This window comes from Vibrio sp. MEBiC08052 (assembly GCF_001506075.1).
GTDB lineage: Bacteria > Pseudomonadota > Gammaproteobacteria > Enterobacterales > Vibrionaceae > Vibrio.
The window spans coordinates 2198061-2428746 of sequence record NZ_KQ947475.1; the positions used below are offsets into that span (position 1 = coordinate 2198061).

The following is a 230686-nucleotide window of genomic DNA, read 5'->3' on the forward strand; positions in this document are numbered from 1 at the left end:
ATCGGCATCATGACCGGCTGTTTTGTCGAAATTGTGATGATGACTTGGTTGTTCAAGGTATCTGATATCCGTAAGTATGCGAATGCCAAATCTGATTTTTCCATCGGCGTCTGGTTTGATATTTGTCTACGCTTTATCACACCAGTCATATTGGCGACAATTCTTGCAACTAAACTTCACACGTTATTGACCGAAGGTTATGGCGGCTATGACCTAACCATCGGCTGGGTTCTGATTATTGCCCTGTTCGTTGTCGGTATTGCAATTAACCTGAAAAGTCGTTCTCAGGAGGTATAACATGGATATCAGTTCAATCATCATGATGGTTATTGGCCTAGGCATAACATGGGGCGGTGCATTCATCTGTATGAAAAAAGCGATGAGTCAATCTGACTAACTAAATTACGCGCAAATAAAAAGGCCGATAGACGTCCATCTACCGGCCTTTTTATTAGATGAATGGATGATTCATCCCGAGAAAACACATTGATAACTCACTCTGCAATTCACCATTTCTGGCAGCATTCAATTCATTAAATGCTCTAAAATTGATAGCTCACACCAGCCGCGGCACCGAGCTGAAGCTCTACATCATCATGTAAATTAAGCTCCGGATGAACTTGTCCATAAACATGAATACGGTTTTTATATGTCCAGTCCACTCCGAGGGGCAATCTGACACCAAAATCATTATCATCGTCACCCCACTCAGTCCAGCCTCCGGCCCCCACATACCAATCCACAGGAATATTCGGCTGTTCAAATTGTCCCTTATTAAACAAGTAGTCAGCACTCATACCATCATTGCCTGCGGAGATACGATATTGGTCATTCAGTTCCAACACTGCACTTAACCCCTGATCGACACCAATCCCAACAGCAACCTGAGGAGATGATGTTACTGATGATGCAGCGTAAGCAAATGATGACAACGTTAAGGCACCGATAGCAATAGTCATTATTCTCATCGCACAACTCTCTTATAAATATGAAGCAATAAGAATGACTTTACTAACTTAAAAGTCATTAATGTCATGAATGAGTAAATGTAAAACAAAGATATTCAAAAAATTCGATTCATTGGTCGTGAGAATATACCCAATTTTCAAGAGATGATTTCAACAAGCATACGGGAAGATGGGAACTTTAGTACCTAGATTCTGAATAGAAATCAGTAATCACATCCTCAAACAGTTATACATAATCAAAAAAGGGAGCCGAAGCTCCCTTTCTATCACGAAATGAAATACATCAAACCATTAGTTATGGCTACGCATCCATTCATCCATTTCAGTTCTCAATACATCAGAGCGAGTACCGAAGATAGCCTGAACACCGCCTTGAACAACAACAACACCAGCAGCACCCAGTGATTTCAGCTTATCTTGGTCAACAGCATCAGTGTTATCAACAGAAACACGTAGACGAGTAATACATGCATCTAAGTTTGTGATATTCGCTTTACCACCGAATGCAGCCACCAGTGCAGACGCCATTTCTGAATCATTAGTAACTACATCGTCCATCAACGTTTCGTCTTCACGGCCTGGTGTTTTGATATCCAGAGCACGGATGACAACCGTGAATACAACATAGTAAATCACAGCATAAACAAGACCGACACCAACAAGCAGTAACATTTTCTGTGCATGTGCAGATTGCACAACAAAGTCGATGAAACCATTTGAGAATGTATGACCGTGAACTATACCCAAATAGTTAGTGATGACATATGCCAGACCAGCAAGCAGCGCATGGATTCCATAAAGTAATGGTGAAACAAACAGGAATGAGAACTCGATTGGTTCAGTAATACCAGTCAGGAATGAAGTCAATGCAGCTGACGCCATGATACCCATGATTTTTGCACGGTTTTCAGGTTTAGCACAACGCGCAATTGCAAAAGCAGCAGCAGGCAGACCAAACATTTTAAACAGATAACCACCAGCAAGCTGACCAAAACCATTACCCGCTGCACGAGAAGCGTCATCAGCAGTCAGGAAGCAAGTCATGATACCATGAACGACTTGACCCGCATTGTTTGTACATGTACCGGCTTCATAGAAGAATGGTACGTTCCAAATGTGGTGCAGACCGAAAGGAATAAGAGAACGTTCAACTACGCCGTAAATACCGAATGCCAACACAGGGTTCTGTTGCGCAGCCCAATCAGAGAATGCGGCGATGGCAGAACCAATCGGTGGCCAGATAAACGAAAGTACGACACCAAGGATAATCGACAGGAAGCCCGTGATAATTGGCACAGCACGTTTACCGGCAAAGAAGCCTAGATAATCTGGTAATTGAATCTTGAAGAAACGGTTAAATGCCCATGCGGCAAGACCACCCGAAAGGATCCCACCGAGAACGCCTGTATCGATGGATGCAACACCCATCACAGTTGCCATGACTTTCAATGTCGCAACCATGATACCGTAACCAACGATCGCGGAAAGTCCGGAAACCCCATCATTATTTGTAAAACCTAATGAAACACCGACAGCAAATAACAATGCCATCTGTCCGAATACCGAACCACCTGCCTGCTCCATCAGATGAGAAACGACTTCTGGTAACCAGCTGAAATTAGCGGCACCAACACCAAGTAATATACCTGCAACCGGTAAAACTGATACGGGTAGCATCAGTGATTTACCAACTTTTTGCAGTTCCGCAAAAAGGCTCTTAGACATATTTTATGCTCCTGAGTAAGTTATTAGAATTTAATTTAACGAGAACTTCATGGCCACCCCCGTCGCCATTCCCCAAGTTCTCGTGGAAAGTTAACCACATAGGCATTATATTTTCCGGCTCTAAATATATATTGACGTCTCTCAAACTTTCCAGAAAGTTAGCAACTTTAGTTTCAAAGTAATATATAGATCACAATCATAGTAAGCACCATGAAATGGATTACAATACATATAACCTATTAATAAATAATAAATAAATTACTATAAAATCTAATTTTTCATCGAAAATAAATGGCGCCTTTATGTTAATTATCATTACAAATTAACTTTTCTACGATTTGTGTCGATTAAATCAGCGAAACAACCGACTAAAAATCTATTTTTTTGAGTATCAAATTAATTTATCGCCCCAAAACCGTGCATAGTAATATTTTTAACAACAAACATTATTTCTAAAGAAAAAAAAGATCTAAGAAATTCTTTGTTGTTTGATGTGCAACCTCACTCACAGGTATTTCTTTTAATTGTGCAATACACTTTGCTACTTCAGTAACAAAAGCAGGCTGATTCTCTTGTCCTCGGTAAGGAACAGGGGCCAAATAAGGAGAGTCTGTTTCAATCAACAGACGATCTAAAGGCAGGTCTTTGACAACGGATTTTAATGCCATGGCCTGACGGAAGGTAACAATACCGGAAATTGAAATATAAAAACCAAGTTCCATAGCAGCCTGAGCAAATACCATATCTTCAGTGAAACAGTGAATCACACCACGACATTGATCCGCTTTTCCTTGACGCAATAATGCCAGCGTATCCTCTCTTGCGTTACGGGTATGAATAATCAAAGGCTTATTCAGCGCGACTGCAACTTCTATCTGCTGCATGAACCTCAACTTCTGTAACTCAGCCGTCTCCGGACGATAATGATAGTCAAGCCCTGTCTCCCCGATTGCAATGACTTTGGCATGACTGGCGTATTCATAAAAAGTATCGAGTGCAAAATCACTTTCAACATCCAACGGATGGACACCACAGGAAGCATGAACCCAGTCAAATGGTTCGATCATTTTTAGCATTTGGGGAAAGGATGCCAGCGTCACACCCACAGATAGGATTTGCTCAACCTGAGCATTACGCGCTTTATTTAAAACATCGTGGATATCCTGATGTAACTCATCGTAATTGAGTTTATCTAAATGACAGTGGGAGTCGACAAACATGGGGCTCCTTTAAATTTTGATAACCAGTCAAAAACCAGTAGTTCTGAGTTTAAACCACGGTGCATTTCCAAACGATGCAGTAACGTGATCAATTCTCGGTATTGTTGATAAAGCATACTATAAGAAAGACATTGCGCAACTTCTTCACTCTTCGGTAGCACAATTTTATCTTGTGTCTGAAAATGAAACTTCTGTGCATCAGTCAACAAATACCATAGCCAAGTTAAGCGCACTAACGGAGATGACTGAATCTCATCAACCAATACATGGATAAATTGCAAAGGTGAATGCAGAAAGTGACAGAACAATTCAACCAACCGCAAATAATTTTCGTGCTCCTGTGACTGAATAAAATGAAGCGCTCGGATTGGCGCATAATCATTCAGTTTAATCATGTACGGTGCTATATCCTGCCCCGTTTCTTTTGCTAACCATTCAGCGACAACGGTATGGGCTGGCTCAGACACATGTAACTGACGACATCGGCTTAAAATGGTTGGTAGCACACGATCAATACAATCCGTAACAAGCATAAAGCAGCAGTGGCTTGGTGGCTCTTCCAATGTTTTTAGTAAGGCATTTGCCGCTGATTCATTCATAAGATGAGCAGGTTGAATCACAATCACTCGATAGCCACCAAACTGAGAAGACTCCTGAGCCAACTGATTAATCTGTCGAACCACATCAACGGTAATTGATTTCCCTTCCTGTTCCGGCTTCACCCAGTGAAAGTCAGGATGACTTTGAGAATCCATCAACTGGCAACTATGACAATAACCACATAGTTCTGAACCATGAGCACATAACAGAGAACGGGCAGCGGCTTCGATAAAAGTAGCTTCTCCCATCCCCTCTTTTACGACCAGCAATGTCGCCGGCGAAACAGAGTTATGTGCCAGTGCCTGACACCATTGTTGCCAAATTTGTTGAAACCAAGGGTAGAGTGACATTTGCATAAGCCCCTATTGAGCAGATAACCAATTCATTAGCACACGCCGTATATCTTTCTGCACCAGATCTAACGGTTGCTCTGCAGAAATCACCTGAATGCGTTCATCATGATTTGCTAACTGTAAATATCGAGCACGAGTTCGCTCAAAAAAACTCAAATCCATTTTTTCAATGCGATCAAGTTCTCCGCGACCCCTAGCCCGTTCCAGCCCAATTTCAGGATCGATATCAAGATAGAGCGTGAAATCTGGTTCAAACTGCCCCAGAACAGATTCCCTTAACATTTGAATCATCTCAGGGTCAATTTGCCGCCCTCCTCCCTGATAAGCTTGGGAAGACAAATCATGCCGATCACCAATCACCCATTGTCCAGCGTTGAGAGCAGGTTTGATGACCCCTTCAACGAGCTGTACCCTAGCCGCATAGATTAGCAGTAATTCGGTCATATCATAGATGACCTCCCCCTCATGTTCTTCCTTGACGAGACGACGTAACTTCTCTGCAATCGGTGTTCCGCCCGGTTCTCGTGTTTTTACGACAGAAGAAACGCCGAAATCTTTCAGAGTATCCACTACGGTTTGGATCGCTGTGCTTTTTCCGGCACCTTCTAATCCTTCCACTACAATAAATTTCGCTTTCATTTCTTAGTTCTTAATTGTTTCAAATAACGTTTTACCGCAGCATTGTGTTCCGCCAATGATTTAGAAAAAACATGGCCGCCATTTCCACTTGCGACAAAATAAAGATAATCACTGACTTCAGGGTTTAGCGCAGCATGAATTGATGCCTTTCCTACCATCGCAATCGGAGTCGGTGGCAAACCGTAAATCACATAAGTATTGTAAGGTGTAGGAGTGAGTAAATCTTTTTTCCGGATATTACCGTCATAGCGTTCTCCCATGCCGTAGATGACCGTTGGATCGGTCTGCAACCGCATTTTTTTATTGAGTCGGTTAATAAAGACCGAGGCAATCAGCTGCCTTTCATCTTTAATGGCTGTTTCTTTTTCAATAATAGAAGCTAATGTTAATGCTTCGTAGGGGGAACGCAGAGGTAAACCACTCTGCCGAATGTCCCAAGCGTGCTGCAGTATCGACGTCAGCTTCTGATTCGCCCGTTTCAAGATTTCTATATCACTGGTACCGGCAGTATAGTGATAAGTCTCGGCAAGAAATAAACCTTCTAATTTCGACTCGTCTATCGACAGCCGTTTCGCAATTTCAGCTTCTGACATCGATTGAATCTCATGCCTCAGATAAGGCTCTGCGGCCAACTTCTGCAAAACATCTTGTAAACGGCTGCCTTCAATCAGGGTAATCGTAAATTGATATTCGTCTCCGGTAGTAAACCGTTGCAGTGCACTGTGCAACGATTCCCCCGAATGCACCTGATAAGTTCCGACTTTAATTTTGGCCAGTGCCGGATAGAATCGATACATCAAATGGGCAGCGATAGAAGGATGTAACCAAGATTTTTTTTCAAAAGATTTCAGAACTGAGCGCAATGACTCACCCTGACGAATCGTTACAAATTGCTGTTCCGTTGGCAATTGAAGTGACTGAATAAGATAAGTGTCTACTTTTTGATAAAGAAAAATAACACTGCCAATCACGACCAACGCAACAAGACAGCATCCAAATAATATTTTTTTTAACACAGGTTCACTCTCTTTTGTAAATCTCGCACCCGCTCTCCCGGTAAAAAGCACGCTGACTGAATCTGAACAACAGGTGCAATCCCCAGAATTGAATTCGTCATAAAAATTTCATCTGCACCAAGCAGTTCATCCAGAGAAAAATGGCTGATATTCACCGCGACTCCCTGCTGAATCGCGATATCGAGCACCACACGTCTCATCACTCCGGCAACACCTGCCAAGGTTAAGTCCGGTGTATGGAGCATATTATCCCGAAACCAGAATAAATTTGCCATGGTTGTCTCAATCACCTGATCGTGTAAATCCAGTGCAACTGCATCCACATAACCGAATGCCTCAGCCTCCGCTTTGAGTAACACTTGTTCTAAACGATTATTATGTTTATGCCCGGCCAATAATGGGTTATGCCCGAGACGTCGCTGACAGACACCTAACTGAACACCATCAGAAATAAACACATCATAATGTTTCGGATAATCAAATGACTGGACCGTGACCCTCGGTGAGGACATCGCGTTGGAACTATATCCTCGCCCCCCACTTCCACGGCTTATATGAATTTTGATGCCTGCTTTGGGAGCCATCACAACAACCTTACTGATCCATCGCAACACTTCATCCCAATTCGGATATGGGATCTGTAAAATATTCAGGCAATCTTCCATTCTCTGCTGATGATACAACCAGTGCTGCACCTGACCATCGATTGTCAGAATTGTTGAAAAACAACCATCACCGTATTGAAAAGATCGGTCATCAGCAGGTATAGATGAAACTGGCATCCCGTCAATCAAAATCATATCTGCATCCTACAAAAAGAAAACGGCTTAATGCTATGCATCAAGCCGTATCAATACAAGTGGATAAGATGATAACTTACACTTTTTTAAAGATTAAAGTGCCGTTGGTTCCACCAAACCCGAAAGAGTTACAAATCGCATATTCCATATTAGAGACTTTACGCGCAGTGTGCGGTACGAGGTCAATATCCAAACCATCTTCCGGATCATCTAAGTTAATAGTCGGAGGGACGATTTGATCAACAAGCGACATCACGGTGATAATGGCCTCAACGGAACCGGCCGCACCTAGAAGATGCCCGGTCATCGATTTTGTCGATGATACAAGTACCTGCTTCGCACCTTCTTCACCCAACGCACGTTTCACACCTTTTAACTCAGCCAGGTCACCGGCTGGTGTCGAAGTTCCATGAGCGTTGATATAACCGACTTGAGTTCCGGTAATACCGGCATCACGCATTGCTGCTTCCATAGCCAGTGCACCACCGGAACCATCAGAGCTTGGTGAGGTCATGTGGTAAGCATCACCAGACATACCAAAACCAACCAATTCTGCATAAATTTTCGCACCGCGAGCTTTCGCATGTTCATATTCTTCAAGCACCATGATACCGGCACCATCACCAAGAACGAACCCATCGCGCCCTTTGTCCCATGGACGAGACGCTTTCTCAGGCTCATCATTGCGAGTTGATAGTGCTTTCGCTGCGCCAAACCCGGCAATACCGAGCGGTGTTGAAGCTTTTTCTGCACCACCGGCAACCATTGCATCAGCATCCCCATACGCGATCATACGAGCGGCATGGCCGATATTGTGCAAACCTGTTGTACAGGCGGTGGAGATAGCAATATTTGGTCCGCGCAATCTGCGCATAATTGATAAATTTCCGGCAACCATATTCACAATTGTCGAAGGCACGAAGAAAGGACTGACTTTACGTGGACCTTTATCAACCAGAACCTGATGACCAGCCTCAATCAGATCTAAACCACCAATACCAGAACCGATCGCAACACCAACCCGTGCTGCATTTTCTTCGTTTATCACAAGACCTGAGTCGTCTAATGCTTGTATACCCGCGGCTATACCATATTGGATAAATAAATCCATTTTTCGGGCATCTTTTTTAGACATATAGTCTTCACAGTTAAAGTTCTTCACTAATCCTGCAAAACGAGTTGAAAAGCCTTCAGTATCAAAGTGTTCAATATTTACGATACCACTTTGTCCTGCCAGCAAAGCTTTCCAAGAAGATTCTACTGTGTTGCCTACTGGTGATAACATCCCCATACCAGTAACAACGACACGACGCTTGGACACAATCATATTCTCCGGAATTGAAAAAGTTCTATAGAAGAGATGAGACGAGTTAATTAAAACTCAGGCGGCCAGATAGCCGCCTGGAGAGATAGATTACTGAGCGCTTTTAACGTAATCGATCGCAGCTTGAACAGTTGTGATCTTCTCAGCTTCTTCGTCAGGAATCTCAGTGTCGAATTCCTCTTCAAGAGCCATAACCAGCTCAACTGTATCCAGGGAATCAGCACCTAGATCTTCAACGAAAGAAGCTTCGTTTTTAACTTCTGCTTCGTCTACACCTAGCTGTTCAACAATGATTTTCTTTACGCGTTCTTCGATGTTGCTCATTTTTCTTTTCCTTTACAGATTTCGCTTAATGCGATGTCCCGTAGTTTATTAGAACTAGGGAAAGTTGCAAGAGGGTCATCGCTGGTCAAACCACAATTTTTACGATTTTAACCGAAGTTCAGACCATTTTTGATATAAATCATGCATAAATACTAAACACTGATGGTGATAATGCTTATAAACATCGATAATTGCATTTTATCCACTTTTACAAACACGTTCACCACTGGTTTAGATCATGTACATACCACCATTGACATGTAACGTTTCTCCACTGATATACGCTGCTTCTTCAGAAGCTAAAAACGCAACAGCAGCTGCAATTTCACGAGGAGAACCTAATCTTCCTGCGGGAACTTGAGCGAGTGTAGCAGCTCTTTGCTCATCATTCATAGCGTTTGTCATATCAGTTTCGATAAAACCAGGTGCAACAGTATTGACTGTAATACCACGAGAAGCAACTTCTCTAGCCATCGATTTACTAAAGCCAATTACACCGGCTTTCGCAGCAGAATAGTTTGCTTGTCCCGCATTCCCCATGGTTCCCACAACAGAACCCACGTTGACAATACGACCACAACGTTTCTTCATCATGCCACGTAAAACAGCCTTTGAAAGACGATAGATAGAAGTCAGGTTGGTGTCCATGATTTCTAGCCATTCTTCATCTTTCATACGCATCAGTAAGTTATCACGAGTAATACCGGCATTGTTCACGAGGATATCGATTACGCCGAACTCCTCACCGATAGCCTTCAGAACCGACTCGATAGAATCAAGATCTGTAACATTCAGCTTGAAGCCTTTGCCCTTTCCACCCAAATACTCACTGATTGCAGCGGCACCATTTTCACTGGTTGCAGTACCGATAACCGTAGCACCACGTTCTACAAGAAGTTCAGCAATAGAACGACCGATACCTCGGCTGGCCCCTGTAACCAATGCAATCTTACCGTCTAGATTCATGAAATTACTCATGTTTCTTTTCCCTATGATGACTGAACTGAATTCAATGAAGCAGTATCGTTTACTGCCTCTGCAGTCAGTGTTTTAACAATTCGTTTTGTCAGGCCCGTCAGAACTTTTCCCGGCCCCATTTCAAATAGTTTTTCAACCCCCTGATCATGCATCTTTTGTACGGTCTCCGTCCAACGGACAGGATTATACAATTGACGGACAAGCGCATCTTTGATCTTTTCCGGATCTGTTTCAGCAATTACATCAACGTTGTTGATAACTGGAATTTCAGGTGAATCGAATGTTATCACTTTCAATGTTTCTGCAAGTTTGTCCGCTGCTGGCTTCATCAAAGCACAGTGAGACGGTACAGATACTGGCAATGGCAGTGCACGCTTCGCGCCGGCTTCTTTACAGAGTTCCCCAGCCCGTTGAACGGCATCTTTTTCACCGGCAATGACAACTTGGCCCGGAGAGTTGAAGTTTACCGGAGATACGATCTGCCCATTTGCGGCCGCGATACATGCATTCGCAATGCTATCATCGTCGAGACCGATGATAGCAGACATCGCACCACTGCCGACAGGAACAGCTTCCTGCATCAATTGGCCACGCAATTCAACTAATTTGATCGCTTGTTTAAAATCAATGACACCGGCACAAACCAAAGCTGAATACTCACCAAGACTATGGCCGGCCAGTATTTTCGGCATCTCTAATCCCCAAAATTGCCATACTCGCCAGATTGCAACCGAAGACGCAAGCAGTGCGGGCTGGGTTCGAAACGTTTGATTTAAATCTTCCGCAGGTCCATTTTGGACCAGTGACCATAAATCATATCCTAAGACATCTGATGCTTCTGCAAACGTCTGTTGAACCACATCATATTGTTCACCCAGTTCAGCAAGCATTCCGACCGTTTGCGATCCTTGACCGGGAAACACGATAGCAAATTTGCTCATTTTTCATTCCTCTCGCCAAACAATCCCCGCCACAGAGCATCATCACTCCATGATATGGATTGTTTTTCAGTATTAAAACACGACTAGTGCAGAGCCCCACGTAAAGCCGCCACCAAAAGCTTCCAGCAACAGTGTCTGCCCACGTTGGATGCGACCATCCCGAATCGCTTCATCTAAAGCTGTGGGTACTGACGCCGCTGATGTGTTGCCATGTCTATCTAAAGTCACAACAACCTGATCCATAGACATGGAAAGCTTTCGTGCCGTTGCAGAGATAATTCTCAGATTTGCTTGATGAGGAACAAGCCAATCCAACTCCGCTTTATCCATTTGATTTGCTGCCAATGTATCTTTAACGAGCTGTGACAATTGAGTCACAGCAACTTTAAAGACTTCATTCCCAGCCATATGAACCCACTTATCAGAATCACCGCCAGATTGTGGCGTTTCTAAAGATAACAGTGGGCCATACTCACCATCAGAATAAATATGAGTCGATAAAATTCCGGGGGTTTCACTGCGACCAAGCACAACAGCACCAGCACCATCACCAAAAAGAATGATGGTTGAACGATCAGTCGGGTCACAGGTTTTTGACAACACATCAGAACCAATCACAAGAATGTTCTTACACATGCCTGATTTAATATGCTGATCAGCAATCGACAGAGCATACATAAACCCTGAACATGCTGCTGCCATATCAAAAGCCGGACATCCTTTGATACCAAGCTGTGCCTGAACCTGACAAGCTGATGAAGGAAATGAGTGACTACCACTGGTGGTTGCAACGATAATCATATCGATATCATCTTTAGAAACAGCTGACATCTCCAGCGCTTTTACCGCTGCCAAATAAGCCATATCGGCTACCGTTTCATCTTCGGCAGCAACACGCCGCTCTCGAATGCCCGTGCGTGTAACAATCCACTCATCACTCGTATCTACCATTTTCTCTAAATCTGCGTTAGTCCGCACCTGAGATGGCAGGTAGCTGCCTGTACCTAATATTTTGCTATACATGAAGACTAATAATGCCTCTCGAGTAAAACTGCTTCTAATCGTTCGCTAATACGACTGGGTACTTGCTCTTTAATTTCGTGTACCGCTTCTCCTATCGCATTGGCAAAAGCGGATATATCAGCACTACCATGGCTTTTCACCACAATGCCACGCAATCCTAACAAACTTGCTCCGTTATAGTGGTCGGGGTTCAGGTTTTTTAGCCCAATAAATAGCTCAGAAAATAGTTTTCTTGCGATCCAACCCTTTATTGATGAACCAAACATTTTATTTTTTAGCTGATCAATAAACAGCTGGGCCGTACCCTCACAGCTTTTCAAACAGACATTACCCACAAAGCCATCACAAACCACAACATCGGTCAGATCATTGAATATCTGATTGCCTTCAACATTCCCGATAAATTGAATTGACTGTGTTTGTCTTAACATATCAGCGCAGCGTCTGACAAAATCATTGCCTTTAATTTCTTCTTCACCGACATTTAAAACAGCCACTCGAGCCTTATGCCCCAGATGGACTTCAGCCAAAGCACTCCCCATTACAGCAAACTGAAATAAAGAATCGGCATCACAGGAAACATTTGCTCCCAAATCCAGCATCCACAGCCGTTTTCCGGATACAGTCGGAAGCGCAGAAATCAATGCGGGTCGATCAATGCCGGGAAGCAACTTCAAACGAAAACGTGAAAGAGCCATCAGCGCGCCAGTATTCCCTGCGCTGACACATGCATCGGCAACTTGCTCTGTCACCAAGTCAATCGCCATTCCCATTGAACTATGCATAAAGCGGCGCAGTGCAAGAGAAGGTTTTTCTGAATTAGAAATGACTTGATCACTATGAACAATGCTCACACGTGAGCTGTCAGAGTAACCTAACTGAGACAATTGAAAGGTGATTGCGTTCCGATCACCGACCAAAATCACTTTTAGCGCTGGGAAACGCGACAGTGCCTGCACGGCGGCAGGCACTGTAACGCGAGGTCCGAAGTCCCCGCCCATTGCATCAAGTGCAACGGTATAATACTGCAAAGGTCAACCTTACTTGTTGATTACCTTTTTGCCACGGTAGTAACCATCTACAGTTACATTGTGACGCAGGTGTGTTTCACCTGAGGTTGCATCTACAGACAAAGCAGCTGTAGTCAACGCATCATGTGAACGACGCATACCACGCTTAGAACGTGTTTTACGGTTTTGTTGTACGGCCATGGACCCTACTCCTATGTTAATGAATGCTTAGCGATAAAAACTAGCGCTTCAAGCTCTTTAATACGTCAAATGGATTGGGTTTATCTTCCGGAACTTCATCAGGAATATCACCAAATACCATATTGTCTGAATCAACACGACAGTCTGACTGATCATGCATCGCAACTTGGGGTAAACCAATGATGAACTCGTCTTCAACCAACTGAATCAGGTCTACTTCACCGTACTCATTCCGATCTACCAAATCGTATGATTCCGGTGCATCTTCACTTTTCTTCCCTAAGTTTGGGGTATAAGTGAAATCCACATCACAACGATGTGGGAAAACCTCATTACAGCGTTGACACTGCAAATCAACTTCGATGCTAGCTTTACCAGAGATAACAACAAGTCGCTGCTCATCAAACCCAAATGACAATGAGACATCAGCGTCACATTTTACGCCTCCGACTGTTTCCTCTAAGCGCTTAAAAAGATCGACTTGAATAATACCATCATAGTCGAGTCGTTTTTGGGCTGCTTTTATCGGATCAACCGTTCGCGGGATTTTTACCTTTTGCATAGGGCGCGAATATTATCTTCCAAATCAAATTTAGTCAAAGAAAAAGGGAAAAAAGTTAGCTTTTTTTCGCCATTCCGATCCACTTACGGTGATCTCCGTAGCATTATCATATATTCTCGCCATAACACCAAAGAATTCATCAAATATCGATATGAGCCATTACCAACTTGTTTTAGCTTCCACCTCAAAATATCGGCGCCAATTGTTGGAGAAAATAGCCATCCCCTTTATCTCTATCGCACCTGATTGTGATGAAACACCATTTGCGGATGAATCCCCCCAAGCGCTGGTTCAACGATTAGCACAACAAAAAGCACAAAGTTGCCCTCAGAAACAACCGAGTCTGATCATTGGTTCAGATCAAGTGTGTGTCGTGCAAGGGCAAATCGTCGGCAAACCATATACTAAAGAACAGGCAGTGCAGCAGTTGATGGCACAATCGGGAAACAAAATCACCTTTTATACAGGGCTCGCTATATATAATAATGTCACTCGGACAACCCAATCGATTGTTGACCAATTCCATGTGCACTTCCGGCAATTAACCCGCAGTCAAATTGAACGTTACATTGAAATAGAACAACCGTTCGACTGTGCTGGTGGTTTCAAAAGCGAGGGATTGGGTATTGCTTTATTTAAACGCTTAGAAGGCGACGATCCAAACGCACTGGTAGGATTGCCCCTGATCAAACTCATCGACTTACTTGAAGCTGAGGGGATGACGGTGCTATGAACGCAACTGTGCCAACACATGCTCAAGCTTCTTCTCCATCGGTGCCACAATCTCCATCATTTCACCACTCGTCGGATGAATAAAACGGATCTGTGCAGCATGTAAAAAGAGTCGATCCAGCCCTAATTTCCCCGTATATGCATCAAAGCGTGGATCACCATAGCGGTCATCCCAAGCAATCGGATGACCTGCATATTGAGTATGTACTCGAATCTGGTGAGTCCGGCCCGTCACTGGACTCGCCTGAATTAATGTCGCCTGAGAAAATACTTCGATAATTTTAAAACGAGTTTCCGAAGCCTTTCCTTGCGGATTCACTCTGACAATACTATTGACTTCATTTTTTAACAGTGGCGCATTTATTTTCCGGCATTTAACATCCCAACTTCCCATCACAAGCGCGTTGTAGTGCTTCTGAACTGACTTGTCCCGAAATTGGGCTTGTAAATGACGAAGGGCAGAACGCTTTTTCGCCACCAAAAGAATTCCGGAAGTATCTCTGTCAATTCGATGAACCAATTCCAGAAAACGGGCCTGTGGTCGAAGTGCCCGCAACGCTTCTATCGCGCCAAATTTTAAACCACTGCCACCATGAACGGCAGTGCCGGAGGGTTTATTGAGTACCAATAGCGCATCATCTTCAAATAAAATACACTCTTCCAATTCCGCTACTTTTCCCAGTTTGGTACTCAATGGTTCTTGCGTCGTGTCACTCTGCGGCAATGTTACAGGCGGAATCCGGATAACATCTCCGGGTTGTAATTTATATTCAGGCTTGATGCGTTTCTTGTTCACACGTACTTCGCCCTTGCGCAGAATGCGATAAACCACACTCTTCGGAATATCTTTCAGTTTATTACGCAGGAAGTTATCAATTCGCTGGCCGGCCATATCTTCATCAATATTGACAAACTGGACTTGTGTTCTGATTTCGCTCATTTGCTTATGGTTTATACAAAATTGTTTATAAGAAAGAAAAAGAAGTTACTGATACAGGCGATCCGCTCACCTAGCGCTTCATCACTGGGCATAAAGTATACAGAGATAGCAATATTGGCTTAAACGCGCGCATCATACTATCTTGATGTTCGATATCATAGTGATAAATATTTTGCTATTCCTGCCTTCTCGTGCCTTAATCTCGGACAAACTATGCCAAAGCAGCCAATTCATAAATCATCTCAGCTTCCGGAGTCCATTTTTTTAGGTTTATTTTTTATAAAGCAGATTGCTGAAATACGTTGCCACTGCTATAGTCCATAGCTGCAATAGACAAACTGGCGATGTTTTAACTCATGACGCCATGTTTCGAGCAATTTTGGGTAGAAACTTACGGTTCTTTGTATGCTGCAAATGGCGTAAGACAGACATAACCGTGACTTCTTATTGTTCTACTCATCGTCATTCATGTTGAGTATCTACCGCACACTGCGGCTCATCACTGGTGAAATAATCAGCGGGTGAGGACTGAAGTGCCTTTTTGAGCGTCCCTTCCAGCCGAGAGGCTGCAAAACAAGCCATGGGATCAGGCACCGTGAAGACGAAATGCAAGCAATAAGAACAACAAATAATCAAAACAAAAGAAATACAACGAGATTTTTAAATGAAAAGAATGTTAATTAACGCAACTCAAAAAGAAGAGTTGCGTGTCGCGCTGGTCGACGGTCAGCGACTTTTCGATCTGGATATAGAAAGTCCTGGATACGAATCAAAGAAAGCCAATATTTACAAAGGAAAAATCACCAGAGTTGAGCCTAGTCTGGAAGCAGCATTTGTTGATTATGGTGCTGAAAGACACGGTTTCCTTCCTCTCAAAGAAGTTGCGAAAGAATATTTCCCAGCCGGATACACGTATCAAGGACGTCCAAGCATTAAGGAAGTTCTGAACGAAGGCCAGGAAGTGATCGTTCAAATTGAGAAAGAAGAACGCGGTAGTAAAGGTGCTGCACTCACAACATTTGTCTCTCTGGCCGGTAGTTATTTGGTTCTGATGCCGAATAATCCTCGTGCCGGTGGCATTTCCCGTCGTATCGAAGGTACAGAGAGAACGGAGCTGAAAGAAGCCCTCAGTACACTTGAACTTCCCCAGGGTATGGGGCTGATTGTCCGCACCGCTGGTGTGGGTAAAAGTGCTGAAGAGTTAGAATGGGATTTAAACGTTCTGCTCACTCACTGGAGTGCGATCAAACAGGCTTCCGACTCTATCCCTGCACCGTTTCTGATTCACCAGGAAAGTAATGTTATTGCACGCGCAATTCGCGATTATCTACGTCGTGACATTGGCGAGATCCTGATCGATAGCAATACGATTTACGAACGTGCACTAGAACATATTCGCCTTGTTCGTCCCGATTTTGTCAATCGGGTCAAAAAGTACGAAGGCGAAGTTCCGCTATTCAGTCACTATCAAATCGAAAGCCAAATCGAGTCAGCATTCCAGCGAGAGGTACGATTACCTTCCGGTGGCTCGATAGTGATCGACCCGACAGAAGCACTCACTTCTATCGATATCAACTCTGCTCGTGCAACCAAGGGTGGTGATATCGAAGAAACGGCACTGAATACCAATCTGGAAGCAGCCGAAGAAATCGCCCGCCAACTTCGTTTACGAGATTTAGGTGGCCTTGTGGTCATCGACTTTATCGATATGACGCCCGTTCGTCATCAACGTGAAGTTGAAAACAAACTCCGAGAAGCGGTTCGTGTTGACCGTGCCCGGGTTCAGATTGGCCGTATTTCCAGATTTGGCTTACTTGAAATGTCCCGGCAACGTCTGAGTCCTTCTCTGGCAGAGGCAAGTCATCATATTTGTCCGCGCTGTTCTGGAACAGGAGTTGTTCGTGATAACGAATCTTTGGCGCTGTCTGTACTGCGACTTATCGAAGAAGAAGCTCTGAAAGATAATACGTCACAGGTCCTTGCTGTTGTACCTGTTCCGATTGCATCTTATTTACTGAATGAAAAACGCCGCTCGATCAATCACATTGAGCGGATTCAAGATGTCAAAATCACTATCGTGCCGAACTCTGATATGGAAACCCCTCACTTTGAGGTCATCCGAGTCAGAGAGGGCGAAGAACAGGAAATGCTGTCTTACCTCGTGCCTAAACGTTTGGAAAGCATTCGTGAGGTTGAAGGTAAGGATGTTGTCGAAACTGAAACGAAACAGCGACGTATCGAAGAGCCGGTATTAAAAGGGTTTGCTGCACCGACAACCTCAGCACCTCAACCGAAAGCACCACAAGAGCCGCAAGCTCAGGCCGCACAGAAAACTGAATCGAAAGAGCCTGCACAGCCAGGGCTGTTCAGTCGATTGATGAAAGGCTTGGCGAGTCTGTTCTCTGGTTCTGAACCGACCCAACCAGAAAAATCAGCGGCCGACACCGAAACATCAGAACAGGAACAGCGCTCAGAGAATAGAAAACCTCGCCGTTCTCGTGAGCGCAACAATGAGCAACGCCGACGCCCGCGTCAGCAAGTTCAGGATAGCAACAAGCCAAAATCAGATAAAGCGCCGGACTCAGCAGAAGTAAAACAACAACCTTCTGATGAGAAGAAACCGGCGAAGTCCCAATCTCGCAAACCAAAGCAGCAGGATAAGCGTGGAAATCAAGATAAAAATTCTGCTACGAAGTTAGCCGAAGAAGGACAAAAGATTGCTCAGGATGCACAATCTGAAGCGAAAAAAGACCCACGGGATATACAAGAGAAAGAAGAGAAAGCCGTGGTCGCGAAAGAGCGTCGTCAACGCCGGAAACTAACCAAACAGATTCGTCTTCAGTCTCAATCGGCTGACGAAACTGTGGCAAGTGATGAGCGCGTGTCTGAACATAATGTGATCAATCAAGAAGTGCCTCCTGTAACAGTGATGGATGAACAATCATCACCATCACCTGTACAGTCATCACAGGAAGAGATGCAACAGAATCAGTCCTCGAATCGTAATGATACGAATGAAAATGCAGATAGCGAAGAGCCGAAACAGCGTCGGAGTCGCCGTTCACCTCGCCATTTACGTGCAAACGGCCAACGTCGTCGCAGAGGAAGAGAACGCAGACCAAACCCATTCCGCTTACGGAAAGGAGGCGTTGCGTCTCCAGAAATTGCAATGGGTAAAGTGATGCCAAGCTACGGTTTAGTGAAGAAATCCGCACCTCAAGCCATCCAGTCCGAGCAATCACCGACTCAGACAGAAGCTCAGGAACAACTCAGCGGTGTTGCATTCCCTGAAATGGCAATGGGTAAAGTGATTATTCGTTCAGCGACTGCATCTACAACTCCGGAGATTGCAACGTCAGAGAATACACCGAAAGTGACACCGGATATCACCGCTCCTGAAACCGTTGATGTAGTGACTCAAGAAACTGACCAACCTTCAAGTGAAAACGATAAGGTTGTCGCGGTAGAAATCACGAGTGATCAACAGCCATCCCCTGTGCCAGTCGAAGCGGAAATCACTAATGAGGTAACCGCTGAACCAGCAGAACAGCAAGTGGCTCAAGACAGTCCTCGTGAAATACCAGAACCAACTCAGGAAAGCGAGCAACCTGTACAGCTAGCACCAGAAAGCGTCATAGCGGTGAAAGGCCATGCATTTTCGCCAATGACAAAAGCTCCCGGAAGTGGTGAACTGGTACAAGTGCTTCTTGAAGCTGCGCCTTTGCGAGAGCAACGCTATCCACTAAAAGGCGCTGGTAGTCATGCTGCAACCAATCATGCAAGTTCAGCAATGGCAAAACCACTACAGCTATCCTGAATAATTTTTGCGTAAATTTTAGTCTTCAAAGAGCTGCTAAATGCAGCTCTTTTTTTATGAGATAACTAAAGTAAAGACCGAAGTAAATACCGTGATAATAGACCGAGAAACCTATCAGTAATAGGACATCCAGTAATAGGATATAGACCAATCACCAACATACCGAACAGTTGACCTTAATCACACTTTTCTGTAGCATTCGCCAACTTATGCCCAAGTAAAGCCCAGACAGGAATATCTTTCAGTCATGAGGGCGCTTGCGGTCCATGAACCCGAAATACTTAGTTCATATTGCTTGGTTAGAATACTTAGATCAAACCTATAGAGCTATATCGGTTTTTGCTCAGCCACTAACAGAAAACAATCATACTCATGCTTGAATTCCCAAATCAATCAACATATTCAATTAAAAACGATGTCCTTTCCGGACTGACCGTCGCACTGGCACTGGTCCCTGAGGCTGTTGCTTTTGCCTTTGTTGCAGGTGTTGACCCGATGGTCGGTCTTTATGCCGCATTCATTGTCGGTCTAATTACTGCTATTTTTGGCGGCCGCCCAGGGATGATTTCAGGTGCTACTGGAGCAATGGCTGTCGTGATGGTTAGTCTGGTCTCCGAACACGGCATCTCTTATCTGTTTGCCGCTATTCTATTGGCAGGTATTCTTCAAATCAGTGCAGGTTTATTCAAACTCGGAAAATTTATCCGAATTGTGCCCCACCCGGTCATGATCGGTTTTGTCAACGGGCTTGCTATTGTCATCTTCCTTGCCCAGTTAGGGCAGTTCAAAGTGCCATCTCTGAATGGCGTGATGACTTGGCTACCCTATGATCAAATGTTACTCATGTTAGGACTGGTCGCTTTAACCATGGCGATTATCTTTTTCCTGCCGAAGCTAACGACTGCAATTCCCTCCTCTCTGGCTGCCATCATTGTGGTCACTTTGCTAGTTCAGGGGTTGGGGTTAGAAACCCGTACTGTAGTTGATTTTCTACGTACCATGTCAGGGAATGATACGGCCACGCTTGCCGGTACTCTCCCTTCATTCTCAGTACCAGATGTGCCTTTTACATTCGAAACTCTGAAAATCATTCTGCCCTATTCTGTCATCTTAGCGGCCGTCGGATTAATTGAGTCTTTGCTGACACTGACCGTACTTGATGAAATGACCAATAGCCGTGGTCAGTCAAACCGCGAATGTATGGGACAAGGGCTTGCAAACATCACCTGTTCATTCTTTGGTGCAATGGGCGGCTGTGCAATGATTGGTCAATCGATGATTAACGTAAACTCCGGTGGCAGAGGACGTCTGTCCGGTATCGTTGCTGCGGTGATGTTACTGTGCTTTATTTTATTTACGTCAGCACTCATTGAGATGATTCCATTAGCCGCGCTGGTCGGTGTCATGTTTATGGTGGTGATCGGAACATTTGAATGGGCAACCTTTAAACTTGCCAGAAAAGTACCCAAGAAAGATTTCTTCGTGATTGTGCTCGTAACTATTGTCACCGTATTTACCGATTTAGCGATTGCCGTTGCCGTGGGTGTGATTACATCTGCACTGATGTTTGCATGGGATCATGCAAAACATATTTATGCAACCAGCCATGCAAACGAAGACGGTTCCAAAGAGTATAAGATCCATGGCCCTATTTTCTTTGGCTCTGTGGCGAATTTTCTGGAGCTGTTTGATGCTCACCGAGATCCAAAGCACGTGATCGTTGACTTTGCTCAATCACGCGTGACCGATCACTCGGCAATTGATGCGATTGAAACACTTGCGGAGCGTTACGCTGCTGTTGGCAAAACCCTTCACTTACGTCACCTGAGTCAGGATTGTCGTAAACTGCTTCATAAAGCTAGTAGTTTGATAGAAACGAATGTGAAGGAAGATCCAACTTACAAAGTTGCAACCGACGTGCTCGCCGGATAAGAAGCCACACGTCTAAATACTGACAACCATTAAACAGCCGTCGTTTCATGACAGAAATGACGGCTTTTTTTATCTATCAGAAACAAACACCGGGCCTTTATTCTCTCGGATAAGCACCGTTCAACTTGCGGTGAGGCTAACTAAATCAATATCTGTGACTCTCTCGCTTAACTTGATGGGCGATTACTTTCAACTTCAGTGATTTTGACGCACACCCGATACTTGTGTTCGATGTCGAAAGCTAAAAAATACCGGATGACCTGAATGCCGATCGCATCAGGAATAAATCTTGTGCATAAAAAATGCCCCAACCAAAGGCTGGGGCATCTTCATATTTTATGCAGAATGAATGCAATTAAGCTTCAGATTTCTCTTTTTTAGCTGACCGTTTTTTTGGTGCTTCAGCAGCCGCTTCTTGATCCGCTTTTTTCTTGATAACAGTTGTCCCTTCAACAGTCTCACCTTCAACATAAGCACGACCATAGTAAGAAGACAGTAACACCTCTTTCAACTCACTGATTAGCGGATAACGAGGGTTTGCACCGGTACACTGGTCATCAAATGCCTGCACAGACAATTCATCAAGTTTAGCAAGGAAGTCAGCTTCATTGACACCTGCTGCCTGAATAGACAGTGGGATATCCAGATTATGCTTCAGCTCTTCCAACCAACCCAATAAACGCTCAATTTTCTGCGCTGTACGGTCACCCGGTTGAGAAAGCTCCAAGTGATCAGCAATCTCAGCATAACGACGACGAGCCTGAGGACGGTCATATTGAGAGAATGCAGTTTGTTTAGTTGGGTTATCATTCGCGTTGTAACGCACAACGTTGGCAATTAATAGCGCATTCGCTAAACCGTGAGGCACATGGAACTCAGCACCGATTTTATGCGCCATTGAGTGACATACACCCAAGAAGGCATTGGCAAATGCAATCCCAGCGATAGTTGCTGCGTTATGCACTTTCTCACGAGCAATCGGATCATTTGCACCATTGGCATAGCTGGATGGCAGATACTCTTTCAACATTTTCAGCGCCTGTAGTGCCTGACCATCTGAATATTCGTTAGCCAGTACAGAAACATAAGCTTCTAATGCGTGAGTCACTGCATCATAACCACCAAACGCAGTCAGAGACTTCGGCATGTTCATCACCAGGTTTGCATCAATGATGGCCATATTTGGCGTCAGTTCGTAGTCAGCCAGTGGGTATTTCGCACCGGTTTTATCATCGGTAACGACCGCAAATGGTGTAACTTCAGAACCTGTACCAGAGGTTGTAGTAATACAAACCAGTTCAGCTTTCTGACCCATTTTAGGGAATTTATAGATACGTTTACGAATATCCATAAAGCGCATTGCCAACTCTTCGAAATGCGTTTCAGGATGCTCATACATCACCCACATGATTTTCGCAGCATCCATTGGAGAACCACCACCAAGTGCCAGAATCACATCAGGCTGATAGCTCGCCATTTGTGCAGCACCTTTTTCCACAACAGACAGTGTCGGATCGGCTTCGACATCAAAGAACGTCTGAACTTCCATGCCTTGAGCTTTCAATAGACTCACAACATCGTCAGCATAGCCATTGTTGAACAAGAAGCGGTCTGTTACCAAGAATGCACGTTTTTTACCTTCAAGGTCGCCCAGTGCGATAGGCAGGCTACCACGACGGAAGTAGATAGACTTCGGTAATTTATGCCACAACATGTTTTCAGCTCGCTTAGCAACAATTTTCTTGTTGATCAAATGTTTAGGACCGACGTTTTCTGAGATAGAGTTACCGCCCCAAGAACCACAACCCAGTGTCAGAGACGGTGCAACATTAAAGTTGTACAGGTCACCGATACCACCGTGGGTGGTTGGGATGTTGACCAGAATACGTGCAGTTTTCAACCGGTCACCGAAGTAACGGATCCGATCTTTGTTCACATCCTGATTGGTATACAAACCAGATGTATGACCGATACCACCGATTTCTACCATTTTCACCGCTTGGTCTACCGCGTTTTCAAAAGAACTGGCACGGAACATACCCAATGTTGGCGATAATTTTTCATGAGCGAACTCATCATCGTAAGAAACTTCACCAATGCCTTCACCAACAAGGATCTTGGTATCAGCCGGAACACTCACACCAGCCATTTCAGCAATAGCTGTTGCTGGCTGACCCACGATTTTAGCATTCAGAGCACCATCGATAAGCAACACTTTACGAACTTTATCTGCATCAGATTTGCTCAGTACATGAGCTTTGTGTGTTGCAAAACGTTCTTTGACTTCATCATAAACTTCATCCATAACGATGACCGCTTGCTCAGAAGCACACACAACACCGTTATCAAATGTTTTTGACATCAGGACAGAAGCGACGGCACGCTTGATATCAGCAGTTTCATCAATCACAACAGGTACGTTACCGGCACCAACACCGATGGCTGGTTTACCAGAAGAGTAAGCGGCCTTAACCATGCCCGGTCCACCCGTTGCAAGAATCAGGGCAATCCCTTCATGCTTCATCAGTGCATTCGATAGCTCAACAGAAGGTTGATCAATCCAGCCGATAATGTCTTTTGGTGCACCCGCAGCAACAGCGGCTTCAAGCACAAGCTTGGCAGCATCATTGGTTGAATTCTTCGCACGTGGGTGTGGAGAGAAGATAATACCATTACGTGTTTTCAGAGAGATCAGAGATTTGAAGATCGCAGTTGAAGTTGGGTTCGTTGTTGGGACGATACCACAGATAATGCCGACTGGTTCTGCAATCGTCATGGTGCCCATGTTTTCGTCTTCTTCCAATACACCACAAGTTTTCTCATCTTTGTACTTGTTATAAATGTACTCTGATGCAAAGTGGTTTTTGATCACTTTGTCTTCGACAATCCCCATGCCAGACTCTTCTACCGCTTGTTGTGCCAGAGGAATACGGGCTTGGTTTGCTGCCAGTGATGCCGCGCGGAAAATTTTATCTACCTGCTCCTGAGAGTAAGTAGCAAACTCTGCTTGTGCAGCTTGCACACGAGCAACAAGAGCATTAAGTTCCGCCATATTTGTTACAGGCATAGTGAATCTCCTAAAATTAAAAAAATGTTAAAAACTTTTTATTAAGACTGTCACCCGGTCTAAACGGCCAAAATCCAGTTTTTCTTCAGAAACAAGCTTAGTAAATAGCTTTCATCTCTGAGTATAATCTTTCAGTATTTGAAAACATTGACCCAGATCAGTTCTAAAAAACAATTCCTTCACTTGTCGAAATATTACCCGAAAAACACATAACCATATGAATTTTAATATAAAATAAATAAAGAGACCGGTTTCATAAAGAAATATCATCAAGACATAAAATAAAAAAACTACAATTTTATGTAATAAATTTTCATGGCAAAACAACATAGAAAGACCTAATCCGTTGTTTTCGTGCTACTAGTCATTATATAAGCCATGGATGAGAACACCATTTTTAAACTATCTTTTTTACAATATCCCTACATATAAGCCACAAACCAGTCAGCACATCTGAACTCTTAATCTGAGTTGAACCAATACAAAAGGTTCCATTTCGATAATTTCTCGTCCCCACCGCAAAAATTATCGAAAAGATGACATCTTATTCATATCACTGGATAATCGTTCATCGGATGCTAAATTAACGAGTGGTGTCATATATTGCAGGGTTGTCAACAGACTGAACTGATTCGCAGATAGATCGGTCATCAAAGCGGCCATTACGGATTACAGACATGACCGCTAAACAGCCACACCTCAACAGACAAGACATATAGTGCAGAACTACAATAGGAAGGCTATGACTGAATCGTCGATAAAAACAAATCTTTATGTCATTATTTTCGGGACACATACACGGGCAGGCAAAGTGTTTGACCTCTGTCTGATTGCGACAATTGTGAGTTCCTTATTGGTTTTGATTCTGGAGTCAATTCCGGAAATCAATGCGCAATGGCACCAACAACTCCGTTACTTTGAGTACGGTTTCACTTTGCTATTCACCGTGGAATACCTCGTCCGGCTCTATTGCTCTCCTCATCCCAAAGCCTATGCGAAAAGTTTTTACGGGATTGTCGATTTGCTCGCTATCCTACCCACTTACCTCTCATTACTCTTTCCTACCATTTCATTTATGGCAGTGGTCCGACTGATTCGAGTGATGAGAATTTTCAGAATTCTCAAGCTGGTTCGTTATCTACAAGATTCCAATATTCTGATGCGTTCGCTCCTCATGGCCCGTCGGAAAATTTTCATCTTCTTCAGTTCCGTTTTAATACTGGTGACGATTTTCGGGGTGCTGATTTATGTAATTGAGGGGCCGGAACATGGATTCTCAAGTATTCCGAAATGTATCTATTGGGCTATCGTCACAATTACAACAGTCGGATATGGTGATCTGGTGCCTCAGACGCCGCTTGGTCAGGGACTCGCTTCACTCACCATGCTATTGGGTTACTCAATTATCGCCGTTCCGACAGGCATTATTACCGCAGAACTGAGTAAAGAAATGAATATTCATCGCCAATTGGTCAAATGCCCGAACTGCTCTCGAACCGGGCATGATAGTGACGCGCTTTTTTGTAAACACTGCAGCAGCCAGTTAGCCGACCCGGATAAACGTGTTGTTTCAGGAAAGACACCATAGTTGTTCAGAGAAAAAGATTGCTCAGATAAAAAAGATTATTCCGATAAAAAAAGAGTGCACAACGTGCACTCTTTCTCAATATGACAACAAGACGTAATGATGATTATGTCTCTATTTTTCGTTCAGAATGATGCGTAAGGTACGACGCAATGGTTCTGCTGCGCCCCACAGTAGCTGGTCACCAACCGTAAATGCATTGAGGAAGTCATCCCCCATCGACATTTTACGTAAACGCCCCACAGGAACAGATAACGTCCCTGTCACTTTGGTCGGCGTCAGTTCCTGAACAGTGATATCGCGATCATTTGGAATCACTTTTACCCAATCATTATGAGAGGCGATAATCTCTTCGATTTCGTCCATTGGCACGTTTTGCTTTAATTTAATCGTCAGCGCCTGCGAATGGCAACGCATTGCACCGATACGCACACAAGTGCCGTCAATCGGGATCGGAGAACCTTGCAGATTGAGAATTTTGTTTGCTTCAGCGCCGGCTTTCCATTCTTCTTTACTCTGTCCGTTGTCACGTTTTACATCAATCCATGGGATCAATGACCCAGCCAGCGGAGCACCGAAGTTATCACGCGGGAAGGAGCTTGAACGCATCGTTTCTACAACCTTACGGTCAATATCAAGAATAGAACTGGCAGGATTAGCCAGCTCAGAGCTGACACAATCGTTAATCACGCCCATCTGAGAAATCAGCTCACGCATATTCTGCGCCCCGGCACCGGATGCAGCCTGATACGTCATGGCACTCATCCACTCAACCAGACCTTTCTCAAACAGTCCGCCTAAGCCCATCAGCATCAGGCTCACGGTACAGTTTCCACCGACGTAGGTCTTGGTTCCGGCATGAATGGACTGCTGGATCTGTTTCAAATTGACCGGATCAAGCGTAATGATAGAATCTTCAGCCATCCGTAATGTCGATGCTGCATCAATCCAGTAACCCTTCCAACCGGCATTTCTGAGCTGAGGATAAACTTTTTCGGTATATCCACCGCCCTGACATGTAATGATGGCATCCAACTGTTTTAAGCTTTCAACATCATAAGCATCCTGCAGTAACCCGGCATCTTTCCCGAAATCAGGAGCCGCGATACCAACTTGTGAAGTGCTGTAAAATACAGGTTCGATATGATTAAAGTCACCTTCTTCAACCATCCGCTGCATCAGTACAGAACCGACCATACCACGCCACCCGACTAAACCTACTCTCATTGCACAAACTCTCCATGTGTTTCTGATTCAAATCTAATCCAACATCTATAAGCGGTTCAGAAAAAAATCTCAAGTTCAATTTGGAATTACCCATAAGTTTTTCAACTTAATTACCAGAGACAGCACCGCTTTCTTCGTATAAAAAAATCAATAATATCAGATAAATAAAACAAAACAGCACCCAAACCAAGGTGCTTCAGTATTTTTTAAGTGAGTGTATCAACGATTATTTTTTGTCAGTTGATCACGTAAGTTAGGCGGTGTGCCTTTGATAGTCAGCGTATCCGATTCAGGATCATAAAAGACCCGCTCACCCAGTAACAAACTATCGAAGCTCAGATTTAACCCACCACCGGAACCTACATATTTTGTCAGCTTGCGCACTGTTGACCGATCAGCCGGAAAACTCTCTTCCAGCTCATAACCGTGACTTTGGGCGTAATCCCATAAAGTCGTTCCATTGGTATCATCCGGCAACTCTTTCGATAAATCCTTCAACTGGACTTCATCGCCTGATTTAATCTGTTCATTACAGTAGTCGTAGACCTGCTTTTTGTAAGTAATTGTTTCATCTTTTTCAAACTGCGCATCACTACAAAAATCTTCCACGGCTTGCATCAATACTAAATTTTGCTGTTTTGAATCCAGCCCAACATCAGCCTGCAGAAAGTCGAGAAAAAAGTCAGCAACTTTGCGCCCGACCCGCCCCTTAATATAAGTCAGGTAACGATTAGAATCCGGGTCTGATTGGTAAAGCGATAGATCGATACGGGCAGCGATATCCATTTGTCGGATATCCAGATAATCCGTCGCACTGATATCCAATCCTTCCGTAATTTTCAGGCTCTGCTTCATGGGTAAGAGCCCAATGAATAGGTATTGTGTCGCCAGTGACTGATACTCAGCCATCACGAGAATTCCTTCGTCAGCAAAAGGATACTTCATCAGTTCATCTTTAAGTTTTCTGACACTGGACTGTGAGAAATCATAAAAATTTAAGCTTCCACTTTTAAGCTCACGCAACCAGCTTTGAAACTCACTATCTGATTGAAAACAGCCAAACCCTTTGGAAGGCTTTGCACTAAAAACACGGTGCAATTCAGCCACCAGATTTTGCGTTGAAGCATTGTTTTCTAAAGACTGAGAGCGATAGTTGACAACCAGTTCATCCGATTCATTTTTCAGTAACTGGTGTAGTATTACATTGGAGAGATCAAGACTCATAGCGAATTTATCATCGTTGTGGTTTCAGTTGACAGGTATAGTAGGTTATCATAAGCCGTTTTTACTATCATCGTTAGAGTCTATATGCCCATTACATCAAAATATAGTGATCAACAAATTGAAACGATCCTGACTGAAATTGCTGCCGTTTTTGATAAACATGATGCGTCTCCGGATCTGGTTCTGATGATCGCCGGAAATATCGCAACCAATGTCTTGAATCAAAACGTTGCAGAGATCCAAAGAAAAGCCATTGCTGAGAAATTCGCTCAAGCGTTGATATCTTCAATCGACAGTACGATTCACTAACAAAGAACGGATAAAACGAAAAGAACATGGTAGAGAGTGAAAACACCTACGGAGAGCGGGTATCCCGCTTAGTTGGCTGGGGACACTGGTTTGCGTTTTTTAACATTATCGCAGCCATGCTGATCGGTACACGTTACATATCTCAGTCCCCATGGCCAGAAACATTGTTGGGGCAATTTTATTTGGCTGTTTCATGGGTCGGGCATTTTGGCTTTCTCGTTTTTGCGCTCTACCTGTTGGTGCTGTTTCCACTGACATTCCTTGTCCCCTCGCGCAAGTTATTCAGATTTCTTGCTGTTTGTTTTGCAACGATCGGACTCACCGTCCTGCTAATCGACACGCAGTTGTATTTCAAACTCAATCTCCATCTAACCCCTGTAGTCTGGGAAGTGCTTTTCAGCGATAATTCCCAAACGACAACCAACGACCTTCAACACCTGTTCGTGTTGTTACCACTGATTTTTGCCATGGAGATCGGTTTATCCGAATGGGTATGGAGAAAACAGAGACGCTTGTCGCATAAGCACATTGGCCGGCCGCTGGCGACGATTTTCTTTATCAGTTTTATTACCAGCCACCTGATCTATGTTTGGTCTGATGCCTCTTTGTATACACCGGTCACCAGCCAAAAATCGAATTTCCCATTGTCTTATCCGATGACAGCAAAATCGTTTATGGAAAGACACGGGCTGTTTAACCGGGACGATTATCTCAAGCGTCTGCATGAGAAACAGACTCACAAAACTGTACTGGTGAACTATCCGTTAGAGCCAATCAAATTTGACCGCCGGATTAACCCACTCAATATTCTGGTTGTAAGTGTCAATAACTTGCGTGCCGATATGCTCAACAGCAAATACATGCCGCTGGCGACAACATTCGCCAAAGAGAGTCTGAACTTCAGCAATCATTACAGTTCCAGTAATGACATGTTCGGTATTTTCGGACTATTTTATGGCCTGCCCAGCAGCTATGCATCGAGTATAAAGGTCCAAGGCACACTGCCGGTTCTGCTCGATACACTCGAAGAGCAGAAATATCATTTCGGTCTCTTCAGCGGTAATAACTTCAGCGATCCGCTCTATGCAGAAACTGTGTTCAGAGGGCTACCGTTAAACCACACCTCATTTACCAAAGACGCCAGCCGAGATGAACAAACCATTGACGCGTGGTCAAAATGGGTCACCAATCAGTCAGGCCGTTGGTTCAGCTATTTAGAGCTGACCACAGTGCAAGAGTTTGATGCACCGGACAATTCATTCGGTAAATCGACACAAGATAAACTCAAAAATAATTATGAACTGTCGGTTGAAGCGGCAGACCATGAGCTGGGACAACTGATTAAGAAAGCCTATGAGATGGGATTAATGGACTCAACGATTGTGGTCATTACCTCCAATCACGGCACTGAGTTTAATGAGACCAACACTAATAGTTGGGGCTCGAATACCAACTACAGTCAGTATCAGCTTAAAGTGCCGATGATTATCCATTGGCCGGGCAAAGTGGCGGCCGAATATCCCCAGCGCACCAGTCACCTCGATTTTTCAGTGACACTGTTACAAGATTTACTCGGTGTTTCTTCAAATCCGAATGACTACAGTAGTGGTCAAAACTTGTTTGATGAAAACAAAAGACGTTGGATTTTAGCCGGAGATGCCCGGGAATTGGCTCTAGTGACCAATAAGCAAACAACAGTGATTGATAAGTTTGGTAATTTCAAAGTCTTTGATAACAATTACCATCGATTGCCGGATACCAATCCGACACTGCCGGTTCTGATGCAAGGGTTAACTGAACTGAAACGGTTCTACAGCAAAGACAATTAAATCAAGCTATTGCTTGACTCGTTTTATGAAAGGCGGTAGATTACATGCCATCGGACTGTAGCGCAGCTTGGTAGCGCACCGTCATGGGGTGTCGGGGGTCGGAGGTTCAAATCCTCTCAGTCCGACCATACACCTAAAGGGAAGTTTTCTTATGAAGACTTCCCTTTTTTCATTCAGTTAAGCATACGAAAACTCGCCTTCACTGATAAAATTTTAATCAAAGTCGCATAATACTGATAAAAATCAATTTGAAGACTTTACAAGCAAAGTAATCATGGTTATGATTTTTGCACTTAATGGAGAGATGGCTGAGTGGTTGAAAGCACCGGTCTTGAAAACCGGCGATGGTTAATAGCTATCCTAGGGTTCAAATCCCTATCTCTCCGCCACATTCAAGAAAACCGCTGTTTTTTTACAGTGGTTTTTTTCGTTTTAGAAGTGCAAACCTATCTTAAAAGAGCTGCCCCGCAGTCAAATGTCACCTAATACATATAGGTGAGACATGTGTACCTACTGTGTACCTACCTCAGCAGCTAAGCTCTCACGCCTGAACAGCAAAAGATTCAGGAGTTAGAAGTCAGAATTAATCGATTAGAAAGAGAAAAAGCCACCGCTCTCTTAATGTCGGACGAACTCGAACGTTCTCGTTAATTAACCACTACACTCCACGCGACTCGTTCCGCTGCATAAAAATTACTAAAATTGTCCTTATCCGGGAATATATCACCTATAATGAATAGGTATACCTTCACATAACCGTACGTCGCATGATATTTGCGACAAAAAGTCGTGGCAATTAAAGGGAACTGTAAAACTTTTGATATAACAGCAAGAAGTCATACTGGCTCTTAATTGCTAGTTATATTAGAAGGTTAAGTTGGGTTCCCTACTATTCTAAGGCGACACTTAGTAACTAACCGTAAACTACGCACAATTTACTCTAGTTGATTAAGCGCTTCCTACCTCATTTAATTTTACATAGGTCTAATTCCTTGCCTATAGTCTAGTCGGAGGGCATTCTCATGCTCCCAAGTAACAATTCTTCAGGAAATCCCTGGGGCGGAGGAAAACAAGATCCTCCACATTTAAATAATATTCTTCATTACTTCAAGAAAATTCTTATAGGTCGCGGGCCTTCAAGATTTTTTACTCCATTTATTATTTTATTTTTAGCCCTCATTTTATGGTCAGCATTTTATACCGTTCCAAGTGATTCTGTCGCTGTCATACAACGCTTTGGCAAATATGTACATAAAGTTCCTGCGGGGCTTCACGTCAAGATGCCACTTGGTATTGATACGATAAAAATAGTGCCGGTTAAACGACAACTAAAACAAGAGTTTGGTTTTACCACGCCAGGGGCTAATGACCCTCATCAAAGTCCAAGAGTCAACGATCGTCGTCAAGAGACACAAATGGTCACTGGCGATTTAAATGCCGCTCTTGTGGAGTGGGTAGTTCAATATCGAATTTCTGAACCCACTAATTTTTTGTTCGAAGTCCGAGAACCCAGTGAAACGCTTCGATATGTTTCTGAATCCGTAATGCGTGAAGTCGTTGGGGATAGAACTGTAGATGAAGTGATCACGATAGGTCGACAAGAAATTGAATATGAAGCACTTTCAAAAATGCAGGTGCTCTCAACGAAATATGCCTTAGGGATTAGTATTGACCAAGTGCAATTGAAAAACATCAACCCTCCGCAACTTGTTCAGGCATCGTTTAACGAAGTGAACCAAGCTCAACAGGAAAAAGAAAAATTAATTAATGAAGCTCGTCGAGATTACAACAAAGTGATTCCTCTAGCTTTAGGGGAAAAAGACCAAAGGATCAGAGAGGCTGATGGTTACCGTCTAAAACGGGTTAACGAGGCTGAAGGAGATACAGCTCGCTTCAATGAACTATTGTTCGAATACGTTAAAGCACCGGAAGTGACTAAACGAAGAATCTATCTCGAAACCATGCAAGCTGTATTACCGAATATTCGTGCCAAAATTATCATTGATGAGCGAGCAAGCAATATTTTACCTTTGCTCAATATCAACAAGACACAAGGAGATGCACAATGAAACCGAATAAAATAGGGATCATAATCGCATTAGTTTTAGGTGTCTCTCTTAGTATATACAACGCACTTTACACGGTGAGTGAAGTGCAACAGGTCATTATTACTCAGTTTGGGAAACCAATAGGAGAACCGGTTGTAGATGCTGGATTGAAAATAAAAATACCATTCATTCAAGAAATTAACACTATAGACAAACGAGTGTTGGAGTGGGATGGCAACCCTTCCGATATGCCAACAAAAGATAAGTTGTACATTTCGGTTGATTTATTCGCTCGGTGGCGAATAACCGACCCACTTCAATACTTTTTACGAATCAAAGATGAACGCAGTGCACAATCTCGTCTTGACGATATATTGGGGAGTGAGACGCGAAATGCGGTGGCAAAACATGAACTAATCGAAATAATTCGTACAAATAAAAATCGAAAACCGTTACGAGATTCCTTATTAAGTGATACTGAAGGAGAACTGAAAATTGGTACCCTTGTTCCCATCCAAAAAGGTCGTCAATTAGTCGAACAAGAAATATTTTCTGCCGCGGCAGAAAAAATAAAAATATTTGGTATTGAATTGCTCGATATTCGCTTCAAACGTATTAATTACAATGAAAGTGTTCGTCCTAAAATTTACGAGCGAATGATTAGTGAACGTCGACAAATTGCGGAACGTTTTTTATCCGAAGGAAATGGGGAAGCAGCGAGGATTCGTGGTGACCGAATCAGAGATTTGAATAAAATCCAGTCTGAAGCCTATCGTGAAGTCGAAGAGATTCGCGGGCAAGCCGATGCCAAGGCCGCCGAAATTTATTCGTTAGCTTACAATAAAAACCCTCAAGCGAGGCACCTTTATGAGTTCACACGAACGATGCAAGCTTACTCAACTATCATCTCAGAAAATACAACGCTTGTTTTATCTACTAACAGTGATTTATTCAAGTTTCTCAATGGCATTGAAGGTAACTTAATACCTATTGTTGAAAAACAAAATGAGTAAAAAAGCCCAAATAGCATCAACTTATCCGACTCGACTACCAAAAGAGTACATTGATTGGGTTGCTAGACCGATAAACCGTTTTATACATATTGAATCAGCAGCGGGCATTGTACTATTTGTTTCAGCAGTACTTGCTGTTTTACTTGCCAACTCAGGTTTAAGTGAGGAGATTGCTCATTTTTGGCAAATTCCGGTAGGGATTACTTTCGGTGATTTAGTATTTGAGCGTTCTTTACACAAATGGATAAATGATGCTGGAATGACTTTGTTTTTCTTTCTCATTGCCTTAGAACTTAAGCGTGAGTTAGTGCTTGGTGAACTTCGTAATCCCAAATTAGCAGTACTTTCCATTGCTGCTGCTCTTGGTGGGATGTTATTACCTCCTCTTTTCTATTTGTTTATCCAATTTGGTGAGTCAGGGCATCATGGTTGGGGTACTGTGATGGCAACGGACACCGCATTTGTGATCGGGTGTCTGGCGCTCTTAGGGCGAAGTATTCCAAGTAGCTTGCGCATATTCATGCTATCAATGGCCGTAGTGGATGACATTGGATCGATCTTTGTTGTTGCTATTGGCTATGGCAATGACATTGACTGGAGGCCCGTTGTTTATGCATTGATAGGCTTTATTGTTATTCGAGGCATGAGCTTCTTGGGAGTTCGCAGTATTGTACTCTTTTCTCTTGTTGGGGGAGTGATATGGTTGTCGATCGATATGTCTGGCATACATCCGACAATTACTGGTGTGATTCTAGGCATATTAACACCAACAAATAAGTGGGTGAGCAAGCAACACCTCTCCACTATTGTGAACTCGATAGTGGCATCTTCTCCTATGAAACAGTGGAGCGGAGATAAGGTTGAAGGAGAGACTTTAAGGACTGCTGCTACAGCGGCTCGTGAAACGCTTTCACCGGTCGAACGCTTAGAAATGTTACTCCATCCTTGGGTCGGATTTGTCATCTTACCATTATTCGCCTTTGCTAATGCTGGGGTTTCACTGACCACTACGAATGCAACTTCTTCAATTACTCTTGCTGTCTTTTTGGGGTTTGTTTTTGGCAAGCCGATAGGTATTGTGCTGTTCAGTTGGATTGCAGTAAGACTTCGGGTAGCCATACTTCCAAAAAATATGAATTGGGGAATGATTTTAGGGGGCGGGATGTTGGCCGGTATTGGTTTTACGATGGCATTGTTTATTTCAGAATTAGCTTATAGTCCTGACCAAATTCTTGCTGCAAAACTTGGAATTTTCTCAGCTTCCATTTTTTCAGCTTTACTTGGCCTCATTTTTTTACGGTATTTCTCTGTGAGAGAAATGACCTGCTCCCCCTAATCTAGTCCAGTCTATATTCATCCAACCAAGGAGATGATGAACATAGAAACGTGTAAATTGGACTAAATAAAGAAGGAAGAAGCAGCTCACTTATAACAGTGAAGCGAAACTATCTCAAAAAATAGAACAATAGGAAGCCGATCCATGACGCAATTAATAACACCCAAGGTAGTGGTGATACCTTTGTTTCAATCTTGGTTTCTACTAATGTCACTTGCTCATCGTCTTGGCGTCTAGCCTTTGATTTCGCTTCTTGCTTTTTAGCTTTGTCGGCAGCTCTTGCCTTGGCTTTTTGTTGTTTCTTGTAAAGAGCAATACCTTTTTCAATACCTTGAGCGATACGTTGTGTTTCCGCTTTCTTTTGACCAGGAAGCTGTGTAGCTCTAGCGATATCCATCGCCTCTTCCTTGGTTTTTTGTGAGGATTCTACTACTTGTTTTTTATGCATAATTTAATCTTTCCATATCGGAAATTAACGCTTTAACAGCACAAATATCCATTCGCTATATTTGGCACATTATGGCCAGTGTAGACCACTGATATTTTAATAAAACAACCAGAATACCAGTATTGATTGTCTCTCTAAAGTCTTCATCTCACCATCCACAGGCAATCCGCGTTGTCGGGATGTTTTTTTGAGCAGTCCCTTGCTCAAAAATCGTCCTGATTTTTGCCCTTGCCTGAGTTTAAAACTGCCTCTCTAGATTTAATCTTCCCGCAGATATTCCTCTTCTGAAGCGGTAATCAAATTATGCAGAAAAGTCAGCACATGCCAGAGTTCGCAGTAATTGGTGCTGGGGTCGGTACATGAGCCCTGAAGGGTCATCAGGTATTGACGGGCAAGAAGATGTAAGGGTTTATTGATTTGTTGAAGTTCTGAATTCGGCATGATCGCCCCTCTTGGAAGTTGATGTTTATTATCACCACCAAGAGGTTCGAATCTCTGAAAGTGGTGAGCTGAACAAGGTTCGAACTACCGCACTTCCGAACGGCCAACCAGAGGTTGCCTTGCCAGCCCACCGTAACTTGAGCGAGATAAGGCTACACATAAAGCGTATGCGATACAAGGCATGGTCTTTATATGCTGGAAGTGAATGTGCGGGGTTCGAATCCCGGCACCGGTTCTGTCGGTGCTTGAGAATCGTAATCGCTGTGGGGGTTCATGGCGATTGGCTGGTTGCCGGATTTTGTGGTGTGTCGGAGAGATTGGTACTTTGGATGACATGGGGTTTTCTGTTTTATGCGAGTGACATCTTAATTTTGACGGGTTGTACGGTGGGCAATAGCTTTGCCGCTCTGTGCCATTGATGCTCGCGCCCCAGACACTTTTGTCGTGGCTAAGCACCCGTGACGCAAAGACTCATCCGCCAGATTAAGCCGCATCACCGACATCACTCAGGAGCTGGCGGTGAAAACATCAAAAGGAATATCATTCAGGGTTCTCGGTTGATTTCGAACTACACTGTACTAGATAGTAACTCGTTTATGCAGCTTCGACGGGATGGTGGAAAATGAAACGTAATTGTCATGGGGTGAGACTTTTCCTTCTTGTTTTAGCTGCTGTGCTATCCAATACCTCTGTTGCTGAAACAACTGATTTTTTGACCCACAGTACACTTGGGAAGGTATATATTGACAAAAATGATGAATTGCGCGGTCTAAAACATGGTGGCAGACGAGCGTTTAATGTGGAACTTGTTCGTGAGATGATGCTTCTTGTAAACCACCCCGTTCAATTTCAGATACTGCCATTCAAGCGTGGACAGATTGAACTAAAAAAGAAAAGAAAGGCTTTATTTAACATCGCAAGAACCAAACCAAGAGAACAATTGTATAAATGGGTTGGCCCTCTTCAGATCGATAATGTCTATTTCTATGAATCTATTCATCGGCCAGATCCTATCACCGACTATGAACAAGCTAAAGACGTTCCGCGGATCTGCGTTCTCCGAGGAACCTCACAACATGAAAACCTGATTGCTCAAGGATTTGAGAACATTTATGACATCAATACCTGGAGTGCTTGCTTAAAAATGCTGGTCATTGGTCGAATAGACTTGGTTCCTGTCAGTGATTCCTTAATCACGACGATGATGGATGAGGCAGAAATCACCTATAAGCAGATCCGGAAAACGCCAGTTTTGGTGCAAAAGAACGCTGGATATATCGCTTTTTCAAAAGACCACTCAGATGATGAGATAGATAAATGGCAACAGGCCTTAGATAAACTGAAACGCTCCGGCAAGTATGATGAACTCGCTCATACCTATCTACACGAATAGCGTTTTTATCCACTTGCCGATCCTGAGCCAATCAGGCTTAATCATACGATATTGGCACAGATTCATTTACACTCTCGGGCAAGAAGATGTAAGGGTTTATTGAAGTTCTGAATTTGGCATAATCCCCCCTCCCCTCATTTCTCACCTTGCCCGGCTATCGCTTTGGCATGTTCAAAGACCTCATTGATATAGGGATGCGGGCTTTTGGCATCGGCCAGTCGCACCAACACAATTTCCAGTGGCTCGCGATAGTCTGACCAAATGTGAACGAGCCTGCCGTCATCGATATATGCCTTCGCTACAGAATAAGGAATGCAAGCCACACCATTGCCGTGTATCGCCATCGGTAGCAGAGATTCAGAAATGGTGGATTGGAAAACAACCGAGAGTTTTTTTGCCTGAGGTGTGGCGTTAAACAGCGGCTGAGACAGCTCCAAAAGCTGAGAAGACGGTGCATACGTCAAATGGGGAATGGATACTTCTTCCAGCAATTCGAGCGAGAACGATGTACCACAAACCCAAATCAGTGCGTCATCCGCCAATTTTAACACTTCAAATTCATCCGATTCGAAATAGCGTGCCGCTTGGTTGCTTTGATAAAACAGTAAACAATCGGCCCGCTGAGATTGCAATGCAGCCTGATAGCCGGTCACTGAACGCACCCCGGAATCGATGCTACTGACAAGCGGTGTTGTCATGTAGTTCAATATTTGCGTAAACCACTGCGGGAAAAAGTTACAAGCCAAAGTATGCAAAGATGCAAACACCATCGGGTTCGGTTTATTGGCCACCATCTCTTCACAGCGTTCCGCCATTTGCACCATTTCTGCGGCAATGGGATAAAGCCTTTTGCCTTCCGGTGTTAACTTGACGGGTGTCCGGCTTCGGTCAAACAGTTCAACATTCAGATGCTGCTCCAGCTGCTGAATTCTGCGACTAAACGCAGCCTGAGAAGATGCATTTAATTGAGCGGCCAATGAAAATTTCTGGCAATCTGCCAAGGTGATAAAATCCTTTAACCAGCGAACATTCATCCTTTAATTCCTTCATCTTTACATTATCGAAATTTTGCATAAGTCATGCAAAATACAAGACATCAAATGCTTCCAATCAGTATAGATAAACGCATAGATTATCATCAAAGGAAAGGGAAATTTAACAACAACCCCATTAAACTGTAATAAATAAAAGGATTTATTATGAGACTTAAGTCAATAGCAGTTATTGCATATGGATTACTGTCCGTCGGTTTCTCAACGGCCAGTTATGCAAATCTTAAAGACGATATTATTCAACGTGGTACGCTGAAATGTGGTGTTTCAAGCGACAAAATGGGCTTTTCATACATCAATGACCAAGGTAAATGGGCAGGCATGGATGTGGATTACTGCCGTGCGGTCGCGGCGGCTGTTTTAGGTGACCCGAAAAAAGTTGAATACATTACCACCACTTCCAAAAACCGCTTCACCTCCCTCGCTTCCGGCGAAATCGATATTCTGTCACGTTCGACAACCTGGACGGTTTCTCGCGATGCCAAACTGGGTGCTGACTTCACCACGATCTGGTTCTACGACGGTCAAGGGTTCATGACGCGTAAATCTCTCGGAATTAAATCAGCAACCGAGCTCAATGGTGCAACGTTTTGTCTCTCTCCGGGGACTACCTCTGAACATAACCTTGCTGATTACTTCGGCTCCAGAGGGCTGACTTATCGTTCCGTTGTTTTTGAAAAGACTGAAGAGCTGTACGCGGCATACCAAAAAGGCCGGTGCGATGCACTCACCAATGATGTCACAGGATTAGCGGCGCGCCGTACCCTGTTTAAAGATCCAAACCAGCACGTCATTCTCCCGGAAGTGATTTCAAAAGAACCGCTTGGCCCTTACGTCAAACAAGGCGATAACGAATGGCGTGATGTCGTTACCATGGTCGGTAACGCGCTGATCGAAGCTGAAGAGTTAGGTGTCACGCAACAAAATGCCGCAAAGCTGGCTAAATCATCACCAAAGCCTAAGATTAAACGTCTGCTTGGGACTGAAGGCAGCCTTGGCACAGATTTAGGTCTGAAACCGGACTGGGCACTGAAAGCGATTGAAGCAACCGGAAACTACGGTGAAATTTTTGCCCGCAATGTCGGGGTCAATTCACCCCTGAAATTTGAACGTGGAGCGAACGCGCTATACACCAACGGTGGCTTAATGTACTCCCCGCCTTTCCGTTAATCGACTTTAACGACCAGCCTGCGTTTGCGTGGGCTGACCTTCCATGGACAGGTTGGAATCACACATGAAATTGACCAAAGGAACCCTGATAGACTGGGGCCAGCAAGCCTTACTGTTAATCACGGTGACACTCTTATTTTGGTACTTAGGTACTAACGCTTCTGAAAATATTGGCAAACTTGGCATTACCACGGGTTTTGACTTTCTTCGTGAACGTGCCGGTTATGACATCTCGTTTAGCCTGATTGATTACAACCAAAATGATACCTACTTAAAAGCCTACTACGTGGGGGTTGCCAACACACTGCTGGTTTCGTTTTTAAGTATCATTCTGGCAACCGTCATTGGCTTTATTATCGGTGTCGGTCGCGTCTCGAATAACTGGGTGGTCAGTCGCCTGTGCCGTGCATACGTGGAATTGGTTCGTAATGTACCACTCGTGGTTCAGCTCGTTTGGTGGTATGCCCTGTTTCTCAGCTTACCGGCGATTCGCAACAGTATTCAGCTAAGCGATAACATTTACCTTTCTAACCGTGGCTTGGCCATTCCCCATTTGTCATTCGCGGGCTGGGGCGGCTATATATTTCTCGCGTTGCTTGTCTCGTGTTGTGCGGCATTTGCCTATCGCAGAGCGGTATTCAGCAAGGTTCAGTGGGTCGGTTTTACCCCGGTTTTATGGCCCCGGCTATTGGCGATCATCGTGTCGTTACCCTTGTTGGTGGTTCTCTATACTCTGGTCTCCGGCAATTTCGAGTACAGCACACCAAAGCTGGCCGGATTTAACTTTCAGGGCGGGATGATTGTGATTCCGGAACTGGTCGCGCTGTGGATTGCGCTCTCGGTTTACAGTGCCAGTTACATTGCGGAAATCGTTCGGGGCTGTATTCAGTCCATCGCCAAAGGCCAGCACGAGGCCGGAAAAGCACTTGGATTTAACGATTCAGCCATTATGTGGAAATTGATTGTGCCGCAGGCCATTTATCCGATGGTGCCGCAAATCACCAGTGTTTACCTGAATATTATTAAGAACTCGTCACTCGGTGTCGTGATCGGCTTTATGGAGCTGGTGTCCTCTACCGGCGGTACGACCTTAAACAATACCGGACAGGCTATTGAGTGCATCCTGATCGTAATGGGGACGTATTGTGTCTTCAGCCTGGTCACCAGCTTACTGATGAACTGGTATAACTCACACGTTGCGATAGGGAAATAAACATGCAAAGTAAAACTATCATGACATATATTGAACCTCGCCCGGCGATTGAAATAAAAGCGGGATGGCAAGCATGGTGCCGTCAGAATTTGTTCTCTTCGGTATTCAATACTTTTCTCACCATCGCAGGCTTACTGTTTGTTATCTGGCTGGTCCCGACACTGCTGAACTGGTTTATTTTTGATGCCACGTTTGTCGGAGAATCCCAAGCGGACTGCGTGTCTGGCGGTGCCTGTTGGTTACCCGTGGTGAACCGTATCGAACTGTTCACTTATGGCATGTATCCGGAGGCGCAACAATGGCGCGTCGATGTCGCCTTTGGTTTAGCGGCCATCGCGATCCCGATGTTGTACATCAAACGCTTTAATAAGCTGGTAATGCTCTGTTATATCGCTGTTTTGCCTTTTGCAATGTGGATGCTGCTCAAGGGCGGAACCTTTGGTTTAGAGACCATCTCGACCACCAAATTTGCCGGCATTATGCTGACCCTGTTTTTGGCTATTTTCGGCATGGTGTTTGCGCTGCCCCTTGGCATCTTACTTGCCTTGGGACGGCGCTCAAAACGGCCGGTGATTCACTGGCTCAGTGTGGCTTACATCGAGTTGGTGCGCTCCGTTCCTGTCATCACCTTGCTGTTTATGGCCTCGCTCATGATCCAGTTATTCCTGCCACCGGGTCAAGAATTCGATGTGTTGTTACGTGTGGTTGCGGTACTGGTGCTGTTCACTGCGGCTTATATGGCTGAGACGATTCGCGGTGGCCTGCAATCGATTCCTCAGGGACAGTTTGAGGCGGCTCAAGCCCTTGGTTTCGGTTACTGGAAAATGATGGGAAAGATCATTCTTCCGCAAGTCCTGAAAAACTCGATTCCACCGTTGCTGAATCAATTTGTCGGTATTTTAAAAGAGACCACGCTGGTGATGATCGTCGGTGTGTTAGACGTGGTCGGTGTTGCTTCCAGCACACTCTCCAACGCGAAATGGGTTGGATTAGAAAATGAAATGTACGCATTTCTGGCGGTGTTTTTCTTTATCTGCTGTTTTTCACTCTCTCAGTACGCTGCTCATTTAGAACGCCGCTTAAAATAATACCCCTTTAGGAGAAGTCACACATGGAAGTCATCAACACCAAGAATTTAAATAAGTGGTACGACTCATACCATGCGCTGCGCGATATCAATCTCAGCGTGAAGAAAGGCGAACGTATCGTGATTTGCGGCCCTTCGGGGTCAGGAAAATCAACGCTGATCCGCTGTATCAACCAGTTGGAAAAGCACCAATCCGGTTCGCTCAATGTGTTCGGTCAGGAAGTCAGTGACACCCCCAAAGACCTGATTGAACTGCGTAAGCAAGTAGGGATGTGTTTTCAGTCGTTCAACCTGTTCCCTCACCTCACCGTGCTGGAAAATTGCGTTTTACCGCAGACTGCAAACCTGGGCACCAAAGAGTCCGTTGCGATTGATAAAGCGTTAAGCTTACTGAAAAAAGTGAAGATCAAAGAGCAAGCCAACAAATATCCGACCCAACTTTCCGGTGGTCAGCAACAGCGGGTTGCGATTGCCCGCGCACTGTGTATGAATCCTGAGGTGATGTTGTTTGATGAACCCACCTCAGCGCTCGACCCGGAAATGATCGCGGAAGTATTGGATGTTATGACCGACCTTGCCAGCGAAGGGATGACCATGCTGTGCGTGACGCATGAGATGGGCTTTGCCCGCAAAGTCGCTGACCGAGTCATCTTTATGGACCAAGGGCAGATCGTTGAAGAAAACAATCCTGAAGCATTTTTCTCAGCCCCCAAATCACCTCGCACACGCGAGTTTCTCAATCAGCTGATTCATCACTAAGGACGTATATGTTAAACGAGTATTCTATTGCGATTCACGGCGGCGCAGGGGCAATGTCTAAAGGCAAGTTAACCCCGGAACAAGAATCAGAAATTACGACGGTCTTGAAAAACATTGTCGAAGACGGTTTAGCCAGCCTGAAAGAAGGTGCCAGTGCGCTGGATGTGGTTCAGGTTGCCGTCAACATGCTGGAAGATTGCGTGTGGTTTAATGCAGGCAAAGGTGCGGTATTCAATCATGCAGGGACTCATGAGCTCGATGCGTCGATCATGTGCGGCAAAACCCTTGATGCCGGTGCAGTATCGGGAATACGTTACAGTCCGAATCCGATTAACGTCGCCCGGGCAGTCATGGACAATTCCCCTCACATCTATCTGGGCGGTGAAGGCGCAGAGCAGTTTGTGCGCGATATCGGGTTGGTCGAAGTAGACAACACCTACTTCTCCACAGAGATGCGCTATCAACAGCTTCAATCGGCCTTGAAAGCACAGGAAGTCATTCTCGAACCCACCCAGAACGACTACAAATACGGGACGGTTGGCGCTGTCGCATTTGATAAACACGGCAATCTGGCCGCTGCCACATCGACCGGAGGAATCACCAACAAACAATATGGCCGTATTGGCGATTCACCGGTGATTGGCGCCGGGACTTATGCCAACAACCAAACTTGTGCGGTTTCAGCGACAGGCCATGGCGAGCATTTCCTCAGACATGTGGTTGCCCACAATATTTCATCCCGAATGGCGCTGGCACACGAAAGTCTGGAGCAAGCCGCCAATCATGTGATCTTTACCGATCTGAAAAGCACCGGAGGCAGTGGTGGTGTGATTGCTGTCGATCACCAAGGGAACATTGTCCTGCCATTCAACACCGAAGGGATGTACCGGGGCTGGGGCGGCTCGAACCAACCTGCACAAGCAAAGATTTACGAATAGCAATCCACTGCGCTACCACGTCAAAATCCAAACGGTTCAATTGACGTCAGACTCCCTCTGGCTGGCGTCGGTTGTTCCTTCCTCAGTCGATGGGTCACCCACCCTCACATGAAGGCACACACGTTGAGAATTGCTTTTCAAGCCATTGCTGAAACTGTTGCTCTTGGGTTCCCGATGCTTGTGATTGTCGCAATAATACATAGTGATAACCGGACAAAATAAAGCCAAAAGGAGCAACCAGTCTGCCATTTGCCAAATCATCAGCGACCAAGGGATATGAACCGATTGCAGCCCCCAACCCATCGACAGCCGCTTGTAAACAGAAATAAAAATGGTCGAATGATTGACTAACACTGTTCAGGTGAAGCTCATGGTTTGATCGGCTTGACCAATCCTCCCACGCGCCACGGCGTGTCTCACTGTGAAGCAGGGTGATAGTTGAAAAATCATGTTGAACCTGATGCCAGTATTGCGGAGAAAACACCGGCCCGACCCACTCTTCCACTAACGGATGCACCCCATAGTTTGCCGGAATATCAAAATCATCACGACGGATGGCCATCGATAAACCAGCCTCCCCTAAAGTGACAGGCCCGCCTGCCGTCGATAATCTGATATCGACACCAGATGTCAGGTAATAGTCCGCCAGTCTCGGCATCAGCCAACGCATGGTTAATGTCGGCTCGCAGGATACTTCAAGATAATGAACCGAAGCGCTCCTTATCTTATGAATGCCGGTGTCTAACGCATTAAAAGCAACATCCGTGTACTGTTTCAGCAGCGTCCCCTCCGGCGTCAGTCTCAATCCTCGTCCTTGCTTGTAAAACAGTGGCTGAGCAAGGTGAGCTTCTAATAATTTGATCTGCTTACTCACCGCACCGTGAGTGATGTGAAGCTTATCTGCCGTCTCCGTGAAACTGGCAGACTCAGCAGCGATGTGAAAAACATGAAAAGCTTTCAGGTGTCTCATTGGTGAATTTTTCTCACATGATATGTGCAATCTTTTCGATTATAACTTGCTCTCTGATAGTTACAATAATCTCAAATCAACCGATGAGAGAACGGATATGGAAATCACAAGCTATATTATTTTGGGATTGTTAATTGTCATAAGCCCCGGGGCAGATTTTGTGCTCGTGGTCAAAAACAGCCTGAGCAGTGGCAGGAAAGCAGGATTGTTGACCGGACTGGGCATTGGGGTTGGCGTCTGCATCCATATTACCTACTCAATTCTTGGCATCAGTCACTTATTGTCACAGAACGTGGTGCTGTTCAACATGATTAAATATGCCGGCTCAGCCTATTTAATCTACTTGGGGGTAACTGCCCTTTTTTGCTCGAAGTTTACATTCAATCATAAAACGGTGTCCCGACCGCAGGAGGCGCACAACCCCCGCAAATATTTTACACAGGGCTTTTTCTGTAACCTGTTAAATCCGAAAACCATGCTGTTTTTTCTCAGTGTATTTAGTCAAATCGTCTCCCCGGACATGGATAACAGCACACCATTTGCGTTGATTTATGGGCTGTACATCGCTGCATTGCATATCTTGTGGTTCTGCCTGATCGCGTTTTTGATTACTTCTGAGAAAATATTAGCGGTCTTCCAGAGGATCGGGCATCGGGTTAATCAGGCCTGTGGTGTCGGCCTCATCGCCTTCGGTGCAACGCTGTCACTCTCTCACTAATCAACATTGTGAGATCATAGACGCATTATTCAAGATAGAATCAGGCACCCTAGGTATGAACTGTCATGGATTTTATCTGATTGTTTAGCAACCGGATTGCGGCTCAAGCCCTGTGATGCAAGTGACAGGGCGCTTCTTTATGAATTGAATACGTCACACAAGATAACTCTGTCAGAAAAAACTCAGCAATAAAAAATAATAATATATCGAGTTCATATAGTAAGTATATTTCTCCACTAATTTCATATAGACAAGTAAACAAAAATCAGGAAATAACCGGTATATTGTTTAACAAAAAATATATGCAACATATTGAAAATAATGCTTTTGTACTCATTTGGTGCAAAATGTAACCGATTGCACCCAAATAATACAAAAAATGCATTTTTATTACAAAAAACACCACTTTTAAATGGCACGAATCATGCTGTATTAACATTGCAGTATTTTCTATTAAAAGGACTTTGTAATGAAAAAAAGATATTTGGTTTCTGCAATCATGTTACTCACCAGCATGTCAAGTTATGCTGATAATTTACCTCATGTAACAATCTACGCTACAGGCGGAACGATTGCAGGTGCATCAGCTTCAAATGTGGATAGTACGGACTATAAAGCAGGCAGCTTAGGGGTTGATAAACTGATCCACGCAGTGCCAGAGTTAAAAGAGTTCGCGGATGTGAGTGGCGTCCAGATCGCTAACGTAGGGTCTCCTGACATCGATAAGAAGACGCTCCTGAATATGGCGAAAACTATCAATGAAGATTTAGCCAAAGATGATACCCATGGGGTTGTTGTGACACATGGTACAGATACATTAGAAGAAACGGCTTTCTTCTTAGATCTGACAGTTAACAGTAAAAAACCAGTCGTCGTCGTTGGCGCCATGAGACCGGCAACAGCAATTAGTGCCGATGGCGCGATGAATTTATATGATGCTGTAAAACTGGCGAGTGTTGATGAAGCAAATGGCCGTGGCACGATGGTTGCCATGAATGACCGGATTAGCCCGGCCTATTACGTGACCAAAACCAATACGCATGCCGTAGAAACTTTCCAAGCGCCTGAAGCTGGTTATCTCGGTGGTTTCATCAGCGGCCAACCCTACTTTTATTACAAAAACACGCAACCAATGGAAAAGCCACATTTTGATATCTCAGATGTAAAAGAGCTGCCGAAGGTCGATATATTGTATAGCTATCAGGATCAGGACGACTCACTGATTAAAGCCGCGATTAAAAACGGTGCGAAAGGGATTGTCATCGCGGGCACGGGAGATGGCTCAACACCGAGCTGGATTCAGGACGCAATTAAGGATGCCATGAAAAAAGGGATTCCCGTCGTCGTCGCGAGTCGAGTGTATACAGGTTATGTCTCAACGCATGACAATGCAATCGGTTCAGGGTTCTATAACCCACAGAAATCAAAAGTGATTTTAGAGCTAGCTTTAGCTAAAGGCGAATCCGTGGATGAGATTCGCAAATACTTTGCCAAACTCTAAAATCTTTATCCGTTATCAAGATAGAATAGAGACTGAGATAAAAATGCCACTGATTCATCAGTGGCATTTTGTTTGTGTGGCCTAGCCTATTAATCTGACTGGCTAAGCGACGATATCTCACCTTGTTACAGTGAACCGATATAACATCTTTGGTTATCACCCTTCACGCTGTTTAAACGATTTCAGAATCGAGCGGATTTGAACTAACACAACAACAGCAAAGCAAGTTGCGAGCACCATTGAAACCGGACGTTCAACGAAAGCCATTGGATTCCCATCCGATTTAATCAGTGATGAGAGTAGATTTTTCTCTAGCATCGGCCCCAGAATCATTCCCAAGATAATCGGAGAAATTGGATACTGTGCCCGTTGTAGTAAATAGCCGACGACGCCCATGCCCAACATCACCACAATTGAAGAGAGTGAGTTATTAATCGCAAAAGAACCAACGGTGCTAAAAATAATAATAATCGGATATAGAATCGCTTTATCAATAAATATCACACGCTTGATAAAGTTAACCACAATGGTCGCTAATGGGAGCAGCATCAAGTTCGCAATGAAGAACAGTATAAATACTGCATAAAGTTTCTCAGGATGGAATAAGAACAAGGTTGGCCCGGGGTTCATATCCTTCATATACAAGACACCGATAATAATCGCGGCTGCGGAATCGCCCGGAATCCCAAAGACCAAAGATGGAATCCAGCTACCGGCTAAGCTCGCATTATTACTCGATGAAGCATCAATGATTGCTTCTTCAGATCCTTTACCGTACTTCTCCGGGTTTTTGGAAAACTTTTGTGACAGTGCATAAGCGATCCATGCAGCAATATCGGCACCAGCCCCCGGCAACGCGCCGATCAGCGTTCCTAAAATGCTGCTACGACCGATATTCAACTTATAGCGCCACATCGTTTTCGGTATGCCCTTAAACAGATTAAAACTCGACTGAGTCGGGATTACATCTTGCTTCTTACTGGTAATCCGACCGGCGTAGTATTCAATCGCTCCGGAAATGGCAAACAGACCGATCATCGCAGGAATAAAACTGATACCCTGCAACATACTCACTTGCCCGAACGTAAAGCGTGGCACACCGGTAATCTGATCGTAACCGACACAGGCGAGAAGCAAACCAAGGCATAACGTCATCATACCTTTAACGGGTTGGTTGCCCACCACTAATGTTGCACAGGTCAGCCCCAACAGTGAGAGCCACGTATATTCATAAGAGCTAAATTTTAATGCGAACCGGGCTAAAGCCGGTGCTGCGAACATCAGGATAAGTGCACCGATGACACCACCGATAACCGAACTGGTCAGGCCAATACCGAGCACTCGATTTAATTTACCTTGCTTCACCAGCTCATTTGAGTCCGCAACATAAGCGGCTGAAGCCGGCGTCCCGGGTATTCTCAACAATGCTCCCGGAATATCACCGGCGTAGATTGATGAGGCCCCGATAGAAATCATCAATGCCAGTGCCGGGATCGGATCCATGAAAAAAGTAAATGGCACCATCAGCGCCACAGCCATAGTCGCGGTCAGCCCCGGAATTGATCCAACGATAAGACCGAACAACCCGGCAGCAATCACCGCGAGAATCGCGCTCATATCGATATACTGAAATGCTTCGACTAAAACAGACATATTCACTCCTATGACCAGAAACCTTCAGGCAATGCCACCATCAGGATATGCCCGAAAACATAATAAATAATTCCTGCAGACAACACCGAAAAGACTATATTCATTAATATTTTCTGAGGGTTACGTAGACTCATCAGGCCAAACAACAACCCTGTCGCACAAATCAGAAAGCCCAGATAAGAAATTAAAAAGGTAAATAACCCAAGCGATACGATAACCAGCAGCAACGCGCGGATTTCTAAAGCAGTCAACCGCAATGGTTCTGGTCGCTGGCGAAGATGAATTACGGCATCCAGTACGGTAAACAGCAATAAAAAAGCACTGAGAATGGTTGGCATATATCCCGCGCCATAAGAGCCGATACCATCATATTGCTGGATACTGGTAATGAGTATAAGCAGTGAAAAAATCCCAAGAATAAATTGGGAAAGAGGTAATGAACGCATAAGATACCTACGTTTTTCTGAGAGCCTATATTGATTACACATCACAACAGGCTAAATTTCCGGGCGGAAACCGAAGACTCCGCCCCTAGGTTATTTCAACTGATTGAGTTACTTCAGCTTATTGATGAGTTTTCCGTATTTCTCATCTTCTGACTTCATAAAGTTCCCCAGATCATCACCGTACAATGGGTACACTTCAAACCCTTGCTTGGTCGCAAAGTTCTGGAGTTTCCCTTCTTTAAATACGGTTTTCATCGTGGCAATGAGCTTTTCCTGAACATCGTGAGGAATACCGGCCGGAGTCACTAAAGCATTCCACGTCGAAAAACTGTATTTATACGGTGTGGCCTGCTGGAAGACCGGGATATCTTTGTACAGTCCGGTATTCGTTTCAGCCATGGTGGCTAAGTTTTTGACCATGCCGGCTTCAACCATACTTTTCGCTTCTCCCGGAGAAGAGGTAGTAAAGTCGATCCCGCCGGATACCAGTTCCATCAAAGCAGAACTTGAACCTTCGGAAGGCACATAGGTCACAGAGTCAGTCGGAACACCCATGGCATCGAGCATCCCAATCAGATTCAAATGCCAACCTGAATTCAGCCCGCTCCCGGATGCTTTCAATTTGCCCGGATGTTGCTTGATGTAATCCGTCAATTGATTGACATCTTTAAACTGGGAGTTGGTTGCCACCTGAATCCCCCCCAAGTTCACAGCCAGTCGCGTGATCGGTGTATAGTTCTGATAGCTCAGGTCGGTCATTCCCTGATGGTGCATCATGGCGATTTCAACGGTTGCCACACCCAAGGTGTAGCCGTCAGGCTTCGCCTTTGCCATTGCATCATGTCCGACAACACCGGCACCACCGGTACGATTGACCACGTTGACATTGACACCGAGTTGCTCTTGCAATCCTTCCGCAACCAAACGGGCAACCGTATCGGTGTTACCACCGGCGCCCCATGGAACGATAATTTTAATGGGTTTATCCGGCCACGCTGCCATGGCACTGGTTGAAGCCAATAGCGCAGCAGTAATCAGACTGAGTTGTAGGGGATGTTTCATGTTGGCGCTCCTGTAATATTATTTATTGGTTCAGGTAAAAGTCGTTCTAGTCGTTCTATAAGACGGCTTAATCGAATGTTTTCATCGTCGTCCGATATGCTTGTGCCGATGCCGCAATTTGATCAAGGATGACACCTAAGCCCCAATATTTCTCTAACACGTCATCATCCGTCACTCGGCTGTGTACTGAACTGAATGTGCCGAGGCGCTGATGGAAGACTTTGGCATTTTTCGGATAACCCAGCGTTTCAGTCACGGCACTCAATGAAAGGAACCACGATAGCTGCTGCGCGAATTCAGGGGCTTGAGCTGCATGGTGATAGAGCCAGTGATACAGATCCGGATGGAAATTGGTAAAGACACCACTGAAACCTTTCGAACCATGCTGCATCGCTTCATAAGCAATCGCAGCGTTGGCATTAATAATTGCCAGCGGTGACGATTGGGTTAACTGCACCCGACGTTTTACCGTTTCCAGATCACAGCTCACATCTTTCAGCACCACAAAGCGTCCGGAATCCGCACAGAATTGAATTTCTTCATCGGTGAGTAACCGTCGATAGGGCGCGGGACATTCGTATAATCCCAATGGCATGTCTGCAGGAATGGCATCCATCAAAGTATTCAGATGATTCAGGAAGGTCTGAGTCCCTTGATTGTCCGGATCGAGACGATTGGTCACCAAAACCAAAGCATCGATCCCCGTTGCAGCCATCGCTGTCAGCTCAGTGATTTGATCATCAATTTCAGGTGAAATATGGCCGGAAGAAATCACCGGAACACGTCCGTTGGTGTAATCGACCACAAACTGAGATAACGCCACACGTTCTTCAAGAGACAAAAACAGCATTTCACTTGACTGACAGACGGCAAAAAGCGCATCGGCACCATTAGCAATGTACCAGTCAATTAACTTCTCTAACCCTTGGTAATCAATTTCATTTTGGTCGGTAAATGGTGTCAACATTACCGGTACAATGCCTTCAATCTTTTTCATCTTCTATGTCCTAAAAACATTCTGTCCTAAAAACATTAAGTCGGTTCGCTAAATTGCGACAACTGCTACTTGCTGTTGAAGCATACGAGCTTCAACTAACGCATTATTCGGCATATTTGCAGCGCCTTCTCTCTCTACGGACAGGGAGGCAAAAGCAGTCGCATAATATGCTGCCTGAGTCAGGTTCTTTCCCTTCGCCATTGCGGCAGCCAATGCACCGTTAAATGCATCACCGGCCCCGGTCGTATCGACGACAACGGCACTGTAAGACGGGATATGGGAGCACTGTTGGCCATCAAAAAGCACCACACCTTGCTTACCCATCGTAATAATAATGTTCTGTACGCCTCGCTCATGAATAATTTGGGCCGCCTGTTTTGCGGATTCAACATCGGTAATTTCCACCCCCGAGATTTGCGAAGCTTCCGTCTCATTGGGCGTAATAATGTCCGTATTCGCAAAAAACCGATCAACTTGGGGTAGATAAGGCGCAGGATTGAGAATCACCGTAACATTCAACCCTTTTGCCAGCTTCATCACCCCGTCAATGGCGTCAAAATTATTTTCTAACTGAACTAACAATACTTTTGATTCGGTCAAATATGGGATCAGTTCCGCGACTTCTTCATCGGTGACCAGCAAATTTGCTCCCGGACATATCGCAATGAAGTTCTCACCGGCATCATTGACATAAATCACCGCACTCCCGGTCGCAGCCTGATCGGTCTCATAGATTGAAAAAGACTCCATTCCACAGGCATCAAAATGATTCTTGGCAAACTGACTGAACTGATCTTTGCCAACCTTGGTCGCAAAATGAACCCGGGCGCCTGCCGCATGTGCCGCAATGGCCTGATTTGCACCTTTGCCGCCCGGTCCGAATGTCGTATTTTTAGCAACCAGCGTTTCTCCGTTTTTAGGAAAACGGTCAACCCGGGCAACGATATCGACGTTAAATGCCCCAAAAACGCAGACCTTACCGACCATATCTGCTGATAAATCTCGCTGAGGATTCACGGCACGATTACGGTGATGGGTACGCATCAAATGGCTAATATCCAAACTCTTATCTTGTTGCAGTTCGTTTTGCAGCAGGTGTTTTTTCAACGATGCGCCACCATGGTGCCGAATCAGTAACCCATCCTGCTGCAGTTTGGATAAATCGGTCCGAATCGTTTCTTTTGTTACCCCAAGATGTAAGGACAAAAATTCAACTGTTGCCTGCCCTTGCTGACGCAACAGTTGAATAATCCTTTCTTGGCGTAGTTCTTTATACATACACTGACCCTCGCATTTAAAATTATTCTAGAAACATCGGAAATAAATGGTGGGATAGGATTCAAACAAAAAACAAGCAAACAAAAATAAACAAAAATATCGTGACCCCAATTGTTTAAATGTGATCCTTATCAATATAGGCATCTAAAGAATAGGAGAAAAATTGCGAGAAAACATACTAATTCAATCATACTGAATTTGATCACGACCAAGCGCTTTGGCTTGATAAAGGAGCCGATCCGCTCGTTGTACAATGGTTTCCGGATTATCATGCGATGCCATTTCCGTCACTCCGATACTCAAAGTGAGTTTTAAGCCACTATATTTTTCTGACAGGTCACTTCGTCTCAGGCCATCCATCAACCGGTTTAAAGCAATGAGAACCCCTGCCATATTGGTATCAGGGAAAAGCACCATAAACTCTTCTCCCCCCCAGCGACCGTAAAAATCACCTTTACGCCCCATCACAGAGACCAACTCACCGAAACAAACTAAAACTTCATCTCCTACCTGATGACCAAACCGATCATTAATCGATTTGAAGTGATCAAAATCCATGATCGCAACCGTCAGATTTTTGCCATATTTCAGCGCAAATGTGACTTGATCCCGCAATGCTTGTTCAATGCAACTCCGACTGGCAAGACCGGTTAAAGAATCGGTATTGGCGAGCACTTCCATCTGGTCATGCGCTATTTCTAACACTTTGAAATCATGCTCCCGGGCAACTTCATGCCCGACCCATTCGGCCAGCAAACGCAAAATCTCGATATCTTGACGGATAAAATTTCTCGCCGGACAGATGCTGGAAAAGTTCAGGGTGCCGTACCGTTCCCCATCGACAAAAACCGGTGCACCAAGGTAAGCTTCAAGGCCGAAGTTTTCAAAACAAGGATGGGTGACTATCTCGCTCTCTGACACATGTGAAAACCCCTGCACATCATCAGCCTGATAGACGAGACTGCAATAAGTGATACCTAAATCAAATATCATCCCCGGCGCTAACGCATGATCCGGATGAACCGCTTGCTGAATCCGATATTCATTCCCGGATATTTTACTGAAAATACCGATAGGTAAGCCAAAATGGGCCGTGCCCAACTCTAAGATCGCCTGAATTCGCTCTTGAAATGTTAACTGTCTGGATGAGGTGATCGTATGCAGTCGATTCAGCGTTTCTTCAGCAGCAAGTCGCGCTGAATCGTCCTGAATAATTGCCACAAAAAAGATAGGTTTGCCCTGTGCATTCTTGATCAGCCCCCCGGACGTCTGCCCCTGAAAAGACTCGCCGGCAGCATTGATATAACGGACAACATAAGGTTCATTTGTATCGCTGGCATGAGTGTTGAAACGTTCCTGCCCCAGCCTGATGAAATCATCTTTATCCGCATAGAGCTGCGCCGTACTCTGATTATAAATCTCTTCATTTGAGTACCGGAACAATGTTCTGGCAGCAGCATTCATACAAACAACTTTCCGTTCGAGGGTTGCAACAACCACGGCCATATCGATGTGCTCGAAAACATGTGCCAGCGTCTGAGTATCTAATCCTGATAATATGTCGTTAGCCATGTCTGCGCATCACCTCATCGGGGGGGACTGAAAAATAACATCCTCTCAACAAGTATTGTTGATATAAGAAAAATTTCCATGACCACCATGAACAAGCGCCACCTCATCCCCCGGAAGGCCCGGAGAATGAGGTCTGATTCCGGTCTATTATCAAGATGACGCTGAACTCGTTTTCACGACTTGCCCGGCACGCCACCAGCGTAAGACATCAATGACCACAAAAAACAGTAAACTCACACCCATCACCGGCATCGCCAGCCCCAGCAAAACTGCAATCATCATCGCGAGAGTACGGTATAACACGGGCATCGCCAGCCAAGTTTGCAATAACGTCTGAACAGGAGAACCGGCAGCAGGACGTCGTTTCCACCACATGCGGTAGCCCCAAATCACCATCATACATAGCGTCAGACCAAATGCAGCCAGCAGCAGTTGATTCGGTAAACCAAACAAGACACCCATATGGGCATCAATCCCCCAGCGGATCAGTTTTGCAATCAGCGGAAAATGAGCAAAATCAGCCCGACTGGTAACAATCATCCGCTGCGCATCGACAGCGACACTATCCACCTGTGTCGGCCAGGCGCGGTCAATTTCACGCACCAGCCACGCTTTAGTCGGTGTTCTCGCCGGTACAATTTCCAGCTTCGCCGCATCAATACCGGCCTGCCTTGCAGCCAGCAGGACACCATCGAATTGCGCATCAAGCGCATGATTCACATCCGTGGTATCTTGTGGTTTGGCATGATGATCAGCATGGTCGTGATGCCCGCCGGACATGGCGCTTTCGTATCCGGGTAAATTTCTGGAAACCGAAGGCGTTACCCATCCAATCGCCTGACGCCACTGTGCAATATGACTACCGGCCCACTTTGACCACGTCAAGCCGGTTGCCGAGATAAAGAACAATCCTAAAGCAATCACTAATCCCGCCTGAACATGACGACGACGGTGTCTGACATACACATTGCGGTTATAACTACGCTGCTTCATCCGCTTTTGCCGCTGTCTGGTTGTCCACCATAAAATCAAACCGCCAGACGCTGCAATCCACAACCATGATGCCGCCAGTTCACTGTAGACTCGTCCCCACTGCCCCAACATCATATTCTGGTGTAAATAATCCAGTTTGATGCGCAATGGCAAAATACCACTGGTGCCATAACTGGCCAGCTTGCCACGGACCGCTAGTGTCACCGGGTCAACAAACACGGTTTGTGACTCATAGCCATGCAAAGCCGGATCAATAAACATCACACGTGTGGTATAGCCCTCCCCGGTCGAGGGACGAACAGCTTTCAGTTGTAAATCGTGGGGTAAACTTTCCCGCGCAGCGCGGATCTGTTCTGCCAGCGTATGAAATTCACCCCGGTTTGGAGTCGTGAGCTCATGATGATATAACCGCTGCTCAATTTGGGGCGTCAACACATAAAACGTCCCCGTCAAAGCAGCAATAAAAATAAAAGGACCGACGAAAATCCCCACATAAAAATGCAGACGTGCAATAAAAGCCAGCAACTGAGTTGCCGGTGATTTTGAAGACTGAACATTCATTTTAGTTCTCTTTGCCGGAATTCAGCACAGCCAGAACCCCGGTGATTTTTTAGATGTCATTAAATCTCCCTAAACCATTCAAGTTCAGGGCATTAACTGTTTTGATTGACCAATGAAAACAACGAGGTTGGCGGAGCCCGGGGCAGCTGGTTTTTACAGCATTCGGCGCGGAGTAAGAAAGGTTGAATTGTCACACGAAGCCACACCAATACAGCACGGTGAGACACCAATAGTAATGACATATGAGTGAGGCCACTCATGTGGAGCAACAAGGAACAGTAACCACACCATGCATGATGCAATACATGCGCATCCTGGTGGTTCACGGTTGTGGCGTGTGTCGTGTGATGGGCAGCCATTTGATGAGGAGAATGGTGGCTTGATCGATGCATCATCGTCTGGGAAACAAGTGGCGCCATGTAGATCATCAGTATGGCAAGTAACCCAAGCCAAGCCACTGACCGTTGCCACTTGAGTGTCAGTCCTGAATGACTATCAGTAGTATTCGAGCCAGTAGTATGAGAGCAACCCAATAAAATCACAACGTTTCATAAATGAGAATGAATCACAGTTCGGTATACTAACACGCTTGTATGATCGGCACCTCAAACTTTTTTGAATTGGCAGTTACAGCTGCGATTTCACGGTTCGGTTTACCGCCGGTACCGTCTGGCAACTGTTGTCGGGAGGGATTGAACACAAACATAAATTTGAATAAATATGAAACAGAGACCACAATTTTAGAGTCTGCATTCTAAATTAAAGGTTTGTCCGCAACACGCTGCCGTCATTGGGGGGAACGTTCAAAGAACGACAATCGATCAGCAGCGGTTGCGGACAATAGTCTAACTCATATGCATAAAAACATCATGCTTAATTATTTTTTTATCGATTCGAGGCCAAGATTCAGGCCATATTGACTCCGCCAAAAATCAATCTCATCCATACAAAATCACTGCGCCCATAGATTCGGACTGCCAAAGTGGTCGTCAAGTTCCCGGCTGAACCAACGTCCATTAAGCACATGCTGCAGCAAGTAGACTTTACTCTCTTGGCTAACGGTATGGTCATCCTCAATCATGGCTATCACATCTTTGACCGTAAAGGTCGGTTCACTACGATAAGCAATTGCCGCATTGTGGTTCGCATCCATCATATAAACGGTCTGCCCTTTATCTTCACGCTTCAGATTCCACGGGTTCCATCGCGTTGTATCAGAAAAACTCGTATGACCGGTTCGGATAAATGCCTCCAGATGACGCTTAAATAATAAACCTAAAGCCTTCGCCCCCGGAGAATCAAATGCTTTGCCTAAATATGGCTTCCGAAAGTGATCATCCAACAGTGGCAGAAAAACCCCGTGAAATGCACCCAGATCTTTCATCTGAGATCCGACAACTGTCGGATCCGAACCGTAGTCAAACTCACCTGCATAGATCGGTGCCCGAAAGTGTGCCGCCATCTTTTGCGCGGATTGCGCAACATTAAACGACCGATACAACATACCACCGTAGCGATAGACAAACCGATATTCATTGACCCGTTTCGGATCCGCGGCCCAGTCTTCTTTTTGACTGAAATAAGGATCACCTAAAGCAAAGAAAGAGAACTCATCATGTCCCGTCAGCATCATGGTCGGGACTTCATTATAACGATGCGTAGCAAATCCCTCTTGCGGTAATACCGTGCCATCACGATAGAGATGCGGGAAGACGCTCATTCGAATCCCTGCATTTTGCATCAAACGGGCAATCCGGTCTGCGGGAAGCGTCAGCAGATATTTTTTGACTGCCGGCGTCGGTTGCGCTAACCACGCTTCGGCTGATTGCTGATCCGGCTGAACCCCATCTTCGACCACCAACCGGGCAAACGCACGGCGAAAAACAATCTGGCTGGCCTCAACCGGTGATGTGGTCATCCCACCGCTAAACACAATCGCATGCTCGAACTTACCGGCAAACAACGGCGAAATCAGCATAGCCATCACATCGCGCCCACCGGCTGAAAATCCGGAAACCGTGATATTGTCAGCCTGCCCGCCAAACTGACTGATATGATTGCGAATCCAGTCCAGTGCCCGAGCCTGATCAAGTAAGGTAAAGTTACCGGAAGCCTGAACCGCATCATCGGATTTCAGCACGTTCATGGGATTAAAACCCAGCGCTCCCAGACGGTAATTTAAAGTCACAATGACAGCATTGATATCAACAGCTAGCTGGCTCGGGTCAAACTCATCAGCCCGCCCACCCTGATTGTTGCCACCATGAATATAGAGCACAACCGGCAGTTTTTTTTGCGTGTTCGGCCGATAGATATTCAGATTCAGGCAATCTTCATTGCCAATCACTTCACCGGATGAGACCTGAGGACAAAGATTACCTTGTTGATCGGCCTGAAAAGGTTCATCGCTCGCCTTTGGCGGCTGAGGCAGTTGCCAACGCAGGTCACCAACCGGAGCCTGAGCATAAGGGATCCCCAGCCAACGATTGGTGCCGGAACCTGAGTCCGTCACGCCGATGATAACGCCCTGCTTTAATGTCACTTGTTCTGTATAAGCGAAGGCAGAAGTCGCGCCCAAGGCCAATGACAGAGAGAGTAAAAACGTTGATAACTTACCAATAGATTGATTCATAGCATTCATTCTCATCCAGTGGGGTCACAGTCGATTGATTGCAAGTGGTAATGACATTCAAAACAAAAAAACCGGCCGGCTTCAATCAGGAAGCTACGCCGGTTTTGCCTTCAGGAAGCAACACTGAAGTGACAATCCAGAAGACTCAACGACAATAATATAAATAGCCGAGGCCGTCTATTTATCCGCGCATAATTTTGCACAAAGTGTTTGAGCATCACTAAAAAGTATTTTGAAATCAATAAATAGCGGCAGAACTATCACCTATCTGAATCAATATTGTCAGAATAGAAATAGAAGCTTATCTTTTACACGCAAACAGACTCTGTCAGCCACTGCTGACGTTGTGCTGAGGTCATAAATGTCCAGGCAATAAAACGACTGTTCTTCTGTCCTTGGTTCATTTCCACGATTTGGATCTCCTGCACACCGACTTTTTGTAGCTGTTTCTGCATCCAACGTACATTGTCTTTCTTAGAGATCAGGGTGGTGAACCAAAGAACTTGCTCAGAAAACTCACGGCTTTCCAGCGCCATGTTCTTAATAAAAGCCGCCTCTCCGCCCGGGCACCAGAGCTCGGCTTTTTGTCCGCCGAAATTGAGCGTCGGCTGAGAGGAATGATATTTACTGACTGCGTGGCCGCGCTTCACACGGTTGGCATTCAGGTTATTCAACTTTCGCTGAGTGCCTTGTGCAGCCGCTTGCAATGACTCATGAAATGGCGGGTTACAGGTGGTGATATGATATCGCTCACCCGGCTGGATAATGTCTTTGAACAGACAACGGCTGTCTGGCTGTAACCGACATTCAACCTTGCCCTGAAGTACAGGATTACTTGCAGCGATACGCTTGGCATTCTTAATTGAGACCGGGTCGATATCACTGGCGGTGTACTGCCAGCCATAGTCGCAGACACCGATGATCGGGTAGATACAGTTCGCGCCGACACCGATATCGAGCGCCTTAACCTGAGCCAATACGAGATTCGGCTCATGGCTCAACAAGTCTGCGGCTCGGTGAATATAATCCGCCCGACCGGGAATCGGCGGACAAAGGTATCCCGGTGGAATATCCCAGTCTGCCACTTGATAATACTGGCTCAACAACGCTTTATTCAGCTGTTTCACCGCCAGCGGATCAGCAAAATTGATCGTCTGTTCACCTTTCGGGTTGCGCGTGACATGCTTTTTCAGTTCAGGTAGCGCTTTGACCAGTTCGACAAAATTATAGCGCCCCTGATGCTTATTCCGCGGGTGTAACCCCTTGGAAGCCCCCACTTTCTTTACGTGAACATCAGATGATGGTTTCGTTGGCATCGGGCATTTAGCTTTCTTTGTCAGCTTGCTGTTTGGGCTCATGTGACTCATATTGGTTGGGAAAAACGCGTTATTGTCCCCTTTTTTCGCCCGTGTTTCCAGAATTGAACGATTGCCATAGCTCATGGGTAATGGTCACCTCCGGCCATGAAATAACCGGAGGGATAAGTCATGGAACCAAAACGGATTAACCGCGAATGTTTTGACTCCAATCAACAGCAAATTACTGACAGTCACTTCTTGTGCTGTATCCGCCCATAGAAACAGACAGATTATTTTGTGTCTGTTTACCTAAAGTAACTTTCGCGCCCATTGATGCAGAGCCATTCACCGTATTGACATGACACAGGTTCGCCTGTGCACCCATTGCAACGGTCACGTTGGCTTTCTGCGCGTAGAAATTATTCACATCTTCGTTAAACGATGCACCCATGCTGACATCCAGATCCAGAGTGTTGACGTTTCCTTTCAGCTCATAGGAAGCACCCATTGAGCCTTTCACCGCCAATTTTTCATCCGTCAACGCACAATCATCGGCAACAACCGCAACACCAAACTGCGCTTCAACTGCTTTCAATGGCTGATCGGTATAAATCTTCACGGTCAGTTTATCCGGCCAGATACCTTCATCACGATAGCCGTCATTCACCAGCGAAAGCTCATTGGCGGAGACACCCAGTTGCAGTTTATCCAGCAGATACTGCTTACCGGAAGCAACAACCTGCGGCGTGCTGTTGCAAACCACTTCTGCATTGATACCTTTTGACAGCACCAGCTGATTGAATGAATCAACCGGAAAAGTCTGCTCTGCGGCATACAGCGGTGAGGACATCACCACACCGGCAAGTGCCAGACATTTCATGGATGGAAACTTCATAGTAACTCCTTATAAGTTGAGGCTAACATGCCTATTGATAATATACCTGCCATATACACGCATAAGTGCATAACAGTTATGACAATACGTGTGCCTGTTCACTGTGCTGTGATGCCAGAGAAACCGGCAAAACCGATGAATGCGCCACGACCTGAAAAGCAACGACACCCCGCGGATGGAGATTGGTATCAAATTTCGGACGAAGATTTAACATCTGCATTTGCGGAGCCAGGGTAAAGCGGCATTCTGAACACAGCCTCAGCAGCGTAAATGCCAGCTGATTGAGGGACAGCGTCATCCCGACACAATTTCGTTTTCCCTGCCCGAACGGCAGATAAGTGGTCGGGTCAAGCCGTTTGAGTTGCAGGAAGCGGTCAATATTGAAATCAGCAGGATTCTCCCAGTATTCCTCATTGCGGTGAATCAGCCAGGGCGAGAACATCACATTGGTCCCTTTTTCGAGCCGATAGCCATCAATCTCAACGTCTTCACTAGTGGTTCTTTCGATAATCGGCGAAACCGGAGTCAGCCGGAGTGACTCTTTCACCACCGCCATCGTGACCGGACAGCGCTGAATCGACCACGCTACATCTTCCAGTTTCTCTGCTTCCTCGCGGATACGTTGGATCACTTCCGGGTTGCGGGCCAGATGAATCAGACACCAACAGAGATTGGTTGCCGGATTATCAATACTACCGAACAGATTCCCCATCAGCATATTGACCAGTGAAGCCATATTCTGCGGCTGATTTTCAACATCAAGTGTCTGCGCCAGTGCTGCAATCATAGTATCGGGTTCTGCCGTGACCAGTGCCCGTTCGGTCAGTTCGCGGATTTTAGCCTGATAGGCCAGTAGTTCCGGATCATTACGCAGTGCTTCCGGATTGTCCGGTGTCGCCATCTGAATCATCCGGAAGAAAATCTCGTGATTCAGGGTGACAAAACGCATCCCTTCTTCAACCGAAACTGAACTACCGATAAACGGGTCCAGCACATTGCGGGCAGCCCATTCGACGCAAACCGGCCAGATATCATCAATACCACCGGCGCCGCAACCTGCTGTCAGAAAACGCTCGGTAATCCAGTCGGCGGCTTCAGCCATGGCCGCGTGAGTGCGCTCCAGTTTCGGACTGACCAGCGGCGCAGTCATTTTCCGGCCGTTTTTCCACTCTTCACCATCTTTGGCAAACGTCAGTGAATCACCCAGAATGATCCGTCCGACAGCTGACGATGAAGGCAGTTTGTCTACTTCTTTGACAAAGCTGTCGTAATGATCGAGCCAGTATTGCACATGCTCGGCTTTGCCCAGAATAACCAGTTCGCTTTCCCCTTCACAAATGAGCCGGAATGCGCCCTGATGTTGTTTGAACCCATCCTCAATCACTTTGAGAATGCCAAAACTATGAAGTCTTTTCAGCGTGACGTGTTCTGTCGGTAGCTGTTGTTGTGATGATATGGTCATATTCTTTCTCCCTGATCCGGACCCCCTTTGTACATCACTGAATCATGTTCATGGATTGCCGACTCGTATGAATACCGTTTTTTGCAGTGGATGCTTTGTCTAAAGTAACTGATGGCGAAAAATGAACATGGCAGGCACCAACATAAGCACCGGAGCCAATTGAAAGTAGTGCGATATCTTCCGCTGTTTCCTCACCGGGCAACGCCTGAGAGTCGTAATAACGTTGAAGCAATAAAAAAGGATCGGTGGCACAGCAATGGCCGATTTCGGGCAACAGATCCAGATTCAGACAAGCACCGGTTTCCGGGAAACTTCTGGAAAAGTTCATCCAGCTCAGCTTGTTAATATTATGCGGCAGAATCACCTGCCGGGAATGCGTATCAAACGCCACTGCCTGTAATGCATCCATCACCATGTGATGATGCGCGGCAAAGAAGTCGCGATTTTGCTGCTCATGACCAAACAGTCCGCCATGAAATTCCGGATGATGCTGCAAATGGAGCCGCTTAATCTGACATCCACCGGGAAGATTATCGACAACCAGTCCCACAAAGGCATCACCCATCATGGTACAGCCGGGAATATAGCGCTGACCAAGCGGAAATTGTGAGAATGAATCACCAATCAGCAGCATCACCCGTTTTGCCACGCCACAGTCAAGCAACGATTTCGCCAGCGACAGTCCCCAGAATCCACTGCCACAGTTATGTTGGTTTACTTCGTAGCACCGCTCAACCTGACTCAGCGTCGGATGACTCCGGCACAGTTCACGGGGAAAATCGATACCATCGGCATGCTGAACCGGAAAAGCATGAACATAAACCAGTGTATCCACCACCGGTTCATCGACTGGTCGTGGTTCAACTGATAACGCCATATCCGACAGCAGCCGAAGAAATGCCTGACGAATACTCATATCCGCCGGGAGTGCCGCAACGCTGTCCATTCCGAACAACTGCCGGAAAACTCTGGCATCCACGGCCCGGCCTCCGGCAGCCTGAACAACCTCTCCGACATCAATCCGCAAATCCGGAATAAAAGAAGACATCGCAGTTATGCGCATACGTCTTCCTCCTGATGAGAAAAACCAACCCCGGTCAGAATACCCTCGTCATAACGGATCAGCAGATAATCCTGCTCCGGCTGACCATACTGTTCAAGCGCAGCAAACGGAGCGGCACACAGAAGCTTTTCATCAATAGCTATCTGTTTTGCACCAATGGCAATCTGTTTTTCATCAATAGAGATATGCCTTTCTTCAGTCGTCACCGGTGCTCCATCGTGCTCAAGCTGTTGCCCGACATCCGACAACTGAACCAGCAGTGCCGGAGAAGCAATAATCCGGGTTTGTGGGGAAAGGCCGAAGTGAGTGATCATTTCCTGAATTGACTGACCGAGATCCCGTTCAGTGACATGTGTATGCTTACGGTATCCTGCGTAAACCCAGCCACTGCCGGAACGGCTGATCTTGACGATACAGGCCGTGTTTTCCGGAGCCAGTTCATCCATCAGCGCAGAACGGTACAGTAAATGTTTCTGATCAGCGATCAGCAATAGCGCCGAACTGTCTCTTTCCTGAATGTAACGATGGATGCAGTCCAGTGCCATAAACGGTGCGGATAAACCACGATCACTGATCGCCAGTCCGAAACTCTGTTCTCCCAGTTCCAGTGAATGAATCACGTAATTGACCACCGAGGTTCCCAGATGGAGATCCGGTGTCCAGTGCGCCAGAATTACCGTATCGACATCACTTAAGTCTGTGCTCTGACGCAGACGGGGCAGCAGTTGTTCGAACATGCTGGCAAAGGCCGCTTTATCTTCGGCTCGGATGCAGTTTTCCACCCGGCTCATATGATTGTCATAATACAGACCGTTTGATTTGAAAAAGGCAGCGATAAAGTCTTCCCAGTGTCCCTGCTGTTCCAGCCATTCCGGGTTAAATGTTTCTAGATTACCGAATGTATCCCAGATAATCTGTTGTTGATTAATGACGGTTTTCATCACGCAGCCCCTAAACTTGCCGTGTAGGAACGAAAGGCGTTCAGACGATGGATATTGGTTGTCCCTTCCATATATTCGAAAGCGAAAGCATCCCGGTAACGTTTCTGCAACGCAGCATCAGTCAGCCACTGTTCAGGCAGGTGATGCGGCAGCAAAAGCGCAACCTGCTCGGCAAACCGGGTCGCCTGACGTTTCAACTGACTGGTCAGATGTACTTTGGCATCGCCGTGCTGATAACCTTCACCCACCTGAAGTAGTTTCTGGTACAGGGCATGATACTGACGCCATTCATGTGCCAGCCCGGTGACATTGGCCTGTTCCAGTACGGTCAGTAATCCTCGTGCCGTCCCCAGCGCCATCGCTGCCACCAGCGGACGGTGTTTTTCAAACACAGTACTGATCGCGGTGATCCCTTGACGCAGACCACTCTCATGCAGACCAAGAATATGCTCAGCACGGACCGGCAGGTTACGCATTTCAATTCGTGACAAACCGGCACCGGCAAGGCCATAAGCATCCAGCGGGGTGACAGTAAATGTTTCCTGATGCGCAGCCGGTTCAACCATGACCAGACGCTGGCTATTGCCCATCCGGGCAAAGACCAGTCCGACGCTGGCAAGCTGAGCACCACCGATAAACATCTTCTCACCATTCAGTAGATAATAATCATCTTCCGGAGTCAGTGTGGCTGAAATGCCCTGAGCGTCAGACCCAAAATCAGGCTCCGTCACGGCAAAAAATGTCCAGACCGGCTGTTGCAGATAACGGGAGAAGAAGAATTCCTGCTGAGATTCGTTCCCCAGAGCCATGACTGCCCGGCAGGACAATGATGTTCCCGGCATCGCCATCATACCGCTGGCATCAAATCTCGAAATATATTCAACCAAAGCTAGATAATGGATAAAATTTTCCGGGTCAAATGCCATTTCATTCAGACGTTCCCGGTAAGGATTATATTGGTCAGGTAATCCGATATGAGAAATTGCCAGCAAAACGTCATCGCATAGTAATTGACGTGCGGCATCAGGATCGGTTTCAATCAATAAACCTGCTTGTGCAAACTTAATTAAATGTTTATCCAGCCCGGATAATTTAAGTTCCTGTTCAATACACATGGTTGTGCTCCATTGGCCAATATTTGTCTGACTTAATAAGTGATCATAATTCTTTATGGATAATTCGATCATATCGAATCAGCCGTAAATAAATTGATTAGAATTGCAATTTAATTTTCTCACCACACTCTACGATGGCGGATGATGCCGTTGCACCAAGCCCGACAGTCATCAGCATCACTTTATCACCCGGATTCAGACGACCGGATTCAAATAATGTTTTCAGATTAATAAATGGGTCGGCACCAAAGCAGTGGCCATACTGACTGACATTATCAAGAAATAATAAGTCCGGTGGTAAATTTATATTTTTGGCAATTTGTTTCCAGGAAGAAATATTCACATTATGCGGCACCAGATATTTAATATCGCCCCATGAAAGGCCACTGTGTTGTAAGGTGTAATCAATATGACTCTGGGTAAACGTGAAATATTTATCCTGAAATGAATTCTGCTCCGTACCTTCCGGATAACCACTGTTGAGGCTGAAAGAACCATCCCGGCTGGTGACATTATTTGTAATTCGGAACTGATCACCATTGCGGCTCAGCAATACGGCACAGGCCACTTCACCCATAATGGTTGTATCCGGAATCAGTTGAACCCAGCGGTGAAATGCTTTTTCGGCAATCAGCACAATCGCGTACTCATCATCGTCCAACTGCGCTGAAACATAATCCAGCACCGACAGACCGGTTGCACAGTGGCTCATGGTATAACTGGCATATTCGGTCTGCGGACCGAAAATTTCTGTCACCTGTCTGGCTATCTGATGATCGCCAAAAGGAAAAACGGTCGGAATCGTATGGCAGTGAACCACATGCTTCACCTGCCCGCTCAGGTCAGGATGGCGCTCGCAGAGGCGTTCCAGTGCCGGACGAGTCATCTCGGCAATTGTTTCTTCGTCCTGATGCGGAAATGATCTGAGTCCGTAAAAACGGTCAAACATCCGGGTTTCAACACCGGAAAGTCCCAATGATTCCGCCGCTTCATGCAGCGTCTGTTGTCCGGCGGCAAAATTGATTTCTATATCTTTAATATTGCATATCATTTGACTTACCTGCATGACCAATGTCTGAGTAACGAAGAAGAAAGTTGCTGACGGTTTGGTGAAGTTCGGAACAGTTCAGCATCCCGAGATGCCCGGTGTCACGGCTGAAGAAAAGCTGTTCTGCCTGTACCATTGCATGAATCGACATAGACTCCGCCGCTTCAAAACGCTGGTCGTTCAACCCGTGGCAAATCAGCAGATCAACGTTCTGCGCGTAAATCGCTTCCGTCAGACATGCTTCCGGTAAACCGGTCAGCATCTGATAACGGATCGCAAGCTGACGGGAATCTTCCGCATCTTTTCCCTGTAACCTATCTTCCTGAGACACGTTTCCCAGCGACAGAAGATAAGCCCGGAACAGTGATTCAAGGCTCCGGGGCGCAGCCAGTAGCACCAGTGTGTTGAATATATAAGCCTGCTGTTTTTCAAGAAACATAGCCGCCAGTAACCCGCCGACAGAGTGTCCGATAAGATGTGTCACCGGTCCGAAGGTTTCTACAATCAGATTGAGCACTTCAAGCTGCTGAGCATAACCGCTTTGGGTACATTCGCTGTGCCCGTGTCCCGGCAGATCCGGGATCAGAACACAAAAACCGCAGGCACTCAGTTGCCGTGCCAGTTCCGAAAACATTGCACCGTATCCACCCCAGCCATGAATCATTAACACTACCGGTGCGGTTACATTTCCCTGCCGATAGACCGGAACCCGCCCGAAAGCAGTTTCCAGCGTCAGTTGTTCAGCCTGTGCCATCCACATCGCCGCGACTTTGCACACCGGCAGACAGCGCGGCTGTTCAAAGTCATCAAACAATTCACACCACAGATGGGAATAGAGATCTCTGCTACGGGATTCACCGACGCTATACACTGAGATTCTCCCCGCTCATCTCCGGTATGCCATGACGTCGGAAAGCACATTGTTCCGGCCTTTCATCTACGGGAAAATCTGACAGCCGAGACTGGTACATAAACGCAACCACCTGCTGCCAGACGGAAAATTCCGGCCGGGCAATATCGCCCAGCGCAACCGGAACAAAATGCTGAGCTTCGTGTTGTCCGGCTGTCCGGCTGAAGCGGGCACAAAGGATCATCGCTGACTCGACTTCACTCTCCGCAACACCAAATTCCCGGAAACAATCAAAAATCACCAGACAGTCATCACTCTCTGCCAGCATTGCCCCGGCCAGTTGCAGATGAGCCGGTGTCAGTTCCTGACCGCTGTGTTTCATGCCTAATGCCCGGGAAATCGCGTGATTTTCTGCCAGCCGCTTTTGCAACTGCGGAGTTTTACTGTCCAGTTGTGCATAACGGTGAATCATCAGCAATGTGGCCTGACACGCTTTTGTCTGTGGCTGGCAAAACGCTGCAACCTCTCGGTAAAGGGCATCGGATGCACAGCGAATTAATCGTTGTCTGTCCACTTCCGGATGAACAGCCAGCCACGGAGTCAGAGCGACTTGCTCTTCATCGGTCAGTCGTATCACCGGAGATTCCGGACGGAATACAGCCAGATCATTCAGCCATAAGGTTGCGGTATCACTCGGCCTGTTCATCAGACAACCTCCCGGAATAACATCGCACCATTGAGCAAATGCACATTGCGGGTACCTTCTGCATATTCGAAACATTTAATATCCCGGTGCAACTTCGCCAATGTCTGATCTTGCAGTAACACGCCACCGTGACAGCGATGCAGCGCTTCCTCAACCACAGACTCAGCAAGTTCTGCCGCTTTGGCTTTCGCCAGCCCGATCTGCTTCGTGACGGTTTCTCCCTGATCATAACGGGCAGAAACTGTTAACAGATTTTGTAGTGCACCGGCAAGCCGGAACTGTGCGGATTTCAGCCATGCCTGATGATATGCCACATCCATCAGCTCATGCTGAACTATATAATCCAGCGTCGCTCTGGCACTGCCCAGTGCCAGAGCACCGACACAGGGACGCAGGCTATCAAATGTCGCAATCGCTGCACCGGAAAAACGCTGAGTCGGTTTCAGATGAGCACCTAACAGGGCATCATCGCCAACAAACATATCTTCAAAGACCAGATGAGAGACATTACATCCTGGCACACCGTGTACCGGCAGCCGCTCCCGGTGGAAACCCTCAACTTTAGCGGGCTCGAACAGAAAAACATCGGTGCCGAGTGAGTTCTGATTGGTCCGGGCAAAAACAACCCCGATATCTGCGTGAATACCATTGCCGATGAAATATTTTTCACCGTTGATCAGATAGCCGCCATCGACTTTTGTTGCCTGTGTTTTGATATTTCCGGCATCGGAACCGACTGTCGGTTCACTCATAGCAAAACAGCTCCAGCTCAGTTGATCGCGGAACAAACCAAAGAAACGTTCCTGTTGCTCCGGACTGCCCAGTCCCTGTAATACGAATCCGGCCATGCCCGGTGTCGGGCAGGCAAAAATAAGATTCGGTTCCACATATCCCAGCGCTTCGTAAAACAGACAGCGCTGCACTACCGTCAGTTCATGCAGAACCTGTCCATTGGCTAATGCAATCGGCGTCGGGTTATAAGCCTCCGGTAATCCGAGGCGGTTCATCTGATGAGCTAGCGAATAGCGAGCCGTAGCCCGGTAATTTTCAGGATCTTCATCGATCAGCCGGCCAAGTGCTCGACCTTCTTCCAGTGTCGCTGTCACATAGTCCCGGATGGCCTGCCCTTCGGCGGATAATCTGTGGTTGAATATCATTTTTCTTTCCTCTGCCTTGTGCTGTGGCTCACTAACTCGCTTGCTGCTCATGCCATTGATGTTGCAGTTTCACCCGGTCAATCTTGCCGTGCAGATTCATCGGTAAAGCGGCCACAAAATGGACTGATGACGGCACCATGTAACGGGGAAGATGCTGATGCATAAACTGATCGAATGCCTGGCGTTCATCGCTCGTATCCTGTTCAAGCTGGACATACATCACCAGTTGGGTCAGTTTGTCCTGTACATAAACCGGAATCACTGCCGACTGACGAATCCGGCCGGAACGAGCCGCAACGTTTTCAATTTCCACCAGTTCGATACGGTTGCCATTCCATTTAATCTGCCCGTCTTTGCGACCTTTCAAGAATAAATTGCCGGATTCATCGACATAGCCGAAATCGCCCGAACGGTAAAAACGTTCACCATCCCGGCTGCCGAATGCGACGTTCTGCGGATGAGAAACTGGCAGATATCCATGCGCAACCTGTCCACCGTAAATCACCACTTCTCCGATTTCACTGGCCGGTAGCTCCTGCCCGTCATCATCTTCGATACGGATACGGTTGACACCCAGCGGCCGTCCAAGCGACAGCCGCTGCGAATAGCGCATATCATCGGCAGTCACCGGACAGGCATGTGTCACACAGGTGGTTTCTGTCGGACCATAGGCATGCAGCACCTGCGCCTGAGGAAAACGCGCCGCGATTTTGGCAATCAGCTGATGGGGTACAAACTCTCCACCGACAAAGAACACCCGCATTCCCGGTAGGGACTGTGCATTGAATTTCGGGTCCAGACACATCATTTCCAGAAAACTTGGGGTGGAGAACCAGCTCGATACTTCAACATCAGCTTCCTGAGTCATCAGGCGAATATTCTGACGGGGCAAAGCGTTATATTCATGCGGTAACATTACGACAGCTTTGCCAACTGCAAGTGAAGGAAAGCTGTCAAGAATGCCCATATCAAAAGCCAGACAGGCGTGATTAACGTGAGCACCACCGGAGTGGTTGAGTGTCAGACTCTCTCTGTACCACTGATAGAAGTGACCGAAGCCTTCATAACCAATCATCACCCCTTTTGGTACACCGGTACTTCCCGATGTCGAAAGCACATAAAAAATCGGATTGTCTCCACGCTGCCATAGCTGAAAGCGAAAGGCAACCGAAGGCTGATGTGCCGCAATAAAGTAGGCTTCACTACTCAGCGTCTGGTCAAGATAAGACTCAGCACCAAGGATCAGCAGGTCAGCCTCATGCATCGCCGCAACCTGTACCAACCGGGACGTCGGATTCGCCGCATCAACCACCGTGAAAGAAATGCCACACAACGTACAGGCCAGCATACTGGCAAATGTATCCAGTTCTTTATGTCCGTAGATCAGCACCCGGTTCGGCTGACGTTGCTTAATTTCATCGGCAATCGCCTGCGTTCTCGCGCCCAGCGTCCGGAAATCAACCCTACCCTGACGGTTCACCAGAGCGACCTGCTCCGGTTGTGCATGGATTCTGTCAATGATTGCCTGCATCATATTTGAAAACATAACCATTCCCTTTTTTGAGTGCTTTATCGCTGACCGCCCGGCGATCCAGCTTACTGTTCAGGTTTAATACATCATCTTCAATGGCATACCAGAATCTGGGTACCATGTAGGATGGAAAGTTGTCGGCCATCCCGACTGCAAGCTGCTGAAAATCAACCTCCTGCTCCGGCAGAACAAAAGCCCGCATCCCCTGTAAATCTTCTTTCCGGAACCAGGGTTCGACAAAGACCTCTTTGATTTCGTCCAGTTGACGCAGATAGGCTTCGACTTCATTCAGGTCAATACGGTAACCCTGAATTTTGAGTTCACGATCGTCCCGTCCCCAGAAATAGAGCATATCACCGTCAAGAGAACCGATATCTCCGGTCCGGTATTCCCGGACTTCATCAACCGGGTCAACGGAAAAGCGAGCCTGCTGCTCGGCCGATGCGCAAAGATAACCCGGACCGACACAATCGCCCCGGATGATAATTTCACCACGGCCATGTTCCTGAATCCTGTCAATACGAACTTCACTTCCGGGGCGAACTCGTCCCAGCGGTAAAGGATGTCTGCTATGGATATGCACTGGCAGAATATCTATCGCCGTAACCGCCACCGTACACTCCGTCGGACCATAAGTATTGGTCACACGACAGCCGGGAAAGCGCTCCCATAACTGAGCGACCATCTCTTTGGACAAGACTTCTCCGCAAAAAATAAAGTGAGAAAGATGAGGGAGATAACTGGCACAAAACTGGCGGTCTTTCAGGTAATAACGGGTAATCGTCGGGGTTGAAACCCAGGTTGTCACACCGTAATCCCGGTGTCTGGCAATGTATTTACGGGTGTTGATAAACTCCTGATGATCCAGTGCCGAGATCGGCTTGAGATTAATCCAGGCCAGCCAGAGTTCATACAGCGAGACATCAAAACAGTAACGGATATTGCCGCTGACACTGCCGTCAACCGGGAAAGCACTTTCCAGCCACGTGACCAGATCCGCCACATTGGCATAACTGACGGAAATCCCTTTCGGCTGACCGGTCGTACCGGACGAAAACATGATATACATGGCATCCGTCGCCTGACTGACGTTCCGGTCCCGGAGCAGTTCATCAAATCCTTGCGCACTTTCCTCAGCAGAAAAGTCTGATTCTGCGTAGACAACCAGACAAGAAATACCGAGTGTATCCAGTCTATTCTCATCCGTATCAAAATCATGAGTATCAAGAATCAGTGTCGCCTGTGCACTGGCAATGATCTGGCGTAACCGCTCCGTATTGTTTTCCGGTTCTACCGGAACAAATGTTCTCCCGACCAGAATACACGCCCAGTAAGCAATCAGATACCGATAGTTCTTATGCCCGTAAATCAGCACCGCACCACGCCCGTCGTCATTCAGTTGCCCGGCAAGTGAAACGGCGGCATCAAAAAGCTGCCGATAACTCAGATCACCACCGACATGATGGTAAGCCATCCCTTCACAGGTACGAAACGCACTAAAAACCGCGAGCAGATGATCATAATGCTGGTTCATCAGGCCACCTTATCGACACACAGCCTTTCGATATAGCGGGCAATACTACCGACCGATTCAAAATCTTTAATATCCAGTGAAGCCGGATCGATATGCAGCCCTTCGACAGCTTCTTCGAGATACATAATCAGTTCAATGTATAATCCGCTGTCAAAACCCAGATCCCGTTCAATCTGAGTCGCTTCATGAAGTTCTGATAAATCGTCAATCTCCATAACCAGGCCGATTGCATTAATCACATGATTCACGTAACTATCCATTTTGTTTTCCTTTTTATATAAAGACTTTTTATACAAATAACTTTTATGCAAACACTTCTTCTGAGGTTTCAACCGGCTGACTCAGTTTGCCGAGCAATGGCCTGTCAATTTTTCCGTTGCCGTTTTTCGGCAGAGAATCCCGGATGAATATCCGGTGTGGCACCATGTAAGATTCCAGATGCTGATGGCACCATGCTTTAATCTGTTCCCGGCTGAGTTCGGTCTGCTGTTCGACCCAGGCAACGATTTCATCACCGTAGACCGCATGGGGTACGCCGATCACCGCCACCTGCGCGACACCGGCCAGTGCAGCAATCACGGTTTCCACTTCTTTCGGTGCCACCTTTTCGCCACAGCTTTTAAGAATTTCATCCTTCCGCCCGACAAAATAGAGATAACCTTCATCATCCAGACGACAGATATCTCCGGTATACAGCACCATCTCACCGGGATAACGGCCCGGTTTTAGTTTCTCCGCTGTTTTCTCCGGATTGCGCCAGTAGCCGGGCATCACGGTATCACCGCGGATTACCAGTTCTCCGGTCGCATTACTGCGGTGTTCCCGGCCTTCGTCATCCACCAGCCACATTTCGGTATTGGGAATGGCCTTGCCGACACTCTCTTTGCGCTGTGACAACATCTCCGGTTCCAGATAGGTGCAGCGGTGACATTCCGTCAGGCCATACATTGAATAAAGCCGTGCGGCAGAAAATATGTTCTGAACTTTATCGATCGCATCCGGATGTAATGCTGCCGCAGTATTGGTGACGGTCCGGACACACGAGAGATCGAAGCGTTTTGCCAGCGGCTCGATAAGGCTGAGCATGGTCGGTACAATCGGGAAAACCGTCGCCTGTTGTTTCACCAGACGGTGCATCACAAACAACGGCTGGCTGAAAGAAGCTTCGATAATCAGTGTTGCGCCATGCAATACCGACATCGTCACTTGATGTAGGCCATAATCAAAGCTCAGTGGCAGCGCACAGAAAATACGATCCGATGATTCCAGCCGCAGATAAGTCGAAACAGACTTAGAAGCAGCCACCATGTTTTTCTGGGTTAACATGACGCCTTTCGGCGTACCGGTTGAACCGGATGTATAAATAATTGCGGCTAAATCCTGAGAAATCGGCGTGATAAGATCAATCTGGGAATACTCACCGGCCAGCGCCTGCTCCAGCAGAGTAACGTCATCACTGAACAAGCCATTAACCAACAGCTCCGGCTGGCTTTTCATCAGCCCGCGGGCTTTGCCGAATTCATCCGTCAACGCTTCATCAACCACCACCAGCGCTGACTCACTGTCATCGATCAGCCAGGCCAGTTTTTCATACTTGGTATCCGGGTTGACCGGAATAAACACACCGCCCAGATACTGAATCGCCCAAAAGCACTGAATGAAGGAGAGCGAGTTTGCCATATACAGCATCACCCGGTCACCGCGCCCGACACCCTGTCGGGACATATAGCGGGCCAGTTGCAGGGCGTGATGCCGTAACTGACTGTAGGTCATCTGCTGATCGGCATCGATCAGTGCAATTTTTTCCGGTGTGTGATACGCGCTGAAATCAAGATATTCGCTTAAAATCTGTCTGTTAATGTCCATGAACTGAATTCCTATGCTGTCAGCACCATCGCGCTGAACGTCCCTGCCACACCGGCTGCAACTGCCAGCATGGGACCCGGTGAAACTTGCTGATTGTCCTCTTTCCAGAAGTCATGCAAATTGATAAAGGCATCACCGCAGAAACAGTGACCGACCTGATACAGGTTCTTACGGTAAATCTGGCTGCGTTCGATGCCCAGACGATCCGCCAGCCGGTCAAAAGTCGGCGGACTCATGTGATAAGGTAAAAAGGTATGAATTTCTCCGGCGGAAATCCCAGCCTGCGTCAGAGCTTTATCGATCGCATCCATCATGGTCGGAATAAAAGAGCGGTCATAACGGTTTTCATCTTCCCGGCTGGTATCCACAGTCCGATGACTGATACCGCCAATCATTGACCAGCTCAGCCCCTGAATATTCAGACCAGTTGTATCAGGATGAGATGAGACCAGCACCGCCGTACATCCTTCCCCGAACAAACCATTCTGATCGACATACTGAACGGTTTCATGAAAGCATTTATCACCGGTCAGCAGGATGGCATAAGTCGGCTGCTGTGATTCTCCGGCCGGACTGATGCGACAGACTTTATCCAGCAAAGCCAGTCCCAGAAATGAAGAAGCACATGACCCCTGCGTCAGAGACATCACTTCCACACGGTCGGATAACTGCTGCCGGATCATCGATTCCAGCAGGCGGACGTCAAAAGGATAAGTCGTGTGCAGCGAATGGGCATAAGCAACATGCGTAATTGCATCCAGCTTATCCGGATGTTGCGCCAGCAAACGTTCCAGACAGGTCGTCAAAGTTTCAGCCAGTGACTGATGAGGAAAAATACAGGCCGATTCCAGTTTGTGAAAACGGCTGAATATTTTCTGATTTCTTTCTCCCCACTGATAACGCTGGTGCAGTTTATCCAGCGACATCAGTGACGGATTAATATGCGTTGCGACATCAATGATTTTCATCGTGTGTGACCCGAAGTTGCCATCAGGGTATAGATTTTTCCCTGATGTTGACTCAACAGAACAAAATGTTGTTTAGAAACAAATGATTGGCTAAAACCATCATCGGCAGCGATAGCCTGCTGCATTTCCCAGAACGGTGCGACGCAGAGTAAATCCGGTCGGGTGCAACGAATATGTCGCCGTGAACTCAACCGCGCAGCAATCTCCGGCTCACAGATCACTGTTGTTGATTCAGACGTCAGTCCGAACTGTTCAGACAACTGCTGTAACAGGATGGTTTCTGTCCCGACTTCGGTGCAATCGTGAATCCGGGTCTGAATTTGTAGCCCGGAGCCGTTACGTTCGATAACCATGCCGGAAGCAGCATTGGCTACCGATTGCCGATCAACCGCTGGCGAATGAGACATGAGACTGTTTTGATCCATCACCAGCAACAGTGCTTTGCCGTTCTGCGCAGGCAGATAACGCTCGATACAGTCAAGTGCCATAAAAGGCGATGCCAGCCCCGCATCACTGAGGGCAAATGCAAAGGTATCTTCCAGTGCCAGACGGTGCAGTACATAATTGGTGACAGCCTGTCCCAGCTCGGCATCCGGTGTCCAGTGCGCCAGAATCACCATATCGAGATCGCTCAGATCGGTCCGGGAGGCTATCTGTGTTACCAGCGCCTCAGCCATGGTTGTAAACGAGACCTGATTCTCTCCCGCCAGCCATTCCCGGACACGGCTGTCCTCTGGTACAAATGGCTTCCCATTCGCCTGACAGAATGCCTGCAAATAGTGATTCACCCGCGCTTCACTGACAATTGTCGGTGGCTGTGGCGTTGCTGTTCCTGCAAACGGTATACAAGTGAGTGTTGTGGGGTTGAGTGATAACGTCATCGGTCTGATTTCCGGCACTATCATTACACGGCAATATGCTGTGGCTGCTGTTGTGCCAGCATATGTTCAACACCATCGGCATGACGGATCACCGTGACCTGATCCCCTTCCACCAGCACTTCAGTAGGATAGCCGAAACTCAGGAAGTACACCGGAGAAGCCGTCGGACCGTAGGCGCCGGAATGGAAAATGCCAATCAGATCGCCTTCATCCAGCCGGGGCAGTTGCACGTCATCACCAATCAGATCCGTTGGGGTACAGAGTGGCCCGGTTAACATGTAAGGCTGTCGATCATCCGCATCATGTCCGGAGCCCAGACGGGCAATCGGAAAGTTCTTACGGATCACTGAGCCGAGTCCCGCTGCGGCACCATGGCAGTTTGAACCACCGTCACACACGGCAAACATTTTGCCTTTCGATTCTTTCAGATAACGCACCCGAGTGACGAACATACCGGAGCGTCCTGCGATAAAGCGTCCCAGTTCCATGATTAATGTCGTTTGCGGGAAGCTATAACGGAATTCACGGATCACCGGTTCCATCCCGGCGGCAACCACATCCAGATCGAGTTCCGTCTCTTTTGGGTAATAAGGCACACCCAGTCCGCCACCGATATCAACGAAATTTAATGTGATGTCATAATCCCGCTGGATTCTTTCTGCCAGAGAAAGAATATTGCGAGTGTTGACTACCACAGCCTCGGCATCCAGAATCCGGGTACCCAGATAAATATGAATCCCTTCCAGCGCAACATGCGGATATTGATCCAGATGGTTCAGGGTTTCCAGCACGGTATGTTCATCAATCCCAAACTGACGCGGCTTACCACTCATCACCAGACGCGCTTTTTCAGAGGTAAAGTTAGGATTAATCCGGAAAGCAAACGGCTGAACCACACCGGCATCTGCCGCCAGTTGATTCAACAGGGCCAGCTCGGACAATGATTCAACCACAACAGCCTTAATTCCCAGTGCTACACAACGGCTTAATTCATGTGCCGATTTTCCTGGTCCGACAAAAATAATCTCGCCCGGTAAAGCACCTGCAGCTAGTGCGGTTTCCAGTTCAGCCAGAGAACAAACTTCGCAGCCAACCCCCTGCTGATGAATGATCCTGACTAAAGAAAAATTCGGGTTCGCTTTCAGAGAATAAAAGTAATTCAACGCATCCGGTAAGGTATTTTTTAATGTTGTCAGGTGATTTTTTAACTGATTCGCACTGTAAACATAAAAAGGTGTTTTTACCGTCGCAGCTATTTTTTCTATTTCAACCTGATCAACATGAGATGAATTAATATATTCATTCTGAAATTTAAAACTATGCATAATTTAAACTCCCGACTAAATAATCTGTCAGTGTGTTCATATTTTTAAAATGGGAAAGGAAATTGCCATCCATACATGAAAATAAGTCGAACTCTTGTGCTGCCTCGTCTTCTATTCTTTCGCACAATCCGGCAATCAGAGCAACCAAGCTGGCCGAATCTAACAGACCGGAATCACTATATATATCGCTACCACTAGTGATCTGATTTATTTTGCCGTCATCTAATCCGAGATTTTTTAATTCAGATAACAATATCTGTTCTACATTATCTTTATCGAGAAACATAAAACTCTATTCCCTAGAGATCCGTTGAATGATGCTAATGTTACCTTTCTCAATTTCATTTTTTTGACTGAAATTGTACTTATCAATAAAAATATTTTTACAATTTCAAGACATTTTTAATACCAGCAATTTCAGTCAAAAAAATGCTAATCGAATCGCTAATAATTATTCTGTAGATAGAACACCAATATCATCATCAGATGAAACAGATTATTTAATAATCTCTGCTGATATCTTTTTTAATATATTTAACCGCACGATATTTTGTAATTTAGTACAAATACCGGCCGACTCAGTGATCATGGAAAATGCAATGACTTATATCGTAGATATTCAATGTAGCAAGTCAGACAGTACTTCTTTTATCCCGCTGGATGAACTGGGACTGAGTCACGATATTTCCGCAAAAGAAGCCAGAGTTTATCAGCGCATCTATCAGCTGGAACAGATCGCCATGAACCGGTTGTCTCATGAAGCGATGCTGAAAGAAACTCTGTCGGCGCTGGTCAGTCAGCATCCTACCCTGCGTCAGCAAACTGGCTATCTGTTTTACACCAAAACCCAGACACATAATACCTGCTTTGACGACCACTGGTTACAGAAACTGGTGGAGTCATGCGGTCTCCGCCACTGGAAATCAGTCACACTCAGTCTGAACCACTGCGCATCTGGTCTCAGCGCTGTCCACCTGATTAACCGGATGTATCAGAACGGAGAAACGGCTCCTGCAATTGTCCTGAGCGGTGAAAAAAGTTTTGCACCGGATCTGAATAAGATGACCGTCGGCGTACTGGGAGAAATGTCTGCCGCCTGCCTGCTATCGCCTCTGGACGGACAATGGCATATCACCACTTCCAGAGTGAAGCATCTCAGCCGATTCTACAAAAATCCGGAAAACATGAGCACTGCTGAAAAACGCGCCATGATGGGAGATTTTTATACCGGTATGCTTGATTTCCTCCGGACAGAAACGCTTTCCGAACCGGAGATCATTCTGCCCTATAACCTAAATCTGCCGTTACTGAACCGGGTATCAAAAGAGTTAGGCTGGGCGGAAAAACTGTATACCACCAATATCCGTCAGACCGGGCATACCTACTGTTCTGACGTTTTCTATAACCTGCTCACAGCAGAAACACAACACCATTTCAAACGGGCGTTACTGTTTGCCGCCGGAATGGGCGTGACCTATTCCTCGCTCGGTATTACCCGTCATTAACTCACCTCATACCCATAAAGGAACACAAGCTAATGAATATCATGGATAAAATCAACGAAGCACTGTCACAGGTTCTGGACGGAGAAACAGTCACCATCGATCTGGATACCAATTTCGATGAGGACTTAGATCTGGATTCCGTTCTGTTCGTTCAGTTTCTGCTGACACTGGAAGAAAGTATTGACGGTCTGCTGTTTGATCCGGACCTGATCAGCCAGTCTTCATTCAACAATGTCGGTTCTTTAATCGAGTTTATCGAATCCCAGGTCACAGTTGCGGAAGCCTGATATGAACATCACAGCAGAAATACTCGATCAAGCATATATCGGAGGCCGGAAAACCGACCTCCGGGAACTGTTACCGCAATTGGGTTTCTGGATGACAGGCAGACATGCCTGTCTAGTCAGTCAGGGCCTGACGATGTTTCCTGCGGGAGCGTCACCTGAACTGGTTAATGTTCAGGGAGAAACCATTTTGGCATCTCACTGTACCCACCTGCCTCAGGATCGGATACTCCGGCATCTGGAACTGGAAACCGCCACAGTTGACGCTCAGAACCAGAGTGGCGAAGCGATTTCTTTCGTGGTTTGTGCCCTGCGTCTGGGGCTGGTTGCCCGAATTCTGGATCTGTCGTTCAACCACCTCAAAGACCGGAAAAGTTTTGGCCAGAAAACTACCCGCCATCAATTGGTCAAAGCCAGTTTTTCTGATATTTACGGTGATGTATCACTACTGAAACAGCAGCTGCACTATCGTCTGGACAGTGGTGATTTGAGCACTCCGGATGAAGAACACCGGCAGATTACCCAATTATCCAACCATGCTGAGAAGCTGATGGGCGGACACGGCTTCCTGCTGGGAAACAGTCATACCATCAGCCACTTTTCCATGCTGCTTTACTCACTGTTCGGTAAAAGCAGTTCACGGGAACAACAGCAGGCACATAGCGCCGTCTGATAACAGACGGCCATTGTTCATGACAGTAAAAGGATAATTATGAGCATTTCTAAGCAATCAACACTCACTTTACCGGCCAGCGGAATGGGTGATGTCAAACAGGTACTGGGCATCGCCTGGCCGATGATCCTGATCGCAATTGTGGTGTCGCTATCGCAAAATGGTCAGATATGGATCCTCGGTCAGAATGAACAGAGTCAGGCGTTGTATCAACTATCGATGCTGCAACCCTTCCATTTTCTTTTTATTGCACTGCTGGAGTGTCTGACGATCACCAATCAGGTCTTCAGTGCCCGTTCAACCTGCGACTGGCCCAGCAGAAAAGTCATGAACAGTACCCTGTTGCTTGCCGTTGCAGGAACTGTTTTCCTGTGTCTGCTGGCTGGTGTCAGCTACTTGTTCGAAGCACCGCTTCAATCGGTTATGGGCGGTAACACTCAGAATCTCTTCAGCCAGACACTGCCACTATATCTGTTATCCCTCATTCCGTTGCTTATCTTTGAGTTGGGCAATGCCGGACTACGGGGACAGGGAAAAACCCTCAGTAGTATGCTGCTCATTTCAGGTTTTATCATCATTAATCTAGCGGTTTGCTACATCGGCTTTGTTCATCATCAGCTCGGATTTCAGGCAGTGATCTATGCCAACCTGCTCTCAGCATCGGCGATGCTGCCGTTTTCGCTGTTTATGCTGTTTCGAACCGTCAGTCACGGTTCTGATCCACAACCAAAGGCTTTCTTACCCAGACTATTCGCACTGATGACCGATGCCGGAATCCCGATTTTTCTGTCAATGCTGATTGCATTCGCCAGCTCTGCCGTGATCTTTCCGCTGATCAGTCAGATGAATACTGACTATGCACCCGGCTTTCTGATCGTCGTCAAACTGCGTTCGCTGTTTATTATTCCGGCAGTGGCACTAGGCTCCGCGATTGCAATTTTTGTCAATCAGCAACTTTCTGCCGCTACGAAAGATGCACTCACCCGCATGCTGAGCCGGGGTATGCTCGCCATCAGTCTGCTGTATATCACCCTAACAGCGATGGTTTACCTAAATCAGCATACTCTGGTTGATCTGTTAGCCAATACATCCACAGTTCAGCAAGCTGGTTATCTGTTGCTGTCACTGCTTCTACCAACATTTTTCCTGACCTCAATGCTGGCTGCAACCCAGACTATGCTTGAACAACTTGGCCGGGGCAAAAGAGTACTGCTCATAACTTTAGTGGTTGAATCTGCAATGGTCGGTGGCATTCTGATCCTGATGCGTTCTCAGGGAAATATTACCGAACTGGCACATCTAATCGTCATTTTCAACGTGGTTTACTTTACGATTTTCCTGCGTGAATACTGGCTGCTGACAAAAAATTTGCGAGGGGAAGATGCTCTATAATCTTGCCTACCCTTTCATGCAGCTTTCAGCACTGGCACATCAGCGCTATCACTGGTGTCTGGTGATGATGAAACGCCGTCCGAAGTTATTGCTTAAAACTTCGGTCCGGCCGGAAACACATTACCATGGCTTATGTGGCAAGTTGCGGCGGGCAGATACGATTTTACTCTCCCGTCTCTCTTCCGGATGGGCCGCCCGTTATGCGATCCGTATGTTTGAAAAACCGACGCGGATGCCCTGTATGGCAAACGATCTGGAATTTGAACAGCAGAGCCAGCAACATCAACTGACGTTCAACAAATGCCGGATTAATGTGTTCTGTCATGAACCACCGGCATCGGTTCCGCTACAGGGAACAATTCTGCTGGTTCACGGCTGGGAAGGACGGAGTGTGATGTTCCGGCCGCTGACAGAAAAACTGCTTGACAGTGGTTACCGGGTCATCGCTCCTGATTTGATCGCCCACGGCAGTTCAGAAGGAGAGCGCTGTTCATTCTACGATTTGGCACAACTATTATTACGGATCAATCAGCAATTCGGGGCTTTTCATGCCGCGATCGGTCACTCGTTTGGCGGCACAGCACTGGCCATGGCAATTGATGCAGGGCTTTCAACCCACCGGCTGATCAAGATCGGCAGCCCGGACGGATTAGGCAATCTGCTGGATTCATATATCGATTACTACCGGATTCCGGCTGTTCTCAAGGACAAGCTCAAACAGGTATACCATCGCCGTTACGGCACCCACCCGGATATGATCGATACACCGTTATGGAAAACCCTGTCACTGCCAACCCTGCTTTGTCATGACCGTAACGACAACATCATCGACATTACTCAGGCACAGAAGATGAACGCTGCCTTCCCCAACTGCGAACTGTTCCTCACCGACGGCTGGGGACACCGCGGCGTACTGAAAGATCGCAATATTCATCAGAAGATTATTGAGTTTGTTCAGAGTGATGCGACGTAGTATCTCGGAAGGTCACGGATAGCAGTGCAGATCTGACTCACTATTTTTGGTGGGTCAGTTTTTTATTACAGACTCATAATTTTACAAGATTCGTTGTAATGCTCCCGGAGGGAGTAACATGATCGCGACTTGGTCGCGATCATCGGATAATCACTGGCTGGACAGCGTTTCAGCTCAGCAGGAAGAGGAACAGTTCATCACCGCATCTTATCCAGCAGAACACCTCTTGAGAAAGAAGATCGGTGGTTACCATAGATGATTTCAAAAGGTTTGTTCTCTTTTTCTTTGGTGGTGATCGAATGTTTATACTTTAACGGTGTGATCTGATGTGCCTTGCTGAAGCTACGGGAAAAGTGAGCGAGAGAAGAGTAGCCGCAGGCGTTACTGATATCTGTCAGTGACCAGTCGGGAGCAATTTCAATGTATTCCTTCGCCAGCGCAATCCGGATGTCCCAGATCCAACGCATTGGCGAAGTTTTATATACTTCATTAAATAATCGGCAGATCTCATACTTGGATGCATCCACCTCTTCAGAAATATCATCCAGTGATATTTCCATTGAGATATTTTCGATGACATAGTCGAGTGTTTTTACCAGCAAATCCAGTTTCCTCCTTGACTTCGATAATCCTAAAGAAGGTTGGATCTGATAAAGTTCATTGATCAAATTATCTCTGAAGTGTTCCATATTTTCGTAACAGTAGTAATTAATTTTGTGGTTCATTTCCTAGCCTCACTTAATTATTAATCTATTTTATTTCACTCTCTGAAACGATCCTGTATCTGACGTTATCTCTTCTACGGAAAATGGTGATTTTTCATTGTTCACATGAAATACTTTCACCTTTCCTTCTTTCGGTACACAAAGAGACAAATCGAACAACTGTTGATACTCATACATATAAAACAACCATCCGGTTTCCGGTTGTTTATTTTCTCCCAAATACATGTTAACCAGACTTTCGTTCAGATCGAACCAAAAGCTGTTTAATGGTTGTGCTAACCCTTTACCAATCGCTTTGATATACGACTCTTTCAGTGTCCATAGCTGCCGGGCCTGCCGGTAAACGTCTTTAGAGGGCAATGACTCAAGCTGTACCATTTCCTCGCGGTGAAAGAATCTCCGTGCGATCTTTAATATCTGACTGTCTTTCTTTTTAAACTCAATATCCACGCCGACGTCACCGCTTTTTGACAGCAGTAATACGCCCACACCATTAGAGTGCGAAATATTAAACCAGAGAGAAGGCGTGCCAGCGATAGCCGGTTTACCATACTCTATTCTGTAAATTATTATTTCTTCACCATCTTCATGGTAATAAGGTAATATCGAGTCAATAAATTGTGCACTTAGTTTTTTATCTACCTCCTTATCTGAATTAATTTTATATTCATCATATTGATAGTTTTCGTTTTTAATAAAAAATAATAAATACTCATTATCTTCCAACTCAGGCAAATATGTTTCCATTGCATCTACCTTCATCAATAACTTTATTTAACACATACGAATATTTAAAGCGTACAAACCCCGGCAGCATTTTTACCACCTATAAAATTATGGGTTCATAAATAACGGGTTATATCGGTAATATCAGCCGGGCGACACAGCCCTGCATATCCTCTCGATTATCGATTGAAAAATATCCGCTATGGTTTTCTGCAATCTGCCGGCATAAAGTTAATCCAATTCCGCTGCCGTGAGATTTGGTACTATAAAACGGAACAAACAAATTGCTCTTATTGGTAATACCGGTTCCCTGATCCAGTATTTCCAGAATTAGATTATATTTTTGTACTTCACATGACACCGTAATCGCACCTTTCGGATCACTCATCGCTTCGTCGGCATTTTTAAATACGTTGATCATTAACTGCTGCATCTGAGCCGGATCGATATTAACTTTCAGTGCCTCCTGACCACAGACAATGTTGATTTTCCGATGCTCAAATAGTGGCAGTAATTCTCTGATCAATGACTTAATATCATGCAACCTTTTAGCCGGTGCCGGTAGCTGAGTTAGCTTGCGATAACTCTCAATAAACGATTTGAGGTTTTTCGCCCGCTCCTCAATAATCTTTAATCCACCATCCACTTCGGTAAGTGACTCATCTTTCTGTTCCGGCAGCAGTTCCCGAAGAATCTGGCTGAGTGACGCAATCGGTGTCAGGGTGTTATTGATTTCATGGCTCAATACCCGCAACAAATTTTTCCACGCCCGGTATTCCTGCCCACGCAGCAGTTCACTGACATCCGTGACAAAAAGCAGGGTTTGTCTACGGCTATGTTCATAATAATTGTCCTGATTGATCTGAAACTTGCCACTTTTCTGCGGAAAGTGCCATTCCATCACCTCTCCTGAAGTGCATTGGAGTAAATCGTAAATCGCCAGTGAATCAATTTGTTGCCCCTGCATAGATTTTGGATTCTGATCAAATAGCAGACCAGCACCTTTATTGACGAATGCAATCTCACCTTTGTCATTGAAGGCAAATATCGCAACATCAATATTGTTCATGATCTTCTTGACCAGATATTGCTGCTGACGAATTTCCAAACGCTGCTGATTCATCGATTCAGATAGGCGGTTAATCATACAAATCAGACCATCCATAGAATCATTTCGTCCGGTTCGCTTCCCACGCATACTGAATTCATTGTTGGTCAGCGATTCAACCAGATTCATCACAGTTGCCAGATGAAAATTTAAACTGTGATCAACTGTCACCAGACAATACATAATCAGTAATGCGCTCAGAAATGCCGTCAGTGCAATCAGATAGCCGGAATAACCATGGACGGCCATGATAATCAGCAATAAACAGGTCGGTGTCACTGAAGCAATCAGCATCAACCGGCGCTGTACGATTTGGATTGAAGCTTCTAACATGACAGCGCCCTCATTTTGCCTTCCCCAAGCGCCGATAGAAAGCACTTCGGCTGAGACCCAGAGATTCGGCGGCCTGGCCGGCATTACCATCAAAATAATCCAGACGCTGTTTCAAGACGTCCTGCTCAATCTTTTCCAGTGTGGTTGAGTACGTATTGCCGGAATATGTCGCTCTATTATCCGCCACAACACTGTCATGGCTCGAAACAACACTCTGTGACGAAAACGCCAAAGACACATCATCAGCCTGATAGTCAGGTAACACACGTAGAAGCAATTGCTTGTCTAAAGTTTCCCCCTGGCTCAGCAATACCAGACGTTCAACCACATGACTCAGTTCGCGGACATTACCCGGCCAGCCATAAGATTGCAAAATAGCAATAGCTTCAGCGGTTAACTCACCGAGCGGCTTACGGTATTTCTCGGTGTAAATCTGCACAAACCGGTCAATCAGCGGAATAATATCTTCAACCCTTTCCCGCAGCGACGGCACCCGGAATTCAAACGTATTCAGGCGGTAAAAGAGATCCTGACGAAATGTCCTTTCAGTAATCATCTCATTCAAATTAGCATTGGTTGCAGAAACTACCCGAACATCAACCCGCTGTGTCTTCGCTCCGCCGACTTTCTCAAACTGCTTCTCTTCCAGTACCCGCAGCAATTTAGACTGCTGAGTGACAGGCATATTACCGATTTCATCCAGAAACAGTGTGCCTCCGTCAGCCAGTTCAAACCGGCCGATACGCTGCTGTTTCGCATCAGTAAATGCACCTTTCACATGCCCAAACATTTCACTTTCAAACAGCGTATCCGGAATGCAACTCATATCCACAGAGATAAATTCCTGTTCGGCTCTGGGAGAATGCTGATGGATATAGCTTGCCAGCAGACTCTTCCCTGTTCCGTTTTCTCCGGTCAGCAGAATATTGGCACCACTCTCAGCAACCAGCGTCAGTGACTCCATCAGGTTTTTCATCGCAGGAGAAAACGCCACAATATTGTCAAAAGCACATAAGTTGAGTTGTTCCTGCAACAACTGATTCTGCTGCTGCAAGCGAGATTGTTTCTTTAAACCTTCACTCAGGCGAATCTGAGTATTGAGAATATGAACCAACCGTTCGTTATCCCAAGGCTTTTCAATAAAATCGACCGCCCCATTTTTCATCGCTTCAACAGCAATATCCACTGAACCCCATCCGGTCATTACCACCACCGGTAGCTCACCGTCGATAGTTTTAATCCGTTGGATCAGATCCAGCCCCTCCTGTCCTGAAGTGGTATCCAGCTGATAATTCAAGTCGATAAGGGCAATATCTGCATCGCCCTGTTTCACCTGTTCCAGAGCAAGTTCAGGAGAATTGACCGTCACCACATCAAAATGACGGACTCTGAGAGTTAACCTCAGTGTATTCAGGATATTTTCATCATCGTCTGCGACTAAAATCCGATATTGTTGATTACGCATAAAACTCTTATTTGTTGTTTTTCATTGTTTTTTTATTGATAGCAGCCTCGACTGCATCCCGGCCATACTGACGTTATTATAGTGTTCAGAAATATAAAGACTGAGATAGGAGTGTGTCATTGGACACACTCCTATCTATCTGGTTATTGTTCCCGTAAAGCATCCATTGGTCTCAATCTGACGGCTTTTAATGCCGGAAGCAGTGTCGCCAGTGAAACAACAGCACTAATGCCAGCAGCCGTCACGACAAACAGAGCCCAGATACTCCACGAGCTGTGTCCCAGAATTCGGGTAATCAACGGGCCGACAAACATCACGATCGGTCCGCTAATCAGTAAGCCAATCAGCAATTGTAACCACCCCTGCTTCATCAGCATATGGATGATACGGCTTTCCGTTGCTCCCAGAGCGCGACGAATCCCCAGTTCCTGATATCGCTGGCTAATCACTTTTGCCATGACACCATAAATCCCACTTCCTGCCAGTAAAACTGCAATCATACCAAATACATTGAACAAGATAGCAATATATGTCAGGCCAGCGGTGTTCCGGGCAATCACCTGAGCCAGTGGCTTCACCTGATAAACCGATAATCCGGTATCGATATCTGCTACAGCCTGCTCGATTGGAAGAGTCAGATTTTCTCTCTGGGCAGAGTTTGCAACCACAGAAAGATTACGCACCGGCGCCTGCATCAACGAACGATAGACCGTCGGCATCCGTTTGCTGTAACCAAACGGACGTCCTTGAATAACATGAGAAACAACCCCAACCACAGTATACCAGTCATTATCTCCGGCTTTGCGGATCCGCTTCCCGATAATATTGCGTTCTTCCGGCCAGTAACGCTGGGCAAATGAACGGGTAACCACCACGACTTTCTGTGAATTCTGGTCATCAGACGGGCTCAGCATCCGGCCTTCTTCCAACGTCACACCTAACAGATCTAATGTTCCCGGCATTACTGTCACATTGTTTGCTCGCGGCAGCAGATTTTGCTGAGAACGGAGTTGCTGATGCTCCGCCAGCTCGACTTTACCGGCAACCATAAACGCACCGGGAATAGAACTCATAATTCCTGCTTTGGAAACCACCGGAGAAGACTCCAAACCATTTTGTAGACGGTTGTAAAAAGTCCGCAGGCTCTCTGGGGTATGATAGTATTGATCCGGAAGACTGATTTTACCGGTATAAATACCTTGTGGCTGAACACCATAATCAATCTTTGTAGCTTCATAAACCACAATAGACAATAGCGCACCAAGCGACAACACCGCACAGGACAATGCGACTTCGAAGATAACCAGTATCCGGCTAACCCGCCCGCTGCTGCGGCTCTGCGCCCCCCGGGTGCCATCTCTCAAGACTTCATTAATATTACACTGCGTCATTTTCCATGCAGGAAGCAGCCCGGTAGCCAGACTGACGAGAATCACCAGTAAGACTGCTTTCAGTAAAACATCGGCATCCAATCCCAGAGTCCACCAGAACGCTGGTTTCCCGGGGACAATCGAGCTAATTAGGCCATTTGTCAGCGACAAAGCCCAACCGGCAAACAACACACCCAGAATACCTCCCAGCGTACAAATCAGAGTACTTTCCCACATCATCTGTATGACCAACCTGAAGGTGGGTGCACCGTGTGCAATCCGGATGGCACTTTCTTTGGAACGCTCCGTCGCCCGGGCCAATAGCAGGTTGCCGACATTACAACAGGCAAGCAGCAACACAAATCCCACACCCAGTAGCATTACCAGAAAAATCGGTTTTGAGTCTTCACCGATGAAACTATCCATAAAGGTAATGGCGAAAGCGGAACGCCCGGCATTGGTTTCCGGATACTGTAATGCCCGAGATGCCATAATATCCTGCAATTCGACATCAACATCTGCCAGATTGAAACCCGGTTTAATCTTGGCAAAAATAGTTACTTTCGGAGCATTTTTTACCGTAAATTTTGCTTCATTAAGCTGACTCGGCAACCAAATCTGATTATTCATCGGAAATTCATACTTCGGAGGCATCACCCCGATGACTTCCGTTCCGATACCGTTAATCTGAACCCGCTGACCGATAATGTCCTGACGACCGCCAAAATAGTTCTGCCACAGTTCATAGCCAATAACAGCAACCGGATTCGCACCTTCAATCGTATCGGCCTCAGTAAACAACCGTCCCATAATCGGGTGAGTATGCGTAAATTCGAACAAATCGGAGCGACTGCGAATGGCGATATAGTGAGATGCTTTACCGTCGATACTAACATTTGCCACATCACCGTAATAATAACCAATGTCCTCTAAACGCTGGCTCTTGTCGCGGATGTCTTTAAAGTCTGCATAACTGATGGGCGAATCACCGAAGCGAATTCCATTGATACTGGGACTGACCATCACCATACGCTCACCATCAGGGAACGGAAGCGGCTTAAATGCCAGAGTATTGATGAGGGAATACATATAGATACACAAGCCGAGACCACAAGCCATGATCAGCATCGTGAAAACCGTAAATCCCGGACGTTTGAGCATCAGCCTGACGGCATATTTCAGATCAAATAACCAACTCATATGCATTGATTCCTCAGGCAACCAGGCCTTGACTGTCCAGATGACGGTCATCAATGACCATCCCGTCAAATATATCAATCTGCCGCAAAGCATGTGCCGCAGAACGAGGATCGTGCGTGACGATGCAGATAGTCACGCCATCCGAATGCAGTTGATCAAACAAATGCATGACCGCTTCGGCATTTTTCGAGTCCAGATTACCGGTCGGCTCATCTGCCAACAACAGTGAAGGCTGACCGACGATTGCCCGGGCGATCGCTACCCGCTGCTGTTGTCCACCGGAAAGCTGAGACGGAAAATGTTTACTGCGGTGCTGCATGTCTACTTTTTCCAATGCTGCCAATGCAGCAACCTTCATCTCTTTGGCAGTAATACCTTTGCGATATGTCAGCGGCAGCATGACATTCTCTTCAACCGTCAGGTCACTGATAAGATTGAAAGACTGAAAAACAAAACCGATTTCCTGATTGCGGATTTCCGCCATCCGCCGGGGGGTTAATGAACTAACTTCAAAACCGTTAATGATATATTTTCCACCGCTAGGGCTATCCAGCAGACCTAAAATTGACAATAAAGTTGACTTCCCACAACCGGAAGGCCCGGAAATAGAAACATACTCTCCTTTCTCGATAGCAAAACTGATATCGTTTAACGCATGAGTTTCAATCTCTTCCGTGTGGAAAACTTTATTAATCCCGCTCAACTCGACAATGAATGACATATTTCTTCCTTTTTATTATTTACTGAATGCTGATCCGGTTCAGATGCTCCCAAGCACTGGGGTTTGATGTCACAATCCGATCTCCGTTCCGCAAGCCACTTTTTACTTCAATTTTATCCGCAGAACCCTGTCCGAAAATAACCCGGGTCTTGTCTGCTTCCCGACCATCAGCGGCTAATCTGTATACCGTTCCGGGAGAATTACTCTGAGCCAATGCAGGACGATTGACATACAATACATGCTGTAATTTCGAGACCAAAATCGTCCCTTCAATACTCAAATCCGGTCTGGCTTCCGATGGTAACGGGCTATTGAGAGAAACATCAACTTGAACCGTGCCATTATTTACCGCAGGATCAATTCGAATCACCGAACCATGAATCTGATTGTTATGTGTATCAATAATAACATCCTGACCAATCTCAACCGTGCGGACCTGGCGCTCCGGAATTTTTAGTTCAGCCAGTAACTGATCTTGCCGAGCTAGCTTGGCAACATTGAGGCCTAACGGTACGCGTTGGCCAGCTTCAATATTAACCGCCTGAATCACACCAGATTGATTTGATACCACTTTCAACGATTGAATCATCATTTCCGAACGGGAAAGACTCTTTTTCAGCTTATTAACCATCGCGGTGTTTGCCTGAAACTCGGCTTCCTGTGTCACTTTCAGTTTTTCCAAACGCTCTTTTTCGATTTGTAACTGCTCTTTGTACTGTTCCAGATCTAGTTTGGAGCGCTTGTAATCGATTAGAGAAACGGATCCATTGTTCCGTTTCAACAGCGTACTCTCGGCATCATACTGAAGTTTCGCTTTTTCATAAGAGTGTTTCACTTTCAGGATCCGGACCTGAGCGTCCAGCAGATTATTATCATGGCGAATGGCTAACGCTTTGTTCTCTGCCAGAGCTGCTTCCAGCTCCCAGCGGATTTCATCTGTTTTCTGCACCAGCTCAGGGTTGATCAGCTCCGCAATTAAATCGCCTTTTTTAACGACCGCCCCTGACTTGACCAAAACAGACTCGACTCTGCCATCGACATTGGTCGAAATCCAGCGGATATTCTTCGGAGCCAATATTCCGTTTCCACGGACTTCAACATTCATATCCCCCTGATTAACCTGAGAAACAATAATACTACTCCGGCGAACTTCATAACCGCTGGGGCTAATAGTCGTCGCATATGCACCAGCAGCTACAACAGCAACAGCAATCAATGCGAACCACAACTTTCGTTTCGGAATTGATTTTGTCCGAGTTTTTTGAACATCCATATGCGAATAACCAATTTCTTTATAAGTTACCCTCAATAAGCACAAATAGTGCCAACAATATATTTAATTGTTTTTAAAGGATTTTTATTTTTATTCTGATAAAAATCCCAGTTTTGAACACGGCTGAGTTTCCAGAGACGGGTTGCCTATCCCATATTTGGGACAACAATAACAGTTAGAAGAGGTAAAAATCATGTCGATGATTGACTCTATGAATCTCTTAAGCCGTTCTTAAGTTTACTGACACATAATCAGCCGGGTTAAAGGCACAACTCATTAAGATGCAACAGGAGCATAAATCATGTCAAAAACAACGTTGATCCGTCTGGCTACTTTACTCGCGACAGCGACAGCTTCTTCTCTGGTTTTCGCTGACCCGCAGTGCACTCAACAACCAGAATCATCCTGGATACCTTTTGAAACAGCCAAAGCACAGGTTGCTGATATGGGATATCAGATTAAAAAATTTAAGAAAACCCATACTGGTTGTTACGAGCTTTACGGTTATGACGCAAACAAAAACCGAGTTGAGATTTACTACAACCCGGTTGATATGACAGTCGTGAAAGAGGAAAAAGATGACTAAACAAGCGTTCATTTGGGATATTGTCGTCCGCATCACACACTGGACAACGGCGGCACTGTTTTTATCCAATTACTTTTTGACAGAAGAAGGGAGTCCGCTTCACCAGTGGATTGGCTATATAGTTATCGCTGTCGTCGGGATTCGTTTGCTTTGGGGGCTGATAGCCCGTTCTCCGGCACGATTATCTGCATTCAAGCCTTCTGTTCCCGACGCATTGGAACATCTCAAAGAGGTGCTGGTGACCAAAAAAGACGAACATATCGGCCATAACCCGGCGGGTGCAATCATGATCTGGCTGATGTGGTTTCTCATTCTGAGTACCGCCACAACGGGATGGTTATCTGAGACCGACTGGTTCTGGGGAGAGGATTGGATGATTGAAATCCATGAGTTCTTCGCCAATGCCACAATGGGTGCGGTCACCATCCACGTGTGTGCCATTATCCTGATGAGTAAGCTGACACAATTTGCTTACGTCAGAACCATGTTGTGGCGCCACAGAGACTAACCAATCCCCATTCAAAGCCCCTTTGCGTTCAGGGGCTTCTTTTCTCTCGACAAGAAGCACGTCTACGTCGTTCTATAGCCCGTCCCCAAATCATCTATGATGGATTTACATCACCAAGACCTTGCTTCAAGTCATCCTCACTTACAGTTATGATACGTACACAGAAATACCATGATTGACCTGTTTCAATCCTCACCTTCACCAAGGAGTTCTCGTGTCCACTGTATTTCATTTTCGCGCTTGCCTGTTCGATTTAGATGGTACTCTCATTGATTCAATCGCAGCCGTTCAGCGTGCCTGGACAGCATTTGCCACGCGTCAGGCACTTGATCCAGCACACATTCTGCATCATATTCACGGACGTCCTGCCAGCGAGTCAGTCGCCAAATTTATGGCGGGCCAGTCTCAGTCTGAGATTGAGAAAGAGATTGCTTGGTTAAAAGAGGCTGAATCGCAAGATACTGCGGGAATCGTCCCAATAACGGGTGCGATTGATTTTCTGCATCAGTTAAACAACCGCCATGTACCATGGGCGATTGTCACTTCCGGTAATGAATCGGTAGCTCATGCCAGAATCAAAGCGGCCAATATACCCAAACCAGAAATCGTCATTACCGCCGATCAGATTACCCGTGGAAAACCGGATCCTGAACCTTACCAACTCGGTGCGCAGGCTCTCGGTTTGAAAGCAGAGGAATGTCTGGTGTTTGAAGATGCTATCGCAGGGGTACAATCCGGGCTGGCAGCCGGATGTCCGGTTATCGGGCTGCTCACACAGGTACAAGATGCACAAGCATTACAGGGCGTGAGCACCATTTCAGACTATACCCAACTGGCACTGGAACAAGATAGCGAAGGATTCCGGCTGCATCTGCCGTTGTAACAACTGCGAAAAGCTGAGTCGATAAACGATTGATGGCAAGTCAATAGGACTTGCCATTATTTTATTTCTAATTATTTGTTTTAATTCATTTTTATTGAGGAAATAGACTGTGAGCGAAACCTCAATCCAAAGATTTCTTAAACCGCATGGAGGCAACCACTAAGCCAAGCAGGGTAAATCCAATCATCCATAGTGTGTCGCGCCACAAATCGATCAGGTCTGCACCTCTGAGAACAATGCCGCGAATCATCCGCATAAAATGTGTCGCGGGTAAGACTTCGGCAATCCACTGCGCGAGCACAGGCATTCCCTCGTAAGGAAAGATGAACCCGGACAGCAAGATCGAAGGCAGTAAGATAAACACGGTCATCTGCATCGCCTGTAGTTGGGTTGTTGCAATCGTTGAAATCATCAATCCCAGCGTCAAACTGGCTGAAATAAATAATAACGTTCCCCACAAGATCTGACTGAATGCCCCGTGAATCGGCACATCAAAAATAACATGGCCCAATCCCAGAATAATGCACACCTGAATCAGACCAATAAATATATAAGGAATAATTTTCGCGACCATTAATTCCATCGGATGAACCGGTGTGGTGATCAACAGTTCCAGATTACCGCGTTCCCGCTCGCGGACAATCGCGGCACTGGTAAACAGAATCATGGTCATGGTCAGAATGACGCCGAGTAAACCGGGAACAATATTGACAGCCGAACGCCGGCTTGGATTGTAATAGAGTGCGACATTAAATGTTTGCACCGTCGCCTCAGCCCAATGGCTCTGAAGGCCGAGTCCGCTGAGAGACATGTGCTGTAACCCCATCACTGCCGAACTGATCATCGTATCGGAACCATCGACAATCCACTGACCCAACACCCGCCCCTGAACCCAACGCTGATCCAAATCTTTCGGCAAAATCATTGCCGCCCGGACAATCCCCCGGTGAATGGCTTGTTCCGCTTCTTTGGCTGTCGCATAGTGCTTGGTGATATCCACAACCTGAGTCACCCGCACCGCTTCAGTCAGCATTCTGCCGGTTACACTTTCACTTAGGTCCACCACCGCAACCGGAACATGACGAACATTGGTATTAATCGCAAAACCAAACAAAATCAATTGAATCAATGGGATCATCACCACCATGCCGAATGTAATCCGATCCCGAGAAAGTTGACGCAACTCTTTTACCATCACGGCTTTCATCCGGTATAAAGAATTCACTGCCGTTTCTCCCCGGTGACACTGACAAATACGTCTTCCAGACAGGGGCGCACTACGGCAATTTCTGCATTCGCCAATGTCGGTACCTGAGCTTTCAACCACTCGACCGGAGCTGCGACATCTTGTTGAATGAGTACGCGTAGTCGAATTCCTAATTGGGCGGCCGAGCGGATTTGAGGCAGCGTCAGTAAATGTTCTTTCAATCCCCGGAGGTTCTCTGCCCGGACTTCCACCACACGCACACCCATGTCACGCATGAGTTGCTCCGGTTCACCGTCGGCGCGAATCCGGCCAGAATCCATAATCGCCAATCGATGACAACGTTCCGCTTCATCCATATAGTGGGATGTCACCAGAATGGTCGTCCCCAGCGCGGAGAGATCAAACAGTTGCTCCCAGAACTCTCGCCGGTTTTCCGGATCGACGGCTGACGTCGGTTCATCCAGAAATAGCAGTTCAGGGTGATGCATCGTTGCTGCGGCCAGAGACAAACGCTGTTTCTGCCCGCCACTCATCCCACTAACCCGTTGTTTGCATCGCTGATCCAGCCCATAGGTCCGGAGCTGCTCAGTGAGACGCTGTCTGAGCTGCCGATGACCCATACCGAAAATCTGCCCGATAAACTGCAAGTTTTCTTCGACAGTGAGATCATCGTAGAGTGAGAATTTTTGTGTCATGTAGCCGATTTTCAACCGCAGGCGTTCTGATTCCCGGGGAATATCCAGTCCCAGAACATTCACCTGCCCTGACGTGGGATGCAATAAACCAGTGAGAACCCGAATCGTAGTTGACTTACCACAACCATTCGGTCCGAGAAAACCATAAATCGAACCTTTCGGTATCCTTAACCGAACGTCCTCAATTGCAGTAAAATCACCAAATCGCTTCACAACATTTTCTGCTTCAATTGCATACGTTGTCACGGTCTGAGCCCTCCGAGTTCAACCTGGGCCGGAATGCCGGAAGGTAGCGATTGCGCCGAATCATCCAAATCAATTTCAGCCAGATACATCAACCGAGAGCGTTCTTCCTCCGTTAAGGCGTAGTAAGGAGTAAAAGACGGTTCATCCGATACGCGACGAACTTTGCCCCGAAAGACCGTTTCGACACCATCGACATGGACATTGACCATCAACCCGGCAGTCACCTGAGTCCGATATCGTGCTGGCACATAAACCCGGGCATAAGGCACCCGGCCGGCTTCAATCACGGCAACCGCCTGATTGACCATCACCCGTTCTCCAAGTTGATAAGGCAGGCTATCCAGAACCCCGTCTCGTGTTGCGACAATCGTCAACTCATTCAGTTGGTGCTGTTGTAACATCACACCAGCGGTTGCGGCATCTAGTGCCGCTTTCGCCTGTTCGATATCTTCCAACCGGGAACCTGAGGTCAGTTTAGCAAATGCTTCTCTGGCAGCATTCAACTCAGCTTTGGCTGTATCTCGGTTAGCCAGCGCCCTATCTTTTTCCGACTGGCTGCTAAGTTTCTTTGCGACCAGCTCACGGGTACGCTGATAATTTTTTTCTGCTTCAATAAAACGGGCTTCAGCACGAACGACATCGGCTTGCGCGGTCGCAATGTCTTCCGGACGTTCTCCATTGGTGAGTTTCTGCAAATAGGCTTTTGCTTGCGCCTGTTCAGCGACGGCCAGTGCCAACTGCATCACCTGACGTTGCCGATCGAGTTGTACCAATACCTGCCCTTGGGTCACTGGCGTCCCTTCTTTCACCGGTAAGTCACGGATAATTTCGTTAGCCGTTGCAGTCAGAGTGACCCGATCACGTTCTAAAGTTCCCAATGCAACGTTATCTTCATCAGTTTGACAAGCGGTAAGTAAGATCATCAGGATGGCATAGTAAATCAGTCGCTGCATTGATACTTCTCCACGATTTAGATGAGCGTTTGTCAGTCAGGTGAAAACTTTACAAATCAGATGAGGGCTTCATCCGCTCAACCAATGTTGCTAAGGATGTTGGTTCGCCAATATAGTAGCCCTGAGCCATATGACATCCTATCTGGTGTAACAGCTCCAATTGTTCTTTGGATTCTACACCTTCAGCCATGATCGACAAGTTGAGATGCTTTGCCATGGAAATCAACGTTGCAATCACATATCGATCCCGTTCTGAATTCACCAGCGCATGGGTAAATAGTTGATCAATTTTCAAACAACTGATCGGTAGATCTTTCAACCGTCTCAGACAAGAGTAACCAATCCCAAAATCATCAATGGCCACATGAATACCAAGATCTCTTAACTCAGTGATCTTCTGCCGGACATCGTCAAATATGTCACAGATTAATGCCGACTCGGTCAATTCTAAAACGAGCTGATGCGGAGGAAATTCATAGGTCGATAATGCCCGCTGAATTTGATAAACAAAATCACTCATCCAAAAATGACGCGATGTGATATTCACCCCCAGCCGCTGATCCGATCGCAAAAAAGATTGCGCATCTTCAAGTGCCTGATATAACGCCCATAAACCGATTTCTTCGATATGACCGGTTTCTTCGGCAATCTGAATCAATTGAATGGTCGGAATCTGTTTTCCTCTTAACTCCCAACGAATCAGTGCTTCATATCCGACGATCTGCTCATTTTTCAGTGATAATTGTGGCTGATACTCCATAGAGAAAGTTTTATTTTGCAACGCTACTTTCAGGTCAGATTCAAGCTGATAACGGGCATATAACGTCTCGGTCATACGGCCTGTATAACGCTCAATTTGGCCGGTTCGGGTGACCTTAGAGTGATACATGGCGATATCCGAGGCTTTGAGTAAATCGGTTGCTGTCTCACCGTCTTCAGGATAAATTGCTACACCAGCACTAAAACGTAGCGTCAGATCATTTTCATCTAACCGATAGGATTCATCTTGTATTGACTTAATTCGCGCCAGTATCGGTGCAAGCTCATCTTCATCGGTCAGTTCGAGTAAAACTAAATATTCATCCCCGCCTAAACGCCCGACAAGGTCACCTTTGCGGATCGAATGACGTAACCGCTCACCAAATACTTGTAATAACTGATCCCCCTTTGCATGACCATAGGTATCATTGACCATTTTGAAATTATCCAGATCAATAAATATAACGGCCACCTGAAATCTCAACCGCTCTGATCGGTGCAACATTTGTGTTAAACATTCCAGAGAATAAACTCGGTTTGGTAATTGGCTCACCTGATCGAAAAAAGCCTTATCCGATATTTCATGGAGAAGGTCGCGTAAATCTTGCATCCGGCGATAAGCATAAAAAATCCCACCCAGACCAAACCATAAAACAATCAACGTAATCTCATCCATTTCCCAATGTTCATGATGACGACTAAAAACGTAGAGCTGTTCGAACAGATCAACTTTGGTCATCAAAGAGATGAAAGACAATATCAGAGCAATGGCACAGATATAGAAAAAGTCTCGTTTAGCGCGGTCTCGAATTTCTTTTTCCAGACTGGTCTGCATATATTTCTGTTTCATTGTGACTTATCATTTTGGAGGAGCACAGCCACCTCAAGTGAATCCTGATACCCCTGAGAGACAAATTAATTCAGCAGTGGTCAAACCAATGCTACCTGATGTAAAGCGTAGACCAAATTGTCACTTTATTGACAAGGTTATTGAGTAAAGAGAATGCTATGCTATTCAAATATTCAGCGATATCAGATAAAAATATCGTTGTCCTCACGTCAACAGAATAAATCCCCGATAAGACTTACAATATAAAATATTAATGAAATGCATTTCATGAAATTATTCCATCTACCCCCACCAACAAAAACCAAATAAAACACCATTAACAAACTTTTAAAAAGATAAAATAATTAATTTACCACTGACTAAATGGTAAATTCATCTAAAAGTTGCTAGGGTAACGGGATATTTGTAAAGTGGGCTAAGTGAATCAAGTCAACTTGTCTAAGGTGTAGAATCCCAATGTTTCTTTCATTTGGGTCTCGATATCAACATACACTTTCACTTTATAAATACGATCACGGATGTCATTACACAAAATCTGGAGTTTTACATGAATAAAAATAAGATTTCCCGAGCAATGGTGTTGGGATTAGGCCTGACTCTAGCCGGCACAACATTACCATCCTATGCAGCACACGTTCCGGAAGGAACAAAACTGGCCCCGGTACAAGAATTGGTCCGAGGCAACGGTTCAGAAATCGAAACACTTGACCCCCAGAAGGTGAATGGTGTTCCCGGTGCGAACGTTGACAGAGATTTGTTTGAAGGACTGGTCAATGAAGATGGCTACGGCAATCTTGTCCCCGGTGTCGCCGATAAATGGGAAACCAAAGATAACAAAACTTTTACCTTCCATCTGCGTAAAACGGCAAAATGGTCAAATGGTGACCCCGTCACAGCAGATGATTTCGTTTACGGATGGCAACGCCTTGTCGATCCGGCAACCGCTTCACCTTATGCTGAATATTTGCAGTTAGGCAATGTTGTCAATGCAGAAGAGGTCGTTGCCGGTAAGAAAGACAAATCGACGCTGGGTATTAAGGCGATCGATACACACACACTTGAAGTCCATCTCGATAAGCCCACACCTTACTTTGTCAAAATGTTGGTTCACCAATCAACATTCCCGGCCCCACGTAAGGTGATTGAAAAATGGGGCAGTAAATGGACCCGCCCTGAACACTTTGTCGGCAATGGCGCTTACATACCTGAAAAGTGGGTCGTCAATGAGCGTTTAGTGCTCAAACGTAATCCGCTTTACTGGAATGACGCTGAAACCGTCATCAATAAAGTCACTTTTCTGCCAATTGAAAGTCAAAACGCAGAAATGAACCGATTCCTCGCGGGTGAAATGGATTCGACCTACGAAATGCCGGTAGAACACTTTAAACGACTCAAAAAAGAATACCCGGAATCGGTTTCTGTGACCGGATATCTGTGCAACTACTACTACGATTTCAATACGCGGAAGAAGCCGTTTGATGACGTTCGGGTCAGAAAAGCGCTCTCTTATGCGATTGACCGGGATATCATTACTAAGGCCATTATGGGGCAAGGCCAAAAGCCGGCTTACGCCTTTACGCCAGACATTACTGCCGGTTTCACCCCACCGATGCCGGAATATGGTCAGTGGACGCAGAAAGAGCGCGATCAAAAAGCTCGTGAACTCTTAGCGGAAGTAGGTTATGACAAGAGTAACCCATTAACACTGACGCTGATTTACAACACGTCTGACAACCATAAAAAGGTTGCCACTGCGATTCAGTCGATGTGGAAACAAACCTTGGGTGTGAATGTCAATCTGGAAAATCAGGAATGGAAAACATTCTTGGACAACCGTCGTCAGGGTAACTTCGAAGTCGCTCGCGACGCTTGGTGTGGTGATTATAACGAAGCATCCACCTTCCTCTCTCAAATGCTCTCCAATAACAGCGGTAACTATGCTCACTATCAAAGCAAAGCCTATGACGATGTCATGGAAAAAGCGATGCTGAGCACATCTGACGCTGAACGTGCCGACTACTATGCTCAGGCAGAGAAGTTGATTGCGCAGGATATGCCAGTTGCACCGACTTACCAATATGTGAAAGCACACTTACTCGCGCCTTATGTCGGTGGCTATCCAATCCATAATGCGGGAGATATGACTTACACTCGGGATATGTATATCAAAGCCAAATAATTGATTCCGAGTCATCCATACAGGGCTGTATGACAGACGTCATACAGCCTTTCATTTCACAGTTGCAATTAAAAATACACAAGAGTGAGTTTATGCTTAAATTCATTGCTAAACGGATATTGGAAGCCATACCGACGCTACTGGTGCTGATCACAATATCGTTTTTTCTCATGCGCTTTGCGCCCGGCAGCCCGTTCTCTTCAGAGCGAGCTGTAGCACCCCAAGTCCTGGCAAATATCAATGCCGAGTATGGACTGGATAAACCCATCATGGTTCAGTACTTCACTTATCTGAAAAATATTTTGCATGGCGATTTTGGTCCGTCTTTTAAATATAAAGATTTCAGTGTCAATGAATTGGTTGGAAAAGCCTTGCCAGTTTCAGCAAAAATCGGGGTAACCGCCTTTGTCTTTACCATCATTCTCGGCGTGACGATTGGCACGATCGCAGCCCTGAAGCAAAACACTTGGCTGGACTATTCATTAATGGCAACAACCATGTTGGGTATCGTCATCCCCTCTTTCGTCTTTGCACCGATACTGATCTTTATCTTTGCCATTAATTTAGAGTGGTTACCGGCCGGGGGCTGGAATGACGGCTCGTTCCAATATATGGCACTGCCCGTTCTCGGTATGTCGTTGCTTTATATTGCAACGTTTGCCCGGATTACCCGAGGCTCAATGATTGAAACCCTCAACAGTAACTTTATCCGCACCGCGAAAGCCAAAGGCCTCAGCTATGGGTACATTGTTGTTCGTCATGCATTAAAGCCAGCGCTATTACCGGTTGTTTCTTATATGGGCCCCGCTTTTGTCGGCATTATTACCGGTTCGGTGGTCATCGAAACAATCTTTGGCTTACCGGGAATCGGGAAGCTATTTGTGAACGCAGCCTTTAACCGGGATTATTCTCTGGTACTCGGGATTACCATCCTGATTGGATTTTTGTTTATTTTGTTCAACATGATCGTCGATATTCTTCTCGCCTATATCGATCCGAAAATCCGCTATTAGAGAGGCTGACACATGATTGGAAATAAAGAGAATGTCCAAGCACTGGAGCGATTCAGTGAACAATTGGAAATTGAAGGAAGAAGCTTGTGGCAAGATGCCAGAATGCGCTTTCTACGCAACAAAGCAGCCATGGTCAGTCTGGTTATTCTGGTTTTAATTACCTTAGCGGTGCTGATTCTGCCTTATACGGCCACTTACAGTTTTGAGGATACCGATTGGTATGCGATGAACGCGGCCCCTTCGGCTGAACATGTGTTCGGCACGGATGCGCTGGGCCGGGATCTGTATGTCCGGACGTTGATTGGTGGTCAGATTTCACTGGCAGTCGGTATTCTGGGGGCACTGGTTGCCGTGATTATCGGTACGCTTTATGGTGCGACTTCCGGGTACATCGGTGGCCGAGTTGACCGCGTGATGATGCGGATGCTGGAGATTCTGTACGCCATCCCATTTATGTTTTTCGTCATCGTGCTGGTGACCTTCTTTGGGCGTAACATCATGCTGATCTTCGTGGCTATCGGTGCGATCTCATGGCTGGATATGGCACGGATTGTCCGGGGACAAACCCTGAGCTTACGCAGTAAAGAGTTTATTGAAGCCGCGCATGTTTGTGGCGTGAGTCAATGGAAGATTATCACCCGTCATATTGTCCCGAATGTACTGGGCATTGTGGTCGTCTATTCGACGCTGCTCATCCCGACTATGATTCTGACTGAATCGTTCCTCTCTTTTCTTGGTCTGGGTGTTCAGGAGCCACGGACAAGCTGGGGTGCCTTGCTGCAAGAAGGCGCAAATACGATGGATCTGGCGATCTGGCAGCTTGCGTTTCCTGCCGCATTTATGATTGTGACACTATTTTGTTTTAACTATGTTGGCGATGGATTGCGTGATGCACTCGATCCGAAAGACAGATAATCCGGGAGCACTGTATGAACTTACTTGATGTAAAAGATCTACGGGTTGAATTCTCGACACCGGATGGCACCGTAACAGCCGTCAACGATCTGAATTTTTCATTAACACAAGGCGAGACGCTGGGAATTGTCGGTGAATCCGGCTCCGGGAAATCTCAGACCGTGTTTGCCATGATGGGACTACTGGCGAAAAATGGTAAAGTTTCCGGCAGCGCCCGATTTGAAGGCAAAGAAATCCTGAATCTGCCAGAAAAAGCGCTCAATAAAATTCGTGCAGAGCAGATTGCCATGATATTTCAGGATCCGATGACTTCTCTGAATCCTTATATGAAAGTCAGCACGCAGCTCATGGAAGTGCTGATAAAGCATAAAGGTATGGGAAAAGCAGAAGCATTTGAAGAATCGATTCGGATGCTGGAAGCAGTAAAAATCCCGGAAGCGCGGAAGCGTATTACCATGTATCCCCATGAGTTCTCAGGAGGGATGCGTCAACGGGTGATGATCGCCATGGCACTCCTGTGTCGCCCTAAGCTATTGATTGCGGATGAACCGACGACAGCGCTGGATGTGACGGTGCAGGCGCAGATTATGGATCTGCTTAACGAACTGAAATCAGAGTTCAACACTGCCATTATCATGATTACCCACGATCTCGGAGTTGTCGCCGGCTCTTGTGAGAAAGTGTTAGTCATGTACGCAGGCAGAACCATGGAATACGGTAGCGTCAACGATATTTTCTATCAGCCGAGCCACCCTTATGCAGAAGGGCTACTTCGAGCCATTCCACGTCTGGATACGGAAGGAGATGTCCTCCCCACTATTCCGGGCAACCCACCCAATCTACTCCGGCTTCCACCCGGCTGTCCTTATCAGGAACGATGCCATCGGGTCACAGAACGCTGTAAACATGAAACACCAGCCCTGACAACGTTTGGTAATCAACGTCAACGGGCCTGTTTTTCCGACTGGGAGACTTGGGAAAAATGAATCAGAAACCCTTACTACTCGATATTAAAGATCTGAAAGTTCATTTCCAGATCGCCTCAAAGTCGGCTTGGCCTTGGTCACCGCCCACCACACTCAAAGCAGTTGATGGGGTGAATGCCCGCCTTTATGAAGGTGAAACACTGGGAGTGGTCGGTGAGTCCGGTTGTGGTAAATCAACTTTTGCCCGCGCAATTATCGGACTGGTAAATGCAACGGAAGGTGAAGTGCTTTGGCTCGGTCAAGATCTGACCCGGATGAAAGCCGTGCAAAGACGGGAAACCCGTAAAGATATTCAGATGATCTTTCAAGACCCATTGGCATCGCTCAATCCGCGGATGACGATTGGCGACATCATTGCCGAACCACTTCGGACATTTTATCCGGAACTCTCCTCTCTGGAAGTCAAAGATCGGGTCAAAGAGATGATGATGCGCGTCGGGTTACTGCCGAATGTCATTAACCGCTATCCGCATGAATTTTCCGGTGGGCAGTGTCAGCGAATTGGAATTGCCCGAGCCCTGATCCTGCGCCCGAAAATGATTATCTGTGACGAGCCCGTTTCAGCTCTGGACGTATCGATTCAGGCGCAAGTTGTTAACTTGCTCAAAGAGATCCAAAAAGAACTTGGGTTAAGTCTGGTATTTATTGCTCATGACTTATCAGTTGTGAAGCATATTTCTGACCGGGTCATGGTGATGTATCTGGGTAATGTGGTAGAGATTGGTGAAGCCGATAAGCTATTTTCAACCCCGAAGCATCCCTATACGACTGCTTTGATGACGGCGGTGCCGATTCCCGATCCAAATCTGGAACGGCAGAAAAAAATTCAGATGCTGGAAGGGGATCTCCCGTCACCAATCAATCCACCATCAGGCTGTGTATTCCGCACCCGTTGCCCGAAAGCACAACCGCAATGTGCCAAGAATAAACCCGTCCTGAGTGGCGACGAACACCATGCGGTAGCCTGCCCTATCGTGCTCTGATTCATCAACGAACACCTGAAGACGGAGAGTTCTCACATTATCGTCTTCAGGTTTCTGTTCGCCCACAAAGATACCTCATCAAATCAGTGCCACTGCCCTGCCAAATTCAGCAATTTTGTTCAAGTTTTCCTAAGTTGACTTTTCTATCATAAAATAAAAGTGATACGCAGCAAGTTAGGTATTCATATGCGAACAGGCAATCATTTCAAATTTGAAAACAGTACCGCGCTTCAAGGTGTCAAGATACTGACGGCCAGTATGAATGACTTCAGTTATGACAAACATGCGCATGAAGAATACTCTCTGGGCGTGACACTACAGGGCAGACAAGATTTCTTTTGCTGTCGCCGCTTTCATCAAAGCCTTCCCGGTGGCGTCATGCTCTTCAATCCTGATGATGTTCATGATGGACATTCTGGCGGTGCAACTGATTTGTCGTATGTGATGACTTATATTCATCCCCAGACATTTCGTGCACTTTTTCTCGCACTGGGTGTAAAACCGAATCACATTGTCCGTGTGGAAGGTGTATTATTTGATGACTTGGTTCTCAAGCAACAGATTCTGGCTTTCACCCGCATCGTCAACAGCGGTTATCACTCGAAAATTGAACAGGAATTGGCTCTCTTTCGTTTAGCACACACGCTGGTAAAAAAATCAGGGTCATTATGTGAAGCGATACCGCAACGCCGTCAGGACATGTTACTGAATCGGGCCAAAGCATTCATTCACAGTCAGTATCAAGACGATTTAATGATCGATGACATTGCTGCTATCGCCAATATGTCGAAATATCATTTTATTCGCTTGTTTCGGTCACAGTTCGGGATTACGCCTCACCAGTACGTACTCAACTGCCGTATCAACGGGGCACAAAAAGCACTTGAGTCCGGTCTTCCCGCCTCGACGGTCGCACAAATGTTTCGTTTTGCGGATGTCAGCCACATGAATCGCCGCTTCAAAAAACTCTATGGTATGACACCGAAACAGTATCAAACGCAACTGAGCCTGATGTCACAACGCTAAACGGCGATATCCTCATCAAAACCACTGACAACCATTTCAGCCAGTGATCACCATGAAAACAGGTAAATAAGCAATGCTCGAAATATGGACTTATGCTCTGGGAATTATGTACTCCCCCGGCCCGGTAAACCTACTCAGCCTCAATGGCGGTATGCAGGGGCAAACACGCCGTCATTTTGGATTTTTCTGCGGTGTTGCCTGTGCGATGTTCATCCTATTTATTAGTTTAAGTTATATTGGTAACACGCTCGTCAATGATGACATTCTCCCCTACATTGCACTCTGCGGATGCAGTTACATTCTCTATCTCGCCTGGCAACTGATGCGCTCGTCCGTGACGCTCAAACAACGCACCTCATTCACACTCTCATTCAAAAACGGGCTCATAATGCAGCTATTCAACCCCAAAGGACTGATTGCGACACTGCCAATTGCAACGATTCAATTTCCGGCACAAAACATGACTGAAGGACAGATCATGTATTGGTCTGTCGCACTCGCACTGTTTGCCGGATGTGCTCCCGGGAGTTATTCGGTCATTGGCGGGATTGTCGGCAAACACCTTCTGAATACAATCTGGTTGCAGCGTGTACAACGACTATTGGCTTTACTCTTAGTTTATACAGCATTCAGTATCGGATATGAGCACATCTATAAAGTCTGGTAGACTGTTCTCAACAACGTCCGAGGTACAAGACGTAATGCCGATATAATGCCGCGTATGAGGAATTTGTCGATAGCACAATGAAAAACGGGCTCAGAAGAGCCCGCTAAAGATAGAGATGTTTGGCCGAATCTTATAACTCGACGATTAACTTACCTTGATTATCACCACTAAATAGTAATTTAATCGCATCAGGCGCATTTTCAATACCATGAATTACATGGGTGCGATACTTTAGTTCTCCTTTCATCAACATCCCGCCTAAAGCCTGACCATAATCAGCAAACCGATCAAAATGATCCGGCATCGTGAACCCCTGAATCGACAGACGACGTTTAATAATATTCATCCAGCTTGGTCCCGGATCAGGCTGATCTTTATTGTATTCAGCAATCAGACCGCAAACAGCAATACGCCCATGCGCATTCATCCGGGCAAAAATAGGAGCCTGAGCAACACCACCGGTATTTTCAAAAAACAGGTCAATCCCATCCGGTGTGGCTACTGCCAGTTGTTCGGCAAAGTCTTGATCGTGATAATTCAAGGCAGCATTAAACCCTAACTCTTCGGTAATCCATCGCCCTTTTTCGTCATTACCGACAACCCCGACGACTCGCAGTCCGAGGTTTTTCGCCATTTGTCCGACGAGTGAACCGACCGACCCGGCAGCTGCCGTAATGACTAATGTTTGCCCTGCCTTTGGCTGTAAAACTTGATACAAACCATGATATGCGGTCACCCCCGGGAGTGAGATAACTGCCAGCACAGCTTCAGCCGGAATTTCTGCCGGTATTTTATTCAACCCGGTTCCGTTGGAAATCAGGTATTCCTGCATTCCTGTCATCCCCAGCACTTTTGTTCCCTCAGGAAAATCCGGATGTTTGGAAGACACAACTTCACCCATACCGCTGGCACGCATAACATCACCTAATTTCACTGGGGGGATATAACTACTTTCATCTGAGCTCATCCAACCACGCATTGCAGGATCCAGAGAAAGATGCGTGACTTTCACCAAAAATTCGCCCTCTTGTGGCGTTGGTATTGTTGCTGTTTCTGTTGAAAATACATCCGCAGTAATTTCCTGTTGAGGTCTGTCAACCAAATGAACCGCCCGATATGTCTGCATGTTTTCCTCTCTCATCGAATGCTTCGTTGTCATCATTACAACAACATATTGAACATCGTATCCCATTGATTTTAGATAGGTCATTACTCAACATGATAGAAATCATGCATTTAATATCTTAACCTATCATTATAATTTCAATAGCATTTATCAAACATCATGAATATCTTCTATTCAAGACATGTAATCATGATATATATGGAGACGATTCAGGTCATTTTAAAGCGTGAGGGCGTACAGAAAGATAAGAAATACTAAACATCAAATAAACCAAGATAAACTGCCACCTGACATCATCAATGATTCTCATCAGATAACAGTATGTTATTTTTATCGCTTTTAAATTTTTAAACTAACAAAGATTCCATACATGGTTCAAGCTGAATCGATATAGCTTTGCCGTTAAGTGACGCATACTCAGTCCCCATAGGGGCATCTCCCATTGAAAGGGATAACTCAATAGAATCATCATGTTCAGATGTCACTGCCGGTATACCTTCTCCAAATTGTTCAGCTAAATCCTCATCCAAAAATGCGAATGTGATTAAATAGCTTTTTCCGATACGAATATCGCTTGGGACATGGCCTAAAAAACATTGAACAATTGAGCCATGAATATCAAAAGTGATCTCTTCTCGTGCTTCTGGATTAATATGAATGACTTTGGCTTTATATTTTTTCATGAAGTCTCCGTTATTATATTTTGATAAATCGTATTAGCATAAGTAAACATTATTAAAAATGTTAAAATGTAGCGCTATACTCCAGATGAAGATAATTGATTATTACCACCATGACATGGAGATTAACTCTAATTTATTTGTTTTTATTCATATATATATGCAAATAAATCAATCAATAAAATGATTAACCAATCAACCATCCTGATAATACGACGATTTTCCTTCATAAGCATAATCGATTTACAGAAAGAGACAATTTATTCTTCCGGCGCCACATCACAATTAAAACCTTCTGCACAAATGCCCGAGCCTCTCTTAGCCTTCTCAGGATGATGAAGCAGTAGATGATTGCTTTACCCTCCGTTTAGTGAACGACTTTCTTGTCCGTGAGCGCTTTACCGGCTGAGGGAGTGAACGTAAAGAGTCCGGTGGCGGTGCAGTTTTCACTTGTCGCATCAAATGATCAATCTGTTGAGTAAGTGCGTTCATAAATGGCTGATAAGCCTGATTTTTCTCTGCCATATCCTGCAACTGATGTTCCCATTGAGCGGTCATATCCGGATATGTCGATTCTACGGGTAACGCATGAATCAGTCCTCGCCCCGCCGGCGTGCTGCGGATCTGTTTTCCTTCCCGCTGTATGAGTTGACGCTTGATCAGCATATCAATAATACCGGCACGGGTTGCTTCCGTTCCGAGCCCGTCTGTTTCCCGTAATATTTTTTTCAGTGATTTATCTTCAACAAATCGGGCAATCCCCGTCATCGCGAGCAATAAAGTTGCTTCTGTAAAAGGTCGTGGCGGCTCAGTCTGATGGCTACCGATCTCACCTTCACGACATGTCAAAATAGTTCCTTTTGTCAGCGGAGGAACCGTTTCAAGACCATCTTGGTCATCATCACGAAACCCTGTGACAGTCTTCCAACCGGGCGAAACCATCTGTTTACCTTTGGCAATAAAGGTTCCGCCGGCAATCTCAAATACCAGTTGAGACTCGGCATAGCACGCGGGTGGGTAAAACTGGATCAAATACTGCTTGGCAATGAGTTGATAAACTTTCTGTTCATCGCCTGACAACATCGCAGTCTTCGTTTTCGGTGTCGGGATGATGGCATGGTGTGCATCGACCTTACTATCATTCCACGCTTTGGATCTCAAAGATAAATCTGCACCATCAACCGCTTGCTGTAGCGCTGGCGCAATATTTGAGATTGCAGCAGTTACGGCAGCCGACGCCTGCCAATGTTCCGTGGGCAGATAGCGACAATCTGAACGGGGATAAGTGATCAACTTATGCTTTTCATACAGTCCCTGACAGATATTCAGCACTTGCTGGGCACTCATACCATATTTCTTCGCAGCATCAATCTGTAAAGCCGAAAGTGAATAAGGCAACGGCGCATTTTGACGCGTTTGTTTCTGTTCTGAATCGGTGACCGTCGCTGGCTGCCCTTGAATTCGTCCCGCGACGTTTTCGACCAGTGGCCGATGAAGCACACGCCCTTCATCATCCTGCCACGGGCGACAGGCTTCACTGGGCTTCCAACGTGCTCGGATATCAAAGGATTGATCTGCTGTATGATATGGAATCAAGGCATGAAGAGTAAAGTAATCACGAGGTACAAAGTTTTCAATCGTCTCATCCCGACGAACCACTAACCCGAGTACCGGTGTCTGAACTCGTCCCACCGAGAGAACCCCTTGATAACCAGACTGTTGCCCTAACAGGGTATACGCTCTCGACATATTCATGCCATATAGCCAGTCCGCCCGGGAGCGAGCCAATGCAGAGACAGAAAGTGGTATAAATTCTCGGTTGTGTCGAATTTGTTGTAGCGCCCGTTTGACTGCCGACGGATTCAAATCATTGATCAATAGACGTTCCGTGTCGGCCCGACGCTGTTGACTGACACGGCAGTACTCCAACACTTCGTCCACCAAAAGCTGACCCTCGCGATCAGGATCTCCGGCGTGAACAATCTGTAAGGATGAGGATTTGAGTAGTTTCTTAATGACTGTCAGTTGCCGTGAAGCAGATTTTCGAGGGCGAAGCTGCCATTGCTGCGGCACAATCGGTAAGTCTTCCAGTCGCCATTTCTTATAGCGTTCATCGTAGGCTTCCGGTTCAACCTGTTCTAAAAGATGACCGATACACCATGTGACGATATCGCCATTACTACAACGAATACACCCATCCTCCTTCTGGTGAGGACGAGGTAAAACCTCGGCAATCGCACGGCCGAGACTCGGTTTTTCAGCAATAAATAGACGAGGCATAAAATATCAAGGCCACAAAAATTTGTGGCCTTAACATAACAGGATCAACTGTAAATTTATACAGCTTAATCTTCTTTTTCTGCGCGTGCTGCTGCTTCTTTAATCAGAGGTTGCAGCTCACCTTTCTGGAACATTTCCAGAATGATGTCACAACCACCAACCAGTTCGCCTTCTATCCATAGCTGAGGAAAAGTCGGCCACTGGGCATAAACCGGTAACTCTGCACGGATATCCGGATTCTGGAGAATATCCACATAAGCAAATTTTTCTCCACAAGCCATCAATGCCTGTGCTGCCTGAGATGAAAAACCACAACTAGGTAGCTTAGGCGAACCTTTCATATAAAGCAGAATTGGATTGTCAGAAATCTGCTTTTTAATTTTATCGATTGTTTCCATGATGTCCTCGTCAGAGCGTTTAAAAATATGGGCTATTCTAAATCATTAACTGAGAATAAAAAGCCTATTATTATTATGGTCTCTTTCATTCCGGATACAACGCGGTCCGGTTATGCTGATAAATTAGTGCTTTTAATAAAGTAAAAACTTGCTAAAATAGAACCAAGTCAGTCGTCTTGACGAACATCAAAAGAAAATAACTCTGGAAGCTAACTGAAAGAACATACTCTTTCAAACACAATGGAGAACTGAGCAATGTCATTTGAACTACCCGCTCTTCCTTATGCAAAAGATGCATTGGAACCTCATATTTCAGCAGAAACACTCGACTACCATCATGGTAAACACCACAACACATACGTGGTTAAGCTGAATGGCCTGATCCCAGGTACTGAATTCGAAAACAAGTCACTTGAAGAGATCATCAAAACTTCATCTGGCGGCATTTTCAATAACGCGGCTCAGATTTGGAACCATACATTCTACTGGCACTGCCTGTCACCAAACGGCGGTGGTGAACCAACGGGTGCCGTTGCTGATGCAATCAATCAGGCGTTTGGTTCTTTCGAAGATTTCAAAGCAAAATTCACTGATTCTGCCATCAACAACTTTGGTTCATCATGGACTTGGTTGGTGAAAAAAGCTGACGGCTCTCTGGATATTGTCAATACATCCAACGCAGCAACACCAATCACTGAAGCTGGTGTAACACCACTACTGACTGTTGACCTGTGGGAGCACGCTTACTACATCGATTACCGCAACCTGCGTCCTGATTATATGAGTGCTTTCTGGGCACTGGTTAACTGGGACTTTGTGGCTGAAAATCTGGCGAAGTAATTCGGTTATTCTGAATTAGCTGTATAAAAACCTCTGTCTCAGACAGAGGTTTTTTTATGTGTATTGGAGCTTGATTTTCCCTAATATATGTTTTCCGAAATTCACAGCTGAACGAAAAACTTATATAAACCAGACAAACGAGACCGAAGCCAGTAAGCGTCTCAAACCTCAAGCCACAACACAGTTCACTTGAGATAGATGCCAATAGTACTCTCTTATTCAACAAAATAATTAATTAAATACATAAGAAAAACTCAGAATTTGCTTGGGTCATCCCATTCATATAAATTATGATATTTATATGAATTATTTCAACATAATAGATCTTTTTAAAGTGATAGATAAGCAATATAAAAAGCCATTCTACATTCTCTAACTTACTGTTTATTAAAATAATATATAGGAAAATTAATGAAAAAGTTGTTACTTACTATGGCGTTAATCTCACCATTTGCTAACGCTGAAGCGGTTTATACTGCTGCTCATATTGATTTTGTATTTGCCGGATACTCTGATGGAAGTATATCTTTTATACCAACGGAGGGGACAACCAACCCCGCACATTGCAGCCAAACTCAATCCTATGCCATGCTTCCTCCCTCAGACACCAAAAGCGCGTTAAGTGTTTTACTTGCAGCAAAGCTAGCAAATAAGAAGGTATATTTCTCCGTTTTAGACAATGTTTGCCACTCTTTTCCACAAACAGATAACCCAGGTTCATTTCCTGTCATTCAACGTATCGGTATTCGTGGAGACTAATCTATAGTTGTAGGCCGATATCATCGATGAACCACTACACTAATAGCTTAATGGAGAAGTTTTATTCCAAGAAAAAAGGCTGACTTGACCATACTCTCAGCAGATATCTATTTATAGTGATTAAAAAGATTAATCACTATAAATTCTCTCTTTTGGTGACTGACTGTTCAACTAGATGTAATTTTATTTCCTTATTTCAAAAACCCGCAACATAGTAAAAACACTGAATTCGTTAAAGTCATCTCCTCTACTGCCGATATGTAAGCATCAGACGGAGAAAATGATGCTACAGCAAACCACCGAAGTCCAACATACGCTGGATAAAGCAAGCCTGATCAACGAGCTGCAGTGTGGGCAGAACGTCAATCAGGCGATTGCACAAAATCGACGCGCCGATTTTGCATTGCTGCTTGCCATGCTCTCCAACGATATGCGTGAAACCACGGCAACAGAAGTGATTGATCCCATTCATCATACCGATGGTGAATTGCGCAAACATTTTGCATTGGCATCCCCACAACCTTTACGTTCCGCCAAAGAGACCTATGCGTCCGGGGCTCAAATCGCTTTGCAATTTCACCAAGGGGGGATACGTTCGGCAAAACTTCAGCATTATCTACGCCCGGATGCTTTGTCTTATTTCCCCGAGCATACCCATCAACTGGAAGAATCGGTTTATCACAACCTCTCCGGTCACCAGCGTCGCCAGTTGGAAGGTAAAACACCACCACAATCTTTAAACTACGAACTTTATAATCAATTAGTTACTAACCGGAGATTGTCCCAGATTCAAGCTCAGGCCTAACTGTTTCTCTGCAATCACACAGTGCCCCCCGATGGTTGTGTGAATTACCCCCCAAAACAGCTCACATAACGTAGCTTAAAATATATTCTTTGACCCTTTTCACATCCTTACCTGATGGGTTCAACCATGCTAATCAAACATGAATAACAATAACGAACCACAGGAAAATGCCAGTCATGCATATCAAGGATTCAATTATTCTAATCACTTCATCAGCAACTATGTTGGGGAGTGCATTAGCTGAGCGCTTCGCTCAACTGGGTGCGAAAATAGTCCTGACAGACACGCATCAACAAGAGCTGCTGACGACTTATACAAGAATCCGAGAGCTTTCAGCCAGTACCAGTTATTTCTTTCTGCCGGATTACACACCCGGTTCAATCGAAGCATTACTGAATTTTATTGCCGAGAAATATCATGAAGGTCCGGACATATTAGTGAATCACTGGCCCAATACTCCATTACCTTCAGTGACTGATGAACAACCTCTGGAGATGTTTACCAACAACCTGACGATTATGGCTTCGACGATTTTTTCATTTGGCCAGATGAGTGCTGAACGTATGAGACGTGATAAAAAAGAAGGCGTCATCGTCAATATCATTTCGAATACCGATCAAGAGACGGTCAAAGGTTTTGAAAACTCGGCATCAATGGTCACTGGATTTACCCAAAGCTGGGCAAAAGAACTCACACCATTCAATATACGGGTCGGAGCGGTTATCCCCGTTTTAGAAGCAGCCGATGGTGAATCACGACCGACACCGATGTTATTAGATGAACTGATTCGGAATACAGAATATATTGTAGAAAACGAGTATTTTAGTGGAAGAACCATGTCGGCTTGAATCAGCCGACATCAGAATACAGACCAGATTATCGTGTTTATTCACTCATATATTGATCAAACAACGCTTCCTGCTCTGGATCATAGGTCTCTTTTTTCTCAATTTCAGCTTTGAAATCCTGATGCTGCAAGTAGATTTCTCGAGTCAATGCATAAGGATCAGGTGAGTTTTCCAATATTGACTCCTGACTTACCAACGCTGCTCGGTTTTCCATCCCCTCAAAAATAAATTTTGAAACGCTTCCCCAGATATTCAAGTAAGAGAGCGGAGCATAGGTCTCATCGACTAAATCAGTTGCAGTACGGGGTGTATAAGGTCCGACAGCTGGCACCATCAGATAGGGGCCATTCCCAACACCGTAATGCCCGAGAGCATCCCCAAAACCTTTTTGATCGGCTTTGGTAATCCCGGCTTCAGATGCAATATCAATTAAACCGAACAATCCGAAAGTTGTATTCAACCAGAAACGGTTAAAATGATCCAACGCTTGATGGCCATTGCCCATGAGCAAGTTATTCACCATACTGGACGGTTCATCAAGATTTGAGAAAAAATTTGCGATAGCACGGCGAATCGGATTGGGTACATGATCCACATAAGCGAGAGAAACGGGTCGGATCACATAAGGATCAAGATAATCGTAATTCAGAGTCCAAAAACTGCGATTGACACCTTCAAGCGGATCATTTATCGATGTATTAGGATTCTGAGGGTTAGTGTGATCCGTTGTGCTACATCCAACCAAAACCAATATAGTAAACCCTAGACAAAGCCGCTTGATACGGTCATTCATTTTATTTTTCCGTTTTCTTTCTTGACTCAGATGCGAGCGGTCAATCCGGCAGAGCAATTGCGTCCTATGATCGACCACTCAAAACCCGCTAAGTATATTCATATTGTTTATCAATAACAACTTCAACCGACTCTACAGGGTAGACAGATCAGTTTGTTGATAAAAAATCTTTCGAATGTTACTACATTACGCTCTGAATCAATTCGAACGATTTCGACAAATAATGCCCACTGATTCAGCATATCTTCGAAGAAATTTAGCACACTTTTATCATCGAGACCGGAAAAGTTCACGATGAGAATACACTACAACAGCGAACAGCCTTGCTACGCACAAATCGTGCGTCTCGCCTTCTTTGAGTTTATACCTGAGCAAAAAGAATAGAAAAAATTCGATAGATATCCATCTTTCAGACAGATTCTTATACTCGTCCGTATATTCTAAAAGCCATAAAAAAGGAAGTCTGTAAACGTCCTTCTTTATCATTTATACACTTTTCTTTCTTGGAGCTACCTTCCGCTTGACAGAGCCATCTTCCGGACGAGCCTCCAACGGTGGCACTTTTTCCTCTCCAGAGAGTTTCTTCTGTAGTGAAAGCATCAGTTCTGCCTCAGCTTTAGGCAATTCACACTCTTCTATCAGTTCATTGATATCAGCGCCAAGCTGCACCATTTTAGAGGCTCGGGTGTAAAGTCGGGCATCACTGTCTTGCTGTTCCAACTCTTTAATTCGCTCATCCTGATGCAGGATAATTTGCTCCTGCTCGGAGATTTTTTGCCCCAGCCCGACGACCACAGAACGCAGTTCAACAAGCTGTTTATTCGCCTTTTGCAGCGATTTATCTAATACTCTTGACTCCTGACGACGTATTTCAGACTGCTTTAAAATCAGGCGTCTTAAACGGTATATTGTCAGGAACAACAAGCAAACAACAAAAATAGCTCCCCCGAGCAATACGGGAAAGCTCAATAAAATGTCACGATACATTATAAGTGAGCCACTTCATCCCACTCGTCATCATTCAAAAGCTTATTCAGATCAACCAGAATCAACAGCTTGCCTTCCCGATTGCTGACACCTTGAATGAATTTAGAGCTTTCATCTGTTCCGACACTTGGTGTGGTGTCAATCTCAGAGGTTCGCAAATAAACGACTTCTGCAACACTATCAACCAAAATACCGATAACTTGACGTTCAGACTCAATCACAATAATCCGAGTATTGTCGGTCACTTCACCGTCGATCAAACCAAAACGAGAACGGGTATCAATAACCGTCACCACATTTCCCCGTAGGTTAATAATCCCCAGCACATAATCAGGTGCTCCGGGAACAGGGGCGATCTCAGTATAGCGAAGGACTTCCCGAACTTGCATCACATTAATGCCGTAAGTTTCTTCCTCTAACTGGAACGTCACCCACTGAAGCACTTCATCATTAGACTTATCTTTTTTCACTTCTACTTCATTTGTATGAGACATACCTTATCCTCTCTAAGTCGAATCCGACACTAATGTTTTCGGTAAATCTAATCATTATCGAGTGCTTTAACATCTAATCCGGCCTTTAACATGGCGGTTAATGCTTCAACATGAATCAAAGCACACATTTTCTCTTTTACCATTCCGGCAAGCCAAGGGCGTTTTCCAGCCCGTTCACGCCAACGAACCTTTTCAGGATTCAATGATTCGGTTCCTCTCAATTGATCACATGCGAGCCCCCAAGAACTGTCACCAAGCATCACGATATATTGATAGGATTCCTTATAATCATCATTTTTTAACTTTTCTGCCATCACCCAACGGGCTGTATCGACCACATCCAATTGCTGATCACGATTGGTCTGTAAGCCGAGATACCATCGGGGCCTACCAATTAAATGGCTAACTTTTTCAAGACGATGGATACCACCTAATTCATCCAACGGAACAGCAAATAGAATTTCATTAACTTCAAAATACAACACCTGGAAATTTTCAGCCCGTTCGGTACTATGCCAGGTAATATCTCCAACCGTGCCACCAACCTGAGTCTGAGGTTCAGGCTGAGTGTCCGACTGCTGTTCAATATTTTCCTGAACATCTTCCACTTGAGTGGTCTGAACTATCATCTCAGGTTCAGGCTCAACAGTCAGAGGCTCACTGATAACTTCAGCTGTCGCAATCTCATCTCCCAATGCAATTTCAACATCAGATGGTACTGCAACTTCGATCACATCTTCAGATTGAAGGTCAATATCCCAGTCCTGTATCTCATCTGCTTCGACACGTACGTCTTGATGAGCAAAGATTTCCTGAGTATTTTTATCCAACAATGCTTCAATATCTTCAATTTCATCGACTGGATTTGATGACTCCAACTGATTCAAGAGTCGCTGCACATCCTCAAGATTCGGAAACAACGCTTCATCTTGATGAGTTTCAGATGGTTCAGTAACACTAACACGCTGTGCCTGTAATTGTGGTACAACTTCAGATTCTTGCGAAAGTTGTGCGTTTTTTTCTTGAACCAGCTCTAACTCCTCTGCTTCTTCATCTAACAAAGCAGCAAAGTAATCGTCTAGAGCCTGTTCACTCGATAACGCGACATCACGATTCATTAATCGCCAACCTCTCTAAGTAGATAAGCAATTGTTTGTATGCAAAGACCCCCCGACTACCTTCAGCAAAGTGAGACGCTGGCAAACGTTTCAGACTCGCATCTCTGAACTTAGTATCAATCGGCACGGCAGACGTCCAGACTTGATCCGGATAATCTTTCTTCAATTGGGTTAATGTCTGCAGAGAGGCTCTTGTTCTTTTGTCATACATGGTCGGAACAATCGTTACTTTAAACTCCCGGCTTCGTGACTTTTGCATGATACTAAGCGTCCGTACCATTCGTTCCAAGCCTTTCATCGCCAGAAATTCAGTCTGAACAGGAATCAAAATTCGGTCGCTGGCCGCCAGAGCATTGACCATCATAACGCCCAAAATAGGTGGACAATCGATTAATACATAGTCGTATTGATGACGAAGCGCCAGCAATGCTTTTTTTAGAATCAGTCCCATCCCACTCCGGTTACCCATCACACGATCCAGCGTTGCCAGAGACATATGAGCCGGAATCAGATCCATACCTTCAATATCGGTCTCAATAATGAGAGGACGCACTGATTTTTCTTCCAAAGATGACAATTGGAATAGATCGAATAAGCTTGACTCAACATGATCAGAATCATAACCGAGATAAGTCGTCAGTGAAGCGTGTGGGTCTGTATCCACCAGAAGCACCCGATGACCTTTTTTGCATAACAGACCAGCCAACGTAATGGTTGTCGTTGTTTTTCCCACTCCACCTTTTTGATTGGCAATACTCCAAACAATCATCGGTTTTCCTTATGCAAGACCCACTTCTACCAAAATACGCTCAGCGATACGTTCCAAAGGCAAACTTTCAGACGATATTCCCGCTTTAGCGACAGCCTGAGGCATACCATACACAACACAACTCTCTTCGTCTTGTGCCCAAATCGTTGCCCCAGCTTGCTTCAACATCCGGGCACCTTCCCGACCATCAGCCCCCATGCCGGTCAGTACGATAGAAAGAACTTTATCTGCGTAAATCTTTGATGCGGAACCAAACGTCACATCGACACAAGGTTTATAGTTCATGCGTTCACCGCCATCGAGAATACGAATTTTGGCAGTTCCCGGCCGACCTTCCACCATCATCTGTTTACCACCCGGAGCCAAGTAAGCAACCCCCGATCGTAAAACATCACCATCAGCCGCTTCTTTAACCGATATCTGACATAGAGAATCAAGGCGGCTGGCAAAAGCAGCAGTAAATGTCGCTGGCATATGCTGGATCAACAAAATAGGATGGGGATAATTCGCGGGTAACTTCACCAGTATTTTTTGCAGAGCGACCGGGCCCCCGGTTGATGTTCCGATAGCAGTCAATTGATATCGTTTACCACTGGCTTTAAAACGAATCGGTACTGAGCTGACACCACCGCTCAAAGGGCGAGTCACTCGCCCTGTCTGAGTCGATGGTGAAACTGTGGTATTCGAACGTGAAGCAAGCGGAGAAACGCGACGAAGATAAGCTTTCTTCCGTGCAATCTCTAAAACACGCTGTTGCAATAACGTTACCGCTTCATCACGGTTACGGGCAATGTCCTCAAATTTCTTGGGCAGAAAATCCATCGCGCCAGCATCGAGCGCATCCAGTGTTGCTTTTGCACCATCATGAGTAAGGGAAGAGAACATCAATATTGGCGTCGGATTATCTGCCATTATTTCTCTCACAGCAGAGATACCGTCTAACACTGGCATCTCGACATCCATCGTAATGACGTCTGGATTTAAGCTTTTTGCCTTTTCAACCGCCTCACGGCCATTGATTGCGACGTCAATAACTTCTAAACGCGATTCCGAGTTAATGATTTCACTAACACGACGTCTGAAAAAACTGGAGTCATCAACCACTAAAACTCTTATCGCCATATTTTCCCTTATTCAACCAATCAGTTAGATGCGAGATGCTGCCGCATAGTTTTTCAATAAATCAGGAACATCCAGTATTAATGCAATATGTCCATCACTGGTAATCGTTGCCCCAGCCATCCCCGGCGTTCCTTGCAGCAAATTATCCAACGGCTTAATCACGACTTCTTCTTGTCCTATCAATGTATCCACGACGAAACCAACCCTCTGGTTCCCCAACTGTACAATGACAACATGTCCATGCCCTTTACGATGCTCAATAATGCCCCGACGAGGCGCAAGCCAATTTTGTAAATAAAACAAAGGGATGGATTTTTCACGCACAATAATGGTCAGTTGTCCATCAACCACGTTAGTCCGGCTCAAATCCAGATGGAAAATCTCACTCACACTCGCCAGTGGTAATGCGAATGGACTCCCAGCGACACCGACCATCAGTGTAGGCAGAATTGCCAGCGTCAATGGAACTTTAATAGCAATTTTGGTACCTTTCCCAATTTCGGAGTCGATGTCGATCGAACCATTCAGAGTGTTAATCGCTGTTTTGACCACGTCCATACCAACACCACGACCAGAGATGTCAGAAATCTGTTCTTTACTGGAGAAGCCCGGCATGAAAATGAGGTTAAAGCACTCTTTATTGGTCAAACGAGAAGCGGCATCTTCATCCATGAGCCCTTTCTTAACTGCAATACCTCTCAGTTTATCCGGGTTCATGCCCGCACCATCATCGATGATGCAAAGTTCAATGTGGTCACCTTCTTGCGATGCAGATAGCAGCACTTTCCCAGTTCGAGGCTTGCCGGCTTTCATACGGTCATCCGGCATTTCAATCCCGTGGTCAACAGAGTTGCGGACCAAGTGAATCAGTGGGTCTGCCAGTGCCTCAACCAGATTTTTATCCAAATCGGTATCTTCACCACGCATTTCCAGCACAATATCTTTCTTCAGACTTCTCGCCAAATCCCGAACAACACGAGGGAAACGACCAAATACTTTCTTGATCGGCTGCATTCTCGTTTTCATGACTGCACCTTGCAGATCGGCAGTCACTACATCTAAATTCGATACAGCTTTTGACATTTCTTCATCATTGCTGTTCAAACCAAGACTGAGCAGGCGATTTCGAACAAGTACCAGCTCACCGACCATATTCATGATAGTATCCAGTGTGGAAGTATCGACACGGACACTCGCTTCAGCCTGTGTTTTTTTCGCTACGGCAACTTCCTTGGACTCCCGAGTCGCGACCTGTGTTTGAGCTTCTGGCTTCTCTTGGACTGGCGGGGTGACCGATGGTTTCGCTTGCGCGCTCGCTTTTGGTGGTGCTGCAGTTGCTTTTTTCGGAGGTTCGGTTGCTTTCGTAACAGGTTCAAGATTTGCTGACGCCGGTCTGACCGCCATTTCCAACTCTTCTATGGACGGCCCTTTGCCTGCGCCATGTAACTCATCCAGTAATTTTTCGAACTCGTCATCGGTCATCAAATCACTGTCACTGCTATTTGAGGCTGATGCTGACGACTGAACAGTTGAATCTGCTGCTGGTGTTTTCTTCGGTGGCGGTGCCGCAACAGGTTCTTTCCCTTCAACTGAAGGCCCCTTCCCTACACCGTGCAGTTCATCAAGTAATTTCTCGAATTCATCATCGGTAATATCACCACTATCACTCGTGGTCTGCTGCGGTGATGATGCTTTAGATGCCTGAACTGATTCTTTTGGCACAGTTTCTTTTGATGCAGACTGAGAGCCATGGGCCGGAGATTTTCCTTTGCCATGGAGCTCATCCAGCAGTTGCTCAAACTCATCTTGGGTAATTTCATCAATTGAGTTAGCGCTTGTCGTGTCAGAAACAGCTTTATTTTCTGGTTGAGGCGTCTCTTCAACAGATGCTGCTGGCTCTTCATCAAACAATGATGTGTCATCATCTGATGATGTATCCGACGAGAGCAGGATATCCTCTGATTCATCTTCATCTGCTGAGGCAGGTTGAGAAAGTCGGTGCAACTCTTCCAATAAGGTTGGATCTGCGGGTTCGAGAGGTTCACGATCTTGCACAGCTTGGAACTGTTCGTTTACAGTATCTAAAGCCCGTAACATCGTATCCATGAGGCCAGATGTTACTTTTCGCTGTCTGTTACGCAATATATCGAAGACATTTTCGGCACCGTGACAGGTTGCAACCAACTCAGTTAAAGCAAGGAAACCAGCGCCCCCTTTTACCGTATGGAACCCTCGAAAGATTGCATTTAAAAGGTCGTTATCTTCAGGATTATTTTCAAGCTCAACCAACTGCTCGGACAACAGCTCTAATATTTCACCTGCCTCAACTAAAAAATCCTGTAAAATATCTTCATCTAATTCGTAGCTCATACGGCACCTCTAAAAACCAAGACTCGATAACAAATCGTCAACTTCGTCTTGAGATGAAACAGCATCACTTCTTTCATGAGGATTCAAAATTGGCCCCTCAGGATCAGTAGACTGATGTTTTGTCTTATCTTCTTGTTGTTCTGATTGCTCTGTTCCAAACACGGTAAGAATGTCGACCAATCGCTGCTCGACTTCATTAACCAATGTGATAACCCGCCGAATAATCTGTCCTGTCAGGTCTTGGAAATCTTGAGCCATGAGAATGTCCATCAACTCACCACGCAACTCCGAACTATCACCTTCAATCTGACTGAGTAGATCGTCAATTCGATGGCAGAGTGCTTTAAACTCATCTAATGCGATTCGACCTTTCATGAGCTCGTTCCATTGAGGACGAACATCCAATAGCGTCTGATGCAATTGATCAGCGATAGGCATACAGCGATCAACAGCATCCATCGTTTTGTTAGCAGCAACCTCGGTTTTGGAAATGACATACTGGAGGCGATCTTTTGCATCAGGAATTTCAGCTGTTGCAATCTCACTCATCCGTTCATCAATGGTAAATTCCTTTATCGATTCATGCAGTTCTCGGGTCAGCTCACCAATCTGCCGAAACATAGGATCAGCGGATTTAGCCTTGTATATACCCACCAATAATGCATTAGCTTCTTCTTTTTTGCCGCTTTCCAATAAATGGACGAGCTGTTGTGCTTGTTCTAATTCAATCATCCTGAAGAGCCTTTATACGCGAATAAATGTTTCTCTTACCTGATCAGGTACTCAGATCAAAGTTCAAGACTTATAAACGCTCAAAGATTTTATCCAACTTTTCCTTAAGCGTAGCCGCTGTAAATGGTTTGACAATATAGCCATTCACGCCTGCCTGAGCAGCTTCAATAATTTGCTCACGCTTCGCTTCAGCTGTAATCATCAACACAGGAAGATGCTTCAGCTCCTCATCAGAACGAATGTGTTTCAGTAAATCAATCCCTTGCATTCCCGGCATATTCCAGTCGGTCACGACAAAGTCAAAATCACCTTTCTTAAGCATAGGCAAAGCCGTTAACCCGTCATCAGCTTCTTGAGTATTATTAAAACCCAAGTCGCGGAGCAGGTTTTTCACTATTCGGCGCATTGTTGAAAAATCGTCAACAATAAGGATTTTCATGTTTTTATTCAAAATTGCCTCCACTGAGTATGAGATCAGTGATATTTAGTCATTTTGTGTCCAAGAACGCAGCTTTGTTCTTAAACGCTGCATGGTTTGGCTTAATATTTGGCTTACGCGAGACTCACTTACACCAAGCACTTCACCAATTTCTTTTAAGTTTAGCTCTTCATCATAATAGAGCGAAAGTACTAAAGCTTCACGTTCAGGAAGCGATTTTATTGATTCAACCAATGCTTTACGAAATGATTCGTCAGCAACACCTTTAAATGGTGAATTGTCATCATCACTATCAAAAGGTGATATCGCGTCATCAGAAACCCCTAAATCTTCGATACCAACAATCCGAGAACTGTTTATATCGGTAACGATACTATGATATTGATCTAACGACATTCCCAGATACTTAGCAACCTCTGTATCGGTCGGTTCACGATTTAATTCACCTTCAAGTACCGAAATTGCTTGGCTGATCTCACGATTATATTTATGAACGGATCGGGGAACCCAGTCTCCACGACGAATATCATCCAGCATTGCTCCCCGAATACGGATCCCCGCATAAGTTTCAAAACTGGCGCCTTTACTATTATCATAGTTTTTTTGCGCTTCGAGTAGTCCGATCATTCCCGCTTGAATTAAATCTTCGACCTGAACACTCGGTGGTAACCGTCCGATCAAGTGGTGTGCGATACGCTTAACCAATACAGAATACTTTTCCAGAAAAGCCTGCTGATTATTGATATTTCCATATTGATCGTACGTCAGCGCCTTATTCACCAAAAGGTTCCCCTACTATTTCAGTTCGATTTAGCAACCGTTCAACAAAAAATTCCAAATGGCCGCTCGGTGTTTTGGGTATCGGCCATGTTAATGCTTTATTCGCCAAAGAGCTAATCGCGAGCGATGCCGGTGAACGTGGAAATGCATCAACAACGATTTTTTGTTTTTTCACAGCTTGACGTACATTATCGTCTAAAGGTATGCATGCGACGAGTTCTATACCGACATTCAGGAACCGCTCTGTGACTAAAGTCAACTTCGCGAACAACTCACGCCCCTCCCGATAACTCCGCACCATGTTTGCTACAATCTTAAAACGCGGCACCTGATGCTCACGGCTCAATAACTTAATTAAAGCATAAGCATCGGTAATTGACGTTGGTTCATCACAAACAACGACAACAACATCCTGAGCTGCTCGGGCAAAGCTCACAACCATATCAGAAATACCTGCTGCCGTGTCAACCAACAGCACGTCCATTTCTTCTTCCAGACTGCCAAATGCCCGAATTAATCCAATATGTTGCGCATGGGATAATTCAACCATGGACTTAGTGCCGGAAGTCGCCGGGATAATTCTAATCCCATATGGTCCTTCAACGATAGCATCTTTTAATTCACACTCACCAGCCAGAACATGCCCCAGATTCTTTTTGGGACGAATACCTAACATGACATCTACGTTTGCCAATCCCAGATCAGCATCAAGCACCATCACTTTTTTGCCCTGACGAGCCATACTCATTGCCATACCCAAAGTTACGTTGGTTTTTCCAACGCCACCTTTTCCACCAGTCACTGCAATCACTTTCGTCAGTGTTGGTTGGCTTAAACGGCGCAGGCCGCTTGCTTGGTCGAAAATCATTTTATCTGTCATATCTATTCGCCGCCTAGATTCTCTCTGAGTCACTGCTCCAGTAGTGAGGCTCATTGTCAGCCGACTTCTCTAGCAATTCGTTCGCTTTCGCTACCATATATTTTGGCTGAGCAATCACAATATCTTCAGGGACACGCTGGCCATTCGCGATATAAGCGACTGGTAACGCATTTTCTACCACCACACTCACAAACTCTCCCAAACTCAGGGATTCATCTAATTTAGTCATGATGCATCCGGATAAGGGAATTCGTCTGAAGTGGTCAATGGTTTCCTGAAGTACCTTTCTTTGTGCTGTTGCTGGTAAAACTAAATAACTTTTGATCACGCCACCGCGATCCTGCATTAAAGTGTCAAGTTGTTCAGACAAACGCACATCTCGTTGGCCCATACCTGCTGTATCCACAAGAATCAGACGTCGATTTCGTAACTGTTGAACTACATCGGCTAACTCGTTGGAATCTTTAGCAACTTTTACAGGGCATCCCATAATTCTGCCATATATCGCTAACTGCTCATGGGCACCAATACGGTAAGTATCCGTTGTTACCAGCGCGACATTATCCGAACCGTATTCCATTGCTGCTCTGGCAGCCAGTTTTGCCACGGTTGTCGTCTTCCCGACACCCGTCGGTCCGAGCAAGGCGACAACTCCGCCTCGCTTTAAAATATCCTGATTGACCACCGGAATTTGATCCGACACTAATCCAAGCAAAGCACGCCATGCTTTGGGGGGAGGTGTATCTTCCGGTATATAACAAGCAAGCTGATCCGCCAGTTCCAGCGACAGCCCCATCCGAGACAATCGCTTGATTAACATGGCTCGGAGCGGTTCTCGACGTTCAACCTCCTGCCACATTAAACCGGAAACTTGATGTTCCAGAAGACGACGAATCGAATTGATATCTTCTTTCATCAACTCAAAATCCTGCGTATTCTGAACGTCTTCTTCACGTTTGTGGCGACGTTCATAACGAGAAGGATCCAGTTGAGGCTTGTGAGGTTCTTCTCGCTCTTCCCATCGACTAACTGGCGAGTGATCCCCATGGCGTGGAGAAGTATTGCTCGCTGAAGCATTCTTTTCTTTTGCCTGACGCTGTAACAGAGATGATAACGAATCTTCACGAGCCGGCTCTTCGTCTGACTGAGCTGGCGTATACTGTTTCAGTAAATTGGCAAAACGGTTGGTCATGGAACCACGTTGACTTGACGGCTGTTGTTGCCGTTGTGGTTTCTGAAGCGTTGCCGCAGTACGTTGACCGAGCTGGACGCGATCCTCTTCTAGCTCACGTCGTTTTGATGAACCGACTGAAGGCGAAGACGCATCCCGGTAACGCGGTTGAGAATTATAACCGTGAACTTGTGTTTTGGGAGCAACAGTATCGCTGTCAACCGCAGCAACGATTTCTACCCCACCTGCAACTTTTTTATTAGACATGATCACCGCATCGACCCCAAGTTCCTCTTTCACTTGAAGTAGTGCTGTTTTCATGTCTTTAGCAAAAAATCGTTTTATCTTCAAAGCAGCAACCCACCATCATGTTTATCTGCTAGTTACCGACAGCCTGTACAATTCGAATCTGTTTCTCGTCAGGAATCTCCTGATAAGAAAGCACGCGCAAGTTGGGTATCGTATTTTTCACAAATTTAGCCAGTGTGGCGCGCAGAACACCGGATGTGAGTAAAACAGCAGGCTCACCTTTCAACTCCTGCTCCTGAGTCGCCTGACTCAAAGAAGATTGAAGTCGTTCAGCGAGGCCGGGTTCAATCCCCGCAGACTCGCCACCTGACGCTTGCATAGTCTGATGCAATAATTGTTCCAACTCAGGAATCAACGTAATCACCGGCAATTCAGGTTCTATTCCATTGATTTCCTGAACAATTAGCCGTCTCAGAGCAATCCGAACAGCAGCCGTCAAAATGTCAGGTTCTTGACTCTTCCCAGAATATTCTGCAAGGGTTTGAACAATGGTACGGATGTCGCGAATCGGGATCGCTTCATTCAATAAATTTTGCAGAACCTTAACCACAGTGCCCAATGGCAGTTGGTCCGGCACAAAGTTTTCAACCAGTTTTGGAGCACTACGCGATAACATCTCCAACAAATTCTGAACCTCTTCGTGACCGATCAACTGGGCAGCATTATTCGTCAGTAACTGACTCAAATGGGTCGCTAATACCGTCGATGAATCGACAACGGTATAACCCAATGCCTGAGCGTGTTCTCGCTGATCCTCACGAATCCAAACCGCTTCTAAACCAAACGCAGGGTCAGAAGTCTGCTCGCCGTCAATCAGTCCATAGACTTGCCCTGGATTGATCGCCAACTCCTGATCAGGCCGAATCTCTGCTTCCCCGACAGCAACTCCCATCAAAGTAATCCGGTAACTGTTCGGGGTTAACTCGAGATTATCCCGAATATGAACGGGCGGAATCAGAAAACCAAAATCTTGTGATAGTTTTTTTCTGACTCCTTTTACCCGCTCCAATAGTTCTCCGCCTTGATCACGATCCACCAACGGAATTAACCGATAGCCAACCTCCAAACCAATAATATCAACCGGCTGAACATCATCCCAAGACAGCTCTTTTAATCTCGGAGACTCAGTATCCATTTCTGCGGGTAATTTCTTGTCTTCAGCAGCTTTGTGTTGTTTTTTACGTAAAAGATAAGCCCCGCCACCAGCCAGAGAGGCCAGTAGCAAGAAAGAGAAATGAGGCATACCGGGCACAATTCCCATTACACCTAGAATTGCAGCCGTAATCATGAGAGCTTTCGGATTGTCGAACAGCTGGAAGATCACTTGCTGCCCCATATCCTCATCGGTATTTTGACGCGTAACCATAATCGCGGCGCCGATAGATAGGAGCAATGACGGAATTTGAGCGACCAGACCGTCACCAATGGTCAACAAGGTATATATCTGAATCGCCTCACCGAAATTCAGGTCATACTGAATCATCCCAATTGTCAATCCACCAACAATGTTGATGAATAGGATGAGAATCCCCGCAATCGCATCACCTTTCACAAACTTTGAAGCACCATCCATCGAACCGTAAAAGTCAGCTTCTTTCGTCACTTCAAACCGACGAAGACGTGCTTGTTCCTGATCAATCAACCCCGCATTCAAATCAGCATCAATGGCCATCTGTTTCCCGGGCAAAGCATCCAACGTAAAGCGAGCACTTACTTCAGAAATCCGTCCGGCCCCTTTGGTGACAACCATAAAGTTAATAATCATCAAAATCAGGAAAACCACCAGACCCACAGCATAGTTCCCACCAATCACCACACTACCGAATGCTTCGATCACACTACCGGCAGCTCCCGGGCCGCCATGACCATACAATAAAACTACCCGAGTCGATGCAACGTTCAATGCCAAACGCAATAACGTTGCAATCAGCAATACAGAAGGGAATGCAGCGAAGTCGAGTGGTCTGCGCGTATATACGGTCACCAGCAAGACGACCATCGACAAAGCAATGTTAAACGTAAAAAAGAGGTCCAACATAAATGCCGGGATAGGCAAAACCACCATCCCCAGCGTCGCAAGTACCATGACAGGAGCACCGATAGCAGGGATCGTTCTCCGTGGAATGGCGGGTAATTTGTCAGCAAATGGCAGCGTAAACTTCATAGATGACCGTTTATAATTCTCTGTTGGGAATTGAAGTGCCTGAACATCAGGCCGTCGTTGGGAATTTCTGGATTTCTCGCTTCATGCAATAATTGCACCATAAACATGTCAAATTTATGGCTCGCAGATAGGGCATCACTCGGAGCACTGAAATGATATAGATGAAACTCGGAATAATATTGCTAAACAACGAAACGAATAGAGAACAGAGACTGCCCTATCAGTCAGACATAGGGTCATCAAAAGATATACAACAAATATAGAAAATCAATTTCTCTGGGAACATGACAAGAGGCAAACATTAATGACCCAACATTAGCATCTCTTTAACTCTAGGTTGGGAGGAACATACTGCCTAAATGTTCCTCCCTTTCTGACAAAAGTCTGAGAACCCGTCTCACCGCTATCAGCGGCAAACTATTTCGGCGCAAGACGCCACAATAATTCACCCTGTTGTGTCTCAGGTACGTAATCAAGACAAGCCAATCCGGATGTTGGGAACATCGGTGCCGGCATGTCTCTGACGAACTCACTGGTCAAATAGCCGACCAAAGGTAAGTGGGAGACGAGAAAAAATGAATTGACTCGTTCAATATCAGCCAAAGCCATCAAATAATCGAACACCCGATCTGATTTTCCGTAAGGCGTTATATCGTCGTAAGTTTCGATACTGCGAGCCTCAACGTAAGCAGCGATTTCCCGCCATGTTTCTTGCGCTCTAAGATAAGGGCTAATCAACACCTTATCGACACTGATTTTCTGTATGTCATTCGCTTGTTTCATCACTGAAACCGACTCACTCTTCCCAAGTTCGGTCAAAGGCCGATCCGCATCACCTGTCGCGCAATATCCCGCTTCTCCATGACGCATAATAAAAATTTTCATACGATGGCTACCTTAAATACACCATTAAACTCACAGGTGAGTTCATACTCACTCAATATAGCCAAGTCCTGATTTTCGTCGTTAGAGAAACCTCAACTCTATATTGGCTGCTTCACTCGAATTGAGCAAATTAAAATAACATTTTACTCATAAAATTGTTATCCGAGGTTGGCGACGTCAGTTTTCAACGTCATACTAATAATCGATTCCCTAGCCACGTCTGGAGGCATGTCTCGTGCATATCAGTCCAAATGATACAAATAGTTACCGATATATCACCTTACCAAACCAACTTCGGGTGCTATTGATTTGTGACCCCAATGCACCCAAAAGTGCAGCAGCTTTGGCAATCAACGTCGGACACTTTGATGATCCCACCGATCGTGAGGGGTTAGCACATTACCTAGAGCATATGCTATTTTTAGGCACGGAAAAATACCCAAACTCCGGCGAGTTTCAAAATTTCATCAATCAACACGGTGGAACACACAATGCTTGGACAGGAACTGAGCATAGTTGTTTCTTTTTTGACGTTGCGACTTCAACCTTTGAAAAGGCACTGGATCGCTTTGCCCAATTTTTTACCGCACCACTATTTAATGAAGAATCTCTCGACAAAGAGCGCCAAGCCATTGAATCAGAATATAAACTCAAACTCAATGATGATATCCGGCGTCTGTATCAAGTGCACAAAGAAACCATTCATCCACAGCATCCTTTTGCCAAGTTTTCTGTCGGGAACGAACAGACCCTGTCAGATCGTAATCAGGTCAGTATTCGTAAAGAAATTGTGCAGTTCCATCGTGAGCACTATTCTGCTGACTTGATGACATTGGCGGTCATCGCTCCCGAGCCACTCGATACGCTGGAACTGTGGGTCACGCAACGATTTGCGCACATTATGAATCAACAACGTCGGGGGAAAATCGTTCAGGAACCCTATGTCACACACCAACATACCGGACTACTGATTGAAGTAGAACCGCTTAAAGATATTCGTAAGCTGTTTTTGTCCTTTCCATTACCCTGTATGGATATTTATTACCAGCAAAAACCACTGTCTTATTTCGCGCATTTACTCGGCTATGAAGGAAAAGACAGTCTCACGCAGGCACTGAAAGACAAAGGATGGATTACGAGCCTTTCAGCCGGTGGGGGTACCAGCGGCAGTAACTACCGCGAATTTACCATCAGTATGTTACTTACAGAAACAGGGATTACGTCTGTTAACACGATTATTCAGGCCGTTTTCAGCTATATCAACCTGATCCGGGAACAAGGGCTGCAAGCTTGGCGTTATGAAGAGAAGAAAGCGGTGCTTGAAGCAACGTTCCGTTATCAAGAAGTTCCTCGCCCGTTAGATATGGTCAGCCATCTGGTAATGAATATGCAGCATTACCAAGAAGAGGATACTATCTATGGCGATTATATGATGCAGGGCTATGATGAAACGCAGCTTAGAGAGATTATCGATCAGTTTGTGCCAGAAAATCTCAGAGCGACGCTATTGGCTCAGGGAGGCGATTACGACCAAACCGCAAATTGGTATTACACCCCGTATTCCGTCACCCCTTTTACTGACGCTCAATTCGCCTATTTTCATCAGACTCAGTCAGCACTCAGCATGACACTGCCCGGGCCCAATCCTTTCATCTGCCACGGATTACAGCCGAAATCGATCGAGTCTGATGATGATCAACCACAAATCATTCAGGAAAGTGACGGATTTCGCCTGTGGCATATGCAAGATCAGGAATTCTTAGTTCCCAAAGGCGTTATCTATGTCGCCATTGATAGCCCTTATGCTGTGCAGAGTCCTCGCAATATCGTCATGACCCGTTTGTGTGTTGAGATTTTTCTCGACTCACTGGCGAAAGAGACTTATCCAGCAGAAATTGCCGGGATGGGATATAACATGTATACCCATCAAGGTGGGGTGACGCTGTCTATTTCTGGTTTCAGTCAGAAACAACCTGAACTATTGGCATTAATTCTCGATCGTTTCAAAAAAAGAGAATTCAGTGAACATCGCTTTATGTCCGTTAAAAACCAACTGGAACGGAGCTGGCGAAATGCGGCAAAAGATCGTCCGATTTCACAGTTGTTCAATGCAATGACCGGGTTGTTACAGCCGAATAACCCGCCTTATGAAAGCTTGTTGGAAGCACTGCAAACCATCAAAGTTCAGGAACTGGCACCGTTTGTCGATCAGATGTTATCTCAACTCCATGTAGAGATGTTCATTTATGGTGACTGGAGAAAATCGGATGCATTGCAAATCGGGCAGCAGTTAATTCAAGCGTTGCACGTTCGCGATCAACGTTACGAAGAGTCACTTCGTCCTTTGGTCATGTTGGGTAAGCAAGGTACTTTCCGCCGGGAAGTGTTCTGTGATCAGGATGATTCCGCCGTCGTGTTGTACTATCAATGTACTGATATTTCGCCCAAAAACGTGGCGCTGTACTCTTTAGCCAATCACTTGATGTCTGCCACCTTTTTCCATGAAATCCGGACCAAACAGCAGCTCGGTTATATGGTGGGGACAGGGAACCTCCCTCTGAACCGCCACCCGGGAATCGTGATGTATGTGCAATCGCCTCATGCAGCACCGGTGGATTTAATCGCCTCGATTGATGAATTTCTCAATGCCTTTTATCTGGTTTTACTGGAACTGAACGAATACCAATGGCACAGCAGCAAACGAGGTTTGTTCAACCAAATTGCCATTCCGGATCCAACCCTCAGAAGCCGGGCACAACGCTTTTGGGTCGCGATCGGCAATAAAGACCTCCAATTTAATCAACGAGAACTCGTGTTGCAGGAACTGAAACAACTGTCGCGTTCAGATATGATCCGCTTTGTTGTCAATGAACTGAAACCCAGAACGGCCAATCGCCTTATCATGCACACTCAGGGCAATGCGCACCATGATGCCGAGCAGCTGACTCTGGGTCGAGAAATTGGCTCAATTGAAGCATTTCAACTTATGCCAAAAGCTTATGAGCTCGGCTAGATTTGATGTTCTGAAGCAATCACTTGCGCCAGCGAATGGGGATGCAACTTAAGGCAAATATCTCCCTGACGAAAAGCAATCGTCGGGTTTGCCAAACGCTCCCCCTCTCCTTTTGGTGCAGAACATTTTACCGTAATACCTTGTTGTTCTAATGTCGGCCACATCTGCTCCAGAGCTGGGAAACGCTGCCAAATATCCTGCAAAAAATCATCGATATTCGTCGCACCGGAAGGAATGACAAATTCCACATGCTCCCATCCTTGACGCGGATAAGACTTCCCTTGCGCCGGATAAGGTAGTTCCAAATAGCGCGTTGACCATCTTCCGAGCATGATCGGGTTCTCCAGCTCGATCACAATAATCGGTCGCCCGTTAATTTGTGCCGATGAGATTTCCATTCCCTCATTTAACCAAGCATTCCGGGCTGCTTCAGCAAGCTGCCGGTCATTAATCCGCATGGCAATATGATCCAGTTGGAACGGTGCTAAATCCAGTTGCAGCACATCACATAGAGCACTGATTTTATCAATAAAAGCCGTCACGGCCTGATACATTTGTGCTGGCACAAAACGGTTTGTGGTGAGAAGAGAATGCATTTGGCTACCATCATCGGTTAAAAGACTGGTTGAATCCTAACAGGATCTGGTGGAAAGTAGAAAAATTCAGGCGCTTTTCTCTATAAGAGTGATAATAAAATTGCTATTATGTGCGCCAATTTTTGAACCCGATCGAGATGTGTATCGCAACTGGATGATACGCAAGCAGACAATTCCTAGAAGTAAAGGATAAGTACGTGAATATCCAAGCATTGATAAACGATAAAGTATCTCAAGCACTTGAAGCCGCAGGCGCGCCTGCCGGCAGCCCGGCCGCTGTCCGTCAGTCCGCAAAGCCACAGTTTGGTGATTATCAAGCCAACGGTGTCATGGGTGTTGCCAAAAAACTGGGTACCAATCCACGCGAGTTTGCTCAAAAAGTACTCGATGCACTTGATCTGGAAGGAATTGCCAGCAAAACCGAAATTGCCGGGCCGGGATTCATCAATATATTCCTCAGCGAAACATTTTTGGCGCAACAGGCTGAACAAGCGCTGGCGGATCCACGACTTGGTGTCGCACAAGAAACACCGCAAACTATCGTCGCTGATTACTCTGCACCGAATGTCGCAAAAGAGATGCACGTTGGTCACCTCCGTTCAACGATTATTGGTGATGCAGTTGTCCGTACCCTTGAATTTTTGGGGCATAAAGTGATTCGGGCCAACCATATCGGAGACTGGGGAACTCAATTTGGTATGTTGATTGCTAACCTGGAGTGCGTTCAGCAAAATGACGATACCCCCTCGATGGCGCTCGCAGATCTGGAAGCATTCTACCGCGAGTCTAAACAACGCTATGACCAAGACGAAGCTTTTGCTGAAAAAGCCAGAAGCTACGTAGTAAAACTACAAAGCGGCGACGCATTCTGCACTCAAATGTGGAAGAAACTGGTCGATATCACCATGACTCAAAATCAGATCAATTATGACCGGCTCAATGTTTCATTGACCCGTGATGATGTCATGGGAGAGAGCATGTATAACGCCATGCTTGCGGAAGTTGTTGCTGATCTCAAAGCACAAGGTTTGGCGCAAGAAGATGATGGCGCACAAGTCGTATTTCTTGATGAGTACAAGAATAAAGACGGTGAGCCGATGGGTGTGATCATTCAGAAACGTGACGGTGGTTACCTCTATACAACAACCGATATTGCTTGTGCCAAGTACCGTTATGAACAACTGGGAGCTGACCGGGTCTTATATTTTATCGACTCGCGTCAGCATCAGCATCTACAGCAAGCTTGGACAATTGTCCGGAAAGCAGGTTATATCCCAGATAGCGTCTCACTGGAGCATCATGCTTTCGGTATGATGCTGGGCAAAGATGGACGCCCATTTAAAACCCGGGCTGGTGGAACCGTCCGTCTGACCGATCTGCTGGATGAAGCGGAAGATCGCGCGATTCGACTGATTGACAGTAAAAATCCGGAACTGGCTCAAGACGAAAAAATGAAAATCGCCAAAACCGTAGCGATGGCAGCTGTCAAATATGCAGACCTGTCAAAACACCGAACCACTGACTACATATTCGATTGGGACAACATGCTCGCCTTTGAAGGCAACACAGCACCTTACATGCAGTATGCTTATACACGAGTTGCTTCAATTTTCTCTAAAGCTGGCATCCCCATGGATAACCTCAATGGCGAGCTTCGGATTAGCGACGAGAAAGAAAAATTGATGATCACCAAGCTATTACAGTTTGAAGAAACCATTCAATCTGTTGCCCGAGAAGGTCAGCCACACTTAATGTGTGCTTATCTGTTTGAATTGGCTGGCCAGTTCTCCAGCTTCTATGAGGCTTGCCCTATTCTATCGGCAGCCGATGAAGCGACGCGAAACAGCCGCCTGAAACTTGCAGCTCTCACGGCAAAAACCATTCAACAGGGTTTAAATCTGTTAGGGATTCAAACACTGGAACGGATGTAAAAATATCAGAATTAGACAAAAAACCCAGCTCGTCGGCTGGGTTTTTTTATGACACGTTCACGCTGTCGTTTCGTCTTATCTCGTTTTAATCTGGACGCATGGCATACTTGCCTGATCCTAGAAGTAAAATAGTAATAGATGCAAACAAATAGGTCGCGATTTCTTCAACAGCCCAAGCGCCATATTCATTCAATGAGAAGAAATTATCCCGGTGCATCAGACCGATAACGACTATCGAAGTCCCTATCACAGCCGTTGCAGCAAAACGGGTAAACAGACCTAAAACAATCATGATCGGGGCAATCACTTCTCCCAGATAGACTGCATAGGCAAAAAATCCCGGCAGACCGATATCAACAAACATCCCCTGAATAAATGCGGTTCCATCATATATTTTATGAATACCGTGTAATAGAAACATTAAGCTAAAACTCACTCTGAGAATCAACTTAGCAGCATCAGGATGATTCATTCCTGCTTCAAACTTACGGATTAAACTATTCATCAATTACTCCAAATCAATCGTTATTATACTCAGTATATCGGTAACTATTGAGAAGACCTTGGTGCATTTTCCATCATCTTCATCAAAAAAATCGAACAAAAATACTAACCTAAATCAAAGAATTAGAAATTCATGCTCTTCCATCACTTCAAAAATCAATAAACCATTTCGCCATAATCAATGAATTGAACGTATCCATTATGAAGATATGCTATCCTCACTCGGTTTCATTTTATCGTAGGTACCATGCAATGAGCTTCGAACTCCATCCACAATTACAACAAGATACAACCTACCTTGGTGACTTCCCGCTTTCTCTCGTGTTATTACATTGGGATCAAGCTGTACCATGGGTAATCTTGGTCCCGAAACGAACCGGAATTAAAGAGTTCCACCATTTACCAATGGCAGATCAGCAACAATTCTTGATTGAGTCACAATGGGTGAGTCAGATTTTAGAGTCTCAGTATCACCCGGATAAAATCAACCTCGGTGCCTTGGGCAATATAGTCTCTCAGCTCCACTATCACCATATTGCAAGATTTGCTGATGATGAAGCATGGCCCGGGCCGATCTGGGGCAATACGACAGGAACTCGCAGAAGTGATGCGACTCAGCAACATATGGCCAACTTACTAAAAACGTCATTGGCTCAGTCAGGTATTTTTACACCGGCTTAGCTCAAAGGATCGCAGTCAGCGACAGTGCCTGAGGCGGATTCACCGCATAACGAATGCGCCGAACTTCACCGCTTTTGCTGGTATCAACAAAACGGGAAATGATCCCTTTTTTGACCCAAATGCCGAGCATGGCATCAACGCCATCTTCGCTGATTCGAAAATGACGCGCTAAGGTCGCACCGCTGGTCGTGCCATGCTGCTCCAGATAACTTTTCAGCTCATTCAGAATCATACAATTTGACGCTCAAATTTTTTAATCACATCGCCTTGATGCTTCAGCAAACGGTATAGCCCCCACCCACCGAGCAGGATGGACGTCATCCACAGCATACTTTGTAGCGGATGTTGCATGATATTCATCGCTTGATAGAAAAATGTTGCCGAACAGTAGGCCAGCCCAAAAGTCCAGACAGCAATAAATCGGGCATATCGGGCACCAAACTCTCTAACATAAGCCCCCATGGCGGCCACACAAGGTGTATAGAGTAAAATAAAAATCAGGTATGCAAACGCTGCGGAATGACTTTGAAAGTAATATTGCAGATTACTGTATATCGATGAATCCACCTCCTGTGCTTCAGCGGCCAATTGAGTATCAGATAAATCCCCGATTTCAATCCCCAGCGGGTCAGAAAAACTCAAAGATATCAAGTTATCAGGGATCGTTTGCAGCGCTTCTTTCAAGCTCGCCAGCAGGTCAAAATCATTGGTTTCATCAGACTGCGAGGAGTACAGGTTATTCAGCGTACCGACCACAGCTTCTTTGGCAAAAATACCCGTCACAATCCCAACGGTTGCCGGCCAGTTTTCTGGTTGTATTCCAATCGGTGCGAACAGAGGTGTAACGCGTTGTGATACCTTTGATAACACCGATGTATCACTATTTTCATGACCGAAACTACCATCAGGTCCAACTGAATTTAAAAAGCTGAGAATGGTTACTACAACAACAATGGTCTTGCCTGCACCCAATACAAATCGTTTTAATTTCTGCCATGTTTTGATCAAAATATTTTGTAGTGTCGGTAATTCATAATCCGGTATTTCCATCACCATACTTTCACTACTGCCGGGGTAGATCGTATGTCGTAATACAATACCAGTGAATACCGCAGCAATAATCCCTAACAGATAAAGCGAAAAGACAACATTCTGACCACTATGAGGAAAAAAAGCCGCAGCTAATAACGCATAAACAGGCAACCGGGCCCCACAAGACATAAACGGAGCCATAGCAGCAGATAATCGTCTTTCTCTTTCCTGATCCAAGGTTCGTGTCGCCATGATTGAAGGAACATTACAACCAAATCCCAGAATAAGCGGCACAAAAGCTTTACCCGGCAGACCGATTTTCTGCATCACTTTGTCGAGTACAAACGCAGCCCGGGCCATATACCCTGAGCTTTCCAGTACCGCTAAAAACAGATAAAGGCAAGCAATCACCGGAATAAAGGTGGCGACAGTTTGAATCCCCCCACCCAGTCCATCAGCCAGCAAAGTGACCAGCCATACCGGGAGATGTTGATCCAATAAAGCATGCCCCCCATCAACCAGCAACGCACCCACAGAAATATCAAAGAAATCGATAAAAGCACTCCCGATATTAATCGAGAACATAAACATCAGGTACATCACCAGAAAGAAGAAAGGAATACCAACCCACTTATTGAGCACCACCTGATCGACACGCTTGGTGAAACTATGCCCCAATACACCTTGCTCACGACGCACATCCTGACATTGCTCATGTAACCAGGTGTATTTGACATTGGCGACATGCAAGTCAATATCCAGCAAGCTGTTCAGTTGCAAATCATTCAATTGCCGTCGGGCTGACTCTGATAAGAGATTAGTGATAAGTGTGTCACCGCCCAGTGCACGGATTGCGAGCGCCCGAGGAGAAACGGCTTGTGACGTACCCGTTTGTGATAAAAATAATGGCGTCGCTGTCTCAATCATCGATTCAAATTGATGACCATAGTCCAGTTGCAATTCATTGAGAGTAAAGCCCTGTAACAAGGTTTTATCGAGACTCTCTTTCAACTGTAACACCTGAGATTTATTGTTGGCAGAAATGGGATACACCGGACAACCCAGTAATTGCGCTAATCGTTTCACATCAATCGAGCGACGCTCTCTTTTGAGCACATCCATTTTATTGAGCACAACGATCATCGGACGCCCGAGCTCACGCAACTGCAAGGTCATATACAGACTTCGCTCAAGACAGGTCACATCAACCACATTCAAAATTAAATCTGCCGGATGTAACAGGACCGCTTGCGATGCAATCGACTCATCAATACTGTGGCTATCATTGCCACTATCCAGCGCATAAATACCCGGTAAATCAGTGAGAGAGAATTCATTCCCAGAATAGGTATATTTACCCGTTTTTTTCTCAACCGTGACGCCAGCCCAGTTCCCAACCTGCTGACGCGCACCAGTTAAGCCATTAAACAACGTTGTTTTGCCGCTGTTTGGATTACCGACCGTTAAGATATTGTATTTCATCCGATAATCTCCACTTCAATTGCTGCCGCAATTTTTTCTCTGATCGCCAGAGAAACACCACGCACCTCAACCTGAAGCGGGTCTCCCATGGGTGCTTTTCGAATCAAAAGAACGGGAGTTTCTGGCAAGATCCCCATGATCATCAAGCGCTTTCGAACTTCAACAGAAAGTTGGTGAAAGCCTAAAATCGATGCACGTTGACCGGGATTTAACTGAGATAGATTCATGGTTAATTCTTACTGGTATGATGTATGAGAAGCATTCTCGTTATCAGATTCCAGTATACGCGCAAATACGGGAAAAATTATTGAGAAGGATCAAAAGTGGATATACTTCGAAGCATTCCAAAGTATTCATGATGGCGCCTTTCGTCCGTGGTATAGCGAGCGCTATACCACGTCATTTCTACAATTATTGCGACATTTTAAAACAGTTGGTATAGCTCTGACTCAAGGTCGTTAAAAACTGGAAATAACTCCCTTTTGCCAATGGAATATCGGTTGCCAACGGGTCAAGAACCCCGACTTTAGCCGATGTTCCTCGGGTCACACTGGTAATAACCGATGGTAAAAACTGCGGTTCGGAGAAAATACAGACGTTAGGCTGCTCTTTGAGTTTGGTCCGAATCTCAATCAAGGTCTTCGCCCCCGGTTTCCGCTCCGGACTAACGGTAAAATGACCGATATTATTTAAATGATAATGAGCTTCAAAATACTCATATGCATCATGAAAAACGTAATAGGGATAGTTGTGGTACCCTGCGAATCGCGCCTGAATCTGGCTGTCTGTTTTGGTCAATTGCGTTAAAAAATCAGTCAAATTTTGCTGATACTGTTGATCATGGTCGGGATCTTGTTGAATCAGACGCGCAGCGATGGCTTTGGCAACCACTCGAACCTGCTCAACTCCTAGCCAGAAATGAGGGTTGATATTACCATGATGGTGATGCCCATCATCATCATGTGATGCAGAAAAATGTCGGAACGGTACACCTTTGATGCGGCTAATCATCAATTGATTAGTTTGATGTGATAATACTTTCGATAAAAAGGGTTCCAGCCCTTCACCAAACCAAATGACCAAATCAGCCTGCTTGATCCGCTTTACATCCGAAGGACGAAGTGCATAATCATGCGGTGAAGTATTGGGCGCAAGCAACACATCCGGTTGACTCACACCTGCCATCAATTCGTAACTAATCATTTGAATCGGTTTGATACTGGTTAACACATCAAGTGCCCATACAGGGACTGACAGACTTAAAAGTAGTGTGAATGTGGTGAGACGAAAGAACTTCATGAAATTTATCCCTAACTTATGGCTTCAATTTGTCACAAATGTTATATTATAACATTACCATTTTGCAAACGAGTTATTTCATGTCAACACTGATCGAGCTACAAGATGTCTGCGTAGCATTCAACCAGAAAAACGTGTTAGACCATATCAGCCTTTGTGTCGAGCAAGGAAAAATCACTACCCTCATCGGCCCGAATGGTGCGGGAAAATCAACGTTGGTAAAAGTTTTACTAGGGCTGCAACCCATTCAATCGGGTCAAATTACACGCTCACCACGACTCAAAGTTGGTTATGTTCCGCAAAAGCTTCGTCTGAATGAAACGTTGCCGCTGACTGTACAACACTTTTTGAAACTTGCCGGACGCTATAGTCGGCAGGAATTGAACAATGCCCTGACATTGGTAGGAGCAGCACACCTCACTCATAGCAGTATGCACCATTTGTCTGGCGGAGAAACACAGCGCGTCCTACTGGCTCGGGCATTATTACAGCGCCCGGATGTGTTGGTACTCGATGAACCAACCCAAGGTGTTGATGTTCAAGGTCAGATTGATCTATACGAATTAATTCAAACCCTGAGACAACGGTTTGGCTGTTCTATTTTTATGGTGTCGCATGACCTTCATTTAGTCATGGCGCAAACAGACCATGTGATTTGTCTTCAGCACCATATCTGCTGCCATGGTGCCCCCGCAGATATTACCCAACACCCCAACTATATTGCGTTGTTTGGCCGGTCACGCCATGAAGAGTCTCTGGCCTTTTATCATCACCAGCATCAACATCATCATGATCTAGCCGGACAACCGGTCTCTGGCGATGCAACCCAATGTAACCATCACACTCACGGACATCACCACCATGGTTGAGATTATACTTCCTGCCATTCTCGCAGGAATTGGGATAGCCCTGATTGCAGGCCCGCTAGGCTCTTTTGTTGTATGGCGAAAAATGGCTTATTTCGGCGATACACTGGCTCATGCATCTCTGATGGGTTTAGCATTTGGCTTTTTGCTTGATATCAATCTCAACCTCGCACTATTGGTATGCTGTTTAGCTATCGCGACTATTTTAGTCGTTCTACAAAGACAAAAATTCATTGCTACAGATACCTTATTAGGGATTCTTGCGCATAGCTCCCTGTCGGTCGGTCTGATTGCCGTGAGTTTTCTCGATGATGTTCGGATTGATTTGATGAGCTATCTGTTTGGCGATCTACTCGCTGTCACGCCCAGTGATTTATATTTTATCTGGGGAGGCGTCTTCGTAATTGCGACGTTACTTTATTTTATTTGGCGGCCGCTGCTCTCTGCTACTGTGAATGAAGAACTTGCTTCCGTGGAAGGCACCAATACCGATTTGATGCAATTATTACTGATGCTGATGGTTGGCCTCGTGATTGCCGTCGGGATGAAATTCGTCGGCGCGCTGATCATTACTTCGTTATTAATTATTCCGGCTGCCAGTGCCCGACGTTTATCAGCGACCCCGGAACAAATGGCGATGATTGCATCAGCTATTGGTATGATCGCGGTCTTAAGCGGGCTCTATCTCTCCTGGGAGTTTGACACACCGGCAGGTCCATCGGTGGTTATCTCTGCCAGTTGCTTATTTCTCCTGAGTCATTTAGTCAGGAATAAAGCTTAAAAAAATCCCCCTCAATGGTTTGAGGGGGATTTTTCTATTCATTTAAACTGATTCGGTATGCTTACCAGCCAGTGACATCTCTTAAAGCCTGACCGATATTAGCAAGACTTTTCACTGTTTTCACACCCGCAGCTTCAAGTGCAGCGAATTTTTCATCCGCTGTTCCTTTACCACCAGAGATAATGGCACCGGCATGTCCCATCCGTTTACCCGGAGGCGCCGTGACACCAGCAATGTAAGAAACAACCGGTTTAGTCACATGATCTTTAATAAATGCAGCCGCTTCTTCTTCAGCCGTGCCACCGATTTCACCAATCATAACAATTGCTTCTGTTTCTGGATCGTCTTGGAACAACTTCAGAATATCGATAAAGTTAGACCCCGGAATCGGGTCGCCACCGATACCGACGCACGTAGACTGGCCGAACCCTTCGTCTGTCGTTTGCTTCACAGCTTCATAAGTCAGTGTACCAGAGCGGGAAACAATGCCCACTTTACCTTTCTTATGAATATGTCCGGGCATGATCCCGATCTTGCACTCATCCGGTGTAATCACCCCCGGACAGTTCGGACCAATCATACGAACACCAGCTTCATCCAAACGGACTTTAACATCCAGTAAGTCAAGTGTCGGAATCCCTTCAGTGATGGTGACGATCAGTTCGATACCTGCATCAATCGCTTCCAGAATGGCATCTTTACAGAAAGGTGCCGGAACATAGATAACAGACGCAGTCGCACCGGTTGCTTCAACCGCTTCACGCACGGTATTGAACACAGGGAGTCCCAAATGCGTTTGACCGCCTTTGCCCGGTGATACCCCACCGACCATCTGTGTACCATACGCGATAGCTTGCTCGGAGTGGAAAGTACCTTGTCCGCCAGTGAATCCCTGACAGATCACCTTGGTCTCTTTATTGATCAATACAGACATTATTTACCCTCCGCAGCAGCTACAACTTTTTCAGCAGCTTCAGTTAACGAAGTTGCAGCAATAATGTTCAATCCACTCTCATCCAGCTTTTTCGTGCCGAGTTCAGCGTTGTTCCCTTCAAGACGAACCACCACAGGAACAGAAACACCAACTTCTTCTACGGCACCGATAATACCGTCAGCAATCAGGTCACAGCGTACAATGCCACCGAAGATATTGACCAGAACCGCTTGGACATTCTTATCAGAAAGAATAATTTTGAAAGCTTCGGTCACACGCTCTTTGGTTGCACCGCCACCGACATCCAAGAAATTCGCTGGGCTACCTCCATGCAGGTTAACGATATCCATCGTCCCCATCGCCAAACCGGCACCGTTCACCATGCAGCCGATATTCCCGTCGAGAGCAACGTAGTTAAGTTCCCATTGTGCTGCATGAGCTTCACGCTCATCTTCCTGTGAAGGATCATGCATCTCTCTCAATTTTGGCTGACGATACATTGCATTTGAGTCAATGTTGATTTTCCCATCGAGACACAACAGATTACCGTCTCCGGTAATGATCAGCGGATTAATTTCGAGCAGTGCCAGATCATACTGACTGAACATTTCACCAAGACCCATGAAGATTTTGACGAATTGTTTAATCTGATCCCCTTTTAAACCCAGCTTAAATGCCAGCTCACGTCCCTGATAAGGTTGTGGGCCAACAAGCGGATCAATGGCTGCTTTATGAATCAGTTCTGGTGTTTCTTCAGCAACTTTCTCAATTTCAACCCCACCTTCAGTCGATGCCATAAAGACAACGCGACGGCTGGCGCGATCAACCACAGCACCAAGATAAAGTTCGTTCGCAATATCAGATGCAGCTTCAACTAAGATTTTTGTCACCGGCTGACCATTGGCATCGGTTTGGTAAGTCACCAGGTTCTTCCCGAGCCACTTCTGGGCAAAATCACGAATACCATCTTTTGTATCGTGCAGTTCAACGCCACCGGCTTTTCCCCGGCCACCTGCGTGAACCTGACATTTTACGACCCATTTTGTCCCGCCAATTTTACCGGTGGCTTCAGCAGCTTCCTGTGGGGTGCTGCACGCATAACCATCAGGAACTGGCAGACCAAATTCTGCAAAGAGCTGTTTGGCTTGATATTCATGCAAATTCATTGTGCTATTCCGTTGTATATTATTTTTTCATTCAATTTCGCTTCAACGAAACGAAACATTTTGCAGGGTACTCAGTACGCGCTGAAACATGACGGCATGTTTATTTCCATACATGCTGACAACACAAGACCAGGTGTTGAGCAACCCAGCCTGCATAGCAGATATCCGGAAGAAGATACCTGCCATATCATTGATTACACATCCAACAGTAAGCGTGTCGGATCTTCCAGCAATTCTTTAATTGTGACGAGGAATCCTACGGATTCACGGCCATCAATCAGACGATGGTCATAAGAAAGAGCCAGATACATCATCGGCAGAATTTCTACTTTGCCATCAACCGCCATCGGACGATCCTGGATTTTATGCATCCCAAGAATAGCAGCCTGAGGCGGATTGATGATTGGTGTTGACATTAAAGATCCAAAGACACCACCGTTGGTCACCGTAAAGTTACCACCCGTCAGTTCTTCGACGGTTAACTTACCGTCCCGGCCTTTCTCTGCCAGCGCTTTAATTCCCTTCTCGATCTCGGCAACACTCAACATATCGCAGTCTTTCAGGACTGGCGTCACCAGACCACGCGGTGTTGATACAGCAATACTGATATCAAAGAAGTTATGGTAAACAATATCACTACCATCAATAGACGCATTCACTTCAGGATAACGTTTCAGCGCTTCTGTGACGGCTTTGATGTAGAACGACATAAAACCGAGACGGATATCATGTCTCTTCTCAAACAGATCTTTGTACTGTTTGCGCAGATCCATGATTGGTTTCATGTTGACTTCATTGAAAGTTGTCAACATAGCAGTACTGTTTTTCGCTTCCAGAAGACGCTCTGCAACACGCTTACGTAAACGTGTCATCGGAACACGTTTTTCGCTTCTTGCTGCAGCGGGTACTGCAACCGATTCCTGTTGCTCCGCTGTTGAAGCTTTTGACGCTGACGCCAGATACGCTTCGACATCTTCACGGGTAATTCGACCACCGACACCGGAACCTTTCACCTGAGATACTTCAAGGCCATGCTCTGCCATCAAACGACGCACTGCAGGACTCAACGCATCATTGGTCTCTTCATTCAGGTTTGCTTTATGGCGTTTGTCCGGAGAAGGCTGCGTCGATGTTGTTTTCTCAGACGTTGGCTCACCTGCAACGGCACCGGGCTTAAGGAGCCCCAGCAATTGCTTTGATAGTACCGTTGCACCTTCCTCTTCAGAAATCGACTCAAGCACACCCGCTTCTGGCGCAGGTACTTCTAAGACGACTTTGTCTGTTTCAATTTCAACGAGGACTTCATCACGCTCAACCGCATCACCCGCTTTTTTATGCCAAGTTGCTACGGTTGCATCTGCTACCGATTCAGGTAAATCCGGAACCAGAATTTCAACTGTCATACTTATTTTTCCTTTTATTTCTAGTTCTTAATCTAGTTTCAACGCATCATCAACGAGCGCTTTCTGCTGTTTCAAATGAACCGACATATAACCGACCGCCGGAGAAGCCGAAGCAGGACGTCCTGCATATTTCAGTTCGGCACCAGCAGGAATAGCGGCTCGGAAATTATGTTGGCTGCTGTACCATGCGCCCTGATTTTGTGGCTCTTCCTGACACCAGACGTAATCCACAACATTGGTATAAGAGGCAATTGCAGCCTGAACATCTTCCAGCGGAAATGGATACAATTGCTCGATACGGACAATCGCGACATCCCCTTGCTCATTACTACGTCGCTGGGCCAGCAAGTCGTAATAAACTTTGCCCGCACAGAAGACAACGCGTTTCACCTGAGCAGCATCGAGTTCATCAACTTCCGGAATCGCGGGCTGGAAAGTCCCACTCGCTAAATCTTCCATTGAAGAGACGCACAGCGGATGCCGTAACAGAGATTTCGGTGACATCACAATTAAAGGACGACGCATCGGACGAACCACCTGACGTCTGAGCATGTGATAAACCTGAGCTGGTGTCGAAGGCACGATCACCTGCATATTTTGCTCAGCGCAAAGTTGCAGGTAACGTTCGAGACGAGCAGAAGAGTGCTCCGGTCCCTGTCCTTCATAGCCATGCGGTAATAACATTGTAATGCCACATAAACGGGCCCATTTCTGTTCACCAGAAGAAATGAACTGGTCGATCACAACCTGAGCACCATTGGCAAAATCACCAAATTGCGCTTCCCAGATCGTTAAACCACCGGGTTCAGCTGTGGCGTAACCATATTCAAAAGCCAGTACGGCTTCTTCAGATAACACGGAATCAATGACTTGGAATGGTCCTTGATTACTGTGAAGATTCTTCAGCGGAACATAGGTACTTGCATCATTTTGGTTATGAAGCACAGAGTGGCGGTGGAAGAATGTACCCCGTCCGGAATCCTGACCGGAGATCCGGATCCGATGACCGTCATCAACCAATGTTGCATAGGCCAAGATCTCAGCCATCCCCCAGTCCAGTAATTTCTCACCGTTAATCATCGCCAGACGATCAGTGTAAATTTTCTCGACCCGGCTTTGCAATTGATGGCTTTCCGGATACAAGCAAACACGCTTACCAATATCTTTCAGCCGATCCAGGTCAAACTCGTTTTTCCACGCTTCATCCCATTCGTGAGACAAATAAGGTGACCAGTCAACCGAATGCATGGCCATGGGACGCCACTCTTTGACAACAACTTCACCATGATCCAAAGCATCCCGATACTCGTTGACCGCCTGAGTGACAAATTCAGCATCAACATCCTGACGTTCGATCAGCAAATCACCATATAATTTACGCGGTGTCGGATGCTTTTTAATTTTTTGGTACATCAACGGCTGAGTCGCATTGGGCTCATCTGCTTCGTTGTGACCATGCCGGCGATAACAAACCAGATCAATCACAACATCCTGACGGAATGTATTGCGATAATCCAACGCAATATGGGTAACAAATGCCACCGCTTCCGGATCGTCGGCATTGACGTGGAAAATCGGAGCCTGAACCATTTTTGCGATATCAGTACAATACATGGTCGAACGTGTATCTCGCGGATTTGAGGTTGTAAATCCGACCTGATTGTTAATCACGATACGTACCGTGCCACCGACCTGATAACCACGAGCCTGAGACATATTGAACGTTTCTGCAACCACGCCCTGACCAGTCACTGCGGAGTCACCATGAATGGTAATCGGTAGCACTTTTGTACCATCTTTATCGCCCAGTCGATCCTGACGAGCCCGGACTGAGCCCATCACTACAGGGTTCACGATTTCCAGATGTGAAGGGTTAAACGCCAATGCTAAGTGAATATTTCCACCCGGGGTCGCAAAATCGGCAGAGAATCCCTGATGGTATTTCACATCACCCGTTCCCCACGTTTCATCGTGCTTACCCGCAAACTCATCAAACAGATCCTGAGGACGCTTACCTAAGACATTGACCAGCATGTTCAGACGCCCACGGTGAGCCATCCCAACAACCGCTTCGCGCATCCCCTGAGAGCCTGCACGACGGATCAGTTCTTTCATCATCGGTATGAGTGCATCACCACCTTCCAGAGAGAAGCGTTTTGCACCGGGGAATTTGGCTCCCAGATAGCGTTCCAAACCTTCAGCAGCAGTCAACTCTTCCAGGAAAGTAATTTTTTCTTCTTTAGTAAAGGATGGCTGGCCGACAACCGATTCCAGACGCTGCTGAATCCAACGCTTTTGCTCGGTATTGGTCATGTGCATATATTCTGCACCGATAGACCCACAATAGATTTGATTCAGAGATTCATGAATATCCTTAAGCTTCATGGTCTCCTGACCTATCGCAAAAGAACCGACATTGAATGTCTCTTCCATGTCTTCGGGGTTGAGATTATGAAATGAGGGGTCAAGCTCAGCCACTGTCGGCCGCTGCCATAGACCGAGAGGGTCCAACTGAGCTGCTTCATGACCGCGAAAGCGGTACGCATTAATTAACTGTAATACTCTTACTTGTTTTGCATCGACATCGGGGTCACTAACTTGGACATTGTAATGCTTTGTCTCTTGAGCGAGTCGACGGAAGTAATCACGGACACGTGAATGCGGTTGTTCAACCACATTGCTATCATCAGGGCTGGATAGCCCCTCAAAAACACGTCTCCACTCCTCACTTACCAGGTCGGGATCACTTAAATAGAGTTCGTAGATATCTTCTACGTACGTTGCATTGGCGCCAGCCAAGTGTGAAGACTCGAGCCATGCCTTCATCACGCCGTTGTGCATATTTTCCCTTTACCAGTAGTTTTCACGTTTTGCTGCGGTCTACGCCGAGCTCTGAAAATGCAGGTCCGAAGACCTGCAAACCATCATCTAAACATCTAAACGGAACGTTTAATCAACATTGATTTAATATGACCAATTGCTTTCGTTGGATTGAGACCTTTTGGACAAACACTGACACAATTCATAATGCCATGGCAACGGAAAACACTAAACGCATCGTCAAGATTAGACAAGCGTTCATCTGTTGCCGTATCACGACTGTCAATCAACCAACGATAAGCAGCCAACAGTCCGGCTGGTCCGATGAATTTATCCGGATTCCACCAGAATGAAGGACAGGAAGTCGTACAACATGCACACATAATACATTCATACAATCCATCCAAATGTTCACGCTCTTCAGGAGACTGTAAATTTTCTCTGGATGGCGGTAAATTCCCATCAGAAATCAGATAGGGCTTCACTTTGGCGTAATTATCGTAGAACTGTGTCATGTCAACGATCAAGTCCCGAATTACCGGCAGTCCCGGTAATGGTCGGATAACAATTTTATCGCCTGACAAAGCTGATAGCGGTGTAATACAGGCTAGGCCATTTTTGCCATTCATGTTCAAACCGTCAGAACCACAGACGCCTTCCCGACATGAACGACGGAATGCAATCGAAGGATCCTGCTCTTTCAGCTGAATCAATGCATCCAGTACCATCATATCCGAACCTTCAGGAACGTCCAGCGTATAGTCCTTCATGTAAGGCTTTTTATCCACATCCGGATTGTAACGATACAGAGAGAAGTTAAGTTTCATCATATGGTCCTCCCCTTAGTATGTACGAATCTTTGGTGGAAATGCATCACGATGAACCGGTGCCATATTGACATCACGCTTACTCATCTGTTCAGTTTCCGGGTTATAAATCGAGTGGTATAACCAATTCTCATCATCCCGGTCAGGATAATCAAAACGAGCATGAGCACCACGACTTTCGGTCCGATAATTGGCAGCGACGGCTGTTGAATAAGCGGTTTCCATCAAGTTATCCAGTTCTAAGCATTCAACACGCTGAGTATTAAACTCACTGGATTTGTCTGCAAGATGCGCGTCTTTCAAACGTTCACGGATAACTTTGAGTTCTTTCAGGCCATCAGCCATGGCATCCCCTTCGCGGAATACCGAGAAGTTATGCTGCATACACGTCTGAAGATCTTTGCGGATTTGTACCGGATCTTCACCACCCTTACTGTTTTCCCAGCGCATATAGCGAGACAGAGAAGCTTCAATATCCGATTCTGTCACATCACGCGCTTCAGCCTGAGCCGCCAATGTTTCACCGAGATGAAGCCCGGTCGCCCGACCAAAGACTACCAAATCCAGCAGGGAGTTTCCGCCCAGACGATTCGCACCATGCACGGAGACTGATGCAATTTCACCACAAGCGAATAATCCCTGAACATCAACATCACGACCAGAAGCATCTTGTTTCAATGCTTGCCCGGAAACCTGAGTCGGAACCCCGCCCATCATATAGTGACAGGTTGGAATGACCGGAATCGGTTCTTTGACTGGATCAACATGTGCAAACGTTCGGGAAAGCTCACAAATACCCGGCAAACGAGATTCCAGAACTTCTTTACCCAGATGGTCGAGTTTTAGTTTAATATGAGGCCCCCATGGGCCGTCACAGCCACGCCCTTCGCGAATCTCAATCATCATTGAACGGGCAACCACATCGCGACCCGCCAAATCTTTCGCATTCGGTGCATAGCGCTCCATAAAACGCTCACCATCTTTATTGAGCAGATAACCACCTTCGCCCCGGCAACCTTCCGTCACCAAAACACCGGCACCGGCAATTCCGGTTGGGTGGAACTGCCACATTTCCATGTCTTGCATCGGTACACCAGCGCGTAATGCCATCCCAACACCGTCACCGGTATTAATATGAGCATTGGTTGTCGAAGCGTAGATGCGTCCGGCACCACCTGTCGCCAGAATGGTCGCCTTCGACTTGAAGTAACACACTTCACCCGTTTCCATACACAGAGCAGTACATCCCATCACGACACCATCTTGGTTTTTCACCAAGTCCAGTGCATACCATTCTGAGAAGATCGTGGTTTTATGCTTGATATTCTGTTGATACAAGGTATGGAGTAAAGCATGACCGGTTCGGTCTGCTGCGGCTGCAGTTCTTGCCGCTTGCTCACCACCAAACTCTTTTGACTGACCGCCAAAAGGGCGTTGATAGATAGAACCATTCTCAAAACGGGAAAACGGCAGCCCCATTTTTTCTAATTCAATGACAGACTCTGGGCCGTTTTTACACATATATTCAATCGCATTTTGGTCACCGATATAATCGGAACCTTTTACGGTGTCGTACATGTGCCATTGCCAATTATCTTGATGAGAATTTCCTAGCGCAACAGTAATACCACCCTGTGCAGATACTGTATGAGAACGGGTAGGAAACACTTTAGACAGCAAAGCACAAGACAAGCCTTGCTCTGAAATTTGTAGTGCAGCTCTCATGCCTGCACCACCAGCGCCGATCACAACGGCATCAAATTCTCGAACTGGAATAGTCACTTAAGCACCCCACAATACAAACAAGCCAGAGAAAAAATATCCTAGTAGCACAGCAATCACAGTAAGCTGTAACAAGCCACGTAACGGTGTGGATTTCACATAATCCGTCAGAACCTGCCACAAACCGATCCAGCCGTGAATCAGAACACTCACAAGGGCAATCATTGTGAAGACTTTTGTAAATGTACCACTCCAGAAATCGAGCCATAGTTGATAGCTAATATCACCGGAGAAAGCAAAAAAACAAACAAGATAAACGGTATATAGGGCCATCAGAATCGCGGTCGCACGAACTAATAAAAAGTCGTGAACCCCATTACGCCCCACAGATGAAACATGCTTTACCATACCATGACTCCTGCCAGCAGAGATAAAACGACTGTCACAGCAAATGCAATTTTTGCTGTTTGAGTGCCGGATTCCAACTCTTCAAAGTAACCAAGATCCATTATCAAATGGCGAACACCACCGACAATATGGTAAGACAATGCTGTTAATATCCCCCACAGGATAAACTTCACAAAGAAGCCACCTACAAGTTCAGATGCATATTGAAAACCTTCCGGAGAAGATAACGAAACAGACAACAACCACAACAAAATTCCGATAGCTACAAAAGTGATTACACCTGAAACACGGTGAAGAATAGATGCAATCGCAGTGATCGGAAAGCGGATGGTCTGCAAATCAAGATTTACGGGTCTTAAATTTCTTTCTTTCACAGGCTTGCTCACTCAGCTCCCCATTGAGCATTATTGTTATAAACGAAGAGTCAGCCCTAACTGATAAGTTTTAACAATATTTATACAACTACAAGTGGAAAACGGACAAAAATTGATAAAAAGTTGTTAAAATTTGGTTAAGAAATGTAACATAAATTTCTTACTGGTCACTTCTTATACAGTCCAGACTGACTGGATTCCCAGCCAATATAAGGCTCGCAACATTCTAATACAATTGACGTAACAATTTTTGCTACATAGAACATATTTTTAACTTAATTCGCGTAAAAAACGCAATTGAGTGCACACATCACAGGAGAAGAATTGACTTTAATAAAATCCGGAGTTAAATATTCATTCGCAAACATCCTGGACGGATTAAATAATAAACAAAGGAGATTGTTATGGCAGATAAGAAAGCGACCCTTCATATTGAAGGCAAAGCGCCAATCGAACTGCCAATTATCAACGGTTCTATGGGGCCTGAGGTAATTGATGTTCGACAACTGGGAGCAAATGGGTACTTTACTTATGATCCTGGTTTTCTTGCCACTGCATCTTGTGAATCTCAAATCACCTACATCGATGGTAACAAAGGTGTACTCTTGCACCGTGGTTATCCTATCGATCAATTAGCGAATAACGCAGACTATCTGGAGGTCTGTTATATTCTTCTTTATGGTGAAGCCCCAAACAGGAAGCAATACTCAGAGTTTAAAAATACAATTTCGCGCCATACGATGGTTCATGAGCAAATCGCTAGCTTTTTCCACGGTTTCCGACGAGATGCTCACCCAATGGCAGTCATGGTAGGTGTTGTTGGTGCACTTGCTGCGTTCTATCATGATTCTCTAGATATCAACAACGATAGTCACCGGGAGATCGCTGCATATCGTCTTCTCTCAAAAATGCCGACACTGGCATCCATGTGTTATAAATACTCTGTCGGCCAACCATTCATTTATCCTCGCAACGACTTAGGTTATGCGGAAAACTTCCTTCATATGATGTTCGCAACACCATGTGAAGAATATGAAGTGAATCCAATTGTTGCTCGGGCAATGGATAAAGTTTTCACTCTGCACGCTGATCATGAACAAAATGCTTCAACGTCAACAGTTCGTCTGGCCGGTTCATCCGGTGCAAACCCATTTGCATGTATTGCAGCGGGGATTGCATCGTTATGGGGGCCAGCTCATGGTGGCGCAAACGAAGCATGTCTGCGAATGCTTGAAGAAATCGGCAGTGTCGATCGCATTCCTGAATTCGTTGCTCGGGCAAAAGATAAGGACGATCCATTCCGTCTGATGGGCTTCGGTCATCGGGTTTACAAAAATTATGATCCGCGTGCGACTGTGATGCGAGAGTCCTGTCATGAAGTATTGAAAGAACTAAATATCGACGATCCATTACTGGATGTCGCCATGGAATTGGAAAGAATTGCTTTGTCTGACGACTACTTTGTCGATAAGAAGCTTTACCCGAACGTTGATTTCTATTCGGGTATTATTTTGAAAGCAATCGGTATTCCTATTTCTATGTTTACTGTGATTTTCGCGATGTCGCGGACCATCGGTTGGATTGCTCACTGGAATGAAATGCACAGTGATCCTGAAAGTCGGATTGGTCGCCCTCGTCAGCTCTATACCGGATATAAACTTCGCGATTTTTCACCGCTACACGAACGTGAATAATAAAATCCAGATGTTTGCATAAATCAAAGGGCAGGTTGATAAAACCTGCCCTTTTGAGTCTTAGACCATCGGTTTAGACTGGATTGTCAATATCAACAAACTCAACCGCTATATTTTGAGTTTGGGATAACCATTCCCCTAACGCCTTGACACCATAACGTTCTGTGGCATGATGCCCGGCAGAAAAATAGTGAATCCCCTGCTCTCGGGCACTATGTGTGGTTCTTTCAGAGATTTCACCCGAAATAAAAGCATCCAGCCCTTTGGCTGCAGCCAAATCAATAAAATCTTGTCCGCCGCCGGTACACCACCCTACGGTGGATATCAACTGATCTTCACCTGACGCAATATGAAGCGGTTCGCGTTGTAATACCGTGGCAATTCGCTGGCTCAAAGCTGCGCCACTAATTGGTTCTTGGAACGCCCCATACATCGCCACCGACTGCTCATGGCCTTCCAATCCACCAATCACATCAATCCCGAGTAACCGAGCCAGACAGGCGTTATTCCCCAGTTCAGGATGAATATCCAGTGGTAAATGATAAGCATACAGATTGATGTCATGCTGAATTAACCGACGAATCCGTTTTCCTTTCATGCCACGGATCGGCTCGGGTTCCCGTTTCCAAAAATAGCCATGATGGACCAAAATCGCATCGGCTTGCAACGCAATCGCTTTTTCAATCAGCGCCTGAGAAGCGGTCACACCGGTGACAATTTTCCTGATTTCGGAACGGCCTTCAATTTGTAACCCGTTCGGACTGTAATCCTGAATTAAATCGGGACGCAGTTTCTCGTTGAGTAATGTTTCGAGCTCAAGGTTATTCATGATTCTTCCCGCTGTTGTTGTTCTTTTGGTGTTCGTGCTAGGCAGGCTACAATGACACCTAAAATACTTCAAGAGGCATTGATAATGGATTTAACCGCAATTGCCCGATGGATCTGTGAGACACCCGGATTGTTTCTGGCCGAACCACCGATAGAATCGTATTCACCATTTACAGAACATGACCGTTCTTCAGTTTCATTGCCAGCATTGCCGAATCAGCGACTCGGGTTGCTCTATCAATCGGTCTGTTCCGCGCTGTTTACCTCTAGTCCAAGCTATACACTGATCGCAGAAGAAGTTCAGATTATCGATAACGGGAAAACACTGGGCGCTATCGACTTCATTCTTGACAACCAACAAACATCACAACAAGAACACTGGGAAGTTGCGATCAAATTCTATCTGCTCCATCAAGGCCAGTGGTTTGGTCCGAACGCGAAAGACCGGCTGGATATCAAACTCCGGCATATGCTTAATCATCAGTTACCGCTCTCTGCCCACCCCATCGTTTTACAACAATATCCACAATGGCAAGTGACATCGCGACATCTTCTGATGCAAGGGCGGCTGTACACAAACCCATTTACGGATGAACCGCTCCCTCAGGGTTGTCTGGGTTACACCCTGAATCCAACGCAAATTCAAGGTCACTGGTGCTATCAGGCTCAGTTTAGCCAGATCCGTGAGCCACTCTATTTACTGGAAAGACATCAGTGGATGACCGGACGGACAGCAACCAACCTTCGTTACCAACCAGAGACACTGGAACGGGCTGTTCATTGTCAGTCGGAAAGTGGGTTATTCTGGTTTATCGTACCGGATAACTGGCCGCATTAAATCACGTTTATTTTTTCAAAATCCCATGCAGCGATGAAAACTGATCTTATACTTTGCTCATTAGATTGTGCATCACAGGAATGAACACAAAAGGAGAAAAATATGATCGATCATATCAGTACCTACGCAACCGACTATGAGGCCACCAAAGCATTTTATGCGGCGGCCTTTGCCCCACTCGGCTATGGTCTGCAAATGGAATTTGTCGCTGAATGGAATGAAGCATTTCCACAACAGCGTATGTGTGCGTTCGGCCCGCAAGATAAACCAGCGTTCTGGATTATCGAGACGAAAGAGTCATTTACTCCACGCCATGTCGCCTTTACAGCAGCGTCACGCCAACTTGTTGATCAATTTTATGCCCAAGCCATCGCGCATGGCGGTCAAGACAATGGCAAGCCGGGACTTCGCCCCATGTACCATGAACACTACTATGGCGCCTTTGCACTGGATCCGGATGGAAACAATGTAGAAGCAGTCTGTCATGATCCTGAATAATTGACACATTTGCCCGGATAGCGATCACGATGCTGACCACCATTCGTTACCATTTTTCGTCGCCATTTTCGAAACAAAGTTAGTGACAGGGAAATGTTGTGACGGGAAAATGTCAAGGGAGTGCCGAAGCACTCCCTTGTATGTTATTGATACAAATGCAGATTAAAACTAAACCCCTGCATCGGCAAAGACTTGATTCACAATATCTTGAGCTGCTGATTCGATCTGTTTCAAATGTTCCTCACCTTTAAAACTCTCACAGTAGATCTTGTAAATATCTTCCGTTCCCGAAGGACGCGCAGCAAACCAACCAAATTCCGTCGTTACTTTCAGGCCACCAATGGCGGCACCATTTCCCGGCGCATGGGTCAGTCTTGCCGTAATTGGGTCTCCGGCCAACATCTGAGCGGAAACCATTTCAGGAGATAGCTTTTTCAAGACCTCCTTCTGCGGACCCGTTGCAACGGCCTGAAGACGGCTATATTTCGACTCACCATGTTTTGCAGCCAGCGCTTCATAATATTGCTGAGGATTTTTTCCGGTGACTGCAGTGATTTCAGCAGCCAATAAGCAAAGAATAATGCCGTCTTTATCCGTCGCCCATGGAGTTCCGTCAAATCTTAGGAAAGATGCACCGGCACTTTCTTCACCACCAAAACCAAACTGTCCTGAGAATAGCCCATCGACAAACCATTTAAAGCCAACGGGAACTTCACACAGCGTTCGGCCTAAGTCAGCAACAACCCGGTCAATCAATGCACTGGAAACCAAGGTCTTGCCAACTGCAACATCAGCTTTCCAATCACGGTGACGATACAAGTAGTCAATACAAACAGCCAAAAAGTGATTTGGATTCATTAATCCCTTCGATGTCACAATCCCATGGCGGTCATAATCCGGATCATTACCAAATGCCAGATCATATTGATCTTTCAGCGCCAATAATCCCGCCATCGCGTAAGGCGAAGAGCAATCCATCCGGATCACACCGTCTTTATCGAGCGGCATAAACCGAAACGTCGGATCAATCGCCTCATTGACCAACTCTAAATTCAACTGGTATGTTGCTGCAATCTGCCGCCAGTATTCAATACCACTGCCTCCGAGCGGATCGACACCAATTTTCAGGTTGGCCTGTTGAATTGCAGGCATGTCAATCACATTGACCAGATCATCGACATACGGCGTCACTAAATCCTGTTCAACATAGCGTTCCGATACCATTGCTTGCTGTAACGGAATCCGTTGAACAGCCGTCATTCCATTCGCAATAATTTCATTCGCCCGATTTTCGATCGCTTGTGTCACCTCACCTTCAGCCGGGCCGCCATGCGGTGGATTATATTTAATCCCGCCGTCTTGAGGTGGGTTATGAGATGGCGTAATCACAATCCCATCTGCTTTTTGCTCATGCTTGCGGTTATAAGTCAGGATTGCGTGAGAAACGCCCGGGGTTGGTGTATACCCCTGCTCAGCCTGAACAATCACCTGAATATCATTGGCGATTAAAACTTCGACAACACTGGAAAATGCACATTCCGACAATGCATGGGTATCTTTACCAACAAAAACAGGGCCTGAGATACCAGCTTGACGTCTCACTTCAGCAATCGCTTGTGTTATCGCCAGAATATGATTTTCATTGAACGAAGATTTTCCAGAAGTTCCTCTATGTCCGGACGTGCCAAACTCAACTTTATGCGCCTTTTCGTCAGCATTGGGCTTAAGACGGTAATAATCAGAGACAAGCACAGGAATATTTTGTAAATCGTCATGTTGTGCTTGCTTTCCAGCTCTCGGGTGAATAGCCATATGACATCCTTGGTTTCAAAATAACAATTTATCTAAACTCACAGTATTTCAAAGAACGGCATCTCAAATATAAGAAAAACCCCATCACGGTGATGAGGCTATAAAATTTCATTTAAATTGAAAGCGTTACTTTGTCGATCAGATCGGACGGGAAATTCATCCGAATCATGAGCTGCTCGATCATCTGCTGCTTACGACTGGTATTATTATTGGTAATCACCCAGAAAGGTGTATTGGGAATTGCTTTCGGTTTGGTTGTTTTACCGCTTGCCAGCAAAGTTTCCTCATTGTCAGAAAAGTAAACCCGTTTTCTGCCTTTCACTTCCATCGCTTCAGAAAAACTAACCGAATCAATATGATAAAGTGTAGAAAGAACCAACATAAACCGATCAATTACTTTTTTCTGAGCTGCAAATTCATCGGAAATCAACAACTCACGAATGACCTGAACACCCGATAACTGTGGTTCTCTTCCTGCATCTTTACTGACAACAATGCCTTGAGTACCAGCCTCTTGCGGGTGCACCGATTCATTAGGTACTAATGGAACAACATGAGAAACAGGCAGAGACGGATTTTCCTGGCCATCGACATTCAACAACCGACGCAATATATCCGATGCACTCTCACCGATGTGGCATGTCTGACTCGCAATATAACGGTATAATTCCTCATCAACCTCAATTGTTTTCATTCGCTTTTCACAATCTCTATGTTTAAACTCTTTGGGATTATAGCGAGATCTTTTACGATACACCACGATAAACCGAATACAAACAGAGAAAATGTCTACACAACTTCACTATAAAATTGAAGGGGATGGGTCACCGATTATCCTGCTACACGGACTGTTCGGCAGCTTGGATAATCTTGGTTTACTGGCCCGTGACCTAAAAAATGACTATCAAGTCATTCGTCCCGATTTAAGAAACCACGGGCTTTCTTTTCAAGCGACAGCGCATGATTATGAGTTGATGGCTGAAGATGTTGCCAGCCTGATCCGGTCACTTGATCTCCCACCGGTAATATTAATCGGTCATTCAATGGGTGGGAAAGTTGCCATGAAGCTGGCAGCCCTCAATCCTCAGCTCATCAGTAAATTGGTTATCATCGACATGGCTCCGCTGAAATATCATGAACGCCATCACGATGACGTGTTTACCGGATTATTCGCTGTACTGAAAAAACACCCGCCAAACCGAGAAGCCGCGATGCAGCTTCTTGCTCAGCATATTGAACAAGAATCGGTCCGCCAATTTTTAGGTAAGTCGCTCTACAAAAACGATGACAAAATGACATGGCGTTTTCAGGTTGAGGCACTCTATAACAATTACGAGCATATTCTTGACTGGCAGCCGATTCAACCAGTCCAAATACCGACACTCTTTCTGAAAGGCGGAGATTCAGATTATATTGGTCCAGATGCTCAAGGTCCGATTATGAAACAATTCCCTCATGCAAAAGCGCATATCATTGCGAACACCGGGCATTGGCTTCACGCAGAGAAACCTCAGGACGTCCTGAGAGTTATCCGTAAATTCTTATTCAGTGACAACGGAATCCACCAACAGCCCACTTCCTGATGGTGCATTAACTTTAACGGACAACAGTGGTATAGTTCGCGCAATCATCAGATCGAAATGGGCGTACTGAGTTACTCAATCCAGATAATGCGATGACGAATCGCACATGATGACAATCATGCAGAGATGAATTTTCAGGGTTCTATCCCATAAGTAGACGACACATATATAGGGTAATGATTTTATGGCAAGTGTAGGTATCTTCTTTGGTAGTGATACAGGTAATACTGAAGCCGTTGCAAAAATGATTCAAAAGCAACTTGGTACAAAATTAGTTCATGTGCAAGATATTGCAAAAAGCAGTAAAGAGGACATAGACAACTTTGACTTACTGCTATTTGGCATCCCCACTTGGTACTACGGTGAAGCACAGTGCGATTGGGATGATTTTTTCCCGGAGCTTGAGGGCATTGATTTTTCAACGAAACTTGTTGCAATCTTTGGCTGTGGCGATCAAGAAGACTATGCTGAATATTTCTGTGATGCCATGGGAACAGTTCGAGATATCATTGAAAGCAAAGGTGCAACCATCATTGGTCATTGGCCGACGGAAGGCTATGAATTTGAAGCATCCAAAGCACTGGTGGATGACAACCATTTTGTCGGTCTATGTATTGATGAAGATCGCCAGCCGGAACTCACTGAAGATCGCGTGAATCACTGGGTCAACCAAGTCTACGATGAAATGTGTCTTTCTGAGTTAGAAGATTGATTTTTATCGATAAAAGACCTGTGCTTGCAATGAATGTCCAAATTTTGGACAAGCTTTGACAGTTCAGGTCTTTTTATTTATCGGTGGATCTTATAAAGTACAACTATCACTCGCATCTATATATGGAACAAACTGCACAGTCTGTCACGCTCTCAGGAAAGACACAATATCCTTTAAAAGTTAGTGGTTTATTGTTTGCGATGACTAACCTATAATAATTCAAATCATGAAACACTGTGACTGATGCAGATCATCAACAGGAAAATATATGTCTGATAACAACCAAGCACTCAAGGATGCGGGCCTGAAGGTCACTCTCCCTCGGTTAAAAATTCTCGAAGTTTTGCAGCAGCCGGAGTGCCAGCATATTAGTGCTGAAGAACTGTATAAGAAATTGATTGATCTTGGCGAAGAGATTGGTCTGGCTACCGTTTATCGTGTTCTAAACCAATTTGACGATGCCGGTATCGTTACCCGCCATCACTTCGAAGGCGGAAAATCTGTATTTGAACTATCAACACAAGAACATCATGATCACCTTGTTTGCCTCGATTGTGGCGAAGTGATTGAATTCTCTGATGAAGTGATTGAAGAACGCCAAAGAGAAATTGCTTCTCAATATAATGTACAACTGACAAACCACAGTCTTTATCTTTACGGTAAATGTCGTGAAGGGAGCTGTAAAGACAACCCCAACGCTCATAAGCGTAAGTTTTAAAAAAAACCACCGATAAATCGGTGGTTTTTTATCTCATCATCAATTACAAGTAATCCCGAACGAGAATTTCTGCAATCTGAACCGCATTGGTTGCCGCCCCTTTACGGACATTATCAGCAACGACCCATAAATTAATACCCTGATGGTGGCTGATATCATTACGGATTCTGCCGACAAAAACATTATCCTGTCCGCCAGCATTACCAACCTGCGTCGGAAACTCTTCTCCGGAGAACACCTCGATATTCTCAGACTGACGCAGTAAATCAGCCACCTGCTCCGCATCAATCGGTGCCCGGGTTTCCACATGCAACGCTTCCGCATGGCCGTAGAACACCGGTACCCGAACACAAGTTGGATTGACCTGAATCGTTGGATCATTGAAAATTTTCTGTGTTTCCCACACCATTTTCATTTCTTCACGTGTATAACCATTATCCATAAAGGCATCAATCTGAGGAATGCAGTTGAATGCAATCTGTTGGCTGAACTGGTTTGGCTCCGCAGGTACTCCATTCAACAGCCTGGCAGTTTGCCCGGCTAACTCATCCACGCCCGATTTTCCGGCACCGGAAACCGATTGATAGGTCGAAACATTGATGCGTTCAATACCGACGGCATCATGAATCGGCTTTAACGCAACCAACATCTGTATTGTTGAACAATTTGGATTGGCAATAATGTTCCGGTTACGGAATTCAGCAATGGCTTCAGGATTCACTTCGGGTACAACCAGCGGTACATCATAGTCATAGCGGAACTGAGATGTATTATCGATGACGACGACACCTGCATCCGCAGCGATTGGTGCCCATTTTTCCGACAGTTTCCCCCCCGCAGAAAAGAGAGCAATATGTGCCTGAGACCAGTCAAAATCTTCAACGTTCTGGACATACACTGACTTGCCGTTAAACCGGTAGCTTTTTCCTTCGCTGCGCTCACTCGCAAGCAAAAAGAGTGTTTCTATAGGAAACTGGCGTTCCCGAAGCACTTCAATCATTGTCTCACCGACAGCACCTGTGGCACCGAAAACAACAACGTTAAATTTTTGACTCATGGTGTTACCTCAATCTGGAAACCTAATTCTGACAGCGGACTCAAATGACAGTTTTGCTGACCAGTTATTTTTATTGCACCGTATTCACGACGATCCCAATAGTTTTTACGCATGGCATCAAAAGCACCCGGTTGATTAATCACTCGTCTAAACAGCGCATCGTCCCGGCGAACGTCATAGACTAAATGGATCAAATTCACCAACGTCGCTTCATCCCAAGCATGGGACAGACAAACTTCAGAGATCGGTGCAACCGGTAAAAGATTATTCGGACTCGCCCAAAGATCGTAACCGAGGAAAGTACAATAGCTGTTAAAAATCATCGTTGTTCCACGAGCTTTGCCTTCTAACCCGTAACCGGCAATATGTGGCGTCGCAAAAGCGAGTAATGGTAACAACGCCATATCAACTTCCGGTTCAAACTCAAATACATCTAAAACCGCGGTGAACCCATCCTGTTGCTGCAAACGGTATTTCAATGCGGCATTGTCAACAATTGGACCCCGTGCTGCATTAATGAGAATCTGGTCGGCCCGCAAATTGTTAAGCCGTCGCGCATCCATCAGGTGATAAGTAGGCCAAGCGCCATCTTTCACCAGCGGGGTGTGTAAGGTAATCACATCGGCTGTTTCCAACAGCGTTTCCAGTTCAGTAAACTGGCGCGGATCACCTTCAGCTTCTTTGGGAGGATCATTGAGTAATACGTTTAACCCAATACCACGCAGACAGTCCGCAAGATAGCTGCCAACCTGCCCGGCACCGATAATGCCGACAGTTTTATCAAAAACAGAGAATCCCTGCTGTTGTGCAAGCACCATCAGAACACTGAATACATATTCGGCAACCCCAACTTTGTTACACCCCGGCGCAGCGGTAAAGAAAATTCCCCGTTCCTGCAAAAGCTTCTGATCAACATGGTCCATACCCGCTGTCGCGGTACCGACAAATTTGAGCTTATCGGCCTTTTGCAATAATGCATCATTGACCTTCGTCACGGAGCGAATCATTAAAGCATCAACATCCACTAAGTCATCAGCAGTTAAATCACGTCCGGATTTTAGAATCACATCACCCAATTGGCTGAATAGTTCTTCAGCATAAGGCATATTTTCATCTATGAGGATTTTCATACCTGACATCATCTTTTTCGAAATAAAGAGGGATTGTACAGAAAGTCGGAACACGGTTCGATATAAATGTTCTATACGAAAAAATACTCGGTATCGTATGACACCGAGTATTGAATGGTTCAATCCGAATACGATTGGACTGACAGAGACTCAATCACTGCACGCATAGCAGTGCAAGAAACCCTGACTCAATTAGCCCTGATATTTACGCATCAGCAAGGTTGCATTGGTCCCGCCGAACCCAAAACTGTTCGACATCACCGTTGTCAGTTCCTGCTCTCTACCCTCAGTGACAATATCTAACCCATGTGCTGCTTCATCAAGATTCTCGATATTCACACTTGGTGCGACAAAGTTATGATGGAGCATCAGCAGAGAATAAATAGCTTCATGGACCCCAGCCGCACCCAGCGCATGACCTGTCATTGCTTTTGTTGCTGAGATCGCAGGGCTTTTTCCACTGAACACTTCCTGAATCGCGTGGAGCTCTTTAACATCACCGGCAGGTGTTGATGTCCCATGCGTGTTGATGTAATCGACTCGATCAACATTCTGCATCGCCATCTTCATACAACGCACAGCACCTTCACCAGAGGGGGCTACCATGTCATAACCATCAGAAGTGGCACCGTAACCCACGATTTCACCATAGATGGTCGCCCCACGAGCCAACGCATGTTCCAGCTCTTCCACGACAACCATGCCGCCACCACCGGAAATGACAAATCCATCCCGATCTGCATCATAGGTACGAGAAGCACGATCAGGTGTATCATTATACTTGGTTGACAATGCACCCATCGCATCAAACATCATGGTCATCGTCCAGTCGAGTTCTTCACCACCACCGGCAAAGACAATATCCTGCTTACCAAGCTGAATGAGTTCTGAGGCATGACCGATACAGTGAGCAGACGTCGAACATGCGGAACTCATACTATAGTTGACACCGCGAATCTTAAATGGCGTCGCCAGACAGGCAGAAACTGTCGATGACATTGTTCTTGTAACCATATAAGGACCAACTCGTTTGACCCCTTTCTCACGCAATGTATCGATAGCAAGAGATTGGTTCAGTGCTGATGCACCGCCAGAACCGGCAACCACACCAGTTCTGTCATTTGAAACCATCTCTGGTGTTAATCCGGCATCGGCAATCGCTTGTTCAAGTGCCAGATAGGCATAAGCAGCAGCGTCTCCCATAAACCGCATTTGCTTACGATCAATCAGCGTGGACGGATCAATTTTCAGATCACCCCATACTTGAGAGCGCAGACCTTTCTCTTTGAATTGCTCAGACGCTGTAATACCTGATTTTCCAGCTCTCAGAGATGCCAGAACTTCTTCGACATTGTTACCGATACTGGAAACAATACCCATACCGGTTATTACAACTCGTTTCATATAAGATCCCTATTCTTTAAAAAATTCGTATGATTTCGCATAAGATGATAGCCGACAAAGTTTATTGAAGTGGTCAGCTTTCCAAGAAATTCGTACAATTCATTCACCGTTAGTATACCGCCCATAAAAGAAAAACACAGCTATGACTAGAATAACCAACGCCAAACTTGACTGGAACGAGGCCGGAACTCCCGTATCCGGAGAGTTTGACGACGTCTATTTCTCGAATGTGAATGGACTTGAGGAAACAAGATACGTTTTTCTTCAAAAAAATCAATTACCTGAACGCTGGAATCATTTAAATCGGTCAAGATTTGTGATTGGAGAAACAGGATTCGGGACAGGGCTTAATTTTCTCGCTACCTGGCAAGCATTTGATCAGTTTCACCGTCAGCATCCGGACGCTTCTCTCCAGTCACTCCATTTCATCAGTTTTGAAAAGTATCCGGTGAGTCGGGATGATTTAATCAAAGCACATCAAGCCTGGCCTGAACTGGCAGAGTATGCTGCAGAGCTCCAGCAATATTACCCGCTGGCAGTGCCGGAATGCCATCGAATGACATTTGCTGACGGTGCTGTCACGCTTGATCTGTGGTTCGGGGATATTCATGACTGTATGCCGTTAGTCCCCGTCCCTCAGGAAGGCTTGATTGATGCGTGGTTCCTCGATGGTTTTGCGCCGAGCAAAAACCCTGACATGTGGAATCAGCAGTTGTTTGATCACATGGCAAAACTGGCTAAAGCGGATGCAACGTGTGCAACGTTTACGGCCGCAGGCTTTGTTCGCCGCGGGTTAATGGAAGCCGGTTTTACCATGCAGAAAGTTAAAGGGTTCGGTACCAAACGAGAAATGTTGGTCGGCAATCTGGAAACACCGACCGGATTCACCAATATGCTGCCGTGGTATGCCCACCAGTCAGTTGCTGATTTATCGGATGTGGCCATTATCGGTGGCGGGATCGCCGGCGCCACATTGGCAAAAACCTTAAGCCGCCGGGGCATTCAGGTCACACTCTATTGCCAAGATGACCAAGCGGCGCAAGGTGCATCAGGCAATCGTCAAGGTGCTATCTATCCGCTGTTGAATAGCCAACACGATCCATTATCTCGCTTTTTTGCCGCAAGTTTTTTATATGCGCGACAATTTGTAGAACAGCAGCGCAGTGACGGTCTCGATTTTGATTACCAATGGTGTGGTGTGACCCAACTGATGTGGAATGAGCAGGCGTGCAAGAAATTGAAACCCATCGCGACAGGCCGTTTTCCCCAAGAACTGGTGACAGGTCTGGATTCACACCAGACATCAGCAACGCTCGGTTTACCGGTTACAGCGGAAAGTCTCTATTATCCGCTCGGTGGCTGGGTTTGTCCGGCACAACTCACCGGGCAACTACTGTCATCGTTACAGGCATCCGGCCGGCTCCGAACCCATTTCAACACTAAAATTGATCAACTCCACTGGGATGAACAGGCAGCAGTCTGGCAACTCCATAGTGCGGATCAAATCTTTCGTCATCAATGTGTCGTCATTGCCAACGGGCACCAGTTTGACCAATTTTCCCAGACTCAGACACTACCACTCGCACAAGTAAAAGGTCAGGTCAGTCATATCCCGACCACGGATACGCTCAAGCATCTCAATACTGTGCTCTGTTACGATGGTTATATGACGCCCGTCAATCCTGCCAACCAACAGCATTGTATTGGTGCCAGTTATGATCGCCAGAATCTTGACACTCACTTTGATCCGGCAGCGCAAACACAAAATCGAGACAAGCTGCAAAGCTGTATCCCCGACCAGTCATGGCCAGACGAAGTCGATATATCGCACAATCAGTCAAGACAAGGGATTCGCTGTGTTAGCCGCGATCATCTGCCTTTTGCGGGAAATCTGGGTGATTTGCCAACCATCAAAACACAGTATCATGCATTGGTTACACAAACGGCTCAGTCCGCCCCCCAAATCCATCATTATCCACACCTCTACGGGATGTTAGGGCTCGGCTCCAGAGGGCTAAGCTCTGCGCCGCTGCTGGCAGAGTGCCTTGCCTCTATCATGTGTGGTGATCCACTGCCGCTATCGGTTGATTTACTGGAACGCATTCATCCCAGCCGAATGTGGGTCAGAAAACTGCGCAAAGGCAAAGCAGTTGCGGCATCATAATTTTCCCGGTCAAACACATAAAAAATCACCCGAGGTCCCCCTGGGTGATTAATGTTTGACCGAGGCCACAATAATCAGGTCTTGAAACGATTATCCCTGTAACGTTTTAACCGCTTGCTCAATTTCAGCCGCAATGGCTGCGTTAGTGACTTGGCCTTTTTCCATGTCAAAATTGTCGTAAAAGCTCGGTACGGAAATCGATGCTTTTACATCACCACCAAAAAAGCCGGCAGAAGCTGTTGCGGCAGCCAATACTGACTGAGCCCCACCGGGGCCCGGAGAGGTTGCTAAATAAACGGCTGGTTTGCTCTTGAAGATATCCCGATCAATTCGGGTCGCCCAGTCAAACAAATTCTTATACGCTGCCGGATGATGGCCATTGTGCTCCGCGAAAGAAATAACAAATGCATCCGCCTGTGACAAATCATCAAGAAAGGCCTTAGCGCCTTCTGCATGGCCGATCTCTTTTTCTAGATCTTCGCTAAACATCGGCACTGAATAGTTTTTAATATCAATTACTTGAACTTCAGCGTCCGCGACTAAATTTGCCGCATAAGTTGCTAATGCTTTATTAATCGAAGTTGAACTGGTACTCGCACCAAACGCAATAATTTTCACCGTCATTACCTCTCTATCATCTTAGAACATGCTCAGAATAAGCCTTGATCGTCATGGCAACAACCGCAAAATTTGTATAGATACATTCAAATAATTAGAACTACCGTCACAGGTATCTATGGCGCCTTCGCGAAGTTCATTTGAGACAGAAGCCTTTGCCATAATTGTTGTACAATCACTCGATCCGCCGGTGCCAGCTCAGAACGGGCGTTATCCAGACTTGTTTCGATCCGTGCTTTCAGCTCAGCCAGTTCGGTAATACCTTCATCTTCACATGATGCCGCAGCCAGTGAAATATGCCCACGCAGATAACCACCGGCAAATAGTTCATCATCAGAGGCGTGTACAATGCCATCATCGATCAATGCCAGCATTTTTTCTTCAAATTCAATAATCATTTTATACTCTTCATTGCCACTATAGTGACGGACTGTTTGACAGCGCAACCATACAATTATCTCAGTCGGGTTACTATATGACCTGAAAAGAGACAATGTCAGACTGACATTATTTCACAACAAATAATGCCGGAGACAACGGAGCAGTCTGATAAAAACTCCGCAATGCTTCGGCAAGAAGACCAACCCGTTCGGGCAACCCCTGACCAAGAATCTGCATCACCTCAGCATGGACTTTTACCATAAATTGCAGCCGATCCGGCTCAAAATCGCCATTCAGATTGTCACAACTTACAGAAAAGGGAAAGCCGGCACTGACCGACAGAATCCATTCGTAAGCCTGAGGGCGAATTTCAACCTGCTCAAAAGCTGCCTGAACTTCACGAGTCCGACCATCCGGTTCATACCAATAGCCAAAATCTTCCAACCGGCGTCGCTCAGGACCTGCAACACACCAGTGCGCAATCTCATGCAGTGCGGATGCATAAAAACCATGCGCGAAAATAATCCGGTGATAAGGCACTGAATCATCAGCCGGTAAATAGATGGGTTCATCATCTCCCAGTACCAGATGCGTTTGATAACGCTCAGCAAAGGTTCGGTTAAAAATGTTGATTAAGTCCTGATATCGATGAACCATAATTTACTTGATCTGTTGTGACGACAGCGTGCATTTTCCAGTTTTTCCCACGAGAGGTAAAGTCTCACCATAAAAAATGCCCTCAGAAGAGGGCATTCAAGCAAGGTTTTGCGAACAATACGCAAGATAATAGATAATGAGTGGGTCAGATTTTCGGTGTCTCAGTCACCACATGCTGGTTTTGACCGCGATGACGCAACAGGTGATCCATCAAGACAATCGCCAGCATCGCTTCTGCAATCGGCACCGCACGAATCCCGACACATGGGTCATGACGCCCTTTGGTAATCAATTGCGTTTTCTCACCCGTTTTGGTGATGGTGTCTCCGGGAACCGTAATACTGGAAGTCGGTTTCAGCGCGATATTCGCAACAATATCCTGCCCCGTCGAAATACCGCCCAGCACCCCACCGGCATGATTACTGCCGAAGCCTTGCGGTGATAATGTATCCCGGTGCTGACTCCCTTTTTGCTGAACAACTGCAAAACCGTCACCAATTTCAACGCCTTTGACCGCATTGATACTCATTAATGCGTGCGCAATATCCGCATCCAAACGGTCAAACACCGGCTCTCCCAAGCCAACGGGTACTGATGTCGCCACAACCTGAATTTTGGCACCAATAGAGTCACCCTGCTTTTTCAGGTCTCGAATCAGTGCGTCAAATTGTTCGACTTTATCAATATCCGGGCAGAAAAAAGCGTTGTTTTCAATTTCATCCCAATCAACTTTATCGATGGAGATATCGCCCATTTGTGACAGATAGGCCCGAATTTCAATGCCGTACGCCTGACGAAGATATTTCTTGGCAACCGCACCGGCAGCAACTCGCATTGCAGTTTCACGCGCTGAAGAGCGACCACCGCCGCGATAATCCCGAATGCCATACTTTTGGTAGTAAGTATAATCAGCATGTCCAGGGCGGAATTTATCTTGAATCTCTGAATAATCTTTCGACCGCTGATCGGTATTTTCAATCAACAACCCAATCGAGGTGCCGGTCGTTTTACCCTCGAATACCCCGGACAAAATTTTCACTTCATCCGGTTCCCGCCGTTGTGTGGTGTAACGTGATGTTCCCGGACGACGTCTGTCGAGATCGATTTGCAGATCAGCTTCTGTCAGTTCGAGCCCTGGTGGGCATCCGTCAACGATACATCCCAGAGCAAGACCGTGACTTTCTCCAAACGTCGTTACACGGAAATGTTGCCCGATACTATTTCCTGCCATGCACTTTCCTGTTTATTCATGTTGTGGTTAACAATTTTCTGAATCACTATTTTCTTCGCTAAATGGCGATTTTTATTTTCATTCATGGTGGTGTCTGGCGAACCCATCCGGTTCATGAGACCCATATTCACTTAAATATGGCCTCATAGTCGCTTGATTCTGATTTGTTGTAAAGCCCAGCGCGCTTCTCTCACCGGATAGCTTTAATTCCGCAGATAGCTTTAATCACGATAGTCAGCAAAATGATCAGCACATTCAACTAACTGTTGGCGAGTCAGCATAAAGACCCCATGACCACCGTTGGAAAATTCCAGCCAAGTGAACGGAATATCCGGATACTGTGCCATCATGTGAACCATCGAATTGCCGACTTCGCAGATCAAGATCCCTTGCTCGGTCAAATAATCCGGTGCATTAGCAAGGATTCGACGGACTAATTCTAATCCATCCACCCCGGCTGCCAAACCGAGTGCCGGTTCATGCTCAAATTCTTGCGGCAACGAATCCATGTCTTCCTGATCAACATAAGGCGGATTAGAGACAATCAACTCATAAGTGGCTTTAGGTAAGTCTCTGAACAAATCAGAACGCATCGGGAAGACTTGCTGTTCCAAGCCATGATCCTGGATATTGATTTCGGCAACAGCCAGAGCATCGGTAGAAATATCAACGGCATCCACTTCCGCCTCGGGGAACATATGCGCACATGCAATGGCAATACAGCCACTCCCCGTACAGAGATCCATGATTTTATTCGGTGTTTCCGTCAGCCAAGGCTGAAACTGATTTTCAATCAACTCACCAATCGGAGAGCGCGGCACCAGTACCCGCTCATCGACAAAAAACTCCAACCCACAAAACCAAGCCTTATTGGTCAAATAAGCAACTGGCTTGCGTTCTTTAATACGCTGAATCACCCGTTCGACAATACCAGCTCTTTCACTCATCGTCAGACGAGAATTTAATACATGTGAAGGCACATCGATCGGCAGATATAAAGTGGGTAAAATCAACTGAACCGCTTCATCCCAAGCATTATCGGTGCCGTGACCGTAAAATAATCCGGCAGCGTTAAAGCGGCTGACCGCCCAACGAATCATATCCTGAAGTGTATGAAGCTCAGCGACCGCCTCATCGACAAAAATCTTATCCAAAATTGCCTCCAAAAAGCGCTACAATACTGCTTATCCGTATTTAACAAACATATGAACAGCGAATGAGTGACCACGACCCATATCAGGATGATGACTCAACCTTATTCAACGATGCAGTAAAGGGCGTAAAAAAGTTGCATCAGGATACCATAGTCCGGCAACCAAACAGAAATACCAAACAAAATTTAGCACGCCGTAACATTCATAATACCAATGACAATGAGTTCTATTTTTCTGATGAATTCGTGCCTCATCTTGATCAGGAGGGACCAACGCGCTACGCACGCAGTGACGTTTCCAAATATGAGGTCAAGCGGCTACGTCGCGGCGTTTATGTGCCGGACGTTTTTCTGGATATGCACGGCATGACTCAAAAAGAAGCAAAAAGAGAGCTGGCTGCGATGATCGCCTACTGTATTAAAGAAGGCATCCATTGTGCCGGTGTTCAGCATGGTATTGGCAAACACATTCTGAAACAGAAAGTTCCTCTGTGGCTAGCCCAGCACCCTGATGTGATGGCTTTCCATCAGGCCCCGATGGAATTTGGCGGTGATGGCGCGTTACTGGTACTGCTGTCTGTTCCTGAGAAATAGAGTCCGAAAAACAAAGCGCGGCAATACAAAAAATAACGCGCTCAACATCCCCACCGGATACTAATAATCCATATCGGTTGGAATGGTCATTGCTTCTTCATTGAGTTTTGGCCGTTTACCACCGCGTCGCCGATACTGTCGCAACTGAAACACATAAGCCAAGACTTGAGCCACCGCTAAAAACAAGCCATCTGGGATTTCCTGCTCTAATTCGGTGGTATGGTAAAGCGCACGAGCCAACGGTGGTGCCGGCACAATTTCAATCTCATGCTCTCTGGCCACTTCCCGGATTTTCAGGGCAAGGTGATCAATACCTTTAGCCACCACAATCGGTGCTTTATCACTATTTTGTTTATACCGTAGTGCCACAGAGAAATGTTCCGGGTTGGTGATAATCACATCCGCTTGAGGCACATCAGCCATCATTCGTCGCTGTGCCGCTTCTCTTTGCAACATTCGGATCCGACCTTTGACTTCAGGTTTTCCTTCCGTGTCTTTGTATTCATCTTTGACTTCCTGTTTGGTCATTTTTAACTGATTGGCGTGCTGCCAAATTTGAAAAGGAATATCAATAGCGACCACAATGAGTAAAGAGCAACTAATCAATAGGACGAAATTCAATAAAATCTGCAACGCGTGATAAATATTTTGCGGGAACGCATCCAGACTCAGCTGAAATAGATCCACTTTCTGACTCTCAATCAAAAAGAAAGCCGCACCGGCAACCAGTGTGACTTTTAAAATAGATTTCAGTAATTCGACCCAGCTTTGCAAACCAAACATCCGTTTGAGTCCACTCAGCGGGTTCAATTTTGACATTTTAGGGCGGGCAGCTTCTGCCGAAAAAGAAATCCCACCGACACCGGTTGCACCGAGGAGCGCAGCAATAAATAGCGTTACCAGAACCAACACCATGGGCAAGATTAGCGTCACCAGTGATCCGGATAAAACATCAAACAGTTTAGGCAGGTCAAAGATCTCTTCGCGGCTCAAGGTAAATAGCCGCCCCATCGTCAGATACAAAGCTTTCGCTAAACTTTCCCCGAACCACATCAGCGCAATCGCACCAACGACCAGTACCGATACCGACGCTAACTCCTTCGAACGGGCAACCTGCCCTTTCTCTTTTGCCTGTTCTCGCCTTCGGGGTGTGGCTTCTTCGGTACGTTCTTGTCCGTCAGACTCAGCCATAGTCTGTCCTCCTTAAGGTGCCTGACAATCCAGTCGTATCAAGCGACAAATCTGAGCCTGCCCCTGCTCCCAGAAAATCTCATAATGACTGTACAGCCCGGTAACAATGTACCAGCACAGTAGTAATCCGACCATAAGCGCAAAAGCAAAGCCAAGAGAAAAAATATTCAACTGTGGTGCTGCCCGAGTCATGACGCCAAACGAAAGATTGACGGTCAATAAGGCAATAATGCCGGAAAGAGACATCGTCAATGCGACTTTAAATATAATGCCAAACCACAACGCCAATTCGCGAAAGTCAACGGATGTCAGCCCCCCTTGACCAATCGGTAATGATTTAAAACTAAAGGCAATCAGTTGAAGCATCTTTAAATGCCCGTCACTGGCCAGAAAAAACATCGTCGCCAGAAACATAAAAAACTGCCCCAGTAGCGGTGTATTTTGGCCGTTAGCGGGGTCAACCATTGAGGCAAAGCCCAAGCTCGATTGCATCCCGATAATTTGACCCAGCATGACAAATGTCTGAATCATAAACTGCGTCACCGTTCCCATCGCCACGCCAATGACAATTTGCTCAAACGTAATCATGAATCCCGGCAGGGAAAGCAGTTCAATATTTGAGGGAACAGCCGGAATCGCCGGCATGATGGCAAATGTGATGGCAATGCCAAGGTAGAGACGAATGCGGGCAGTGACAAACCGCGCCCCTGTCACAGTCATCACCATCAACATGGCAGAGATCCGAGTCAGCGGCCAAAAATATGTGGCGATCCAATCTAAAATCAGGTTTGCCGGATATGTCATCACGGGTGCCTCAATAGAGGATTTGGGGTAAACGATCAATCATGGAATAAAAGAACTCCATTAAAATCCGAGTCATCCAATGGGCAAACAGCATCAACGCCAGCAATGTCACGATTAAACGGGGGAGAAAGCTGAGGGTCTGCTCGTTAATCGAGGTCGCAGCCTGAAAGACTGCAACCGCTAAACCAATCAATAAACCGGGCACAATGATTGCCGAAACCATTAGTAATACAATCCATAAAGCATCGCGGAATATTTCAACAAAAGCTTCTGGTGTCATTGTCTCCCCCTAAAGTGCAAAACTGCCTGCGAGTGTCGATAGAATCAGGTTCCATCCATCGACCAACACAAACAACATCAGCTTGAATGGCAAAGAAACAATCATAGGAGACAACATCATCATCCCCATTGCCATCAAGACCGAAGCAACAACCAAATCGATCACCAAAAAAGGAAGAAACAACATAAACCCGATCTGAAAAGCTGTTTTTAACTCAGAGGTAATAAAGGCCGGAATCAATACCGTCATTTCGACATCTTGCGGATCGGTTGCCTGCGAGCCGGACATATTGACAAACGTTTCTAAATCTTTAACCCGTGTCTGCTTGAGCATGAAAGCTCGCATCGGTTTTTGCGCTTCATCAAAGGCTTGTCTCGCATTAATCTGCTCATTGAGATAAGGCTGGATCGCGCGTTCATTCACTTGGTGAAATACCGGAGACATAATAAAAAATGTCAGAAACAACGCAATCCCGATAATGACTTGGTTTGATGGCGTTTGCTGCAATCCCATTGCTTGGCGCAGAATCGACATAACGACCACAATCCGGGTAAACGAGGTCATCAGAATCACTAATGCCGGCAAGAAGCCGAGCATCGTCATTAAACCGAGAATCTGTAAACTAATCGAATAATCCTGACTACCGTCAGGATTGGTCGTCATTGTAATCGCAGGAATACCGGCCTGATTCGAGTGAGCGGCCGTTGCTGTATTTGAAATACCCTGTGCGGTAATACTCTGTGTGACCAGACTACTGGCAGGCTGAACCTCTCCAGAAGCTGGTGCTGCCCAAGACATCACAGAGAACAACCCTAAACACAGCACCAGCCCGTGAAGGGCCAGTCTGTTCCAATGCGATGTGACTAAATGGAAGCTATATTTTATCATTCTTTTTCAAAAACCGATTAAGTTGGCCCGCAAAGGGATGTTCCACTGTCCGAGACCCGGATGCCAACGGTTGCTCAAGCTTGGAAATCAATTGAATCGAATGGCTTGTCGCTCCGACTAAAAACTGCTCTTCTCCTGCCTGAACAACCAATAGTTTTTCTTTCGTTCCAATCGGAAGTTGACGAATGATCATCAGATCTTTTTGATGACCCAACGCTGGTAAACGCATCTTTTTGAGTAAAAATGCCAGTACCAGAATAAAGGCAATCACAAAAACCAGAGACCCCAGCGTCGTCAAGATACTCATGGAGTCGCCAACCTCTGCCCAAGCGGGAAAGGCACAAAAAAACAGACTAAACAGGCTAATTAATCGTTTCATCAACGCCCTTATCTCAGCTTCTTAATCCGTTCTGTCTGGCTAATCACATCGGTTAAACGGATCCCGAACTTATCGTTGACCACCACAACCTCACCATGAGCAATCAACGTCCCATTGACGAGGACATCCAATGATTCTCCGGCAATGCGATCCAGTTCGACAACCGAGCCTTGGTTCAATTGCAGCAAATTACGGATACTAATTTGTGAGCGACCGACTTCCATCGAAATCGTCACCGGAATATCCATAATCGTATCTAGTTTCCGTCGCTCATCTTCTGAAATAGGCTGTGATGTATCTTTCAACTCTTCAAGTGGCGCTGCCAATATTTCATCAATATCGTCATCTGATGCTGCATTCGGGTCTTCACCCAGCGCCGCAGCCCACTCATCTGCCAGTTTTTGATCATCAATATCAGACATCTTTGCTACCTACTTTAGTCTTTTACTTCATCTTCTCTTTCAAGATCGGAAATAATATCCTCACTCAAAAAAGCCAAATCTGTCTTCACAACATCAGGACGTTTGATTTTCTGTGAAATCTGAATGGCCAGGTTATCTTCCGAACGCCCCATTTTCACACGGAAGGTCGGCAGTTCTTCCACAAACATAATCGCATGTTCAGGCATATCAATCGGAATGACATCTCCCACCTGCAACTCCATCAAATCTCTTAATGCCAAGACTTTTTCCAGCAAGTTCACGCGGAAATTGACCGGTACGTCCATGATTTCTTCACGCAGCGCCGAGCTCCAGCGAACATCCGTTTCCATTTTATCCGATTGAACCCCGGCATCTAAAAGCTCACGGATCGGTTCAAGCATCGAGTATGGCATGACCATATGGAAATCACCACCACCGCCATCGACCTCAATATGAAACGAACTCACGACAATTACTTCCGTCGGGCTGACAATATTGGCCATACTTGGGTTGACTTCGGAGTCAAGATATTCAAACTCAACCCCCATCACCGGAGACCAAGCTTCTTTATAATCTGCGAACACAATTTTCAACAACAGTTGAATGACGCGACGCTCTGTCGGAGTAAACTCACGCCCTTCGATTCTGGCGTGAAAACGGCCATCCCCACCAAAGAAGTTTTCCACCAAAATGAAGACTAAGCGTGCTTCCATGGTAATCAGCGCCGTCCCTTTTAATGGGCGGAAACGCACCATATTGAGACTGGTCGGGACGTACAGCGTATTCTGATACTCCCCGAACTTCATCATCTGTACGCCGTTAATCGACACTTCGGCTGTTTTTCTCAGCATGTTAAACAAACTGATACGCAAATGACGCGCAAATCGTTCATTAATCAACTCAAGCGTCGGCATCCGTCCCCGGACAATGCGATCCTGAGAAGAAAAATCAAAACTGGTCGCCTCACGCGTATCCGTGTCTAACTCTTCTTCTTCATCATCGACACTATCGACGCCATGTAATAGCGCATCAATCTCGTCCTGGCTTAATAGATCAGTCACACATCACCTATTGCATTACAAAATCAGTAAACAGAACTCGTTCAATCACAGGCTCTCCGACTGCTTTGCTCAGCGCGGTCTGAATATCTTTCGTCGCTCGGTCACGCAACTCAATCCGACCATTGGGTGACCGCAGTTGTTCTACCGTCGCAGAAGCAAACGTCGAGAGCAGAGAACTTTCGATTAATGGGGAGTGGTAACGGGCCTGATTTTCATTCTCACTCCCTCGTACCATTAATTGAACTTTAATCTGAACCATCCGATCACGTTTATCACCCGTGACATTAAACACGAACGGTTGAGGAAGACTGACATAAGCCACGGGTTCACTCTTGGTATCAACCTTCGCGACACTCTGCTCAGGTTCTGCAGTTGGCGATTCCTCATCCGAACCCATCATAAAAAATGCAGCACCGCCACCAACCAATAGCAATACCACCAGAGCGATAATGATAATCAAAAGTTTCTTTTTGCCGCCGGATGCATTTTCTGCGACACCATTCTCATCTGCCATAATTATCTCTGCATGTGCAACATACTAATTTTTAACCCTATGCGTAATAACTAATCCCATCACGCTTCGAACTCACATTCACATCAAGTTTAACACCTGTGTCCGGATTATCATCATGAAAAACCGAATCCTGACTCAACAGCGCATTACGCCCAGATGACTGCCCCTGTCCCGAAGCCGCATAACCTTGTTGCTGCTGCCCGCTGCCTTGGTGCTGGACAGATGTTTCGCCAAGCTGAACACCTTGCTGTGACAACATGTCTCTCAAACGAGGCATAGAGTGTTCAAGTGCTTCTCTGGCTTGTGGCGTTGCCACGGTAAAATGCACAGTGGCGGCATCACCGGACATGTTCATGCGGATATGCATTCGTCCCAGTTCCGGCGGATCAAGCCGTATATCAATGTTTTTCAAATTCTTGGACATCATCATCTGAACCCGATCCGAGAGCTGATCGGCAGCCATTGCATCTTTTGCCAAATAAATCGAAGTAGGATTCTGGGCTACATCAGCTCTTATATTACTCTGAATACCCGAGGTCTGTTGACCAGTCAGTGATGACAGTTGATGTGCAAAATGTCCTTCTTTTCCCGTACCGTCATCAATCATTCCCTCAGAACGGGCTTTGCCATCATCAGATCCAGCAAGGCGCTGACGAATCCATTGCTCGCGCCCGACGGCACTCGCGGATAAAGTCTGCAATGCCGCCTGAGATACGGTGGAATCGCCGGAAAGAGGCATGAGCGAGTTGGTGGAACCATCACTCTGAATTGCCTGAGTCAACGAATTCACCGGAACAGGTGCTGCTTGAGGCAATTGTTGAGCTGCTGTCTGTTGCTGGGCCATGTGTATATGATGACGGGGATCTGCTTTTGGCGGTAATTCTTGATTCAGAGACTGCAGTAGCTTTTGTGATAACGCAGCTTTCTCAGTATTGCCTTCCACTCCCGATAAAGCAGCAGTATGAACCTGCTCACCACCATCGGTTGCCACCACATCCTGCATCTCCGCCTGACCGATAACATTCTGATTTGATACGCCTTGGATATTAACTCCGGCAGGTATCTGAACGGATTTAACAGTGGCTTCTTTACGTCCTGAATCTTTATGTTCCGTATCTTGATGTCCGACATCTTTGGTCTGTACTTCAGATGCGACAACGGATGATGCTACACTGCCATTAGCTTGAGCAGTGGTTTCTGTAAGCTGAGATATATCAGCCGTCACCGCTTTCTCCCCTGTCAGGTCATGTTCATCCAGACCTTTACCTTTAGTTTGGGAAGGAGAACTGTCCGGTTCAATCTGAGACAAAGACAATTCTGCAGGGCCGGCTGGATCCTGAAGAACTGCTGAGTCAGTCACTTTGGTCTGTGGCACCGTGTTTGCTACATGCTTGGCATGCTCAGGTTCAATGGCATCCGAGGCTGGCAATTTCTTGCCGTTTTGCGACACAAGCTGTTGTTCAGCCCCTTTAAGCCGGCTTAATACAGCTTCACCTTCTCCCATCGTCCGCAATGCAGCTTCTTTTTGTGCCGATGAGGCACTTGGCTTGGTGGATACCAGAGAGGATGATGGAACTGTCGCAACGGACCGGATGCTTGAATCGGGACGAGGAACATTCACCTCAGTGGTACCGCCATCACGCTGATGTTGCCCACCGGATGTTTTCACCTCCGCGATTTGAGCGTTATCCAAATCATCAACATTCTCAGACAAATTCTTCAGCGATAGCGTCTCAGATAAATCCGTCTCGGCCAGCTCGGTTTGAGACTGTTCTTTTCCAGCAAGCGCTTTCCCTGTCATTTCTTTGTCAGATATTTCTTTATCTGACAATAGGGCATCTGCTGACATATCACCAACGACATCTGATGCCGCCTCAATGTTTTTTACTTCACCGCCTTTTACTAAGGGTTTTCCAGAAACAGAAACCGAATCCTCTCCCTTAAATAAAGCTGCAAGTTTGGCAAAGAAGCCACCGGACTCTTGCGACGATTCAGCAACATCACCAACAACGGCATCATCACTAACCGCTTTGTGGTGAGACTGAGCTTTCTGTGTCCCTGACGTGGGCGTGAGGTTGATATTCATATCCAGTACTCTTGCAAACCAAACCTAATTGACGGTATTTGCTATCACAGACAAATGACCTTGATGCAAACAACTTGATATTAAATAAGCAAAAAGTAAGCCATATCATTCAGAATCTGAGTTTGGTTAATAATATCGTGATTCAGATATGGTAAGGGTTTGTTTAAAATCGTGCTTTGCGGGCATACTGAATCGTTGTAAATTCATCGAGTTGTTTCTGCTCTCGTTTAATTTCAACCTGTTGTTTTTCGGCCCGTTTTTTGTCACGCAACCACTCATAGGAACGGCGAGTTTTACGGACTTCAAGCCAATGTTCCTGACAGTTCTCAACTTGATCGATAAAATGCTGCTCGGCACCTCTTTGTTTAGCTAGCGTCTCATCTAACTGAGTTAAGAAACGATTGAGATGTCCATACTGGCTTGCCGTTAAACCGGCTTTTCCCCGGTCAATCATTTGATGACAATAATCCAGACGATACTGTTCAATCTGACTCACCTGGCGGTAGTAACTTTCCAGTTCCTGACGTGCGCTATTTAATGCGAGCACTGCTTTCTCTTCATTCTCTTTCGCCTGTTCCAGCAAGAATTCCAGTGCATTTTCCATATCATTCAGAGCCTATCTGCAAAACATTCTTCAACATACTGACACACATCTCATACGGTACAGTGTCTTTCATGCCTTGTTGCAGGTACATATCAATCTTCGGTTTGAGGGTAAATGCCTGATCAATCGCCGGATCAGAACCAGGTTTATACGCGCCAATCGATACAAGATCTTGATTTTTACGACATATAGACAGGACCTGCCGCACCGCTTTTGACATCAGTTGATGTTCATCGGTCGTGATTTGAGGCATCACCCGACTCACCGATTTTTCCACATCAATCGCAGGGTAATGACCGGCATCCGCCAGTTCCCGGGACAAAACAATATGGCCATCGAGAATAGCTCTGGATGCATCGGCAATCGGGTCTTGAAGATCATCCCCTTCCGTCAACACGGTAAAAAATGCGGTGATCGACCCCTGACCGTCACTACCGTTCCCTGCACGCTCAACCAGCGCTGGCAGTTTAGCAAAGACCGAAGGCGGATATCCTTTTGTTGCCGGTGGTTCACCGACCGAAAGTGCAATTTCCCGTTGTGCCTGAGCAAAGCGAGTCAAAGAATCCATCAGTAATAAGACATCCAACCCTTGATCACGAAAATACTCGGCAATGGTCAGCGCAGTCTGACACCCTTTTAGACGCATCAGCGGTGACGCATCAGCCGGTGCGGCAACAACGACCGCACGTTGACGGCCATCGATACCTAAAATTTCATCAATAAATTCTTTAACTTCTCGTCCACGTTCACCAATGAGGCCGACCACAACAACTTGAGCCGTCGTTCCGCGAGTCATCATCCCCAATGTCACGGACTTACCCACACCAGAACCGGCAAAAAGCCCGATACGCTGTCCCTTACCGACCGTCAATAATCCATTGACTGATTTCAGGCCGACATCCAGCGGTTCAGAGATTGGTTTGCGGGCAAGGGGGTTAATCGCGACAGATTGAAAAGAAGCTTTATGCTCAGTATAAATCGGTCCTTTGCCATCCAGCGGCATCCCGACCCCATCAATAACTCTTCCCAGCAGTTCCATACCGACGGGGACACCGGTATCACCGTGAACCGGTGTCACTTTCGCACCGGGTAAAATGCCTGAAACTTGTTCACTCGGCATTAAATAAAGATGAGCCCCGGAGAAACCGACAACCTCCGCTTCAATCTCGCCACTCATCGTTTCAACTTTACACAGACTTCCGATCGGTGCTTTACATCCGGTAGCTTCCAGAGTCAGGCCGACCACTCGTACGAGACGGCCTGAGGCTATGGGACGTGATGACAGTCCTTGAGTTTTGTATTGTGCAAAACGCTCTTCTAACGCTAACACGCATCACCACCATGTCGGTTTGCTTCACAGAAACTTTTCAGCGTGGTTCGGATTCGCTCTTCAATCCGGTAGCTGACACTCGATTCGCCGGCTTCAATCTCAACATCGCCGCGATTGAGAGATGGCTCACTCACTAAAGTCCAATGTCGAAAATCAAGGTCTTCTTCGCCGTAAGAGTGACGAATAACCTCAACATCTTCCGGATTGAGTTTCAGTGTAATGTCATGGCCGGTAATGGGCAGCGACTCAACTGAGGATTTCACCGTGTCCAGTATCACCTGAGGATTCATCTGCACTTCAACCCGAACCACTTCTCTTACCAAAGCAAGCACCATATCGACCAGTTGACGTTCAACCTGTGCATTCATCAGTGCGAGGGGCTGGGCGAATTGATTAGCTAAATTGACAAAACTGGCAACATGTTCATCGATGATTTCCTGACCGGCCGCCAAACCTTCATTTTGTCCGGTTGCTTGTCCTTCCTGATGCCCCGCCTGATAGCCTTCTTCTTTACCTTTATCGTAACCTTGTCTGAAACCGGCTTCTTGACCCTGATGCAAGCCTTCTTGATAAGCACCTTGACGAATCAGTTCGATTTCTTCTTCAGTCAGTTCAAGTGGTGCTTCTTCTACCGAGCGTTCCGTATCCGGAATCCATCCCGGATCGTATTTCAGCGCAGTGTCTTTTGCTTGACCATGAGTCTCAGTCGTGTAATCGGGTAGCCCCCACACTTTGGCACGCTCAACATCAGTATCCATTCCCGGACGCAAGAATCCGCGTTTTCTGTCTGACATCGTGACTCCTTAAAACCATCGATCAGAGGAATTCATCAGCACCACCTGACAACATGATTTCACCGTTGTCAGCCATTCTGCGGGCAATCGCCAGAATTTCTTTCTGCGCAGCTTCCACATCTGAAACTTTGATTGGCGGCATCGCTTCAAGATCATCTTTGAGCATTTCGGCAGCACGTTTAGACATATTTTTGAAGATTTTCTCTTTCAGGGTGTCATCCGCACCTTTCAGAGCCTTCTGCAAGACATCCTGTGGCACATCCCGCAACAGTTTCTGGATACCCTGATCATCAACTTCAGCAAGGTTTTCAAAGACAAACATCAGATCCTGAATTTGTGTTGCCAGATCTTCATCCTGATCACGCATTTGCTCCATCAGGATACCTTCAACGTTATTATCGAGGTAGTTCATAATATCGGCAGCAGCTTTCAGACCACCAATTTTCGCAGCTTGTGCCCCGGCTTGCCCGGCAAACTGTTTCTCCATAATTTCGTTCAACTCTGCCAGTGCTGATGGCTGTACTTCTTCCAGATTGGCAATCCGCATCATCAAGTCCAGTCGATCCCGTTCAGCAAATTGAGCCAAAATCTCAGCCGACTGGTCCGGTTCCAGATAAGACAAAACAATCGTCTGGATCTGCGGGTGTTCATTAACGATGATGCTGGCGACCTGACGGGGATCCATCCATTTCAAAGAGTCCAGACCTTTTGAACCGGTTCCCAGCAGAATTTGATCCACCAAGTTATTGGCTTTGTCTTCTCCTAAAGCCGCGATCAAGGCATTACGCATAAAGTCTTCGCTGCCCATCCCGATATTGGTGTATTTCTGAATGTCTTCCAAAAATGCCCGATGCACAGCACTTACTTTCCCCTGACTCAATTCACTGGAACGAGCCATCGCACTACCAACGCGCTGAACCTGCTTCGGCTCCAGATGACGAATGATACCGGCAGCATCTTCTTCATTCAGACTCAACAAGAGGATTGCAGCTTTTTCATCGCCACTAATTGATGCAACATCAATTTCTTGAGGGATCAGATCACTGCCCTTTTCTTTCTCATCAGCCATCGTTCATCATCCAATTTTTCACAACCTGAGCAGCGAGTTCCGGCTCATTGGCAACCAGAGCCCGTACCGCTTTCAGTACGTCTTCGTCTTTATGTAAATTCGGCAGGTCAATCGTCGAACCGAACTCGAACAGATCACCGGCTTCAATATCTTCACCAATCAGGCTGGTTTCACCATCTGCACCAATCGGTAGTCCATCTGGGCCATAAAGCTGATCTTCATCTGCACTTGCCGGATTGATAAGTTTTTTCATTGCCGGACGAACCAGTACCAGAATCACGACAACGATAACCAATGCACTTGCAAGCCAGCGAACCCAATCACCAAAGTTCGGGTTTTCCCAAATCGGTACATCAGCGAGCTGTTCCACTTCAGGCTTGGCAAATTGCATACTTAAGACATTCAGTAAATCACCTCGTTGTTCATTATAGCCAATCGCACCGATCAGTACCTGACGCACAGCCTTCAACTGACTGTCAGACAGCGGCTTATAGGTAACTTCACCCGTATCGGGATTGACGACTTCACGATCTTTAATCGCAACGGACACCGTCTGACGATTAATCACACCGGTCTGTTTCCGCTCATGACTCACGGTCGTGTTCAATTCGTAATTACGCGTTGCTTCTTTATGAACCGACCCTTGACCTAAGGTCGAACCATCTTTCATCTGGGCGACATCTTCCGGAATCGAAGAGTCTGCCGGAGGTTGATTGCTCAGCGCGCCGGGAACACCCGCGACAACATTTGCGTTGTTGTAATCTTCAAGCGTGTATTCGCTTCGGGTGGATGGTTTTTGCGGATCGAACTGACGACTGGTTTGCTCAATGGCACTAAAATCCATTTCGACATCTACCTGCGCAGTATATTGACCCAGTCCGAGAATCGGGATCAGTACTGAATCAATTTTATCTTTGAGGGCCTGTTCTTGCTTACGTTCTAATTCCTGCTCTTTACGGCGTGCGGTTGACACCGGATCGGCAGACCCGGAGTTGAGCAAACGCCCATGTTGGTCGGTAACGGTAATACGGGTCGTTTTCATCCCCGGAACCGCACTGGCAACCATATCGACAATCGAATCGATTTCTTCCTGTTTCAGATTTGCACCCGTTCTCAGCGTCAAAAAAACCGACGCGGAAGCTTCTTGATTTTGACGGACAAACACACTCGATTTAGGCATCGCGAGTAATACGCGCGCTTTTCTCACCTGATTCATGGCTTCAATCGCTTTGGCTAACTGGCGCTCACGGCTCAGTTTTAACCGTTCGATTTCAAGACGCTGTGATACCCCAAAGCCCATATCCTGAAGCAGGATATCATCACCGGCCTGTTTATCCTGATTCAAACCAGCCCGGGCTAAATCCAGTTTGAGTCCGCTGTATTCAGTGACCGGAACCAAAATCGTATTACCATCGAGTTTGTACTCTTTCTTGCTTTGATCGAGATAATCCAGAATCGGAATCAATTCCTCGGTGTCGTAGGCACCCAGTGGACGCATTTCCGGCTCTTTGACCCAGAAAAACAGCATCATAATCAAAGCGACACAAATGGAGATAGAAAGAACGAGAACAACCTGACGAATCAGGTCTAAATCACCGACGGCAAAATCGAAACGAGATGAGCTTTTCTCATCTAAATCAGGATCCTGATGCTCAACGGGCAAATCCGTGTCTGCGGAAAGTGCACCGCCGTCGCTTAAAGTCAGGTCTGTCGATTGGTTATCTTCGGCCACGTTACTTACCTACAATACTTCAAAATTGATACCGAAACGTCACCGTTAAACCGGCATGTTCATCAGTTCTTTATAAGCGTCAACAAGCTTATTCCGAACCTGTACCGTCGCATCAAATGCAACACTTGCTTTATTTCTGGCGATCATCACGTCAGACAAGGATACACCTTCATCTCCCCGATCAAACCGAGTTTGCAGATTACTGGATGTTTGTTGGAGTCCATTAACATTATTAATCGCTTTGTTGAGCAGGTCGCCAAAGTCAGCACTCACCGACTGTCCGGTTGGTGCCATCAGCTTACCGCTGGCTTCCTGTATCATTGACTGCATTTCAGTCTGTAATCCATCTAGTCTCATAAGTCCCCCTGCCTGATAGCCAATTCTTTGACTCGTATATACGTTGCTTATCTCTTATCCAGCAATTAGTGTGCCATTTGATAAATAACATTTACCCCGGAATATCAATCCCTGCGTCTCGCATCTTCGCCAGCTTATAGCGCAAGGTTCTCGGACTGATACCGAGGCGCTCAGCCATCTCTTTCCGTCGCCCCTTACAGGCAATCAGAGTTTCCAGAATAATAGAATATTCTTGATCCCGAAGCTCTCCGCCCAAATCAGAAATACTGGATTGATGTCTGTTTATCTCACTGTGAGCCACAGTTTTGACAGTCGGTGGTTCAACCGGTTGTGATGTTGAAAGCGGCCGATCATTTTCAACCAATTTTTGAAAACTGCCGGCATCTTTCCAATCGACCCCTTCTAAGAGGATATGTTCTTCACCGATATTGCCATTCTCACTCAAAATCAAGGCTCTCTGAATGACATTATCTAATTCACGAACATTACCGGGCCACGGATAAGACAGTAGTTTTTCAACGGCCGATGGAGCGATCCGGGGCATCGCGATGCCAAGCTTTTTACAGTGACGCTCAACCAGATGTTTCGCCAAAGGTTCGATGTCAGCCTGACGCTCTCGCAGCGCCGGCCATGAAATTGGGAACACATTCAGACGGTAGTATAAATCTTCGCGAAATTCACCTTCCTGAACATAGCTTTTTAAATCCCGGTTACTGGTCGCAAGCACTCGGACATCCAACTGAATACTTTTACGGCTTCCCAGACGTTCTACTTCTCTTTCCTGCAGCACTCGTAGTAACTTCGCCTGAAGGTTCAAATCCATTTCACTGATTTCATCGAGCAGAATTGTCCCGCCCTGTGCCTGTTCAAATTTACCGGGACAAGCTTGGATTGCTCCGGTGAAAGCCCCTTTCTCATAACCAAACAGGGTCGCTTCCAGCATGTTGTCCGGAATCGCAGCACAATTGATCGCGATAAAAGGACCATCTTTACGCAACGAAGCGTTGTGAATATAGCGAGACATCACTTCTTTCCCGGAACCACTCGGTCCCAGAATCATGACATTTGCGTCGGTTTTAGCGACTTTCTCCGCTAAAGCCAGTAATTTCACACTTTTCTCATCAGCAACAACCGCATCACCATTGTCATCAGATTTTACCGGTGCATAACGGCTGACCATATTGAGCAACACTTCAGGCGCAAATGGTTTAGCCATATAATCGATGGCACCTTCTTTCATCGCTGCAACGGCGTCTTCAATATTGGCATACGCAGTCATGAGTAATACCGGGAGATTCGGCCAATGCTGTTTGATGTTTCTTAACAGTGCCAACCCCCCCATACCAGCCATTTGCACATCAGAGACAACAATATCGACCCCCTCTGACTTTAGCTTCACCAACGCCTCTTCGGCACAATCAGCTTCGACCCATTCATAGCCTGCCAGAGCTAAGGTATCCACCAATGCCTCACGCAAACCTTCATCATCTTCAACAATTAATACTTTGCTCTGAGCCATGATTACTCTCCTGTCTCTGAATTCTTATGAGAAACCGTCCGCTCCAGAGGAAGACACATCGTGAAACATGCGCCATCCCCCTCTTCAGAAATCAAATCTAGATGCCCATCGTGTGCACGACAAACCATCTGAACAACCGCGAGCCCTAACCCCGTCCCCTGAGAACGCGTGGTAAAAAAAGGCTCCATAATTTTATTTTGCATTGCTGCAGGAATTCCCGGCCCGTTGTCCTGTACAGAAATCTTCAACATGTTCTGAACCGGCCGGAAGAACACATCAATTTGGGCACCTTTACCCGTATTCTGAATTGCATTCATCACCAAATTACTCAACGCTGAAGCAATTGCATTTGGATTTCCCAGCAAAGAAGTCTCCGGATGTTCGATTTCCTGTCCATAGTCGATCTGATGGCTTTGTATCGCAGTTTCGACCATCGGATAAAATTCCCGAACTAACTCATCAAGTGTAAAGGGCTTAACGACTTTATTATCGCCCCCTTTAGCGAACAGCAGCATATCATTGACCTGTTTATCCAGATCATGCAACCGATCCATCAATTTCGTTTGAAAACGTTCACGCGTAGCAGCCGGTAACTGAGGCGCAGCAAGATTTGACGCGTATAGCATAGCACTAGATAAAGGTGTGCGAACTTGATGTGCCAATGAAGCGACCATTCGACCCAGTGAAGAAAGCCGCTGTAAATCACTCACTCGAGCCTGAAGCAAGCGAGTTTCGGTTAAATCGGTAATGAGAATCAGCTGACCGGTTGACGATGCTGAAATTGCTAACCGCACTTTTCTGCCATTGCGCAGCGAAATTTCGTGTCCATCGTCTTCTTTGGGTGCAAAAGCCGACTGAATCACCGCGTACCAACGCTCACCAACCAATGGAATTTCCAGCAGCCGAACTGCCTCAGGGTTTGCCTCACGCACAATTCCCTGCGTATCCAACAAAATAACGCCGGCAGGCATGACATCCAGAACCTGTTTGTATCGTTCAACCTGATCTTCTATCGAATCGAGATGAGAAAGCTGTTGCGCCTGAGATTCTTGCATATTCGTTTTCTGTTCTGTAAAAACAACAATAGCCTGAAAAGCAAAAAGCGTTCCAGACTATTTTCTTTATAAAATTCAAATAATTACATCAACAGAAAAAATATGATGACAATATATTGACTTTTTTCTGACGTTTAACGGTTCATATTATACTTTTTCATTTTTTCAACAAGCGTCGTTCTGCGCATCCCTAACATGTCTGCAGCACGAGCAACCACACCATCTTGAGCGTCTAAAGCCTGATTAATCAGATTCACTTCAAGGTCTGCCAATAACTCTTTTAGATTGACACCTTCAGGGGGCAAGGATTGAGGCGCATTGACATGGTTCATCAAATCTTGCTCAATATCACTCAGTTGGAAATCTTCAGCAAAAATGTCTGCCAGAACATCCCGTTCCTGCTCTTCGATACTACTGTAACGGCTGGCCTCCGGTTGGAATTCCGGAATATCGCTATAGCGATATTTAGTTGGTAAGTGATTAACATCAATCAAACTATTTGGAAAAAGAATGATCATCCGTTCAACTAAATTCGCTAATTCCCGAACATTTCCCGGCCAATCATGTTCCATCAGCGACTGGATCGCTCGCGGAGTAAAACAGATGGGTGAAGCGCCTTCGGATTCCATGCGCGTCAGCAGTTCCTGAATTAGCAAAGGAATGTCGTCTTTACGCTCTTTCAACGCAGGCATTTCAATCGGAAAAACATTCAACCGGTAATAAAGATCTTCGCGGAACAATTCCTTATCGATCATCGATTCCAGATTGCGATGCGTTGCAGCAATCACACGAACATTTACTTTAATCGTGGAATTACCGCCAACCCGTTCAAAACAGCGTTCTTGCAGCACACGCAACAACTTCACCTGCATGGCCATTGGCATATCACCAATCTCATCCAGAAATAATGTTCCGCCTTCTGCCAGTTCAAATCGTCCTTTCCGCGCGGTGAGTGCACCGGTAAATGCACCTTTTTCATGGCCGAAAAGTTCACTTTCCAATAAATCGGCAGGGATCGCACCGCAGTTAATCGGCACGAAAGGTCCGTTACGTCGCGGTGAATGATAATGAACATTTCGTGCAACCACTTCTTTCCCCGTTCCAGATTCACCGAGAATCAGCACATTGGCATCTGTTCCTGAGACTTGCTCAATCAAATGACGGACTTCCTGAACACCAGAACTCTGCCCGACCAAGCTTCGGAACAGGGTTGTTTTACGACTGGTGGTGAATACAGAAATACCCTTGCGCCCCAGAAAATCCTTACAATGCCTCAGAGCTTCAGCCAATTGAGGGTAATTGAGCGGAAAATCAAGTTCGCCAACATAATTGGAGAATGCTTCCAGAGAGTAAGGCTGTTGATCCATCATCAACAGTGGGATATGACTGATATCCTGTAATCGCGTCTGCACCGTCTCCGACAGACGTCCACGTTGCAATGAACCGAACAGACAACCAGCCCATACATCAGACCAATCAATCTGTTCAAACTGAGACGATTCGATTACCTCGCAAGGTTCACCGACAAAATCCAAAATAATACTGATTTGCTGACGAATTGCAGGATTATCCTCAATCACGAGCAGTTTCGCTAAACCTTGCATAGGTAAGTATATTTGCCTTCATCCATTAGGTTATTGTTACTGTTGAATTTCTATGTTGACCCTATGAGATATTGTGTACTCAATCTCCAGATAAACATAGACAAAAATTCAAACCACCAGCAACAAAAAAGCCACTAATCTATAGTGATAGTGGCCTCTATTCTATTGAATTCAAAAAATATGGCAATACGAAGGCGCCACTCAATCGTCGATTGAGTGAGATGCTTCCAATAAAACCTACACACCCACTTCAGACGAAGTGAGATGATGATACTCTGAAGGAATCTGATCCCAAGCCGATTTTATTTCTCGAATAATATCAATCACATCATCGAGCAGTTCTGGTTCATTGAGATGATTTGCCTGTGTGATCTGAGTAATCACAAATTCGTAAAGCTGGTCCAGATTTCTGGCAATATCCCCACCATCTTCCATCGACAAACAACTCCGTAGACTGATGATGATGTCTAAGGCTTTACCTAAACGCTCACCTTTGACAGGAATATTTCCTTGCATCATCGCTGCTTTGCCCTGTATCAGTCGCTCAATCGCGCCGGCCATCAGCATCTGTACGACTTTATGTGGTGAGGCAGCACTGAGCTGGCTGTCCACTGATACTTTTTTGTAAGCCTGTAAAGAACCACGCATAGTCTTCCTCTTTCATAAGAACTTCTTGTACTGCTGAACAGATTTATTCCCATATCGGTATTTTTTCAGTGAATGACCGATACCTGATGTTTTCAGTTGCATCTCTTCAACAAGTCGTTGGGTACGTTCGATTGCACACAGCCACGGTTCTGAACGCGAGAACTGTTGATTTTCTGACGCTTCCTGAACCAATACCTGCAATATCTGATCCCTTTTATCGACTAATAAGTGAATAACTTCAGTGTTTATTTCTTCTTCCTGAAGCTGCTCACTAATTTCGTGATCAAGATCACTTAATTGATTCAGATGCTTATCCATTTGACGAACCTAACGCATTCATCATCCCTGACAGCTGGCTTTGCATTTTACTTGTGGCATCCTGCATCGCCAGAAATTTATCATGAGTACGCTGTTCTAATGTATTCATCCGGCGATCCAGTGCCTCTTGGTCACCGTCCAAGCGACGATTCTGTTCAACCATACTCTTTTCCCGGGTACGCAGAGAACCCGTGACACCAGTCATCCCCTGAATCGCATCTTCAACTCTTTTGGCAAAACCATCTTGGCCACCAAAAAACTCACCGAGTTTATTAAAATTGTTGTTCAGTTGCCGAGTCAGCATATCTTCATTGATTTCCAATGTTCCTTGCCGAGTCGTTGTAATACCAAACTCCGTCAGTGTTTTTAAATTTTCGGGGGCCGGCTTGATCTGAGAAGAAAAGACCCGTTTCAGCCGAGAGTCCGCATTACGGACAACACTGTCCCCCGCGAGTGGTCCAGCGTCTCCCGTCTTTGGATCAACATTTGATAACTCTTTCGACAACTGATAAAACTGATTGTATGCATCGACGAATTTGTGGATATCATCTTTGACCGTATCCCTGTCATACTCAATATCAATTTCCGCTGGCGGCTGATCGGCCTTCGTTTTTCCTTTGATCTTTAAATCAACACCATCAATCGCATTTTCAATAATGTTATTATTGCTTGAAAGGGTGGCAACCCCATCCAACATGACTTTGGCATCCTGAGCAGACTGAACTTCTGACATCCCCTGATAGGCATCAAACGCATTCTGAGCAGCTTGCAGTTCAGACTGAACTTTTTCTACTTTTTCAATATAAGCACGCTCTTCAGGTGACAATTTCGCGCGTTCCTGAGCTTTCGCTTCCTCTGGTGTCATTTGACCGGAGCGAACAGCGGCTTCAATGTCTGCTTCTTCCTGCGCTAACTTTTCTTGTAGTTTCGCTTTTGCTTCTTTAGGTGTGACATAGGAATCATATAATGTTCCCGATGCAGTATTTGACCACCCGGGGACATCTGTTGACTTATCGAGGGCACTTTGATCCAGCTCCGGTTGCGGCTCCTGATAAGAGTCCAACAACGTCCCGGACGCTGTCTCTGACCATCCGGGAATACGGTCTTCAGGGCGAACATAGTCTTGTGCTTTTTTCGCAGCCTCTGCAGCAGCACTAGCTGCTGAATCAGATAGTTCATCTGCCGTAGCAGCATCAGGTTGCGCTTTTTCAGCGGCTTGGCGAATCTCATCTGCGACAGATTGATCGACCGCTCTGGCGGCCGTTTCTAATTTTTCTGCAACTTTCCCTGCAATTTTTTGCTGTTCTGGTGTGAGAGGCGTAATGAGTTGTTGCGCCTGAGAACGTGCTTTTTCTAAATCCTTAACCCGTTGCTCCAGCGTTTTATATTCCAGTTTTTTTAAGCTGCTTCCGTTGGGCGCATCCGCACCTATTTGGATTTTATTATCCTGACCGGATTGATTTGAAGCAATAATGAGGCGAGGCCCGTCAATATCATTGATTACCGAGGCCCGAACCCCGGGATTTCCCTTCGCGGCATTAATGCCGTTCACGACATCCTTCAGGCGCGAATCCGATTGAATATCAACGGTAAAACGACGGTTGCCGAGTGAAATATGCAGCTTACCCGGCCCAAATTTCTCATCTTCCGCAAAAACGTTAGATGCAACTTTATGACTTTGGGCAAGCTGCAACACATCGATAGCGTATCTTCCTGCTATGGCATCCGTTGTCGCTGTCGCTGAGACGACATTCTCATTGGTCGTATCAACTTTTCGCAATGCAAACGCTTTATCCTGGCGAAAATTTACCATCAGCGTTTTCATTGTATCCAACGACTCTCTGAGTCGGCCGTAGGCACTAATACTGGCATTATTCTGTGTCCGCTGATTATCGATCCGTTGCTGCTTGGGAACACGCTCCGAATCGACAATCTTACGGACCATGGAATTAATATCCATGCCAGAATTCATCCCTAACGGGCCCAGACTCATCCAATCACCTCAAAATAACGTTACACTTTGGTCATCAAAAGACCAGATCGATGATCTTGATCTCTGGCCAAGCGTCGCAAGACAACAAGTATCTCTTCTTCCGGAATCTGACGAATTACATCACCGGTATCGGCTTCGTAAATCGTCACCACATCACGTCCGGACTCTTCATCAACTCGAAACGACAACCCTTTATTGAGTGAAGAAACAAATTCATGCATCTGCTCCATCACTCTGGCTCGCTGTTCTTCGTTAATCCGCTTCCGCTCTTTCGACAGCTTTTCCACTGTTTGAGAGGAATCCGCTTGCCGCTCTTTCATCTCTTCGGCAAGTTTGTCCATACGTTCTGCGTCTTTATTCACAGAAACACTTCTTGCACTATTACTGTCATTTTCTGAAGCAATTTTAGTGCCATTTTGTGAGCCGTAAGGCTGGATGTTCGATGTGTAGGATGAAACTTCCATAACAATCTCCCTTCCACCTCATTGGGTTCAAATCATCAGACTACTTTGACCCCAAGCTCAAAATAGTCCGTCGATTACCCCAATAGACTAAGAGCTGCAGATGGAGCCTGCTTCGCCTGCGCCAGTACCGAGGTACTTGCCTGCTGCAGAATTTGCGACTTGGTCATCTGCGTTGTTTCTTTTGCATAGTCAGTATCTTTAATCCGACTCCGTGATGCATTCACGTTTTCGTTAATATTCTCAAGGTTACTGATTGCATGTCCGAAGCGGTTTTGGAAAGCCCCCAAAGAAGCTCGCTGACTATCAACCGATTTCAGCGCACCGTCAATGACAGCAACGGCCAGTTGAGAACCACCGACAGTCGAGACATCAACACTCTGAACGGTCATATCCTGACCTTCACCAAAACCGATTTCAGATCCCAGTCCACCACCGATGGTGACATCGCCAGTCACTTTTTGTGAAGAAGCAAATAACTGTAATTTACCATCGTCTCCGACAGAAGCCTGAATGTCACCATTCTGCCCATTAATGTAAGTTGCGACCTCTTCCAGATCATCGCCGGCTTTCGCATTAATCGTCAAATCCTGAGCTTCACCTTCTTTGTTAGTATAACTCAAGGTGAGATCGGTTGCGTTAGAGACCGTCCAGTCTGGCGATTTTCCTTCTTGCGCAACATATGCCCGACCACCCATGTCTTTCGTGTCGGTACGCATATTACCCATAGTCAAAGATACGGCTTCACCGGAATCAGCACCGATCTGAAAAGATTTGCTACCAAATGTACCATTGAGGAGTTTATTTCCCCCAAATGATGTCGTTTCAGCGATACGGTTCAGTTCATCATTTAATGCTGAAACTTCTTCCTGAATCGCCTTACGTTCCGAACTCGAGTTGGAACCATTCGAAGATTGCAGAGACAGGTCCCGCATCCGCTGCAAGATGGATGTGGTCTCAGTCATCGCACCTTCAGCAGTTTGTGCAATTGAGATACCATCATTCGCATTTCTCACCGCCATGTCTAACCCGCGACTTTGCGAGGTTAAGCGATTCGAAATTTGCAATCCTGCGGCATCATCTTTCGCACTGTTAATACGATAACCGGAAGACAGTCGCTCCATTGATTTCTGAGCGCTATCCGCAGCGCTATTCAAATAACGCTGCGCGGTCATACCCGAGATATTGGTATTTACACTAATTGGCATATTGATCTCCTTTAACGGATAGTTGATGTGCTGCTGTGTCTCTCACCTCACTTTCACACATCTCATTTCTCTCTATCTGTTAACGGCTAGGGATCTATATCCTTTAGAATATTTTTAATTTTTTTTATTCAATCGGCCCATCGTGAAAAAAAACGTGAATTACTTCAAAATTTATTGTCTGAATGACACCTTTCAATACAAAAAAATCCAGCCGAAGCTGGATTTTTAAACAAGGTCTGTCTTGTGGTAGATGGCTTATCCAAGCAGGCTTAATGCTGAGTTTGGTGCTTGTTTGGCCTGTGCCAGAATCGAACTTGATGCCTGACCCAGAATCTGAGACTTGGTCAATGCAGTTGTTTCTTTGGCAAAGTCGGTATCTTTGATTCGACTCTTCGATGCATTGACATTCTCATTGATGTTATCCAAGTTACTGATTGCATGGTTAAATCTGTTCTGGAATGCACCCAATTCAGCACGGTGACTATCAACATACTTTAATGCTGAGTCAATGATAGCAACCGACTGTTGTGCACCACCGACAGAAGTTACATCAATGGTATCGACGGTCACATCTTTACCTTCGCCGATCCCTAACTCACCCGCTAATGCACCACCGAATGAAACGGCACCATCAACTTTGTTATTGCCAGCAAAGATTTGGAGTTTACCATCTTGATCGACCGACGCTTTAATAGCATCTGTCTGACCATTGATGTAGGTTGCAAGTTCTTCAATATCATCACCGGCTTTGGCAGAGATAGAAATATTTTGCTCTTGCCCATCTTTATCTACCAGATTGATCTGGAGATCATTCTGCCCTGCCTGAACTGTCCAGTTTTTATCCTTACCATTTTCTGCAATATAACTGGTACCACCCATCTGTTGATTATCGCTGCGCATATCTCTCAGGTTCAGCATGACGGCTTCACCATTATCAGCACCAATCTGGAAGGATTTTGTTTGGAAAGTACCGTTTAAGAGCTTATTACCACCAAACGAGGTTGTTTCCGCAATCCGATTCAGTTCATCATTCAGTGCTGTGACTTCTTCTTGAATCGCTTTGCGCTCTGATTTAGAGTTCGAACCATTCGAAGACTGGAGTGACAAGTCACGCATCCGTTGCAGAATGTTGGTGGTTTCGTTCATTGCCCCTTCAGCGGTTTGAGCAATAGAGATACCATCATTCGCGTTGCGTACAGCGACATCTAAGCCGCGACTTTGTACATTCAAGCGATTAGAAATTTGCAGGCCCGCGGCATCATCTTTCGCACTATTAATTTTAAAGCCTGATGATAAACGTTCCATTGATGTATTCTGAGCTTGTGTTGCAGAATTCAGGTAACGCTGTGCGGTCATTGCTGATACGTTTGTGTTTACATTCACTGCCATGATGACTTCTCCAATTGATTTTCCGATGTTTCCGGTTTCCGACGTCTCGGAAAACCAAGTAGCTCTCTCAAAGTTACTTTTATTAACGACGCGGATGGGAAAACCTTAAGGATTTTTTTTATTTTTTTTCGACAAAAAGTCCAATTGCGCAAGGAGTGAGCACTCGATCAAATTCATGGCACTTTTTGCTAAAGATGCGCTCAATCCGGACGATAAGAAGCGTTTTTCTTTTCTTTGCAACTGCTCCTCAACAACCTTAGAACCGTGACATTGATATGCTGTTTTATAGCTTTTGAGACTTTTTTTGCTGCCCACCCCCATTTCCATTCAATACGAGAGAACAACAGAGGTGAGGGAGACATATTGAACAAGTCAGGGAAGTCAACCATCGGACTCACCCCGAATCACTCGGCTTATATGCTCATTTGATATGATGTGAGTGGCAAAGTCATTCACAATATAAAGGACAGCGATTCACCAGAGGAATATGATTCGTCTGTTTTACCTCCAGAGGCTGTGCGTTGCTGCAAAACAGTGAACCCAGAACGTGATATGCCACATTATCTCAGGACTTTTTTATCTTAATACGATCTATCTTAGTAAGTATAAGGCCATATTGGGCTGTTTTTTGGCCTGTGCCAAAATTGACATGCTGACCCGTTGCAAGATCTGTTGCTTCATACTTTGGGTTGCTTCCCGGGCATAATCCGTATCACGAATGCGGCTTCTGGAAGCAGCCACATTCTCATGAATATTGTCTAAATTCATAATTGCATGTCCGAAGCGATTCTGAAATGCGCCCAGTTCAGCCCGGTTTTTATCGACAAACGATAAAGCGGTATCCAAGACGGAAACGGCACGTTGAGCGCCACCAACCTGAGTAATATCGAGATTATCGACTGATTCGTAGCCCATCACATCAATTTGCAGGTCACTGGCGAGTGAGCCACTGAAATCAATTGTGCCAGAGGTCTCTTTGCCAGCCATAAATATCTGCAGTTGTCCCTGTTCATTCACCGAAGCTGAGACTTGATCCGTCTGCCCGTTGATATAAGTGGCTAACTGCTCAATATCGTCACCCGCTTTGGCTTCAATATCAATCTGTTGATCTGCACCTTGTGCATCCTTAAAGCGCATCGTGAACTGATTTTGATCGGATTGAACACGCCAGTTCGATGACTTTGCTTTCTTGCGGGCAAGATAGCTAAATCCGCCCATATCGAGCGTATCCGTACGCATATTACCCAGTGAAAGTTGTACCGCTTCTCCGGCACTCGCACCGATCTGAAAAGATGAGGTGCCGAAAGTTCCGTTCAATAACTTTCTGCCACCAAAAGATGTGGTCTCCGCAATACGGTTCAATTCATCATTTAAGGCGACATATTCTTCTTGCAAAGCCTGCCGATCCGCTTGGGAATTCGAACCATTGGCCGATTGTAGCGCCAAATCACGCATCCGCTGTAAGAGCGATGTACTTTCCTGCATGGCTCCTTCTGCGGTCTGCATCATAGAAATACCATCATTCGCATTTCTCACCGCAACATCCAACCCGCTCATTTGGGTTCCCAAGCGATTCGATATCTGCAAACCAGCCGCATCATCCCTTGCATGATTGATACGATAACCCGAAGATAAACGCTCCATCGCTTGCATCCAAGCACTATTTGCCTGATTGACATAATGCTGAGCCAGTAATGCCGATATATTGGTATTGACTGTAATTGCCATAATTTCACCTAAAATCACTCAGGATTTTCCCCCTATCGGTGTTTTCAGCGATATCTTTAGCGAAAAAAACCGAGCACTCAGGCTCGGTCACATTATGTACAGCTGTTATGAGATGAATTTTATAATAATGAACGGTTATCGAATGGTCAGTGCTTGTAACATTCCAACTGACGGTGCGAAGAAGTAAGCACCGGTTACCGCTTGTGTAAAGCGGAGCATTTGATCCGTTTTACCGTCACGTTCACCATACATACTGTCCAGCATCACTTGGAAGTTATGCAGGGTCTGGCAGTATGCAATGAAGAGTAAGCCATGATCACCACTTACCGTCCCATACGGCAAGCTATGTCTGAGGATCTTTAGTCCTTGGCCATTTTCTTTCAGATCGACACGCCCGACATGAGATGCGGCCGGCACATCATCCAGTTCAACCGAATCGTCTTTGGTTCTGCCGATAACTTTTTCCTGAGCTGCAATATTCAATCTTTCCCATGCCGGTAATCGGTGAACAAAGCGCTGCAACATCACATAGCTACCACCGGCAAATTCACCATCGTGGATCAAGGCTACTTCCTGACGTCGTTCATCTTTCGGGTTTTCAGTGCCATCAATGAACCCAGTCATATCCCGTGCATCCAGATAACGATATCCGTAGGTTTCATCAATAATGTCCACCCACTCAGAGATACCACTCATCAATTGGCGCAACACATAAAACAGCAGATCATGACGCTGACCATGCACATGAATCAAAACATCGACGTCGGTGGCCGGTGCACTGATATCACCACGACCTAACGGCGTAAAATCCACCAGCTCAGGTGGTAAAGCCGCATCAAGTTGTTTCCAGAATTGATGACTGAATGCGATGGAGAGAGACAGATCAGCTCCGGGCTGAGATGCATTCAGCGTGTCGATCAAATCAGGTAAAGATTGTAGCTGCCGCAATACCGATGCCGCCTCTTGCTTCACTTTAAAGATGACATACAGCGCAAATGGTCCGGGCTCTGGCAAAATTGCAGTTTGAGGATAAGACATAAAAGATCCCTGATGTGTAGTTGTCATGGTGCACATCATACTCCGTCGTGCGTGAAGAACAAACTGCTAACTTTACCATTCACACAGGCGCATCTGTCTTATAAAAACAGTCTTACAAATAACGCTGCTGTAATAACGTCAACGCAAAATAATAGCCATCCGGCCCCATCCAGTAATTAATAAGATTCTCGACGCTATGACTGGTATTGGTTGCGCCAGTCAGACCATCAATAGTGAAGCGGTCTTGGTTGCTTTCATGAGGTGCAACCACCCGGAATCGCGCCTGACCATCCGCAACTATCTGTTTTCCCTGAAACTGAGCAAGCCACTGCGCATTGGTCATAATCTTGCCACCCAGCGCGGGAGTCTCACCATGTTCATAAAAGCGGATCCGATGGATCGACAAAGTCTTAAGATCTAAAGACAGATATCCTTTCAATATCGACAGATATCCCTTGCCTTCAATCGGTACTATCAACTGTTTCCCGATGTCTTGGGACGCATTGTCTGCGACGATATATACCATCACCGATTGGTCACGGCTCGTCAAATGGGCAAGATTTTTGTCAGCATCCAGTGTCTGCCGGACCAGCGTATGATTTTTCACACTTTCCCGATAACGCGCAATCGCGTCCGGTTCATCCGTGAGTGTCTGACTTGCCATATTCAGCAAGACGGGGTGAAAGTATTTCTTGAGTAGACTGGCGGTACTATCGTGAACCGTGCCGAGGCCGGCAACATCCAGCAATGTCCGTTTCTCATCACGATGAATGATTTTATTGTGCTGCGCTTTTAATGGCGATGCCACGGACGCTTTCTGCCCGGATTCAGCGTGATTTTCAGCATCAAAACAACCACCGAGGAACATAACTCCCGGTAGCATCATCAGTGAGAGTAGAGATTGATATTTCATCTTGAACCATTACATCCTGATAGCAAAAACAGTGAAACAAAAATTAACGGAAAGTAAGAGCGAACACATCAGCTTACTGAACGAACAGACGTACGTTAGCGAATTGACATTGGCACAACCCTTGCGATAACTGTCACCGGGCCTTGATTAGTATGCAGAATCAGGCTCACCAGCTCTCCCATTTGCAGCGGCTGGGTGAATCCCATCAGCATGATGTGTGAGGTATTCGGCGTTAAAGCAAGTTTCTGATGTGCAGCAACCGTAATCTGATCCACCGGATGCATCTCACGCTTGCCGCTTTGATAGGTTGTGGTATGCAACATAATATGTTGAAAGCGTTGACTGGTGACCTCACGAATCATGAGCGGCTGCTCTGAACGGTTATAAATCGTCATTTTTGACCCGGTGCTACTGGCATGGCGTTGCGGCATGAATATTTGGGCTTTACCGACTTCAATGTTTTCGGCTGAGGTTGCCGCAAATGTCACACTGGTAACCACCATGAAGATGAAGATCCCCGCCGCACGCCGCCATGAAAAGTTCGTCACTGTTTTGTCCTATTCCTGAATCAAATTCACGTAATGATCGAGATCCATCCCGGATGAGTAACCCAGATGAATTATCTTCAGCACACCGTGGCGATCAATAAAAAAAGTCGTGGGGGTAGCAATGACCTGATAACGTTCCTGAGTAATCCCAAGCTGATCGAGCCCGAGAGGCAATGTCACACCCAACTGCGCCGCAAAATCAGTGAGGTTTTCAGGGTGTGGCTCAATTCCGACACCGATAAACTGCATTTTTCCCGGGTGGTCATCTGCGTATTTTTGCCACGCTTTCATCATCACCAGACATGCCCCGCAGGTGGATGACCAAAACTCAACAACCACCGGTTTACCGCGCACCTGTTGCAATGTCATCTGCTGCTCATGCGCATTCATCACAGCTAAATCAGGGGCCGGTGCGCCAACGGCCAGAACCTGTTCTTCTTTACAACCGCTGAGAATCGCAAGCACAAGCATCAGGGTACTGATACCAATCTGCTTAATGACCATCGATGCGTTCCTCACCGATATATTTGCCATGTTGCAGGCGAATGATCCGGTCAGTATAACGGCCTAAATCCGGATTATGCGTCACCATAATAATGGTGCGGTTCTGTTGATGCAGCCGCTGGAAAATTTCCAGAACAATCCGCTCATTTGCTTCATCCAGATTGCCGGTCGGCTCATCGGCAAATAATATCGGACACTCATTCACCAACGCCCGGGCAATACAGACCCGCTGTTGCTCCCCTCCCGATAACTGGCTGGGTAAGTGATTGATTCGCGCCTCAAGGCCAACCTCTGCCAGCACTTTTTTGGCAGCATCGATATCCGTAACACTATGGTAGTGTTGAGCCAGCATAACGTTTTCCAAAGCCGTCAAATAAGGGATCAGATGGAATTGCTGGAACAACAAGCCAATTTTTTCAGCACGAAACGCCCGACGACCATCTTCATCAAGGCTCGCAGCATTATGCCCATCGAGAATGACTTGCCCTTCTGTCGCGGTGTCAAGACAACTCAGAATATTCATCAATGTGGTTTTACCCGACCCCGATGCGCCCATAATGGCCACGAATTCTCCCCGGCGGATGGAGAGATTGATATTATCCAACGCACTCACATGCTCAAAACGCTTACACAATCCCTTGGTTTCAATGACAAATTCAGACACATTACTCTCCTTTCAACACTTTCGCCGGATCAACTTTCATTGCGCGTAAAGTCGGGATGATGGCAGCCGCCAGAGCAGCACAAATCGATAAAATCGTCGTGATAATAAAGACCGGCAAACGCAGATCAATAGACGCACTAAACACCGTTTGCCCAAGAATTTGAGCAAGGATATAACCGACACCTAAGCCGATGACAATTGCTGCAATAGTCATCAACAATGTTTCGGACAAAATCTGACGGGTAATCGCTTGATGTGATGCTCCCAGTGCTTTTTGCAACGCAAACTCATGGCGGCGTTCACCAATCATTGCTGTCAGTGTCGTATTCACACACAAGGTAGAAAGTATCAGAATCACCACTGCAACCACCCCCATCAGCAGTTTGATTTTATTGAGCACTTTGCCTTCAGAAGCAGAGACTTTCAGAATCGGACGAATCGTGAGGTTCGGGTAACGCGCTTTCAGACGGTCGGCATACTGGTTCACCTGCCCCTGAGCGTTATCGATACTAAACATGGCGTAATTGGCCTGATCGGGTTGGTTTAGCCATTTCTGTAGCATCGAGATATTGACGATCAAATAGTTATCTTCATCCGCACCGGCATCGATAATGCCTTTAATGGTAAAGGTATGACGGGTATCCCCCTGAATGATACTCAGTTGAGAACCCACTTTCACTTCCAGCTTTTTCGCCAGATTGGCCCCAATCATTGCATTGCGTTGGTCAAAAGAGACGCCTATCCATTCCCCCTGAACCTGCCAATACGGCACCAGCTTTTTCAGTTGGGAAAAATCGACGCCCATAGCTACCACTTTTTCTAAATCTGATTGCACCACACCATACAGATACGGGCTGGATGCCACTAAATGTGCTTTGGGTGCCAAATCAAGCATTGCGCGGTAATCCTGAGTCGATAACGTCGCAGATTCGGCATCAGGACCGACATAAAAATTCGCCCCGTAATTGCGCAGCTCATGACTCATTTTTTGGTTGATATCGAAATAGACCCCGGCCATCGCGGTCACAATTGCCGCGCCCATCGTCAGCGCAGCGAGCACCACTACCACCCGACGCAGACGGAGTTTCAGTGAACGAATAACCAGCAGGCTTTGCATCGAATGTTTATTGACGGCCATACAAAACCTCAATCGGATAAAGAGCTGCGATTCGTCGGGAAGGGAAATACGTCCCGCACACGGTCATGATGACCGAGATAACCAGAATCAGCGGAATGATAATCCAGTGAAAATGGATAAACGATCCAAACAGGGCATAGCCCATGATTTTCGATAATCCCCATCCGGCAGCACACCCCAGAATTCCGCCCAGTAAGCCACACACGATAGATTCTGCATAAAATAGCAAGTACACCTGCCAATTATGGGCACCGAGGGATTTCATCAAACCAATCTCTTTCGAACGCTGTAAAATTGCATTGGTCATGAGAGATGCTATTCCCATCGATGCGGCAATAAATGCGGCTAATGTCACCATGAACAATAAACTCTGAATTTTACGGATGACGATGCCTTCCGATGCAGCGACCTGCCAGACAGGGCGCACCGCAGCATTACTTAACGCTTTTTCTAACTGGTAAGAAATGGAAGAAACAAATGCGGTACAGAACCATAAGTCATATTCATCTGAATCTAACGATTCCAGATTTTCCCGCGCTTTTTTCGACAACGCATTTTCAGGCACCGTCAACGCAGAGACCTTAATACTTTCAACTCGCCCTTCCAGTCCGAGCAATGTCTGCCCGATATGTAGCGGCACAACCACGGCCTCTTCCTCACCACTCCCATTGGTCAAAATACCAGTGATGGTGACCTGTTGATGATGTTGCTTACCGGACAACGTCAGCTGATCACCAATGTGCCAGCCCATCCGGCTGGCAAGCGCTGTTCCGACCAATGCCTGCGGCTTGCTATCATCCGGCCACTGTCCCTGCACTTTCCAATACTGAGAAATAATTTTGTTACCGGTGTGATAATCCGGTTCATCCGGGACGGCAAGGTGCTGATCAAAGAAAGTCCCGACAATGGCGACCTTACTCTGCCCGTGATTGATGGTCACGCTCCCACGAACATAGGGGGCAAACCCGATGATATTATTACGCCAGAAGATATCCTTAATATTGGGTAATTCCGACGTCAGTAACAAGCTATCTTTATCCATATCAGTCAGCGCATTTTTCAACATATAAGGCAGATTCACCTGACCTTCCGGTGTAATTTCGATGTTGGCACCATAGCGTTTCATCTCCACCGACATCTTGTCACCGATCGTAATCGAGATAGCCAATAACGCTGAAATAAGTCCCGCCGCCAGAAAAATAGTGGTTGTTGCCAGCACTTTTCGGCCACGGTCATGACGCCATGACTGACGAAGCATTGTCCATAGCATTATTGCGCCCCTCCTATCGCGGAACTCTGATGAACGTTCCCTTGATGAACCGCACTTTGACGAACATAGTCCCAAGGGTTATCACGGAATGCATCATAAGAGTCCTGCTCAGTAAAGAAATAGGTTTTCCCGCCAAAGGTATAACTAAACGGTGCATCCAGATTGGTCAGTGACTGGCCGTTGACCGGATCAACCACGGTAATTTTCACCACCTCGCTAAAATACTGGAGACCCGATTCGAGCATTGCTTTGCCGATGACGATTTCATTGTTTGTCAACGACCATTTTTCAATCGGAATCGGATTACATCCTCCCGGATTACCAATCGACGGAATAAAAATATGCACGCCACAGGCCAGACAGATCACCTGATCACCATCCTGAATATACCCGGCATCACCACACAACATGCAGGCATCCAGTACCACACCAAACTTCATTTCACCGGGATAGCGATCAATGATGAAAAAGCGCACTACTTTGCCGTCACTGGCAATCCACTGATAACGATGTAACTTGCCGTCTTTCAGGGTATCGGTAATCGGAATATGGACCGCATCATCCGCAGATAACTCAATCGTCTGTGCCGGTGAACGTGTCGGCGGCTGGGATGCCACGGCATCCCAATACAGTAGACTGCAAAAAATCATCACCAAACTGACAGCAAAACTTGTCACCCGGCGACGTTGAATATTCAGTCGGGCCTGAAGTTTACGTCTTTCAATCGGCTGCGGCTGCGTTTTCACCGCATCTTTCAACGGTTTCACATCACACCACGCCATCATACTCAGCGGAATCAGGCTCAGCGCCAGCACACAATAAGCATATAACCAGAAGAAATTGGTCACTTTTGAAACGTAGCTCAACAACCCCGGATACAGATCGATCATCTGCAACTTCATACCCGCCAATATCACCTCTCCGGAGAGCGGTAAAATTGCCAGCAGGATGAAGATAAAAAAGAGGCTATTTTTTAAAATACGCGAGCGCTGTTCGAACATTTTACCGGTGAAAAAGTGGGTAAAACCAATCAAAACAAACCCGAATATCAATGCAGAGGCATTCAGGATCAGTTCGGTATTAATCACACTGGTCGCGGTCATCATGTCCAGTTTGGCAATCCGGGCCCACATAAATGCTGCCAGCGCCGTCACAATCGCCTGCCAGACTAACAAGAATCGGCTTGGCCGCATGCTCAGTAATCCGTAACCCAATAACAGCAGATAGATGACGATATAGGCACAACCAATCGAGAAAATGTAGACCTGACTGTAAGGTAACAACGTATAAGCACAAACCCCAATGACAATGGGCAGTACAAACCACCAGAACCTTTGCTTATACGACGTATTTGCACCCGACCAAAGCAAGCCGAACATCATCGCGGGGAGAAGAAAGTGGGAAAGAACCTGAGAAAGATAAAAACTCATATCTGCTCACATGATAAAATTTTTCAGGTGGCTTTAACCAAGTGCAAAGCCACCTTTTTATGAGTCCCTAACTTGGGGGAGATTTAATTCAGACCGACATATTTAAATTTGTAAGTCACATCGAAAGGTTTGTACCAACGACCTACGCCAGTTTCCTCATCGGTGTGACGCAGCAGGCCACCTTTCGATGGTGGTTCAATATGGAAAGAAAGCTCATAGTTACCGACACCAAGCATTTTCACGTTGGAACCGTAATGTGGACCATCCGAGGCAATCATCGGCATAAATGTCCCCTGCTGAGTCTTGCCTGTATCGAGATTTTTCATTTTGTAACTGATGGTCAGATACGGAATCCATTCACCGGCCGCAAAGCCATTTTTATTGCCTTTCAGTGCATGGATATCAGCTTCAAGGTGAACATCAGCCTGAGAAGCCGCCATCATCATGCCTTGGGGTTCCATCGTCACTGGTTCCAGATAAACAGCAGCCAGTTCCATACCGTTCATTTCAACGGTATCGCCTGCCGGATGTTCACCGGCAATCGCTGCAAAGCCAAATGTCATTGCTGAAATCGCAACCGGGATTAAAAGCTTATTCGTCATGAAAATTATTCCTTCAATAAAAAGTTGTCACAGATTGAGTTACGCGGTTTGTCTACCCTGACGCTGAATCACGACCAATGCCAGAATCGCAGCTGCAACGAGCGCGAGTTGAGGAATTAATGTTTCAACATAAGGATAAACCCCCAACAAACTGATTTGCGGAACGGCATCTATGAGTGTCGGGTTAAATACTTTCGCTTCGATGAGCTCTAATACACCTTTACCGGCAAACACAAACGCCATCAGATACATAAATCCACCGGTAAAGATAAAGAAAGGTTTGAGTGGTAACTTCACCACGCTATAGCGCATTAAGAAAAAGATAATGGTGAGAATCACAATTCCGACACCGAGGCCGCCAAAGATCCCGATCAATGAGTCTGATGAACCGTCAGCACCCAGTGCATAATAGAAAAGCACGGTTTCTGCACCTTCACGGTAGACAGCCAGAAAGCTGGCAAACCACAGACCAGCAATGGAGCCGGCAGTCAGTGAGCGGGATAATTTATTTTCGAGATACTGTTTCCAATGGGTTGCTTCCACTTTGGACAACAGCCAATAACTCATCATGAACAGCACCACCACTGCGATTAGCATAGTGATACCTTCCAGCATTTCGCGACTGGCACCGGCATTGGTAAACAACCACTGGAACAGTGCCGCAGTGATCAAACTCAATACCACGCCGACTACCACGGAATTCTTAATGATATAGAGTTTGTCGGTATGTTCGTTCTTAACCAGATAAGCAGTAATGGCAGCGACAATCAGCAACGCTTCCAGACCTTCACGGAGAATAATGGTAAGGCTGGCAATAAACATTGCCCAAATACCCTGACTATGGCCTCCCAACATACTGACGCCTTGATCCAGCGCACGACTCAATGCCTGTTGTTGCACCTGAATATCAGCCAGTTCAGAACGGGCCTTCATCAGACTCACAAGACGGGTAAAGTAGCCTTCCAGTTCAGATTTAAGTGCACTATCCCGCGCACCAACCGCATTTTCCATCCCTGTCGATTCAAAGCGATCAAAATACGTATCCTGAACGGCCATCATCGCATCAGCAACCTGACCTTGTTGGTAGAGCTCAATTGCCTGAGCAATGGCAGCATCAATGCCGGTAATCACAGATTGCCAGTCTTGCTTCGCAACCGAACTCTCCTCTTCCTGAGTCTGTTGCTGATCATCACGAGTCGCAGGCAACCCGGGAAGCTCATCTTTCAGTCCTTGTGTCAGCGTGGCAACTTGATAACCAAACGCGACTAAATTTTGCATCGTGTATGGTCTGTCGGCCAAATCAATCATGGCTTTGAACATGTCATTATATTGCGCTGCTTTTGCACCGGAACGATTCAGACGAATTGCGGTTTCCAGATCAGAGTTTTTATAAGCATCAAATTGTGCCTGCCGTATCAGCTTTATCGCCGTTTCCCGCTTTAGCTGTTTTGCCTGTGCTGTCTCAGCCTGATCTGATGTGCGATAACTGGCCAGCCCTTGATTGACCAAACGTTCAATGGTCAGCACTTGCTCACGCCAGTAAGGTAAAATTGATGCCTGATGGATGTCTGCAGTTTCAGCAACTAACTGTGTTCCGGATTCCAGAATTGAGGGAACAGATGCGATTTGAGTTTTGAGCCAGTCTACGTTTTCCTTCACGTCATCGAGCGACGCCTGATTGCCAATCATCTTCCGAATTTCACTGAATTTAGCCTCCAGCTGATACGCATATTGCCGGGAATAATTAATTCGGATCGGGCCTTCCAAGCCTTCAAACACTTCAAAATATGCCATTTGCACCGTGTGCTTCGCTTGCACGGCATCACCAGAGGCATAAAGTTGCACGGTTTTATCCAGACGAGCATTGATATCATCGGCAGCAGCCTGATAATCCAGTACAGCAGCAACAGAGTAATTAAAAGTAAAAATCGTAGTAATAATGAAAAGCTTTATCAGCTTTAACATAACAAACATCCTGCGAGATAAACCACAAATAAAAATACTAACGAAAATTATTATCATTAGCAATGCAAAATTTTACCACATCGTAAATATTATATTTAGAAAGTGAATAGATGGATAAAAAATATAATATTAAATAATTATTTATCACTACTATTCATTCTGGTCGCGATCTGAAACTGAACCTATATCAAAACAGTGATCGAACCTGTTTGAACGATGGATACAACCCAGAAAGGACAAAGGACAAAAGCCAGAACACTCTGGCTTTTAAGCTTGCGTATTGTCGCCCCACAACCAAGGATAACCGTCAGCCTATCTGCCAAGAATATCAATTCACGCATGACCCACGCTGCCTTTGAAAGGATTGATCAGACAAGCCATGAACAATAATTTTTTGTGTTGATTTTCATACAGTAAAGCGCGATTAAATAACACTCGTTTTCTCGCACTAAAGGGATTTACCCAGACTGGCGGCTATATCATCCTGACGTTCGACAATCCATTGACTATCAAATGGTCCCCAATCGGACAACCGATAGTACCCGTCATTGTGTCGTCTCCCGTCTTGGATAAACATGAGTTGAATGCCTATAGCCGGTAATGCTTTCAACACATCCTGAATTGTGCGACGAGGCCACCCGGTATGTTCAATTAATCTGGGGACATTTGGCCTGTCTAAATTTTCAACCAAGTAAGCTAAATAAAGCCTTCTTGCAAAAACAGGACTCAATTCCATTGACACCTCCTATTCACGTGCCAATCCATTATTTCGGTTTTCACATAAAGAGTGTTGCGTTCGATCAATAACTTCATTTTTATCTGTCACTCGATGAATAAAATTCACCGATATCCATCAAGCCTACAGTGAATCGCTACTTTGTCAGCGCCCCCACTCTCTGCTACGATGCGCTCACAGTCTTCTCTAATTTGAGGAATCATATGACCATTACCCTTTATGGCATCCCCAACTGCGATACAATCAAAAAAGCACGTCGATGGTTAGATGCCGAAAATGTTGAATATTGTTTTCACGATTTCCGTAAAGACGGAATTCACGCCGAACTCGTTGAAGAATTTTGTCAACATTTAGGGTGGGACAAAGTTGTCAATAAACGTGGAACAACCTTTAGACAGCTGACACAAGCACAAAAAGACAGCTTAAACGGTACAACCGTTATTCCCCTATTGGTGGAATATCCGGCAATGATTAAACGCCCGGTTTTGGTGGTAGACAACACTTTCCACCTTGGTTTTTCTCCTGAACAATACACTGAGATATTTGCATAGAAAGGAACAAATGGATGAGCGATAGTCCGGTACTCGCCCTTGCTAAAGAATTAATTTGTCGTCGTTCGGTTACACCGGAAGACGCAGGATGCCAAGACTTAATGATAAAACGGCTCAAGGCACTTGGCTTTGAAGTTGAAATCATGGTTTTTGAAGATACCACCAACTTCTGGGCCCGACGCGGAACGCAGGCACCACTATTTGCCTTTGCCGGACATACGGATGTTGTTCCTGCCGGAAAAGCCGAATTATGGCATACGCCCCCATTTGAACCGACCGTCATTGATGACTATCTGCATGGGCGTGGTGCAGCCGACATGAAAGGATCACTCGCTTGCATGATTGTTGCGGTTGAACGGTTTATTGCAGCGCATCCTGACCATCAGGGTTCCATTGCATTTCTGATTACGTCTGATGAAGAAGGTCCGTTTATTAACGGGACAACTCGTGTTGTCGATACCTTGATGGCACGGGATGAGATCATAGATATGTGTATTGTTGGCGAACCCTCCAGCACACATTCAGTCGGTGATGTGGTCAAAAATGGTCGTCGAGGTTCGCTGACCGGTGACTTAGTCGTCAAAGGTATTCAAGGTCATATCGCCTATCCTCATCTGGCCAATAACCCGGTTCATCAGGCACTGCCTGCATTGACCGAACTCGCAGCGATTCAATGGGATGAAGGGAACGCATTTTTCCCGCCGACTAGCTTTCAGATTCCAAATTTACAAGCGGGAACCGGTGCATCAAATGTTATTCCGGGCGAATTCCATGTCCAGTTTAACTTCCGTTACAGTACCGAACTCACGGCAGAAGAGATTCAACGTCGCGTTCACTCCACATTTGATGCACACGGTTTGGATTATGACCTGAAATGGACCTTGAATGGCAAACCGTTTTTGACCGATGCCGGTAGCCTTGTGGAAGCAGTCACGAAGTCTGTTAAACAGATTAACCATAAAGAACCTGCATTGCTCACAACCGGCGGGACATCCGACGGTCGGTTTATCGCTCAAATGGGCGCACAGGTCGTCGAACTCGGCCCGGTCAATGCGACGATACACAAAGTCAATGAATGTGTCAGCATTGCTGATCTTGAGAAACTGACCGATATGTATCAACACATATTGAACAACTTACTGGCCCGATAATATGACGCCGGAACAATTAACCGGAAAAAGTGAGCAACATCTGCAAGCATGTCTTGTCGATACCAAGACTTTCCTGATCCATCAAGCGGTCGCTCAAGATTTTTTTGCGTTAAAACAGGCAGCTCACCAAGCCGGGTTCCACTTACAGATTGCCAGCGGATTCCGTGATTTCCAGAGGCAGCTTTCGATCTGGAATCTTAAATTCTCAGGAGAACGCCCGCTGCTCGACTCACAAAGTCGTCCGCTCGATGTCTCACACCTGCCAGAGCAAGAAAAAGTTCTGGCTATTTTACGCTGGTCAGCACTGCCCGGAGCCAGCCGGCATCATTGGGGCACAGACTTTGATGTGTATGACAAAAATACATTGCCAGCTAATGAATCGCTGCGTCTGGAGCCGTGGGAATATCAATCCGGTCATCAGGCTCAATTTTCTGCATGGTTAGCACAAAATCTCTCCCGGTTCGGTTTTTTCCTGCCATATCAACGGGATCGGGGGGGCGTTTCGATCGAACCTTGGCATATCAGTCATCACCATGTTGCAACACAATGTCTGAATCAGATGTCACCTGACATTATCCTTCAGGCATTAGCTGACGAACCGATCGCAGGCAAAGACACGATTCACAAAATGCTCCATACTATCTACACTCAATTTGTCATCAATATAGAGCAGAGCGGTGCATAGGTATGGATTTCCTGACTTCACCTTGGTTCATCATTACAGTCGTTATCAGCATCATTATTGGGAATATTGCCGCGCTTAAATATCTGACGCCCAAAAATCTCGATAAGCTGAAAAAGAAACAGGGAAATGATCTGGATCGATTGATTGAATTAGACAAAAAGCATCAACAAGAGATCAAAAAAAGGGATGAATAATCATCCCTTTTTATACAAATCACCGTCTAGTGTGATTCGTGAAACAATGCTGATAACGCAGTAGAAAACTCTTTGAGTTTCTCTTCAGCCACAGGTTTGTCATTTTTGCCTGTGATATTAACAGACGTCCGGTTCCCTAAATCCCCCAGCAGTAGTGTATAAGTGCCGTTATCAAGAGAAACCGGTGCAACACCAAGTGCTTGCCAGACTTCATTATCCGGTTGACTGAATTTAACTTTTATCGTGCCTTGAGAACGGTTGCGATCTTCAACATTAAAACCTATTTTAACCAAGGCATCCGGCAAACGCTGCCACATATTGTCATAGGGGGTTCTGGCAATCACAACCGGTAAGCCACTGCGATCCGAGCCCATCGCGACAGCAATTTGCTGAGCCATTTGCCGAGACTTTCTCGCTGCTTCTTCCTGAGCCTGACGATCATATTGCATCGTAATCGCATTGGCCATTGTCACGGCATAACGATTCTGACTATAAATCGCTTTTCCTGTCGAACCATTTTGCTGCATGTCCAACAATGACACTTTTATACCGTACTGTTTTCCTTGCTGGATACGGGTATAACGATATCTCGCTTTCACTGGCGCAACTTCATCTTCTGCTGACCATGATATCCAAGCGGTATCAATCAAAGAAGGACGACTCTGCGAACGTGCGACTTGATGTTGATCTAAATACTGAGAAATGACCTGCCAGATTTGATCCGCAAGCTGTGGCTTCACCGTCCAGAACGTAATCTCATTGTTATCGCTGTTGATCCGAACGCCGGGGATCAAAGCCAATACAGATTGGGGCGGACGAATATCAACCTGTTCACCCAACCCACCCTGATATTTGCCATCCGGAACATCGTAATTGTGGTAGAGCTGTAATTCAGCATCCTGAGGCATTTTCCAAGTCGTGGATAATTTTGCGTTTAAATAATCAAAGTCGCCTTCTGCTGCTTGTCGTGTCAAAGCACTATCAGAACATCCAGACATCATAAATACAGCCAGTGAACTACAAACTAGCTGATTGAAAAATTTCATTCATACTCCTACACGAAAACCAAAGCCCGGCTCCGTACAACTATTCTCGTACAACGATTGCCATCCAATGATTCTGGCACAACAATCAAACCTCAAAAATGTGCGCCAAAAAACTTTCACCAAACCATAAACCTATAGCAATCCGGCATCAGCCAACGCTTGTAATACAATCGGTTGATTGGGTTCAGATAATTCTGTCATGGGTAAACGTAACAAACCGCCATCAATCAATCCCATTTTATGGGCTGCCCACTTAACCGGGATCGGGCTCGACTCAATAAACAAGTTTTTATGCAAAGACATTAACTTTTCATTCAGTGCTTCTGCAGCATCAAACTGCCCGTCTAAAGCAAGGTGAACCATTTGTGCCATTGCTGCCGCCGCAATATTGTTGGTTACGGAGATCACCCCATGACCACCCAACTTGATAAATTCCAGCCCGGTTGAATCATCACCGCTCAGTAAGACAAAGTCTTCTCCGCAAAGTTCACGGTGTTTCGCAACCCGGCTCAAATCACCGGTCGCATCTTTAATCCCGACAATGTTTTTCAATTCAGCTAAGCGCGCAACCGTCTCCGGCTGCATATCTACCGCAGTACGACTCGGTACGTTATACAGAATAACGGGAATATCCGTCTCTTCTGCAATCGCTTTATAATGTAAGTACAACCCTTGCTGCGTTGGTTTGTTGTAATAAGGTGTGACGCTCAAGAATCCAGAAATACCGGTATTACACAGTAAGCGGCTAAATGTCAGAGACTCATGTGTGGCATTGGCTCCGGTTCCGGCAATGACGGGAATACGCCCCTCTGCATATTCAACCGTCTTAGATACAACTTTGACATGCTCTTCAATAGTCAGTGTTGCTGATTCTCCTGTGGTGCCAACGGATACAATCGCATCGGTTCCGGCATCTACATGAAAATCGACCAATTTTTTGAGACTTCCGTAGTCTACTTCTCCATCGCTATCAAAAGGGGTAATTAGTGCGACTATACTTCCAGAAAACATGTCTTTCTCCATAAGTTGAATCTCACTGCATGGTACTGTAAGGATACTGAGAAACACAAGTGAATAAGTTCTCTTATTTGAGTAAAACCAGAGAATCTATCCAAATGATTTATCGATGTAGTTTCTTGAAGTTGTGGGGGATATTTACCCGCCCGATTCGAATCTCAGTTTTCTGACAGTCTGACTTGAGTCTCTATCTCTCTCAGGGTATAAGATCCCGAGAATATTGATGAAAAATGTATAAGCCGACAAAAGGAAATATCATGAATCCATTACAGGTTGGAACACCTTCACCACACTTTTCACTGCCGGATCAAGATGGAAATCCTGTGAGTCTGACTGATTTCAAAGGCAAAAAAGTCCTGCTTTATTTCTATCCGAAAGCCATGACTCCCGGATGTACCGTTCAAGCACAAGGGCTGCGTGATATCAAAGCAGAACTTGATGAGAAAAATGTTGTTGTACTGGGTGTGAGTACCGATCCGGTCAAGCGTTTAGGCAAATTCATCGAACGAGACAGCCTGAACTTCACACTGCTCTCTGATGAGGAGCATCAGCTTGCAGAAACTTTTGGGGTCTGGGGAGAGAAAAAGTTCATGGGCAAAGTCTACGATGGTTTGCACCGTATCAGTTTTCTCATCAATGAAGAGGGTGTCATCGAGCACGTCTTTGATAAGTTCAAAACCAAAGATCATCATGAGGTCGTATTAGACTATCTGAATAGCAAATAAATTGGTCTCTTCATCGATTTCAAATTAAACAAATCGTGAATTTCCTGTCACTACAACAAGTGATTCACGATTTTATCAATATCCATCACCTAACTACCGTTTTTAGCGATTGATGAAATGGTTCCATAATCACTCGGTTTGTCAAAGCCAGAGCTACCTTTTATATGAATAATTTGTTAGCAACTTCCCACGAATATAGTGTTCCGTCCAATCTTTCTCTTCAGGCTCGATTTTTGTAAACAAACGAGTCGCAGCGACGGGTAATAACCAAGGGTCAATGGCTTCTCGATCGAGCCCAGAAAGGCGAAGGTATTCGTTAAGAAAAATCCGGGCAAAATACCGGCGATAGGCATTATGTAACCGATGATAAAGGGAAGAATTTTGCAACACAGGTGCCTGCACCGGGTGTTTCTGGATCAGCAGCGTGTGGACCACATCAGCGATCGGATGACCCACGGTTGCTTCCGCCCAGTCCAACACGACCGGCCCCGTTCGGGTGAAAATAAGATTCTCCTGATGCAAATCGTTGTGACACAGCCGGCTGGCTTGCGGGAGCTGATCAAACAACCGGACGATATGCGCGCTGCCCTCTTCTCCCAAACGAGCTTTCGTCTGCAAAATGGCAGTGCGCATCAGCGAGCTCTGTTCGGTAAACCCTGACGCATCAACAGCATTGATCTCCGCCTGTATCCGGGCGAGCTGTCTGGCGTAGGCGTGAATTCTGTACGGGGCTTTCGATAAAATATCGGTCATCGTCGGCCCCTGAATGTACTCCATGACCACACCAAACCGGTCTCCGTGCTGAATCACGTCATAGATGTCCGGCACCCGGATGCCATAATCTTTTGCCTTGCGAGTCTGGGCGACTTCACGTTCAACCCGCTCACGGCTCACCGTCGGGTGAAAGAATTTCACCACCGTCCGGGCATCCGCCGACAACACAAGCTCCGTCTTCCCATGACTCAGCAGCAGTCGCGTCATCTATCCTCTCTTCAAAGCAGGTTGTGAATAGGGAGATAGACAGCAAACCCCACCCGCAGCACGTGATAGATTGATTTTTTGACATACCGCTTTCTCCGGCGCAAAAACTCATACTTTTGATAGAGCATCTGAATCATCGCAGACGCCAGCACATGTGCGCAGATATCATTTTTTCGATGCTGATATTCCGGCCGTATGATATCCAGAATCATCACATAACGTCGCAGATCAGTATGGTTCCAGGCCGTGTGCGTCTGTGCATCGCAAAACAACAGGGTCACGCCTTCCTGCCAGCCCTTGATTTTATCCCTGACCTGAAAACCGCAGTCCGGCAGGGGTGCCGGAATTTTCAGCCCCATATGACAACGGATAACCGCATCGGTATCTCCCTGATGCGGATTGATGTTGGATTGCGGTTCTAAAATACTTAAAGAGGCCGAAGTGCAACCAGGCAAGGCCTTGAGCAACTTGATCGTCTCCGGGCACCGCTTGCAGTTATGACGATTTTTCAAACGCCAGAACATCAGCCCCATGGTTTTCCACTGCTGCGGCGGAAAAGCCATCGCATGGTTGATTTTATAGGGCTGCAACCGATCCGGGTTCTCTTCTAACAGTTCGAAAAGCTCATCCCGGATGACCAACCAGTTCTCTTCCAGAATCTTCGTCCAGGGCTGATCTGCTTTGTCATAAAAAGAAGGGTGATCTCCGGTATAGCGGCCACCAAAAATACTGTACCAAGGTTGGGTAGACCGACTAAACATTCACTTCCCCCCCATTGAGATGCGGCTGCACCGCTACTGAAGAAATATCAGCCATATGAATGTCGATACTCTCCTGTGGATTTGATGACTTATCTGCAAGATAATCCCGCAATGTGTGTGCTATCAGTGCCAGCAACGGCGCTTGTTGCTCATGCACCAGACGATGTCCACCCGGCAGATAGCACAGCTCAAAATCTCCGGTCGAAAAATTCACCCACTGTCTGACACGTTTGGGGGACAAAATCGGATCGTCCAGACCGGCGATAATCTGAAGCGGCACCCCAACGGTACTTTCCTGAGGCTGATAAGTTTCCAGCAGTTTAATATCCGCTCGCAGGAGTGTGATAGTGCGCGCCAGAATCAGGCGTCGGGTCGAGTGACGATCTGCACCTTCGTACTTTTCTAACACGGCATCAATGAACTGATCATCGGGCAAACCATGAATGTGCTCTGAGTCTCGCACCGCTGGCGCATTACACCCGGAGAGCATCATATGAACCGGCAACATACGCCCGTCCTGTGCCAGCGCAAGGCAGCTTTCAAATGCCATCAAGGCCCCCAAACTATGTCCATAAAAGGCGAAAGGCAGATCGGCCGGGGGATCAAAATGCGCCATCAAATCATCAATCAACGCATGCATGTCGGTATACGGTGGCTCTTCACTGCGTTCATCTTTTCCCGGTGGCTGCACCCCGATCAACGCCACCCCGGGCGGCAACTCAGCGTTCCAAGCTTGGTACACCAAAGCACCGGAGCCAGTATAAGGAAAGCAATACAGGACAATCTGCGTATCCGGGGTAATCGGTTTGAAGACCCGGAACCACTGCCCCTGGGCCTGAGTCACTGCCGCAACCGATAATGGCAGTGTTGGAGACGGAGCCGGGTCCGCCTGCGGTCTCATCGTAGCCTCATTCGGCACGTCATCCCCGGTATCTTCTGTCATGGCTGTCTGCGGGTGTTTGGTCTGGTACACCAGCTCAAACAAATAGTCTGTCACGGCATTGATATGTGGATAATTATAGGCCAGTGTGTTCGGCAATTTGACTTGAAAATACTGCTCCAACTTGGTGGCAAATAAAATCGCCATCAACGAATCCATTCCCAAAAAATTAAACCGCTGATCACCGGGAATGTCATCCACCGATTCAATCAACATCACTGAACGCAATTCCATTACCACGATTTGTTTGATCTGTGCCCTAGCCTCTGCCGGGCTTGCCCCGACAATCGGCTGCAAATGCTCCTGTGTCACCGCCGCATCAGCAAGGTGATGCACCCCGACCACTTGTTCAAACAAAGAGGGTTGCAGGGTGAAGTCGATAAACGATTGATACTGCTGCCAGTCAATGTGACCAATCAGCGACAGCGCACGCCCGGTCACCATTACCTCCTCCATCACATGCAATGCATCAGCCGGTGGCATCAGCGTAAATCCCATTTTGCCCAATATTTGGGCTTCTTCCGGTTTCGCACTCATCCCGACTTCTGCCCACGGGCCCCAATCCAGACTCAGGGCCGGTAGCCCGATGCCCTGCCGGTATAAACTCACTGCATCCAAAAAGAAGTTCGCGGCGGTGTAGTGACTCAGGTTCACCGATCCCCACAAGGCAGAGACCGATGAATATAAGAGGAAACAATCCAAATCCATCGACAAACTGAGTTGATGCAGTTGCCATGTAGCTGCAATTTTGGTCTGCAAGGTATCGAAGAATGCCTCCGGATCCAAGTCAATGATTTTATCAAACCAGTTCACCCCCGCTGCATGAATCAAGCCACGTACCGGAATGTCTCTCTCTGCCAACGACTGCACCAATCCAGTCAGCGCACCGGGTTTCCGGACATCCAGACTCACCACCTCAACGATCACCTGTTGCGCCCGCAGAACTTGTAGCTGTTGCACCTGTGTCAATACCGGATCCCTGTCCGTCAGTGTCGCCCACTGTTCCTCCGGCGGGAGTGACTGACGACTGATTAGAATTAGGTGCTTCGCGCCTTTATCGATCACCCATTGCGCGGTTTTCAGCCCCAATCCGCCTAGTCCGCCGGTGATCACAAACACCCCGTCATCACGAAAGGTCACAGTTTCTGAAGGCTGCGACGGTGCGGACACCGGCGCCAATTGCTCAACATATTGATCCCCTTGCCTGAATACCACGCAATGTTCAGAGCCGGGATGCAGTATCTTCGCCATCAACCCGGCAGCATTCGTATCAGCACTGGTACCGGCATCAAGATCAATCATACCCCCGCGCCATTCAGGATGTTCGAGATACAAGGTTTTGGCGAAGCCCCAAATCGGGGCTGCGCTCAGATTCACCTGTTCGGCGGCATCCGACATGAGCTGTTGCGACATTCGGGTCACCACCCACACCGGAGGTGTGATTGCAACCTGACGGAGCGCTTTCAGCAAGACTATCAAGCCGCCCAATGACGTTCTCAGTGCTTGATCCATCTCTGGTAATGCAAGTTGATCCGGGGCTATGAGGGTGTCCTCATCCGATAAGTAAACCACTTTCCAGGCTTCAATATCTGCCCGGCTTCTGCTGGTGAGAATATGATTCAGGGTGACAAAGGCATCAGCCGTCTCCGCCTGCGGTAACAGGCAGGCATCACAGGCGTGACGATCCGCGCCGTCGGTCGAAAGCCAGAAGACCTGATGCCCGCGCGCCCTGATTTGCGCACTAAGAGATTGTAAGATGGCCGAATCCGGCCCGACCAACAACCAAGAGAGCCGGGTTCTCAAATCCACCACGTCCTCAGGATGCGGCACGGGTTGCCGTTTGACCCACACCAAATCGTACCGGGCTGGCTGTACGGGTCTCCCGGCTGACGCTGAAGCGTCGGACGAGATGGGTGAGTGTCTGCCATAAATCGGCCCGGCAAAGGCTGCGATGTTTTCCGGTTCGAGCCCTTTAAGCCAATAACGCTGGTGATCAAAGACCAGACCGGGAATCTGATCCGGTTTTTGCTCACCGGCAAGCAGTGATTGCCAGATGAGATCCACGCCCTGTTCGTAAAGCCGCCCGGCACTCTCAAGAAAATGGGCATGCTCGGTTTTACCGCCTTTTGGCGGACTCAAAGAACGCAGTAACACCAGATCCGGTTGTGTCAGACATTCCCGGACTGCCACTAAAGTGGCGGCACCCGGTCCAATTTCCAGAAAGTTGCTGACGTTGTCCTGCGCCAGATGTCCGACTGCATCAGAGAACTGCACCGTCTCGCGCATATGCCGCACCCAGTGGGCAGCAGTCGGGGCTTCCGTCATCCGAGTTGCCGTGGTTGAAGATATCCAATATTTGACCGGTGGAAGAAACGTAAACTGACTGGCATACGCGTTAAAGGCCGCCAGAACCGGGTCCAGCAAATGACAGTGATACGCATACGGTACCGGCAAAGGTTGCACCTGTACTCCTCTGTCGGAAAATTGCTGTGCGACCTGCCGGACAGCTGCTTCCGGCCCGGCAATCACGGTTTTACCCGGACTGTTGACCACCGCAATCTGCACCGGGGCATCCCCCAATGCTGCTGCCACTTCAGCCTTGCCTGCAAACAGAGTCACCATGGTGCCCGGTGCGGCAAGCGTCACCACCAGTTCTGCACGTTTTTTCAGCAGCCTAACCCCAGTTTCCGGTGAAAAACATCCTGCCAGACACGCCGCTGCATACTCGCCTAAACTATGTCCCAGTAGTCGGTACGGCATGACTCCACACGCCTGCCAGGCAATTCCCAACGCGTATTGAATCGCGAATAAAACAACCGGCTGATAGCATTGCGCAACCACATTATCTGCCGGCGTATCGAAAGCCAGCGTTTGTAATGACAAGCTCTGTGCGTGCCGGTCCTGATGCTCCCCGAGGTGTGTCTGTCCCGGTAAGCTCGCCTCTGCCCATGCTTTGGCGCAGCGGTCAAAAGCCTGACGGAAAACAGTCAGCGTCTGATACAGCGTTTCTCCCATGTGTAGGTATTGTCCGCCTTGCCCGCTGAACAGAAAACACACGCGCGCCGACATGTCCGCCGGGGCGGTAACCTTACTCTGCCGACTGACGAACTGTGCCAGTTGCGCTTGCAAACCCGAGTGACTGTCAGCCACAAAGGCTTTCCTGTATCTGAGGTGCGTGCGGCACTGAGCCTGCGTTGTGGTGAGATCCGCCAGAGAAATCAGCGGTGGTGTCTCCAGAAATTCCGACCAGCAACGGGCCTGATTCAGGAGCCCGCCAGCGCTGTGATGGGAGAGCACAAACAACTGTTCTGTCCCTTCATGGCATATATCTTCATAGAACACCCCGTCACGGGAAGCCCGTTTATGATCTGCGAAAAATGACATTTCCCCCGTTTCGGCCGTCTGAACACCTGTAACGGGTTCCGGTGCGGCCAGAATGGCATGCGCCAGAGAGCCGCCAAACCCAAACGAACTCACCGCTGCCACTTTGTGCCGATCCTCCCACGGGTGCGCCTCAACAGGGATCATCAAGCGGCTGTGTTCAAGGTGAATCCGTGGATTCAATTGTGAAAAATGAACCTGAGGCGGGATGATATGTCGGTTGAGCATCAATACCACTTTAATAACTCCGGCAATTCCGGCAGCCGATTCAAGGTGCCCGATATTCGCTTTCACAGAACCGACATAACAAGGGGCACCACCCGGGTCGCCATACAGATCCACGAGCTGTTCCATCTCCACCGGATCACCGGTAGGAGTGCCTGTTCCGTGCGCTTCAATAAAACGAACTTCCGAACCGGTCAATCCGGCCTGTTGCAGGGTTTTACGGATCAGGCGGTGCTGGGCCGTGCCATTGGGAAAAGTCATACCGGCACTTTGCCCGTCCTGTGCGGCTACACAACCCTTAACCTCTGCCAGAATTCGATCCCCGTCACGCATCGCAGCGCTGCGGCGTTTCAGCATCACCAGACCACACCCTTCAGCCCGGACATACCCGTCCGCACTGGCATCAAAGGCTTTACACCGTCCCTTGGGGGACATCATCCCAAACTGAGACAAGGTTACGGTGGTCCCCGGAGAAATAATCGCGTTAACCCCCCCGACAATCGCCTGTTCGCATTCACCGTCACGGATGGCTTTCAAACCATAATTAAAAGCCGTCAGAGAGGAAGAACACGCCGTATCAATGGCCACACTCGGCCCTTTGAGATCATAAAAATAAGACAATCGATTGGCGGCAATACTATTGGCATTCCCCAAGCCGGAATACGCATTAAACCCTTCCAGCGTTTCAGACAATTTGATTTTCAGATAGAGATAGTCATTGTTCGCAATGCCAATAAAAACCCCCGTATCGGAATGCTTTAAGTCGGCTTTGGTCACACCGGCGTGTTCCAGCAGTCGCCAAGAGGTTTCCAGTAACATACGCTGCTGCGGATCGACTTCTGCCGCTTCATAGGGCGAGATACCAAATAAAGCCGGATCAAATTGATCAATGTGGTCCGTCAATCCGGCCCAGCGGGTATTCATTTTGCCCGGCACTGCAACTTGAGGGTCAAAGAAAATACTGTTGTCCCAACGGGTTGCGGGAACTTTGGTAATCCCGTCCCGACCTTCACACAACATCTGCCAGAACTGCTCCAGTGTCTCGACGCCACCGGGGAAACGGCAGGCCATACCCACAATCACCACCGCATCATCGGCCTCTGACGTGGCTGATGATGCAGATACCTTGCCCACCGGCACTTCAGGACTCGAATAGAGTGTTTTCAGTTCCCCGGAAAGATACAAAGCCATGCAGCGGTTTCTGGCCAATTTATGATTCGGAGTTTTCGGCATCAGACCTGCGGCAATCAGGTGAATCGCCTGCGCCTGAATCCCGAAGCTGTCAGACAAATTCGCCTGCATGGTTTGGACAATGGCCGGGTACTGATGTCTGGGTGTATGCCGCTGGATTTCCTGAAAAATCACCAACTGTTCATGTCCATTCACCACATGGCCGACACAAGCGGTTTTGTCGTCACTGCGGAGCCCGTCATGATCAAATTTAGCGACCATTTCCAGATCTTCTGCGTGATAACTGACGCCCCGGAGAATCACCGTTTCTTTCAAACGCCCGGTGATATAAAGACATCCGTTGACCAACAATCCCAAATCCCCGGTATGCAGGGCTGCCACCCCGCCGGGAAGTTGCCCTGAGTCCGACTGATAGTAACCGGAGAAGATGGAAGGCGACCGGACGATAATCTCCCCTTCCTGCCCCGGCGGTAGCTCGGTGCCAGAAGCGGGATCGCAGATACCAATGTCCTGTTGCAGAGCACTGAGCGGATAAGGCGTTAAACGCCACTGCACACTGCCTGCTGATTTATCCATGATGTAAGGCTCCAATGCAGCCAGACTCAACGCCCCGCCGGCAACCAGTAACGTGGCCTCCGCCAGACCATAAACCGGATAAATGGCGCTGGCCTGAATCCCGACTGCCTGAAAGCGCTCGACAAAAGCGGTCAGTTGCCCGACATCCACAGTCTCGGAGCCGACATACAAATACTTGAGACAACTGAGATCCCACTGGGGATCGGGCGTCGTGACCCGGCGCAAACAGTCGTCAATCGCAAACGCAGGCACCGCCGCCAGATTCCCCCGGTAGCGGTGAACGGCCGCAAGCCAAACGTCAGGTGCCGCCAGAAAAGACGCCGGCGGCAGAAAGTACCCCTGACCCGATTCATTAAGCACCGTAAACAAATGCCCGACCAGCCCCATGTCATGATGCAGGGGCAACCAGCCCACCATCCGCACCCGTTCCTGACGCTGAAACGTACCGCCCATCGCATCCAGATTCGCCAGCACCTGTGTGTGGGTCAGGCACACACCTTTCGGCTGACTGGTGGAGCCGGACGTGTACTGAATATAGGCAAGATCCTGTGGCGAGACTTCCGGCAGGACAAGCGGTTCTGATGACCCGGGGTCCGCCTCCGGCGCAATCAGCGATGTCACACACAGTATGTTGAGTGGCAAATCCGCAAAACACATCTGTGCCAGCGCCTGTTGCTCTACCGGCAGTAACAGGATTGTGGCATCCCCGGCCTGCACAATCGCCCGGATACGGCCAATAGTCTGCTTGTCGTTTTGATGGCGAAACGCCGGTAAGGGAGCTGGGACACATCCGGCCAACAGGCAGGCAAAAAAACCAATCACAAACTGACATTGATCTTCAATCGCGATTAGCACAACATCACCGGGGTTCGTCCTGTGGCGCATCTGTCGCGCCGCTGCCAGACAACGAGTTTTCAGGTCGATGTAGGTGAGCAATTCCCGGCGCTGGCCAGTGTGATCCAAAAAAATCAACGCATAGTCGTTCATCCGCTCTTCCGGATGACAGGTCACCAAGTCCTGTACACACTGACGCATTTCCGATTTCCATTGCATTCTGTTTATCTCCGTTTGTTCTTGTAGTGCGGGCTCACACTTGCCGGGGTGTCGCTCCCCATTGCCCCGCAGGGCCGGTTCAGGTCAGAGCTAGTTGGCTCCGGATCGCCTGTCCGTTATGACCTTCCGCGGTCAGTACCACACAGGTTGCCCCAGTGGGGACAGGCATTGTCCCTTTGTCAATGTCACTGTCTGCAATCGGCAGCGGTTTCTGGGGCGCTGGTTCGAGCACTGTCAGGGATAAGGTCTTGAGGTTGGCGGTGATCCAGTGCAACGTGCCCGATTCGTTATCAAAATACTGAATCATAGGGTGCACGGTATCGTTCTCCTGACTGAGGTAATAAACGTCTTTTTTATAGCCGGGCTGGTAAATCGTTAAGGTGGCCGCCCCGGGACCGAAATCAAGCTCAGCGGCTTGCCAGTCACTTGGGGTGAAGTCATGCACAATCTGCGTCAGCTCAGGATCTGCATATTTCAAATACATCAGCGAAACAGGCGTGACGGTAACCGGAAACACAGCTGTATCAGGATGCTGAAACCCATTGACAGTTAAAGTGTAATTGATCCCCGCGGGCATAAATTGCGCATTACGATTGCCGATGTTATACACCGATGTCAGATCCGAACCCGGCACGACAACATAAGGTGCCTGCACATTGGCAATGGCATTTCCCAGCCATTGCAGGCTGTTGCCATCGTCATAACGCACCCGCCAGTCAAGCGTCAGGCTTTCATCCGGCCCCACCGATGCAGAAGCCGGCGACGAATTCAGAATCATCGGAGCGACTTGCGTCAGAGCGACGGTTTCCGGTTCAGACTGATTGCCACCGGCCCACGCCGTAACGGTATAAACCCTCTGCGGCGTAGTATCGGAGCCGATCCCAGCGGGCGTACTGCCTGAATAAGGTGGTGTGACGAATGTCTCTTCCCCGCTACCTTCAGGAAAACCGGAGATCACCACTTTGGTACTCGCCTCACTTTGGTAGTAGAGCCGTGAAGTTTGATTTAGCCCGACAATCAAAGGGTCAAACCAAGCAATCACCCCCAGCGTCTTGGGCTTTTTGGTGACCATCAGTTGCTGCGTGCCACTCTCCGTCCCGATAAAATAACTGGCTGTCACCTGCACAGTACCGGGCGTGCTGTTCACCGGCATGTCTGAAAAAATCACATCAATGGCATCCCCGCCGGCCAGCTCCGTGGTTTGTGTAGGAGAAATGATGAATTGACCGTTGACAAAACTGCAGGTAAACACGCTCGGCGTCGGCTGTCCCTGAAACGTCGGTGACGTATTGACCAAATCCTCCGCTGAACTACCGGTCGGAAAAGTCACCACAATGGAATCGGGGACCCGGCCTGCGTGAAACGTGATGGACTCAGTCAGTGACGTATTCTCGGCAACCAGCTTCAAGGTGCCGGAGGCATTGGCAAAAACCATATCCGGTACAAAACTAAATCGAATGATGTCACTCATGATGACGATTCTCCCTGTGCATGCTTCCTGTGATTGATGTGATACAGCGGCTTACCTGCGGCGGGCACCCCGGCCCGCGTCAACACGAGCGAGCTATGATTTTTGCTTAAAATTAGCCAGCCGTAACCAGCCTTCAATGAGATTTAACGGCGTCGGATTCAGGCTCGCCTGTGATACGCTGGTGGTAATGGCCTGATTGGGTTGCCAGTTGGTGACATCTTGTCGGGCCACCCACGACCAGTTGCCCCGCACCTCAGACGGTGTCGGCATCTGAATTTGTTGTGGATCCAGTAACAGCGGGCCGGTTCTGAAGGTGGCACTTAAATTATCCATCGCCTGTGTGACCGGGCCGGTGGGCAAAGTCACACTGCTGCCCGGCAGGCTGCCCGGTGTCAGGGTGAGATCGCCGAACGGATCCATCAGCAGCGTGAGTTTTACGGTCTGCTGCTGTACGGACAGGGATACGACATGATCGGTCATCACATACCCGGAGGATGGTGTGGTCGGGACGCTGACCATGGCCTTCATCTGTTCGGCTTTGGGCATAACCCGGCTCTGCCTGAGCTGCTGTTGCAGTACCTGCGTTTGGCTGTTATTCCCGTAAACCGCATAAAAAGTGTCGTAGTCATCCGCCACGAAATAGCCCATCACGCCATTTTTGTTAAGTTGGCTGTCCCCGATACGTACCTGAAAATCAGTGGCAACAAATGGCGGTTGCGTAAGCTTGAACGTGCCATCGTCATTGTAATGCGCACCGGTCTGATACCAGCCCTGACTGAAGGCCGGGTCCCCAGCTAAGTCAAGCACAACTTCAGCCCGGACCACCGCCAGCGGACGTCCGAGCAGGATCGCCAGATTACCCTGATTAGCTGTAAGCAGGTTATTCAGCCAAAGCGAGGTATCGATCGCACTCATCAGATCCGCGTAGCTCTGCGCCCCCGACTCGGTCACGCCGGTTTTGAGCAAGGCATTGATCATGGCTTGCAAATGGACATTGCCGATTGCCGGATCAGCCCCCAACTGAGCGTTGGTTCCCGGCGCTGCATCCCAGCGAATGGTGAGAGAACTTTCCGCCTGTTCTTGCGTCTCACGCCTGATTTTGATCACCTCCCCCAAGCTTTGACCCGAGGCATCAAACACCATCAATGCATCATCTAAGTGGTTGGCCATCACCCACCCGCAAATCGGGCTGGTACTGTCCGATGAATTGCTTGCAATCGTGTCATCATCCCGTTGCAACAAACGGGTGAACATCATGGCATTTTGTGAAAAACGGGGCGGGAGCTGCCCGTAAGTCGAAGTCTCACCACGATAGTTTGGACTGCTGGTCTGCATGCTGTCAGACCAGGTGATGTCATTGATGGGGTCATGGTCACTGAGCAAACTGCTTTTGCCCGGCAGAACTTGCCCAAAAGAATCAATCAAACGCAAATCCATCACCTGAAAATGCCCGGCGCGAACCGGAAAATCCGGGACACTCGTTTGGGTCGTTGTGCCGGTCTGCGGTGCAAAATAAGCAGTTCCGTCCAGCAATTTACTAATGGCTGCATCTTCCGGGGTGTTTTTCATCGTCGCCAGTAACGTATTCAACTGTTCCGTCAGTCCGGACATAGATTGCGTGACCAAATCCATGTATTGAATATTGTTCGACACCCAAGTCAGGTTCTGCACAATGAACGCTGGCAATTGGTCATAGTTAGAATCCGCCTGAAACGCAGCAAACTGCGCCTGCATGTTATAGGTCGTTTTCAGGTTCAGCGTCGCCCGCCCTTCAAACAAGATCCCCGTGTTGGGTTCGAGGGTCGAGCCAATCCATTGATAATCATGATCGCCAAGTTGCCAGTGTTGCAGGGCATCGGCACCTGCCTGCGTATCCGGAATCCAGCGCACTTGCCAATCCATATAAATCGGTGTCCACGGATTGCGATCCGGCCGATAAGCCACCCCGATCGGATCCGGTAGCAAACCCTCGAAACCGCAGGCTTGCGTGAGTGCTTCGGTTGGCGGTTGGTGCTCAAACTGAGTCCAGCAGACAGTCTGCTGCATCTGTATTTTTTCAATCAGCGTTGCCAATTGATCATCTTGCGGTGGCTTGCCTGCTTTTTCGAAATAAATATGCGCAAGGATCGGGGCAAAGCTGGTATCCAGCAGTAACATTTCAACCCACAAGTTCAGCACTTCTTTCGGTATGGCGTTCCATCCCGGTAACGTCACCTGATTGAGCACATCCTGCCAAGTGATTTGAATCGCGGCATCCTGCACCGCCTGAAACGTCACCAGAATCGCGGTCACGGTTTGCCCGGTAACCCGAACCGGCAATAAGTCGGACTGCCCGGAGTCGGACCTATTGTAAGACGGAGGCAGGATTTTGGTATCCATCTCCGCCCCGCTGAGCAAGACCACCGGGTCCGCCGGTGATGCAATCGGGTCGAGATCAACCGCTTTTAACTCATACTGATCGCCAAGGCTCGTGGTTAATTCTGCCGAGAGTTGCTGTACGTTCATCTGCTCTTGTGACAGTTGCGTCTCATTGGCAGTCAGCTCCCCTGAGATCGCCTCAATGCTTTGAGTGACTTTTTGACTGAGCGTCTCATAAGCCTCCGGACTGATGGTGCGCTGGTTATAGGTTAAAAATTCCTGCTTCATGGCCAGGGCATACAGTTCCTGCCGCCGGCTCGCCATAGCTTGACTGAGTGTGTTGAGCCGGTCCTGCTGCTGATTGAGTTGGATCAGCAGTTGTGTCTGGGAGTCGCTGAGCGCAACCGACTGTTGCCCGGCGTAACTCGGCTCCGACGCTGTACCGATTCCGCTTTGTGTTGGCCGGGCCACCACCCAGGTCTGTCCCCGGTACTGCTTATCGAACTTGGCATTGTGAATCATGTTCTCCGCCCATTGCGGATCAGTTTGCATGTCAAACAATAAGCCGCGCTGAAACGCCTCCAGCGTCAGGGCAAGGCCGGGAATGTCCTCAGGGGTGATCCCGGATCCGGCGACCGTCGCCGCCTGAGTCGCCATATAGGTGGACAGGGCCGATTCCGGAGTATTGGCAATGGTGATCGAAGGCAGCTTTTTCTGACCGTCACCGCCAATCGGTGCCCCCGTCCCATAAGAGGTGTTGACGCCGCGCCATTGCACAGTCGCTACCATGGAGTGATACACAGACTGGGTTGGAAAATCAGGTGCGTCGCCATGACACCCGTTGGCCTGCTGCCAAGTGTGCCACGCTTCAATCATCGCTTTGGCCTGTGGTGCTAAGTTCAGTGCATCCGGATTCCAGTCCTCGGAGAGCCCGAATAACGTTTGCCAATCGAGCCAGTCCTGCTCTGCCTGATCCACATCTTCACAGGTCCATTGAAACTGTTGTTCCAGCATACTCAGCCAGTCCGTCCCTGAAGTAGCAGGCAGGTCAAACAAGGGATCGGTGGAGGGATCGGCATACCAGCCAATCACCGAATACAGGTAGGTTTGTGTCTCATCAGGCAAGACATCATGCAACGCGAACACGTTGCGAATATTGTCATAGGCCACCGACCAGGTCACATCTCCCGGACCAATCGCCTGAAGATCGACGGTGCCGTTATTTTCACCGTCAAAGTCGGCCAGCGCTACCTGCATCCCGATCTCACGCACCCCAAGGTTTGTGTCCTGATAATACGGGTATTGGTTGATGCCACTCAGATCACCGCTGACCGCTGTCAGGCTGTCCCCCTGAACCACCGTCGGGACTGCACTCAGGCTTTGGGCATCCGCATTCACGCTCAGACGAGTGATCAGCCAGCGGTTGGGTGCCGAGGGAAAATCCACCGGGGCCCCGGCTTTCACCTGCTGAGTACCCTGACGCAGGCTATTGGGCAAGGTCCACATCAGGTGAGCCCCGACCGGAGGACAGCTTGCATCGGCAAAAGGCGCTGGCTGTGCAGATGTGCCAAATGACCACATTGCATAATAGTTATTTTTCAGGTCAGCCCAGGTCGATGCCGCATTCACGTCACCTTGACCAATCAATAGCACGTCTGTCGGTAATGGCACCAGAACGGAGGGTCCATTCCAGACCGGAGATAAGTTACTCATGACTGTCCGTACTCCCGGTTGTCGTTGAAGGACGACAGGGCGGAAAGTTGTCCGCAGTGTCATAGGATTGCTTTTGCGCGGTTTTCGTCAGCTGGATAGCAAAACCACCGGCGGTCAGCACATTGTCTTTCAGCGCCCCGTCGGGCAAAGTCGTTTTGATATTGTTGACCAGCCCGGTGATATCCACCACGCGTCCCGGTTGTTCAGTGCCTGCCCGGTAGGCCCCGTAACCGCGCAGCTTCTCCCCCTGCCGGTTTTGAATTTGCTCGCCCGCAGGATAACCGCCCTCGCCCAGTCCACGCAGAAATAGATGGAAATCACTGCCGTTCTGAGGTGGATCATTAGGAAACAAGCCAAGCTGCAAGCCTTCTCCCGGTTGGATCAATTCAACCTGATCAGGCACACCATCAAACAAGCACAACAGGACGTTCGGGGATAACGTGTCCATACGCAGGATCGGCAGCAACGTGCCATTGCTCAGCGGCTGAACCTCCAGTCCGGGGAAATCAGCCACCACCTGAGAGCGAAAAATCAAGCCGGTGATCGGCCCACCCGATACCGTCGGAGGCGCCTGCGTCACACCGCGTAACGTCGAGCGTAGCATCACTTGCGCCTGATCAACCTGTTGATAAATGTCTTTGAAAAAGGCGAGATTGAAGACCGCATCCTGAGTGGATAACACCCCCACACTCATCGCGCCATCAATCAAGCGATCAAGCCAGTTTCGGTCAAGGTAGAAAAAACGCATCGATTCGGTGGGCAGCAACCGGATATCCGGCACCATGTAGTCCACCGGCACCCCGTATAACAGGGACAATTGCGCCAACTGTTGCTTAAGTGCCTCCGGCAGGATCGGTTTGGGTAACTCGCCGCTGTGCGCCTGTACGAGCGCCTGAGCAATGTCTGAATACACATCCGTGCGATTGGTGAGTGATTGCATGGTCTTGTTACCTCACTTTTTTATTCAGTGTGAACAATGGGTCTTCTCCCTGCTGATGCACCTTCGCCACCTCTTGCGAGCTCATCACACCGGGCACATGGTCCCCCAACACCTTTTGCTTGCGGGTTTTCATCATGTCCCAGTCCACCTTGTGAAACGTCTCGGCAAAGAAAGTCCGGGTTGCACTTTGTAAAGTTGCGGCATCGGCTGACCCCATCGCGGACTGTAAAGTTGTAGCCGTCGCGGAGACTTGTTTTTGCTTAGCCTGATCGACAATCAGCCGCAGATAATCCGCCCGCCAGTTAAAGATGCTCCGGGCAAATGTGCCGTCCGACAAGGCCAGCAACCGACCGATTTGCCACGCGCTGCTATAGGCATGATTAAAGATTCCGGTATCCGGGTCATAGTGAATTGCATGATCAGAATACAGATAAGGACCATAATTGCCTGCCGTGTCCGATAAATTCGACGCCCGCCGGGTCGGACTGGGCGTCAACGGCCCCCGATACCAGGCAGTTGCCTGTTCCCCGGCGCGCATTTGGTTTTGCAGGGCCACATAGCCGGTCTCCAGCGCTTCTTTCGCCACCGGATTGTCTTGGGTCTGCCCGGTCACAGTCATTTGCATCAGCGACACCCCACCGTTTCCTGTCTGACACAAGGCCTCCATCATGTTCAGAAACTCATTGTCAAAGTTGGTAGTGGTGAATTCCCATCCGCCCAGCAACACCAACCGGATCGTGTCGTAGTCGCCTGTAATCGTGTCACCGTTGAGATGCGCTTCATGGCCTTCAAACGACACCAGCATGATCTGGTTGGTTTGTCCGATGCCCGGGAGCCTGTTACCCACACACAAAGAAAAGCACCCATCTGCATCCATATTCAAAATCACTTTACCATCGGTGTTGACCGCACGAGCATGGGATAAGTACTGCAATTCCGTCAGTTGTGGGGCGATGGCCTGAAAGAAAGTCAGCGACATATCCACGACTCTGACTTTCGTTTCATCCCCGACAAAATCTGCCCCCAAATCCGGTGGAAGAATCTTCCCGCCGGGCGCAACCAGAGCGGCCGTTGTCACCGTGACCGGTTCAGACACCGGGGCCTGTGTGCCTGCAAAATCGGCCTGATGCAAAGTCAGCAACCCCAGCCATGGCGTGTTCTCATGGGCGGTAGTGTGATCCGGGTCGATGGCGCGGGACCACGGCAGGCTAAAATCATTGAAGACAATATTCGGCAGAAAGTTAGCGTAATTGCCCGTTTGATTGGCCGGCGGGAAAATCGAATGAATCCGGCTGGGATTCAACTGAAAACGCGGGCCATCAATGGTCAGCGCCTTTTGATTCTCATACACCGGGGCCTGATCGCCCACATTCGTGACGCTCTGGCTCGCCGTGACCGTGTACTGATCCGTTTTCAGCGGCGGCTGGATGGCGTCAAAAAACTGTATATCCCCGGCACCAACCGTTCCCGGAGTGTCAATCACATTGTTTGTCATAATCTTCCGTTACCCCGGTATGAATTGAATGGTTGTTTCCGGCAAAGTTGCAACATACACATCCATCCCAACCTGACTCAGCGCCAAGCGAGGGCACTGCTGTGTTTGTTGCAACCCGTCCTGATTCAGGCCATACATGCCCAGCATAACCGCCTGCTGATCCACCCAGCGGACGAGCGTGCCCGAGTAATCGCGAACGGTGTCCGGCACCCGGAAAAGGAACAGTGTATTGCCATGATAGTCTTTGACGGTGAGCGGTTGGCTGTCGCCACTTTTAGTCGGAACTTCATCAGCCCCGACCGTGACCTGAATGGCGTCATCACTGACTTTACCCTTCAATAACACGCCCACAACGCGAATCTCAGAATCAAACACAGTCTGAACCCAGCCTTTCACCGACTGACGGTCCATACTCAAGACCGTGTTGTTTGCCAGCATATCGCTGACTTTGACATGTCCGATGCTGCCGGTTGCAGAGGTAATCTGACGACTGTTCTGCACCCGAACCAGACACCCGTCCCCCAGCGTCCAGTTGCCGGAGACTTTGGACAACTGCGAGCCCACCTGCCAGCCGACCTCATCCGACAAAGATCCGTCACTAACCCCCTGAACCACAACCCGAGCGGTCTCTTTCGGCAACGTGTGGTCTCCCGCTGCCGGACACACATCAAATCCCAGCAGGCTACCATAGGTATCAAAGCTGGCGATCAGCACCGCCAGATTGCCAGTTGCATGTACCCGCAGGGACTGCGCCGGATCGGTTTTCACCACCAGCGTAGTACCTTCATACAACCGATGAACTGACGCGGTGGCTGAACCCTGACTTTTCAAACCACTGGTGGCTGAAACCCCGGCACCGGACACCTGCCAGTGACCTTTCGACTTACTTCGGAGAGTCGCCAGCGCCTGACTGGCTCGCACTGATTTGGCCGGCACCTGATAAGCCTGCAATTGCGCGATCACCGTCGGCGCAGTGACTGACATCGTCGCGATGGCGGGCGCAGCAGACTGAAGGTGGGTCTGAGCAGCAATGGGGTTGCCCGCTTCAGGCACCCCGTTATTTTGATAGATGCCGATTTTCGCCAGCACCGGAAAATCCTGCAAAATCTGACTGACCGAGGCCGCCATCACACTCAGTCCGGGACTGAGCGGCGCGTCAATACCTGAGGCTTGCAAAGCTTGATAGATGTCATTTCTGGCCGTGACCACAACTGCCGCCATCAGGGTTTCCCGGATCACCGTAAACGCCTGTTGCTGCCGGCTCTCCGGATACAGAGCTGCCGCAGGGATCTTGGGCGTAAAGGCAAACGGCAGGCGTTTGGTGTCACCGCTGACATACGCCAGATTCTCTAGCGGGAAGGTGGGGATTACCGTATCGTAGATGTACTGACTGGCATTGAGCACCAGACCAAAAAGTACGTTTTCGATCAGCATCGTCTTCGGATCCGGCGCAACATTGAGATTCAGTGCGCTACGCGCCCATAACGCCGCCGGAGCGCCGTTGTTGGCACCGGTCAGCGCAATGTTTCGCTCTTTCAGGTTGATCTCGGTACCGGATGAATCGGTCAGGGTGACAGTCATCGGTGAGGAGAGCGTATCCTCTTTCCCCATCGGCCGGACACCGACTGCGACACTCCCGCTCAGTGTCGTGTCTGACTGTGTTACCGTCAGTTCACTAACCGGAATCGCAGACTCCACCGTAATTTGCCACGGAATCGGGTTCATCACCCAGGCACCGTCACCCTTCGCATCAGGGGTGGTATTGCTGTCTTGCTGCAAGCCTTTTTGAGCAGTCCACTTCACCACTTCCTGCGTTGCGGTCGCTGAGACGGCCGTTGCAGACAGCCGTGCCGACGTGACTACGTCAGTCGTCTGCCCACCGCTGCCTGAAGGCAGAAACTCTTGTTCAAACGCCGCCCAATCCAGCACCTGAGTACTGGGGTGATTATCCTGATTGCCAATCGGGATCGAAAAACGAATCACATACCAATCGACATCAACCGACCCAAACACCGGTGGCCCATGTAGTTTCAACTGGCAGCCGAGCTTGGCAACCAAACGAACAGAGACGCCGGCAATCGAGGTTTCAAACCCGGCATATACACTGACACCAATTCCCACATTAAAATAAAAAGGCTGCCACTGAAGTAAGAAGTTGGCATAGGCGTCCAGCCCGGCGACAAGCGGCCCGGCATCAAATGCCACAGTTAAATAGCCGCCGGACATAATTGCAGTCGGGCAAATTGCGAAGTAAGCGCCCCCGGTGATCGACACTTTGCCGACCGAGAAATCCAGCTTCCACTGAATACCCAGCCGCGGTACATCCGGATAATACACGGGTTTTTGAAACGCCGGGTGATACCCGCCCAGCGTTAACACAAAATCACCGGCCGGAATCAAGGTACCATCCGCCAGCGTGACGTCTTTAAACCATAGGTAGAAGGCAAACCCACCGGTAACTTTCACGCCTTGCGCCAGAACATAAGAATTCGGTGTGAGCTGCGCTTCCGCACTCACGTAGCCCGCATTGGGATTGATCGTAACTTTTAAGGCCAGCTCCATATATGCCAGCGCCAAATTCGGCTTGGCCTTCGGCGGTAACGTAGCGACCGACACGCCCAACAGATTGAATTCAAAGTCCTTGCCGAAACTTAAAAAGAGCAACGCCGTGGTATCAATGAGTTTGAAAGAAGAAAACTTCAGCCCTGCGGCAAACCAATACTGCCCCACCTGAGGTGTCACCACTTGATTCAGTTGCGTCAGGGCAGCCATCGGGTCTTCCCCTTCCGTGAAGGAACCATCAGCCACACCTTTGACCAGCGGGAAGTTCGCGACCTCTTCAATACTGGGGATCTCCAGCGACCGATTGTAGGCAAAGCCAGCCGCGATACCCTCAATGAAGAAGGCGGGCACACCGCCCAAAGGCGCATTGAGCACCCCAAAGATAAACATTGAGGTGGCTTCTTGCCCATCGATCTGAATTTGGGCGTAGGAACCTAACGCCCCAAGTGAAAACTTGCCGGATGACACAATCCCGACCCCGGTGTAACTGACGATGCCATCGGTTTCTTCTTTCAGGAATCCGGCATCAATGGTCACACCACCGGTATAGTCAATGGCAAAGCCATCCAAATCGATGGTGTATTGGTTCCAGTCCGTCGGATGTGTCACCGGCACTCCGACGCGCAACCCTTGCATTGCCGCCGTCAGACCGGAGATTTCGAAACTGCCGGAGCTGAGAAAATCAAGTAACGGCGGCGTGTTCTCGCCTTCCCAGCCGATGCCGACATTGTCAATATAAAGCGGACCAAAACTGCGCTGCACCGGAATAATCACATCATGACCGTTGCCCATCGGGCTGCGTAGATTGACCCACAGCTTGTCGAGATAGCCGATGTCCACAGAAAACCGCGGATCCGTGGTACTGGTGTCGGTCTCCGCAGACGCGCTTTGCTTTTCGCCCGAACCCAGCACATTTTTAGCAATCGGGTTATTGCCACCGCCTTCTGAAATGAGTGTCGGGGCCAGTGAGATGCCCATTTCATCCAAGGTCAGGCCGACACCGAAAGTCATGTCAATGGAAGACGAACCTTGGAACTGCATCGCAAACAAGGCGCGCGGTTCAATCTGACCTAATTTAAACCGGCTCAGATCCACAATCGGCTGTGCATTTTGACCAACAATGTCAAAGCCGACATTGTTGAGCACCAGATTAAACTGTTCGAAAGCGACGGAGAAATCATCCCCGCTATGGCTGACCGGTACATACAGCCCAATCCCTTTATCCCCGAACGCAGGAGTGCCACGGCTACTCTGCGTGATCCAGTCGGTATTCTCGGCACCAAGCTGGAAGACCAGA

At 46.6% G+C, this 230686-nt stretch carries 208 protein-coding genes, 2 tRNA genes and 1 pseudogene (2 of these 211 only partly in view); 58 read left to right on the forward strand and 153 right to left on the reverse strand.

What is annotated here, in order from left to right:
- Both VRK_RS09535 and VRK_RS20985 read left to right on the forward strand, forming a co-directional pair.
- Positions 1-297 carry the 3' portion of a sodium-dependent transporter gene (locus tag VRK_RS09535; protein ID WP_059121141.1) on the forward strand. Its footprint begins 1164 nt before the window's first position, so only the last 297 of its 1461 coding nucleotides appear in the window; its start codon lies off the left edge, out of view; its stop codon occupies positions 295-297.
- 1 nt (position 298) lies between these two features.
- Positions 299-397: a MetS family NSS transporter small subunit gene (locus VRK_RS20985; RefSeq protein WP_157371891.1), complete on the forward strand. Its 99-nt coding sequence runs from the start codon at positions 299-301 to the stop codon at positions 395-397.
- A 145-nt stretch (positions 398-542) separates the two neighbouring features.
- Here VRK_RS20985 and VRK_RS09540 read toward each other — a convergent pair whose 3' ends face one another.
- From VRK_RS09540 to yceD, 15 genes are all read right to left on the reverse strand, one after another.
- The gene (locus VRK_RS09540) at positions 543-968 is read right to left on the reverse strand and encodes a hypothetical protein (RefSeq protein WP_059121142.1); all 426 of its coding nucleotides are present in this window, start codon (positions 966-968) and stop codon (positions 543-545) included.
- Between the two features lie 291 nt (positions 969-1259).
- Complete coding sequence (ptsG, locus tag VRK_RS09545) at positions 1260-2693, reverse strand: PTS glucose transporter subunit IIBC (protein WP_059121143.1); 1434 nt, start codon at positions 2691-2693, stop codon at positions 1260-1262.
- A 452-nt stretch (positions 2694-3145) separates the two neighbouring features.
- On the reverse strand, positions 3146-3913 hold the full coding sequence (locus tag VRK_RS09550) for a TatD family hydrolase (protein ID WP_059121144.1): 768 nt from the start codon (positions 3911-3913) through the stop codon (positions 3146-3148).
- Complete coding sequence (gene holB / locus VRK_RS09555) at positions 3886-4869, reverse strand: DNA polymerase III subunit delta' (protein WP_059121145.1); 984 nt, start codon at positions 4867-4869, stop codon at positions 3886-3888. Before holB ends, VRK_RS09550 begins: the two co-directional genes overlap by 28 nt.
- Positions 4870-4875: 6 nt before the next feature.
- A complete protein-coding gene (gene tmk / locus VRK_RS09560) occupies positions 4876-5505 on the reverse strand; it encodes a dTMP kinase (protein ID WP_059121146.1) in 630 nt (209 codons plus the stop codon).
- Positions 5502-6521: an endolytic transglycosylase MltG gene (gene mltG, locus VRK_RS09565; RefSeq protein WP_059121147.1), complete on the reverse strand. Its 1020-nt coding sequence runs from the start codon at positions 6519-6521 to the stop codon at positions 5502-5504. The genes tmk and mltG overlap by 4 nt, the downstream gene beginning before the upstream one ends.
- The gene (gene pabC, locus VRK_RS09570; protein ID WP_059121148.1) at positions 6515-7321 is read right to left on the reverse strand and encodes an aminodeoxychorismate lyase; all 807 of its coding nucleotides are present in this window, start codon (positions 7319-7321) and stop codon (positions 6515-6517) included. Before pabC ends, mltG begins: the two co-directional genes overlap by 7 nt.
- Before the next feature lie 76 nt (positions 7322-7397).
- Positions 7398-8642 carry a beta-ketoacyl-ACP synthase II gene (gene fabF, locus VRK_RS09575; RefSeq protein ID WP_059122730.1) on the reverse strand — a complete coding sequence of 415 codons (1245 nt, stop codon included), beginning with the start codon at positions 8640-8642 and terminating at the stop codon, positions 7398-7400.
- A gap of 93 nt (positions 8643-8735) precedes the next feature.
- Complete coding sequence (gene acpP, locus VRK_RS09580; RefSeq protein WP_038180604.1) at positions 8736-8969, reverse strand: acyl carrier protein; 234 nt, start codon at positions 8967-8969, stop codon at positions 8736-8738.
- 231 nt (positions 8970-9200) lie between these two features.
- Complete coding sequence (fabG, locus tag VRK_RS09585; RefSeq protein ID WP_059121149.1) at positions 9201-9935, reverse strand: 3-oxoacyl-ACP reductase FabG; 735 nt, start codon at positions 9933-9935, stop codon at positions 9201-9203.
- A gap of 23 nt (positions 9936-9958) precedes the next feature.
- Positions 9959-10888 carry an ACP S-malonyltransferase gene (fabD, locus tag VRK_RS09590; RefSeq protein ID WP_059121150.1) on the reverse strand — a complete coding sequence of 310 codons (930 nt, stop codon included), beginning with the start codon at positions 10886-10888 and terminating at the stop codon, positions 9959-9961.
- Between the two features lie 72 nt (positions 10889-10960).
- Complete coding sequence (locus VRK_RS09595) at positions 10961-11911, reverse strand: beta-ketoacyl-ACP synthase III (RefSeq protein ID WP_059121151.1); 951 nt, start codon at positions 11909-11911, stop codon at positions 10961-10963.
- 5 nt (positions 11912-11916) lie between these two features.
- A complete protein-coding gene (plsX, locus tag VRK_RS09600; protein WP_059121152.1) occupies positions 11917-12942 on the reverse strand; it encodes a phosphate acyltransferase PlsX in 1026 nt (341 codons plus the stop codon).
- A 9-nt stretch (positions 12943-12951) separates the two neighbouring features.
- A complete protein-coding gene (gene rpmF, locus VRK_RS09605) occupies positions 12952-13122 on the reverse strand; it encodes a 50S ribosomal protein L32 (protein WP_059121153.1) in 171 nt (56 codons plus the stop codon).
- Between the two features lie 40 nt (positions 13123-13162).
- A complete protein-coding gene (gene yceD, locus VRK_RS09610) occupies positions 13163-13684 on the reverse strand; it encodes a 23S rRNA accumulation protein YceD (protein WP_059121154.1) in 522 nt (173 codons plus the stop codon).
- A gap of 151 nt (positions 13685-13835) precedes the next feature.
- Here yceD and VRK_RS09615 point away from each other — a divergent pair, with 151 nt between their 5' ends.
- On the forward strand, positions 13836-14417 hold the full coding sequence (locus tag VRK_RS09615; protein ID WP_059121155.1) for a Maf family protein: 582 nt from the start codon (positions 13836-13838) through the stop codon (positions 14415-14417).
- On the opposite strand, the gene rluC is transcribed toward VRK_RS09615, so the two are convergent.
- Positions 14412-15356 (reverse strand): 23S rRNA pseudouridine(955/2504/2580) synthase RluC, encoded by a 945-nt coding sequence (gene rluC / locus VRK_RS09620; RefSeq protein WP_059121156.1) that lies wholly within the window; start codon positions 15354-15356, stop codon positions 14412-14414. The two genes, VRK_RS09615 and rluC, sit on opposite strands and share 6 nt — an antisense overlap.
- A 664-nt stretch (positions 15357-16020) precedes the next feature.
- Here rluC and rne point away from each other — a divergent pair.
- The gene (gene rne, locus VRK_RS09625) at positions 16021-19173 is read left to right on the forward strand and encodes a ribonuclease E (RefSeq protein ID WP_157371892.1); all 3153 of its coding nucleotides are present in this window, start codon (positions 16021-16023) and stop codon (positions 19171-19173) included.
- 372 nt (positions 19174-19545) lie between these two features.
- Positions 19546-21105, forward strand: coding sequence for a SulP family inorganic anion transporter (locus tag VRK_RS09630; protein ID WP_059121158.1), 1560 nt, complete (start codon positions 19546-19548; stop codon positions 21103-21105).
- 355 nt (positions 21106-21460) lie between these two features.
- On the opposite strand, the gene adhE is transcribed toward VRK_RS09630, so the two are convergent.
- A complete protein-coding gene (adhE, locus tag VRK_RS09635; protein WP_059121159.1) occupies positions 21461-24172 on the reverse strand; it encodes a bifunctional acetaldehyde-CoA/alcohol dehydrogenase in 2712 nt (903 codons plus the stop codon).
- A 742-nt stretch (positions 24173-24914) separates the two neighbouring features.
- Here adhE and VRK_RS09645 point away from each other — a divergent pair.
- Positions 24915-25760, forward strand: coding sequence for an ion transporter (locus VRK_RS09645; RefSeq protein WP_059121161.1), 846 nt, complete (start codon positions 24915-24917; stop codon positions 25758-25760).
- A gap of 111 nt (positions 25761-25871) precedes the next feature.
- Here VRK_RS09645 and asd read toward each other — a convergent pair whose 3' ends face one another.
- Together asd and yejK are read right to left on the reverse strand one after the other, a co-directional pair.
- Positions 25872-26984, reverse strand: coding sequence for an aspartate-semialdehyde dehydrogenase (gene asd / locus VRK_RS09650; RefSeq protein ID WP_059121162.1), 1113 nt, complete (start codon positions 26982-26984; stop codon positions 25872-25874).
- A gap of 219 nt (positions 26985-27203) precedes the next feature.
- On the reverse strand, positions 27204-28208 hold the full coding sequence (gene yejK / locus VRK_RS09655) for a nucleoid-associated protein YejK (protein WP_059121163.1): 1005 nt from the start codon (positions 28206-28208) through the stop codon (positions 27204-27206).
- A gap of 84 nt (positions 28209-28292) precedes the next feature.
- Between yejK and VRK_RS09660 the strand changes: the two genes are divergently transcribed.
- The 7 genes from VRK_RS09660 (at position 28293) to nhaA (ending at position 34743) form a co-directional block, all read left to right on the forward strand.
- Positions 28293-28517: a YejL family protein gene (locus tag VRK_RS09660; protein ID WP_059121164.1), complete on the forward strand. Its 225-nt coding sequence runs from the start codon at positions 28293-28295 to the stop codon at positions 28515-28517.
- 26 nt (positions 28518-28543) lie between these two features.
- Positions 28544-30346 carry a DUF3413 domain-containing protein gene (locus VRK_RS09665; protein WP_059121165.1) on the forward strand — a complete coding sequence of 601 codons (1803 nt, stop codon included), beginning with the start codon at positions 28544-28546 and terminating at the stop codon, positions 30344-30346.
- 51 nt (positions 30347-30397) lie between these two features.
- A tRNA-Pro gene (locus tag VRK_RS09670) sits at positions 30398-30474 on the forward strand.
- A gap of 170 nt (positions 30475-30644) precedes the next feature.
- Positions 30645-30735: transfer RNA gene (locus tag VRK_RS09675), tRNA-Ser, on the forward strand.
- Between the two features lie 633 nt (positions 30736-31368).
- Entirely contained in the window at positions 31369-32415 is a 1047-nt protein-coding gene (gene hflK / locus VRK_RS09680; protein ID WP_059121166.1) for an FtsH protease activity modulator HflK, read from the forward strand.
- Entirely contained in the window at positions 32412-33407 is a 996-nt protein-coding gene (gene hflC, locus VRK_RS09685; protein WP_059121167.1) for a protease modulator HflC, read from the forward strand. Before hflK ends, hflC begins: the two co-directional genes overlap by 4 nt.
- Positions 33400-34743 carry a Na+/H+ antiporter NhaA gene (nhaA, locus tag VRK_RS09690; protein WP_059121168.1) on the forward strand — a complete coding sequence of 448 codons (1344 nt, stop codon included), beginning with the start codon at positions 33400-33402 and terminating at the stop codon, positions 34741-34743. Before hflC ends, nhaA begins: the two co-directional genes overlap by 8 nt.
- 109 nt (positions 34744-34852) lie before the next feature.
- Here nhaA and VRK_RS09695 read toward each other — a convergent pair whose 3' ends face one another.
- From VRK_RS09695 to VRK_RS20990, 3 genes are all read right to left on the reverse strand, one after another.
- Positions 34853-35191 (reverse strand): DUF2956 family protein, encoded by a 339-nt coding sequence (locus VRK_RS09695; protein ID WP_059121169.1) that lies wholly within the window; start codon positions 35189-35191, stop codon positions 34853-34855.
- Positions 35192-35449: 258 nt separating this feature from the next.
- Positions 35450-35632 (reverse strand): hypothetical protein, encoded by a 183-nt coding sequence (locus tag VRK_RS09700; RefSeq protein ID WP_059121170.1) that lies wholly within the window; start codon positions 35630-35632, stop codon positions 35450-35452.
- 84 nt (positions 35633-35716) lie between these two features.
- Positions 35717-35968, reverse strand: a complete 252-nt coding sequence (locus tag VRK_RS20990; RefSeq protein ID WP_157371893.1) for a hypothetical protein — start codon at positions 35966-35968, stop codon at positions 35717-35719.
- Between the two features lie 286 nt (positions 35969-36254).
- Between VRK_RS20990 and VRK_RS09705 the strand changes: the two genes are divergently transcribed.
- A complete protein-coding gene (locus VRK_RS09705; protein ID WP_059121171.1) occupies positions 36255-37025 on the forward strand; it encodes a substrate-binding periplasmic protein in 771 nt (256 codons plus the stop codon).
- A gap of 134 nt (positions 37026-37159) precedes the next feature.
- On the opposite strand, the gene VRK_RS09710 is transcribed toward VRK_RS09705, so the two are convergent.
- Positions 37160-38059: a LysR family transcriptional regulator gene (locus VRK_RS09710; protein ID WP_059121172.1), complete on the reverse strand. Its 900-nt coding sequence runs from the start codon at positions 38057-38059 to the stop codon at positions 37160-37162.
- A 165-nt stretch (positions 38060-38224) separates the two neighbouring features.
- Between VRK_RS09710 and VRK_RS09715 the strand changes: the two genes are divergently transcribed.
- The 5 genes from VRK_RS09715 (at position 38225) to VRK_RS09735 (ending at position 43244) form a co-directional block, all read left to right on the forward strand.
- Positions 38225-39247, forward strand: coding sequence for an amino acid ABC transporter substrate-binding protein (locus VRK_RS09715; RefSeq protein WP_059121173.1), 1023 nt, complete (start codon positions 38225-38227; stop codon positions 39245-39247).
- A gap of 64 nt (positions 39248-39311) precedes the next feature.
- Entirely contained in the window at positions 39312-40460 is a 1149-nt protein-coding gene (locus VRK_RS09720; protein ID WP_059121174.1) for an amino acid ABC transporter permease, read from the forward strand.
- 2 nt (positions 40461-40462) lie between these two features.
- Positions 40463-41548, forward strand: coding sequence for an amino acid ABC transporter permease (locus VRK_RS09725; protein ID WP_059121175.1), 1086 nt, complete (start codon positions 40463-40465; stop codon positions 41546-41548).
- Positions 41549-41571: 23 nt separating this feature from the next.
- Positions 41572-42306 (forward strand): amino acid ABC transporter ATP-binding protein, encoded by a 735-nt coding sequence (locus VRK_RS09730; RefSeq protein ID WP_059121176.1) that lies wholly within the window; start codon positions 41572-41574, stop codon positions 42304-42306.
- A gap of 8 nt (positions 42307-42314) precedes the next feature.
- Positions 42315-43244: an isoaspartyl peptidase/L-asparaginase family protein gene (locus tag VRK_RS09735; protein WP_059121177.1), complete on the forward strand. Its 930-nt coding sequence runs from the start codon at positions 42315-42317 to the stop codon at positions 43242-43244.
- Between the two features lie 94 nt (positions 43245-43338).
- Here the strand turns inward: VRK_RS09735 and VRK_RS09740 are convergent, their stop codons facing one another.
- Positions 43339-44214, reverse strand: a complete 876-nt coding sequence (locus VRK_RS09740; protein ID WP_059121178.1) for a LysR family transcriptional regulator — start codon at positions 44212-44214, stop codon at positions 43339-43341.
- Positions 44215-44311: 97 nt separating this feature from the next.
- On the opposite strand from VRK_RS09740, the gene VRK_RS09745 reads away from it, so the two are divergent.
- Both VRK_RS09745 and VRK_RS09750 read left to right on the forward strand, forming a co-directional pair.
- Positions 44312-44932 (forward strand): LysE family translocator, encoded by a 621-nt coding sequence (locus VRK_RS09745; RefSeq protein WP_059122731.1) that lies wholly within the window; start codon positions 44312-44314, stop codon positions 44930-44932.
- 469 nt (positions 44933-45401) lie between these two features.
- Positions 45402-46433, forward strand: coding sequence for an asparaginase (locus tag VRK_RS09750; RefSeq protein WP_059121179.1), 1032 nt, complete (start codon positions 45402-45404; stop codon positions 46431-46433).
- 156 nt (positions 46434-46589) lie between these two features.
- On the opposite strand, the gene VRK_RS09755 is transcribed toward VRK_RS09750, so the two are convergent.
- From VRK_RS09755 to VRK_RS09885, 27 genes are all read right to left on the reverse strand, one after another.
- Positions 46590-48086, reverse strand: a complete 1497-nt coding sequence (locus VRK_RS09755; protein ID WP_059121180.1) for a tripartite tricarboxylate transporter permease — start codon at positions 48084-48086, stop codon at positions 46590-46592.
- An 8-nt stretch (positions 48087-48094) separates the two neighbouring features.
- Positions 48095-48532 carry a tripartite tricarboxylate transporter TctB family protein gene (locus VRK_RS09760; protein ID WP_059121181.1) on the reverse strand — a complete coding sequence of 146 codons (438 nt, stop codon included), beginning with the start codon at positions 48530-48532 and terminating at the stop codon, positions 48095-48097.
- Between the two features lie 108 nt (positions 48533-48640).
- On the reverse strand, positions 48641-49594 hold the full coding sequence (locus VRK_RS09765) for a tripartite tricarboxylate transporter substrate binding protein (RefSeq protein ID WP_059121182.1): 954 nt from the start codon (positions 49592-49594) through the stop codon (positions 48641-48643).
- A gap of 67 nt (positions 49595-49661) precedes the next feature.
- Entirely contained in the window at positions 49662-50591 is a 930-nt protein-coding gene (locus VRK_RS09770) for a dihydrodipicolinate synthase family protein (protein WP_059121183.1), read from the reverse strand.
- Positions 50592-50639: 48 nt separating this feature from the next.
- A complete protein-coding gene (gene rbsK / locus VRK_RS09775; RefSeq protein WP_059121184.1) occupies positions 50640-51869 on the reverse strand; it encodes a ribokinase in 1230 nt (409 codons plus the stop codon).
- Between the two features lie 183 nt (positions 51870-52052).
- The gene (locus VRK_RS09780) at positions 52053-53441 is read right to left on the reverse strand and encodes a sensor domain-containing diguanylate cyclase (protein WP_059121185.1); all 1389 of its coding nucleotides are present in this window, start codon (positions 53439-53441) and stop codon (positions 52053-52055) included.
- Between the two features lie 150 nt (positions 53442-53591).
- Positions 53592-54995 (reverse strand): PepSY-associated TM helix domain-containing protein, encoded by a 1404-nt coding sequence (locus VRK_RS09785; protein ID WP_059121186.1) that lies wholly within the window; start codon positions 54993-54995, stop codon positions 53592-53594.
- Positions 54996-55087: 92 nt separating this feature from the next.
- Positions 55088-55537, reverse strand: coding sequence for a DUF2946 domain-containing protein (locus VRK_RS21685; RefSeq protein ID WP_157371894.1), 450 nt, complete (start codon positions 55535-55537; stop codon positions 55088-55090).
- A 410-nt stretch (positions 55538-55947) separates the two neighbouring features.
- A complete protein-coding gene (locus VRK_RS09795; protein ID WP_059121188.1) occupies positions 55948-57627 on the reverse strand; it encodes a carboxylesterase family protein in 1680 nt (559 codons plus the stop codon).
- Between the two features lie 308 nt (positions 57628-57935).
- On the reverse strand, positions 57936-58985 hold the full coding sequence (rlmF, locus tag VRK_RS09800) for a 23S rRNA (adenine(1618)-N(6))-methyltransferase RlmF (protein WP_059122732.1): 1050 nt from the start codon (positions 58983-58985) through the stop codon (positions 57936-57938).
- 181 nt (positions 58986-59166) lie between these two features.
- Complete coding sequence (locus VRK_RS09805) at positions 59167-59820, reverse strand: GIN domain-containing protein (RefSeq protein WP_059121189.1); 654 nt, start codon at positions 59818-59820, stop codon at positions 59167-59169.
- A 76-nt stretch (positions 59821-59896) separates the two neighbouring features.
- Positions 59897-61282 carry a cytochrome P450 gene (locus VRK_RS09810; RefSeq protein WP_059121190.1) on the reverse strand — a complete coding sequence of 462 codons (1386 nt, stop codon included), beginning with the start codon at positions 61280-61282 and terminating at the stop codon, positions 59897-59899.
- A 34-nt stretch (positions 61283-61316) separates the two neighbouring features.
- Entirely contained in the window at positions 61317-62345 is a 1029-nt protein-coding gene (locus VRK_RS09815) for a beta-ketoacyl-[acyl-carrier-protein] synthase family protein (RefSeq protein WP_059121191.1), read from the reverse strand.
- Entirely contained in the window at positions 62336-63286 is a 951-nt protein-coding gene (locus tag VRK_RS09820; RefSeq protein ID WP_059121192.1) for a hypothetical protein, read from the reverse strand. The genes VRK_RS09815 and VRK_RS09820 overlap by 10 nt, the downstream gene beginning before the upstream one ends.
- On the reverse strand, positions 63286-64401 hold the full coding sequence (locus tag VRK_RS09825; protein ID WP_059121193.1) for an acyl-CoA dehydrogenase family protein: 1116 nt from the start codon (positions 64399-64401) through the stop codon (positions 63286-63288). Before VRK_RS09825 ends, VRK_RS09820 begins: the two co-directional genes overlap by 1 nt.
- A 97-nt stretch (positions 64402-64498) precedes the next feature.
- On the reverse strand, positions 64499-65452 hold the full coding sequence (locus VRK_RS09830) for a 3-oxoacyl-[acyl-carrier-protein] synthase III C-terminal domain-containing protein (protein WP_059121194.1): 954 nt from the start codon (positions 65450-65452) through the stop codon (positions 64499-64501).
- Entirely contained in the window at positions 65436-66320 is an 885-nt protein-coding gene (locus VRK_RS09835; RefSeq protein WP_059121195.1) for an alpha/beta fold hydrolase, read from the reverse strand. The genes VRK_RS09830 and VRK_RS09835 overlap by 17 nt, the downstream gene beginning before the upstream one ends.
- Positions 66313-67005 carry a hypothetical protein gene (locus VRK_RS09840; protein WP_059121196.1) on the reverse strand — a complete coding sequence of 231 codons (693 nt, stop codon included), beginning with the start codon at positions 67003-67005 and terminating at the stop codon, positions 66313-66315. Before VRK_RS09840 ends, VRK_RS09835 begins: the two co-directional genes overlap by 8 nt.
- Positions 67005-68162: an acyl-CoA dehydrogenase family protein gene (locus VRK_RS09845; protein ID WP_059121197.1), complete on the reverse strand. Its 1158-nt coding sequence runs from the start codon at positions 68160-68162 to the stop codon at positions 67005-67007. Before VRK_RS09845 ends, VRK_RS09840 begins: the two co-directional genes overlap by 1 nt.
- A 31-nt stretch (positions 68163-68193) precedes the next feature.
- The gene (locus tag VRK_RS09850; protein WP_059121198.1) at positions 68194-69708 is read right to left on the reverse strand and encodes an AMP-binding protein; all 1515 of its coding nucleotides are present in this window, start codon (positions 69706-69708) and stop codon (positions 68194-68196) included.
- Complete coding sequence (locus VRK_RS09855) at positions 69677-71227, reverse strand: AMP-binding protein (protein ID WP_059121199.1); 1551 nt, start codon at positions 71225-71227, stop codon at positions 69677-69679. The genes VRK_RS09850 and VRK_RS09855 overlap by 32 nt, the downstream gene beginning before the upstream one ends.
- Positions 71227-71487 (reverse strand): phosphopantetheine-binding protein, encoded by a 261-nt coding sequence (locus VRK_RS09860; RefSeq protein ID WP_059121200.1) that lies wholly within the window; start codon positions 71485-71487, stop codon positions 71227-71229. The genes VRK_RS09855 and VRK_RS09860 overlap by 1 nt, the downstream gene beginning before the upstream one ends.
- A gap of 43 nt (positions 71488-71530) precedes the next feature.
- Entirely contained in the window at positions 71531-73093 is a 1563-nt protein-coding gene (locus tag VRK_RS09865; protein WP_059121201.1) for a class I adenylate-forming enzyme family protein, read from the reverse strand.
- 11 nt (positions 73094-73104) lie between these two features.
- A complete protein-coding gene (locus tag VRK_RS09870; RefSeq protein WP_059121202.1) occupies positions 73105-74061 on the reverse strand; it encodes a 3-oxoacyl-[acyl-carrier-protein] synthase III C-terminal domain-containing protein in 957 nt (318 codons plus the stop codon).
- Positions 74058-74942, reverse strand: a complete 885-nt coding sequence (locus tag VRK_RS09875; protein ID WP_059121203.1) for a hypothetical protein — start codon at positions 74940-74942, stop codon at positions 74058-74060. Before VRK_RS09875 ends, VRK_RS09870 begins: the two co-directional genes overlap by 4 nt.
- Before the next feature lie 23 nt (positions 74943-74965).
- Complete coding sequence (locus VRK_RS09880) at positions 74966-76267, reverse strand: type III PLP-dependent enzyme (protein WP_059121204.1); 1302 nt, start codon at positions 76265-76267, stop codon at positions 74966-74968.
- On the reverse strand, positions 76260-76553 hold the full coding sequence (locus VRK_RS09885; protein WP_059121205.1) for a hypothetical protein: 294 nt from the start codon (positions 76551-76553) through the stop codon (positions 76260-76262). Before VRK_RS09885 ends, VRK_RS09880 begins: the two co-directional genes overlap by 8 nt.
- Positions 76554-76866: 313 nt before the next feature.
- On the opposite strand from VRK_RS09885, the gene VRK_RS09890 reads away from it, so the two are divergent.
- The 5 genes from VRK_RS09890 to VRK_RS09910 are packed head-to-tail and all read left to right on the forward strand — an operon-like array spanning position 76867 to position 81094.
- On the forward strand, positions 76867-77772 hold the full coding sequence (locus VRK_RS09890; protein WP_059121206.1) for a 3-oxoacyl-[acyl-carrier-protein] synthase III C-terminal domain-containing protein: 906 nt from the start codon (positions 76867-76869) through the stop codon (positions 77770-77772).
- A gap of 32 nt (positions 77773-77804) precedes the next feature.
- Entirely contained in the window at positions 77805-78059 is a 255-nt protein-coding gene (locus VRK_RS09895) for an acyl carrier protein (protein WP_157371895.1), read from the forward strand.
- Between the two features lies 1 nt (position 78060).
- Complete coding sequence (locus tag VRK_RS09900; RefSeq protein ID WP_059121207.1) at positions 78061-78729, forward strand: acyl-CoA dehydrogenase family protein; 669 nt, start codon at positions 78061-78063, stop codon at positions 78727-78729.
- Positions 78730-78768: 39 nt separating this feature from the next.
- Positions 78769-80121, forward strand: coding sequence for an MATE family efflux transporter (locus VRK_RS09905; RefSeq protein ID WP_059121208.1), 1353 nt, complete (start codon positions 78769-78771; stop codon positions 80119-80121).
- Positions 80111-81094: an alpha/beta hydrolase gene (locus VRK_RS09910; RefSeq protein WP_059121209.1), complete on the forward strand. Its 984-nt coding sequence runs from the start codon at positions 80111-80113 to the stop codon at positions 81092-81094. The genes VRK_RS09905 and VRK_RS09910 overlap by 11 nt, the downstream gene beginning before the upstream one ends.
- Positions 81095-81291: 197 nt before the next feature.
- On the opposite strand, the gene VRK_RS09915 is transcribed toward VRK_RS09910, so the two are convergent.
- The 7 genes from VRK_RS09915 to VRK_RS09945 all read right to left on the reverse strand — a co-directional run bounded on the left by VRK_RS09915 (position 81292) and on the right by VRK_RS09945 (position 90015).
- On the reverse strand, positions 81292-81819 hold the full coding sequence (locus VRK_RS09915; RefSeq protein WP_059121210.1) for a helix-turn-helix transcriptional regulator: 528 nt from the start codon (positions 81817-81819) through the stop codon (positions 81292-81294).
- Between the two features lie 30 nt (positions 81820-81849).
- Positions 81850-82566, reverse strand: coding sequence for a 4'-phosphopantetheinyl transferase family protein (locus VRK_RS09920; protein ID WP_059121211.1), 717 nt, complete (start codon positions 82564-82566; stop codon positions 81850-81852).
- A 109-nt stretch (positions 82567-82675) separates the two neighbouring features.
- Positions 82676-83986 carry a sensor histidine kinase gene (locus tag VRK_RS09925; protein WP_059121212.1) on the reverse strand — a complete coding sequence of 437 codons (1311 nt, stop codon included), beginning with the start codon at positions 83984-83986 and terminating at the stop codon, positions 82676-82678.
- Positions 83987-83996: 10 nt separating this feature from the next.
- Positions 83997-85451, reverse strand: a complete 1455-nt coding sequence (locus VRK_RS09930) for a sigma-54-dependent transcriptional regulator (protein ID WP_059121213.1) — start codon at positions 85449-85451, stop codon at positions 83997-83999.
- A 143-nt stretch (positions 85452-85594) separates the two neighbouring features.
- Positions 85595-88021 carry an ADOP family duplicated permease gene (locus VRK_RS09935; RefSeq protein WP_059121214.1) on the reverse strand — a complete coding sequence of 809 codons (2427 nt, stop codon included), beginning with the start codon at positions 88019-88021 and terminating at the stop codon, positions 85595-85597.
- Between the two features lie 13 nt (positions 88022-88034).
- Positions 88035-88742 carry an ABC transporter ATP-binding protein gene (locus VRK_RS09940; protein WP_059121215.1) on the reverse strand — a complete coding sequence of 236 codons (708 nt, stop codon included), beginning with the start codon at positions 88740-88742 and terminating at the stop codon, positions 88035-88037.
- 19 nt (positions 88743-88761) lie between these two features.
- Positions 88762-90015, reverse strand: a complete 1254-nt coding sequence (locus VRK_RS09945; RefSeq protein ID WP_059121216.1) for an efflux RND transporter periplasmic adaptor subunit — start codon at positions 90013-90015, stop codon at positions 88762-88764.
- Positions 90016-90316: 301 nt separating this feature from the next.
- On the opposite strand from VRK_RS09945, the gene VRK_RS09950 reads away from it, so the two are divergent.
- From VRK_RS09950 to VRK_RS09960, 3 genes are all read left to right on the forward strand, one after another.
- Entirely contained in the window at positions 90317-90601 is a 285-nt protein-coding gene (locus VRK_RS09950; protein WP_059121217.1) for a PepSY domain-containing protein, read from the forward strand.
- Positions 90594-91109: a cytochrome b/b6 domain-containing protein gene (locus tag VRK_RS09955; RefSeq protein WP_059121218.1), complete on the forward strand. Its 516-nt coding sequence runs from the start codon at positions 90594-90596 to the stop codon at positions 91107-91109. The genes VRK_RS09950 and VRK_RS09955 overlap by 8 nt, the downstream gene beginning before the upstream one ends.
- 214 nt (positions 91110-91323) lie before the next feature.
- Positions 91324-91992, forward strand: coding sequence for an HAD-IA family hydrolase (locus VRK_RS09960; protein ID WP_059121219.1), 669 nt, complete (start codon positions 91324-91326; stop codon positions 91990-91992).
- 121 nt (positions 91993-92113) lie between these two features.
- Here VRK_RS09960 and VRK_RS09965 read toward each other — a convergent pair whose 3' ends face one another.
- Genes VRK_RS09965 through VRK_RS09980 form a run of 4 tightly spaced genes read right to left on the reverse strand, consistent with a single transcriptional unit; the run spans position 92114 to position 96702 of the window.
- Entirely contained in the window at positions 92114-93217 is a 1104-nt protein-coding gene (locus VRK_RS09965; protein ID WP_059121220.1) for an ABC transporter permease, read from the reverse strand.
- Positions 93214-94140 carry an ABC transporter ATP-binding protein gene (locus tag VRK_RS09970; protein ID WP_059121221.1) on the reverse strand — a complete coding sequence of 309 codons (927 nt, stop codon included), beginning with the start codon at positions 94138-94140 and terminating at the stop codon, positions 93214-93216. The genes VRK_RS09965 and VRK_RS09970 overlap by 4 nt, the downstream gene beginning before the upstream one ends.
- The gene (locus tag VRK_RS09975; RefSeq protein ID WP_059121222.1) at positions 94137-95093 is read right to left on the reverse strand and encodes an HlyD family secretion protein; all 957 of its coding nucleotides are present in this window, start codon (positions 95091-95093) and stop codon (positions 94137-94139) included. Before VRK_RS09975 ends, VRK_RS09970 begins: the two co-directional genes overlap by 4 nt.
- Positions 95094-95142: 49 nt before the next feature.
- Positions 95143-96702 carry a putative bifunctional diguanylate cyclase/phosphodiesterase gene (locus tag VRK_RS09980; protein ID WP_059121223.1) on the reverse strand — a complete coding sequence of 520 codons (1560 nt, stop codon included), beginning with the start codon at positions 96700-96702 and terminating at the stop codon, positions 95143-95145.
- A gap of 547 nt (positions 96703-97249) precedes the next feature.
- Here VRK_RS09980 and VRK_RS09985 point away from each other — a divergent pair.
- From VRK_RS09985 to VRK_RS10015, 7 genes are all read left to right on the forward strand, one after another.
- The gene (locus VRK_RS09985; protein ID WP_059121224.1) at positions 97250-98881 is read left to right on the forward strand and encodes an ABC transporter substrate-binding protein; all 1632 of its coding nucleotides are present in this window, start codon (positions 97250-97252) and stop codon (positions 98879-98881) included.
- A 92-nt stretch (positions 98882-98973) separates the two neighbouring features.
- Positions 98974-99894, forward strand: coding sequence for an oligopeptide ABC transporter permease OppB (gene oppB / locus VRK_RS09990; RefSeq protein WP_059121225.1), 921 nt, complete (start codon positions 98974-98976; stop codon positions 99892-99894).
- A gap of 12 nt (positions 99895-99906) precedes the next feature.
- Positions 99907-100809, forward strand: a complete 903-nt coding sequence (gene oppC, locus VRK_RS09995; protein WP_059121226.1) for an oligopeptide ABC transporter permease OppC — start codon at positions 99907-99909, stop codon at positions 100807-100809.
- Between the two features lie 14 nt (positions 100810-100823).
- Positions 100824-101795 (forward strand): ABC transporter ATP-binding protein, encoded by a 972-nt coding sequence (locus VRK_RS10000; RefSeq protein ID WP_059121227.1) that lies wholly within the window; start codon positions 100824-100826, stop codon positions 101793-101795.
- Positions 101792-102778 (forward strand): murein tripeptide/oligopeptide ABC transporter ATP binding protein OppF, encoded by a 987-nt coding sequence (gene oppF / locus VRK_RS10005; RefSeq protein ID WP_059121228.1) that lies wholly within the window; start codon positions 101792-101794, stop codon positions 102776-102778. The genes VRK_RS10000 and oppF overlap by 4 nt, the downstream gene beginning before the upstream one ends.
- A 186-nt stretch (positions 102779-102964) precedes the next feature.
- Positions 102965-103804: a helix-turn-helix transcriptional regulator gene (locus VRK_RS10010; protein ID WP_059121229.1), complete on the forward strand. Its 840-nt coding sequence runs from the start codon at positions 102965-102967 to the stop codon at positions 103802-103804.
- Between the two features lie 73 nt (positions 103805-103877).
- Positions 103878-104471, forward strand: a complete 594-nt coding sequence (locus tag VRK_RS10015) for a LysE family translocator (RefSeq protein WP_059121230.1) — start codon at positions 103878-103880, stop codon at positions 104469-104471.
- A gap of 130 nt (positions 104472-104601) precedes the next feature.
- Here the strand turns inward: VRK_RS10015 and VRK_RS10020 are convergent, their stop codons facing one another.
- From VRK_RS10020 to VRK_RS10035, 4 genes are all read right to left on the reverse strand, one after another.
- Positions 104602-105597 (reverse strand): NADP-dependent oxidoreductase, encoded by a 996-nt coding sequence (locus tag VRK_RS10020; protein ID WP_059121231.1) that lies wholly within the window; start codon positions 105595-105597, stop codon positions 104602-104604.
- A gap of 347 nt (positions 105598-105944) precedes the next feature.
- Positions 105945-106280 (reverse strand): hypothetical protein, encoded by a 336-nt coding sequence (locus VRK_RS10025; protein ID WP_059121232.1) that lies wholly within the window; start codon positions 106278-106280, stop codon positions 105945-105947.
- A 324-nt stretch (positions 106281-106604) separates the two neighbouring features.
- Positions 106605-108557, reverse strand: coding sequence for a DNA topoisomerase III (locus tag VRK_RS10030; RefSeq protein ID WP_059121233.1), 1953 nt, complete (start codon positions 108555-108557; stop codon positions 106605-106607).
- 65 nt (positions 108558-108622) lie between these two features.
- The gene (locus VRK_RS10035) at positions 108623-108955 is read right to left on the reverse strand and encodes a Grx4 family monothiol glutaredoxin (protein WP_059121234.1); all 333 of its coding nucleotides are present in this window, start codon (positions 108953-108955) and stop codon (positions 108623-108625) included.
- 255 nt (positions 108956-109210) lie between these two features.
- Here VRK_RS10035 and sodB point away from each other — a divergent pair, with 255 nt between their 5' ends.
- The 4 genes from sodB (at position 109211) to VRK_RS10055 (ending at position 112207) form a co-directional block, all read left to right on the forward strand.
- Positions 109211-109795, forward strand: coding sequence for a superoxide dismutase [Fe] (sodB, locus tag VRK_RS10040; protein ID WP_059121235.1), 585 nt, complete (start codon positions 109211-109213; stop codon positions 109793-109795).
- A 411-nt stretch (positions 109796-110206) separates the two neighbouring features.
- The gene (locus VRK_RS10045) at positions 110207-110554 is read left to right on the forward strand and encodes a hypothetical protein (protein ID WP_059121236.1); all 348 of its coding nucleotides are present in this window, start codon (positions 110207-110209) and stop codon (positions 110552-110554) included.
- A 280-nt stretch (positions 110555-110834) separates the two neighbouring features.
- Complete coding sequence (locus VRK_RS10050) at positions 110835-111359, forward strand: VC2046/SO_2500 family protein (protein WP_231735759.1); 525 nt, start codon at positions 110835-110837, stop codon at positions 111357-111359.
- Positions 111360-111535: 176 nt separating this feature from the next.
- On the forward strand, positions 111536-112207 hold the full coding sequence (locus VRK_RS10055) for an SDR family oxidoreductase (RefSeq protein WP_059121238.1): 672 nt from the start codon (positions 111536-111538) through the stop codon (positions 112205-112207).
- A gap of 37 nt (positions 112208-112244) precedes the next feature.
- Here the strand turns inward: VRK_RS10055 and VRK_RS10060 are convergent, their stop codons facing one another.
- The 14 genes from VRK_RS10060 to sixA form a co-directional block, all read right to left on the reverse strand.
- Positions 112245-113000, reverse strand: coding sequence for an MlaA family lipoprotein (locus VRK_RS10060; RefSeq protein ID WP_059121239.1), 756 nt, complete (start codon positions 112998-113000; stop codon positions 112245-112247).
- Between the two features lie 486 nt (positions 113001-113486).
- Positions 113487-113987, reverse strand: a complete 501-nt coding sequence (locus tag VRK_RS10070) for a DUF2802 domain-containing protein (protein ID WP_059121241.1) — start codon at positions 113985-113987, stop codon at positions 113487-113489.
- The gene (locus tag VRK_RS10075) at positions 113987-114481 is read right to left on the reverse strand and encodes a chemotaxis protein CheW (RefSeq protein ID WP_021018794.1); all 495 of its coding nucleotides are present in this window, start codon (positions 114479-114481) and stop codon (positions 113987-113989) included. The genes VRK_RS10070 and VRK_RS10075 overlap by 1 nt, the downstream gene beginning before the upstream one ends.
- 47 nt (positions 114482-114528) lie before the next feature.
- Positions 114529-115599 (reverse strand): chemotaxis protein CheW, encoded by a 1071-nt coding sequence (locus VRK_RS10080; RefSeq protein ID WP_059121242.1) that lies wholly within the window; start codon positions 115597-115599, stop codon positions 114529-114531.
- The gene (locus tag VRK_RS20995) at positions 115589-116368 is read right to left on the reverse strand and encodes a ParA family protein (RefSeq protein WP_059121243.1); all 780 of its coding nucleotides are present in this window, start codon (positions 116366-116368) and stop codon (positions 115589-115591) included. The genes VRK_RS10080 and VRK_RS20995 overlap by 11 nt, the downstream gene beginning before the upstream one ends.
- 9 nt (positions 116369-116377) lie before the next feature.
- Positions 116378-117490 carry a protein-glutamate methylesterase/protein-glutamine glutaminase gene (locus tag VRK_RS21000; RefSeq protein ID WP_059121244.1) on the reverse strand — a complete coding sequence of 371 codons (1113 nt, stop codon included), beginning with the start codon at positions 117488-117490 and terminating at the stop codon, positions 116378-116380.
- Positions 117491-117514: 24 nt separating this feature from the next.
- Positions 117515-119860, reverse strand: a complete 2346-nt coding sequence (locus VRK_RS10095) for a chemotaxis protein CheA (RefSeq protein ID WP_059121245.1) — start codon at positions 119858-119860, stop codon at positions 117515-117517.
- 9 nt (positions 119861-119869) lie between these two features.
- Complete coding sequence (locus VRK_RS10100; RefSeq protein WP_059121246.1) at positions 119870-120592, reverse strand: protein phosphatase CheZ; 723 nt, start codon at positions 120590-120592, stop codon at positions 119870-119872.
- A 70-nt stretch (positions 120593-120662) separates the two neighbouring features.
- Positions 120663-121031, reverse strand: a complete 369-nt coding sequence (cheY, locus tag VRK_RS10105) for a chemotaxis response regulator CheY (RefSeq protein ID WP_038179952.1) — start codon at positions 121029-121031, stop codon at positions 120663-120665.
- A gap of 45 nt (positions 121032-121076) precedes the next feature.
- Positions 121077-121811, reverse strand: a complete 735-nt coding sequence (locus VRK_RS10110) for an RNA polymerase sigma factor FliA (protein WP_059121247.1) — start codon at positions 121809-121811, stop codon at positions 121077-121079.
- A complete protein-coding gene (locus VRK_RS10115; protein ID WP_038179946.1) occupies positions 121804-122691 on the reverse strand; it encodes a MinD/ParA family protein in 888 nt (295 codons plus the stop codon). The genes VRK_RS10110 and VRK_RS10115 overlap by 8 nt, the downstream gene beginning before the upstream one ends.
- Before the next feature lie 13 nt (positions 122692-122704).
- Positions 122705-124213, reverse strand: coding sequence for a flagellar biosynthesis protein FlhF (gene flhF / locus VRK_RS10120; protein WP_059121248.1), 1509 nt, complete (start codon positions 124211-124213; stop codon positions 122705-122707).
- A gap of 28 nt (positions 124214-124241) precedes the next feature.
- Complete coding sequence (gene flhA, locus VRK_RS10125; protein ID WP_059121249.1) at positions 124242-126335, reverse strand: flagellar biosynthesis protein FlhA; 2094 nt, start codon at positions 126333-126335, stop codon at positions 124242-124244.
- 417 nt (positions 126336-126752) lie between these two features.
- Positions 126753-127220: a phosphohistidine phosphatase SixA gene (gene sixA, locus VRK_RS10130; RefSeq protein WP_059121250.1), complete on the reverse strand. Its 468-nt coding sequence runs from the start codon at positions 127218-127220 to the stop codon at positions 126753-126755.
- A gap of 235 nt (positions 127221-127455) precedes the next feature.
- Between sixA and VRK_RS10135 the strand changes: the two genes are divergently transcribed.
- Entirely contained in the window at positions 127456-130233 is a 2778-nt protein-coding gene (locus VRK_RS10135) for an insulinase family protein (protein WP_059121251.1), read from the forward strand.
- Here VRK_RS10135 and VRK_RS10140 read toward each other — a convergent pair.
- Positions 130230-130829, reverse strand: a complete 600-nt coding sequence (locus VRK_RS10140; RefSeq protein ID WP_059121252.1) for a VOC family protein — start codon at positions 130827-130829, stop codon at positions 130230-130232. The genes VRK_RS10135 and VRK_RS10140 overlap by 4 nt on opposite strands.
- A 197-nt stretch (positions 130830-131026) precedes the next feature.
- Between VRK_RS10140 and argS the strand changes: the two genes are divergently transcribed.
- Complete coding sequence (gene argS / locus VRK_RS10145; RefSeq protein ID WP_059121253.1) at positions 131027-132760, forward strand: arginine--tRNA ligase; 1734 nt, start codon at positions 131027-131029, stop codon at positions 132758-132760.
- 85 nt (positions 132761-132845) lie between these two features.
- Here the strand turns inward: argS and VRK_RS10150 are convergent, their stop codons facing one another.
- Positions 132846-133265 (reverse strand): DoxX family protein, encoded by a 420-nt coding sequence (locus tag VRK_RS10150; protein ID WP_059121254.1) that lies wholly within the window; start codon positions 133263-133265, stop codon positions 132846-132848.
- A gap of 251 nt (positions 133266-133516) precedes the next feature.
- Here VRK_RS10150 and VRK_RS10155 point away from each other — a divergent pair, with 251 nt between their 5' ends.
- Positions 133517-133945: an HIT domain-containing protein gene (locus VRK_RS10155; protein ID WP_059121255.1), complete on the forward strand. Its 429-nt coding sequence runs from the start codon at positions 133517-133519 to the stop codon at positions 133943-133945.
- 1 nt (position 133946) lies between these two features.
- Here VRK_RS10155 and VRK_RS10160 read toward each other — a convergent pair whose 3' ends face one another.
- The 4 genes from VRK_RS10160 to znuA form a co-directional block, all read right to left on the reverse strand.
- Positions 133947-134177 carry a FeoC-like transcriptional regulator gene (locus VRK_RS10160; protein ID WP_059121256.1) on the reverse strand — a complete coding sequence of 77 codons (231 nt, stop codon included), beginning with the start codon at positions 134175-134177 and terminating at the stop codon, positions 133947-133949.
- Entirely contained in the window at positions 134174-136459 is a 2286-nt protein-coding gene (feoB, locus tag VRK_RS10165) for a Fe(2+) transporter permease subunit FeoB (protein ID WP_059121257.1), read from the reverse strand. The genes VRK_RS10160 and feoB overlap by 4 nt, the downstream gene beginning before the upstream one ends.
- Positions 136456-136686, reverse strand: coding sequence for a FeoA family protein (locus VRK_RS10170; RefSeq protein WP_059121258.1), 231 nt, complete (start codon positions 136684-136686; stop codon positions 136456-136458). Before VRK_RS10170 ends, feoB begins: the two co-directional genes overlap by 4 nt.
- A 184-nt stretch (positions 136687-136870) precedes the next feature.
- On the reverse strand, positions 136871-137758 hold the full coding sequence (gene znuA, locus VRK_RS10175; RefSeq protein ID WP_059121259.1) for a zinc ABC transporter substrate-binding protein ZnuA: 888 nt from the start codon (positions 137756-137758) through the stop codon (positions 136871-136873).
- 80 nt (positions 137759-137838) lie between these two features.
- Here znuA and znuC point away from each other — a divergent pair, with 80 nt between their 5' ends.
- Together znuC and znuB are read left to right on the forward strand one after the other, a co-directional pair.
- Positions 137839-138627, forward strand: coding sequence for a zinc ABC transporter ATP-binding protein ZnuC (znuC, locus tag VRK_RS10180; protein WP_059121260.1), 789 nt, complete (start codon positions 137839-137841; stop codon positions 138625-138627).
- Positions 138620-139405: a zinc ABC transporter permease subunit ZnuB gene (znuB, locus tag VRK_RS10185; protein ID WP_059121261.1), complete on the forward strand. Its 786-nt coding sequence runs from the start codon at positions 138620-138622 to the stop codon at positions 139403-139405. Before znuC ends, znuB begins: the two co-directional genes overlap by 8 nt.
- Positions 139406-139466: 61 nt before the next feature.
- On the opposite strand, the gene sucD is transcribed toward znuB, so the two are convergent.
- The 8 genes from sucD to sdhC all read right to left on the reverse strand — a co-directional run bounded on the left by sucD (position 139467) and on the right by sdhC (position 149071).
- A complete protein-coding gene (gene sucD / locus VRK_RS10190; protein WP_059121262.1) occupies positions 139467-140339 on the reverse strand; it encodes a succinate--CoA ligase subunit alpha in 873 nt (290 codons plus the stop codon).
- Positions 140339-141505 (reverse strand): ADP-forming succinate--CoA ligase subunit beta, encoded by a 1167-nt coding sequence (sucC, locus tag VRK_RS10195; RefSeq protein ID WP_059121263.1) that lies wholly within the window; start codon positions 141503-141505, stop codon positions 140339-140341. The genes sucD and sucC overlap by 1 nt, the downstream gene beginning before the upstream one ends.
- Positions 141506-141699: 194 nt before the next feature.
- Positions 141700-142908: a 2-oxoglutarate dehydrogenase complex dihydrolipoyllysine-residue succinyltransferase gene (odhB, locus tag VRK_RS10200; protein WP_059121264.1), complete on the reverse strand. Its 1209-nt coding sequence runs from the start codon at positions 142906-142908 to the stop codon at positions 141700-141702.
- A 27-nt stretch (positions 142909-142935) separates the two neighbouring features.
- Positions 142936-145749 carry a 2-oxoglutarate dehydrogenase E1 component gene (sucA, locus tag VRK_RS10205; RefSeq protein ID WP_059121265.1) on the reverse strand — a complete coding sequence of 938 codons (2814 nt, stop codon included), beginning with the start codon at positions 145747-145749 and terminating at the stop codon, positions 142936-142938.
- Positions 145750-145844: 95 nt separating this feature from the next.
- Entirely contained in the window at positions 145845-146555 is a 711-nt protein-coding gene (locus VRK_RS10210) for a succinate dehydrogenase iron-sulfur subunit (protein WP_059122734.1), read from the reverse strand.
- Positions 146556-146570: 15 nt separating this feature from the next.
- Positions 146571-148337 carry a succinate dehydrogenase flavoprotein subunit gene (gene sdhA / locus VRK_RS10215; protein WP_059121266.1) on the reverse strand — a complete coding sequence of 589 codons (1767 nt, stop codon included), beginning with the start codon at positions 148335-148337 and terminating at the stop codon, positions 146571-146573.
- Positions 148338-148685 (reverse strand): succinate dehydrogenase, hydrophobic membrane anchor protein, encoded by a 348-nt coding sequence (gene sdhD / locus VRK_RS10220; protein ID WP_059121267.1) that lies wholly within the window; start codon positions 148683-148685, stop codon positions 148338-148340. It lies immediately after the preceding gene.
- Positions 148679-149071 (reverse strand): succinate dehydrogenase cytochrome b556 subunit, encoded by a 393-nt coding sequence (gene sdhC / locus VRK_RS10225; RefSeq protein WP_059121268.1) that lies wholly within the window; start codon positions 149069-149071, stop codon positions 148679-148681. Before sdhC ends, sdhD begins: the two co-directional genes overlap by 7 nt.
- A gap of 392 nt (positions 149072-149463) precedes the next feature.
- On the opposite strand from sdhC, the gene VRK_RS10230 reads away from it, so the two are divergent.
- Positions 149464-150753, forward strand: coding sequence for a citrate synthase (locus VRK_RS10230; protein WP_059121269.1), 1290 nt, complete (start codon positions 149464-149466; stop codon positions 150751-150753).
- A gap of 73 nt (positions 150754-150826) precedes the next feature.
- Here the strand turns inward: VRK_RS10230 and VRK_RS10235 are convergent, their stop codons facing one another.
- Entirely contained in the window at positions 150827-151582 is a 756-nt protein-coding gene (locus tag VRK_RS10235; RefSeq protein WP_059121270.1) for a Nif3-like dinuclear metal center hexameric protein, read from the reverse strand.
- 84 nt (positions 151583-151666) lie between these two features.
- Here VRK_RS10235 and VRK_RS10240 point away from each other — a divergent pair, with 84 nt between their 5' ends.
- Together VRK_RS10240 and VRK_RS10245 are read left to right on the forward strand one after the other, a co-directional pair.
- The gene (locus tag VRK_RS10240; RefSeq protein ID WP_059121271.1) at positions 151667-152419 is read left to right on the forward strand and encodes a DUF1853 family protein; all 753 of its coding nucleotides are present in this window, start codon (positions 151667-151669) and stop codon (positions 152417-152419) included.
- A 102-nt stretch (positions 152420-152521) separates the two neighbouring features.
- Positions 152522-152917: a VOC family protein gene (locus VRK_RS10245; RefSeq protein ID WP_059121272.1), complete on the forward strand. Its 396-nt coding sequence runs from the start codon at positions 152522-152524 to the stop codon at positions 152915-152917.
- A 168-nt stretch (positions 152918-153085) separates the two neighbouring features.
- Here VRK_RS10245 and pgm read toward each other — a convergent pair whose 3' ends face one another.
- The 3 genes and pseudogenes from pgm to VRK_RS21690 form a co-directional block, all read right to left on the reverse strand.
- Positions 153086-154729: a phosphoglucomutase (alpha-D-glucose-1,6-bisphosphate-dependent) gene (gene pgm, locus VRK_RS10250; RefSeq protein WP_059121273.1), complete on the reverse strand. Its 1644-nt coding sequence runs from the start codon at positions 154727-154729 to the stop codon at positions 153086-153088.
- Between the two features lie 112 nt (positions 154730-154841).
- Positions 154842-155363: a hypothetical protein gene (locus VRK_RS10255; protein ID WP_443083473.1), complete on the reverse strand. Its 522-nt coding sequence runs from the start codon at positions 155361-155363 to the stop codon at positions 154842-154844.
- Positions 155364-155366: 3 nt separating this feature from the next.
- Positions 155367-155423: pseudogene (locus VRK_RS21690) on the reverse strand (replication initiation negative regulator SeqA); the annotation flags it as partial.
- 91 nt (positions 155424-155514) lie between these two features.
- Here VRK_RS21690 and VRK_RS10260 point away from each other — a divergent pair.
- The 3 genes from VRK_RS10260 to fcrX all read left to right on the forward strand — a co-directional run bounded on the left by VRK_RS10260 (position 155515) and on the right by fcrX (position 157742).
- Positions 155515-156312, forward strand: coding sequence for an alpha/beta fold hydrolase (locus tag VRK_RS10260; RefSeq protein ID WP_059121275.1), 798 nt, complete (start codon positions 155515-155517; stop codon positions 156310-156312).
- A 184-nt stretch (positions 156313-156496) separates the two neighbouring features.
- On the forward strand, positions 156497-157024 hold the full coding sequence (gene fldA / locus VRK_RS10265; protein WP_059121276.1) for a flavodoxin FldA: 528 nt from the start codon (positions 156497-156499) through the stop codon (positions 157022-157024).
- Positions 157025-157292: 268 nt separating this feature from the next.
- Positions 157293-157742 (forward strand): ferric iron uptake transcriptional regulator FcrX, encoded by a 450-nt coding sequence (gene fcrX, locus VRK_RS10270; protein ID WP_059121277.1) that lies wholly within the window; start codon positions 157293-157295, stop codon positions 157740-157742.
- 43 nt (positions 157743-157785) lie between these two features.
- Here the strand turns inward: fcrX and VRK_RS10275 are convergent, their stop codons facing one another.
- From VRK_RS10275 to fabB, 3 genes are all read right to left on the reverse strand, one after another.
- Positions 157786-158799, reverse strand: a complete 1014-nt coding sequence (locus tag VRK_RS10275) for an aspartate-semialdehyde dehydrogenase (protein WP_059121278.1) — start codon at positions 158797-158799, stop codon at positions 157786-157788.
- Positions 158796-159929 (reverse strand): 4-phosphoerythronate dehydrogenase, encoded by a 1134-nt coding sequence (locus VRK_RS10280; RefSeq protein ID WP_059121279.1) that lies wholly within the window; start codon positions 159927-159929, stop codon positions 158796-158798. Before VRK_RS10280 ends, VRK_RS10275 begins: the two co-directional genes overlap by 4 nt.
- A 192-nt stretch (positions 159930-160121) precedes the next feature.
- On the reverse strand, positions 160122-161333 hold the full coding sequence (gene fabB / locus VRK_RS10285; RefSeq protein WP_059121280.1) for a beta-ketoacyl-ACP synthase I: 1212 nt from the start codon (positions 161331-161333) through the stop codon (positions 160122-160124).
- A 142-nt stretch (positions 161334-161475) separates the two neighbouring features.
- Here fabB and mnmC point away from each other — a divergent pair, with 142 nt between their 5' ends.
- Complete coding sequence (mnmC, locus tag VRK_RS10290) at positions 161476-163497, forward strand: bifunctional tRNA (5-methylaminomethyl-2-thiouridine)(34)-methyltransferase MnmC2/FAD-dependent 5-carboxymethylaminomethyl-2-thiouridine(34) oxidoreductase MnmC1 (RefSeq protein ID WP_059121281.1); 2022 nt, start codon at positions 161476-161478, stop codon at positions 163495-163497.
- Between the two features lie 90 nt (positions 163498-163587).
- Here mnmC and VRK_RS10295 read toward each other — a convergent pair whose 3' ends face one another.
- The 5 genes from VRK_RS10295 to prmB all read right to left on the reverse strand — a co-directional run bounded on the left by VRK_RS10295 (position 163588) and on the right by prmB (position 167538).
- On the reverse strand, positions 163588-164115 hold the full coding sequence (locus VRK_RS10295) for an NADPH-dependent FMN reductase (protein ID WP_059122735.1): 528 nt from the start codon (positions 164113-164115) through the stop codon (positions 163588-163590).
- A gap of 116 nt (positions 164116-164231) precedes the next feature.
- On the reverse strand, positions 164232-164513 hold the full coding sequence (locus tag VRK_RS10300; RefSeq protein WP_059121282.1) for a YfcL family protein: 282 nt from the start codon (positions 164511-164513) through the stop codon (positions 164232-164234).
- A gap of 109 nt (positions 164514-164622) precedes the next feature.
- Complete coding sequence (locus VRK_RS10305) at positions 164623-165153, reverse strand: elongation factor P hydroxylase (protein ID WP_059121283.1); 531 nt, start codon at positions 165151-165153, stop codon at positions 164623-164625.
- A 145-nt stretch (positions 165154-165298) separates the two neighbouring features.
- Entirely contained in the window at positions 165299-166384 is a 1086-nt protein-coding gene (gene aroC / locus VRK_RS10310; RefSeq protein WP_059121284.1) for a chorismate synthase, read from the reverse strand.
- Positions 166385-166605: 221 nt separating this feature from the next.
- Positions 166606-167538: a 50S ribosomal protein L3 N(5)-glutamine methyltransferase gene (gene prmB, locus VRK_RS10315; RefSeq protein ID WP_059121285.1), complete on the reverse strand. Its 933-nt coding sequence runs from the start codon at positions 167536-167538 to the stop codon at positions 166606-166608.
- Positions 167539-167600: 62 nt separating this feature from the next.
- On the opposite strand from prmB, the gene smrB reads away from it, so the two are divergent.
- Entirely contained in the window at positions 167601-168131 is a 531-nt protein-coding gene (smrB, locus tag VRK_RS10320) for an endonuclease SmrB (protein ID WP_059121286.1), read from the forward strand.
- A gap of 60 nt (positions 168132-168191) precedes the next feature.
- Here the strand turns inward: smrB and flhB are convergent, their stop codons facing one another.
- The 37 genes from flhB to VRK_RS10505 all read right to left on the reverse strand — a co-directional run bounded on the left by flhB (position 168192) and on the right by VRK_RS10505 (position 204373).
- On the reverse strand, positions 168192-169322 hold the full coding sequence (gene flhB, locus VRK_RS10325) for a flagellar biosynthesis protein FlhB (protein WP_059121287.1): 1131 nt from the start codon (positions 169320-169322) through the stop codon (positions 168192-168194).
- Between the two features lie 12 nt (positions 169323-169334).
- On the reverse strand, positions 169335-170126 hold the full coding sequence (gene fliR / locus VRK_RS10330; RefSeq protein WP_059121288.1) for a flagellar biosynthetic protein FliR: 792 nt from the start codon (positions 170124-170126) through the stop codon (positions 169335-169337).
- 10 nt (positions 170127-170136) lie between these two features.
- Entirely contained in the window at positions 170137-170406 is a 270-nt protein-coding gene (fliQ, locus tag VRK_RS10335) for a flagellar biosynthesis protein FliQ (protein WP_059121289.1), read from the reverse strand.
- Between the two features lie 9 nt (positions 170407-170415).
- Positions 170416-171204 (reverse strand): flagellar type III secretion system pore protein FliP, encoded by a 789-nt coding sequence (gene fliP / locus VRK_RS10340; RefSeq protein WP_231735812.1) that lies wholly within the window; start codon positions 171202-171204, stop codon positions 170416-170418.
- Between the two features lie 76 nt (positions 171205-171280).
- Positions 171281-171673, reverse strand: a complete 393-nt coding sequence (fliO, locus tag VRK_RS10345) for a flagellar biosynthetic protein FliO (protein WP_059121291.1) — start codon at positions 171671-171673, stop codon at positions 171281-171283.
- 8 nt (positions 171674-171681) lie between these two features.
- Positions 171682-172095 (reverse strand): flagellar motor switch protein FliN, encoded by a 414-nt coding sequence (gene fliN, locus VRK_RS10350; RefSeq protein ID WP_059121292.1) that lies wholly within the window; start codon positions 172093-172095, stop codon positions 171682-171684.
- Positions 172096-172109: 14 nt separating this feature from the next.
- The gene (gene fliM / locus VRK_RS10355; protein ID WP_059121293.1) at positions 172110-173156 is read right to left on the reverse strand and encodes a flagellar motor switch protein FliM; all 1047 of its coding nucleotides are present in this window, start codon (positions 173154-173156) and stop codon (positions 172110-172112) included.
- Positions 173157-173163: 7 nt separating this feature from the next.
- Positions 173164-173670: a flagellar basal body-associated protein FliL gene (fliL, locus tag VRK_RS10360; protein WP_059121294.1), complete on the reverse strand. Its 507-nt coding sequence runs from the start codon at positions 173668-173670 to the stop codon at positions 173164-173166.
- A 37-nt stretch (positions 173671-173707) separates the two neighbouring features.
- Positions 173708-175756: a flagellar hook-length control protein FliK gene (locus VRK_RS10365; protein WP_059121295.1), complete on the reverse strand. Its 2049-nt coding sequence runs from the start codon at positions 175754-175756 to the stop codon at positions 173708-173710.
- A gap of 163 nt (positions 175757-175919) precedes the next feature.
- Positions 175920-176360: a flagellar export protein FliJ gene (fliJ, locus tag VRK_RS10370; protein WP_059121296.1), complete on the reverse strand. Its 441-nt coding sequence runs from the start codon at positions 176358-176360 to the stop codon at positions 175920-175922.
- A 1-nt stretch (position 176361) separates the two neighbouring features.
- The gene (gene fliI / locus VRK_RS10375; protein ID WP_059121297.1) at positions 176362-177690 is read right to left on the reverse strand and encodes a flagellar protein export ATPase FliI; all 1329 of its coding nucleotides are present in this window, start codon (positions 177688-177690) and stop codon (positions 176362-176364) included.
- On the reverse strand, positions 177684-178484 hold the full coding sequence (gene fliH, locus VRK_RS10380; RefSeq protein WP_059121298.1) for a flagellar assembly protein FliH: 801 nt from the start codon (positions 178482-178484) through the stop codon (positions 177684-177686). Before fliH ends, fliI begins: the two co-directional genes overlap by 7 nt.
- Positions 178485-178506: 22 nt before the next feature.
- Positions 178507-179553, reverse strand: coding sequence for a flagellar motor switch protein FliG (gene fliG, locus VRK_RS10385; RefSeq protein WP_059121299.1), 1047 nt, complete (start codon positions 179551-179553; stop codon positions 178507-178509).
- Entirely contained in the window at positions 179546-181285 is a 1740-nt protein-coding gene (gene fliF, locus VRK_RS10390) for a flagellar basal-body MS-ring/collar protein FliF (protein WP_059121300.1), read from the reverse strand. Before fliF ends, fliG begins: the two co-directional genes overlap by 8 nt.
- A 45-nt stretch (positions 181286-181330) precedes the next feature.
- A complete protein-coding gene (gene fliE, locus VRK_RS10395; RefSeq protein WP_059121301.1) occupies positions 181331-181642 on the reverse strand; it encodes a flagellar hook-basal body complex protein FliE in 312 nt (103 codons plus the stop codon).
- 91 nt (positions 181643-181733) lie between these two features.
- Positions 181734-183161 carry a sigma-54-dependent transcriptional regulator gene (locus VRK_RS10400; protein WP_059121302.1) on the reverse strand — a complete coding sequence of 476 codons (1428 nt, stop codon included), beginning with the start codon at positions 183159-183161 and terminating at the stop codon, positions 181734-181736.
- A 2-nt stretch (positions 183162-183163) separates the two neighbouring features.
- Positions 183164-184216 carry a sensor histidine kinase gene (locus tag VRK_RS10405; RefSeq protein WP_059121303.1) on the reverse strand — a complete coding sequence of 351 codons (1053 nt, stop codon included), beginning with the start codon at positions 184214-184216 and terminating at the stop codon, positions 183164-183166.
- Between the two features lie 134 nt (positions 184217-184350).
- Positions 184351-185820: a sigma-54 dependent transcriptional regulator gene (locus tag VRK_RS10410; protein ID WP_059121304.1), complete on the reverse strand. Its 1470-nt coding sequence runs from the start codon at positions 185818-185820 to the stop codon at positions 184351-184353.
- A gap of 237 nt (positions 185821-186057) precedes the next feature.
- Complete coding sequence (gene fliS, locus VRK_RS10415; RefSeq protein ID WP_059121305.1) at positions 186058-186468, reverse strand: flagellar export chaperone FliS; 411 nt, start codon at positions 186466-186468, stop codon at positions 186058-186060.
- Positions 186469-186480: 12 nt separating this feature from the next.
- The gene (locus VRK_RS10420) at positions 186481-186786 is read right to left on the reverse strand and encodes a hypothetical protein (protein ID WP_059121306.1); all 306 of its coding nucleotides are present in this window, start codon (positions 186784-186786) and stop codon (positions 186481-186483) included.
- A complete protein-coding gene (gene fliD, locus VRK_RS10425; protein WP_059121307.1) occupies positions 186779-188779 on the reverse strand; it encodes a flagellar filament capping protein FliD in 2001 nt (666 codons plus the stop codon). The genes VRK_RS10420 and fliD overlap by 8 nt, the downstream gene beginning before the upstream one ends.
- 20 nt (positions 188780-188799) lie before the next feature.
- Complete coding sequence (flaG, locus tag VRK_RS10430; RefSeq protein ID WP_059121308.1) at positions 188800-189243, reverse strand: flagellar protein FlaG; 444 nt, start codon at positions 189241-189243, stop codon at positions 188800-188802.
- A gap of 74 nt (positions 189244-189317) precedes the next feature.
- A complete protein-coding gene (locus tag VRK_RS10435; RefSeq protein WP_059121309.1) occupies positions 189318-190448 on the reverse strand; it encodes a flagellin in 1131 nt (376 codons plus the stop codon).
- Positions 190449-190703: 255 nt separating this feature from the next.
- On the reverse strand, positions 190704-191837 hold the full coding sequence (locus VRK_RS10440; RefSeq protein ID WP_059121310.1) for a flagellin: 1134 nt from the start codon (positions 191835-191837) through the stop codon (positions 190704-190706).
- Between the two features lie 105 nt (positions 191838-191942).
- Positions 191943-192152, reverse strand: a complete 210-nt coding sequence (locus VRK_RS10445) for a hypothetical protein (RefSeq protein ID WP_157371899.1) — start codon at positions 192150-192152, stop codon at positions 191943-191945.
- A 276-nt stretch (positions 192153-192428) separates the two neighbouring features.
- Positions 192429-193565, reverse strand: a complete 1137-nt coding sequence (locus VRK_RS10450) for a flagellin (protein ID WP_059121312.1) — start codon at positions 193563-193565, stop codon at positions 192429-192431.
- 135 nt (positions 193566-193700) lie between these two features.
- On the reverse strand, positions 193701-194603 hold the full coding sequence (locus VRK_RS10455; protein ID WP_059121313.1) for a Dyp-type peroxidase: 903 nt from the start codon (positions 194601-194603) through the stop codon (positions 193701-193703).
- A gap of 112 nt (positions 194604-194715) precedes the next feature.
- Positions 194716-195516, reverse strand: a complete 801-nt coding sequence (locus tag VRK_RS10460; protein ID WP_059121314.1) for an FMN-binding protein — start codon at positions 195514-195516, stop codon at positions 194716-194718.
- 95 nt (positions 195517-195611) lie between these two features.
- Positions 195612-196064 (reverse strand): copper chaperone PCu(A)C, encoded by a 453-nt coding sequence (locus VRK_RS10465; protein WP_059121315.1) that lies wholly within the window; start codon positions 196062-196064, stop codon positions 195612-195614.
- Positions 196065-196073: 9 nt separating this feature from the next.
- Complete coding sequence (locus VRK_RS10470; RefSeq protein WP_059121316.1) at positions 196074-196568, reverse strand: TlpA family protein disulfide reductase; 495 nt, start codon at positions 196566-196568, stop codon at positions 196074-196076.
- A complete protein-coding gene (locus VRK_RS10475; RefSeq protein ID WP_059121317.1) occupies positions 196558-197232 on the reverse strand; it encodes an ABC transporter ATP-binding protein in 675 nt (224 codons plus the stop codon). The genes VRK_RS10470 and VRK_RS10475 overlap by 11 nt, the downstream gene beginning before the upstream one ends.
- Before the next feature lies 1 nt (position 197233).
- On the reverse strand, positions 197234-198370 hold the full coding sequence (locus VRK_RS10480) for an ABC transporter permease (RefSeq protein ID WP_059121318.1): 1137 nt from the start codon (positions 198368-198370) through the stop codon (positions 197234-197236).
- Positions 198357-199640, reverse strand: coding sequence for an ABC transporter permease (locus tag VRK_RS10485; protein WP_059121319.1), 1284 nt, complete (start codon positions 199638-199640; stop codon positions 198357-198359). Before VRK_RS10485 ends, VRK_RS10480 begins: the two co-directional genes overlap by 14 nt.
- The gene (locus tag VRK_RS10490) at positions 199640-201070 is read right to left on the reverse strand and encodes a Fe-S-containing protein (RefSeq protein ID WP_082671368.1); all 1431 of its coding nucleotides are present in this window, start codon (positions 201068-201070) and stop codon (positions 199640-199642) included. The genes VRK_RS10485 and VRK_RS10490 overlap by 1 nt, the downstream gene beginning before the upstream one ends.
- Positions 201071-201153: 83 nt before the next feature.
- A complete protein-coding gene (locus tag VRK_RS10495; RefSeq protein WP_059121320.1) occupies positions 201154-201672 on the reverse strand; it encodes an iron transporter in 519 nt (172 codons plus the stop codon).
- 39 nt (positions 201673-201711) lie between these two features.
- A complete protein-coding gene (locus VRK_RS10500) occupies positions 201712-203637 on the reverse strand; it encodes an FTR1 family iron permease (protein WP_231735760.1) in 1926 nt (641 codons plus the stop codon).
- 448 nt (positions 203638-204085) lie between these two features.
- The gene (locus tag VRK_RS10505; protein WP_038183694.1) at positions 204086-204373 is read right to left on the reverse strand and encodes a winged helix-turn-helix domain-containing protein; all 288 of its coding nucleotides are present in this window, start codon (positions 204371-204373) and stop codon (positions 204086-204088) included.
- Between the two features lie 203 nt (positions 204374-204576).
- On the opposite strand from VRK_RS10505, the gene VRK_RS10510 reads away from it, so the two are divergent.
- From VRK_RS10510 to VRK_RS10525, 4 genes are read left to right on the forward strand one after another with little or no spacing between them, the layout of a single operon-like run.
- Complete coding sequence (locus VRK_RS10510; RefSeq protein WP_059121322.1) at positions 204577-204924, forward strand: ArsC family reductase; 348 nt, start codon at positions 204577-204579, stop codon at positions 204922-204924.
- A 14-nt stretch (positions 204925-204938) separates the two neighbouring features.
- Positions 204939-206075, forward strand: coding sequence for a succinyl-diaminopimelate desuccinylase (gene dapE / locus VRK_RS10515; protein ID WP_059121323.1), 1137 nt, complete (start codon positions 204939-204941; stop codon positions 206073-206075).
- A 1-nt stretch (position 206076) separates the two neighbouring features.
- Positions 206077-206760: a M15 family metallopeptidase gene (locus tag VRK_RS10520; RefSeq protein ID WP_059121324.1), complete on the forward strand. Its 684-nt coding sequence runs from the start codon at positions 206077-206079 to the stop codon at positions 206758-206760.
- A 2-nt stretch (positions 206761-206762) separates the two neighbouring features.
- On the forward strand, positions 206763-206954 hold the full coding sequence (locus VRK_RS10525; protein ID WP_059121325.1) for a DUF2897 family protein: 192 nt from the start codon (positions 206763-206765) through the stop codon (positions 206952-206954).
- A 26-nt stretch (positions 206955-206980) separates the two neighbouring features.
- Here the strand turns inward: VRK_RS10525 and bamC are convergent, their stop codons facing one another.
- Positions 206981-208000 carry an outer membrane protein assembly factor BamC gene (gene bamC, locus VRK_RS10530; protein ID WP_059121326.1) on the reverse strand — a complete coding sequence of 340 codons (1020 nt, stop codon included), beginning with the start codon at positions 207998-208000 and terminating at the stop codon, positions 206981-206983.
- 132 nt (positions 208001-208132) lie between these two features.
- The gene (gene dapA, locus VRK_RS10535) at positions 208133-209011 is read right to left on the reverse strand and encodes a 4-hydroxy-tetrahydrodipicolinate synthase (RefSeq protein WP_059121327.1); all 879 of its coding nucleotides are present in this window, start codon (positions 209009-209011) and stop codon (positions 208133-208135) included.
- A 263-nt stretch (positions 209012-209274) separates the two neighbouring features.
- Between dapA and bcp the strand changes: the two genes are divergently transcribed.
- Positions 209275-209742: a thioredoxin-dependent thiol peroxidase gene (gene bcp / locus VRK_RS10540; protein WP_059121328.1), complete on the forward strand. Its 468-nt coding sequence runs from the start codon at positions 209275-209277 to the stop codon at positions 209740-209742.
- A 153-nt stretch (positions 209743-209895) separates the two neighbouring features.
- On the opposite strand, the gene VRK_RS10545 is transcribed toward bcp, so the two are convergent.
- The 8 genes from VRK_RS10545 to VRK_RS10580 all read right to left on the reverse strand — a co-directional run.
- Positions 209896-210723, reverse strand: coding sequence for a phosphotransferase family protein (locus tag VRK_RS10545; protein WP_059121329.1), 828 nt, complete (start codon positions 210721-210723; stop codon positions 209896-209898).
- 11 nt (positions 210724-210734) lie between these two features.
- Entirely contained in the window at positions 210735-211484 is a 750-nt protein-coding gene (locus VRK_RS10550) for an aspartyl/asparaginyl beta-hydroxylase domain-containing protein (RefSeq protein ID WP_059121330.1), read from the reverse strand.
- Complete coding sequence (locus tag VRK_RS10555; RefSeq protein ID WP_059121331.1) at positions 211477-218850, reverse strand: type I polyketide synthase; 7374 nt, start codon at positions 218848-218850, stop codon at positions 211477-211479. Before VRK_RS10555 ends, VRK_RS10550 begins: the two co-directional genes overlap by 8 nt.
- A 79-nt stretch (positions 218851-218929) precedes the next feature.
- A complete protein-coding gene (locus tag VRK_RS10560; protein ID WP_059121332.1) occupies positions 218930-220321 on the reverse strand; it encodes a hypothetical protein in 1392 nt (463 codons plus the stop codon).
- Between the two features lie 93 nt (positions 220322-220414).
- The gene (locus VRK_RS10565) at positions 220415-224392 is read right to left on the reverse strand and encodes a hypothetical protein (RefSeq protein WP_059121333.1); all 3978 of its coding nucleotides are present in this window, start codon (positions 224390-224392) and stop codon (positions 220415-220417) included.
- The gene (locus VRK_RS10570) at positions 224385-225332 is read right to left on the reverse strand and encodes a hypothetical protein (protein WP_059121334.1); all 948 of its coding nucleotides are present in this window, start codon (positions 225330-225332) and stop codon (positions 224385-224387) included. The genes VRK_RS10565 and VRK_RS10570 overlap by 8 nt, the downstream gene beginning before the upstream one ends.
- A gap of 7 nt (positions 225333-225339) precedes the next feature.
- Positions 225340-226701: a hypothetical protein gene (locus VRK_RS10575; RefSeq protein ID WP_231735761.1), complete on the reverse strand. Its 1362-nt coding sequence runs from the start codon at positions 226699-226701 to the stop codon at positions 225340-225342.
- Between the two features lie 135 nt (positions 226702-226836).
- Positions 226837-230686, reverse strand: the 3' portion of a protein-coding gene (locus VRK_RS10580; protein WP_059121336.1) for a DUF6603 domain-containing protein. It continues 5666 nt past the right edge of the window; only the last 3850 of its 9516 coding nucleotides appear in the window; the start codon falls outside the window, past its right edge; it ends in the stop codon at positions 226837-226839.

Bases quoted from the DNA above. Each gene is read 5' to 3' on its own strand.
- VRK_RS10500 (WP_231735760.1), bottom strand. From the start codon at position 203,637: ATGTTAAAGCTGATAAAGCTTTTCATTATTACTACGATTTTTACTTTT.
- sixA (WP_059121250.1), bottom strand. From the start codon at position 127,220: ATGAAAATTTTTATTATGCGTCATGGAGAAGCGGGATATTGCGCGACA.
- VRK_RS09795 (WP_059121188.1), bottom strand. From the start codon at position 57,627: ATGAATCAATCTATTGGTAAGTTATCAACGTTTTTACTCTCTCTGTCA.
- VRK_RS10405 (WP_059121303.1), bottom strand. From the start codon at position 184,216: ATGCAAGAATCTCAGGCGCAACAGCTTTCTCATCTCGATTCGATAGAA.
- VRK_RS09945 (WP_059121216.1), bottom strand. From the start codon at position 90,015: ATGGATGTTCAAAAAACTCGGACAAAATCAATTCCGAAACGAAAGTTG.
- VRK_RS09695 (WP_059121169.1), bottom strand. From the start codon at position 35,191: ATGCATAAAAAACAAGTAGTAGAATCCTCACAAAAAACCAAGGAAGAG.
- VRK_RS10550 (WP_059121330.1), bottom strand. From the start codon at position 211,484: ATGTTTAGTCGGTCTACCCAACCTTGGTACAGTATTTTTGGTGGCCGC.
- VRK_RS09925 (WP_059121212.1), bottom strand. From the start codon at position 83,986: ATGTTAGAAGCTTCAATCCAAATCGTACAGCGCCGGTTGATGCTGATT.
- VRK_RS09860 (WP_059121200.1), bottom strand. From the start codon at position 71,487: ATGGATAGTTACGTGAATCATGTGATTAATGCAATCGGCCTGGTTATG.
- VRK_RS09930 (WP_059121213.1), bottom strand. From the start codon at position 85,451: ATGCGTAATCAACAATATCGGATTTTAGTCGCAGACGATGATGAAAAT.
- VRK_RS09785 (WP_059121186.1), bottom strand. From the start codon at position 54,995: ATGAATGTTCAGTCTTCAAAATCACCGGCAACTCAGTTGCTGGCTTTT.
- fliS (WP_059121305.1), bottom strand. From the start codon at position 186,468: ATGCGTGGTTCTTTACAGGCTTACAAAAAAGTATCAGTGGACAGCCAG.
- flaG (WP_059121308.1), bottom strand. From the start codon at position 189,243: ATGGAAGTTTCATCCTACACATCGAACATCCAGCCTTACGGCTCACAA.
- VRK_RS20985 (WP_157371891.1), top strand. From the start codon at position 299: ATGGATATCAGTTCAATCATCATGATGGTTATTGGCCTAGGCATAACA.
- acpP (WP_038180604.1), bottom strand. From the start codon at position 8,969: ATGAGCAACATCGAAGAACGCGTAAAGAAAATCATTGTTGAACAGCTA.
- VRK_RS09705 (WP_059121171.1), top strand. From the start codon at position 36,255: ATGAAACGTAATTGTCATGGGGTGAGACTTTTCCTTCTTGTTTTAGCT.
- VRK_RS10170 (WP_059121258.1), bottom strand. From the start codon at position 136,686: ATGAATCTATCTCAGTTAAATCCCGGTCAACGTGCATCGATTTTAGGC.
- cheY (WP_038179952.1), bottom strand. From the start codon at position 121,031: ATGAAAATCCTTATTGTTGACGATTTTTCAACAATGCGCCGAATAGTG.
- feoB (WP_059121257.1), bottom strand. From the start codon at position 136,459: ATGAAATACAATATCTTAACGGTCGGTAATCCAAACAGCGGCAAAACA.
- VRK_RS09755 (WP_059121180.1), bottom strand. From the start codon at position 48,086: ATGTCTGTTTTAGTCGAAGCATTTCAGTATATCGATATGAGCGCGATT.
- asd (WP_059121162.1), bottom strand. From the start codon at position 26,984: ATGAGAGTAGGTTTAGTCGGGTGGCGTGGTATGGTCGGTTCTGTACTG.
- VRK_RS09845 (WP_059121197.1), bottom strand. From the start codon at position 68,162: ATGATATTCAACCACAGATTATCCGCCGAAGGGCAGGCCATCCGGGAC.
- VRK_RS10245 (WP_059121272.1), top strand. From the start codon at position 152,522: ATGATCGATCATATCAGTACCTACGCAACCGACTATGAGGCCACCAAA.
- VRK_RS09980 (WP_059121223.1), bottom strand. From the start codon at position 96,702: ATGAAACAGAAATATATGCAGACCAGTCTGGAAAAAGAAATTCGAGAC.
- pgm (WP_059121273.1), bottom strand. From the start codon at position 154,729: ATGGCTATTCACCCGAGAGCTGGAAAGCAAGCACAACATGACGATTTA.
- fliG (WP_059121299.1), bottom strand. From the start codon at position 179,553: ATGGCTGATGAGAAAGAAAAGGGCAGTGATCTGATCCCTCAAGAAATT.
- VRK_RS09915 (WP_059121210.1), bottom strand. From the start codon at position 81,819: ATGAACCACAAAATTAATTACTACTGTTACGAAAATATGGAACACTTC.
- VRK_RS09955 (WP_059121218.1), top strand. From the start codon at position 90,594: ATGACTAAACAAGCGTTCATTTGGGATATTGTCGTCCGCATCACACAC.
- fliN (WP_059121292.1), bottom strand. From the start codon at position 172,095: ATGTCTGATATTGATGATCAAAAACTGGCAGATGAGTGGGCTGCGGCG.
- VRK_RS10455 (WP_059121313.1), bottom strand. From the start codon at position 194,603: ATGTCTTATCCTCAAACTGCAATTTTGCCAGAGCCCGGACCATTTGCG.
- VRK_RS10570 (WP_059121334.1), bottom strand. From the start codon at position 225,332: ATGCAATCACTCACCAATCGCACGGATGTGTATTCAGACATTGCTCAG.
- oppB (WP_059121225.1), top strand. From the start codon at position 98,974: ATGCTTAAATTCATTGCTAAACGGATATTGGAAGCCATACCGACGCTA.
- yejK (WP_059121163.1), bottom strand. From the start codon at position 28,208: ATGAGTCTTGATCTCTCCAATGTAATACTACACCAGTTACTGAAAAAT.
- VRK_RS09985 (WP_059121224.1), top strand. From the start codon at position 97,250: ATGAATAAAAATAAGATTTCCCGAGCAATGGTGTTGGGATTAGGCCTG.
- VRK_RS10050 (WP_231735759.1), top strand. From the start codon at position 110,835: ATGATGCTACAGCAAACCACCGAAGTCCAACATACGCTGGATAAAGCA.
- VRK_RS10150 (WP_059121254.1), bottom strand. From the start codon at position 133,265: ATGAATAGTTTAATCCGTAAGTTTGAAGCAGGAATGAATCATCCTGAT.
- VRK_RS09950 (WP_059121217.1), top strand. From the start codon at position 90,317: ATGTCAAAAACAACGTTGATCCGTCTGGCTACTTTACTCGCGACAGCG.
- VRK_RS10410 (WP_059121304.1), bottom strand. From the start codon at position 185,820: ATGCAAGGTTTAGCGAAACTGCTCGTGATTGAGGATAATCCTGCAATT.
- VRK_RS09975 (WP_059121222.1), bottom strand. From the start codon at position 95,093: ATGCAGCGACTGATTTACTATGCCATCCTGATGATCTTACTTACCGCT.
- fliP (WP_231735812.1), bottom strand. From the start codon at position 171,204: ATGTCTTGGGCAGCACCAGCTTCTGGAGAGGTTCAGCCTGCCAGTAGT.
- fliO (WP_059121291.1), bottom strand. From the start codon at position 171,673: ATGAAACGATTAATTAGCCTGTTTAGTCTGTTTTTTTGTGCCTTTCCC.
- VRK_RS09885 (WP_059121205.1), bottom strand. From the start codon at position 76,553: ATGTTTCTCGATAAAGATAATGTAGAACAGATATTGTTATCTGAATTA.
- VRK_RS10435 (WP_059121309.1), bottom strand. From the start codon at position 190,448: ATGCCAATTAGTGTAAATACCAATATCTCGGGTATGACCGCGCAGCGT.
- VRK_RS10460 (WP_059121314.1), bottom strand. From the start codon at position 195,516: ATGAAATATCAATCTCTACTCTCACTGATGATGCTACCGGGAGTTATG.
- VRK_RS10525 (WP_059121325.1), top strand. From the start codon at position 206,763: ATGGATTTCCTGACTTCACCTTGGTTCATCATTACAGTCGTTATCAGC.
- VRK_RS10450 (WP_059121312.1), bottom strand. From the start codon at position 193,565: ATGGCAATTACAGTCAATACCAATATATCGGCATTACTGGCTCAGCAT.
- VRK_RS10060 (WP_059121239.1), bottom strand. From the start codon at position 113,000: ATGAATGACCGTATCAAGCGGCTTTGTCTAGGGTTTACTATATTGGTT.
- VRK_RS10490 (WP_082671368.1), bottom strand. From the start codon at position 201,070: ATGAGTTTTTATCTTTCTCAGGTTCTTTCCCACTTTCTTCTCCCCGCG.
- odhB (WP_059121264.1), bottom strand. From the start codon at position 142,908: ATGACAGTTGAAATTCTGGTTCCGGATTTACCTGAATCGGTAGCAGAT.
- rne (WP_157371892.1), top strand. From the start codon at position 16,021: ATGAAAAGAATGTTAATTAACGCAACTCAAAAAGAAGAGTTGCGTGTC.
- fabD (WP_059121150.1), bottom strand. From the start codon at position 10,888: ATGAGCAAATTTGCTATCGTGTTTCCCGGTCAAGGATCGCAAACGGTC.
- VRK_RS09745 (WP_059122731.1), top strand. From the start codon at position 44,312: ATGGAAATCACAAGCTATATTATTTTGGGATTGTTAATTGTCATAAGC.
- fldA (WP_059121276.1), top strand. From the start codon at position 156,497: ATGGCAAGTGTAGGTATCTTCTTTGGTAGTGATACAGGTAATACTGAA.
- fliR (WP_059121288.1), bottom strand. From the start codon at position 170,126: ATGACATATCCGGCAAACCTGATTTTAGATTGGATCGCCACATATTTT.
- VRK_RS21000 (WP_059121244.1), bottom strand. From the start codon at position 117,490: ATGGCGATAAGAGTTTTAGTGGTTGATGACTCCAGTTTTTTCAGACGT.
- VRK_RS10300 (WP_059121282.1), bottom strand. From the start codon at position 164,513: ATGATTATTGAATTTGAAGAAAAAATGCTGGCATTGATCGATGATGGC.
- VRK_RS10095 (WP_059121245.1), bottom strand. From the start codon at position 119,860: ATGAGCTACGAATTAGATGAAGATATTTTACAGGATTTTTTAGTTGAG.
- VRK_RS10080 (WP_059121242.1), bottom strand. From the start codon at position 115,599: ATGAATCGTGATGTCGCGTTATCGAGTGAACAGGCTCTAGACGATTAC.
- VRK_RS10545 (WP_059121329.1), bottom strand. From the start codon at position 210,723: ATGACGCGACTGCTGCTGAGTCATGGGAAGACGGAGCTTGTGTTGTCG.
- VRK_RS10155 (WP_059121255.1), top strand. From the start codon at position 133,517: ATGAGCTTCGAACTCCATCCACAATTACAACAAGATACAACCTACCTT.
- rbsK (WP_059121184.1), bottom strand. From the start codon at position 51,869: ATGTATAAAGAACTACGCCAAGAAAGGATTATTCAACTGTTGCGTCAG.
- adhE (WP_059121159.1), bottom strand. From the start codon at position 24,172: ATGCCTGTAACAAATATGGCGGAACTTAATGCTCTTGTTGCTCGTGTG.
- hflC (WP_059121167.1), top strand. From the start codon at position 32,412: ATGAAACCGAATAAAATAGGGATCATAATCGCATTAGTTTTAGGTGTC.
- ptsG (WP_059121143.1), bottom strand. From the start codon at position 2,693: ATGTCTAAGAGCCTTTTTGCGGAACTGCAAAAAGTTGGTAAATCACTG.
- VRK_RS10100 (WP_059121246.1), bottom strand. From the start codon at position 120,592: ATGATTGAATTAGAACAAGCACAACAGCTCGTCCATTTATTGGAAAGC.
- VRK_RS09935 (WP_059121214.1), bottom strand. From the start codon at position 88,021: ATGAGTTGGTTATTTGATCTGAAATATGCCGTCAGGCTGATGCTCAAA.
- VRK_RS09750 (WP_059121179.1), top strand. From the start codon at position 45,402: ATGAAAAAAAGATATTTGGTTTCTGCAATCATGTTACTCACCAGCATG.
- nhaA (WP_059121168.1), top strand. From the start codon at position 33,400: ATGAGTAAAAAAGCCCAAATAGCATCAACTTATCCGACTCGACTACCA.
- VRK_RS10470 (WP_059121316.1), bottom strand. From the start codon at position 196,568: ATGGTCATTAAGCAGATTGGTATCAGTACCCTGATGCTTGTGCTTGCG.
- VRK_RS10020 (WP_059121231.1), bottom strand. From the start codon at position 105,597: ATGCAGACATATCGGGCGGTTCATTTGGTTGACAGACCTCAACAGGAA.
- VRK_RS10495 (WP_059121320.1), bottom strand. From the start codon at position 201,672: ATGACGAATAAGCTTTTAATCCCGGTTGCGATTTCAGCAATGACATTT.
- VRK_RS09760 (WP_059121181.1), bottom strand. From the start codon at position 48,532: ATGCGTTCATTACCTCTTTCCCAATTTATTCTTGGGATTTTTTCACTG.
- VRK_RS10305 (WP_059121283.1), bottom strand. From the start codon at position 165,153: ATGGTTCATCGATATCAGGACTTAATCAACATTTTTAACCGAACCTTT.
- VRK_RS10565 (WP_059121333.1), bottom strand. From the start codon at position 224,392: ATGAGTAACTTATCTCCGGTCTGGAATGGACCCTCCGTTCTGGTGCCA.
- VRK_RS10235 (WP_059121270.1), bottom strand. From the start codon at position 151,582: ATGAATAACCTTGAGCTCGAAACATTACTCAACGAGAAACTGCGTCCC.
- VRK_RS10070 (WP_059121241.1), bottom strand. From the start codon at position 113,987: ATGTATCGTGACATTTTATTGAGCTTTCCCGTATTGCTCGGGGGAGCT.
- VRK_RS10280 (WP_059121279.1), bottom strand. From the start codon at position 159,929: ATGAAAATCCTCATAGATGAAAATATGCCTTATGCTGAAGAACTATTC.
- VRK_RS09895 (WP_157371895.1), top strand. From the start codon at position 77,805: ATGAATATCATGGATAAAATCAACGAAGCACTGTCACAGGTTCTGGAC.
- VRK_RS10560 (WP_059121332.1), bottom strand. From the start codon at position 220,321: ATGAGTGACATCATTCGATTTAGTTTTGTACCGGATATGGTTTTTGCC.
- VRK_RS10365 (WP_059121295.1), bottom strand. From the start codon at position 175,756: ATGAATATCAACCTCACGCCCACGTCAGGGACACAGAAAGCTCAGTCT.
- VRK_RS09940 (WP_059121215.1), bottom strand. From the start codon at position 88,742: ATGTCATTCATTGTCGAGTTGAGCGGGATTAATAAAGTTTTCCACACG.
- VRK_RS09880 (WP_059121204.1), bottom strand. From the start codon at position 76,267: ATGCATAGTTTTAAATTTCAGAATGAATATATTAATTCATCTCATGTT.
- VRK_RS20990 (WP_157371893.1), bottom strand. From the start codon at position 35,968: ATGTCATCCAAAGTACCAATCTCTCCGACACACCACAAAATCCGGCAA.
- VRK_RS09840 (WP_059121196.1), bottom strand. From the start codon at position 67,005: ATGAACAGGCCGAGTGATACCGCAACCTTATGGCTGAATGATCTGGCT.
- fliE (WP_059121301.1), bottom strand. From the start codon at position 181,642: ATGAGACTAGATGGATTACAGACTGAAATGCAGTCAATGATACAGGAA.
- sucC (WP_059121263.1), bottom strand. From the start codon at position 141,505: ATGAATTTGCATGAATATCAAGCCAAACAGCTCTTTGCAGAATTTGGT.
- bamC (WP_059121326.1), bottom strand. From the start codon at position 208,000: ATGAAATTTTTCAATCAGCTAGTTTGTAGTTCACTGGCTGTATTTATG.
- tmk (WP_059121146.1), bottom strand. From the start codon at position 5,505: ATGAAAGCGAAATTTATTGTAGTGGAAGGATTAGAAGGTGCCGGAAAA.
- VRK_RS09740 (WP_059121178.1), bottom strand. From the start codon at position 44,214: ATGAGACACCTGAAAGCTTTTCATGTTTTTCACATCGCTGCTGAGTCT.
- dapE (WP_059121323.1), top strand. From the start codon at position 204,939: ATGAGCGATAGTCCGGTACTCGCCCTTGCTAAAGAATTAATTTGTCGT.
- VRK_RS10505 (WP_038183694.1), bottom strand. From the start codon at position 204,373: ATGGAATTGAGTCCTGTTTTTGCAAGAAGGCTTTATTTAGCTTACTTG.
- VRK_RS09825 (WP_059121193.1), bottom strand. From the start codon at position 64,401: ATGTGTATTGAACAGGAACTTAAATTATCCGGGCTGGATAAACATTTA.
- VRK_RS10015 (WP_059121230.1), top strand. From the start codon at position 103,878: ATGCTCGAAATATGGACTTATGCTCTGGGAATTATGTACTCCCCCGGC.
- flhA (WP_059121249.1), bottom strand. From the start codon at position 126,335: ATGAAGTTTACGCTGCCATTTGCTGACAAATTACCCGCCATTCCACGG.
- VRK_RS10160 (WP_059121256.1), bottom strand. From the start codon at position 134,177: ATGATTCTGAATGAGCTGAAAAGTTATCTGGAGCAGCATGGCACGACC.
- pabC (WP_059121148.1), bottom strand. From the start codon at position 7,321: ATGATTTTGATTGACGGGATGCCAGTTTCATCTATACCTGCTGATGAC.
- VRK_RS10440 (WP_059121310.1), bottom strand. From the start codon at position 191,837: ATGGCAGTGAATGTAAACACAAACGTATCAGCAATGACCGCACAGCGT.
- VRK_RS09715 (WP_059121173.1), top strand. From the start codon at position 38,225: ATGAGACTTAAGTCAATAGCAGTTATTGCATATGGATTACTGTCCGTC.
- VRK_RS09730 (WP_059121176.1), top strand. From the start codon at position 41,572: ATGGAAGTCATCAACACCAAGAATTTAAATAAGTGGTACGACTCATAC.
- fliL (WP_059121294.1), bottom strand. From the start codon at position 173,670: ATGGCAGATGAGAATGGTGTCGCAGAAAATGCATCCGGCGGCAAAAAG.
- VRK_RS09615 (WP_059121155.1), top strand. From the start codon at position 13,836: ATGAGCCATTACCAACTTGTTTTAGCTTCCACCTCAAAATATCGGCGC.
- VRK_RS09665 (WP_059121165.1), top strand. From the start codon at position 28,544: ATGGTAGAGAGTGAAAACACCTACGGAGAGCGGGTATCCCGCTTAGTT.
- VRK_RS10400 (WP_059121302.1), bottom strand. From the start codon at position 183,161: ATGGCTCAGAGCAAAGTATTAATTGTTGAAGATGATGAAGGTTTGCGT.
- VRK_RS09630 (WP_059121158.1), top strand. From the start codon at position 19,546: ATGCTTGAATTCCCAAATCAATCAACATATTCAATTAAAAACGATGTC.
- aroC (WP_059121284.1), bottom strand. From the start codon at position 166,384: ATGGCAGGAAATAGTATCGGGCAACATTTCCGTGTAACGACGTTTGGA.
- sodB (WP_059121235.1), top strand. From the start codon at position 109,211: ATGTCATTTGAACTACCCGCTCTTCCTTATGCAAAAGATGCATTGGAA.
- holB (WP_059121145.1), bottom strand. From the start codon at position 4,869: ATGCAAATGTCACTCTACCCTTGGTTTCAACAAATTTGGCAACAATGG.
- VRK_RS10115 (WP_038179946.1), bottom strand. From the start codon at position 122,691: ATGACAGATAAAATGATTTTCGACCAAGCAAGCGGCCTGCGCCGTTTA.
- VRK_RS10000 (WP_059121227.1), top strand. From the start codon at position 100,824: ATGAACTTACTTGATGTAAAAGATCTACGGGTTGAATTCTCGACACCG.
- VRK_RS10045 (WP_059121236.1), top strand. From the start codon at position 110,207: ATGAAAAAGTTGTTACTTACTATGGCGTTAATCTCACCATTTGCTAAC.
- VRK_RS09765 (WP_059121182.1), bottom strand. From the start codon at position 49,594: ATGAAACATCCCCTACAACTCAGTCTGATTACTGCTGCGCTATTGGCT.
- sucD (WP_059121262.1), bottom strand. From the start codon at position 140,339: ATGTCTGTATTGATCAATAAAGAGACCAAGGTGATCTGTCAGGGATTC.
- VRK_RS10485 (WP_059121319.1), bottom strand. From the start codon at position 199,640: ATGCTATGGACAATGCTTCGTCAGTCATGGCGTCATGACCGTGGCCGA.
- VRK_RS09805 (WP_059121189.1), bottom strand. From the start codon at position 59,820: ATGAAGTTTCCATCCATGAAATGTCTGGCACTTGCCGGTGTGGTGATG.
- znuA (WP_059121259.1), bottom strand. From the start codon at position 137,758: ATGAAGTTCTTTCGTCTCACCACATTCACACTACTTTTAAGTCTGTCA.
- VRK_RS09595 (WP_059121151.1), bottom strand. From the start codon at position 11,911: ATGTATAGCAAAATATTAGGTACAGGCAGCTACCTGCCATCTCAGGTG.
- znuC (WP_059121260.1), top strand. From the start codon at position 137,839: ATGTCAACACTGATCGAGCTACAAGATGTCTGCGTAGCATTCAACCAG.
- fliD (WP_059121307.1), bottom strand. From the start codon at position 188,779: ATGAGTCTGGGCCCGTTAGGGATGAATTCTGGCATGGATATTAATTCC.
- VRK_RS09720 (WP_059121174.1), top strand. From the start codon at position 39,312: ATGAAATTGACCAAAGGAACCCTGATAGACTGGGGCCAGCAAGCCTTA.
- VRK_RS09890 (WP_059121206.1), top strand. From the start codon at position 76,867: ATGACTTATATCGTAGATATTCAATGTAGCAAGTCAGACAGTACTTCT.
- VRK_RS10035 (WP_059121234.1), bottom strand. From the start codon at position 108,955: ATGGAAACAATCGATAAAATTAAAAAGCAGATTTCTGACAATCCAATT.
- bcp (WP_059121328.1), top strand. From the start codon at position 209,275: ATGAATCCATTACAGGTTGGAACACCTTCACCACACTTTTCACTGCCG.
- VRK_RS20995 (WP_059121243.1), bottom strand. From the start codon at position 116,368: ATGATTGTTTGGAGTATTGCCAATCAAAAAGGTGGAGTGGGAAAAACA.
- hflK (WP_059121166.1), top strand. From the start codon at position 31,369: ATGCTCCCAAGTAACAATTCTTCAGGAAATCCCTGGGGCGGAGGAAAA.
- rlmF (WP_059122732.1), bottom strand. From the start codon at position 58,985: ATGAGCCCAAACAGCAAGCTGACAAAGAAAGCTAAATGCCCGATGCCA.
- VRK_RS09700 (WP_059121170.1), bottom strand. From the start codon at position 35,632: ATGCCGAATTCAGAACTTCAACAAATCAATAAACCCTTACATCTTCTT.
- fliJ (WP_059121296.1), bottom strand. From the start codon at position 176,360: ATGGAAAATGCACTGGAATTCTTGCTGGAACAGGCGAAAGAGAATGAA.
- dapA (WP_059121327.1), bottom strand. From the start codon at position 209,011: ATGTTTTCTGGAAGTATAGTCGCACTAATTACCCCTTTTGATAGCGAT.
- rluC (WP_059121156.1), bottom strand. From the start codon at position 15,356: ATGAGCGAAATCAGAACACAAGTCCAGTTTGTCAATATTGATGAAGAT.
- smrB (WP_059121286.1), top strand. From the start codon at position 167,601: ATGAGTGACCACGACCCATATCAGGATGATGACTCAACCTTATTCAAC.
- yceD (WP_059121154.1), bottom strand. From the start codon at position 13,684: ATGCAAAAGGTAAAAATCCCGCGAACGGTTGATCCGATAAAAGCAGCC.
- VRK_RS10480 (WP_059121318.1), bottom strand. From the start codon at position 198,370: ATGGCCGTCAATAAACATTCGATGCAAAGCCTGCTGGTTATTCGTTCA.
- VRK_RS09725 (WP_059121175.1), top strand. From the start codon at position 40,463: ATGCAAAGTAAAACTATCATGACATATATTGAACCTCGCCCGGCGATT.
- sucA (WP_059121265.1), bottom strand. From the start codon at position 145,749: ATGCACAACGGCGTGATGAAGGCATGGCTCGAGTCTTCACACTTGGCT.
- znuB (WP_059121261.1), top strand. From the start codon at position 138,620: ATGGTTGAGATTATACTTCCTGCCATTCTCGCAGGAATTGGGATAGCC.
- fliH (WP_059121298.1), bottom strand. From the start codon at position 178,484: ATGTCAGACAGAAAACGCGGATTCTTGCGTCCGGGAATGGATACTGAT.
- VRK_RS09850 (WP_059121198.1), bottom strand. From the start codon at position 69,708: ATGTTTTCAAATATGATGCAGGCAATCATTGACAGAATCCATGCACAA.
- VRK_RS10030 (WP_059121233.1), bottom strand. From the start codon at position 108,557: ATGCCTCGTCTATTTATTGCTGAAAAACCGAGTCTCGGCCGTGCGATT.
- VRK_RS10420 (WP_059121306.1), bottom strand. From the start codon at position 186,786: ATGGATAAGCATCTGAATCAATTAAGTGATCTTGATCACGAAATTAGT.
- VRK_RS09815 (WP_059121191.1), bottom strand. From the start codon at position 62,345: ATGCGCATAACTGCGATGTCTTCTTTTATTCCGGATTTGCGGATTGAT.
- rpmF (WP_059121153.1), bottom strand. From the start codon at position 13,122: ATGGCCGTACAACAAAACCGTAAAACACGTTCTAAGCGTGGTATGCGT.
- VRK_RS09770 (WP_059121183.1), bottom strand. From the start codon at position 50,591: ATGAAAAAGATTGAAGGCATTGTACCGGTAATGTTGACACCATTTACC.
- VRK_RS09830 (WP_059121194.1), bottom strand. From the start codon at position 65,452: ATGATATGCAATATTAAAGATATAGAAATCAATTTTGCCGCCGGACAA.
- VRK_RS09855 (WP_059121199.1), bottom strand. From the start codon at position 71,227: ATGAACCAGCATTATGATCATCTGCTCGCGGTTTTTAGTGCGTTTCGT.
- VRK_RS09710 (WP_059121172.1), bottom strand. From the start codon at position 38,059: ATGAATGTTCGCTGGTTAAAGGATTTTATCACCTTGGCAGATTGCCAG.
- VRK_RS09550 (WP_059121144.1), bottom strand. From the start codon at position 3,913: ATGTTTGTCGACTCCCACTGTCATTTAGATAAACTCAATTACGATGAG.
- VRK_RS10275 (WP_059121278.1), bottom strand. From the start codon at position 158,799: ATGAGTCAAAAATTTAACGTTGTTGTTTTCGGTGCCACAGGTGCTGTC.
- mnmC (WP_059121281.1), top strand. From the start codon at position 161,476: ATGACTAGAATAACCAACGCCAAACTTGACTGGAACGAGGCCGGAACT.
- VRK_RS09660 (WP_059121164.1), top strand. From the start codon at position 28,293: ATGCCCATTACATCAAAATATAGTGATCAACAAATTGAAACGATCCTG.
- VRK_RS09540 (WP_059121142.1), bottom strand. From the start codon at position 968: ATGAGAATAATGACTATTGCTATCGGTGCCTTAACGTTGTCATCATTT.
- VRK_RS09645 (WP_059121161.1), top strand. From the start codon at position 24,915: ATGACTGAATCGTCGATAAAAACAAATCTTTATGTCATTATTTTCGGG.
- VRK_RS09870 (WP_059121202.1), bottom strand. From the start codon at position 74,061: ATGAAAATCATTGATGTCGCAACGCATATTAATCCGTCACTGATGTCG.
- oppC (WP_059121226.1), top strand. From the start codon at position 99,907: ATGATTGGAAATAAAGAGAATGTCCAAGCACTGGAGCGATTCAGTGAA.
- VRK_RS09810 (WP_059121190.1), bottom strand. From the start codon at position 61,282: ATGACCATATCATCACAACAACAGCTACCGACAGAACACGTCACGCTG.
- flhB (WP_059121287.1), bottom strand. From the start codon at position 169,322: ATGGCTGAGTCTGACGGACAAGAACGTACCGAAGAAGCCACACCCCGA.
- VRK_RS09780 (WP_059121185.1), bottom strand. From the start codon at position 53,441: ATGGCTAACGACATATTATCAGGATTAGATACTCAGACGCTGGCACAT.
- VRK_RS10230 (WP_059121269.1), top strand. From the start codon at position 149,464: ATGGCAGATAAGAAAGCGACCCTTCATATTGAAGGCAAAGCGCCAATC.
- sdhD (WP_059121267.1), bottom strand. From the start codon at position 148,685: ATGGTAAAGCATGTTTCATCTGTGGGGCGTAATGGGGTTCACGACTTT.
- VRK_RS09905 (WP_059121208.1), top strand. From the start codon at position 78,769: ATGAGCATTTCTAAGCAATCAACACTCACTTTACCGGCCAGCGGAATG.
- VRK_RS10010 (WP_059121229.1), top strand. From the start codon at position 102,965: ATGCGAACAGGCAATCATTTCAAATTTGAAAACAGTACCGCGCTTCAA.
- VRK_RS10025 (WP_059121232.1), bottom strand. From the start codon at position 106,280: ATGAAAAAATATAAAGCCAAAGTCATTCATATTAATCCAGAAGCACGA.
- VRK_RS09900 (WP_059121207.1), top strand. From the start codon at position 78,061: ATGAACATCACAGCAGAAATACTCGATCAAGCATATATCGGAGGCCGG.
- VRK_RS10140 (WP_059121252.1), bottom strand. From the start codon at position 130,829: ATGCATTCTCTTCTCACCACAAACCGTTTTGTGCCAGCACAAATGTAT.
- VRK_RS09910 (WP_059121209.1), top strand. From the start codon at position 80,111: ATGCTCTATAATCTTGCCTACCCTTTCATGCAGCTTTCAGCACTGGCA.
- VRK_RS09735 (WP_059121177.1), top strand. From the start codon at position 42,315: ATGTTAAACGAGTATTCTATTGCGATTCACGGCGGCGCAGGGGCAATG.
- oppF (WP_059121228.1), top strand. From the start codon at position 101,792: ATGAATCAGAAACCCTTACTACTCGATATTAAAGATCTGAAAGTTCAT.
- VRK_RS09920 (WP_059121211.1), bottom strand. From the start codon at position 82,566: ATGGAAACATATTTGCCTGAGTTGGAAGATAATGAGTATTTATTATTT.
- fabB (WP_059121280.1), bottom strand. From the start codon at position 161,333: ATGAAACGAGTTGTAATAACCGGTATGGGTATTGTTTCCAGTATCGGT.
- fabG (WP_059121149.1), bottom strand. From the start codon at position 9,935: ATGAATCTAGACGGTAAGATTGCATTGGTTACAGGGGCCAGCCGAGGT.
- VRK_RS09865 (WP_059121201.1), bottom strand. From the start codon at position 73,093: ATGGACATTAACAGACAGATTTTAAGCGAATATCTTGATTTCAGCGCG.
- VRK_RS10055 (WP_059121238.1), top strand. From the start codon at position 111,536: ATGCATATCAAGGATTCAATTATTCTAATCACTTCATCAGCAACTATG.
- VRK_RS10555 (WP_059121331.1), bottom strand. From the start codon at position 218,850: ATGCAATGGAAATCGGAAATGCGTCAGTGTGTACAGGACTTGGTGACC.
- VRK_RS10240 (WP_059121271.1), top strand. From the start codon at position 151,667: ATGGATTTAACCGCAATTGCCCGATGGATCTGTGAGACACCCGGATTG.
- VRK_RS10260 (WP_059121275.1), top strand. From the start codon at position 155,515: ATGTCTACACAACTTCACTATAAAATTGAAGGGGATGGGTCACCGATT.
- VRK_RS09875 (WP_059121203.1), bottom strand. From the start codon at position 74,942: ATGACGTTATCACTCAACCCCACAACACTCACTTGTATACCGTTTGCA.
- VRK_RS10520 (WP_059121324.1), top strand. From the start codon at position 206,077: ATGACGCCGGAACAATTAACCGGAAAAAGTGAGCAACATCTGCAAGCA.
- VRK_RS10210 (WP_059122734.1), bottom strand. From the start codon at position 146,555: ATGAAACTTAACTTCTCTCTGTATCGTTACAATCCGGATGTGGATAAA.
- fcrX (WP_059121277.1), top strand. From the start codon at position 157,293: ATGTCTGATAACAACCAAGCACTCAAGGATGCGGGCCTGAAGGTCACT.
- VRK_RS10510 (WP_059121322.1), top strand. From the start codon at position 204,577: ATGACCATTACCCTTTATGGCATCCCCAACTGCGATACAATCAAAAAA.
- VRK_RS09820 (WP_059121192.1), bottom strand. From the start codon at position 63,286: ATGAAAACCGTCATTAATCAACAACAGATTATCTGGGATACATTCGGT.
- fliQ (WP_059121289.1), bottom strand. From the start codon at position 170,406: ATGACACCAGAAGCTTTTGTTGAAATATTCCGCGATGCTTTATGGATT.
- VRK_RS10075 (WP_021018794.1), bottom strand. From the start codon at position 114,481: ATGTCTCATACAAATGAAGTAGAAGTGAAAAAAGATAAGTCTAATGAT.